163 protein-coding genes and 2 pseudogenes are annotated in these 177,301 nt (G+C 68.6%); 106 read left to right on the top strand and 59 right to left on the bottom strand.

Features of this window, described 5'->3' with window-relative positions:
* Positions 1 to 26: 26 nt before the first annotated feature.
* On the bottom strand, positions 27 to 3,266 hold the full coding sequence (locus tag H0X91_RS09580) for an efflux RND transporter permease subunit (protein WP_196432983.1): 3,240 nt from the start codon (positions 3,264 to 3,266) through the stop codon (positions 27 to 29).
* A 208-nt stretch (positions 3,267 to 3,474) separates the two neighbouring features.
* On the opposite strand from H0X91_RS09580, the gene H0X91_RS09585 reads away from it, so the two are divergent.
* From H0X91_RS09585 to H0X91_RS09595, 3 genes are all read left to right on the top strand, one after another.
* Complete coding sequence (locus H0X91_RS09585) at positions 3,475 to 3,720, top strand: AbrB/MazE/SpoVT family DNA-binding domain-containing protein (RefSeq protein ID WP_012493780.1); 246 nt, start codon at positions 3,475 to 3,477, stop codon at positions 3,718 to 3,720.
* Positions 3,717 to 4,115, top strand: a complete 399-nt coding sequence (locus H0X91_RS09590; RefSeq protein WP_006484379.1) for a PIN domain-containing protein — start codon at positions 3,717 to 3,719, stop codon at positions 4,113 to 4,115. Before H0X91_RS09585 ends, H0X91_RS09590 begins: the two co-directional genes overlap by 4 nt.
* A 180-nt stretch (positions 4,116 to 4,295) precedes the next feature.
* A complete protein-coding gene (locus H0X91_RS09595; protein ID WP_077057143.1) occupies positions 4,296 to 4,601 on the top strand; it encodes a DUF4148 domain-containing protein in 306 nt (101 codons plus the stop codon).
* Positions 4,602 to 4,672: 71 nt separating this feature from the next.
* Here H0X91_RS09595 and ansP read toward each other — a convergent pair whose 3' ends face one another.
* Entirely contained in the window at positions 4,673 to 6,163 is a 1,491-nt protein-coding gene (gene ansP / locus H0X91_RS09600; RefSeq protein WP_196432984.1) for an L-asparagine permease, read from the bottom strand.
* 471 nt (positions 6,164 to 6,634) lie between these two features.
* Between ansP and H0X91_RS09605 the strand changes: the two genes are divergently transcribed.
* The 6 genes from H0X91_RS09605 to H0X91_RS09630 all read left to right on the top strand — a co-directional run bounded on the left by H0X91_RS09605 (position 6,635) and on the right by H0X91_RS09630 (position 10,318).
* The gene (locus tag H0X91_RS09605) at positions 6,635 to 7,441 is read left to right on the top strand and encodes a transporter substrate-binding domain-containing protein (RefSeq protein WP_012337456.1); all 807 of its coding nucleotides are present in this window, start codon (positions 6,635 to 6,637) and stop codon (positions 7,439 to 7,441) included.
* Between the two features lie 89 nt (positions 7,442 to 7,530).
* On the top strand, positions 7,531 to 8,217 hold the full coding sequence (locus H0X91_RS09610) for an amino acid ABC transporter permease (protein ID WP_006484385.1): 687 nt from the start codon (positions 7,531 to 7,533) through the stop codon (positions 8,215 to 8,217).
* On the top strand, positions 8,214 to 8,864 hold the full coding sequence (locus tag H0X91_RS09615) for an amino acid ABC transporter permease (RefSeq protein ID WP_006484388.1): 651 nt from the start codon (positions 8,214 to 8,216) through the stop codon (positions 8,862 to 8,864). The genes H0X91_RS09610 and H0X91_RS09615 overlap by 4 nt, the downstream gene beginning before the upstream one ends.
* Positions 8,851 to 9,600 carry an amino acid ABC transporter ATP-binding protein gene (locus H0X91_RS09620; RefSeq protein ID WP_006493844.1) on the top strand — a complete coding sequence of 250 codons (750 nt, stop codon included), beginning with the start codon at positions 8,851 to 8,853 and terminating at the stop codon, positions 9,598 to 9,600. The genes H0X91_RS09615 and H0X91_RS09620 overlap by 14 nt, the downstream gene beginning before the upstream one ends.
* A gap of 173 nt (positions 9,601 to 9,773) precedes the next feature.
* Entirely contained in the window at positions 9,774 to 10,052 is a 279-nt protein-coding gene (locus H0X91_RS09625) for a DUF4148 domain-containing protein (protein ID WP_062886082.1), read from the top strand.
* On the top strand, positions 10,049 to 10,318 hold the full coding sequence (locus H0X91_RS09630; RefSeq protein ID WP_012493778.1) for a hypothetical protein: 270 nt from the start codon (positions 10,049 to 10,051) through the stop codon (positions 10,316 to 10,318). Before H0X91_RS09625 ends, H0X91_RS09630 begins: the two co-directional genes overlap by 4 nt.
* Here the strand turns inward: H0X91_RS09630 and H0X91_RS09635 are convergent.
* Both H0X91_RS09635 and H0X91_RS09640 read right to left on the bottom strand, forming a co-directional pair.
* On the bottom strand, positions 10,246 to 11,388 hold the full coding sequence (locus tag H0X91_RS09635) for an FAD binding domain-containing protein (protein WP_077057082.1): 1,143 nt from the start codon (positions 11,386 to 11,388) through the stop codon (positions 10,246 to 10,248). The genes H0X91_RS09630 and H0X91_RS09635 overlap by 73 nt on opposite strands.
* A 42-nt stretch (positions 11,389 to 11,430) precedes the next feature.
* The gene (locus H0X91_RS09640) at positions 11,431 to 12,306 is read right to left on the bottom strand and encodes an alpha/beta fold hydrolase (protein ID WP_006484390.1); all 876 of its coding nucleotides are present in this window, start codon (positions 12,304 to 12,306) and stop codon (positions 11,431 to 11,433) included.
* A gap of 308 nt (positions 12,307 to 12,614) precedes the next feature.
* Here H0X91_RS09640 and H0X91_RS09645 point away from each other — a divergent pair, with 308 nt between their 5' ends.
* A complete protein-coding gene (locus tag H0X91_RS09645) occupies positions 12,615 to 12,851 on the top strand; it encodes a DUF1427 family protein (RefSeq protein ID WP_058903727.1) in 237 nt (78 codons plus the stop codon).
* A complete protein-coding gene (locus tag H0X91_RS09650) occupies positions 12,833 to 13,570 on the top strand; it encodes a YoaK family protein (protein WP_058903726.1) in 738 nt (245 codons plus the stop codon). The genes H0X91_RS09645 and H0X91_RS09650 overlap by 19 nt, the downstream gene beginning before the upstream one ends.
* On the opposite strand, the pseudogene H0X91_RS34955 reads toward H0X91_RS09650, so the two are convergent.
* Both H0X91_RS34955 and H0X91_RS09660 read right to left on the bottom strand, forming a co-directional pair.
* Positions 13,524 to 14,179 (bottom strand): annotated as a pseudogene (locus H0X91_RS34955) (LysR family transcriptional regulator). The gene H0X91_RS09650 and the pseudogene H0X91_RS34955 sit on opposite strands and share 47 nt — an antisense overlap.
* A gap of 158 nt (positions 14,180 to 14,337) precedes the next feature.
* Positions 14,338 to 14,616 (bottom strand): XapX domain-containing protein, encoded by a 279-nt coding sequence (locus H0X91_RS09660; RefSeq protein ID WP_060211395.1) that lies wholly within the window; start codon positions 14,614 to 14,616, stop codon positions 14,338 to 14,340.
* 306 nt (positions 14,617 to 14,922) lie between these two features.
* Here H0X91_RS09660 and H0X91_RS09665 point away from each other — a divergent pair, with 306 nt between their 5' ends.
* The 6 genes from H0X91_RS09665 to H0X91_RS09690 all read left to right on the top strand — a co-directional run bounded on the left by H0X91_RS09665 (position 14,923) and on the right by H0X91_RS09690 (position 20,734).
* Positions 14,923 to 15,609, top strand: a complete 687-nt coding sequence (locus H0X91_RS09665) for a hydrolase (protein WP_006498490.1) — start codon at positions 14,923 to 14,925, stop codon at positions 15,607 to 15,609.
* A gap of 168 nt (positions 15,610 to 15,777) precedes the next feature.
* Positions 15,778 to 15,945 carry a DUF1427 family protein gene (locus H0X91_RS09670; protein ID WP_006484386.1) on the top strand — a complete coding sequence of 56 codons (168 nt, stop codon included), beginning with the start codon at positions 15,778 to 15,780 and terminating at the stop codon, positions 15,943 to 15,945.
* Positions 15,946 to 15,964: 19 nt separating this feature from the next.
* Positions 15,965 to 17,854: an amidohydrolase gene (locus H0X91_RS09675; protein WP_048986098.1), complete on the top strand. Its 1,890-nt coding sequence runs from the start codon at positions 15,965 to 15,967 to the stop codon at positions 17,852 to 17,854.
* A gap of 42 nt (positions 17,855 to 17,896) precedes the next feature.
* Positions 17,897 to 18,142: a DoxX family protein gene (locus H0X91_RS09680; RefSeq protein WP_048986070.1), complete on the top strand. Its 246-nt coding sequence runs from the start codon at positions 17,897 to 17,899 to the stop codon at positions 18,140 to 18,142.
* A 166-nt stretch (positions 18,143 to 18,308) separates the two neighbouring features.
* Positions 18,309 to 19,262 carry a VOC family protein gene (locus H0X91_RS09685; RefSeq protein ID WP_006483423.1) on the top strand — a complete coding sequence of 318 codons (954 nt, stop codon included), beginning with the start codon at positions 18,309 to 18,311 and terminating at the stop codon, positions 19,260 to 19,262.
* A gap of 14 nt (positions 19,263 to 19,276) precedes the next feature.
* The gene (locus H0X91_RS09690; protein WP_196432985.1) at positions 19,277 to 20,734 is read left to right on the top strand and encodes an alginate export family protein; all 1,458 of its coding nucleotides are present in this window, start codon (positions 19,277 to 19,279) and stop codon (positions 20,732 to 20,734) included.
* A gap of 28 nt (positions 20,735 to 20,762) precedes the next feature.
* On the opposite strand, the gene H0X91_RS09695 is transcribed toward H0X91_RS09690, so the two are convergent.
* Positions 20,763 to 21,668, bottom strand: coding sequence for a LysR family transcriptional regulator (locus H0X91_RS09695; protein ID WP_058903723.1), 906 nt, complete (start codon positions 21,666 to 21,668; stop codon positions 20,763 to 20,765).
* A 217-nt stretch (positions 21,669 to 21,885) separates the two neighbouring features.
* Here H0X91_RS09695 and H0X91_RS09700 point away from each other — a divergent pair, with 217 nt between their 5' ends.
* Positions 21,886 to 22,920, top strand: coding sequence for an MBL fold metallo-hydrolase (locus H0X91_RS09700; RefSeq protein ID WP_060266421.1), 1,035 nt, complete (start codon positions 21,886 to 21,888; stop codon positions 22,918 to 22,920).
* 24 nt (positions 22,921 to 22,944) lie between these two features.
* On the opposite strand, the gene H0X91_RS09705 is transcribed toward H0X91_RS09700, so the two are convergent.
* The gene (locus tag H0X91_RS09705) at positions 22,945 to 23,865 is read right to left on the bottom strand and encodes a helix-turn-helix domain-containing protein (RefSeq protein WP_006485986.1); all 921 of its coding nucleotides are present in this window, start codon (positions 23,863 to 23,865) and stop codon (positions 22,945 to 22,947) included.
* 396 nt (positions 23,866 to 24,261) lie between these two features.
* On the opposite strand from H0X91_RS09705, the gene H0X91_RS09710 reads away from it, so the two are divergent.
* The 3 genes from H0X91_RS09710 (at position 24,262) to H0X91_RS09720 (ending at position 29,987) form a co-directional block, all read left to right on the top strand.
* A complete protein-coding gene (locus H0X91_RS09710) occupies positions 24,262 to 27,183 on the top strand; it encodes an ATP-binding protein (protein ID WP_196432986.1) in 2,922 nt (973 codons plus the stop codon).
* A 48-nt stretch (positions 27,184 to 27,231) separates the two neighbouring features.
* Positions 27,232 to 29,226, top strand: a complete 1,995-nt coding sequence (locus tag H0X91_RS09715; protein ID WP_196432987.1) for an amidohydrolase — start codon at positions 27,232 to 27,234, stop codon at positions 29,224 to 29,226.
* Positions 29,227 to 29,312: 86 nt separating this feature from the next.
* Positions 29,313 to 29,987 carry a hypothetical protein gene (locus H0X91_RS09720; RefSeq protein ID WP_058903721.1) on the top strand — a complete coding sequence of 225 codons (675 nt, stop codon included), beginning with the start codon at positions 29,313 to 29,315 and terminating at the stop codon, positions 29,985 to 29,987.
* 73 nt (positions 29,988 to 30,060) lie between these two features.
* Here the strand turns inward: H0X91_RS09720 and H0X91_RS09725 are convergent, their stop codons facing one another.
* The 7 genes from H0X91_RS09725 to H0X91_RS09755 form a co-directional block, all read right to left on the bottom strand.
* Positions 30,061 to 31,173 (bottom strand): alkene reductase, encoded by a 1,113-nt coding sequence (locus H0X91_RS09725; protein WP_006498479.1) that lies wholly within the window; start codon positions 31,171 to 31,173, stop codon positions 30,061 to 30,063.
* A 78-nt stretch (positions 31,174 to 31,251) separates the two neighbouring features.
* Positions 31,252 to 32,469: an MFS transporter gene (locus tag H0X91_RS09730; protein WP_048986078.1), complete on the bottom strand. Its 1,218-nt coding sequence runs from the start codon at positions 32,467 to 32,469 to the stop codon at positions 31,252 to 31,254.
* Between the two features lie 181 nt (positions 32,470 to 32,650).
* Entirely contained in the window at positions 32,651 to 33,568 is a 918-nt protein-coding gene (locus tag H0X91_RS09735) for a LysR family transcriptional regulator (RefSeq protein WP_006481367.1), read from the bottom strand.
* A 103-nt stretch (positions 33,569 to 33,671) separates the two neighbouring features.
* A complete protein-coding gene (locus H0X91_RS09740) occupies positions 33,672 to 35,933 on the bottom strand; it encodes a xanthine dehydrogenase family protein molybdopterin-binding subunit (protein WP_196432988.1) in 2,262 nt (753 codons plus the stop codon).
* A complete protein-coding gene (locus tag H0X91_RS09745) occupies positions 35,933 to 36,433 on the bottom strand; it encodes a (2Fe-2S)-binding protein (RefSeq protein ID WP_060266436.1) in 501 nt (166 codons plus the stop codon). Before H0X91_RS09745 ends, H0X91_RS09740 begins: the two co-directional genes overlap by 1 nt.
* A complete protein-coding gene (locus H0X91_RS09750) occupies positions 36,430 to 37,716 on the bottom strand; it encodes a c-type cytochrome (protein WP_196432989.1) in 1,287 nt (428 codons plus the stop codon). Before H0X91_RS09750 ends, H0X91_RS09745 begins: the two co-directional genes overlap by 4 nt.
* A 336-nt stretch (positions 37,717 to 38,052) precedes the next feature.
* A complete protein-coding gene (locus H0X91_RS09755) occupies positions 38,053 to 38,325 on the bottom strand; it encodes a UBP-type zinc finger domain-containing protein (protein WP_034204050.1) in 273 nt (90 codons plus the stop codon).
* Positions 38,326 to 38,544: 219 nt separating this feature from the next.
* Here H0X91_RS09755 and H0X91_RS09760 point away from each other — a divergent pair, with 219 nt between their 5' ends.
* Positions 38,545 to 39,816 (top strand): NAD(P)/FAD-dependent oxidoreductase, encoded by a 1,272-nt coding sequence (locus H0X91_RS09760; protein WP_034203698.1) that lies wholly within the window; start codon positions 38,545 to 38,547, stop codon positions 39,814 to 39,816.
* Positions 39,817 to 39,841: 25 nt separating this feature from the next.
* Here H0X91_RS09760 and H0X91_RS09765 read toward each other — a convergent pair whose 3' ends face one another.
* Both H0X91_RS09765 and H0X91_RS09770 read right to left on the bottom strand, forming a co-directional pair.
* Positions 39,842 to 41,278, bottom strand: a complete 1,437-nt coding sequence (locus H0X91_RS09765; RefSeq protein WP_196432990.1) for an efflux transporter outer membrane subunit — start codon at positions 41,276 to 41,278, stop codon at positions 39,842 to 39,844.
* The gene (locus H0X91_RS09770) at positions 41,275 to 42,315 is read right to left on the bottom strand and encodes an HlyD family secretion protein (RefSeq protein WP_080323839.1); all 1,041 of its coding nucleotides are present in this window, start codon (positions 42,313 to 42,315) and stop codon (positions 41,275 to 41,277) included. The genes H0X91_RS09765 and H0X91_RS09770 overlap by 4 nt, the downstream gene beginning before the upstream one ends.
* A gap of 83 nt (positions 42,316 to 42,398) precedes the next feature.
* On the opposite strand from H0X91_RS09770, the gene H0X91_RS09775 reads away from it, so the two are divergent.
* Positions 42,399 to 43,979, top strand: a complete 1,581-nt coding sequence (locus tag H0X91_RS09775; protein WP_058903715.1) for an MFS transporter — start codon at positions 42,399 to 42,401, stop codon at positions 43,977 to 43,979.
* A 91-nt stretch (positions 43,980 to 44,070) separates the two neighbouring features.
* On the opposite strand, the gene H0X91_RS09780 is transcribed toward H0X91_RS09775, so the two are convergent.
* Positions 44,071 to 45,051 carry an alpha/beta fold hydrolase gene (locus tag H0X91_RS09780; protein ID WP_077057074.1) on the bottom strand — a complete coding sequence of 327 codons (981 nt, stop codon included), beginning with the start codon at positions 45,049 to 45,051 and terminating at the stop codon, positions 44,071 to 44,073.
* 366 nt (positions 45,052 to 45,417) lie between these two features.
* On the opposite strand from H0X91_RS09780, the gene H0X91_RS09785 reads away from it, so the two are divergent.
* The 5 genes and pseudogenes from H0X91_RS09785 to H0X91_RS09805 all read left to right on the top strand — a co-directional run bounded on the left by H0X91_RS09785 (position 45,418) and on the right by H0X91_RS09805 (position 50,670).
* Positions 45,418 to 45,849, top strand: a complete 432-nt coding sequence (locus tag H0X91_RS09785) for a DUF3331 domain-containing protein (RefSeq protein ID WP_006498468.1) — start codon at positions 45,418 to 45,420, stop codon at positions 45,847 to 45,849.
* A gap of 64 nt (positions 45,850 to 45,913) precedes the next feature.
* Positions 45,914 to 46,084: pseudogene (locus H0X91_RS09790) on the top strand (alpha/beta fold hydrolase); the annotation flags it as partial.
* A gap of 531 nt (positions 46,085 to 46,615) precedes the next feature.
* Positions 46,616 to 48,421 (top strand): winged helix-turn-helix domain-containing protein, encoded by a 1,806-nt coding sequence (locus H0X91_RS09795; protein ID WP_048986085.1) that lies wholly within the window; start codon positions 46,616 to 46,618, stop codon positions 48,419 to 48,421.
* Positions 48,422 to 48,651: 230 nt separating this feature from the next.
* Positions 48,652 to 49,077: a DoxX family protein gene (locus H0X91_RS09800; RefSeq protein ID WP_006498462.1), complete on the top strand. Its 426-nt coding sequence runs from the start codon at positions 48,652 to 48,654 to the stop codon at positions 49,075 to 49,077.
* A gap of 111 nt (positions 49,078 to 49,188) precedes the next feature.
* Positions 49,189 to 50,670, top strand: a complete 1,482-nt coding sequence (locus tag H0X91_RS09805; protein ID WP_062886079.1) for a mechanosensitive ion channel family protein — start codon at positions 49,189 to 49,191, stop codon at positions 50,668 to 50,670.
* 47 nt (positions 50,671 to 50,717) lie between these two features.
* On the opposite strand, the gene H0X91_RS09810 is transcribed toward H0X91_RS09805, so the two are convergent.
* The gene (locus H0X91_RS09810) at positions 50,718 to 51,626 is read right to left on the bottom strand and encodes a LysR family transcriptional regulator (protein WP_006498460.1); all 909 of its coding nucleotides are present in this window, start codon (positions 51,624 to 51,626) and stop codon (positions 50,718 to 50,720) included.
* A gap of 121 nt (positions 51,627 to 51,747) precedes the next feature.
* Here H0X91_RS09810 and H0X91_RS09815 point away from each other — a divergent pair, with 121 nt between their 5' ends.
* Both H0X91_RS09815 and H0X91_RS09820 read left to right on the top strand, forming a co-directional pair.
* Positions 51,748 to 52,653 carry a helix-turn-helix transcriptional regulator gene (locus tag H0X91_RS09815; protein ID WP_058903713.1) on the top strand — a complete coding sequence of 302 codons (906 nt, stop codon included), beginning with the start codon at positions 51,748 to 51,750 and terminating at the stop codon, positions 52,651 to 52,653.
* A 101-nt stretch (positions 52,654 to 52,754) separates the two neighbouring features.
* A complete protein-coding gene (locus H0X91_RS09820; protein WP_196432991.1) occupies positions 52,755 to 53,918 on the top strand; it encodes an aldose epimerase family protein in 1,164 nt (387 codons plus the stop codon).
* Positions 53,919 to 53,945: 27 nt separating this feature from the next.
* Here H0X91_RS09820 and H0X91_RS09825 read toward each other — a convergent pair whose 3' ends face one another.
* Both H0X91_RS09825 and H0X91_RS09830 read right to left on the bottom strand, forming a co-directional pair.
* Entirely contained in the window at positions 53,946 to 54,806 is an 861-nt protein-coding gene (locus H0X91_RS09825; protein ID WP_077057071.1) for a PhzF family phenazine biosynthesis protein, read from the bottom strand.
* A 16-nt stretch (positions 54,807 to 54,822) separates the two neighbouring features.
* The gene (locus H0X91_RS09830) at positions 54,823 to 55,641 is read right to left on the bottom strand and encodes a TrmB family transcriptional regulator (protein WP_077057070.1); all 819 of its coding nucleotides are present in this window, start codon (positions 55,639 to 55,641) and stop codon (positions 54,823 to 54,825) included.
* Between the two features lie 134 nt (positions 55,642 to 55,775).
* Between H0X91_RS09830 and H0X91_RS09835 the strand changes: the two genes are divergently transcribed.
* Complete coding sequence (locus H0X91_RS09835; RefSeq protein ID WP_006498454.1) at positions 55,776 to 56,141, top strand: RidA family protein; 366 nt, start codon at positions 55,776 to 55,778, stop codon at positions 56,139 to 56,141.
* Complete coding sequence (locus H0X91_RS09840) at positions 56,138 to 57,343, top strand: MFS transporter (RefSeq protein ID WP_196432992.1); 1,206 nt, start codon at positions 56,138 to 56,140, stop codon at positions 57,341 to 57,343. The genes H0X91_RS09835 and H0X91_RS09840 overlap by 4 nt, the downstream gene beginning before the upstream one ends.
* A 48-nt stretch (positions 57,344 to 57,391) precedes the next feature.
* Here H0X91_RS09840 and H0X91_RS09845 read toward each other — a convergent pair whose 3' ends face one another.
* A complete protein-coding gene (locus H0X91_RS09845; protein ID WP_062885701.1) occupies positions 57,392 to 58,363 on the bottom strand; it encodes an AraC family transcriptional regulator in 972 nt (323 codons plus the stop codon).
* Positions 58,364 to 58,457: 94 nt separating this feature from the next.
* Here H0X91_RS09845 and H0X91_RS09850 point away from each other — a divergent pair, with 94 nt between their 5' ends.
* Positions 58,458 to 59,291, top strand: coding sequence for an oxidoreductase (locus H0X91_RS09850; RefSeq protein ID WP_006498450.1), 834 nt, complete (start codon positions 58,458 to 58,460; stop codon positions 59,289 to 59,291).
* A 144-nt stretch (positions 59,292 to 59,435) separates the two neighbouring features.
* The gene (locus H0X91_RS09855; RefSeq protein ID WP_196432993.1) at positions 59,436 to 60,272 is read left to right on the top strand and encodes an alpha/beta fold hydrolase; all 837 of its coding nucleotides are present in this window, start codon (positions 59,436 to 59,438) and stop codon (positions 60,270 to 60,272) included.
* A 96-nt stretch (positions 60,273 to 60,368) separates the two neighbouring features.
* Here H0X91_RS09855 and H0X91_RS09860 read toward each other — a convergent pair whose 3' ends face one another.
* Positions 60,369 to 61,289: a LysR substrate-binding domain-containing protein gene (locus tag H0X91_RS09860; protein WP_048986090.1), complete on the bottom strand. Its 921-nt coding sequence runs from the start codon at positions 61,287 to 61,289 to the stop codon at positions 60,369 to 60,371.
* 165 nt (positions 61,290 to 61,454) lie between these two features.
* Here H0X91_RS09860 and H0X91_RS09865 point away from each other — a divergent pair, with 165 nt between their 5' ends.
* Positions 61,455 to 62,105 (top strand): LysE family translocator, encoded by a 651-nt coding sequence (locus tag H0X91_RS09865; protein WP_006498447.1) that lies wholly within the window; start codon positions 61,455 to 61,457, stop codon positions 62,103 to 62,105.
* Positions 62,106 to 62,162: 57 nt separating this feature from the next.
* Positions 62,163 to 62,537, top strand: a complete 375-nt coding sequence (locus tag H0X91_RS09870) for a gamma-glutamylcyclotransferase family protein (RefSeq protein ID WP_059721775.1) — start codon at positions 62,163 to 62,165, stop codon at positions 62,535 to 62,537.
* 43 nt (positions 62,538 to 62,580) lie between these two features.
* Here H0X91_RS09870 and H0X91_RS09875 read toward each other — a convergent pair whose 3' ends face one another.
* The 4 genes from H0X91_RS09875 to H0X91_RS09890 form a co-directional block, all read right to left on the bottom strand.
* Entirely contained in the window at positions 62,581 to 63,288 is a 708-nt protein-coding gene (locus tag H0X91_RS09875; protein ID WP_059721776.1) for a DUF3142 domain-containing protein, read from the bottom strand.
* Between the two features lie 7 nt (positions 63,289 to 63,295).
* On the bottom strand, positions 63,296 to 65,464 hold the full coding sequence (locus tag H0X91_RS09880; RefSeq protein ID WP_062885699.1) for a hypothetical protein: 2,169 nt from the start codon (positions 65,462 to 65,464) through the stop codon (positions 63,296 to 63,298).
* Positions 65,465 to 65,583: 119 nt separating this feature from the next.
* Positions 65,584 to 66,996, bottom strand: coding sequence for a hypothetical protein (locus H0X91_RS09885; RefSeq protein ID WP_062885698.1), 1,413 nt, complete (start codon positions 66,994 to 66,996; stop codon positions 65,584 to 65,586).
* Positions 66,997 to 67,027: 31 nt separating this feature from the next.
* A complete protein-coding gene (locus tag H0X91_RS09890) occupies positions 67,028 to 67,789 on the bottom strand; it encodes a 2-keto-4-pentenoate hydratase (RefSeq protein WP_034203682.1) in 762 nt (253 codons plus the stop codon).
* 296 nt (positions 67,790 to 68,085) lie between these two features.
* Between H0X91_RS09890 and H0X91_RS09895 the strand changes: the two genes are divergently transcribed.
* On the top strand, positions 68,086 to 68,565 hold the full coding sequence (locus H0X91_RS09895) for a universal stress protein (protein ID WP_048986217.1): 480 nt from the start codon (positions 68,086 to 68,088) through the stop codon (positions 68,563 to 68,565).
* Between the two features lie 13 nt (positions 68,566 to 68,578).
* Positions 68,579 to 68,770 carry a DUF2964 family protein gene (locus H0X91_RS09900; protein WP_006498440.1) on the top strand — a complete coding sequence of 64 codons (192 nt, stop codon included), beginning with the start codon at positions 68,579 to 68,581 and terminating at the stop codon, positions 68,768 to 68,770.
* Positions 68,771 to 68,853: 83 nt separating this feature from the next.
* Here H0X91_RS09900 and H0X91_RS09905 read toward each other — a convergent pair whose 3' ends face one another.
* The gene (locus H0X91_RS09905) at positions 68,854 to 70,032 is read right to left on the bottom strand and encodes a tetratricopeptide repeat protein (protein WP_059721782.1); all 1,179 of its coding nucleotides are present in this window, start codon (positions 70,030 to 70,032) and stop codon (positions 68,854 to 68,856) included.
* Between the two features lie 435 nt (positions 70,033 to 70,467).
* Between H0X91_RS09905 and H0X91_RS09910 the strand changes: the two genes are divergently transcribed.
* From H0X91_RS09910 to H0X91_RS09950, 9 genes are all read left to right on the top strand, one after another.
* A complete protein-coding gene (locus H0X91_RS09910) occupies positions 70,468 to 74,238 on the top strand; it encodes a nitrate reductase subunit alpha (protein ID WP_059721784.1) in 3,771 nt (1,256 codons plus the stop codon).
* Positions 74,235 to 75,764, top strand: a complete 1,530-nt coding sequence (narH, locus tag H0X91_RS09915; protein ID WP_034203679.1) for a nitrate reductase subunit beta — start codon at positions 74,235 to 74,237, stop codon at positions 75,762 to 75,764. The genes H0X91_RS09910 and narH overlap by 4 nt, the downstream gene beginning before the upstream one ends.
* Positions 75,761 to 76,465, top strand: coding sequence for a nitrate reductase molybdenum cofactor assembly chaperone (narJ, locus tag H0X91_RS09920; protein WP_060266503.1), 705 nt, complete (start codon positions 75,761 to 75,763; stop codon positions 76,463 to 76,465). The genes narH and narJ overlap by 4 nt, the downstream gene beginning before the upstream one ends.
* Positions 76,466 to 76,489: 24 nt before the next feature.
* Positions 76,490 to 77,173, top strand: coding sequence for a respiratory nitrate reductase subunit gamma (narI, locus tag H0X91_RS09925; protein ID WP_058903707.1), 684 nt, complete (start codon positions 76,490 to 76,492; stop codon positions 77,171 to 77,173).
* A gap of 9 nt (positions 77,174 to 77,182) precedes the next feature.
* Positions 77,183 to 77,971: a peptidylprolyl isomerase gene (locus H0X91_RS09930; RefSeq protein ID WP_062885697.1), complete on the top strand. Its 789-nt coding sequence runs from the start codon at positions 77,183 to 77,185 to the stop codon at positions 77,969 to 77,971.
* A 15-nt stretch (positions 77,972 to 77,986) separates the two neighbouring features.
* Positions 77,987 to 79,255: an MFS transporter gene (locus tag H0X91_RS09935; protein WP_196432994.1), complete on the top strand. Its 1,269-nt coding sequence runs from the start codon at positions 77,987 to 77,989 to the stop codon at positions 79,253 to 79,255.
* A gap of 128 nt (positions 79,256 to 79,383) precedes the next feature.
* Positions 79,384 to 81,120: a site-specific integrase gene (locus H0X91_RS09940; protein WP_058903705.1), complete on the top strand. Its 1,737-nt coding sequence runs from the start codon at positions 79,384 to 79,386 to the stop codon at positions 81,118 to 81,120.
* 56 nt (positions 81,121 to 81,176) lie between these two features.
* A complete protein-coding gene (locus tag H0X91_RS09945; protein ID WP_006498438.1) occupies positions 81,177 to 81,500 on the top strand; it encodes a TfoX/Sxy family protein in 324 nt (107 codons plus the stop codon).
* 86 nt (positions 81,501 to 81,586) lie between these two features.
* Positions 81,587 to 82,498 carry a hypothetical protein gene (locus H0X91_RS09950; RefSeq protein WP_062885696.1) on the top strand — a complete coding sequence of 304 codons (912 nt, stop codon included), beginning with the start codon at positions 81,587 to 81,589 and terminating at the stop codon, positions 82,496 to 82,498.
* A 15-nt stretch (positions 82,499 to 82,513) separates the two neighbouring features.
* On the opposite strand, the gene H0X91_RS09955 is transcribed toward H0X91_RS09950, so the two are convergent.
* Positions 82,514 to 84,688: a DUF4132 domain-containing protein gene (locus H0X91_RS09955; RefSeq protein WP_062885695.1), complete on the bottom strand. Its 2,175-nt coding sequence runs from the start codon at positions 84,686 to 84,688 to the stop codon at positions 82,514 to 82,516.
* Between the two features lie 565 nt (positions 84,689 to 85,253).
* Between H0X91_RS09955 and H0X91_RS09960 the strand changes: the two genes are divergently transcribed.
* On the top strand, positions 85,254 to 86,678 hold the full coding sequence (locus H0X91_RS09960; RefSeq protein WP_006498434.1) for an aminotransferase-like domain-containing protein: 1,425 nt from the start codon (positions 85,254 to 85,256) through the stop codon (positions 86,676 to 86,678).
* A 57-nt stretch (positions 86,679 to 86,735) separates the two neighbouring features.
* Here the strand turns inward: H0X91_RS09960 and gcvA are convergent, their stop codons facing one another.
* Positions 86,736 to 87,656 carry a transcriptional regulator GcvA gene (gcvA, locus tag H0X91_RS09965; RefSeq protein ID WP_006498433.1) on the bottom strand — a complete coding sequence of 307 codons (921 nt, stop codon included), beginning with the start codon at positions 87,654 to 87,656 and terminating at the stop codon, positions 86,736 to 86,738.
* A gap of 125 nt (positions 87,657 to 87,781) precedes the next feature.
* On the opposite strand from gcvA, the gene H0X91_RS09970 reads away from it, so the two are divergent.
* From H0X91_RS09970 to H0X91_RS09980, 3 genes are all read left to right on the top strand, one after another.
* Positions 87,782 to 89,128 (top strand): aminotransferase class III-fold pyridoxal phosphate-dependent enzyme, encoded by a 1,347-nt coding sequence (locus H0X91_RS09970; protein ID WP_058903702.1) that lies wholly within the window; start codon positions 87,782 to 87,784, stop codon positions 89,126 to 89,128.
* Positions 89,125 to 89,928 carry an enoyl-CoA hydratase-related protein gene (locus H0X91_RS09975; RefSeq protein WP_034203671.1) on the top strand — a complete coding sequence of 268 codons (804 nt, stop codon included), beginning with the start codon at positions 89,125 to 89,127 and terminating at the stop codon, positions 89,926 to 89,928. Before H0X91_RS09970 ends, H0X91_RS09975 begins: the two co-directional genes overlap by 4 nt.
* A gap of 74 nt (positions 89,929 to 90,002) precedes the next feature.
* Positions 90,003 to 91,925 carry an AMP-binding protein gene (locus H0X91_RS09980; protein ID WP_062885694.1) on the top strand — a complete coding sequence of 641 codons (1,923 nt, stop codon included), beginning with the start codon at positions 90,003 to 90,005 and terminating at the stop codon, positions 91,923 to 91,925.
* Positions 91,926 to 91,962: 37 nt separating this feature from the next.
* Here the strand turns inward: H0X91_RS09980 and moaD are convergent, their stop codons facing one another.
* The 5 genes from moaD to fdhD form a co-directional block, all read right to left on the bottom strand.
* Positions 91,963 to 92,220: a molybdopterin converting factor subunit 1 gene (gene moaD, locus H0X91_RS09985; RefSeq protein ID WP_006498429.1), complete on the bottom strand. Its 258-nt coding sequence runs from the start codon at positions 92,218 to 92,220 to the stop codon at positions 91,963 to 91,965.
* Between the two features lie 52 nt (positions 92,221 to 92,272).
* Positions 92,273 to 92,845, bottom strand: a complete 573-nt coding sequence (locus H0X91_RS09990) for a molybdenum cofactor biosynthesis protein MoaE (RefSeq protein ID WP_058903700.1) — start codon at positions 92,843 to 92,845, stop codon at positions 92,273 to 92,275.
* Between the two features lie 47 nt (positions 92,846 to 92,892).
* Positions 92,893 to 94,017 (bottom strand): GTP 3',8-cyclase MoaA, encoded by a 1,125-nt coding sequence (gene moaA, locus H0X91_RS09995; RefSeq protein ID WP_062885693.1) that lies wholly within the window; start codon positions 94,015 to 94,017, stop codon positions 92,893 to 92,895.
* Positions 94,018 to 94,234: 217 nt separating this feature from the next.
* The gene (locus tag H0X91_RS10000; RefSeq protein ID WP_060264075.1) at positions 94,235 to 95,449 is read right to left on the bottom strand and encodes a molybdopterin molybdotransferase MoeA; all 1,215 of its coding nucleotides are present in this window, start codon (positions 95,447 to 95,449) and stop codon (positions 94,235 to 94,237) included.
* Positions 95,446 to 96,315, bottom strand: a complete 870-nt coding sequence (fdhD, locus tag H0X91_RS10005) for a formate dehydrogenase accessory sulfurtransferase FdhD (protein ID WP_034203666.1) — start codon at positions 96,313 to 96,315, stop codon at positions 95,446 to 95,448. Before fdhD ends, H0X91_RS10000 begins: the two co-directional genes overlap by 4 nt.
* Before the next feature lie 422 nt (positions 96,316 to 96,737).
* On the opposite strand from fdhD, the gene H0X91_RS10010 reads away from it, so the two are divergent.
* From H0X91_RS10010 to H0X91_RS10025, 4 genes are all read left to right on the top strand, one after another.
* Entirely contained in the window at positions 96,738 to 98,138 is a 1,401-nt protein-coding gene (locus H0X91_RS10010) for a cytochrome ubiquinol oxidase subunit I (RefSeq protein WP_006498424.1), read from the top strand.
* Between the two features lie 2 nt (positions 98,139 to 98,140).
* Positions 98,141 to 99,148, top strand: a complete 1,008-nt coding sequence (gene cydB, locus H0X91_RS10015) for a cytochrome d ubiquinol oxidase subunit II (RefSeq protein ID WP_006498423.1) — start codon at positions 98,141 to 98,143, stop codon at positions 99,146 to 99,148.
* A 161-nt stretch (positions 99,149 to 99,309) separates the two neighbouring features.
* Complete coding sequence (locus tag H0X91_RS10020) at positions 99,310 to 100,230, top strand: bestrophin family protein (RefSeq protein WP_048989239.1); 921 nt, start codon at positions 99,310 to 99,312, stop codon at positions 100,228 to 100,230.
* Positions 100,231 to 100,322: 92 nt separating this feature from the next.
* On the top strand, positions 100,323 to 100,730 hold the full coding sequence (locus tag H0X91_RS10025; protein WP_062885690.1) for a VOC family protein: 408 nt from the start codon (positions 100,323 to 100,325) through the stop codon (positions 100,728 to 100,730).
* Between the two features lie 19 nt (positions 100,731 to 100,749).
* Here H0X91_RS10025 and trpS read toward each other — a convergent pair whose 3' ends face one another.
* Both trpS and H0X91_RS10035 read right to left on the bottom strand, forming a co-directional pair.
* The gene (trpS, locus tag H0X91_RS10030; RefSeq protein ID WP_034204044.1) at positions 100,750 to 101,763 is read right to left on the bottom strand and encodes a tryptophan--tRNA ligase; all 1,014 of its coding nucleotides are present in this window, start codon (positions 101,761 to 101,763) and stop codon (positions 100,750 to 100,752) included.
* Between the two features lie 209 nt (positions 101,764 to 101,972).
* On the bottom strand, positions 101,973 to 102,125 hold the full coding sequence (locus tag H0X91_RS10035; protein ID WP_006498419.1) for a hypothetical protein: 153 nt from the start codon (positions 102,123 to 102,125) through the stop codon (positions 101,973 to 101,975).
* 511 nt (positions 102,126 to 102,636) lie between these two features.
* On the opposite strand from H0X91_RS10035, the gene H0X91_RS10040 reads away from it, so the two are divergent.
* The 5 genes from H0X91_RS10040 to H0X91_RS10060 all read left to right on the top strand — a co-directional run bounded on the left by H0X91_RS10040 (position 102,637) and on the right by H0X91_RS10060 (position 110,101).
* Positions 102,637 to 105,507, top strand: a complete 2,871-nt coding sequence (locus tag H0X91_RS10040; RefSeq protein ID WP_062886078.1) for a type VI secretion system Vgr family protein — start codon at positions 102,637 to 102,639, stop codon at positions 105,505 to 105,507.
* Positions 105,508 to 105,542: 35 nt separating this feature from the next.
* Positions 105,543 to 107,618 carry a phospholipase D-like domain-containing protein gene (locus H0X91_RS10045; RefSeq protein ID WP_062885689.1) on the top strand — a complete coding sequence of 692 codons (2,076 nt, stop codon included), beginning with the start codon at positions 105,543 to 105,545 and terminating at the stop codon, positions 107,616 to 107,618.
* A 107-nt stretch (positions 107,619 to 107,725) separates the two neighbouring features.
* Positions 107,726 to 109,288: a tetratricopeptide repeat protein gene (locus H0X91_RS10050; protein ID WP_062911609.1), complete on the top strand. Its 1,563-nt coding sequence runs from the start codon at positions 107,726 to 107,728 to the stop codon at positions 109,286 to 109,288.
* Positions 109,289 to 109,298: 10 nt separating this feature from the next.
* Positions 109,299 to 109,601: a hypothetical protein gene (locus H0X91_RS10055; RefSeq protein ID WP_062885687.1), complete on the top strand. Its 303-nt coding sequence runs from the start codon at positions 109,299 to 109,301 to the stop codon at positions 109,599 to 109,601.
* Entirely contained in the window at positions 109,598 to 110,101 is a 504-nt protein-coding gene (locus tag H0X91_RS10060) for a pentapeptide repeat-containing protein (protein WP_062885686.1), read from the top strand. The genes H0X91_RS10055 and H0X91_RS10060 overlap by 4 nt, the downstream gene beginning before the upstream one ends.
* A 220-nt stretch (positions 110,102 to 110,321) precedes the next feature.
* Here H0X91_RS10060 and H0X91_RS10065 read toward each other — a convergent pair whose 3' ends face one another.
* From H0X91_RS10065 to H0X91_RS10085, 5 genes are all read right to left on the bottom strand, one after another.
* Positions 110,322 to 112,601: an FdhF/YdeP family oxidoreductase gene (locus H0X91_RS10065; protein WP_058903695.1), complete on the bottom strand. Its 2,280-nt coding sequence runs from the start codon at positions 112,599 to 112,601 to the stop codon at positions 110,322 to 110,324.
* A gap of 124 nt (positions 112,602 to 112,725) precedes the next feature.
* Complete coding sequence (locus H0X91_RS10070) at positions 112,726 to 115,554, bottom strand: ATP-dependent Clp protease ATP-binding subunit (protein WP_060211290.1); 2,829 nt, start codon at positions 115,552 to 115,554, stop codon at positions 112,726 to 112,728.
* Between the two features lie 634 nt (positions 115,555 to 116,188).
* Positions 116,189 to 116,458 (bottom strand): hypothetical protein, encoded by a 270-nt coding sequence (locus H0X91_RS10075; protein ID WP_006498399.1) that lies wholly within the window; start codon positions 116,456 to 116,458, stop codon positions 116,189 to 116,191.
* 104 nt (positions 116,459 to 116,562) lie between these two features.
* Entirely contained in the window at positions 116,563 to 117,378 is an 816-nt protein-coding gene (locus tag H0X91_RS10080; RefSeq protein ID WP_196432995.1) for a family 1 encapsulin nanocompartment shell protein, read from the bottom strand.
* Positions 117,371 to 118,450 (bottom strand): Dyp-type peroxidase, encoded by a 1,080-nt coding sequence (locus H0X91_RS10085; protein ID WP_006498397.1) that lies wholly within the window; start codon positions 118,448 to 118,450, stop codon positions 117,371 to 117,373. Before H0X91_RS10085 ends, H0X91_RS10080 begins: the two co-directional genes overlap by 8 nt.
* 419 nt (positions 118,451 to 118,869) lie before the next feature.
* Between H0X91_RS10085 and H0X91_RS10090 the strand changes: the two genes are divergently transcribed.
* The 5 genes from H0X91_RS10090 (at position 118,870) to H0X91_RS10110 (ending at position 122,315) form a co-directional block, all read left to right on the top strand.
* Complete coding sequence (locus H0X91_RS10090; protein WP_034204043.1) at positions 118,870 to 119,247, top strand: LysR family transcriptional regulator; 378 nt, start codon at positions 118,870 to 118,872, stop codon at positions 119,245 to 119,247.
* A complete protein-coding gene (locus H0X91_RS10095) occupies positions 119,244 to 119,696 on the top strand; it encodes a phosphate-starvation-inducible protein PsiE (protein ID WP_006498395.1) in 453 nt (150 codons plus the stop codon). The genes H0X91_RS10090 and H0X91_RS10095 overlap by 4 nt, the downstream gene beginning before the upstream one ends.
* Before the next feature lie 87 nt (positions 119,697 to 119,783).
* Complete coding sequence (locus H0X91_RS10100; RefSeq protein ID WP_060264101.1) at positions 119,784 to 120,239, top strand: DUF1269 domain-containing protein; 456 nt, start codon at positions 119,784 to 119,786, stop codon at positions 120,237 to 120,239.
* 35 nt (positions 120,240 to 120,274) lie between these two features.
* Entirely contained in the window at positions 120,275 to 120,523 is a 249-nt protein-coding gene (locus H0X91_RS10105) for a hypothetical protein (RefSeq protein ID WP_006498393.1), read from the top strand.
* Positions 120,524 to 120,890: 367 nt separating this feature from the next.
* Entirely contained in the window at positions 120,891 to 122,315 is a 1,425-nt protein-coding gene (locus H0X91_RS10110; protein WP_043205931.1) for an aminotransferase-like domain-containing protein, read from the top strand.
* Positions 122,316 to 122,342: 27 nt separating this feature from the next.
* On the opposite strand, the gene H0X91_RS10115 is transcribed toward H0X91_RS10110, so the two are convergent.
* Positions 122,343 to 123,503, bottom strand: coding sequence for an NAD-dependent formate dehydrogenase (locus tag H0X91_RS10115; protein WP_196432996.1), 1,161 nt, complete (start codon positions 123,501 to 123,503; stop codon positions 122,343 to 122,345).
* Between the two features lie 232 nt (positions 123,504 to 123,735).
* Here H0X91_RS10115 and H0X91_RS10120 point away from each other — a divergent pair, with 232 nt between their 5' ends.
* Together H0X91_RS10120 and H0X91_RS10125 are read left to right on the top strand one after the other, a co-directional pair.
* Complete coding sequence (locus H0X91_RS10120; protein WP_059722844.1) at positions 123,736 to 125,265, top strand: FAD-dependent oxidoreductase; 1,530 nt, start codon at positions 123,736 to 123,738, stop codon at positions 125,263 to 125,265.
* Between the two features lie 42 nt (positions 125,266 to 125,307).
* Positions 125,308 to 125,685 carry a DUF5594 family protein gene (locus H0X91_RS10125; protein WP_059722845.1) on the top strand — a complete coding sequence of 126 codons (378 nt, stop codon included), beginning with the start codon at positions 125,308 to 125,310 and terminating at the stop codon, positions 125,683 to 125,685.
* Between the two features lie 49 nt (positions 125,686 to 125,734).
* Here the strand turns inward: H0X91_RS10125 and H0X91_RS10130 are convergent, their stop codons facing one another.
* Entirely contained in the window at positions 125,735 to 125,953 is a 219-nt protein-coding gene (locus H0X91_RS10130) for a DUF6566 family protein (protein ID WP_043205930.1), read from the bottom strand.
* Positions 125,954 to 126,075: 122 nt separating this feature from the next.
* Between H0X91_RS10130 and H0X91_RS10135 the strand changes: the two genes are divergently transcribed.
* The 4 genes from H0X91_RS10135 to H0X91_RS10150 all read left to right on the top strand — a co-directional run bounded on the left by H0X91_RS10135 (position 126,076) and on the right by H0X91_RS10150 (position 128,914).
* The gene (locus H0X91_RS10135) at positions 126,076 to 126,714 is read left to right on the top strand and encodes a MarC family protein (protein WP_196432997.1); all 639 of its coding nucleotides are present in this window, start codon (positions 126,076 to 126,078) and stop codon (positions 126,712 to 126,714) included.
* 31 nt (positions 126,715 to 126,745) lie between these two features.
* Positions 126,746 to 127,216 (top strand): membrane protein, encoded by a 471-nt coding sequence (locus H0X91_RS10140; RefSeq protein WP_034203648.1) that lies wholly within the window; start codon positions 126,746 to 126,748, stop codon positions 127,214 to 127,216.
* 136 nt (positions 127,217 to 127,352) lie between these two features.
* Entirely contained in the window at positions 127,353 to 128,558 is a 1,206-nt protein-coding gene (locus tag H0X91_RS10145; RefSeq protein WP_034203647.1) for a zinc-dependent alcohol dehydrogenase, read from the top strand.
* A 32-nt stretch (positions 128,559 to 128,590) separates the two neighbouring features.
* The gene (locus H0X91_RS10150) at positions 128,591 to 128,914 is read left to right on the top strand and encodes a four-helix bundle copper-binding protein (RefSeq protein ID WP_006498383.1); all 324 of its coding nucleotides are present in this window, start codon (positions 128,591 to 128,593) and stop codon (positions 128,912 to 128,914) included.
* 4 nt (positions 128,915 to 128,918) lie between these two features.
* On the opposite strand, the gene H0X91_RS10155 is transcribed toward H0X91_RS10150, so the two are convergent.
* The gene (locus H0X91_RS10155; RefSeq protein WP_196432998.1) at positions 128,919 to 130,511 is read right to left on the bottom strand and encodes a PAS domain-containing hybrid sensor histidine kinase/response regulator; all 1,593 of its coding nucleotides are present in this window, start codon (positions 130,509 to 130,511) and stop codon (positions 128,919 to 128,921) included.
* 279 nt (positions 130,512 to 130,790) lie between these two features.
* Between H0X91_RS10155 and H0X91_RS10160 the strand changes: the two genes are divergently transcribed.
* The 11 genes from H0X91_RS10160 (at position 130,791) to H0X91_RS10210 (ending at position 143,008) form a co-directional block, all read left to right on the top strand.
* Entirely contained in the window at positions 130,791 to 131,144 is a 354-nt protein-coding gene (locus H0X91_RS10160) for a hypothetical protein (protein WP_043205927.1), read from the top strand.
* A gap of 184 nt (positions 131,145 to 131,328) precedes the next feature.
* Positions 131,329 to 132,180: a BON domain-containing protein gene (locus H0X91_RS10165; RefSeq protein ID WP_196432999.1), complete on the top strand. Its 852-nt coding sequence runs from the start codon at positions 131,329 to 131,331 to the stop codon at positions 132,178 to 132,180.
* A 47-nt stretch (positions 132,181 to 132,227) separates the two neighbouring features.
* Complete coding sequence (locus tag H0X91_RS10170; protein ID WP_230877916.1) at positions 132,228 to 135,032, top strand: ABC transporter transmembrane domain-containing protein; 2,805 nt, start codon at positions 132,228 to 132,230, stop codon at positions 135,030 to 135,032.
* A complete protein-coding gene (locus tag H0X91_RS10175) occupies positions 134,974 to 135,501 on the top strand; it encodes a hypothetical protein (protein ID WP_043205925.1) in 528 nt (175 codons plus the stop codon). Before H0X91_RS10170 ends, H0X91_RS10175 begins: the two co-directional genes overlap by 59 nt.
* A 184-nt stretch (positions 135,502 to 135,685) precedes the next feature.
* Positions 135,686 to 136,435, top strand: coding sequence for an SDR family oxidoreductase (locus tag H0X91_RS10180; protein ID WP_006498377.1), 750 nt, complete (start codon positions 135,686 to 135,688; stop codon positions 136,433 to 136,435).
* Positions 136,426 to 137,037, top strand: coding sequence for a D-glycero-alpha-D-manno-heptose-1,7-bisphosphate 7-phosphatase (locus tag H0X91_RS10185; RefSeq protein WP_006498376.1), 612 nt, complete (start codon positions 136,426 to 136,428; stop codon positions 137,035 to 137,037). The genes H0X91_RS10180 and H0X91_RS10185 overlap by 10 nt, the downstream gene beginning before the upstream one ends.
* A complete protein-coding gene (locus H0X91_RS10190; RefSeq protein ID WP_059723080.1) occupies positions 137,034 to 138,236 on the top strand; it encodes a glycosyltransferase family 9 protein in 1,203 nt (400 codons plus the stop codon). Before H0X91_RS10185 ends, H0X91_RS10190 begins: the two co-directional genes overlap by 4 nt.
* A 3-nt stretch (positions 138,237 to 138,239) precedes the next feature.
* Positions 138,240 to 139,985, top strand: a complete 1,746-nt coding sequence (locus H0X91_RS10195) for a carbamoyltransferase family protein (protein ID WP_006498374.1) — start codon at positions 138,240 to 138,242, stop codon at positions 139,983 to 139,985.
* Complete coding sequence (locus tag H0X91_RS10200; RefSeq protein ID WP_196433000.1) at positions 139,982 to 140,983, top strand: glycosyltransferase family 2 protein; 1,002 nt, start codon at positions 139,982 to 139,984, stop codon at positions 140,981 to 140,983. The genes H0X91_RS10195 and H0X91_RS10200 overlap by 4 nt, the downstream gene beginning before the upstream one ends.
* Positions 140,980 to 142,068 carry a glycosyltransferase family 9 protein gene (locus H0X91_RS10205; protein WP_125333489.1) on the top strand — a complete coding sequence of 363 codons (1,089 nt, stop codon included), beginning with the start codon at positions 140,980 to 140,982 and terminating at the stop codon, positions 142,066 to 142,068. The genes H0X91_RS10200 and H0X91_RS10205 overlap by 4 nt, the downstream gene beginning before the upstream one ends.
* The gene (locus H0X91_RS10210; RefSeq protein ID WP_125333490.1) at positions 142,058 to 143,008 is read left to right on the top strand and encodes a glycosyltransferase; all 951 of its coding nucleotides are present in this window, start codon (positions 142,058 to 142,060) and stop codon (positions 143,006 to 143,008) included. The genes H0X91_RS10205 and H0X91_RS10210 overlap by 11 nt, the downstream gene beginning before the upstream one ends.
* 37 nt (positions 143,009 to 143,045) lie before the next feature.
* Here the strand turns inward: H0X91_RS10210 and H0X91_RS10215 are convergent, their stop codons facing one another.
* Positions 143,046 to 144,083: a sigma-54 interaction domain-containing protein gene (locus H0X91_RS10215; protein WP_196433001.1), complete on the bottom strand. Its 1,038-nt coding sequence runs from the start codon at positions 144,081 to 144,083 to the stop codon at positions 143,046 to 143,048.
* A 514-nt stretch (positions 144,084 to 144,597) separates the two neighbouring features.
* Between H0X91_RS10215 and H0X91_RS10220 the strand changes: the two genes are divergently transcribed.
* Positions 144,598 to 145,965 carry a sigma-54-dependent transcriptional regulator gene (locus tag H0X91_RS10220; RefSeq protein WP_196433002.1) on the top strand — a complete coding sequence of 456 codons (1,368 nt, stop codon included), beginning with the start codon at positions 144,598 to 144,600 and terminating at the stop codon, positions 145,963 to 145,965.
* 17 nt (positions 145,966 to 145,982) lie between these two features.
* Here the strand turns inward: H0X91_RS10220 and H0X91_RS10225 are convergent, their stop codons facing one another.
* Positions 145,983 to 146,906 carry a glycosyltransferase family 2 protein gene (locus tag H0X91_RS10225; RefSeq protein WP_058903687.1) on the bottom strand — a complete coding sequence of 308 codons (924 nt, stop codon included), beginning with the start codon at positions 146,904 to 146,906 and terminating at the stop codon, positions 145,983 to 145,985.
* Positions 146,885 to 147,580, bottom strand: coding sequence for a PIG-L deacetylase family protein (locus H0X91_RS10230; protein ID WP_058903686.1), 696 nt, complete (start codon positions 147,578 to 147,580; stop codon positions 146,885 to 146,887). Before H0X91_RS10230 ends, H0X91_RS10225 begins: the two co-directional genes overlap by 22 nt.
* A gap of 119 nt (positions 147,581 to 147,699) precedes the next feature.
* On the opposite strand from H0X91_RS10230, the gene H0X91_RS10235 reads away from it, so the two are divergent.
* Positions 147,700 to 150,006 carry a hybrid sensor histidine kinase/response regulator gene (locus H0X91_RS10235; RefSeq protein WP_196433003.1) on the top strand — a complete coding sequence of 769 codons (2,307 nt, stop codon included), beginning with the start codon at positions 147,700 to 147,702 and terminating at the stop codon, positions 150,004 to 150,006.
* 40 nt (positions 150,007 to 150,046) lie between these two features.
* On the opposite strand, the gene H0X91_RS10240 is transcribed toward H0X91_RS10235, so the two are convergent.
* Both H0X91_RS10240 and H0X91_RS10245 read right to left on the bottom strand, forming a co-directional pair.
* Entirely contained in the window at positions 150,047 to 151,093 is a 1,047-nt protein-coding gene (locus tag H0X91_RS10240; protein ID WP_196433004.1) for a UDP-glucuronic acid decarboxylase family protein, read from the bottom strand.
* Positions 151,093 to 152,412, bottom strand: coding sequence for a glycosyltransferase family 4 protein (locus tag H0X91_RS10245; RefSeq protein ID WP_196433005.1), 1,320 nt, complete (start codon positions 152,410 to 152,412; stop codon positions 151,093 to 151,095). The genes H0X91_RS10240 and H0X91_RS10245 overlap by 1 nt, the downstream gene beginning before the upstream one ends.
* A 244-nt stretch (positions 152,413 to 152,656) precedes the next feature.
* Here H0X91_RS10245 and H0X91_RS10250 point away from each other — a divergent pair, with 244 nt between their 5' ends.
* The 7 genes from H0X91_RS10250 to H0X91_RS10280 all read left to right on the top strand — a co-directional run bounded on the left by H0X91_RS10250 (position 152,657) and on the right by H0X91_RS10280 (position 157,379).
* Positions 152,657 to 153,061, top strand: coding sequence for a BON domain-containing protein (locus tag H0X91_RS10250; RefSeq protein ID WP_060214535.1), 405 nt, complete (start codon positions 152,657 to 152,659; stop codon positions 153,059 to 153,061).
* A gap of 30 nt (positions 153,062 to 153,091) precedes the next feature.
* Positions 153,092 to 154,120, top strand: a complete 1,029-nt coding sequence (locus H0X91_RS10255; RefSeq protein WP_006498359.1) for an SDR family oxidoreductase — start codon at positions 153,092 to 153,094, stop codon at positions 154,118 to 154,120.
* Positions 154,121 to 154,147: 27 nt separating this feature from the next.
* Positions 154,148 to 154,447 (top strand): DUF2795 domain-containing protein, encoded by a 300-nt coding sequence (locus H0X91_RS10260; protein ID WP_196433006.1) that lies wholly within the window; start codon positions 154,148 to 154,150, stop codon positions 154,445 to 154,447.
* 60 nt (positions 154,448 to 154,507) lie between these two features.
* Positions 154,508 to 155,074: a hypothetical protein gene (locus H0X91_RS10265; RefSeq protein WP_006498352.1), complete on the top strand. Its 567-nt coding sequence runs from the start codon at positions 154,508 to 154,510 to the stop codon at positions 155,072 to 155,074.
* A 127-nt stretch (positions 155,075 to 155,201) separates the two neighbouring features.
* Positions 155,202 to 156,059, top strand: coding sequence for an SDR family oxidoreductase (locus tag H0X91_RS10270; RefSeq protein WP_006498351.1), 858 nt, complete (start codon positions 155,202 to 155,204; stop codon positions 156,057 to 156,059).
* A 34-nt stretch (positions 156,060 to 156,093) separates the two neighbouring features.
* A complete protein-coding gene (locus H0X91_RS10275) occupies positions 156,094 to 156,708 on the top strand; it encodes a DUF4142 domain-containing protein (protein WP_034203636.1) in 615 nt (204 codons plus the stop codon).
* A gap of 59 nt (positions 156,709 to 156,767) precedes the next feature.
* On the top strand, positions 156,768 to 157,379 hold the full coding sequence (locus H0X91_RS10280) for a hypothetical protein (protein ID WP_196433007.1): 612 nt from the start codon (positions 156,768 to 156,770) through the stop codon (positions 157,377 to 157,379).
* An 87-nt stretch (positions 157,380 to 157,466) separates the two neighbouring features.
* Here the strand turns inward: H0X91_RS10280 and H0X91_RS10285 are convergent, their stop codons facing one another.
* Positions 157,467 to 158,759, bottom strand: coding sequence for an NRAMP family divalent metal transporter (locus H0X91_RS10285; RefSeq protein WP_196433008.1), 1,293 nt, complete (start codon positions 158,757 to 158,759; stop codon positions 157,467 to 157,469).
* Positions 158,756 to 159,427 (bottom strand): UdgX family uracil-DNA binding protein, encoded by a 672-nt coding sequence (locus H0X91_RS10290; RefSeq protein ID WP_196433009.1) that lies wholly within the window; start codon positions 159,425 to 159,427, stop codon positions 158,756 to 158,758. The genes H0X91_RS10285 and H0X91_RS10290 overlap by 4 nt, the downstream gene beginning before the upstream one ends.
* A gap of 233 nt (positions 159,428 to 159,660) precedes the next feature.
* Between H0X91_RS10290 and H0X91_RS10295 the strand changes: the two genes are divergently transcribed.
* Positions 159,661 to 160,140 carry a response regulator gene (locus tag H0X91_RS10295; protein ID WP_011545567.1) on the top strand — a complete coding sequence of 160 codons (480 nt, stop codon included), beginning with the start codon at positions 159,661 to 159,663 and terminating at the stop codon, positions 160,138 to 160,140.
* Positions 160,141 to 160,170: 30 nt separating this feature from the next.
* On the opposite strand, the gene H0X91_RS10300 is transcribed toward H0X91_RS10295, so the two are convergent.
* Positions 160,171 to 161,382 (bottom strand): MFS transporter, encoded by a 1,212-nt coding sequence (locus H0X91_RS10300; RefSeq protein ID WP_196433010.1) that lies wholly within the window; start codon positions 161,380 to 161,382, stop codon positions 160,171 to 160,173.
* A gap of 35 nt (positions 161,383 to 161,417) precedes the next feature.
* Positions 161,418 to 161,687: a DUF4148 domain-containing protein gene (locus tag H0X91_RS10305; protein WP_196433011.1), complete on the bottom strand. Its 270-nt coding sequence runs from the start codon at positions 161,685 to 161,687 to the stop codon at positions 161,418 to 161,420.
* Positions 161,688 to 161,880: 193 nt separating this feature from the next.
* Between H0X91_RS10305 and H0X91_RS10310 the strand changes: the two genes are divergently transcribed.
* Positions 161,881 to 162,774 carry a LysR family transcriptional regulator gene (locus H0X91_RS10310; protein ID WP_011545564.1) on the top strand — a complete coding sequence of 298 codons (894 nt, stop codon included), beginning with the start codon at positions 161,881 to 161,883 and terminating at the stop codon, positions 162,772 to 162,774.
* Between the two features lie 119 nt (positions 162,775 to 162,893).
* Here H0X91_RS10310 and H0X91_RS10315 read toward each other — a convergent pair whose 3' ends face one another.
* From H0X91_RS10315 to H0X91_RS10325, 3 genes are all read right to left on the bottom strand, one after another.
* Positions 162,894 to 163,376 carry a PRC-barrel domain-containing protein gene (locus H0X91_RS10315; RefSeq protein ID WP_023477789.1) on the bottom strand — a complete coding sequence of 161 codons (483 nt, stop codon included), beginning with the start codon at positions 163,374 to 163,376 and terminating at the stop codon, positions 162,894 to 162,896.
* A 92-nt stretch (positions 163,377 to 163,468) separates the two neighbouring features.
* Entirely contained in the window at positions 163,469 to 163,900 is a 432-nt protein-coding gene (locus tag H0X91_RS10320; protein WP_058903681.1) for a CBS domain-containing protein, read from the bottom strand.
* 88 nt (positions 163,901 to 163,988) lie between these two features.
* Positions 163,989 to 164,243, bottom strand: coding sequence for a hypothetical protein (locus tag H0X91_RS10325; protein WP_006498340.1), 255 nt, complete (start codon positions 164,241 to 164,243; stop codon positions 163,989 to 163,991).
* Positions 164,244 to 164,407: 164 nt separating this feature from the next.
* On the opposite strand from H0X91_RS10325, the gene H0X91_RS10330 reads away from it, so the two are divergent.
* From H0X91_RS10330 to ligD, 12 genes are all read left to right on the top strand, one after another.
* Positions 164,408 to 164,710 carry a hypothetical protein gene (locus H0X91_RS10330; protein ID WP_034203633.1) on the top strand — a complete coding sequence of 101 codons (303 nt, stop codon included), beginning with the start codon at positions 164,408 to 164,410 and terminating at the stop codon, positions 164,708 to 164,710.
* A gap of 195 nt (positions 164,711 to 164,905) precedes the next feature.
* Positions 164,906 to 165,130: a hypothetical protein gene (locus H0X91_RS10335; protein ID WP_196433012.1), complete on the top strand. Its 225-nt coding sequence runs from the start codon at positions 164,906 to 164,908 to the stop codon at positions 165,128 to 165,130.
* Positions 165,131 to 165,144: 14 nt separating this feature from the next.
* Positions 165,145 to 165,456, top strand: a complete 312-nt coding sequence (locus H0X91_RS10340; RefSeq protein WP_006498337.1) for a hypothetical protein — start codon at positions 165,145 to 165,147, stop codon at positions 165,454 to 165,456.
* Between the two features lie 44 nt (positions 165,457 to 165,500).
* Positions 165,501 to 165,815: a hypothetical protein gene (locus H0X91_RS10345; protein ID WP_034204037.1), complete on the top strand. Its 315-nt coding sequence runs from the start codon at positions 165,501 to 165,503 to the stop codon at positions 165,813 to 165,815.
* Between the two features lie 60 nt (positions 165,816 to 165,875).
* The gene (locus tag H0X91_RS10350) at positions 165,876 to 166,385 is read left to right on the top strand and encodes a DUF892 family protein (RefSeq protein WP_060214454.1); all 510 of its coding nucleotides are present in this window, start codon (positions 165,876 to 165,878) and stop codon (positions 166,383 to 166,385) included.
* Positions 166,386 to 166,615: 230 nt separating this feature from the next.
* Positions 166,616 to 168,049 (top strand): RNA polymerase factor sigma-54, encoded by a 1,434-nt coding sequence (rpoN, locus tag H0X91_RS10355; RefSeq protein WP_196433013.1) that lies wholly within the window; start codon positions 166,616 to 166,618, stop codon positions 168,047 to 168,049.
* Between the two features lie 72 nt (positions 168,050 to 168,121).
* Positions 168,122 to 168,310 (top strand): DUF3008 family protein, encoded by a 189-nt coding sequence (locus H0X91_RS10360; RefSeq protein WP_006498333.1) that lies wholly within the window; start codon positions 168,122 to 168,124, stop codon positions 168,308 to 168,310.
* Positions 168,311 to 168,356: 46 nt separating this feature from the next.
* Positions 168,357 to 168,518, top strand: a complete 162-nt coding sequence (locus tag H0X91_RS10365; RefSeq protein WP_006498332.1) for a DUF1328 family protein — start codon at positions 168,357 to 168,359, stop codon at positions 168,516 to 168,518.
* Positions 168,515 to 168,901, top strand: coding sequence for a DUF3022 domain-containing protein (locus H0X91_RS10370; protein WP_059722869.1), 387 nt, complete (start codon positions 168,515 to 168,517; stop codon positions 168,899 to 168,901). Before H0X91_RS10365 ends, H0X91_RS10370 begins: the two co-directional genes overlap by 4 nt.
* Before the next feature lie 133 nt (positions 168,902 to 169,034).
* Positions 169,035 to 171,149 (top strand): catalase HPII, encoded by a 2,115-nt coding sequence (katE, locus tag H0X91_RS10375; RefSeq protein WP_196433014.1) that lies wholly within the window; start codon positions 169,035 to 169,037, stop codon positions 171,147 to 171,149.
* A gap of 72 nt (positions 171,150 to 171,221) precedes the next feature.
* A complete protein-coding gene (ku, locus tag H0X91_RS10380) occupies positions 171,222 to 172,241 on the top strand; it encodes a non-homologous end joining protein Ku (RefSeq protein ID WP_059722873.1) in 1,020 nt (339 codons plus the stop codon).
* Between the two features lie 51 nt (positions 172,242 to 172,292).
* Entirely contained in the window at positions 172,293 to 175,079 is a 2,787-nt protein-coding gene (gene ligD, locus H0X91_RS10385; RefSeq protein ID WP_196433015.1) for a DNA ligase D, read from the top strand.
* A gap of 4 nt (positions 175,080 to 175,083) precedes the next feature.
* Here ligD and H0X91_RS10390 read toward each other — a convergent pair whose 3' ends face one another.
* Both H0X91_RS10390 and H0X91_RS10395 read right to left on the bottom strand, forming a co-directional pair.
* On the bottom strand, positions 175,084 to 176,406 hold the full coding sequence (locus tag H0X91_RS10390; RefSeq protein ID WP_077189915.1) for a cation:proton antiporter: 1,323 nt from the start codon (positions 176,404 to 176,406) through the stop codon (positions 175,084 to 175,086).
* Positions 176,407 to 176,448: 42 nt separating this feature from the next.
* Positions 176,449 to 176,817 (bottom strand): DUF3175 domain-containing protein, encoded by a 369-nt coding sequence (locus H0X91_RS10395; protein WP_034203627.1) that lies wholly within the window; start codon positions 176,815 to 176,817, stop codon positions 176,449 to 176,451.
* Positions 176,818 to 176,975: 158 nt separating this feature from the next.
* Here H0X91_RS10395 and H0X91_RS10400 point away from each other — a divergent pair.
* On the top strand, positions 176,976 to 177,301 hold a 326-nt coding region (locus H0X91_RS10400; RefSeq protein ID WP_196433016.1), incomplete at its 3' end, for a hypothetical protein.

Raw genomic sequence — 177,301 nt, forward strand, 5'->3', positions numbered from 1 at the left:
GGATGAGAAGGGGCGGGCGTCCGCGCTCAACGCAGCGCCGGCGTATCGGGTGCGTGCTGCGCGTGCCGCGCTGCCGCGGCGTCGCGACGCCGGGCGAGCCACGCATGGACGAAGCCGAACAGCACCGGCACGAACAGCAGCGTCGACACCGTGCCGAACGCGAGGCCGCCGATCACCGCGCGGCCGAGCGGGGCGTTCTGCTCGCCGCCGTCGCCGAGGCCGAGTGCCATCGGCAACATGCCGATCAGCATCGCGAGCGCGGTCATCACGACGGGCCGGAAGCGGTTGAAGCCCGCGTCGAGCGCCGCTTGCCATGGCGGCGCGCCGGCCGCGAGCAACTCGCGCGCTGCGTTCACGACGAGAATGCTGTTCGCGGTCGCGATGCCGATGCACAGGATCGTGCCGGTCAGCGCGGGCACCGACAGCGTGGTGCGCGTGACGAACAGCATCCATGCGATGCCGGCGAGCGATGCCGGCAGTCCGCCGACGATCACGAGCGGATCGAGCCACGACTGGAAGTTCACGACCATCAGCAGGTAGACCAGCGAGATCGCGAGCGCGAGGCCGCCGAGCAGCCCCGCGAACGACTCGTGCATCGCCTGCACCTGGCCGCGCAGCACGATCGACGCGCCGGGCGGCAGTTGCGCGCGCGCGGCGTCGACGAGCTTCGTCACGTCGCCCGTGACGCCGCCGAGGTCGCGCCCCTGCACGGACGCGAAGATGTCGAGCACCGGCTGCACGTTGTAGTGCGACACCACGGCCTGCTGCGTCGCGCGCGAGAACGAGCCGAGCGCGCCGAGCAGGTTCTGCGCGGGCGCGCCCGCGGCCGGGCCGCCGGCCGGCGTCTGCGGCGAGCGGGCGGTGCCGGCGGGCAGCGGCACGTTCGCGAGCGACTGCAGCGAATTCACCGTGTACTGCGGCGTCTGCACGAGCACCGGGTAGCTGACGCCGTTGCGCGGATCGAGCCAGAAGTTCGGCGTCGTCTGCGAGCTGCCGGACAGCGCGATCAGCAGGTTCTGCGCGACGTCGCGCTGGTCGAGACCGGCCTGGATCGCCTTCGTACGATCGACGTTCACGTTGATAGCGGGTTCGTCGCCGGGCTGCTGGATGCGCGCGTCGACGAGCCCGCGCACGCCGCGCAGCTTCGCGAGCAGCGCGTTCGCGACCGCGCGGTTCTGGTCGAGCTTGTTGCCGACGATCTGGATGTCGATCGGCGCGGGCAGTCCGAAGTTGAGGATCTGGCTGACGATGTCGGCCGGCAGGAACGCGAACGTCACGCCGGGGAACGCCTGCGCGAGCACGTTGCGCAGCTTCGCGACGTACGCGGCGGTCGACGCGTGATCCGGCTTCAGCGTGACGAGCACGTCGGCGTCCTCGGTGCCGATCGGGTCCGACGAGTCGTACGTGAGGTTGATCCCGCTCACCGGCACGCCGATGTTGTCGAGTACACCCGCGAGCTGGTTCGCCGGAATCGCGCTGCGGATCTTCGCTTCCACTTCGTCGGTGAGCCGCGCGGTTTCCTCGATCCGCGTGCCGGTCGGCGCGCGCAAATGCAGGCGAATCTCGCCGGTGTCGACCGACGGAAAGAAGTCCTGCCCGGCGAACGCGTAGAGGCCCGTCGATGCGACGCAGGCGAGCAGGAACGCGGCCGCGAAGCGGCGCCGCCGCGCGATCGCCGCCGACAGCAGCGCGCGATAGCGCAGCCGCACGGCCTCGAAGCGATGCTCGAACGCGGCCTGGAACCGCGCGATGCGTGCGAATGCGCCGCGCGGCGGCCGGCCGCTGCCTTTGGCGCGCATCAGCGCCATCGCAAGCGTCGGCACCAGCGTGCGCGAGAAGAAGTACGACGCGATCATCGCGAAGATCACGGCTTCGGCGAGCGGCACGAACAGATAGCGCGCGACACCCGTGAGCAGGAACATTGGCACGAACACGATGCAGATCGACAGCGTCGACACGAAGGTCGGCACCGCGATTTCGCCCGCGCCGGTCAGGATGGCCTCCTCGAGCGGCGCGCCGAGCTCGAGATGATGCGTGATGTTCTCGATCGCGACGGTCGCGTCGTCGACGAGAATGCCGACCGCGAGCGCGAGCCCGCCCAGCGTCATGATGTTGATGGTCTGCCCGAGCACGGACAGCGCGAGCAGCGACGTGAGCACCGCGAGCGGGATCGTGATCGCGATGATCAGCGTCGCGCGCCAGCTGCCGAGGAACAGCAGGATCATCAGCGCGGTCAGGCACGCGGCGATCAGCGCTTCGCGCACGACGCCCTGGACCGCCGCCTTCACGAATACGGACTGATCGTCGAGCGGCGCGATGCGCAGCGTGTTCGGCAACCCGGCCGCGATCTTCGGCAGCATCGCCTTCACCTGGTCGATGATCGTCAGCGTCGATGCGCTGCCGGTCTTCTCGACCGTCAGCAGCGCCGCGCGCTTGCCGTCCACCCGCACGATGTTGGTCTGCGGCGCGTAGCCGTCGCGAACGTGCGCGACGTCGCGCACGTACACGACGTTGCCGCCGATCGTCTTCACCGGCAGGTCGTTCAGCGCGGCGACCGTCTGCGTGCTGCCGTTCATCTGCACGTTGTATTCGTGCGTGCCGATTTTCGCGGTGCCGCCCGGCAGGATCAGGTTCTGCGCGTTGATCGCGTTCACGACGTCGATCGGCGCGAGCCCCTTCGCCTGCAGCGCGCGCGTATCGAGATCGACGACGATCTGGCGGATCTTGCCGCCGAACGGCAGCGGCACCGCCGCGCCCTGGACGGTCGCGAGCTGCGTGCGGATGAAGCTGTTGCCGAGGTCGTACAGCTGCTGCTCGGCGAGCGTGTCGCTCGACAGCCCGAGCTGCAGGATCGGCACCGTCGACGCGTTGTACGTGATGATGTTCGGCGGCAGCGTGCCGGGCGGCAGGATGCGCAGGATCGACGCGGCGTTGCTCGCGGCTTGCGCGATCGCGCGATTGATGTCGGCGCCCGGGTGGAAGAACACCTTCACGACCGACACGCCGTTCAGCGATTGCGACTCGATGTGCTCGATGTCGTCGACGTCGGACGTGAGCGCGCGTTCGTAGTTCGACGTGATCCGCTTGGCCATGTCCTCGGCGGAGAAGCCGTTGTACGACCAGACGATGCTGACGACCGGAATGTCGATGTTCGGAAAGATGTCGGTCGGCGTGCGCAGCAGTGCCAGCGGCCCCGCGATGAAGATCAGCAGCGCGAGTACGACGAACGTGTAGGGCCTGCGTAACGCCAGCCGGACGATCCACATGATGGTGCTCCTCGAAGCAGGGCTCGGATGCGCATTCGATGCGACGAGCACGCAGTCTGCCGGCGCGGCGTTGACCCGACCCTGACTCGAGGATTACGAAACCGTTATCTGTGCGGGCGCACTGCAGCGTCGGCGGTGGTCGCCGGTAGCTCGCCCTTGCTTTTTCATATTCCTTACCATAAAGTAAGGAATATTGGAGGTGCCGCAAATGACAGCAGCTACTATTACTTCAAAGGGTCAGGTGACCATTCCGGTGGATGTACGCAATCAACTAGGCCTGGAGTCCGGAGACCGGATCGAATTCAGCTTCAACGAGGCAACGGGCCGGTATGAGATCTACCCGGCCACGCGCTCGCTCGCCTCGCTCAAGGGCATCGTGAAAAAGCCCGAGAAATCGGTGTCAATCGAGGACATGAATCGGGCCATCGCCGAACAGGGAGCGTCCGCGCGATGATAGGACTGGATACGAACGTGCTGGTCCGCTATTTCGCTCAAGACGATGCCGTGCAATCAAAGAGGGCGACCGCGCTGATGGAGTCGTTGTCGGCGGAGCGTCCGGGGTACGTTTCGCAGGTGGCGCTGGTCGAGGTCGTCTGGGTGCTGGGACGTTGCTACGGCGTAGAGCGCGAACAGATAACAGACATCATCGACTCGATGACCGCTACGAAGGAACTGGCCGTTGAAGGCGCTGACACGGTGCGAAAGGCACTTCGCGTTTTCGCGGCATCACCGAAGGCGGATTTTGCGGATTGCCTGATCGAGCGGTCGGCACACGTCGTCGGGTGCGAGTACACAGCAACCTTCGACGTGGCCGCCTCAAAGGTCGCTGGCATGCGGTTGATAAAGTAATCACGGCGCAAGCCGACGATAGAAGAACGGGCGATCAGATAACAAAACCGTAATCGAAGCCTCACCTTCAGGAAAGCGCGCGAATCGCAGAATGGACTCAACTCTTCATCGCATCGATGGGGAGCGGAGGTCCGGCCTGATCTGCGGACGCGAACACGCCATCTTTGAGAGGTGAACATCATGAACAACCTGATTCGTGCAGTCCTGCTGTCCTGCGCACTGAGCGCACCGATCGTCGCATTTGCGCAAACCACCGACCATGCGGTTACCCGCGCCGAGGTGCGTGCCGATCTCGTCCGCGTCGAAAAGGCCGGTTATCGTCCCATCGGCACCGATCCGTACTATCCGGAGGACATCCAGGCCGCGGAGGCGAAGGTCGCCGCGCAGCAAGCGCAATCGGCCGCTGCCCAGCCGACCGACGCGGCCAGGACGGCGACATCATCGCTCGCGTCGCTCGACACGCAGCCGTTGTACGAGCATCACTGAGCGCGGTTGGCGACCGCCGTCGGAAACCCGGCGGCGGTTCCTTCAACGGACGGCGCGCATGCCGTAGCGAGTCAGTTCTCGCCTTTCTCGAGCACGTTCTGCGTGAGCGTGATCGACGGAATCGTCGGCTTGAGCAGCGCGCGGCGCGCGCGGCGGCTCAGCCACTTCCAGCCGGCCACGAGCAGCAGCGCGACCAGCGGGATCGACGCGATCGTCCACGTCCCGTTCGGGTAGTCGAACGCCATCAGCACCAGCACGCCGAGCAGGAACAGCAGCATGAGCCACGACGTGACGGGCGCGCCCGGCATCCTGAACGACACGTCTTCCACGTCGCCGCGCCTGACCGCGGCGCGGAACTTCATCTGGCACACGACGATGAAGCCCCAGGTGCTGATGATGCCCAGCGACGCGATGTTCAGCACGATCTCGAACACGCTCGACGGCACGAGGTAGTTGAGCAGCACGCCGACCACGTAGATCGCGACCGTCACCAGAATGCCTGCGTACGGGACGGATTGCCCGCTCATTCGCGCGAGGAACGCGGGGGCGGAGCCGCCCATCGACAGCGAACGCAACACGCGCCCCGTCGAATACAGGCCGGAGTTGAGGCTCGACAGCGCGGCCGTGAGCACCACCAGGTTCATCACCGAGCCGATGCCCGGCACGCCGAGCGCGCCGAAGAACGTGACGAACGGGCTCTGGCCCGCCTTGTACGCGCTCCACGGCAGCAGGCAGACCAGAAGAACCACCGATGCGACGTAGAAGATCGCGATGCGCCAGATCACGTTGTTGATCGCGCGCGGCAGCACCTTGCGCGCATCCTTGCATTCGCCGGCGGCCGTACCGACCAGTTCGACGCCCGCGAACGCGAACACCACGCCCTGCACCAGCACCAGCGCCGGCATCAGCCCGTGCGGAAAGAACCCGCCGTTGTCGGTGATCAGATGCATGCCGGTGCCATGACCGGCGACCGGCATGCCCGTGCCGAGGATCGCCGCGCCGATCACGAGAAACAGCACGATCGCAGCGACCTTGATCAGCGCGAACCAGAACTCCATCTCGGCGAACCACTTCACGCCGATCAGGTTCATCGTCGCGACGATGCACAGCGCGACGAGCGCGAAGATCCACTGCGGCACGGCCGCGAACGGCGCCCAGTAGTGCATGTAGAGCGCGACGGCGGTGATGTCGACGATGCCGGTCATCGCCCAGTTCAGGAAGTACATCCAGCCGGCGACGAACGAGGCCTTTTCGCCGAGGAACTCGCGCGCGTACGACACGAAGCTGCCGCTGCTGGGGCGATGCATCACGAGTTCGCCGAGTGCGCGCAGGATCAGGAACGAAAACGCGCCGCACACCAGATAGACGATCGCGAGCGCCGGGCCGGCGGCCTGCAGCCGCGCGCCGGCGCCGAGAAACAGCCCGGTGCCGATGGCCCCGCCGATCGCGATCATCTGCACCTGTCGATTGCCGAGGGTCTGGTGATAGCCGGCTTCGTGCGATTCGAGCCAGCTGCGTTTGTCGGTTTCGCCGGTTGTCGACGGGTCGGGAATCGATGCCATGACGGTATCCTCGCGCGCGGATGGGATTGGATTCGCCTCGATCGCGGGACGATCGGGGCCACCGGTACCGGAGGAGCAGCGCACCGAATCGAGCGCGCCCGTCCTGATCGCGATTCGTCGGACGTGACGAAAGGCACGGTACGTCGCGAACGTATTCAGCCGTAATTCCCGTCACAAACGGAATGCAAATTTGGACTGGGCCTGTTCGAATCCGTGCATAGGGCCGCGGCGACGGGTGAACCAGATAGGTAATTTGGTGCGCCGGCGCGCGCTGCGAGGGCAACCGTTACCGACGGCGCCGGTTCGTGCACCGAAATGAGGAATTCGGCACGCCGAGCGGTTCGCCGAAATTTCCGTCTCGTGCCGGCGGGGCAAGCGTTTGACGGCAATGGCCCGGTTTTTGCTGGAGTGGTGTGGACCGCGCAATCGTTGCGCGTCGCTCGACGACATACCAGACAAGGAAGATTCACCGTGAGCCCGACGACCCGACCGTTCCCCCGACGCACCTGGCTAGCTGCGCTGCTCGCCGCTCCCGTGATCGCGCTGTTCGCCGCCGCGCCGGCCCATGCCGATGCGCTCGACACCATCGCGAAAAACGGCACGCTGCGCGTCGCGGTGCCCGAGGACTATCCGCCGTTCGGTTCGGTCGGCACGGACATGCAGCCGCAGGGCTACGACATCGACATGGCAGGACTCCTCGCCAAGTCGCTCGGCGTCAAGCTGAAGCTGGTGCCCGTAAACAGCGCGAACCGGATTCCGTACCTGACGACCAACAAGGTCGACATGGTGATCTCGTCGCTCGGCAAGACGCCGGAGCGCGAGAAGGTCATCGACTTCTCGAGCGCATACGCACCGTATTTCCAGGGCGTGTTCGGGCCGTCCGACGTGAAGGTGAGCACGCCGGCCGACCTCACCGGCAAGACGGTCGGCGCGACGCGCGGCGCGCTCGAGGAGATCGCGCTGTCGCAGCTCGCGCCGAACGCGACGATCAAGCGCTTCGAGGACAACAACGCGACGATCCAGGCGTTCCTGTCGGGGCAGGTCCAGTTGATCGCGGCCGGCAACATCGTCGCGGCGGCGATTCTCGCGAAGAATCCGCCGCGCCGCCCCGAGGTCAAGTTCGTGATCAAGAATTCGCCGTGCTTCGTCGGCGTCAACAAGAACGAACCACGCCTGCTCGCGAAGATCGACGATGCGATCGCGCATGCGAAGCAGGACGGCTCGCTGGGCGAGATGTCGCGCAAGTGGCTCGGCCAGCCGTTGCCGGCCGGACTGTGACGCATCGCCGTGTCGCCGGATACGTCGCCGCGGCCGGGGTGCCCGGCGTGGCGCGTGTCGTTGTCCGAACCTGAATTTATCCCCGTCCCATGAGCTACCAGCTTCAATTCGGCGAGCTCGCCGAGTACGTCGGCGTGTTCGCGAGCGGCGCGGCGATCACGCTCGCGCTGACCGCGGTTGCGACCGTGCTGGGCGTCGCCGTCGGCGTGCTCGGCGCGGCCGCGTACAGCGCCGACGCGCGCGCGGCCGTGCGACTGCGCCCGCTGATCGGCGCGTACGTCGAGGCGATTCGCAATACGCCGTTCGTCGTCCAGCTGTTCTTCATCTTCTTCGGCTTGCCGGCGCTCGGCGTGCACATCGACGAGTACACGGCCGCGATCCTCGCGATGACGCTCAATCTCGGCGCGTACTCGGTCGAGATCGTGCGCGCCGGCGTGGCCGCCGTGCCGAAAGGGCATCTCGAGGCCGCGTCCGCGCTGGCGATGTCGCGCGCGCAGATGCTGCGTCACGTCGTGTTGCCGCAGGCGCTCGCCAAGGTATTTCCCGCGCTGTCGAGCCAGATCGTGATCACGATGCTCGGCTCGGCCGTCGTGTCGCAGATCTCGGTGGCCGATCTGACCTATGCGGCCAGCTACATCCAGTCGCGCAACTTCCGCGCCTTCGAGACGTACTTCGTGATCACGCTCGCGTATCTGGCGATGGCGCTGCTGCTGCGCGCCACGCTTGGCGCGATGGGCCGCCGCCTGTTCACCCGTCGCGTGCGAGGTGCGCGATGACCGATTTCACGTTGGGGCAGATTCTCGCGAACCTGCTGCTGGCCGCGCGCTGGACGATCGTGCTGTCGATCGTGTCGTTCGTGACGGGCGGCCTGGTCGGCCTCGGCTTGCTCGTGATGCGCGTATCGGGCTCGACGGTGCTGCGCGGCGTCGCGAAGCTCTATATCGAGGTGTTCCAGGGCACCCCGTTGCTGATGCAGTTGTTCATCGTGTTCTTCGGCCTGCCGCTCGTCGGGCTCGACGTGCCGCCGTGGGTCGCGGCCACGGCCGGGCTCACGTTCTTCACCAGCGCGTATCTGGCCGAGATCTGGCGCGGCTGTGTCGAGGCCGTGCCGAAAGGCCAGTGGGAGGCGTCGGCCAGCCTGGCGATGAGCTACGTCGAGCAGTTGCGTCACGTGATCCTGCCGCAGGCCGCGCGCATCGCGATCGCGCCGACGGTCGGTTTCGGCGTGCAGGCCGTGAAGGACACGGCGCTGGTGTCGATCATCGGCTTCACCGAGCTGACGAAGGTCGGCATCGCGATCTCGAACGCGACGTTCCGGCCGTTCGTCGTGTATGGCCTCGTCGCGCTGATCTATTTCGCGCTCTGTTATCCGCTTACCCGTTATGCGCGCACGTTGCAAAGGAGATGGCATGCCGCTCGTTGAAACCCGGGGTCTCGAAAAGAACTTCGGCACCCATCATGTGCTCAAGGGCATCGATTTCTCCGTCGAGCGCGGGCAGGTCGTCTCGATCATCGGCCGCAGCGGCTCGGGCAAGAGCACGCTGCTGCGCACGCTCAACGGGCTCGAGAGCATCGACGCGGGCACGATCTCGGTCGACGGCGAACGCGTCGATGCACGGCATGCGGATTTGCGCGCGCTGCGGCTGAAGGTCGGCATGGTGTTCCAGCAGTACAACCTGTTTCCGCACCTGAGCGCGGGTCAGAACGTGATGCTCGCGCAGTCGGTGGTGAAGAAGGCGCACCGCCAGCAGGCACGCGCGATCGCGGAACTGATGCTCGAGCGCGTCGGCCTCGGCGACAAGTTCGACGCGTTTCCGGAACAGTTGTCGGGCGGCCAGCAGCAGCGCGTCGCGATCGCGCGGGCGCTCGCGATGAAGCCGAGCGTGCTGCTGTGCGACGAAATCACGTCCGCGCTCGATCCGGAGCTCGTCGGCGAGGTGCTGGGCGTGGTCGAGCAACTCGCGCGCGAGGACATGACGCTGATCATGGTCACGCACGAGATGAACTTCGCGCGTGCGGTGAGCGACCGGATCGTGTTCATGCATCAGGGGCGCGTGTGGGAGAGCGGGACGGCCGACGAGATCTTCGAGCGGCCGCAGACGGTGGAGTTGACGCGGTTTCTGGGCAGCGTCCGAAACACCGAAACCGTGACGCGCTGACCGGCGCTGCGGTGCAGCCCGGCCGCGATAGATGACAGGACCGTAATCGAAGCCTCACCTTCCGGACAGCGCGCGAATCGCAGAATGGACACCACTCCTCATCGCATCGATGCGGAGCGGATGTCCGGCCTGATCGGCGGACGCTAACACGCTATCTTCGAGAGGTGAACATCATGAACCACCTGATTCGTGCGGCATTGCTTTCCTGTGCGCTGAGCGCACCGATCGTCGCATTTGCGCAGACCACCGGCCATCCGGTCACGCGGGCCGACGTGCGCGCCGACCTGATTCAGGCGGAGCGCGACGGGTCGCTGCCGACGTTGAACACGGACTATCCGCCGAGCGCGCAGACGATCGCGCGCAATCGCGAGCTGTATGCGATCGCGCATGGCGGCCGGCACTCGGCAATGACCGCGACGTCGGGCGCCGTATCGACCGCGAGCGCGCAATGAAGCGGGGCGCCGTATCGAGACGCGTGACGGGGCTGGCGATCGCCGCGTGGCTCGCGGCGGTCGCGACCCCGGTTTTCGCGCGCGGGCAGCCGCAGCTGCCCGATGACGACGGCGGGCGCGCCAGCGTGCTGCGCGCACTGAATCCCGGATTCGATCCGCAGCGCCATGCAGTCGACCCCCGGCCGGCGCATGTTCACGCCGCGCCCATCAGCCGCGCGCCGAGTGCGATCCCGCGCGCGGCGATCGATGCGCTGGCGGCGCGCTGACGGGCGTCCCAGCCCGCCAGCGCGGCATCGAACGCGGCGCCGCGTGTGACTTTGCGCACTGCTTCGGCGAGGCCGACCGCGTCCTCCGCCGCTTTCGCGACGCCCGCCGCCGTGTGCGGGCGCACGATGCAGGCGGCATCGCCGAGCAGCACCGCGCGCCCGAAAGCCATCCGCTCGACCGCGAGATCGAGGATCGCCTGCGCGAACGGCGCGGTGGTTGCATCGACGAGCGCGGCGAGCGTCGGCGCGAGCATCCGGTCGGCGGCGTCGACGAGTTCCGCGCGGTGGTCGTCGCGCATCGCGCCGGGTGGCAGCGACCCGTCGCGTTGCGTGCCGTCGCGCGCAACGAACAGCGACGGCATCCGGTCGGATGCGAGACGCCGGTACCACACCCAGTTCACGCGCCGTTTGCCCGGTTCGATCGTGCCGTCGGCGCCGGGCACCAGATAGGTCAGGAACAGGTGCCGGTCGCCTTGCTGGAACGTGAAGCGTTCGCGCAGCAGAACCAGCACCTGCTCGGGCAGCGTGCGTTCGTCGACGAGCCCGCGCCACGCGACATAGCCCGCATACGTCGGCCGCACGTCCGGCAGCAATTGCGCGCGTACGGTCGAGCGGCCGCCGTCCGCGCCGATCAGCAGGTCGGCCGTCTCGGCGCGGCCGCTCGCGAAATGCGCGACGATCCGCTCGCCGTCCGGTTCGAACCGTTCGAACGCGTCGCCCGCGTGGATGACGCCGGCGGGCAGCGCACGCTTGAGCGCCGTGTAGATCACGTTCCAGCCCGTCTGCGTCTGCGGCATCGCGAAGCGCTGCACGATCCGGTCGTGCGCATCGACGTAGATCCGGTCGATCGAATCGACGCTTGCCTCGCGCGGCAGCAGCACACCGCCGAACGCGAACGCGCGCTCGATCGGCGGTTGCAGCACGATGCCGCCGCCGCGGCTGTCGAGTGCGTGCGGCGATTGCTCGAAGACGCGGACGTCCCAGCCGGCCGCGCGCAGCGCGGTCGCCGCGAACAGCCCGCCGACCGATCCGCCGGCGATGACGGCCTTGCGGCCCGCTCCGTGTTCCATCCGATGTTCCCCCCGATGATGCCGTGTGCGGCGCGCGTGGCGTCAGCCGGCCCAGCCGCGCAGGAAATCGAGCAGCAGCGCGTTCACGCGCTCGGGCTGCTCCTCGTGCGGCAGATGCCCGCACTGCGCGATCGGCTCGGCACGCAGGTGGGTCGCCATGCCTTCCCATACGGCCTTCATGTCGAACATCTTGCCGACCGCGTAGAAATCCTCGCCCCAGATCGCCATGGTCGGGCACGCGATCCTGACGTCCGCATCGACGAGGTCCTGCTGCACGTCTTCCGCGTTCGCACGATAGTCGGCCAGCGCGCCGCGCACGGCCCCCGGGCGTCGGTACGCACGCACGTACGTGTCGAACGCATCGCCCGAGATCGCGTGCGGGTTGTAGCACCAGTCGGCGAAAAAGTAGCTGAGCCATTCGGCTTCCTTGCCGGCGATCAGCGCCTCCGGCAGGTCGGGCACCTGGTGGAACAGGAAGAACCAGTACGCGCGCGCCGTTTGCGCGGTCATGTTCTGCGCGACGATGCGCGTCGGCACGTTGTCCATCACGACGAGCCGCTCGACGCGTTCGGGGAAGTCCTTCGCGAAACGCGTCGCGACGCGTGCGCCGCGATCGTGCCCGACGAGCGCGATGCGCTCGATGCCGAGCGCGTCGAGCAGCGCGGCGAGATCGCGCGCCATGTTGCGCTTGTCGTAGCCGGCCGCGGGTTTGTCGGTTTCGCCGTAGCCGCGCAGGTCGGGCACGATCACGCGATAGTGCCGCGCGAGCACCGGAATCTGGAAGCGCCATGCAAAACTGGTTTCGGGGAAGCCGTGCAGCAGCACGACGACGGGCCCCGCGCCGGCATCGATGACGTGCTGGCGGATGCCGTTCGCCGTAACGGTGTGATGGGTGAGTGCGAGCGTGTCGGTCGTCATGGTGAGAATCCCGGTTCGATGCGGACGGTGCGCGATACGGTCGCGTCCGATGCTGTCCGAGCATAGGCCACGCGACGAACGTCGTGGCTGAATCGTTCTGAATCCCGGTGTGAGGCGGCGGCGTGGCGGTCGGTTCGTCGGCGGTCGTCGCGTGCGTGCGTCGCCGCGCCGCACCGCACCGCACGTTCAGAACGATTCAGTTCGCCGCCATGACTTTCAGGGCCGCCTTCCCTAGTCTTGTTCCCGAGCCGCCGCACGAGGCCGAAGCCCTTCGGCCGGCCCGGCCGGCGGTACAACCGGAACGGACCATGCCTTACTTGATCTCGCCGGGAGCCCGCATCGCAGTCGGCCTCCTGCACCCCCTCGTGCGCGTGCAGTCGCCCGCGCCGCCGCTGATCGCGCTGGCGCGCCTGTTCGGCATCGTCGTCCGCGAGCATGCGATCCCGCTCGTGCCGGCGCCGTTGCGTGCGCTCGCCGCGCAGGCTCGCGATGCGGACCCCATCCACAAAACCGCGGAAGCCACGACATGCAACCCGCGCAAGTAACGGCAGCGGGCGCGGCGGCCCCCGATCGCGTGCGCGGCGAGGACGTGTTTCTCGCCTCGATCGCCGGCTACGTCGACACGCTCGGCTTCGTCGCGCTGTTCGGGCTCTTTACCGCGCACGTCACCGGCAACTTCATCCTGATCGGCTCGGGCCTTGCCGGGGTCGGCCAGGGCCTTATGATCAAGTGGCTCGCGTTTCCGGCATTCATCGCGGGCATCGTGGCCGCCCGCGTGCTCGATCACCGGATGCGCGTGCGGGGGCATGGCGTGCGGGCGCGCTCGCTGTACGCACTGCAGACGATCCTGCTGGCCGGATTCATGCTCGCGGGCGTCGCGGCGTCGCCGATCGGCAGTGCCGATGCGCCCGCGACGATCGTCTGCGGGCTGCTGGGTGCCGCGGCAATGGGTGTGCAGAACGCGCACGGCCGGCTGACCGCGCGCACCGTCGTCGCGAACACCGTGATGACCGGCAACGTCACGCAGGCGGTCATCGATGCATTCGACTGGCTGGTGCCGATCGCCGCGCCGGCCGAACGGGAAGCCGCACGCGCGCGGCTGCGACGCACGTTGCCGCCGGTCGCCGGTTTCGCGCTCGGCGCGGGCGCCGGGGCGAGCGCCTACCTGTACGCCGCGTTCTGGGCACTGGCGCTGCCGCTCGCGCTGCTTTGTTTCCTTACCTGGCGCGCCGGCCGGACCGGCGAACCCTCCGCGTCGCGCTGAGCGCCGGTTCCGCACGGCGTTCGTCGCGCACGCGGCGGGCGGCTACAGAAAGCGCAGCAGTGGTGAACCGGTCGACGAGGTCCGGGTGACCGAGCTGTTCGACCCACCAGCGTAACGCGCGCCCGGCTTCGTCGGCGCGCCACGCGATATAGCAATGGGTCGTGCCGCGCATGCCGGTGACTTTTCGCGCGACAAGCCTGCCTTGCGCGATCGCGGGTGCCGCGATGCAGTCCGGGAGCGTACCCACCGCGAGTCCTTCGCATGTAGAACGCGTGGGCGTATGACCACATCATGTCGAATGGCAGTATCTCCACGATGCAGACGCGGACACCGGTTTCCCGACCTTGCTGCGCGCGCTGCGCCTTCCGTTCAGGCTGCTCGGCGGCATGAAGCAGACGACGGCCTTCCTCGACGACGACGCGGCCCGCGCGCGTGAGCTTCGCCCGACGCCCGCTGCGATCGAACAACGCGACGTCGAGATCGCTTTCGCGCTTTTGTACGAGATATGTCAATGCGGACGGCACGCGGTGCACCAACTGCGGCGTCAGAAAACCTACCGGTGCGGTCGATCGCGTCCAGTGCATCGAGTGCTTCGAAAGACAGCTTCATGACGAGTTTTGCTACGACAAGGGCATCAGGCGGTGTCGCGCCGTCGAGCAATGCTGAACCCCATGTTGTTAACAATGGTTCGTCGTCCGATGTATCGAGGCACGCACGCATGTGTGCCGACGGCCGGGCCGCCGCCGCATTCGCTCGACGTCTGCCTGTCACGTCGGTGTCGATTCGCGGTGCTTCGCGGAAGCATCGGCGTGCGCGCCGGGCAGCGCGCCGAACATGTGCTGGCTGCACTTCGCGTCGCGCCATGCGGTTCCCAGGCGGATGCCATCGAACATCCGTCGCACCACGGGAAGAATCTGTTCGCCGACCAGAATGCCGAGCAGGCCAGCCAGGGCAACGGCGGGCGGCGCCGGCGATTGCACGCCGATCAGCGCGTAGACGACGCCGGCGAGGATGCCGGCGAGAAGCGAAGCAATATACGGTTTCATAGATATAGGACGGAATGACGGCCGTTAAAAATATGGATAAATACCGGTCTGGCGTCGATCCGAAAGTCTTGGGCCAGCCTATCAGGTCTGCGTGTTCATCGTTAGCCGATTCAATGAAATTCAGATCTTTTCAGTCTGAATTCAGAGCGCGGTGAGAATCAGAACAATTAACTGGTGCGGTCGAAATTTCGCGTATTGAATGACGCAGGCCGACTGCCGACGCTTCCGACATGGCGCATTGGATGCCTCGCGGATGCGTCGGCCGGGCAAGCCTCATTTTTCTCCGCGTCAAAGGACATCACCACCATGAGCAATCCGAAGCTTGAAGTACTTACTCCGCACAACAGCCAGCTGATCTTCATCGACCAGCAGCCGCAGATGGCGTTCGGCGTGCAGTCGATCGATCGTCAGACGCTGAAGAACAACGTCGTCGGGCTCGCGAAGGCCGCGAAGGTCTTCAACATCCCCACCACGATCACGACGGTCGAAAGCGAGAGCTTCTCGGGCCACACCTATCCCGAGCTGCTCGACGTGTTCCCGAACCAGAAGACGCTCGAACGCACGTCGATGAACTCGTGGGACGACCAGAAGGTGCGCGACGCGCTGGCCGCGAACGGCCGCAAGAAGGTGGTCGTGTCGGGTCTGTGGACCGAAGTCTGCAATACGACGTTCGCGCTCTGCGCGATGCTCGAAGGCGACTACGAAATCTACATGGTCGCCGACGCATCGGGCGGCACGACGCAGGCCGCGCACGATTTCGCGATGCAGCGCATGGTGCAGGCCGGCGTGGTGCCGGTCACGTGGCAGCAGGTCCTGCTCGAGTGGCAGCGCGACTGGGCGCACCGCGAGACGTATGACGCGGTGATGGCGATCGCGAAGGAGCATTCGGGCGCATACGGGATGGGCGTGGACTACGCGTACACGATGCTCCACAAGGCGCCGCAACGCACCGCGACGCCGCACGAGTCGATTCCGGCCGTTCCGGCGAAGTAAGCGCGGACGACCGGCGACCGCTGATGCCGGTGCGGCGGGTTCGATGTGAACGCGTCGCATGGGCTCCATTGCCGCGGGCGGCGGACGTGACCGAAACACGAATGCCGCCCGCGGCATGCGGGTCGAAATACAGCCCCTGCATTCGAAATTGTCCGGGAGATTTATTGCATGGAACCTTATCTGGTTTCCCTTGGCGCGGGTGTGCTGATCGGTGTGATTTACAGCGCCATCAAGGTTCGCTCTCCCGCACCGCCGCTGATTGCGCTGGTCGGGCTGCTCGGCATGCTGATCGGCGTACAAGCCTTACCCCCCGTGAAACAACTCTTTGGCTTCTGATCAACAAGAGATGATGCATATGACCGCAACCGTGACCCAACCGGATCTGATCCTGCATAACGGACGATTCACGACGCTCGATCGCACGAACCCCGTCGCGACGGCGGTCGCGATTGCCGCCGGACGCTTCGTTGCCGTCGGCAGCGAAGCGGACGTGATGCCGCTCGCGGGCCGCGCGACAAAGGTCGTCGATCTCGGCGGCCGCGGCGTGCTGCCGGGTCTGATCGACAACCACTGCCACGTGATTCGTGGCGGACTGAACTACAACATGGAACTGCGCTGGGACGGCGTGCCGTCGCTCGCGATCGCGATGGAGATGCTCAAGCAGCAGGTCGCGATCACGCCGGCGCCGCAGTGGGTGCGCGTGGTCGGCGGCTTCACCGAACATCAGTTCGTCGAGAAACGGCTGCCGACGATCGCCGAACTCAATGCAGTCGCGCCCGATACGCCTGTGTTCATCCTGCATTTGTACGATCGCGCGTTGCTGAATGCGGCGGCGCTGCGGGTGGTCGGCTACACGAAGGACACGCCGGAGCCGCCGGGCGGCACGATCCTGCGCGATGCCGCAGGCAACCCCACCGGCCTGCTGCTCGCGAACCCGAACGCGACGATCCTCTACGCGACACTCGCGAAAGGCCCGAAGCTGCCGTTCGAGTATCAGTACAACTCGACGCGTCACTTCATGCGCGAGCTGAACCGGCTTGGCGTGACGGGCGTGATCGACGCGGGCGGCGGGTCGCAGAATTATCCCGACGATTACGAAGTGATCCGCAAGCTGCACGACACGGGCGAGATGACGATCCGGATCGCGTACAACCTGTTCACGCAGAAGCCGAATGCGGAGAAGGAAGACTTCGTGAACTGGACGAAGAGCGTCAAGTACCACGACGGCACCGACTACTTCCGCAATAACGGCGCGGGCGAGATGCTGGCGTTTTCCGCGGCCGACTTCGAAGACTTCCGCGTGGCGCGGCCGGATCTGCCCGCGCAGATGGAGGATGACCTCGAAGGTGTCGTGCGCGTGCTGGCGGAAAACCGTTGGCCGTGGCGCATGCATGCGACCTATGACGAAACGATCAGCCGCGCGCTCGACGTGTTCGAGAAGGTCAACGAAGACATCCCGCTCGAAGGGCTGAACTGGTTCTTCGATCACGCGGAAACGATCACCGAGCAATCGATGGACCGGATCGCCGCGCTCGGCGGCGGTATCGCGGTGCAGCACCGGATGGCGTACCAGGGCGAATACTTCGTCGAGCGCTACGGCGCGCAAGCCGCGGAGGCGACGCCGCCTGTCGCGAAGATGCTCGCGAAGGGGCTCAAGGTGTCGGCCGGCACGGACGCGACACGCGTCGCGTCGTACAACCCGTGGGTGTCGCTTGCATGGCTCGTGACGGGCAAGACGGTCGGTGGCCTCAGAATGTATCCGCAGCGCAACCTGCTCGATCGCGAAACCGCGCTGCGGATGTGGACCGAGTACGTGACGTGGTTCTCGAACGAGGAGGGCAAGAAAGGGCGCATCGCGGTCGGGCAACTGGCCGACCTGATCGTCCCGGACCGCGATTTCTTCGCGTGCGCGGAGGACGATATCGCCGGCACGACCGCGTTGCTGACGGTGGTCGACGGGAAGATCGTATGGGGCGCGGGGCCGTTCGCGTCGCACGACGCGCCGATCCCGCCGGCGATGCCGGACTGGTCGCCCGTTCGCGAGTTCGGGGGCTATGGCGGCTGGGGCGCGACGCAGCGCAACGGCGCACCGTTGCAACGCGCGGCCGCCGCCGCGATGTGCGGCTGCGCGAACGAATGCAACGTTCACCAGCATGCGCACGCGAACGCATGGGCAAACGCGTTGCCGACGTCCGACGCGAAGGGCTTCTGGGGTGCGTTCGGCTGTTCGTGCTGGGCGGTATGAGATGACGACGCGCCTCGTCTACGGAACTCGGCGTGGGTCCGCGTGCTGCTGTCGCAGCCATGGGTGCTGCCGGTCTCGCGTCTCATGCTGGTGTCCGCGTATTTGATCGCGGGCGTGTACACGCTGCTGGGTTTCGATGCGGCCGCCGCGGAGCAGGCGCACTTCGGCCTGCACCCCGGGTCCGTATGGGCGGCGATGGCGATCGTGGTCGAGATCGGCGGGCTCGTCCTCGTCACCGTGCTCAACGATAGGCGAGACCGGGCTGGCAGCGTTCCCGCCATTCGGTGACGTGGCGACGACCGTGTCGAAACGACGAGTCTGCGCCGTCTCCCGCGCGCGGTGCGCGTGTTTCTCGCCTGTCGTCCGGGCCGCCCGGACGAGTGGCCTGTATCCCGCTGAATCCGAATCCGCGCGCGGCGCCGGGCCGCGCGCATCACCATCAAGGAGAAAACCGATGAATTCATTGAACCTGCGCGACATGCTGCGCATGACCGCCGCATCGTCGGCCGTGCTCGTCGCGCTGCTGGCCGGCGCGCCGGCGCTCGCCGACGAAACCCACCTCGACGACATCGCATCGCCGGCCGCCGCGGCGCGGTCGCCAGCCATTGCGGTCGGCCCGCAGTACGACACGACGCACGTGTGCGTCGCCCCCGAAGACTTCGACCGCTTCACCGACAGCTTCGTCGCGACCTTCGGCGGCAAGAAGTCGAAGCAGGGCGTGTTCCAGGTCACGCCGACGCCGAGCCAGACGATGTCGCAGCTCGTGCTGACGCCGGTCGGCACGATCTCGGTGTTCGGCTTCAAGACGCCGATCCCGTACCCGTTCTGCGAGGAACGCACCGGCTATCTCGTCACCGACATGGACGTCGCGGTGAAGTCGGCGCGCGCGCATGGCGCGGACATCGTCGTATCGACGTTTCCCGACCCGATCGGACGCGACGCGATCGTTCGCTGGCCGGGCGGCGTGAACATGCAGCTGTACTGGCATACGCAGGCGCCGAACTACGACGCGCTGCAGACGGTGCCGGAGAATCGCGTGTACGTGTCGCCGGAAAGCGCGAGCAAGCTCGCACGCAACTTCGCCGCGTTCTCGCACGGCAAGATCGTGTCGGACGTGCGCCATGCGCCGGGCATCGAGATCGGCCGGCCGAACGATACGTACCGCCGCATTCGCATCGAATCGGGCTTCGGCAAGATGACCGTGCTCGCGACCGACGGTCACCTGCCGTACCCGTTCGGGCGTGAAATGACGGGCTACGAAGTGGCCGATCTCGCCGCGACGCTGAAGCAGGCCGAAGCCGCGGGCGTGACGGTGCTGGTGCCGCCGTTCAAATCGGACGGCCGCGACGCGGCGCTCGTGCAGTTCCCGGGCGGCTACGTCGCCGAAATCCACGCGCGGTCGAAATGACGGTGCGCCGGCCGATGAAGCGATCGTGGCGCGGCGCGCTGCCGTGCGTCGTGCTGGCGGGCGGCGCCGCGTTGCATGCGGGTTCGGCCGTCGGCGCCGATGCCGAGGCGGCGGGCGGCGCGGCCGCGTCGCCGGCTGCCGCCGCGGCGTCGTGCACCGCGAAACGCCCGACGGTGCTGTTCAACCGCTGGCAGGAGGACTGGTCGGTGCTCGCGAATCCGTGCGTGCCGCGCAAGCCGTTCGACGCGCTGAAATACATACGGCTCGGCGACGATCCGTCGACCTACCTGTCGCTCGGCGCGAACCTGCGCGAGCGCTTCGAACTGAACAACGCGCCGCTGTTCGGCCTCGGCGCCGCGCACGACGACAATTACGTGATCCAGCGCGCGAACGTGCACGCGGACCTGCGTTATCGCGGGCACTTCCAGGCGTTCGTGCAGTTCGTCGATGCGCGGCCGTTCGGCAAGGACACGGTCGGCCCCGTCGACAAGGATCAGCTCGACGTCGAGCAGGCGTTCGTCGCATACGTCGATCAACTGGGGCCGGGCACGTTCAAGACGCGGATCGGCCGGCAGGAGATGGCGTTCGACTTGCAGCGCTTCGTGTCGGTGCGCGACGGCCCGAACGTGCGGCAGGCGTACGACGGACTGTGGACCGATTACGAAATCGGCAAATGGCGCCTGATCGGCTACGTGACGCGCCCGGTGCAGTATCGCAATGCGGCCGCGTTCGACGACGTGTCGAACCGCCATCTGCGATTCGACGGCGTGCGCGTCGAGCGCACCGGCACGGGGCCCGGCGATCTGTCCGCGTACTGGTCGCGCTACACGCGCGACAACGCGCGCTATCCGGATGCGTCCGGCACCGAGCGTCGCGACGTGTTCGACATGCGTTACGCGGGCAAGACCGACGGGTTCGACTGGGACGTCGAGGCGATGCTGCAGACGGGCCACGTCGGACAGGACACGGTCGGCGCGTGGGCGTTCGGCGCGCTGGGCGGCTACACGTTCGCGAAGACGGCCGGCACGCCGCGCATCGGCATCCAGGTCGACGGTGCATCGGGCGACGCGCATCCGGGCGACCGGCGCGTCGGCACGTTCAACCCGATGTTTCCGAACGGCTATTACTTCACGCTCGCCGGCTATACCGGGTACAGCAACCTGATCCACGTGAAGCCGTCGCTGACCTTCAAGCCGGCCAGCTCGGTGACGGTGCTCACCGCCGTCGGCTTCCAGTGGCGGCAGACGACGGCCGACGCGATCTACGGGCAGGGGATGTCGGCGGTGCCGGGCACGGCGGGCAAGGGCGGCGCATGGACGGGGATGTACGCGCAGGCGCGCGTCGACTGGCTCGTGAACGCGAACGTCGCGCTCGCGCTGGAGGCCGTGCACTTCCAGCTCGGCTCGTCGATTCGCGCACTCGGCGCGCGCAACGCCGACTACGTCGGGATGGAAGCGAAGTTCGGCTGGTGACGCATGGCATCGCTCCGTGTCGCCCGTCTCAGGGCCGCGCGCGAGCGAGCGATTCGACGAAATCGATGAACGCGGTCACGCGCTTCGAGCCGCGCTGGTTCGGCAGGTACAGCGCGGTGATCACCGCGCGCGCCGAGCCCGGCGTCACGTCGTATTGATCGAACAGCCGTTGCAGGCGGCCGGCTTCGAGGTCCGTATCGACCAGCCAGTCGGGCAGCAGCGCGATGCCGGCGCCGTCGAGCGCGGCCTCGCGCAGCACTTCGCTGTGGTTCGATTTCAGCCGCCCGGTGACGACGACCTGCGTCGTGCGTGGCGCACCCACGAACGTCCACGTCTGCTGGTCGACGCCGAAATGAAAGCGCAGGCACGCGTGATCGACCAGTTCGGCCGGCGTCGCGGGCGTGCCGTGCGCGTCGAGGTAGGCGCGGCTCGCGACCACGTAGCGCCGGAACGTGCCGAGCGGGCGCGCGACGACTTCCGCGGTTGGCGCCGCGTCGCCGAGCCGGATCGCGACGTCGATTCGCGCGGATACGAGATCGACGCGTTCGTCGGTGAGTTGCAGGTCGAGGTCGAGCTTCGGATGGCGGGCGACGAACGCGGCGACGTGCGGCGCGAGGCGGCGCAGCCCGTAGGCGACCGGGACCGACACGCGCAGCGGGCCGGACGGCGCGTCGCCGCGGTCGGCCACCAGCGCGTCGGCATCGGCGAGTTCGCCGAGCACGCGTTTCGCTCGCGCATAGTAGACGGCGCCCGCATCGGACAGCGTGACCTGCCGCGTCGTGCGATTCAGCAGCACGGTGCCGAGCGACGCTTCGAGCGCGTCCACCGCGCGCACGACCGACGAAGCGGCGAGATCGAGCCGGCGCCCCGCGCTCGAGAAGCCGCCGGCTTCCGCGACTTCGACGAATGCGCGCAGCGCGGAGAATTTGTCCATGGGGTCGTCCTTGGGCGGGTTGCAACGTCGCATTGCATGCGGATCGCATTCTAGCGCCGGGTCGCGCGGCAGCCCCGTGCGTGCGCTGCGTCTTCAGGACAATTCAGGCAGCGCTCAGGATTTTCGCCATGGCGCCCGATAAGCTGCGCGACATCGCGTGTCGCGCGGGCCGTTCCATTCGTGGCCGGGCGCGCGTACGGTTCGTCACGGAGAAGACATGAAGACCCTGTTCCGGCACGCGTGCGTCGCGCAGGCGGCGCGTTTGCTGATCGTGGCCGGGTGCGCGGGCCTGTTGGCGCCTGCGGCATTTGCGCAAGCCGGCGTGCCGTCCGACGCGGCGTCCGGTGTGCCGCCCGACGCTCCCGTGCCCGCCGCGGGCCGGCAGCCCCCCGGCTTCTATCGGCAGAAGATCGGCGACTTCACGGTGATCGCGCTGTCCGACGGCACTCATCCGTTTCCGGTCGACACGGTGTTCCGCGACATCTCGAAGGACGAGATCCGGCGCGATCTCGATCGCGCCTTCCTGGAGCCGCCCGTGCAAGGGTCGATCAACGCGTTCCTGGTCGATACCGGATCGAAGCGGATTCTCGTCGATGCGGGCGCCGGCACGCTGTACGGCGACTGCTGCGGCAAGCTGCTCGACGACCTGCGCGCGGCCGGCTACGCGCCCGCGCAGATCGACGAAGTGCTGCTCACGCACCTGCACAAGGACCATGTCGGCGGCATTGCGTCGAATGGCGCGATGACGTTTCCGAATGCCGTCGTGCGGGTGAACGCTGTCGAGGCCGCGTACTGGCTCGATCCGGCCAACAAGGCGCACGCGCCGGCGTTTCTCGCGTCGTTCTTCGATGCGGCCGCCGCGGCGGTCGCGCCTTACGTCGCGGCCGGCCGCTTCAAGACGTTTCGCGGCGACGCGACGCTCGCGCCCGGCATTCGCGCGGTGCCGATGCCCGGCCATACGCCGGGCCATACGGCCTATCTGATCGAGAGCGGCAACGCGGGCCTGCTCGCGTGGGGCGACATCGTGCACGTGGCGGCGATCCAGTTGCGCGACGTCGACGCGACGGTCCAGTACGACAGCGATGCCGGCACGGCCCGCCGCACGCGGCGCGACACGCTGAAGCGCGTCGCCGCTCGACGCTATCTCGTCGGTGCCGCGCATATCGCGTTTCCCGGGCTCGGGCATTTGCGCCGCGACGGTGCGCAGTACGACTGGGTGCCGGTCAACTACGACGCGACGCCGGTGCGGTAACGGCCCGGCGTGCGTCCATGCCGGTCAGCGCGACCGTGCGCGCCGCCACGCGCCGGGCGGATGACCGACGATCCGCGCGAACAGGCGGTTCAGATGGCTCTGATCGGCGAAGCCGCACGCGACCGCGATGTCGGCCAGCGTCATGTCGGACGTCTCGATCAGCTCGCGAGCGCGCATCACGCGCTGTTCGAGCAGCCACTGGTGCGGCGTGCGGCCGGTGGTGCGCGAGAACGCGCGGATGAAATACCCGCGCGACAGGTCGCATTCGTTCGCCACTTCCTCGATCGACACGCCGAGGTCCGCCTTTTCCATCAACAGCTCCTTGGCGAGCGCGACCTTCGCGGGAGACAGCACGCCCTTGTGCTCGAGTTCGCGCGTGCGCGCGTTGCCGTAGCGGCGCACGAGATGCGCGCCCATCGCGAGCCCGACCTGTTCGATGAACAGCGCGTTCAGCGGGCCGGGTGTGTCGAGGCTGTCGGCCACCGCGTGCGCGAGATGCCCGAGCACCGGGTCGCGCGCATCGACGCGGCACGTGAGGCCGTCGACCGGGCTGCCGCCGTGCTCGGGGCCGATGCGCGCCAGATACGCATGCGGCAGCTCGACCAGCACGAAGTCGAAGTTGCCGTACAGGTCGGCGTGGAAATGACGGGAAAAATCGCGAATGTAGATCGAGTGGTGCTGGAACCGGCGCTCGCTCGCGCCGGCACGCCCGTAGAGCGTGCGGCGGTGGCCGCCGTTCAGCGACACGCCGACCAGGAAGCCGCGGTCGCACGCGGGCATCTCGATGCGTTCGACGTGCGCTTCGCGCATGCATTTGCGGTGGAGCTTCAGGCCGCCGGATGTCGTCTCGACATCCTTCGCCAGCAGGCTCGACACGCAGCCGAGCGTGTCTTTCGGCCGCCGCGAAGGCGTTGCCACCGGCGCGGCGATGACGGTGTCTGACATGGAATTCCCCAGCGAGGGACTCGGAGCGTGAAATGACGAGTCCAGTTTAGATGCGCACGCGAACGTTCAAAATGAATTTGCATAAACGTCCGCTCGTCATCCTGACAGATTGCTTTCAATGCGTGTGCGCGGTGAGTGCATACCCCCGCGCAGGGCCTGCGCGCGGCCCGGCAGAGTATAGCGCCCTACTTTTACACGCAAGTGATCGTGCCGATCGCGTCCGCGCGAAATGCGCTGGCAGCGCATTTTCCTTCAAGATTTTCACGGCATGCCCGTCTACACTCGGTCCGGAATCCGACATTTTCGTCCGGTGCAAGGGTGCGCCGGACGCGGACTTCCTGACGGGTGAACTGCCGCGTTCATTCGCCAGCCATCCCGAGGAACCCGGAGGCGGCCATGATCCAGATCGGAACTTTGTCGGTGGACTTCGAGCAACGCGACATTCGCCGTCACGGCGCGTCGCTGCGCATCGGCGCGCGCGCGCTCGACATTCTCGAAGTCCTGCACCGCGCGAGCGGTTCGGTCGTGTCGAAAGACGACATCATGGATGCGGTCTGGCCGGGCCTGATCGTCGAGGAAAACCGGCTTCAGGTGCATGTGGCTACGCTGCGCAAGGCGCTCGGCGCGAGCCGCGATCTGATCAAGACGGTGCCCGGACGCGGCTACCTGCTGGTTGCGAGCGCGTCGCCCGGCCCGGATCTCGTGCCCGCGGCCGAAGCGCCGGCCGTCGCCGTACCGCCAGCGGTCGCGCCGCTGCCGGATGCCTGCGCGTCGTCGCTGCTCGCGCCGCTGGTCGGGCGCGACGCCGAAATCGCGCAGATCGTCGACATGCTCGAACGCACGCCGGTCATCACGCTCGTCGGCGCGGGCGGCATCGGCAAGACGAGTCTTGCGGTGCGCGTCGCGCACGGCGTGCGCAGCCGCGCGCACGAGCGCGTGCTGTTCGTGGAACTGGCGCGCGCGTCGACGCGCGACGACATGCTGATCGCGCTCGCCGCCGAACTCGGCCTCGATACGTCCGGCGTGCCCGCCATCGACCGCATCGGCGACGCGTTCGCGACGTCGCGCTGCCTGTTGGTACTCGACAACGCGGAGCACATCGTCGATCTGGTGGCGAGCCTCGTCGAAACGCTGACGTCGAGCGCCGGCTCGCTGCGCGTGCTCGTGACGAGCCGCGAGCCGCTGCACATCTCGGCCGAAGCGGTGCTGCGCATGAGCCCGCTCGCGGTGCCGGACGGCAATGCCTCCGCGGCGGAAATCGTCCGTTGTTCGGCCGTCGAGCTGTTCCTGGAACGCGTGCGCGCGGCCGCGCCGGATTGCGCGGTCGACGAAGCCGGCGTGCGGCTGATCGGCGACATCTGCCGGCGCCTCGACGGGCTGCCGCTCGCGATCGAACTGGCGGCGGCGCGCGTGGCGACGCTCGGGCTCGCGGTCGTCGCGTCGCGCCTCGACGACCGGCTGAATCTGCTGACGGGCGGGCTGCGCTCGGCGCTGCCGCGTCATCAGACGCTGCGCGCGACGTTCGACTGGAGCTATGTGCTGCTCGACCGGGCCGCGCGCGCGCTGTTTCGCCGGATGGGATGCTTCATCGGGCCGTTTTCGTTCGATGCCGCGCGCGCGGTCGCGACCGAGCCCGGCACCTCGGCCGCGGACATGATCGCGGTGCTCGGCGAGCTGGTGGCGAAATCGCTGGTGACCGTCGAATTCGATGGGGCATATGCGCGCTACCGGCTGACCGAATCGACGCGCGCGTACGCGCTGGAAAAACTGCACAACGAGGGCGAGTTCGAGCGCATCGTCGCGCGCCATGCGGCGTACGAGCGCGAGCGGGCGGGCGCACCTCCCGCGGTGCCCGTCCTGCTCGCCGACGTGCCACCTGCCGGTGCACCCGCGCCGGCCGTGGACGAACCGGTGGACGCCGCCGAAGCCGCGGGCGTGCCCGAGCCCGACCGGCTGGCGCGGGCGTTGCTGGAGCCGTCGCGGATGCGCGCGTGTACGGCGCGGGCGCGCCAGGTACTCGACGGGCTGGACACGGACGCCACGGGCCCGGTCGACGTCGCGCGCGAGATGCGGCTGCGGGCGGCCTGCGCGTCGGCGCTGCTGCATACCGACGGCGACGCACTCGCCGCCGCCGCGATGTGGGACCGCACGCTCGGTCTCGCCGCGCACATCGGCGACGATGCGTTCGACGCGCGCGCGCTGGTCGGGCTGTGGAACACGATGCTGACGCTGTCGGACATTCACGAATCGCTGCGCTACGCGACGCGCTTCGAGCGGGCGGCCGAGCGGCGCGGCGACCGGTCGCAGCGGTTGCTGGCCAACACGATGGTCGCGACGTCGCTGCATTACTTCGGCGAGCATGCGCAGGCGCGCGAGCGGCTGGAAGCGGCGACGGCCGAGCTGGCCGACGCGGGCGAACCGCCGTGCGCGCAGGCCGCGTTGGGCATCGACATGGCGACGCTGGGGCGCACGATGCTGATCCGTCTGCTCTGGATGCAGGGCGAGCCGGAACACGCGATGCGCGTCGCCGCGCAAGCGGTCGAGCATGCGCGCCGCGACCCGTCGCCCCTCCCGCTGTGCATCGTGCTCGGCGCGGCCGCCGTGCCGATCGCGCTGCGCTACGGCGATCACGACATCACCTCCGACTATCTCGCGACGCTGCGCGCGACCGCCGACGCACACGGTTTCGACATCTGGCGCAGTCACGCGGAATGCCTGACGGGCCAGTTCGACATCCAGGCCGGCCATCCCGGCGCGGGCCTCGCCCGGCTCGAGCCCGCGCTGCTGCGCGTCGAGGCGAGCAGCTTCCGGCGCGTGCTCGCACCGTTGACCGTCGCATACGCGGAGGGCCTCGTGCGGACCGGCCGCGCCGACGAAGCGTGCACCCGGCTCGATGCGACGCTCGCACGCTGCCGCGCGCACGGCGAGCACCTGTTCGTCCCCGAACTGCTGCGCGTGAGAGGCGTCGCGATGCTCGAACAGGCGCGCATCGTCGGCGCGGATCTCGCGGTGGCGTACGAGGCCGACGGGCATCGCCATCTGCAGATGGCGATCCAGACCGCGAACGCGCAGGGCGCCGCGATGTGGGCGCTGCGCAGTTCGCTCGATCTCGCCGATCACCTGATCGAGCGCGGGCATACCGCGCAGGCGTCGGCGCTGGTCGCCGGCGTCGCGCGGCACTTCGATCCGCATTCGCGCGCCCACGACGTGCGCCGTTTGCTGCGCGTGCAGAGCTTCGTCCGTCAGGGTGCGCCGCTCGCGCCGTGCCTGACGCGCGCGCGACGCGATACCGCCGACGCGGCGCAGCAGGCGGCATGACGATGCGCGAACCCGGTACGGCCGCGCGGCCGCGCGATAGCAGCATGCATGCCGATGCGTGCGGTGCGGCCGCTTTCCCGCGTTCGACGAGCGGCAGGGCGGCCCGCGCCGCGTCGCACGCGGGTGCGCACGGGAGGCCCGACGGTGCTTAGAGCGACGGAACCCGCGCGTTCGGCGGACCTCGTCGTGTTCAACGGAAAGATCGCGACCCAGGACGAACGGCGCTCGTTCGTCCGCGCGCTCGCCGTGAAGGACGGGACCATCGTCGCGACCGGCGACGATCGCGACGTGCTGCGCCATGCGCACGACGACACCGCCTGTATCGATCTGAACGGCCGCACCGTGATTCCGGGCCTGATCGACGCGCACCTGCAGGCGATCCGCGGCGGCATGAACTTCAACCTCGAGGTGCGCTGGGACGGCGTGCCGTCGCTGGCCGATGCGCTCGAGCTGCTGGGCCGGCAGGTACGACGCACGCCCGCGCCGCAATGGGCGCGCGTGGCGGGCGGCTGGAGCGCGCTGCAGTTCGCGGAAAAGCGCGGCCCGACGACGGCCGAGCTCAACGCGATCGCGCCCGACACGCCGGTATTCGTCCAGCATCTGGCCGACAGTGCGTGGCTGAATGCAGCCGCGCTGCGCGCGCTCGGCTACGGGCGCGACACGCCCGATCCGCCCGGCGGCGAACTGCGGCGCGATCGCTATGGGCGACCGACCGGGCTGCTGCTCGCGCGTCCGGACCCGGCGGTGCTGGGCGCGGTGCTCGCCCGCGCGCCGAGGCTCGATGCGGCCGACCGGGTCAACTCGACGCGGCAGTTCATGCACGCGCTGAACCGCGTCGGCGTGACGAGCGCGATCGACGCCGGCGGCGACGGCCTCGCGTATCCGGACGACTATGCGGCGGTCGAGACGCTCGCGCGGCGCGGCGAATTGACGACCCGCATTGCCTATGCGCTGGGCGCTCGGCATGCCGGCCGGGAGCTCGACGATTTCGCGAAATGGATCGCGCTGACCGCGCCCGGCGACGGTGACGCATTCCTGCGCGCGAGCGGCGCGGGCGAGCGATTGCTGTTCTCGGCGGTCGATCTCGGGAATTTCCTCGAACCGCGCGTCGAGCTGCCCGCGTCCGTCGAGGTCGAACTGGCGGCCATCGTCCGGCTGCTCGTGCAGCATCGCTGGCCGTTCCGGCTACAGGCGACCTACGACGAATCGATCGGCCGCTTTCTCGACGTGTTCGAAGCGGTGGACCGCGACACGCCGTTCGACGGGCTGCGCTGGTGCTTCGACCGCTGCGAGACGATTTCGGATGCCAATATCGCGCGGGTCGCGGCGCTGGGCGGCGGCATCACCGTGCAGCCGCGCATGGCGTTCCAGGGCGAAGCCTTCATCGCGCGCCATGGTGCGGCGGCGGCCACGCGCGCGCCGCCGCTCCGCGCGATGCTCGCGGCCGGGCTGCCGGTCGGTGCGGGGTCCGGCGCGATGGGCGCGGCGAGCTACAACCCGTTCGTCGCGCTGTACTGGATGGTGTCGGGACGCAGCGTGGGCGGCACCGCGCTGTATCCGGCGCGCAACCGGCTCGGTCGGATGGAGGCGCTGCGCCGCTACACGGTCGGCAGCGCGTGGTTTTCCGCGGACGAGCACCGCAAGGGCGCGCTGGTGCCCGGCCGGTACGCCGATTTCGCGGTGCTGAGCGACGATTACTTCTCGATCGATGCGCGGCGCATCCCGACGCTGTCGTCGGTGCTGACGGTCGTCGATGGCAAGGTCGTGCACGCGGAACAGGAATTCTCGCCGCTTGCGCCGCCGCCGCCGCCCGTCAGCCCCGCATGGTCGCCGGTCGCCGCAGGCGGCGCCGCCGACGCGGCGGGCGCCGACGGGCGCGACCGTTCGCGTGCCTCGGCGGCGGGCGACCCGTGCGGGGCGCCCGGCGTCGATGCGTGCCGTGCGCGCGGCGATGGACGCCGCTTCGCGCGACCGCGCTATCCGACGGCAAGTGCGGCCGCCGAGCGCTGCGAAGCCTTCGGCCGCTGCTGCGTCGCGTTTTGAGCGGTGCGTACCGGTGCGCTGCGCGCCGGGCGCCGCCGTGCATCGAACGATTTTCCGCCCCGTGCACGGGGCATGAAGGAGACAGGATGAATGCTGCGCATCCGCGCGCATCGGCCACCGGCGACGAAGTGGCCGGCGTGCGCATTCCGCGCACGCCCGTGACGGTCGAGGCCGCCGACGCGGCCCGCGCGTCGTTGCCCGCCGCGCTCGCCGATCATGCGGCGCGCGTGTTCGTGTTCGCTTCGCTCGCCGCGCGGCGTGCAGGCGACGCGTGCGACGCCGACGCACTGTACGTCGCCGCGATGTACGCAAACATGGGATTGAGCCCGGCGTACTGCCGTTCGACCGAACGCTACGAGCTCGACGGCGCGGATGCCGCACACGCGTTGCTGCTGCGGCATCGCCGCTCGCGGCGCATGCGCGACGACGTGTGGCACGCGGTCGCGCTGCATACGACGCCGGGCGTGGCCGCCCGTGCTTCGCCGCTTGCGCGCGCACTCGCGTGCGCCGTGTCGACGGACCTGATGGCGACCGACTTCGACGCCTATACCGCCGACGAGCGCACGGCGCTGCTCGCGGCTTACCCGCGCGGCAGCGGTTTTCGCGAAGCGTATCTCGACATGGTCGCACGCGGCGTCGAGCATCGGCCGCAGTCGACCTTCGGCACCTGGAGCGCGGACGTGCTCGAACGCGCGGACCCCGACTTTCAGCGGCCGAATTTCTGCGGGCGCGTGCTGGGCGCGCGGTGGAACGATACGTGACGGCGCCGGTCCGGCGTGCGGCAGCCGGACGCACGGGCGGCCGCGCTGCGGCGCCGCGCCCGGCATGCGTGGGTCAGGCGGGCGATTGCGCCGCGTCGTGCCGCGCGTAGTCGACGTAGCCGGCGCGCTCGCCGCCGTACCAGCCGATGGTCTTCGGCTCCGCGAGCGGTGCGCGGGCCGCGATGCGCTCGACGAGATCCGGATTCGCGATATATGCGCGGGCAAACGCGACGAGATCGGCGTCGCCCGCGTCGATCAGCGCGCTCGCCGCCTCCGGTGAAATGCCGCCGTTGACGATCAGTGTGCCGTGGAACGACCGGCGCGCGTGCTCGACGATGCGCGGCAGATCGGGTTCGCCGCTCCAGCCGTTGGTGTCGGCCGCGTGCAGATAGGCGACGCCCGCCGCGTCGAGCATCCGGCCGACGTACGCGAGCGTCGCGTCCGGATCGGCGTCGCGCACGTTGTTGTATTTCGCATACGGCGAGATGCGCACGCCGACGCGACTCAGCGGCATCACGCCGCCGACCGCGTCGACGATGTCCTCGAGAAAGCGCGCGCGGTTCGCGACCGATCCGCCGTAGCGATCGTCGCGGCGATTCAGCGTCGACGACAGGAACTGGTGCGGCAGGTAGCCGTTGGCGGCGTGGATTTCGACGCCGTCGAAGCCCGCGGCCATCGCGCGTGCCGCGGCCTGCCGGAATTCGTCGACGGTCGCGACGACTTCATCGGTCGTCATCGCGCGCGACGGCGTCGCATGAATCTTCGTGTAGTAGCCGTTCTGCAACTGCGCCCAGACCTGCAACTGTTCGAGGTCGTCGTTCACGCCGGACGGCGACAGCGGCGCGGCGCCGCCGAGCAGCGTCAGCGAGCTGACGCGCCCGCCGTGCCACAGCTGCGCGAAGATGCGCCCGCCGTTCGCATGGACGGCATCGGTGACGGTTTTCCAGGCGGCGGCCTGCGCATCGTCGACCAGCCCCGGCGTCAGCTCGAATGCCGCGGAGGCCGGGCTGACGTTGGTGGCTTCGGTCACGATCAGGCCGGCCGACGCACGCTGCGCGTAGTACTCGGCCATCAGTTCGGTGGGCAGCCCGCGCGACGGCGCGCGCGAGCGCGTCATCGGCCCCATCACGACGCGGTTCGGCAGCGCAAGGCCGCGCAGATCATAAGCACTGAGCAGGGAAGACATGATGGACTCCTATGGTTCGACGGGGAGCGGGGCGGCGGCGCGCCCCGCGAACGGATCGATTCGGCGTACGACGGCGGTTCAGCCCGCTGCGTGGCGTTGCGCGTGCGGCCGCCCGACGAGCAGGTAGTGCGCGAGCGCGACGAGCGGGAACGCGCCGGCCACCGCGGCGACGAGCGGCCAGCCGCCATGCGCGTACAGCGGGCTCGCGAGCGCGGAGCCGACGGCGCCGCCGACGAAGATGCTCGTCATGTACAGCGCATTCAGCCGGTTGCGGCTCGCCGCGTGCAGTGCGTAGATTTCGCGCTGGCCGAGCACCATGTTCATCTGCACCGCGAAGTCGAGCACGATGCCGGTGACGACGAGCCCGTACAGGCCGGTGCCGTGCACGAACCCGACCGCATACGCGAGCGCGCCGGCGACGAGCGCGATCAGCGTCGCGCGCACGGTATGGCCGGCATCCGCCAGACGCCCTGCCACCGGCGCCGAGGTCGCGCCGATCGCGCCGACCAGCGCGAACAGGCCGATCGCCGATTGCGACAACCCGTAGTGACGGGTCAGCTCGACGGGCACGGCGGTCCAGAACAGGCTGAACGACGCGAACATCAGGCCCTGGTAGAACGCGCGGTGGCGCAATACCGGCATCGTACGAACGAGGTGCAGCAGCGAGCCGATCAGTTCGAAATAGGTCGCGCGATGATCGGGCTGGCGCGATGGAATCGTCAGCGCGAGCACGGCCGTGACCAGCGTCATCAGCACGGCCGCCGCCGCGAACACGAAGCGCCAGCCGAACGCGTCGGCCACGACGCTCGACAGCGGCCGCGCCAGCAGGATGCCGAGCAGCAGCCCGCTCATGATCGTACCGACGACGCGGCCGCGCGAATGGTCCGGCGCGAGGTGCGCGGCGAGCGGCACGAGGATCTGCACGGCCACCGAGCTGAACCCGATCAGCAGCGAAATCGCGAGAAAGAGCCCAGGCGTGCGCACGAGCGCCGCCGCCGCGAGGCTCGCGATCGACACGACGGCCGTCACGATCATCAGCTTGCGGTTTTCGAGCAGGTCGCCGAGCGGCACGATGAAGAACAGGCCGAGCGCGTAGCCGATCTGCGTCAGCGACACGATCAGGCTCGCCGTGTTGCCGGACATGTGCAGGCCCGGCGCGATGAGCTCGGTGATCGGCTGCGCGTAGTACAGGTTCGCGACGATGGCGCCGCAGCTGAAGGCGAACAGCAGGATCAGCCCCTGCGTGAGCTTGACGCCGTGCGCGGGCGGCGCGAGCGGTGTTGAATCCGTTGACATGGTCGACTCCTGGAAAAGGGAAAGGCCGGGCACCGAAGCGTCGCGCCGGCATGGAAGTCGCCTGGCCGCGATACGATGCACCGCATTGCCGTCGATACTAGTGATCAATCACTCGAGCCGGAATCGGGACGCCGTGCAATCGAGCGTTGCGTGGCACGCAAAGGTGCCGCGCCGCGCGGGTTCAGCCGCGTTTGCCCTGCAGCGTCGGAATCTGCTCGAACAGGCCCGCGAGCCAGTCGACGAACACCTTCAGCTTGACCGGGATGTGGCGATTGGGCGGATACAGCACCGAGATCGGCCGGGCCGGCGCGTTGAAATCGGTCAGCACCTCGCGCAGCCGGCCCGATTTCAGGTACGGCTCGACGAGATACAGCGACGTCTTGATCAGGCCGATGCCGGCGACGCCGCACTCGATGTAGTTGTCCGCGTCGTTGACGGCCACCGTGCCGCACATCTGCACGATGCGCGGCTCGCCGTCGACGACGTAATCCCACGGGCGAGGCCGCCCGGTGTCGGCCGAGATGTGACTGACCGCGACGTGCTGCGCGAGATCGTCGACGGTCTGCGGCTCGCCGCACCGCGCGAAATAGGCGGGCGAGCCACACGTACAGGTGGTCAGGCTGCCGATCCGCTTCGCGATCATGCCCGAATCGTCGAGCGCGCCGATGCGCACCACGCAGTCGACCCCTTCGCCGACGAGGTCGATCTGCCGGTCGGTCACGCCAAGTTCGAGCATGATGTCCGGATGGGCGTCGAGAAACGCCGGCAGCGCGGGCACCACGACCTGCTTGGCCATCGCGGGCGGCAGGTTCACCTTCAGCCGGCCGCGCGGCACGTTGCGGGCCTGCGAGACCGACGCCTCCATGTCGTCGATCTCGCGCAGTACCGCGACGGAACGTTCGTAGTAGGCCTGACCGTCCTCGGTCAGCGAGATGCGCCGCGTGGTGCGGTTCAGCAGCCGGCAGCCGAGATGCTGTTCGAGTGCGCTCAGCAGCGCCGACACGCGCGGCGTGGTGAGGCCGGTCGTGTCGGAGGCGCGCGTGAAGCTGCCGGTTTCGACGATGCGCGTGAACACGCGCATCGAAAGCAAGGTATCCATCGTCGGAGGTTCTCCAGCCGGTCGGCATGCGGCGCCGGTGCGTGCCGGCGCCGTCTTGTCTCGTGTCGGATATAGGGTGTCGCGTAGCGGCGTGACCGACTCGCTAGGCGTCGATGCGCTTTCTCAATGCGTCGCCGGCGAACGGCATTTCGCGCATGCGCTGCCCGGTCGCGTCGAAGATCGCGTTGGCCAGCGCGCCGGCGGTCGGCCCCATCGACGCCTCGGCCGCGCCCAGAAACGGCGCGCCGGGACGATTGACCAGATGGACCTTCACGTTCTGCGGCACGGCCGAGAAGCGCAGGATCGGGTAGCTGCTCCAGTCGAAGCTGCGAATCCGTTCCGTGTCGTACTTCAGCGCCTCGTACAGCGTCCAGCTCGCGGCCTGCACGATGCCGCCCTCGATCTGGTTGCGGATGCCGTCCGGCGACACGATCTGGCCCGCGTCGACGGCGGCTTCCGCGTGTTCGAGCGTCACCTGGCCGGTTTCCGGCACGACCGTTACCTCGACCGCGATCGCGACGTAGGCCATCAGGTTCTTGTACTTGCCGAACGCGAAGCCGACGCCGCGGTTGCGCGCGCGCGGCGGCCGCGGCCAGCCGAAGTGCTTCGCGGCGAGCTGGATCACCTGCCGCGCGCGATGGTCTTCCATGTGACGCAGCCGGAATTCGACCGGATCGACGCCGGCCGCGCGCGCGAGCTCGTCCATGAAGCTCTCGATCGCCCAGACGTTGGTGTGCGCGCCGAGCGAGCGCATCGCGGACGTCTGCAGCGGCATCGTCGGCGAGAAGTTGTTGACGATGTGCTGGTTCGGCAGCGTATACAGCGGAATCGCGTTACGGTCGCCGCCGCCCTCCGGCTGCAGCATCGGCGTCGACGGCGCGGGCACGAACGGCGGCTCCAGCATGCGCGCGGGCAGCAGCCGGCCGGCGTTGACGATCCGCTCGTTGTGCGAACTGCTCCACAACGCATAGTTCCAGTCGACGATGCGGCCGCTCGCGTCGAGCGACGCGCTGACCTCGGTCACCATCGCGGGCGTGAAGTGATCCCACGTGTGTTCCTGTTCGCGCATCCATTGCACGCGAATCGGCTTGCCCGGCATCGCGGCGGCGATCAGCGCGGCATGCGCGGCCGCGTCGTCCGCCGCGTTGTGGCCATAGCAGCCGGAGCCCTCGGTGTGAATGCAGCGCACGCTCGCCTTCGGCATCGACAGCATCTCCGCGAGCGCGTCGCGCAGCGGGTAGACGCCCTGCGAGTGGGTCCACACCGTCATCATCCCGTTCTCGAGATGCGCGACCGAACACGACGGCCCGATCGACCCGTGCAGCAGGTAGTTCTTCAGGAACGTCGCGTTCAGCGTCTTCACGGCCGGCGCGGTGGCCGCGTGCGTGTTCGCGATCTCGATGCGCTGCGTCGAGATCCGTTTCAGATCCGCGTGCACGGTGCCGCGCTCGGGCAGCTTGCGGCCCGGCGACCAGCGGCAGCCGGCGGCGAGCGCGCGCTGCGCGACCACCGCCTGCCACTCGCCCTGCGCGACCACCGCGAGCATGCTGCCGTTGCGCACGATCCGCACGACGCCGGGCAGCTTCAGGATCGCGGCTTCGTCGAACGACAGCAGCGTCGCGTCGTATCCCGGCGGCATCACGACGCGTGCGTGCAGCATGCCGGGCAGCTGCATGTCCTGTACATAGCTGACGCCGCCCGTGACCTTGTTCGGGATGTCGACGCGCGGCAGCGACGTGCCGATCACGGCGAACGTCGCCGGGTTCTTCAGCGGCGACGTGGGCGCCGCATTGCGGTGCAGGTCGACCGTGCGGATCGCGTCGCCGTAGGTCATCGTGCGGCCGTCGGGCGCCTTGATCACCGCGTCGGCGGTCGTCAGCACGCGCGGATCGACGCCGAAGCGTTTCGCCGCGCCTTCCACCAGCAGCGCGCGCACCTGCGCGGTCGCGTTCAGCAGCGCGGAGCCGCTGTCGGCCATCGTGTGGCTGCCGGCGGTCAATCCTTCGTCCGGCGACGCGCCGGTGTCGGCGGTCAGGAACGTGATCAGCGACGGCTTCATGTCGAGTTCCTCGGCGGCCACCTGCAGCAGCGCGGTGCGCACGCCGGTGCCGAGCTCGACCTTGCCGGTAAACACGGTGACCTTGCCGTCGGGTGTGATCTTGACCCACGCGTCGAGCAGCGGATTGGTCTTCAGGCTGCCGGCGAGCGCCTGCGTGGCTTTCGCCACGTGCACGGCCGCGCCTTCGTCGGCGATCACCAGCTGCGCGGCCGCGCGCGACGCGGGCGCGAGACTGAACGCGACGAACAGCGCGCCGGAGACGATGAAATGCCGGCGGCCTTCGTCGATGTCGTCGTGGGAATTCATCAGAGCCCCTTGCTGATCGTGACGGGAGCGGAAGCCGGTTCGGGGGGCGGCAGCCCCGCGACCGAGCGCACCGCCGCGAGAATCCGCATGTGCGTGCCGCAGCGGCACAGGTTCGGTTCCATGTGCGTGCGCAGTTCCTGTTCGGTCGGCTTCGGGTTGCGTTCGAGCAGCGCCTGCGCGCGCATGATCATCCCGGCGATGCAGTAGCCGCACTGCGCGGCCTGATGCTCGATGAACGCGCGCTGCAGCGGGCCCGGATGCTCGGCGGTGCCGAGGCTTTCGATGGTGCGCACGCTGCGCGCGCCGACCGCGGCCACCGGCATCAGGCACGAGAAGGTCGGCTTGCCGTCGACGATCACGGTGCAGGCGCCGCATTGGCCGAGGCCGCAGCCGAACTTCGCGCCGTGCAGGTGCAGGTCGTTGCGCAGCGCGTACAGCAGCGGCGTGGATGGATCGATGTCCAGCGTGTGCCGCACGCCGTTGACGGTGAGGGTAATCATCGTACGGTGTCCTCTTTTCTGAGCTTCGCGGCCATCGCGTCGACGCCGGACCATGCGGGACGATCGGTATAGGTCTCGCGCACGTACGCGGCGAGATCGGCGATCTGCGCGTCGTCGTACTGGTCGATGAACGACGGCATGTAATTCAGCGTGTCCTCGCCGTGCCAGCCGATGCCGTTGAACATCATCTGGATCGCGTTGCGCGGCGTATCGGCGTTGACCGCCGTGCTGAACGAAAGCGTCGGCCGCTCGCCGATCGACTGCATCGGCGCGGCCGGCCCGTGGCACTGCGCGCACGACGCCTGGAACAGCGTCGCGCCGCGCTGCGCGGCCGGCGTCGTCGCGGCGCGTTCGACCGCGTTCGCGGCGGCGGCCGCACGCGCATGCGCCGGCTTCTGGATCGACAGGATGTAAGTGGCGATCGCCTCGACGTCCTCCACCGGCACCGTCGCGAGGTCGCGCGTGACCGGCAGCATCGGCCCGGCCGCCGCGCCGTGCTCGCTCGCGCGGCCGGTACGCAGGTAGGTGACGAGCTGCGCCTGCGTCCACGGCCGCGCGGCCTGGCCGAGCGCATTGAGCGGCGGTGCTTCCCAGCCGTCGACGATGCCGCCGTCGAACGCGCGGCCGCGCTGCTCGCCGCCGATCGCGTTCAGCGGCGAATGGCATGACGCGCAGTGGCCGAGCCCGTCGACGAGCATCCTGCCGCGGTTCCATTGCGCGGACTGCGCCGGGTCCGGCTGATACGCGCCTTCGCGCAGGAACAGCACGTTCCAGAACGCGACCAGCGGCCGGAAGTTCAGCGGAAAGACCAGGTCGTTGGCGGGCGCCGTCGCGTGTACCGGCTCACGCGTCATCAGGTACGCGTACGCGGCCGCGATGTCGTCGTCCGACATCCGCGTGAAATGAATGTACGGAAACGCCGGGTAAAGCGGCTGCCCGTTGCGTCCGATGCCGGTGCGCAGCGCCCGGGCGAACGCGTCGCGCGACCAGCGGCCGATCCCCGTTTCGGCGTCCGGCGTGATGTTGGTCGCATAGATCGTGCCGAATGGCGTCGCGAGCGGCAGCCCGCCCGCGAACGGCTTGCCGTCCTTCGCGGTGTGGCACACGATGCAGTCGCCGAGCGCGACGACGCGCGCGCCGGCGCGCACCAGCTGCGGATCGAACGAGGCGGGGGCGGGCGGATCGATCGGCGCGATCGACGGCCGCACCATGACGCCGATCGCGACCGCGACACCGACGATCGCGATGCCGGCCGCGCCGAACCAGAGTCGTTTGTGCTTCATGCGCGCTCCATGCGGCGCGGTGCGCCGCAAGTCATGCGAGGCGCGGCGACACCGGGCGATGCGGGTCGGCCGTGCGTGGTCGTCCGATGCGGCCGCGAGCGTGTTGCCGAGCGGCGGTGATTGGCGGCGGGGATCAAGTTGTCACTCCAGCAGTCGATAACGGGCGCATGCGCTGTCGTACGCGGCAGCGCATGAAGGCAGTCTACGCAGAGGCCGCTTCCATTGCCTGAAGCCGCGCTGAAACGTTCTGAACGGTGTCCGGCCCCGGATCGGCCGGGGTTCGGCGCCGGCGCCGGATGACGGGCAGGCCATGTCACGGTGGCCCCCCACGTCGCGTTACGACGGAACCTCGCCCGCGACGACTTCGTCCGCGTAGCACCAGATCCAGCGTTCGCCGGGCTCGATCGAGCGGACGAGCCGGTGGCCGGTGTCACGGAAATGCCGGCTCGCGTGGCGATTCGGCGACGAGTCGCAGCAGCCGACGTGCCCGCAGATCAGGCACATCCGCAAATGCACCCAGCGGCTGCCCGATCTGATGCATTCGTCGCAGTAGTCCTTGTTGGTGTCGAACACGCGTGCTTCGTCGAGATGCGTACAGGCGTTGGCCATCTTGCGCTCCGATGCCGGCGCGGGAGCGACGCTTGCGGCGGGCCGGCGCGAGGCCGCAAGCGGGACGGATACGCGACATTGTGCGGCGCCGCGGCGCACCCGGACCTTAATTGTCATGAAGCGGCCCGCGCGGTGCGTGCCGGCGGCGTACAGTCGCGAATGCGTCCGGCCGCGGCCCGGCCGGGCCGCATCCGACATCGACATCATCGGGAGGCGCTCATGGATCAACCGCAACACGTGCGGATCGTCGGCTTGCCGCGCAGCAGGGACGCGTATGCGATCCGCGATTTCCTGCAGCGGCGCATGATCGCGTACGACTGGTGCGAGCTGACATCCGACGCCGACTGCGCGCAAGTGCTCGGCATCGCGCCGCTGCGCGACATCCGGCTGCCGGTCGTGATCTTTCCGGACGGCTCGCGCCTGTACCAGCCGACCCTGGCCGAGATCGCCGCGCGGCTCGGCTGGGTCGCGCGCCCGCGTTTCGTCGAATACGACGTATCGATCTACGGCGCGGGGCCGGCCGGGCTGTCCGCGGCGGTCTACGCGGCGTCCGAGGGGCTGCGTGCGGTCGTGATCGAGCGCGGCGCGATCGGCGGGCAGGCCGGCACGAGTTCGCTGATCGAGAACTACATGGGCTTCCCCGACGGCATTCCCGGCGCGGAGCTCGCGGAGCGCGCCCGCGAGCAGGCGGTGAAGTTCGGCGTCGAGCTGCTGACGATGCGCGAGGGCGTGCATGCGACATTCGTCGACGGCAAGATTCGCGTCGAGCTCGCCGACGGGTCGATCCTGGTCGCACGCGCGAACATCTGCGCGACCGGCATCGAATATCGCAGCCTCGGGCTGCCGGAGGAACCGGCGTTTCTCAATGCGGGGCTGTTCTACGGCGCCGGGTCGAGCGAAGCGCCGATGTGCGCGGGCGAGCAGGTCTTCATCGTCGGCGGCGGCAATTCGGCCGGCCAGGCCGCGATGAATTTTTCGCGGCATGCGCGCCAGGTGACGATGCTCGTGCGCGGCGCGTCGCTCGCCGACACGCTGTCGCGCTACCTGATCGACCGGATCGAACGCACGCCGAACATCGAGGTCCGCTACCGGTCGAGCGTCGCCGCGCTGCACGGCGACGGCTGGCTCGACGCGATCGAGCTTCGCTCGGCGGACGGCACGCGCGAACGGTTGCCGGCCACGCGCCTGTTCGTGTGCATCGGCGGCGCACCGAATACCGACTGGGCGAAGGACACCGACATCATTCGCAATCCGGACGGCTATCTGGTGACCGGCGGCGATCTGTACGATTGTCCGGCGTTCGAGCGCGTGTGGCCGCTCGAGCGTCGGCCGTACCATCTGGAAACCAGCGTGCCGGGATCGTTCGCGGCAGGCGACGTGCGATCGGGATCGGTCAAGCGCGTCGCGTCGGCGGTCGGCGAAGGCGCGATGGCCGTGACCTTCGTGCACCGGTTTCTCGGCGAGGATGCGCATCGCCTCGCGCTTGCCTGACGCGCTCGCGGGCCGTTCGATGCCGTCATCGCGCGTCGGCTTGCGTCGCGTCATGCAGCCCGCCCCGGCCGGCGCGCGCCGACGGTGTCCACCCGCCGCCCAGCGCACGCACGAGGCTCACCGTCGCGACGGCCAGCGCCTGCCGGCTGTGAATCAGCTGGCGCCGCGCATTCAGTGCGTCGCGATCGGCGTCGATGACTTCCAGGTAGCTGACGTAACCGTGCGCGTAGCGGCTCAGCGATAGCCGCGCCGCCGCGTCCGTCGCGCGCGCCGCGCTGTCGTAGCGCACGATCCGCTCCTTTTGCGCGGCGATGTCGTTGAGCGCATCCTGCACGTCGCGCAACGCACCGATCGCGGTCGCGCGATAGTTGGCGTCGGCGACGTTCGTGCCGGCTCGCGCGGCGGCCACCGCGGCATCGCGCTTGCCGCCGTCGACCAGCGTCAGCGCGACGTTCGCGCCGAGACTCCACAGCGAGCTGTTGCGGTCGAGAAACGAGCGCAGGTCGCGGGTGGCGAAACCGCCGTCGGCGGTCAGCGTCAGCGTCGGCAGCCACGCGGTGCGCGCGATGCCCAGTTCGAGCGATGCCGCATCGGCGCGCCGCGCCGCCGCGAATACGTCCGGGCGGTGGGCGAGCAGCGCGGACGGCAGCCCGGCCGGCACCTCCGGCACCTGCACGGGCACGGCGCCCGCGTCGACGTCGAACGCGGTCGGCGACACGCCGGTCAGCACTGCAATGGCGTCGACGAGGTTCTCGCGCAGCCGGCGGCTTTCCGCGAGATCGGCATGCGCGGTATCGAGATCGGCCGCTGCGCGCAGCCCGTCGAGATCGCTCGCCGCGCCGGCCCGCACGCGGGCGGCGATCACGTCGAGCGCGGTGCGCCGCAGCCCGATCGCGCGCGTGAGCGTCACGAGATCGTCGTCGACGTAGCGCAGCGTCAGATAGTCGACGGCCACTTCGGTCGCCACCCGCAGACGCACCGCATCGCGGTCGGCCGCCGTCTGCAGCAGGTTCTGTTCGCTGACGTCGGCATCGCCCCGCAAGCGGCCCCATAGATCGACTTCATAACTCGCGGCGACGGGAACCGACCAGTTGTGCATCGTGCGCTTCGGCAGCGCGTTGTCGACCGTGCCGGACACTCGCGTGCGGCTGAACGACGGGTCGACGCGCACGGTCGGCGCCAGCGCGGCCTCGCGCACACCGAGCAGCGCCTGCGCCTGGTCGACGCGCGCGGCCGCCGCGCGGATGTCGAGGTTGTGCGCGAGCGCGGCGTCGACGAGGCGGCCGAGCTGCGGGTCGCCGAACCACACGGGCCACGCGGCGAGCGACGGCGCGCGCGCATCGGTCGCCGGATCGGCATGGCGGAACCCGTCGTGTCCGACCGGGACGGGCGCGAGCGGCTGCGGTGCGATCGAGCACGCGGCCAACAGGCTCGCGGCGAGCAGGGCGAAGACGCGCGTCATCGCGATTCGCTGCCGGGTTGCAGCGTGACGACGACCGACAGCCCGGGCCGGATGCGCGGCTCCGTCGCGGCCGGGCCGTCGAGCAGGATCTTCACGGGGACGCGCTGCGTGACCTTCGTGAAATTGCCGGTCGCGTTGTCGGGCGGCAGCAGCGCGAACTGCGCGCCGGTCGCGGGCGACAGGCTGTCGATGCGGCCGGTGAACGCGCGCTGCGGCAGCGCATCGAAGCGCAGTTGCACGGCGTCGCCGGCACGCACGTGCCGTAGCTGCGTCTCGCGGAAATTGGCGACGATCCACGGATGCGGCTCGACCAGCGTGAGCAGCGCCTGGCCGGGCGCGACATGCTCGCCGGTCTCGACGGTCTTCTTGCCGACGTAGCCGTCCGACGGCGCGACGACCGCCGTGTAGCCGAGTTGCAGCAGCGCGTCGCGCAACTCGGCGTCGTTCTGGCTCGACGCGGCAGCGGCGGCCTGAGCGGCGGCGAGCGCGCTGCGCCGTTGCGCATCGGCCGCCGCGACGCGCGCGCGGGCGGACTTGCGTGCGGCATCGGCCGCATCGAATTCCTGCTTCGACAAGCCGCGCGGTGTCTCGCGGGTCAGTTCGCGTGCACGGGCGTAATCGAGCTCGGCCTTTTCGGCATCGGCGTGCGCCGACACGAGCGCCGCGTCCGCCTGCTCGATCAGCGCGCGTGCGCGGCTCGCATCGGCATGTGCCTGGGCGACGCGGGCGCGCTGCGCCGCGACGCGCACGTCGAAGTCGCGCCGGTCGATCTGCACGAGCGCGTCGCCCGCATGCACGAACTGGTTGTCGTCGACGAGCACACGCTCGACCGTGCCGGTGACGCGCGGCGAGATCACGTGCAGATGGCCGGTCACGTACGCGTCGTCGGTGCCGCGATCGCGTGCGTCGAACTCGTACACGAGCAATGCGACGAGCAGCAGCGCGATCACGGCGATCGCGACGACGGCCAGTCGCCGGGAACGCGCGGGCGCAGCGGGCGACGGTGCGGGAGAGGGTGCGGGAGAGGGTGGGGTCATGATCGGCAAACTCCGTCGTACGGGCAGGATTCGACGCACCGCGTTATGCTTGCGCCAGCTTGACAGGCGGGAGCCGCTCGACGATGAACACGACGTTCGCCACCGGCAGTGCTGTGCCGGCGCCGGCCGCAGGCCCGGCCTCCGACATTCCGACGTTTCGGTCGATCGCCGCGATCGCGGCCGTGCTGCTCGGCGCGATCATCGCGACGCTGACGTCGCGCATCACGTCGCTCGGGCTGGCCGACGTGCGCGGCGCGCTGGGCATCGGCTTCGACGAAGGTGCGTGGATCAACACCGCGTTTACCGCGTCGCAGATGTTCGTCGGGCCGCTCGCGATCGCGGCGGCCTTCATGTTCGGCACGCGCCGCGTGCTGGTCGCGGGCGCCGTGGTGTTTCTCGGCGCGGAAAGCGTGCTGCCGCTGTGCACGCAATTCGGCGCGTTCATCGTGTGCCAGGCGATCGCGGGGCTCGCGTCCGGCGTGTTCGTGCCGCTGACGGTCGGCTTCGTCGTGCGCACGCTGCCGCCGCGGCTGATTCCGTTCGGCATCGCCGCGTATGCGATGAATCTCGAGATGTCGCTGAACCTGTCGGCCACGCTCGAAGGCTGGTACAGCGAACATCTGAGCTGGCGCTGGCTGTTCTGGCAGAACGCGGCGCTGACCGTGCCGTTCATCGCGTGCCTGATGCTGTCGCTCGCCGACGAGCCGATCAAGCGCTTCGCGTCCGGCATCGATGCGCGCGGGATGCTGCTCGGCGCGGGCGGCTTCGCGTGCCTGTGCATCGCGCTCGACCAGGGCGAGCGGCTGTTCTGGTTGCAGTCGCCGCTGATCGTCGCGCTGCTGGCCGCCGGCATCCTGATGATCGCCGCATTCCTGATCCACGAACTCGCGTCGCCGCGCGCGGGCATTGACCTCGGGTACCTCGCGCGGCCCAACATCGCGCTGCTGATCGTGCTCGTCGGGCTCGTGCGCTTCACCGTGCTCAACACGAGCTTCATCCCGTCGCTGTTCCTCGCCAGCACGTACGGCCTGCGGCCGTTGCAGATCGGCGACACGCTGCGCTGGATCGCGATCCCGCAACTGCTGTTCGCGCCGTGCGTCGCGCTGTTGCTGCAGCGGGTCGATCCGCGCCGGCTGATCGTCGCCGGCTTCGCGATGGTGGCGATCGCGTTCGCGCTCGGGTCGCGGCTCACGCCGGTGTGGGCCGAGCCCGACTTCATCCCGTCGCAGTTGCTGCAGGCACTCGGTCAGACGATGGCGCTCACGTCGGTCATCTTCTTCTTCGGCAAGCACGTGACGGCCGAGCATGCGTTGACGTTCGGCGCGGTCGTGCAGGCGACGCGCCTGCTCAGCGGGCAGCTCGGCACGACGTCGATCGCGGTGATTCAGCGGATCAGGGAGGCTACCCATTCGAATCTCGTCGGTCTGCATGTGTCGCTGTCGGATCCCGAAACGCTCGAACGGCTGCGAGCCGGCGCGGGGTCGCTGGTCGCGCATGGCGCCACGTTCGCGACCGGCAACCAGGCGGCCTATGCGCTCGTCGATCGCGCGGTGCGCGTGCAGGCCACGACGCTCGCGCTGGCCGACAACTTCCGGGTGGCGATGGCGTTCGCGCTCGCCGGCGCGCTGCTCGGCATCCTGTTGCGCCCGGTGCGGGCGCCGTAAGTGTGGCACCGGACGGTCTGACATTTCCTGAAAAGTCCTGAACGGCGCGTCCGTCGCGGCGGCATGCGCGCCGCCGCGACGGACCGCGCGCTTACGCCTGCAGGAACGCAAGCAACTCGGCGTTGATGCGATCGGCGTTCACGACGCACATGCCGTGCGAGCCGCCTTCGATCACCTTCAGCACCGCGTGCTTCACGAGCTTCGACGACAGCCGGGCCGAATCGTCGATCGGCACGATCTGGTCGTCGTCGCCGTGCAGCACGAGCGTCGGCACGTCGATCTTCTTGAGGTCGTCGGTGTAGTCGATTTCCGAGAACTCCTTCACGCACAGGTACTGGCCATGGATGCCGCCCATCATGCCCTGCGACCAGAATGCGTCGATCGTGCCCTGCGACACCTTCGCGTTCGGCCGGTTGAAGCCGAAGAACGGCACGGCCAGATCCTTGTAGAACTGCGAGCGGTTCTCCGCGACGTTCTTGCGGATGCCGTCGAACACTTCCATCGGCAAGCCGCCCGGATTGGTCGGCGACTTGACCATCTGCGGCGGCACCGCGCCGATCAGCACCGCCTTCGACACGCGTTTCGTGCCATGGCGGCCGATGTAGCGCGCGACTTCGCCGCCGCCGGTGGAGTGGCCGACGAGCGCGGCTTCGCGCACGTCGAGCGCGTCGAGCAGCGCGGCGAGATCGTCCGCGTACGTGTTCATGTCGTTGCCGCGCGACGGCTGGCTCGAACGGCCGTGGCCGCGGCGGTCGTGCGCGATCACGCGATAGCCGTGCTGCACGAGGAACAGCATCTGCGCGTCCCACGCGTCCGCGCACAGCGGCCAGCCGTGCGAGAACACGACCGGGCGGCCGCTGCCCCAATCCTTGAAGTAGATCTGCGTGCCGTCCTGAGTGGTGATCGTGTTCATCGTGTGCGCTCCTGAGTGGGCTGAAGAAGGGCTGCGCGAAGGCGCGCCGGCCGCGGCCGCCATCGCGGGCAGCGCGACTGCGGCAACGGCCGTGGCACCGGCAAGCAGCATGTCGCGGCGGCGGGCCGACGAAACGGCGTCGGTCTGTTCGGGATGCATGTGGACTCCTGAGGTATGCGGCGGCGAGGCCGCACGGGATGGTGGATCGGTGGCGGCTGGCCGTGGCCATCCCGCCCGGCAGCCGGCCGGCGTGCGCCGTCGCGCGTCGATGGTGGCGCGCGGACGAACGAATGCCGTCGGGAGCGTAATCCGGCGTGGTGCGCGCCGTACTGAAATCCGGCTGAATTCTCTTGAACGCCGCGGCGCCCCCAACGGATTTGCCGCACTGCAGAAAAATTAAGCCCGCGACCGGGACTCTTCAGCGCACGGCGGCTATCGTCAGCATCGGGTCGTCGGCACACGTCGCGCGCCACGCGAACGCGGCCGACGACCCGCGCCGCCCGTCACCTGCCTGAATAAGCCGCCATGGACGCCTTCAATCGCTGGGAGCACATGATTACGTCGCTCGGACCGCTACCTGCCACGGGGAGCCGGATGCCGCCGCTGCCGCGTACGCGAGAGACGGACGGCTCGCGTCGCCCGCATCGCAACGATGCGCCGGTGCCGTCGAGCGGCGACGTGCGCCGCCGCAGCGCGATCGTCGCCGTCGAGCGGCAGACCGATTCGTCGATGCTGGTGTCGTGGAGCGATCCGACGCGTTGCCGCTACGACGAACAACGCTGGATCAGCGCGAAGGCGCGCAGGCTGGCGCGCTGCGCGCTCACCGGGCAACCGATCCGGGTCGGCGACGCGATCTACAAACCCCAGTGGCGCGGCGAGAAACGCCCCGCGAACTGCCGCGAGATGGTGCTCGCGACGGCGCTCGAGCAGTTCGTTACCCGGCAGTCCCGGGCATGACGCGCCGCGCCGCACGCTTCGGCCGCGTCCATGGGCGCGGCTTCCCTACTCGAAAGGAACCTTCATGAGCACGTTCGCCACCCGCGACGGCGTGTCGATCCACTACAAGGACTGGGGCAGCGGCCGCCCGGTCGTGTTCATTCATGGCTGGCCGCTGAATGCCGACATGTGGGACGTGCAGATGCATCATCTGGCGTCGCACGGCCTGCGCGGCATCGCGTACGACCGACGCGGCGACCGCGAAACTCGTTCCGAATTCGACGCTGAGCGTCTATGAAGGCGGCCCGCATGCGCTGTGACGTACGCGACCAGGCTGAACGACGAATTGCTGGCGTTCGCGCAGGGCTGAGCTCCGCGACGCCGGTTCCGCGCGGCGAATCGCGCCGGAAGCGAGCCAGAAGCGCATGCCAATACGTCGACGGATATTCGGCCGGCGCAATAGAGCAACCCGAAAATAAACCGGCCGTTCGAATCGAAAAGAAAATGCGCCGCATATCTCCGTCCGGCAAACATTTCGTCTGATATATCGAAATCGCATTCATGGACGCATGCACCATTTGCACATGAAACGTGCGTGATCGCGCCGCATTTCAGTGCTGGAGTGCAAAACAGCACCGTGCGGCGGAATTTTTCGTCATTTCAAAAAATTCGAGCCGTTCATTCTGATAATTTGAATCATTCGACCATGCAAATACCGTAGCATTGATGCCGAACCGGCACCCGATTTCAGTGGGGCGCCGTTGAATGTCACCCTCAAGAAATTCTCATGATCCGGATTGGAACACTTCACGTTTTTCTCGACAGACGTGAAATTCGTTCGAACGGCAAGCTGCTGCGCATCGGCAGCCGCGCATTCGAAATTCTCGAGCTGTTGATTCGGGCGAATGGTGCGCTGGTATCGAAAGACGACATCATGCAGCGGGTATGGCCGCACACCGTGGTGGAGGAAAACAACCTGCAGGTGCACATCGCGTCGCTGCGCAAGGCGCTGGCCGACGACCGCAACCTGATCGTCACGGTGCCGGGCCGCGGCTATCGGTTGGTCGTCGGGCAGGACGACGGCGACGCGCCCGTGCGTCCCGCGATGTGGCGGCCGTCTGCGGCGCCGAGCACGCTGTTCGGCCGCGAACAGACGGTCGCCGACGTGCTGGCCGCCCTGCAGGGCGCGCGCGTCGTGACGCTGGTCGGCGCGGGCGGCATCGGCAAGACGCGCGTCGCGATCGAAGCGGCGGCGCGCGCCGACGCACGCTTTCCGGAAGGCACCGTATTCGTTTCGCTCGCGACCGTCGCGTGTCCGCGCTTCGTCCCGGACGCGCTGGCGGGCGCGTTCGGCATCACGCAGCCGACCGGGTCGCTGACCCTCGAAGCAGTGCTCGCCAGCGTCGCGCGTCGCCGGATGCTGCTCGTGCTCGACAATTGCGAGCACCTGCTCGACGCCGCCGCGCAGATCGCGAGCGCGCTCACCGATGCGGACGACGGGCTGTGCGTGCTCGCGACGAGCCGCGAATCGCTGCGCATCCACGGCGAGCGCGTGTGCCCGGTGCCGCCGCTCGACGTCCCCGACGAAGGGGGCGGCGACGGCGAGGCGATGAACGCCAGCGCGGTGCAGTTGTTCGCGGCGCGGGCACGTGCGGCCGATCCGCGTTTTCCGCTCGACGCGCGCAGCCTGGCGTTGATGGCCTCGGTCTGCCGTCGCCTCGACGGCCTGCCGCTCGCGATCGAACTGGCGGCGGCGCGCGCCGCCGTGCTGGGCATCGACGTGCTGGCCGCCCATCTCGACGATCACTTTCGGCTGCTGACCGGCGGTTTTCGCACCGCGTTGCCCCGTCACCAGACGCTGCAGGCGATGTACGACTGGAGCTACCGGTTGCTCGGGGACGCCGAGCGCCTGCTGCTGCGATGGCTCGGCGTGTTTCGCGACGGCTTCTCGATCGAGGCCGTGCGCGAGGTCGTCGGTGCCAACGGGCCGGCCGGCGCCGAGCTGCTCGAGACGATCGCCGGCCTCGTGTCGAAATCGCTGGTGATCCTCGAGACCGCGCACGGCGTGCCGCGCTACCGGCTGTTGACGACCACGCGGGCCTACGCGCAACAGCAACTCGACAGTCACGGCGAGGGCGCGGCTGCGGCGCGCGCGCACGCGACCTACTTCCTCGCGTTGTTCCGGCGCGCGGCCCACGGTGGCGACGCGCCGGGCAGCGGGCCGGAGGGCGCGACCCGGCTCGATGCGGTCCGCCGCGAGCTCGGCAATCTGCGTGTCGCGCTCGACTGGGCATTTTCGGCGCAGGGCGACGCGGCGCTCGGCATCGCGCTCACGGCCGTCGCGGTGCCGTGCCTGTTCGATCTGTCGCTCGTCGACGAATGTCGCGAGCGCGCGCGCGTCGCGCTCGATGCGATGCGTGACGCGGATGCAACCGGGGTGTCCGACGATGCGCGCGTGCGGGTGCTGGCCGCGTATGCGGCGGCGCTCGCGCATACCGCAGGGTCGACGCAGGTCGTGCACGATGCGTGGTCGGAGGTGCACGCACTCGGATTCGATGCGGCCGAGGCCGAACTGCCGTCGCGCGAGTCGTGACGCCGGGTTCGTGCGCGTCCCCGATGTTTCAGAACGATTCAGCCCGGATACAGGACGGCGGCAGGCGGCGCGCGTAGATTGCCTGAACGGCGCGTGCCGACACCCCGTCGGCACGCGTGCGCATCGACCGCCTGCGCTCGCCGACATCGCGCGATCCCACTGAAGGTCGGCGCGGCGAAACACCCGGCGCACGCGTCGCCGCGCATCCCGTTCAACCGACGAACCGCCGCATGAAACCTGATCAACCCGACCTTTCCCGTCACGCGACCGATCTCGGCCTGCTGTTCCTGCGCGTCGCCGCCAGCGTGCTGTTGCTCGTCGTGCACGGCTTGCCGAAGATCGTGCATTACACGGCCGAAGCCGCGGCGATCGAAGATCCGTTCCATCTCGGCCGCACGCTGTCGATCCTGTTCGCGATCTTCGCGGAGGTCGTGTGCCCGGTCTTCGTGATCGTCGGTCTGTATCCGAGGCTGGCGGCGCTGCCGGTGATGATCGTCACGCTCGTCGCGCTGGTGTTCGTCCACCCGGACTGGCCGCTGCGCGATGCGCAGTTCGCGTGGATGCTGCTGATCCTGTTCGGCACGATCGCGATCGCGGGTGCCGGCCGCTACGTGTTGCCACTGCCGTTGCCGGGCGTCATGCGCCGGCGCGCCTAGCGGCGGCCAGTGCGTCGGCGGCCCGCACGCCATGTGCCCGACGATTCCGTCCGCGCGGCGACGTACGTGCTGCCGCGCCCATCCTTTCGCGCGCCGCGCGTGCGTTCCGACATGTTGAATTTCTCCGATACGGCGATCTACGGCGCGCCGATCGTGCTGGCCGATCTCGCCGCGTGGCGGCTGTTCGGGCGCGGTCGCTCCGCGGCGCGCGCCATCCGGCGCTGTGCGGCGTTCGCCGCGTTGACCGCGGTGCTGTTCGCGACCGGCGTGAGCCCGCTCGCCGTGCCCGCGTCGCTCGCCTGGCTCGACCGGATCGCGGTCCAGGCCATCTGCATCGCCTGGTGGCTCCAGTGCGCGATCGTGTTCAGTCTGCTGCTCAATCATCTGCTGCTGCCGCGTGCGTGGCGCAACCAGCGGCTGTTTCACGACCTCGCCGAAGCCATCGTGTTCGGCGCGGCCGCGGTGGCCGCGCTCGGCTACGTGCTCGGCCTGCCGTTGAGCGGCCTGGTCGCGACCTCCGGGGCCGTGGCGGTGATACTCGGCCTCGCGCTCCAGAACACGCTGAACGACGTGTTCTCCGGGCTCGTGCTGAATACCACGCAACCGTTCCGGCTCGACGATACGGTGTCGATCGGCGAGCTCGAAGGGCGCATCGTCGAGAGCAACTGGCGTGCGACGAAGCTGATCGACAGCCTCGGCAACCTGGTCGTCGTGCCGAACAGCACCGCGGCGCGCGCGACGATCGTGAATCTCAGCGAACCCGCGGGCCTGCACGGCGTGACGCTCGCGCTCGACCTCGATCCCGCGGTGCGGCCGGCGGTGGCCGTCGGCGCGCTGGAGCGGGCCGCGGCGAGTTCGCTCGACGTGCTCGCGCGCCCCGCGCCGATCGCCGTCGTGAAGGCGTTCCGCGCGAACGCGATCCAGTACGAACTCGTCTGCTACGTCGACGCACTGCAGAAGAAAATTATCGTGCGCAACGCGCTCTACGATCTCGCGCATCGGCATCTGGCCGCGGCGGGCGTCGCATGGCGGCCGCTAGCAGGCTCTGCGCCGGCGTCCGTATCGACATCGCAAGGGCAGCCGGTATCGCGCCGGCTGCTGCTGTTGCGCGCGGTCGAATTGTTCGCGCGCGTGGACGACGACGATCTGGCCGTGCTGGCCGATGCGCTGGTTGCGCGTTCGTTCGGCAAGGGCGACGTGATCTATGCGTCGAATGCGGAGTCGCGCGTGCTGACGATCGTCGAATCGGGCGTCGCGGCGGTGTTCGTGCCGGGCGCTTCCGGCGATGTCGAAGTCCGGCGCATGGCGCCGGGCGATGCGATCGGGCAGTCGGTCGTGCTCGCCGGCACGCGGCTGCATGCGACCGTGCACGCGGTCACCGCGATGACCGTGCATCAGCTTCGCAGCGAGGATCTGTCGGCACTGATCGCGAGGAAGCCGGCGCTCGGCAGGCTGATGTGCGAGTCGCTCACCGACCATATCGCGACCGAGGAACGGGTGATGATTCCGCCGGTCGAGAAAGCGCACGCGGGGTTCAGCCTGATCGGGTGGCTCGAGAAGGAAATGAAGCGGCTGCACGATTCGCTCGGCTGACGCCGGGCCGGATCGCGAGGGGCGCTGGCGGCCCGCGAACGGGCGTGTCAGTCCGGCGTCGTGAAACGATCGACGAGATCCGGCTGGTCGAGTTGCTCGACCCACCAGTGCAGCGCGCGGCCCGCCTCGTCGCCGCGCCACGCGAGATAGCAGTGCGTGGTATCGCGCATGCCGGTCACCTGGCGTGCGACGAGCTTGCCGTCGGCGATCGCGCGCGCCGCGATGCATTCCGGCAGCGTGCCGACCGCGAGCCCTTCGCATTGCGCTTCCAGCTTCGCGGCCAGCGTCGGTACCGCGAGATACGGCTGGCCCGCATCGATCGCTACCGACTGCGGCTGCAGTTCGCGCGACGTATCGCTGATCACCGCGCCGCGATACTGGACGACCGACGCCATCGCCAGCGGTTCGGGCAGCGACGCGAGCGGATGGGACGGCGCGACCGCGAACACGTGTTTCAGCGAGCCGATCGGCCGTGCGACGATGCCCGGCAATTCCGGCGGTTCGCCCGCCGCGCCGACGACGAGATCCGCCCGCCGCGAAATCAGCGCATCCCACGCGCCGCCGAGCACTTCGGTCGACAGCCGCAACCGCGTGTCCATCCCGAGCGCGTAGAACCGGTGGACGTACGGCCACAGCGCGTCGAACGGCAAGATTTCGTCGATACAGACGCGGACCTCCGTTTCCCAGCCCTGTTGCGCGCGCAGCGCCTTCATTTCGAGCTGCTCGGCCGCCCGCAGCAGGCGCCGGCCTTCCTCGACGACGATGCGGCCCGCATGCGTGAGCTTCGCGCGCCGTCCGCTGCGGTCGAACAGCGCCACGCCGAGATCGCTTTCGAGTTTCTGCACCAGGTAGGTGAGCGCGGACGGGACACGATGCAGCAGTTCCGCTGCTTCGGCAAAGGTGCCGGTGCGGTCGATCGCGTCCAGGGCTTCGAGCGCTTCGAATGACAGCTTCATCGCGAATTCCGGTAGGGGGTGGCTGGCGCATCATACCAGTGCGGGGTGCGGCGCGAGCAGCGTGCGTCGCCGCGATTTGCTAGAGTGACAAGCCTCGTCATTCACCTTGCCGCATCGCCCCATGAGCGCCCCTCAGCCGGATACCGCATCGTCCGATTTCATCCCGGCCGACGTCAGGCAGACCGTCGTCACGCAAGCGTTGCCGAACGGGCAAATCGGTATCGTCCGGCTGAAGACCTTGCGCAGGAACATGGGGTTGACCGCGCCCTACGAACTCGAGAATACGGATCTGATCGTGCTGCAGTTGCAACCGTTCGGCGAGCAGGATCTGTGGCTCGACGGCCGCCCCGCACCGTTCGTTCCGTATGACGCGGGAACCGTGTCGATCTACGATCTCGACCGTCGCTGGGTGGCCGATCTCCAAGGTGCGTTCGATTGCCTGCATTTCCATCTGCCGCGCCACACGCTCGAGGAAACCGTCGACGAGCTCGGCGGCCGGCAGCGGCCGCAGCTTTACCTGCCGCCGCATCTGAGCACCCACGATTCGGTCATCCATGCGCTCGGACACGCGCTGCTGCCTGCGCTGGCCCGGCCGGGCGAAGCGTCGCAGATCTTCATCGATCACGTGGGGCTGGCGTTTCAGGCGCACGTCGCGCATCGTTACGGCGGCGTCGGCGAACGGCGGGAAAGGTCGGACGGCAAGCTCACGCCGTCGCAGGCGCGCCGCGCGAAGGAGTTGCTGCTCGCGCACCTCGACGGCAACATCGGCCTGGCCGACGTGGCGAGCGCGTGCGGGCTGTCTCGCGGTCATTTCGTCAAGGCGTTTCATCGAACGACCGGGCTGCCGCCGCATCGCTGGCTCATCGTGCAGCGCGTCGAACGGGCGAAGGAATGGATGCGTGACCCGAACATGCCGTTGAGCATGATCGCCGTTGCATGCGGCTTCGCCGATCAGAGCCATTTTTCGCGCACCTTCACGCGCTTGACCGGTGTCACGCCTCGCCGGTGGCGCGCGGACCATACGTGATCGTCGCGACGCGGATGCGGGGCGCGGCATGGCAAGCGCGGCGACGTGCAGGCATGCAACTTGCGCGGCCGCACGGGCCGCACTACTTTGGAGAGATTTCCATGAAACGACGCTGGCCGCGACAACCGATGCTCGCGATGGGTGTGTTCGCAACATTCGTGCTGCACGCAGCCGTTGCATCGGCGGCGCCCGACGTCTCGATCAGCCGCGCGGATTACGGCACGACCGCGACCGGGCAGGCGGTGAGCCAGTACACGCTCGCGAACCGGCACGGCGTGACGCTGAAAGTCATCACGTACGGCGGCATCGTGACCGCCCTCGACGTGCCCGACCGAACCGGCCACGCGGCCGACATCGTGCTCGGCTTCGATTCGCTGCGCGACTACGAGGCACACAACGGCAACATCCATTTCGGCGCGCTGATCGGCCGGTATGCGAACCGCATCGCGGGCGGGCGTTTCACGCTCGGCGGCAAGACGTGGAAGCTGCCGGTCAACGACGGGCCGAACACGCTGCACGGCGGCCCCGACAGTTTCGATGCGAAGGTCTGGACGGTTACCGGCACGCACAGCGACGCGACCGGTTCGAGCGTCACGCTGCGCTACGTGAGCCCCGACGGCGAGAACGGCTTCCCCGGCACGTTGACGACCGACGTGACCTACACGCTGACCCGCGACAACCAGATCCGCATCGACTACCGCGCCACGACGGACAAGGACACGGTCGTCAACCTGACCAACCACAGCTACTTCAATCTGGCCGGGCAGGCGGGCGGCAGCGTCGAGCGGCAACTGATCGAGATCGCCGCATCGCGTTTCACGCCGACCGACGATACGTCGATTCCGACCGGGCAACTGGCGAGCGTCGCGGGCACGCCGATGGACTTGCGCCAGTTGACGCCGATCGGCGCGCATGTGCGCGATGCACATCCGCAGCTCGCGATCGCGCATGGCTACGACCAGAACTGGGTGCTCGACCAGGGCGGCCAGTCGGCCCCCGCGTTTGCCGCGCGCGCCTACGACCCGGCGTCGGGGCGTTTCCTCGAGCTGTACACGACGCAGCCGGGGCTGCAGTTCTATACGGCCAACGGGTTGAACGGCAGCGTCGCGGGCAAGGGCGGGACGATCTACCGGCAAACCGATGCGTTCGCGCTGGAAGCCGAGCATTTTCCCGATTCGCCGAATCGTCCGGCCTTCCCGTCGACGGCGCTCAAGCCGGGCGAGACGCTGCACGAAGTGACGGTGTGGCGGGTGGGCGCGCGATGAGCGGCGGCGTCGGCGGGCGCGCGTCAATCACACGTTGATCACGCCACGCCCGAGTTCGATCACGCGCCCGCCGACGCCGATTTTGCCCGCTGCATCGACCGACAAGTGCAGCAGGCAGGGCCGGCCGACGGCTTCGCCCTGTTCGACCCGCAACGCGGCCGGCAGATCGTGACTGGCCGCAAGCAGCCAGCCGCCCAGGTTCGCACAGGCCGAACCGGTGCCCGGATCTTCCGCCACGCCGCCGCCTTGCTTCACGAAGAAGTAGCGGGACACGACCGTTCCCGGGCGCGCGTCGTCGAACGCGAATACGTACGCGGTCCTGCGGCCGAGGCTGCTTGGCGGCCAGATGTCGACGCGCGCGCCGTCGGGCCGCGCGCGCCGCACGGCGGCCGGGTCCTTGAGCGCGACCAGCAACTGGTCGGCACCGGTGTCGACCCACAGCGGCGGCGCGAGCAGATCGTCCTCGGCGAGCCCGAGCAGCGCCGCGACCTGCGCATCGGGCAACGCGCACGGCGCGGTGTTCGGCATGCCGGCGTGCGGCGCGATGAAGGTCCACACGTCGTCGCGCGCGGTGACGTCGACGACGCCGGCCTTGAATTCGAGCGACAGCGCATCGCCTGCCTTGAGCAGATCGCGCACGACGTGCGCGGTGCCGAGCGTCGGATGGCCCGCGAAAGCCATCTCGTAGCCGGGCGTGAAGATCCGCACGCGCGCATGCGCGCGATCGGACGGCAGCACGAAGGTCGTTTCCGACAGATTGAATTGCACGGCCAGCGCCTGCATGGTCGCGTCGTCCATGCCGCGCGCATCGTCGAACACGCACAGCGGATTGCCGCCGAACGTCGATTCGGCGAAGACGTTCAGCAGGCGAAAGGTGTATTGGGTCATCGATATCTCGTCGAGGTCAGCCCTGCTTGTCGCGCGGTGCGAGCATCGCCTGCATGTCGGGATGCTTCAGCACTTTCCGGTATTCCGCCGGACCCATTGCGTCGATCAGTACGCGGCCGCTCACGTCGGCCTTGATGTACTCGACCGCGAGCAGTGCGATGACCGGATTGGTCGTCAGCGTCGCCTGGTCGGGCGACTGATCGCCGAATTCCGCGACCACTGCCTCGGTGTCGTCCGCGACCGCGACGGCCAGCCGTCGTCCGGACAGCCGAAGTCTCGCGCTGGCGCCGCATTTGGCCATGTCGTAGTGACGCGGCCCGTCGAGCGTGCGCGTGCCGTAGATCGCCACGTGCGTATCGACGCCGCGCGCCGCGGCCGCTTCGAGCAGCGGCCCGAGATCGTCGATCTCTTCGTCCCAGACGCCCGCGAAGATTTCCGTTTTCGCGTGGTCGATCACGCGCGCGAAGGCGCTGACGATCGCCTCCCGCCCGCTCAACGACCAGACCAGCCCCGGCTCTTGCTGCACCGGCAGCCGGTCGAGCGCGCCCGCCGCCAGCTCGAGATCCGCGTTGAAGCGCGTGCGCAATTCTTCCAGCAGCGAGCGGTGCGGCACGGCGGCATAGCGGACCGGTTCGGAGCGGTTGACGAGCACCGCGCCGCGCGCCTCCAGGCGGCCGAGCGTCTCGTAGACCTTCGATGGCGGCATGCCGGCGCGCCGGCCGACTTCCGCCCCCGTCAGCGCGGCTTGGCCGACGAGCGCCGCGTACGCCTGCGCCTCGTATTGCGTAAAGCCAAGCCGGATCAACGACGTGATCAGTTCCGCGTTTTCGTTCATGTGGATGGACTCGGATGGCCGTGATCAGCATCACGGCGGTGCTTGATTAACTACCGGAGTAGTATAGAATCGATCTCACTTACTACCGAAGTAGTAAGTGAGATTTCCAAACCTTGCCAAGGAGGATCATCAAGATGCGTCAACGGATCAGTACCGGCTCCCCGTGGGAGCCCAAGGTGGGCTATTCGCGGGCCGTGGTCGTCGACAATACGATCTACGTGTCGGGGACGGCCGGCAAAGGCGACGACGTGTATGCGCAGACGCGCGATGCGTTGGCGACGCTCGGCAAGGTCCTCGCGGACAGCGGATTCGCACTGTCGGATGTCGTCCAGAGCCGGCTGGTGGTCGCGGATTTCGACCATTGGGAAGACGCCGCACGTGCGCACGGCGAGATATACGGCGAGATCCGGCCGGCATTCTCGCTGGTCCATGCGTTGCCGTTCGTCGATCCTGAGATTCGCGTCGAGGTCGAGGCGATCGCGGTGCGGACCGCCGCATGACGCTCGTCGGCCCGCCCGCCTACCTGTCCCGCACCGCGATCGCGATGCTGGCGCTCGCGGCGGGCGTCGCGATCGCCAACGGCTATGCGCTGCAGCCGTCGCTGTCGGCCATTGCCGGCGATTTCGGCGTGTCGGCTGCGCGGATGGCGACCCTCGCGTCCGTGACGATGCTCGGCTATCTGGCCGGCCTGGCGCTGCTGGTGCCGCTGGTCGACCGGTTCGGTCCGCGCACGCTCATTCCGGCGCAAATGGGGGGGCTCGCGGTGTTGCTCGCGTGCGCGTCGCTGTCGTCGACGCCGCTCGCGCTCGACACCTGCTTCGTGCTGGTGGGGGCCGCCACCACGGTCGCGGCGCAATGCAGCGCGGTGGTCGGCAAGCATGCGGAGCCGCGTCGGCGGGGCGCGGCGATGGGCGTGGTTTCCGCGGGCATTTCCGCCGGCATCCTGCTGAGCCGTTTCGTCGGCGGCGCGTTGTCGCAGTGGTGCGGATGGCGGGGCGCGCTGCTCGCGCTGGCCGGCTGCGTGGCGCTGGCGGCCGTCGGCAGTGGCGTGCTGTTGCCCGGCGGTCGGCCCGAACGGCGTTCCGGCCACGCAGCCACGATCGGCGCGATTCCGCGGCTGTTGCGCGACAGCGCCGCATTGAGGCGCCGCACCGGCGCCGGCATGCTGTGGTTCTTCGCGTTCAATCTGGTCTGGGTCGGATTGGCGATCCGTCTGGCCGCGCCGCCGTACAGCATGGGGGCGGCCGCGATCGGCGCATACAGTCTCGCCGGCGTGCTCGGCCTCGGCGTGACGCGCGTGGCCGGCAAGCTCACCGATCGCTTCGGCGATCGGGCGGTGATCGGCTGGGGGCTCGCGGTGGCCGCGCTTTCCACGTTGCTGCTTGGCGTCGCCCTCGGACATCCAGGCTGGCTGGGCGTCGGGCTGGCCGTGTTCGATGCCGGTTGTTTCGCTGCCCAGGTCGCGAACCAGGCGCGGGTCGTGGCGATTCAGCCCGCGCGGGCCGGTGCATTGAGCGCCGCGTACCTGACGCTGTACTACGCGGCCGGCGCGGGCGGCGCCGTGGCGGCAGGCATGCTCGTCGAACGGATCGGGTGGGGTGCGATGATGTTCGTCGCGGCCATTGCCCTGGCGGCAGCCGGGTGGGTCGGGGCCGCACGCGTGAGCGTCGATGCCTCGGGCGAACCGACGTCCGCCGGTTGAGTGCGTGCGGGACCGGCGACGGTCATCGGCCGGATGTTCGCGCCCACCTCAATGCGACGACACGAACACCGCATCGTCGAACGCTTGCGGAATCGCGAAGCTCGCGCGCATGCGCTGTGTTTCCTTCGCCGGCGTCAACCCGAACAGGCGCTTGAATTCCCGGCTGAACTGCGACGGGCTCGTATAGCCGACCGCGTAGCCGGCCGCCTCCGCCGTCAGATCCTGGCGCACCATCAACAACCGCGCCTGATGCAGGCGCGTCGATTTCAGGTACTGCATCGGCGACACCTGCGTGACCGCCTTGAAGTGACTGTGAAAGCTCGGCACGCTCATGCCGGCTTCGTTGGCCAGTTGCGACACGTCGAGCGGCCGCGCGTAATCGGCGTGGATCATGCGTAACGATCGTCCGATCCGGCCGAATTGCCCGCGCATCGCCAGTGCGCTGCGCATCGCGTCACCTTGCGCGCCGGTCAGCACGCGGAAATACAACTCGCGAAGCAGCGCCGGGCCGAGCACCGCGGCGTCGAGCGGCCGCTGCAGCGCCTCGACGAACCGCAGCACCGACGCGTGCATCGCTTGATCCATCGGCGTCGACATCATGCTCTTCGGCGCCTGCACGGTTTCCGCGCGGCCAGCGCGGTCGATCTGCGCGGCGAGTTCGGCGGCCAGCGTGAAATCGAGGTGCAGGTAAAGCGCGAGCAGCGGGCGCTCGGGCGTGGCGTCGGTTTCCATGCTGAACGGGACGGGCACGGAGACGGCCAGGTAATGATGTTCGTCGTACAGATAGCGCTCGCCGCCGAAGTAGCCGCGCTTCGATCCCTGGCACACGATCACGATGCCCGGGTCGTACAGCACCGGCGTGCGCGACAGCGCGCGGTTCGCGCGCAGGATGCGCACGCTCGGCAGCGCGGTCAGGTTGTAGCCTTCGTCGGGCGCCAGCGCGCGCAGCAGCGTCACCAGGCGCTTCCGGTCGCGCGGCGGCAGCGCTGAAGAGCGAACGGAGGTGGGCGAGATGCTCATAGTTTTGTGCAAGAAAATCAGCGGAATCGGGCTTATTCGGCGTGGTTCGTCAGACTAGTATGCACGCTTCAATCGACATTCGGGAGAAGCTCAGATGGCATCCGGCAACATCATGCTCATCACCGGCGTCAGCAGCGGTTTCGGCCGTGCGCTGGCCCAGGAAGCACTGGCCGCCGGTCACACGGTGGTCGGCACGGTGCGCAGCGCGCAGGCGGCGCGCGACTTCGAAGCGCTGTCCGCGCAGGCGGCCGTCGCGCGCGTGCTCGACGTGACCGACTTCGCGCGCATCGACGGCGTCGTCGCGGACATCGAGGCGAACGTCGGGCCCGTCGACGTGCTCGTGAACAATGCGGGTTACGGACACGAAGGGATCCTGGAGGAAGCGCCGCTCGACGAGCTGCGCCGGCAGTTCGACGTGAACGTGTTCGGCGCGGTCGCGATGATGAAGGCCGTCGTGCCGTTCATGCGCGAACGCCGGCGCGGCCGCATCCTGAACATCACGTCGATGGGCGGCCACATCACGATGCCGGGCATCGCGTACTACTGCGGCAGCAAGTTCGCGCTGGAGGGCATTTCCGAGACGCTCGGCAAGGAGCTGGCGCCGTTCGGCATCGCGGTGACGGCCGTCGCGCCGGGTTCGTTCCGCACCGACTGGGCCGGCCGTTCGATGGCGCGCACGCCGCGCTCGATTGCCGATTACGACGCGCTGTTCGATCCGATCCGCCGCGCGCGCGAGGAAAAAAGCGGCAAACAACCGGGCGATCCGGCGAAGGCCGCGCGGGCGATGCTCGCCGTGATCGCGGCGGACCATCCGCCCGCGCATCTGCTGCTCGGCAGCGATGCGCTGCGGCTCGTGCGCAACAAGCTGGCGGCGCTGGACGACGAGATCCGCGCGTGGGAAGCCGTGACGGTGTCGACGGACGGCTGACGGCTGACGCGCGCCGTGTCGTTCGTTTCCTGCCGGTGGATGATCGGCCGTTGCATTGCACGATGGCATCGTGGTTTCACAATAATGGCCGATAATGGCAACCGGCCCGTTCGCCACGTTCATCCACCTCACAGGAGCATCGCGATGCCATACGTCACCACGAAGGACAACGTCGAGATTTTCTACAAGGATTGGGGTCCGAAAGACGCGCAGCCCGTCATGTTCCACCACGGCTGGCCGCTGTCCAGCGACGACTGGGATGCGCAGCTGCTGTTCTTCGTCCAGCACGGCTATCGCGTGGTCGCGCACGATCGCCGCGGCCATGGCCGCTCGGCGCAAGTCTGGGACGGCCACGACATGGATCATTACGCCGCCGACGCGTTCGCGGTCGTCGAAGCGCTCGATCTGCGCAATGCGGTGCATATCGGTCACTCGACGGGCGGCGGCGAGGTGGCGCGCTACGTCGCGAAGCACGGCGAGCCGGCTGGCCGCGTCGCGAAGGCGGTGCTGGTCAGCGCGGTGCCGCCGCTGATGCTGAAAACCGATTCGAACCCCGAAGGCCTGCCGCTCGACGTGTTCGACGGTTTTCGCAAAGCGCTCGCCGACAACCGCGCGCAGTTCTTCCTCGACGTGCCGAGCGGCCCGTTCTACGGGTTCAACCGCGAAGGCGCGACCGTGCACCAGGGCGTGATCCGCAACTGGTGGCGGCAGGGGATGGAAGGCAGCGCGAAGGCGCATTACGACGGCATCAAGGCGTTTTCGGAAACGGACCAGACCGAAGACCTGAAGTCGATCTCCGTCCCGACGCTCGTGCTGCACGGCGAGGACGACCAGATCGTGCCGATCGCGGATTCCGCGCTGAAGTCGGTCAAGCTGCTGAAGAACGGCACGCTGAAGACCTACCCGGGTTATTCGCACGGGATGCTGACGGTCAACGCCGACGTGCTCAACGCCGACCTGCTCGCGTTCGTACGGGCGTAATGACGGCGGCGCCGGCCCGCCGCGGCGGGCGGCGCCGCGATCGAAGGCGGGCGATCCGGACGCGCGTGGAAAAGGACGGATCGCCCGCCATCTGCTTCACCCCGGACCGACGAAACGAACGCCCGGATGCGCGAGACGCGGCATCCGGCCGGCCAGGAACGCGTGCAGTTCGCGTACCTGCGCGACCTTGGCGGAATCTTCCGGCCACACGAGGTAATACGCATCGCCGGTGCTGACGGCCGTCTTGAACGGCAGCACGAGCTGCTTCTCGTCGATGGCCGTCGCACACAGCGCGAGATCGCCGATCGACAGGCCGTGGCCGGCGATGGCCGCCGCGATGCCCTGTTCGAGCATGTCGAACACCTGCCCGCGCGTGATGTCCAGGTCCAGATCGTGACCGCTGCCGTTGAGCCAGCGGCGCCAGTCGCGCCGGTCGGGCGACGGGTGGATCAGCTCGCACGCGGCGGGATTCGCGCGCGCGACCGTGGCGGTGGCCCGCGAGCACACCGGAATCAGCCATTCGTCGAACAGCTTCACGCAATGCGTGCTCTCGCCGAACCTGCCCGCGCCGAGCAGGATCGCGCAATCGTAGGATTCGCTGAAGAAATCGACGGTATCGACGTCCATCCACACGCTCGCGATCTGCACCTCGAACGCCGGCCGCGTGCCGCGAAACGCGGCCAGCGCGTCGAGCAGCCAGCGCATCGTCAGCGTGGACGGCGCCTTGAGCCGCAGCACGTCGCGTTGCGTGCGGAACAGCATGCACGCTTCCTCGACCTGCCGGAAGCCGCGCCTGAGGCCGGCCGCGAAGATGTGGGCTTCCGCCGTCACGGTCATTTTCGGCCCGCGCCGGACGAACAGCTTCCGGCCGAAGTAGGCCTCCAGCGTCTTCACGTGCTTGCTGACCGCGCTTTGCGTCAGGCTCAGTTCCTCGGCGGCCAGCGTGAACGAGCCGGTGCGCGCGGCGCTCTCGAACGCGCGCAACGCATAGACGGGGGGAAGCGGTTTGGCCTTCATGGGTTTCGAGTATGAATAAAACTCATGTCATCGGACAGGATTTTCCGTTTTCGGTCGGCGGCCCGGGCGCGTGATACTGCCAGAAACCGCGCTTTTCGATCCATCGGGTCTCCATGATGCCATCGTGACGGGCGTGCTTCTCGACTCATCGAACAACTTTTTGTCATGACACTCCATTACCCGCTGCTGTTCGCCTATCTGGCCGCGATCGTGCTGCTCGTCGCGACGCCCGGCCCGGTCGTCATGCTCGTGACGGGCACCGTCGCGCGGCGCGGATTCCGCCAGGGCGTGCTGACCGCGGTGGGCGCGAATGCCGCGAGCCTCGTGATGATCGCGGGCGCGATGCTGATGGTGTTCGGCGTCGTGATGGTCAGCGCTCGCCTGCTTGCCGGCCTGCATGTCGCGGGGTGCCTGTTCATCGCGGTGCTCGCGATCCGGACGCTGCTCGGCGAATGGCGCGCCAACCGCGCACGGCATGGCGATGGCGCGGCGGCAGGCGAACCGATACCGCAGCCGCGCGGTTTGCCCGGCGTCGTGCGCGGCTTCCTCGTCGGCATCGCGAATCCGAAGGACCTGCTGTTCTTCGTCGCGTTCTTTCCGCAGTTCGTCGGCATCACGCCCGATTCGCGCGTGAGCCTCGCGATCCTCGCCGCGTTGTGGATCGCGGTCGATTTCACGATCCTCGCCGGCTACATGGCCGCGATCAACCATCCGGCGATTCATCGGAAGCAGCGCTGGATCTCGGCCTCGTCGGCGCTTGCGCTGCTCGCGATTGCGCTCGCCGGGCTCGGCAGCACGATCGCGGGCGCCGCGTAGCGCATCGGCGATCTGCGTTACGCTTCGTCGGCACCGATTCTTTCATCGAGTTCGATCATGTCCCGTTCCGCCCCGGCTTTCTCCGAGCACCTTTTCTCATATGGCACGCTGCAGCTCGATCAGGTGCAGCTCGCCACGTTCGGCCGCAAGCTCGACGGTCACGCGGACGCGATGCCCGGCTATGCGATGACGATGCTGCGGATCGACGATCCGGACGTGGTCGCGACGAGCGGGAAGACCCATCATCCGGTGGTGACCTATACGGGGCAGACGGGCGACCGCGTCACGGGCACCGTGTTCGCGATCACCCGCGACGAACTGCAGCACGCGGACGATTACGAAGTCGATGCGTATCGGCGCGAGCGCGTCGTGCTCGAATCGGGTGTCGCCGCATGGGTGTACGTGGACGCGCGTTCGCCGCGCGCCGACTGAATCCGCTACGCGGGCGGGATCGACGCCGTCGCGTGTGCGGCCGCTAGCCGTTGCGCAGGAACACGACGTAACCGCGGAACCACGGATTCGTTGCGAGGTACGGCGGCGCGTCCCATTCGCCGCCCTGGATCACGCCGATGCGAAACGGCAGCTGCAGCCGCGCGACGCGCGGCAGGTAGGCCGCGTAGTCGGGAATCGTGCGGCTGCCCTGGTACGTCTGCACGACCACCTCGTCGACGATGCCCTTGAGCTGGTTGACCTGGTCGGTATCGATGCGGCTGCTCCAGTCGAGCAGCCCCGTGATGCTCAGCCGGCAATCGGCGGGCAGGGTGTCGCGCAGCGTGCGCAGGAACGCGAGGTAATCCTCGAGGTGGCGCGTGCCCGCATCGAAGTCGATCTGGATGCCGGCGATCGTGCGGCCCGACGCACGCCAGCGCGCGAGCTGCGCGAGCATGATCTGCGTGACGCGCGGCGTCCAGCGCAGCGTATGCGCACGATAGACGAGCCACACGCGCGCGTCGGGCGCGGGCGGCAGCGCGACGCCCTGCGCGATCACGCGCACCTGCGACTCGTCCCGCGGCGACGCTTCGATCTGCCCTTGCAGCACATAGACGGCGCGCGCGCCGTGCACGACCGCCTGCGGCTTCACGCCCGCCCACAGCCAGAACGCGTCGTACCGCGCGGCGTCGACGGTGCCGGCCAGCGCGACGCGCGCGGCCAGCAGCAGCGCGATGCCCGCGATGCGCTTCATGCGCCGCTTACCAGTAGTAGCGGAGCTTCTGCGCCCACGGGCTGCCCGGATAGGCGGTCTTCAGCGTGTCGAACCAGCGCTTGCGCGTGCTCTTCGACACTTCCTTGCCGCCGCATTCGTTCGCGCCGGCCGGCGCATAGCACTTGATCGCGCGGTAGAACGCGTACGCGCGATCGTTCGGGTTCGCCTGCGTATCGGCCATCACCGCCACGTAGCTCGACATCCGCTCGTACGGCTTGCCCGCGAACTGCGACGGCGCCGCACCGAGCGTCGGCGGCACGCGCGTGGCGGCCGTGCTCGACGCATTGCGGATCCACGGCGGCACCGGATCGCTTTCGATGCCGGCCGCGGGCGGATGCAGGCGCACGAAATCCGCGAGGCAGTTCAGCCCTTTCGGGTCGGCGGGATTCTGCTGCAGCGTCGCGGCGATGTCGCGCGCCGACAGGCACGTGTAGCCGTCTTCGTTTTTCGCGCCGGCTGCGATGAACGGCTTCAACGGATCGGCGGGCGTGCCGGACACCAGCGCGGTATCGGCGAGGAAGTCCGCGTAGTGCGAACGCGTGAGCTCCTTGTACAGCAGCGTGTACAGCGCGGTGTCGCGCAGCGCGCCGCCGGTCGCCTGGTTTTGCGCCTGCGCGCGCAGCAGGTCGGCATTGGCCGCGCGCTGCAGCAGCACCGCGCGGATCGCCGCGTTCTGCACGAGCGAATCGTCGGCAAACGCGTCGTTGACGAGCCCGGCCTGCTCCAGGTTGATCGCGAGCGCGAGTTCCAGCATTTCGCGCTGGAAGCGGAATTTCGCGAGCGGGATCAGGTCGCGCCACAGCTGGCGGGCCTTGTCGTTCTGGCCGCTGTCTTCCAGCGCGAACCCGCGCAGCGCCTGCTGGCTCAGGCCGAAGTAGTCGAGCGGCGCGGCGGGCGCTTGCGGCAGCAACTCGAGGGCGGCATCCGGCTTGTGCCCGATCTGGACGTACCAGGTCGCGAGCAGGTAGTCGTAGAGCGCGGGCGCGTTCGCGAAGCGCGGCTTCTGCGCCTGCAGCTCGTCCAGCGTCATCGGCTTGCGGCTCGCGTCGCTGCTGTCGGACGCGCGCATGCGCAGCAGGTCGACGGTGGCGAGCACGGTCGGCGACTGGATCTGGCTCGCGTCGAATTCCGATCCGAACAGCAGCTTGCTGTCGAGTTCGTTCGCCAACTGCATCAGCGGCACGTTCGACGTGGCCGGCGACCAGCGCGCGAGCGCGTGGCCGTACAGGTCGGCCTGCTGCGTGACGTTCCCGCCGAGCCACGCGACACGCCGCAGCAGCCCGGTCGCGGAAACCGCATAGCGCCCCTTCGGATACACCTTCAGGTAGGTCCGGAATACCGTGTTCGCCGCGTCGAGCGAGACCTTCGTCACGCGTGCGCGCGACGGCGTCGGGCCGTCGTTGTCGAATACGTTGGCCTGCGCGGCGTTCAGCTGCGCGCGGCCGGCCATGTAGAGGCCGGTTTCCTTCAGCCACGGGTCCGCGCTGTGCGATGCGTTCGCGAAGGCCCGCGTCGCGGTGAGGAAGTCGGCGCGGTAGAACGCGTTCGTGCCGTCGAGGTACGCGGCGAACTGCTGGCCGAGCGGCGACTTGACCGGCGGCTTCGTCCACGCGGCGCCCGCGCCGCCCGCGGTGCAGGTCTTCTGCGCGATGTCGGCGCGTGCCGCGCGCAGGCGGGCGGCTTCGTCCGCGGGCAGGCCGCCTGCGCCGCCCAACGCGTCGTCGAACGCTGCCGCGCCCGCGCTCATGCTGCGGCAGATGCTGCCTTCGCCGTCGGCGTACCGGCTCGACGACGCATCGGCATCCGCTGCGCCGCCGGCCTTGTCGGGCTCCTTCTGACCGATGTAGATCCAGCCGGAGAAATCCATCGGGAACGGCACGACGATCTGGTTGATCCGCTCTTTCGCGGGGATGGTCCTCGGGTCCGGAAACACCTGCGCGACCTTGGCGCTGTCGACCATCATCAGCATCGCGTTGATGCGCGTGTCGTTGGCGGGCGTCAGCATCGGTATGTTGCCGCACGAGTAGGAAGTCTGCCGGAGCGTGTTCGGTACGTAGCAGCCGTCGTCGCCGCTGGCGTGGGCGGCCGGCATCCAGAGCAGGCTGGCCGCCAGCGCGGCGAACAGGTTGCGGTGCAGCGTCGGGTTTCTTCGCATTTTTGTTGTGCTGGGTAGGGGGCCGCGACGGCCGGGTCTCTCAGGGGGGCGCTTTGCCCCGGCGCGTATCGTACCTCACGGCGCGCACACGCCCGTCGAGCGGCGGCCCTGCTCGCGCATCACGCGCACACGCTGCTGGCGATGCCGCCTTCGTCGATGTCTTCGATCGCGGCGCGCAAGTCGTCGATCGCCACCATCAATTCGCGGACCTGCCGCAACGACGGGTACTGATGCAGCACGGCCTGCCATTGCGGCAGGGTCAGCAGCGCATGCCAGATGACGCCGAGGCCATCCGGATCGGCATCCGGCTGCTGCGCGAGCGCACTCGCGTATTCGAGGCTCGCCTGCGCGGACAGCAACTGCATCCGGCTCGCGGCGCCCAGCAGACGCGGCGTCGCGTCCGCGGACGCGTCGCAGCAATACAGCACTTCGCGTGGCAGCGTCGTTTCGTCGGTCGTCAACGCGTGCAGCGATGCGCCGTGCACGTGCACCGTGCCCTGATGCGTCTCGAATGCATAGACCGTGTCGGGCGCTGCCTGCGCGAGCAGGGTCAGGCCGCGCAGCAGCCGCGGCAGGTCGGTCGTCGCGGCATCCGCGGAGGCCTTCGCTTCGACGAGGAAGCGCACGTTCCACGGGGACGCCGGGTCGCTGCCGCGCGCGCGTTCGAGCAGAATCGCGTCCCATTCGGTTTTCGCGCGGTCGTGCCGGCCCGGGATCGACGAAGGCACGCGCATCGACGTGACCACGCGGTAGGTGCGCTGCGCGTCCACCGCGTCGAGCCGGCGCGCCAGTGCGTCGAGCGCCTGCGCCGCCAGTTCTTCGACGGCGGCGCCGCGCTGCTGGGACGCGGCGCCCTGCGCGACGGCGACCGTGCTGCCGACGAGCGGACCCTGGCGGACCCACAGCGCGCGATATCGACGGACGTCCTCGTCCGCGGCCAGCGCGTCGAGCCGCAGCATGCGTTCGAGCGCGGGGCCGTCCTTGAGCTTCACGATGTCCTGCTCGAACGCCGCGTCGGTCGCCATCTCGGGCAGCGCGAGCAGTTGCGCGAGCGCGGCATGCAGTTCGGCCCACGATGCCGCGGTCGCGGCCGCATGCAGGCGCGCGAGGCCGTCGCGTTGCCAGGCCTGCGCGCTGCGTTCGAGCTTGGCCGGATGCGCGATCGCATTGACGGCGGAGTGGAGCGCGCGCCGGTCCTGCTCGGCGTGCGCGGACAACGACGCGTATTCGCGTACGTTCGGCGCATCGTGACGCAGCACCGACGCCTGAAACGACGGATCGCCGGATGACGGGTCCATCGCGTCGCGGATCATCCGCGCGAGCGCATCGATGAAGCGCTGCCGCAAGTCCGCGCCGGGCGCGTGGCCATCCGCCCGCACCCTGCGCGCTTCCTCGATCACGATCGCCAGCGCGGTGGCCGGGTTCGTCGCGTCGGTCAGCGACGACGCGCGTTCGAGCGGCGGCAGCCGGTAACGGCGCGCGACGGTGCGCAGGGTGGCGTCGAGCAGGGCGGGAAGCGGTGTCAGCGACATGGCGGGTTGGGCGTGAAAGAGACGTGACCCGTCACGCCGTCAACGTCACCGACAGGCTGCCGAGCTCGCCGAAGCGGACCGTCAGCGCGTCGCCGAGCGGCACCTCGATCGCACCCGCGTACGAACCCGTCGTCACGATCTGGCCGGCGCGCACCGCGTCGCCGCGCGACGCGAGGAAATTGACGAGCCACACCAGCGGCTTGAGCGGATCGCCGTCCGGATGGCGGCCGTCGATCGTGCGGTTCAGCGCGCCGTCGAACGACAGCGCCAGCGTCGCGAGCGGCACGTTCAGCCCGTCGGGCACGACCGGGCCGACGCACAGCCCCTGGTTGAATTGCCCGTCGGCCAGCAGCTCGAACTTCGACGCGCGCGTCGGCTCCGCATAGCGGCAGCCGAGCACTTCGAGCACGATGCGCACTTCGCGGATCGCGGCGCGCACGTCGCTTTCGTCGTACGGCTGCTCGCGCTCGGGCAGATCGCGATCGAGCACGAACGCGATTTCCGGTTCGATCCGCACGATCGGCCCGCCGACGACGCGGTACGGCGCATCGGCTTCGCGGATCGTCGACGCGAAGATCGGCGCGAGGATCACGCGATCGGGCGGCGGCAGTGCGCATTTCCAGCCGCCGACGGGTTCGCCGAGCAGGTCGGCGACGCGCTGCTGGATCGCGAGCGCGGTGTCGATGTCGTCGGGGCGCAGTGCATCGGGCAACAGCGGGCCGGGCGAGCCGGCATGGCGGGCGGCGACGAGATGCTGGGCGGCGCCGTCCACGCGTTCGATAGTCGTTGTCATGTCGGTTGAGCGAGTTGAAAGTGGGGCCGGCAAAAAAGGGCCGGACGAAAGTCGCATCGTCGATGATAGCGCCTTCGGCGCGATGGCCGCTCGAAAGCCCGTCGGCTCATGCGTTGCCGGTCCGGTTTCGGTTGGCCGAGAACGCAGGCTTCCCGCTTCCCGTCGTGCCGTTTTGTCGCATGCGTGATCGCCGCCGCGGCTTGACCACCGTCAACATCCGAACCTGCCGTCGGCCGATGATGGTGACATGGCCGCGCGCGACAGGGTGCGCGGCAGCTCACCCCAGCGAGGTTCGCATGTACGAGAAAATCATGGTGGCCGTCGACGGCAGCGCTTCGTCGAAACAGGCGCTTGCCGAAGCCGTGAAGGTGGCGCTGGCGGGCGATGCGCACGTCAGCGTCGTGTATGTGGTCGACAAGTCGGTGCTGTTCACGTACGCGGGCCGTGTCGATCCGCACGCGCTCGTCGAGGAAATCCGCGACGACGGGCGCAAGGTGCTGCGCGAAGCCGAACAGATCATCGCGTTGGCCGGCGCGAAGGGCGAAGGCGAACTCGTCGAGACCGAGAGCATCGGCGAGGACATCGCGGAACGCCTGCAACGCTACGTGAAGGAGCACGGGATCGACCTCGCAGTGGTCGGCACGCACGGGCGGCGCGGCATCCGGCGCGTGCTGCTCGGCAGCGTCGCCGAGCGTTTCGTGCGCGGCTCGAAGTGCCCGGTGCTGCTGATTCGCGGCGACGACGCCGGCGAGCCGGCCGCCGCGGCCGCGGCATGACGCGGCGCGCGCGATGATACGTCGCCAGTACCGCATCGTCGTCGCGGCGATCGCCGTGTTCGTGTCGCTCGCCGGGATGATGGCCGTCGTGACGGGCCTGCTGTTCGATGCCACGTCGGCGCTGCGCGGCGGCGCCATCGCGTTGATCGTCGGCGTGGCGGGCTTCGTCGTGATGCTGAACCCGGGGCCGAAAGGCGAGGAGTGACCGCCACGGGCGAAGGGGCGGCGCACGTCCGGCCATGGTTTGACGACGGCCCGCGGTAGCCGTTGCCTCGCCGGCGATGTCGCCTAGTCGCTCGTCGTCGCCGGCGCCTGCACGCCGTCCTGCACGATCTGAATCATCAGCCGCTTCAACGTTTCCGCCAGCGCGGTGTTGTTCGGCTGAAGCTTCCCTGCCTGCGCGAACGCATCGCGCGCTTCATCCTGGCGTCCCAGCTTCCACAGCACTTCGCCCTTGTGCGCCAACCCGGTCGCACGGGCTTCGCGTGCGTCGCTGTCGTCGTCCTTCGCGAAGATCGCGATCGAGCGGTCGAACCACACGAGCGCGTCGTCGTGGCGGCCGAGGCGATACAGCGCCCAGCCCTTGCTGTCGAGCGCATACGCATCGTTCGGCGCTTGCGCGAGATGCGCGTCGATCATCGCGAGCCCGCGCTCGACCGCGACGCCCGCATCGGCGAGCCGATAGCCGATGTCGTTCAGGCGGTCGTCGGGAATCCTGTCCAGGTCGAGCACGGCGGTCACGCGGCTCGCGTCGCGTTCGGCGATCGCGAGCGACAGCAGCTTCGCGACGATCTGCCGCCGCAAGCCATTGCTGATCCGCTCGCCGTTGGCGACCAGGGTGCCGAGGTACTGCGTATACAGGTCCGGTGCGCCGGGGGTGTTCGCGCTGTTCGCGATGGCCAGGCCCGGGCCCGCGCACCAGTCGATATCGGCCGAGCCGGCCAGCGTGCCGACGTAAAGATCGACGTTCCTCGGCGTGCGCGACTGCGCGTAGTAGGTGTAGCCGTTCGCATCCGAATACCCGCACGCCAGATATTCACTGTCGACGTCCAGTATGTACGGGACGTGGCCGAGCATCGCCTTGCCGCCCGGGTCGACCAGCCGGAACGATTCGCCCAGCTCGCCGTCGCCGACGACCGCGTTGAACACCCACTGCTTCTGAGGATGGCGTGTCGGCAGGCGGACCTTGGCCGTGCGCCCGGCCACATCCGTCGTGCCGAAAATCACGCTGTCGTGCTGATCCGGCTTGGCGGGCAGCCCCGCGATCACCTGGCCCGGCAGGAACAGCCGATAGCGCGCATTCGGCAGCGGCTGATGCGTGGCTGGATCGCGCAGCACGAACTGGTGAACGTAAGCCCCTTTGCCGAGCGACGCCGTCGGCGGGACATAGGTGCGGGCGTGGGCGGCCGGCAGCGCGGCGCAATTCAAGGTCGCGACGATGAGCGCGGCGAGAAGTCGGGGTGTCATGGAATTGCAGTTCTTTCTTGTAGGTCGTGGTTTTATCGTGCGACGGCCGGAAATGCACGGAACGACCCGCACCGTCCCAGAAAAACGACGGGCGACGGCGGGCGAATTCCAATCGATTGGGTCGAATCGTCCCGTGCAAATCAATGCGAATCCCGCGTGCGTCGGTGCATTGAAGCGCCGGGCGGGTGGTGCGGGAATGCAGTGCGCAGCATAGCAGGCTGCTGCGGCTCGATCCGATCCCCGGTGGGTTTCGTTGTTGCGGGTGGGTGAATGATTTCGTGATTTGTATCAAGTCGTGATATGTCCATCCGTCTGACAATGGGTTCGACACGGTGAGCAGGGCGAAACGATCGACATTCGGTCGTCCTTTGCAACCGGTATTTCACGTCCTTAAACAATCAGGGTCTGCCGAAAGACCGGAAAAACGAGATCCCCATGAGCCATTTCCTGGATAGATTGCGTTATTTCTCCACCACGAGGCCACGCTTTTCCGACGGCCATGGCGCCGTCACCGACGAAGACCGCAAATGGGAAGACGGTTACCGGATGCGCTGGCAACACGACAAGATCGTCCGCTCGACCCACGGCGTGAACTGCACGGGTTCGTGCTCGTGGAAGGTCTATGTGAAAGGCGGGATCGTCACCTGGGAAACCCAGCAGACCGACTACCCGCGCACGCGTCCCGACATGCCGAACCATGAGCCGCGCGGCTGCTCGCGCGGCGCGTCGTACTCGTGGTATCTGTACAGCGCGAACCGTCTCAAGCATCCGATGGTGCGCAGCGCGCTCGTGAAGCTGTGGCGCGAACGCCGCCGCACGCTCGGCCCCGTCGAAGCATGGCGATCGATCGTCGAGGACGACGATGCACGCCGCTCGTACCAGCGCCGGCGCGGGCTCGGCGGCTTCGTGCGTTCCAGCTGGAGCGAGGTCAACGAGATCGTTGCGGCCGCAAACGTGCACACGGTCGAGCGGCACGGCCCCGATCGCGTGGTCGGCTTCTCGCCGATCCCGGCGATGTCGATGGTGTCGTACGCGGCCGGCTCGCGCTACCTGTCGCTGATCGGCGGCGTGTGCCTGAGCTTCTACGACTGGTACTGCGACCTGCCGCCCGCGTCGCCGCAGACCTGGGGCGAGCAGACCGACGTGCCGGAATCGGCCGACTGGTACAACTCGACGTTCATCATGATGTGGGGCTCCAATGTCCCGCAGACGCGCACGCCCGACGCGCATTTCCTCGTCGAGGCGCGCTATCGCGGCACCAAGATCGTGTCGGTGTTCCCCGATTACTCGGAAGGCGCGAAGTTCGGCGACCTGTGGCTGCACCCGAAGCAGGGCACCGATGCGGCGCTGGCGCTCGCGATGGGGCATGTGATCCTGAAAGAATTTCATCTGGCAGGAAAGAGCGACTACTTCGCCGACTACTGCAAGCGCTACACCGACATGCCGTGCCTCGTGCGCCTCGTGCCGCACGGCGGCGGCTACGTGCCGGAGCGCCTCGTGCGCGCATCCGACTTCGACGACGCCCTCGACGAAGCCACGCATCCGGAGTGGAAGACCGTGATGATCGACGACGCGAACGGCGAATTCGTCGTGCCGGTTGGCTCGGTCGGCTTCCGCTGGGGCCAGCAGGACGACGCCGACAAGGGCAAGTGGAACCTGCGCGGCGAGACGTCGAAGGGCGCGGCGCTGTCGCCGCGGCTGTCGTGCACGGCCGCGCACGACGACGTGGTCGACGTGCTGTTCCCGTATTTCGGCAACCAGCCGCACGCGCACTTCAACGGGACGCAGCACGCGTCCGAGCTATCGCGCCGGATCGGCGTGCGGCGCATCGCGACACGCAACGGCGAGATGCTGGTCGCGACCGTCTACGACCTGTTCGTCGCGAACTACGGGCTGGACCAGGGGCTCGGCGGCCGCGACGTGGCCGCGAGCTACGACGACGACCTGCCGTACACGCCGGCCTGGCAGGAAGCGATCACCGGCGTGAAGCGCGCGGACGTGATCTCGGTCGCGCGGCAGTTCGCGGAGAACGCGCACAAGACGCAGGGCAAGTCGATGGTGATCATCGGCGCGGGGATCAACCACTGGTTCCACATGGACATGTCGTACCGCGCGATCATGAACATGCTGATCATGTGCGGCTGCATCGGCAAGCCGGGCGGTGGCTGGTCGCACTACGTGGGCCAGGAAAAGCTGCGGCCGCAGACGGGCTGGACCGCGTTGTCGGGCGCGCTCGACTGGAGCCGCCCGCCACGCCAGATGAATGCGACGTCGTTCTTCTACGCGCATACCGACCAGTGGCGCTACGACCCGATGGACCCGGCCACGCTGCTGTCGCCGCTCGCGGACAAGTCGCAATTCCACGGCGCGCCGATCGACTACAACGTGCGCGCGGAGCGGATGGGCTGGCTGCCGTCCGCGCCGCAGCTCGCGACGAACCCGCTGAAGGTCGGCGCGGCGCTTGCCGATCCCGCACACGCCGGCGCGGACGTCGCGCAGCAATTGAAGGCCGGCACGCTGAAGCTGGCGAGCGAGGATCCCGACGCGCCCGGCAATTTCCCGCGCAACCTGTTCGTGTGGCGCTCGAACCTGCTCGGCTCGTCGGGCAAGGGTCACGAGTATTTCCTGAAGCACCTGCTCGGCACGACCCACGGCGTGCAGGGCGAGGATCTCGGTGCGACCGGCGGCCGGCGCCCCGAGGAAGTGACTTGGCACGACGAAGCGCCGCGCGGCAAGCTCGACCTGCTCGTGACGCTCGACTTCCGGATGTCGACGACCTGCATGTATTCGGACGTCGTGCTCCCGACCGCGACCTGGTACGAGAAGGACGACATGAACACGTCCGACATGCACCCGTTCATCCATCCGCTGTCGGCGGCGGTTGACCCCGCATGGGAATCGAAGAGCGACTGGGAGATCTTCAAGGGGATCGCGAAGCGCTTCTCCGAGCTGTGCGACGGGCATCTGGGCGTCGAGCGCGACGTCGTGCTCGCGCCGATCGCGCACGATACGCCGGGCGAACTCGCGCAGCCGTTCGACGTGCAGGACTGGAAGCGCGGCGAATGCGAACCGGTGCCGGGCCGCACGATGCCGAACGTGACCGTCGTCGAGCGCGACTATCCGAATACGTATGCACGCTTCACGTCGCTCGGGCCGTTGATGGACATGCTCGGCAACGGCGGCAAGGGCATCGGCTGGAACACGCAGGACGAAGTGAAGCTGCTCGGCGAGCTCAACTACACGGTCGCCGACGGCGCCGCGCAAGGGCGTCCGCGCATCGACACGGCGCTCGATGCGGCCGAGGTGATCCTCGCGCTCGCGCCCGAGACCAACGGCGAAGTGGCGGTGAAGGCATGGCGTGCGCTGTCCGGCATCACCGGCATCGATCACACGCACCTGGCCGCCGCGCGCGCGGACGAGAAGATCCGCTTTCGCGACATTCAGGCGCAGCCGCGCAAGATCATCTCGTCGCCGACGTGGAGCGGGATCGAATCGGAGCATGTGTCGTACAACGCCGGCTACGTGAACGTGCACGAACTCGTGCCGTGGCGCACGATGACCGGCCGCCAGCAGCTCTATCAGGATCACGCGTGGATGCGCGCGTTCGGCGAATCGCTGTGTGCGTACAAGCCGCCGATCGATACGGGCAGCTACGAACACATGGTCGGCAAGCGCTCGAACGGCAACCCCGAGCGTGTACTGAATTTCCTGACGCCGCACCAGAAGTGGGGCATTCACAGCACGTACACCGATAACCTGTTGATGCTGACGCTGTCGCGCGGCGGCCCGATCGTGTGGATATCGGAGGACGACGCGAAAGCGATCGGCGTGGTCGATAACGACTGGATCGAGTGCTACAACTCGAACGGCGCGTTGTGCGCGCGGGCCGTCGTCAGCCAGCGGATTCCGTCCGGGATGGTGATGATGTATCACGCGCAGGAGAAGATCGTGAACGCGCCGGGCTCGGAGATCACCGGCACGCGCGGCGGCATCCACAACTCGGTCACGCGCATCGCGTTGAAGCCGACGCACATGATCGGCGGCTACGCGCAACTCGCGTACGGCTTCAACTACTACGGCACGGTCGGCTCGAATCGCGACGAGTTCCTGATCGTGCGCAAGATGAGCAAGATCGACTGGCTCGATGGCGAAGAGACCGCGGTCGACCCCACCACGCACGCAGTACGGGCCGGAGAAACGTCATGAAAATACGCGCACAGATCGCGATGGTGCTGAACCTCGACAAGTGCATCGGGTGCCATACCTGCTCGGTGACCTGCAAGAACGTATGGACGAGCCGCGAAGGGATGGAATACGCGTGGTTCAACAACGTCGAAACGAAGCCGGGCATCGGCTATCCGAAGGACTGGGAGAACCAGGACCGCTGGCGCGGCGGCTGGCAGCGGCGTGCCGACGGCAAGATCGAGCCGCGTCTGGGCAGCAAGTGGCGGCTGCTCGCGCAGATCTTCGCGAACCCGCATCTGCCCGAGATCGACGACTACTACGAGCCGTTCACGTTCGACTACGCGCATCTGCAGGAAGCCGGCAACACGCGTGCGATGCCGGTTGCCCGGCCGCGTTCCGTGATCAGCGGCCAGCGGCTCGAGAAGATCGAGTGGGGCCCGAACTGGGAGGAAATCCTCGGCGGCGAGTTCGAAAAGCGCGCGAAGGACACCAACTTCGAGAACGTGCAGAAGGACATCTACGGGCAGTTCGAGCACACCTTCATGATGTACCTGCCGCGCCTGTGCGAGCACTGCCTGAACCCGGCGTGCGTCGCGTCGTGCCCGTCGGGCTCGATCTACAAGCGCGAGGAAGACGGCATCGTGCTGATCGACCAGGACAAGTGCCGCGGCTGGCGCATGTGCGTGTCGGGCTGCCCGTACAAGAAGATCTACTACAACTGGCAGAGCGGCAAGGCCGAGAAGTGCATCTTCTGCTATCCGCGTATCGAGGCCGGCCAGCCGACCGTGTGCTCGGAAACCTGCGTGGGCCGCATCCGCTATCTCGGCGTGCTGCTGTACGACGCGGACCGGATCGGCGACGCGGCCGGCGCGGAGAACGAGAAGGACCTGTACGAGGCGCAACTGTCGCTGTTCCTCGACCCGGACGATCCGGCCGTGATCGCGCAGGCCGAGCGCGACGGCGTGCCGGCCGCGTGGATCGAGGCCGCGCGGCGTTCGCCGACCTACAAGATGGCGATCGACTGGAAGATCGCGTTCCCGCTGCATCCGGAATACCGGACGCTGCCGATGGTGTGGTACGTGCCGCCGCTGTCGCCGATCAACGCGGCGGCCAACAGCGGCGATCTCGGCATGAACGGTTACCTGCCGGACGTCGAATCGCTGCGCATTCCGCTGCGTTATCTCGCGAACCTGCTGACGGCCGGCGACGAGGCGCCCGTGAAGCTCGCGCTCGAACGGCTGCTCGCGATGCGCGCGTTCATGCGCGCGCGCCACGTGGACGGCGTCGACGCACGCGGCGTGCTCGACCAGGTTGGGCTGTCGCTCGCGCAGGTCGAGGAGATGTACCGCTATCTCGCGATCGCGAACCACGAGGATCGCTTCGTGATCCCGACCACGCACCGCGAATACGCGGAGAACGCGTACGACCTGCGCGCGTCGTGCGGCTTCTCGTTCGGCAACGGCTGCTCGGACGGCCGTTCCGGCGCGAGCCTGTTCGGCCCGAGGAAGGGCAACAAGACGATTCCGATTCACGAGGCTTCCCGATGACGAGCACCGCATCCGATCCGACCTATGCGGCGCTCGCCGCGCTGCTCGACTATCCCGACGAATCGCTGGTCGCCGCGCTCGATTCGATCGACACGCACCTGCGCGAGCGCTCGCGTTTGCCGAAAGCGGTGCGCGCGGGCCTCGACCGGTTTTTTGCGTACGTGCGCGAGCGCGATCTGCTGACGCTGCAGGAGAACTACGTCGGGCTGTTCGATCGCGGCCGCGCGACGTCGCTGTACCTGTTCGAGCACGTGCACGGCGAATCGCGCGACCGCGGGCAGGCGATGGTCGACCTGCTGCAGATGTACGAGCGGCACGGGCTGTTCCTGAACCCGGGCGAGCTGCCCGACTACCTGCCCGTGTTTCTCGAATACCTGTCGCGGCTGCCGGCACCCGATGCCTGCAAGCTGCTCGCCGAAACCGGCGAGATTCTGCGTGCGCTGGCCGGGCAGCTTTCGCAGCGCGGCAGCCACTACAGCTTCGTCGTCGGGGCGTTGCTGCCGATGGCCGGCCTCGCACCCGCCGACGCGCCGGAGGCGGCCGACGACGACGTGGCCGCCGAGCGGCCGAGCGCCGACGACTACCGCGCGCTCGACGCGTCGTATGCGGACGAGGCCGTGCGCTTCGTCGGCGCGGCAACACCGGCGCGCGCGGAGCAGACGGTGCGCTTCCATGACAAGCGGCCGGCCCGCGGCGCGTAAGCGCGGGCCCAACTGGGGAAAGACATGAACGCTTACCTGCATCAGTTCCTGTTCGGGATCTACCCGTACATCTGCCTCGCCGTACTGCTGGTCGGCAGCCTGATCCGCTTCGACCGCGAGCAGTACACGTGGAAAAGCGATTCGTCGCAGCTGCTGCGCCACGGCATGCTGCGGCTCGGCAGCAACCTGTTCCACTGGGGCGTGCTGGTCGTCGTGCTCGGGCACTTCGGCGGCTTCCTCGCGCCGCACTGGCTCGTGTCGCCGTTCCTGTCGGCATCCGGGCACCAGTTGGTCGCGATGGTGGCGGGCGGCGCGGCCGGCGTCGCGGCGATCATCGGGCTGACGATCCTGATCGGGCGCCGCCTCGGCGACCCGCGCGTCCGCGGGAACAGCCGCACGTCCGACATCGTGATCGTGCTGATGCTGTGGGTGCAGCTCGCGCTCGGGCTCGGCACGGTCGTGCTGTCGACGCGCCACATGGACGGCGTGATGTTCGAACAGCTGACCGACTACGTGAAGGGCGTCGTCACGTTCCGCCCGGACATCGCGAGCCTGCTCGTCGGCGTGCCGCTCACGTACCGGCTGCACATCCTGCTCGGCTTCACGATCTTCCTCGTGTCGCCGTTCACACGGATGGTGCACGTCTGGAGCGGGATCGCGTCGGTCGCGTACCTGATCCGTCCTTACCAGCTCGTGCGCAAGCGCTGAGGAGGCCGCATGAACGACGTTCTCTCCGAAGTCGCAACGGCGCCGCTGACGATCAACGGCGTCGGGATCGACGCCGCGGCGATCGCTGCCGAAGCCGAGCACCGCGGCGCCGCGCGCGATCCGCTCGATGCGGCGAGGCGTGCGCTTGCGGTACGCGAACTGCTGCGGCAGCGCGCGGTGGCGCTCGCGTTGCTCGACGAACGTGCGCCGCTCGACGATGCGGCCGTCGACGCATTGCTCGAACGCGAGCTCACGCACGTGCCCGATCCCGATCGCGCGGCGTGCGAGCGCTATTACGCGCGGCATCCGGTGCGCTTTCGGCGCAACGACGTCGTCCATGCGAGCCACGTGCTGTTCGCGATGACGGATCGCATGCCGCTCGCGCCGCTGCGGCAGCGCGCGGAACAGGCGCTCGCCGACGTGGTGGCCGCTCCCGATACGTTCGAAGCGGTCGCGCGCGCGTCGTCGAATTGCCCGTCGGCGGAAATGGGCGGCAGCCTCGGGCAACTGCTGCGCGGCGACACGGTGCCGGAACTCGAGGCGGCGCTGTTCGACACCGACGGCATCGGCGTGCTGCCGACACTCGTCAACACGCGCTTCGGCTTCCACATCGTGCGCATCGAGCGCCGCGTGCCGGGCGACGCGGTGCCGTTCGAAGCGGCCGCCGACCAGATTGCCGCATACCTGGCGGCGCGCGTGCGGCGGCAGGCGATGCGGCAGTACGTGGCGATTCTCGCGGGCGGCGCATGCGTCGAAGGCATCGAATTCGACGGTGCGAACGGGCCGCTGGTCCAATGAAACGGGGTTTTGCATATGGCAACTCAACAAGGTAATGCGGGGCCGGTCGTGAACGCGCCGGCCGTGCCGCTGCGTGCGTGGTCGGTGCTGGCCGCGAGCACGCTCGCGTTCATGGTGTGTTTCGTCGTGTGGATGATGTTCGGCGTGCTCGGCGTGCAGTTGCGCACCGATCTCGGACTGAACAGCACGGAGTTCGGGCTGCTCACGTCGACGCTGGTGCTGACCGGCGCGCTGATGCGCTTGCCGCTCGGCACGTGGACCGACCGCTTCGGCGGCCGCATCGTGATGACGGTGCTGCTGGTCGTGTGCGCGGTGCCCGTCTATGTGGTCAGCTACGCGACGCAGCTGTGGCAGTTCCTGCTGATCGAGCTGTTTCTCGGCTGCGTCGGTGCGTCGTTCGCGGTCGGCACGCCGTATGTCGCGCGCTTTTTCCCGCCGCAGCGGCGCGGGCTCGCAATGGGCGTGTTCGGCGCGGGCACATGCGGCGCGGCCGTCAACCTGTTCGTCACGCCGCTGCTGCTCGACGCGTACGGCTGGCGCGTCGTGCCGCGCATCTATGCGGTCGCGCTGCTCGTCACCGCGCTGATCTTCTGGTTCGCGTCGGCGCCCGATCCGGGGGCGGGCAAGCGCGGCGGGTCGATGCTCGATTCGTTCAAGGTGCTGCGCGACCCGCGCGTATGGCGGCTCTGCCAGTACTACTCGATCACGTTCGGCGGTTTCACCGCGCTGTCGCTGTGGATCCCGCAGTACCTGAAGAGCGAATACGGGATGTCGCTCGTGATGGCGTCCGCGTTCGCGGCCGGCTTCTCGCTGCCGGGCTCCGTGCTGCGCGCGCTCGGCGGCGCGCTGTCCGACCGCTTCGGCGCGCATGCGGTCACGTGGTGGGGGCTGTGGGTCGCGTGGATCGCGCTGTTCCTGCTGTCGTATCCGGCGACCGACTTCGTGATCCACACGATCGACGGCACCGCGACGCTGAACGTCGCGATGCCGGCGGCGGGCTTCGTCGCGCTGACTTTCGTGCTCGGCGCGGTGTTCGCGCTCGGGATGGCGTCGACCTTCAAGTACGTCGCCGACGACTTCGCGGACAACATGGGCGTCGTCACGGGCATCGTCGGGCTCGCGGGCGGGCTCGGCGGCTTCCTGCTGCCGATCCTGTTCGGCATGCTGCTCGACCTGCTGCGCGTGCGCACGACGTGCTTCATGTTCCTGTACGGGATCGTGTGGGTGTCGCTGATCCTGATCTACCTGTCGGAAGTGCGACGCACGCCCGTCGTCAAGGGCTGAGGTCGGTTCGACCGATCCGATGCGCTGGCGCGATGCCGGGAGGGGCCGGGGCGCGCTGGCGCAGTGTCCCGTCCGGGATGGCGCGCGCGACGTATCCGGCCGCGCACGCTTCTGTCAAACTGGCGCCCATGAAACCGCGCCTCACGTCACCGCTTTCCCCCGATTCCGCGCCTGCGCCCGCAGGCTTTCCCGATGCCGACGAACTGGCTGCCCTGCGTGCGTGGTACGCGGGCATGACCGTGCGCCAGGCCGTCGAGCGCTACCTGCCCGACCGGCTCGGCGACGGGCGGTCGGCGCGCGGCGTGATCGGCGCCATTCGCCGCCGCCTCGTGCGCGTCGCGCGGCAGGTGGGCCGCGCCGATCTCGCGGCACGGCTCGGCCATCCGGACGGTGAGCGTTTACGGGAGGCGAAAGCCGCAACCGACGCGATCGGCGTGCTGCGTCATGCGCGCGCGCCGGTCCCGCAGATCAGCGACAACGTCGGCCTGTGGCTGCCGACGCGCGCGGTCGTTGCATTGCGTGCGCACGGGATCGCGACGCTCGCCGACCTGACGGTGCGGATTCCGCGCCGGCGCCAGTGGTGGCGGGCGATCGCGGGCCTCGGCATGGCCAGCGCGCGGCGCGTCGAGGCGTTCTTCGCCGCGCATCCGGACCTGACCGAACGCGCGCGTGCGCTGATCGCCGCGACGCCGCGCGGCAGCATCGTGCCGTGGGAGCATCTGAAGCTGCCGCACGAAGTCGACGGCTCGGCCGGCACGTTCCGCGCGCCGCGCGCGACCAGCACGCTCGACGCGGACAACGATTACGCGGCCGTGCACGCGTGGCTGTCGCTGCACGAATCGGCCGCGACGCGGCGCGCGTACCGGAAGGAGGCCGAGCGGCTGATCCTGTGGGCGATCGTCGAACGCGGCCGCGCGCTGTCGTCGCTGACGACCGAGGACGCGCTCGCGTATCGCGCGTTCATCCGGCGGCCGACGCCGCACGAACGCTGGGTCGGGCCCGTGCGGCCGCGCGGCGCGCCCGACTGGCGGCCGTTCTCGGGCGCGCTGTCCGCGCGCTCGGCCGCGTACACGCTGTCGGTGCTCGGCGCGCTGTTCCGCTGGCTGATCGAACAGCGCTACCTGCTCGCGAATCCGTTCGCCGGCGTGAAGGTGCGCGACACGCGCGGCGCGACCGCACTCGATACGTCGCACGCGTTCACCGAAGGCGAGTGGCTGCTGGTCCGCACGATCGCCGACGGGCTCGAGTTCCAGACGCGCCCGCTCAAGGGCGCGCCGCAGTCGGGCTGGACGCCGGCCGCCGCGCAACGGCTGCGCTTCATTCTCGATTTCGGCTACGCGACGGGGCTGCGCGCGAGCGAACTGGTCGGCGCGACGCTCGGCGACATCGAGACGGACGCGCACGGCGACGCGTGGCTGAAGGTGATCGGCAAGGGCAGCAAGGCCGCCCGCGTCGCGCTGCCGCCGCTCGCGCGCACGGCGCTCGATCGCTATCTGGTCGCGCGCCGTCTGCCGGTCACGCCGGCGCGCTGGCGGCCCGATACGCCGCTGATTCCGAGCCTCGCGGAAGACGACGCGGCCGCGATCACGAGCGTGCGGCTGTGGAAGGTGATGCAGCGTTTCTTCGCGCAGACGGCCGAGCGCGTCGAGGCCGACCACCCGGCGCTCGCGCACAAGCTGCGCCAGGCAAGCCCGCACTGGATGCGGCATACGCATGCGACGCACGCGCTGGCGCGCGGCGCGGAGCTGACGACGGTGCGCGACAACCTGCGGCATGCGTCGATCTCGACGACGTCGATCTACCTGCATGGGGACGACGTGAAGCGGGCGCGGCAGATGTCGAGCGCGTTCGGTATCGACAAATGAGTTGAACGGCGCGGCGTCGACGCAGGTCAGACGATTTTTCGGTCCTGGAGATTCGGATGGCATCGAGCCAGAGCACGGTCGATTTCATCGTCGAGCAGATCGCGGCGGCCGGTACGGTCTCGGCGCGCAAGATGTTCGGCGAATACGGCATCTATTGCGACGGCAGGATGGTCGCGCTCGTCTGCGACGATCGGCTGTTCGTCAAGCCGACGCCTGAAGGCCGCGCGTATCTCGGCGTGTGCGACGAAGCCCCGCCGTATCCGAGCGCGAAGCCGCATCTCGTCATTGCTGGCGATCGCTGGGACGATCGCGAATGGCTGTCGACGCTGATCCGGATCACCGCCGCGCAAGTGCCGCTGCCGGTGAAGCGCAGCCGATGACGATCGCGCCGCCTGCCACGCCGCGCGGCCGGCAGGCGTATTCTGTGACACATGCGCGCGGCCACCGTGCGCCCGGGAGTATCAACATGGAGACATCCGCAGCTTCGCGCGGCACGCGCCGTGCCTGGCGCGCGCTCGTCGCAGCCCTGTGTGCAGGCTGGAGCGCGCTGTCGTTCGGCGCGGAGGGCGCGAACGGCGCGGCCGCGCTGCTCGACCGCTACCGCAGCCTCGGCGCACAACTGAAGGACAACGCGTTTCACCGGCCCGTGGTCCTCGAATCGTCGGAAGCGTCGTCGTCGCTGAAGGGCGACATCTACGCGGTCGTCGATTATCCGTTCGCGGTCGTGAACGGCCAGCTCAACGATCCCGCGCAAGGCCCCGCGAACTGGTGCGCGGTGCTGATCCTGCACCTGAACACCAAGTACTGTCACGCATCGAGCGGCGCCAACGGCCCGGTGCTCGACGTGAACCTCGGCCGCAAGATCCAGCAAAAGTTGCCGGATACCTATCGCGTGCAGTTCCGCTATCGCGTGGCGGCCGCGACGCCCGACTATTTCCAGGTCGACCTGACCGCCGACAGCGGCCCGATGGGCACGAAAGATTACCGGATCGCGCTCGAAGCCGTGCCGGTCGGCGCGTCGCGCACGTTCCTGCACCTCACGTATTCATACGGGTTCGGCACGGTCGGCCGGATGGCGATGAAGACCTACCTCGCGACGGTCGGCAGCGACAAGGTCGGGTTCACGACCGTCGGCGCCGCGTCGGCCGCGCAGCCGCAGTACATCGGCGGCGTGCGCGGGCTGCTGGAGCGCAACACGATGCGTTACTACCTCGCGATCGACACCTATCTCGCGACGCTCGACAAGCCGCTCGACCAGCGCCTCGCGCGCTGGTTCGACGCGACCGAGCAGTATCCGCAGCAACTGCACGAGGTGGAGCGCGGCGCGTATCTGCAGATGAAAGCGCAGGAGGTGCAGCGGCAGCAGACGGCGCGGTAGGCGCCTGCATCGCCGTCAATCGAGCAACCCCGCGACGACGTCGACGATCCGCTGCAGCAGCGCTTCGTCGTAAGGCAGCCACGGCACCGAGCGCAGCGGCGACGGCGGTGGCGCGATCGCCGGTTCGACCGGCTCGCCATCGCGCGTCACGCGGCCGGTCGCGCAATGCACCGACCATGCGCCGACGCGCACGTGGCGTTCGTCGATCGTGATCTTTCCTTGCGCAACCGGCTCGGCGAACACGAGCGACAGCACGTGTTTGCGATGCTGCGCCATCACGCCCAGCGGCAGATCGGACAACCGGTTCAGGCGCTGCCAGCGTTCGGCTTCGAGCTCACGCAGGCGGACCGGGTCCGCCGCGAGCGAAGCGGTCGCCGCACGTGTCGCATCGTCGTCGAGCGCGAACGCGGACACGCTGACGAGCAGGTCGACCGCGCGCGCCGCTTCCGAGAACACCACCCGATCGATCTCGCCGATCGGCAGCGGCAGCCAGCGGGCGCCGTGCCGGCGTTCGAAGTGCAGCCGGCGCGACGTACCGTGGCTTTCCGAACCCGGATAGAGGCGCGCATCGACGCGGAAGGTCGCGCGCACGTCGCCGAATTCGCGGACGAGCGCGTCGTCATAGGCACGGATCGACCAGCCTTCGCGGCGTGCGACGCCGAGCAGCGGCCGGCTCGACAGCACGTGGCCTTCGAACATCGCGGAATCGCTGGCCGACGCGTCGTCGTCGCTCGGCACGTAGTACTCGCGGAACGCCTGCCTGACCGGTTGCCGCAGCGACCGGCCGACGATCGCGCGCTGCCACGCGAGCCGCTCGTCCGCGTCGGCCAGCAACGGGTGCCATAGCCGGATCTCGCAGTCGTCGGCGATCTCGCATGCGCGGCCGGCCGCGTCGCGCAGTACGACCTTGCCCTTGGCGATATCGGGCGTGAACGATTGCGTCGAGCCGTCGCCACGGCGTGCCTGCCAGATCATCCGCGCCGAGAACGCGGCGCCGGCCGGCGCATCGACGAGCCGCTCGCGCCATTCGGCGTGGCCGAGCGTCAGCGGCTGCCAGAAGCCGGTCTCCATGCACGTGGCGAGCATCGCGAGGGACTTCTTGTCGGGCTGCGCGTCGAGCGTCATCCGCAGCGCGGTACGCGGCCGCTCGCCGAGTGCGCGTTCGGCCGGCTTCAGGTTGCGCGCGAGTTTCTTCTGCACGCCCGCGTGACGGACGACGGCCAGCGCGTCGCGCAGCGCGCGCACGCCCTCGGGCGTCGGGATCGTCTCGATCGCATGGCCGAGCGCGATGGCGAGCGATTGCGACGGCGCGGTTTTCGCGACCGTCGGCGCGACGCATACCCCCGTCAGCAGCGGCCCGATCAGCGGGCGCAGCCATGCTTCGTCGCGATAGGCGGCCACGCGCGCGGCGCGGGACAGCACTTGCGCGTCGTCGGTCGTGAACGCGCGATCGGCTTCGTATGGCACGGCGCCGGCATGCAGCGCGGCGACCTGTCGCGCCGCTTCGGTCAGCGCGTCGCGCGCGAACGCGACGTACGCGGCTTCTTCCGCGAGCGTCACGGCCGGATCGCTGAGGTCGAGCCACAGCCGCTTCGGCGCGAAATAGCCGTCGTTCGTCGCAGCCAGTGCGAGTAGCGCGGCCGCTCCGAGTTCGGGCAACACGTCGAGTTCGCGCACGCGAAACGGCGAATCGGCCAGCGCCTGCGCACAGGCTGCGCGCCGCGCCGAGAAGTCGCGGCGGCCCGCGAACCAGTCGAGCGCATACGCGGCATAGGCCGACGCCGCGCGCAATCCGCCTTCTTCCGGTTCGCTGGCGATCCGCGCGAGTTCGGCTTGCAGCGCGGGCGACGGCAGCGCGTCGAGGCACGGCAGATCCTCGAGCGCGCGTTTCCACCCGCCGGCCGGAATGGCGCGGAACAGTTCGAGCGCCGCATCGGCGTCGATGAGCGGCACGAGGCCGAGCGCATCGATCTGCCGGTGCACCGTGCGCGCGAATTCGGCGCGCGGGTCGCCGAACGCCTGGTCGCGCACGAGGATCTCGTGCTCGACGCGCCGCAGCGCCGGCCACACGGTGCCTAGCGCAGGCGCGTCGAGCGCCGACAGGTCGATCGGCTCGTCGATGGCGCCCGCGTGGGGGGCAGGGTCGGTCAGCCGCGCGACGAGTAGCGCTACGAGGGCGCGATCAGCCATGCGTACGTGCCCGGTCGGCCGCACCGTTCTGGCGCGATTTCTTCTGTGCCGGTCGCGCGACGCGTCTCGCGCCGCCGAGGCCGGCTACGGGTTCGATCGTGTGCTGCATGGTCTGGCTCTCATCGTGAAAAACCGTGCGGGCGCACAGTATTGCACCCCCATTGATCCGCGCGCGCGGAGGCCCGTGCGGCGGGCCTCCCGGGCCGATTCACCCGCGCCGTGCCAGCCGACCGACCGTCCGGCCATTTCATAAGACGTACAGTTTTCCCGCGATGCGCGATTCGCGCCGAACTGTACTCTTGTTCGCGTGCTCGATGTGTGTACTCGTCACCAACTGTTCTTCTCTTAAGATCCGATCATCAAGTGCACAGTGCCGCAGATCCAGTTGGTCCGGACCCCTGGCGGCGCATCTTCAAGAGAGAGCCAGTGCGATGGAAAAGGCAAAACCGGAGGGAAAGATCAGGAATCACGACGGCCCGGTCGGCGGGCGAAACACGTGCAACGCGTGCGTATCGGGCGCACACGGTGGGGCGACGGGGCGGCGTGCGCCGGCGGGAGACGCACGATGAAACTCTATGAAAAGCTCGCGGACGATATCGAGCGCCTGATCCGCCAGGGCGTGTACCGGCACGGCGACCGGATTCCGTCGGTGCGGCAGGCGAGCCAGCAGCACCGGATCAGCATCACGACGGTGCTGCATGCGTATCTGCTGCTGGAAAGCCGCGGGCTGCTGGAAAGCCGGCCGCAGTCGGGCTATTTCGTGAACCTGCGGCGCGACGACAGCCACGCGCCGGTGCGCGAGCTGCGGCCGTCGAAGCCGATCGCGATCTCGTCGTCGGTGGACGTGAGCCGGCTCGTGCTGTCGACGCTGCGCTCGATCGGCACGGACGACGCGGTGCCGCTCGGCTCGCCGTATCCGGACCCGAGCCTGTTTCCGTTCGAGAAGCTGAACCGCTACGCGTACGCGGCCGGCCGCGACAAGTCGCTGTGGGGCGTGACCGACGGGCTGCCGCCGGGCCATCCGAGGCTGATCCGGCAGATCGCGCGCCGCTACCTGGAAAACGGGATGTCGGTGGACCCGAACGAGATCATCGTGACGGTCGGCGCGACGGAGGCGATCAACCTGTGCCTGCAGGCGGTCGCGAAGCCGGGGGACACGATCGCGGTGGAATCGCCGACGTTCTACGCGATGCTGCACGCGATCGAACGGATGGGGATGAAGGCGATCGAGGTGGCCACGCATCCGGAATACGGGATCGACATCGCTGCGCTGGCCGCGATCGCGAAGTCGCAGCCGATCGCCGCGTGCATGGTGATGCCGAACTTCCAGAACCCGCTGGGTTTCCAGATGCCGGACGAGCGCAAGCGCGAACTGGTTGAGTTCGCAACCAAGTCAGGGATGCCGATCATCGAGAACGGTGTGTATAACGAACTGTATTTCGGCGATACGCATCCGAGTTCGCTGAAGTCCTACGACCGGACCGGGATCGTGCTGCATTGTTCGTCGTTCTCGAAGAGCCTGACGGCTGCATACCGGATCGGCTGGGCGCTACCGGGCCGCTATCGCGATCAGGTCGAGAAGCTGAAGTTCCTGAATACGCTCGCGACGCCGTCGTTGCCGCAACTGGCGATTGCGGAGTTTCTCGAACGCGACGGCTACGAGCATCACCTGCGGCGCTTGCGCAAGGCGTATGCGCAGCAGGCGAACCTGATGCGCGCGATGGTGTCGCGGTTCTTTCCGGAAGGCACGCGCATTTCGAGCCCGGCGGGCGGCTACGTGCTGTGGGTCGAGTTGCCCGCGCAGGTCGATGCGATGCGGCTGTACCAGCTCGCGCTGGAGCAGGGGATCACGATCGGGCCGGGCTACATGTTCTCGATCACCGACAACTACCGGAACTTCATCCGCCTGAACTACAGCAGCCCGTGGTCGCCGGAGATCGAGCAGGCGGTGATCACGGTCGGGAAGCTGGCCGCGGCGTGCATGCGGTGAACGGGCGGGTGACGTGGATCGCGGGCGGCGGGACCTGCCGCGTGCGATTCATGTCGTTCAAGCCCAGCCGGCCGCCGAAAACGACCGTGCGGCCGATCGCAGCCAACTGCAGAACGCATCGATTTGCGGCCGCGCGGCGGCCGCGCGCGTCGTCAACAGATGGTAGCTGTAGGGGCCTTGCACCGGCTTGCCCGGCGCAATGGCCAGCAGCCCTTGCCTGACCGCATCGGCGGCGAGGACGTCCGACGCCACGGCCACGCCCTGACCCGCGATCGCGGCATCGAGCGTCAGATAGGTATGCGAGAAGCTCGGCCCCTGTCGCAAACGCGCCGCGCTCGCGTGCCCGTCCTGCATCCGGCACCAGCGCACCCAGTCCACCTGCTCCGGAATGCGCGCCTCGTATTCGTCGTGCAGCAGGGTTGCACGCAACACGTCGTCCACGGTGCGCAGCGGCTTGCATAGCGACGGTTGGCCGACCGCGAGGAACGTTTCCGACATCAGCTTTTCCGCGACGAGCCCCGGATAGGGGCCCCCACCCAGGCGGATCGCCACGTCCACGCGCTCGCGGCTGAAGTCGACGGCGGGCACCGAAGCCAGCAGGCGCACCTCGATGTCGGGATGCAGCCGCCGGAACTCGCCCAGGCGCGGCATCAGCCAACGCGTGACGAACGACGGCATCGCGGTGACCGTTACTTCCGGCGAATCCGCGGCCTGCCGGATGTCGAGCGACGCGCGCTCGAGCTCGTCCATCAAGCGCTCGATTTCCAGGAAGTAGCGCCGCCCGATCTCCGTCAACTGGACCGACCGGGCGCCACGCATGAACAACGGCGTGCCCAGCCATTCCTCCAGCAGCCGCACCTGATGACCCACCGCACCGGACGTGACGCACAGCTCGTCACCTGCCCGGGCGAAGCCGCCATGGCGCGCGGCCGCCTCGAATGCGCGGACGGAGAGCAGCGGTGGAAGTTGTCGCGACATGACTGAATTGAATTGAGGCTCAGTGCGGAAACGTTTGATTTGTTGCGCGGGAAAGGCATGCCTAATCTACAAGCCTCCTGTCACGAGGCTCAGAAATAGTGAGCCATGCCATTTCCGGAGTCAACATGGATCTCAGCATTCACGGCGAGTCGAATCCCGCGCTCGCGTCGTCGTTTCGAAAGGTGCTCGTGCCCTGGGCGGTCCAGGGCGGGCTCAATCCGCCGGTCATCACGCATGCGCACGGATGCTACTTCTACGATGCGAACGGCAAGCGCTACCTGGACCTCACCAGCGGCTATGTCGCGGTGTCGTTGGGACATGGCCATCCGAAGGTGGTTGAGGCGATCCAGGCGCAGGCCGCGCGCATGTGCTGGGTCGCGTCCAGCTACTTCAACGACGTGCGCGCCGAATACGCGGAACGTCTGAACAGCGTTTCGCCGTGGCCGGAAGGGCTGCGCGTGCACTTCACCTGCGGCGGTGCCGAGGCGAACGACGATGCGGTGAAGATCGCGCGGTTGGTGACACGCCGGCCCAAGGTGCTGACCGCCTACCGGTCGTATCACGGCAGCACGCTCGGCGCGAGCGCGATGACGGGCGTGGACCGCTGGCGCGATCCGTTCCCGGCGCTGTCGGGCATGGTGAAGTTCTTTGCGCCGTATCCGTATCGCAGCCCGTTCCATACGTCGGAGCCGGCCGAGGAAACCCGGCGCGCCCTCGATCACCTGGCGCGCGTCCTTTCGCACGAAGGCGCACAGAACGTGGCCGCGATCCTGATGGAGCCGATGACGGGATCGAGCGGGGTCGTCGTCTACCCGCCGGGGTATCTCGCAGGCGTTCGCGACCTGTGCGACCGGCACGGCATCCTGCTGGTCTTCGACGAGATCATGACGGGCTTCGGGCGCACGGGGGCATTGTTCTGCGCCGAGCGGGTCGGCGTGTTGCCGGACCTGATTTCGTTCGCCAAGGGGGCCAGCTCTTCGTATACGCCCCTTGGCGGCGTCCTGGTGCGCGAAGGCGTGGCCCGCCACTTCGATACGGAACTCTTCGACGTGGGCCACACGCATGCGGGCCATGTACTGGCGGTCGCCGGCGGCCTCGCGGCACTGAAGGTCTATCTGGAAGAGGGCTTGTTCGAGCGGGCGCGCGAGATCGAAGGCTGGCTGCGCGACGGTCTCGGCGAGCTGGCGGAGCGTCATCCGTCGATCGGCGACGTGCGGGGCATGGGCGCCCAGTTCGGCATCGAGCTGGTGCGCGACCGGGAAACGCGCGAGCCGCTCGTCGAGTGGCACCACCCGGCGGGATCGGCGCCGATGCGCGCGTTCTATGGCGAACTGCTGAAGCGCGGCGTTCACGCGTACGGGCGCTACAACGTGGTGATCGTGACGCCGCCGCTCGTCATCTCGCGCACGGAGCTGGACGAGGGGCTCGACGCGCTCGACGCGGCGCTGACGGTGTTGGAGGCCGCGCGATGAACTACGAGGACATCCTGTATCGCGAAGCAGGCGGCGTGGCGACGATCACGATCAACCGTCCGTCGGTGTACAACGCGTTCCGCGCGAGGACGGTCGACGAACTGCTGCACGCGTTTCAGCAGGCGGGCTGGAATCCGGAGATCGGCGTGATCGTGCTGACCGGCGCCGGCGACCAGGCCTTTTGCACCGGCGGCGACCAGACGAGCCACGGCGATGGCGGCTACGGCGGGCGCGGCACGATCGGCTTGCCCGTGGACGCGTTGCAGAGCCTGATCCGCGACGTGCCGAAGCCGGTGATCGCGCGCGTCAACGGCTATGCGATCGGCGGCGGCAACGTGCTCGTGACGGTGTGCGACCTGGCGATCGCGAGCGAAGCGGCGCAGCTCGGGCAGGTGGGGCCCAGGGTGGGGTCGGTGGATCCCGGCTTCGGCACGGCGTTGCTCGCCCGCGTCCTCGGCGAAAAACGCGCGCGGGAAGTGTGGTTCCTGTGCCGGCGCTACACGGCGCGCGACGCGCTTGCGATGGGGTGGCTCAATGCGGTCGTGCCTGCCGATCGGCTCGACGGGGAAGTCGCGCGATGGTGCGACGAAATCCTTGCACTGAGCCCCACGGCGCTCGCGATCGCCAAGCGGTCGTTCAATGCGGACTCCGAGCATATCCGCGCGATCGGTGCGCTGGGATTCGAGGCGCTGTCGCTGTACTACGCCACCGACGAGTCGAAAGAGGGCACACGCGCCTTCCGCGAACGGCGCAAGCCCGCTTTCCGGCGCGCAAAGGCACGCCATGATCCTCAACCCTGAACGGTCGCCCTGCCTGCTCGACGCGATCCGGCAGGGCGGCATCGTGCGACAGACGATTCGGACGGAGCACTTTGATGAGCACCACTGACGTACTTTGGCAACCACCGGCCGACTGGCGGACCAGCACGCTGCTGGGTGAACTCTGCGCGCGCGTGGGCGCCTCGTCGTTCGAAGATCTGATCGGGATGTCGCTGCATGAGCCGCAACGCTACTGGGCCGCGGTGATGGCGCACCTGCAGTTCCAGTGGCGGATGCTGCCGCGGCGGCATGTCGATCTTGCGAGCGGGCCCGCGTTTCCGCGATGGTTCCCCGGCGGTCGGCTGAACTGGGTCGATCATGTGCTTGCGCACGCGGACGGCCCGCGTGCGCTGCAGGCGGCGGTCGTCACGGAGACGGAGGACGGGCGCGTCAGCACGACCAGTTATGCCGCGCTGGCTCGGGATGTACGGCAACGGGCGTCGCGGCTGGGCGCGCTCGGCGTCGGCGCGGGCGATCGGGTCGGCATCATGATGACGATGGGGGCGCAGGCCGCGGCCAGCCTGATTGCCGTATCGGCGCTCGGCGCGATCGCCGTGCCGCTGTTCACCGGCTTCGGGGCGGACGCCGTCGCCGCGCGACTGACGCTGGCCGACGCGCGTGTGTTGCTGGCGAGCGGCGGCTACCTGCGCCGCGGACGCGCTGTCGACCTGAAACCGGTATTCGACGCATTGCAGGAACGGATGCCGGGTTTGCGCATCGTTATCCAGGGCGACGAGCCGGCGAGCCCCGTCACGCCAGACGCCCGATCTTCGCTGCACGCGGCGGCGCCCCATGCGTTCCCCGCGCAGGACCCCGACCAGCCGTTCATGATCGTTTTCACATCGGGAACGACAGGGTCGCCAAAGGGCACGGTGCATACGCATGCCGGCTTCCCGTTGAAGATCCTGCACGATTGCGCATACCACTTCGAGTTGCGCCCCGGCGACCGCTGGCTGTGGCCGAGCGACATGGGCTGGATCGTCGGCCCGCTCACGACGATCGGCGCGCTTGTCCGCGGCGCGACCCTGGTGTGCTACGACGGCGCGCCCGACTATCCGGACGCCGGGCGTCTGGCCGAAGTCGTCGACCGCCACCAGGTCACGCACTTCGGTGCGTCGCCCACGCTGATCCGCAGTCTGGCGGCGTCGCCGCGGGCGGTCGACGGCGCGGTGCTGGACAGCCTGCGCGTGCTGATGGTGGCCGGCGAGGTGATCGACCCGGATCACTTCGCGTGGTTCTTCCATGCGTTCGGCCGGTCGCGGTTGCCGGTGATCAACTACAGCGGCGGCACGGAGGCGTCGGGCGCGCTGTTGGGCAATGTTCCCGTGCGCCCGATCCGTGCGTGCGCTTTCAACGCCGTATCGCCGGGCGTCGACGCGTTCGCGGCCGACGAGCAAGGGCGGCGCGTGCGCGGCGTTCCCGGTGAACTGGTGATCGCCGCGCCGTTCGTCGGGATGACGTCGGGGTTCTGGAACGCGGCCGACCGCTACGAGGAAACGTACTGGCGCCAGCGGCCGGGCCTGTGGACGCATGGCGACCTGCTGCTCGAAGACGATGACGGACAATTCTTCATCCTCGGCCGTGCGGACGACACGCTGAAGATTGCCGGCAAGCGGCTGGGGCCGGCCGAGGTCGAGTCGGTCGTGCTCGGGTCGCCGCTCGTGCGCGACGTGGCGGCCGTTTCGCTGCCCGATCCGGTGAAAGGGGAGCGGCTGGTGGTTTGCGTCAGTACCCAAGGCGAACCGCCGGGCGCGCTGGCGACCTCGCTGGCCGACCGGATCGAGGCGGCGCTGGGCAAGCCGTTCCGTCCGGGCATCGTACATCTCGTGCCCGATCTGCCGCGCACGCGCAACGGCAAGGTCATGCGCCGCGTGGTGCGAAACGTGTTGCGGGGCTTGCCGCCGGGCGACGTGAGCGCCCTCGAGAACCCGGCGGCGCTTGCAGCCTTGCAGGCGCTGGCCGGTCAGGGCACGGCATGACGGATCGACATCGGAACGGGCGGGGCGCGGTGTAACGTCATCCGCCCGTCACCGGTGGAAAGAACGCAACTTCGCTGTCCTCGCGCACGACGAATTCCCCGGTCACCATTTCGAGGTTCACGGCCGCCCGCACCGGGCGGTCCATCCGCAGCGCGTCCGCACTGCGCGCGTCGCGTGCGGCCAGCGTGCCGCGCAGCGCGTCGACGGTGAGTTCGCGCGCATCGATCTCGACGGTTTCCTCGTCGAGCGCCAGTTGTTCGCGAATGCTCGCGAAGTATTTGATCGTCAGTTTCATCGGGTTGTCTCGGGCAGGAGCGGCGGAATCGGAAAACGCGAAGCGGGTGCGGTCAGCCCCAGCGCCGCATCGCCAGGTCGTCGTGCGCTTTCGCCTCGACCCAGCCGGATTCGCCGTCGTGCCGGATTTCCTTCTTCCAGAACGGCGCATGGGTCTTCAGGAAATCCATCAGGAATTCGCATGCATCGAACGCGGACGCGCGATGCGCGGCGGCCACCACGACCAGCACGACCGGCTGGCCGAGCGGAATGCGGCCGACGCGGTGCACGATCCTGACCGCTTCGAGCCGCCAGCGCGCGGTGGCCTCCTCGACGATGCTCCACAGTGCCTGTTCGGTCATCGTCGGGTAGTGCTCGACTTCCAGCGCGACGACGTCGTCGACGTCGCCTTCCTTGCGCACGACCCCGAGAAAATTCACGACCGCGCCGACATTCGGATTGCGAACGATCGGCGCCAGCTCCGCGCCCGCGTCGATCGGCGCATGCTGCACGCGTACTTCGAAGCCCGCGGCAATCGCGGGCGCCGATTCGGGGTGCGGGTCGGTCGCGTCGACGGGCGGCGGCGGGCTGGCGGCACGCAGCGGATCGTCCGGCAGCCCGGCGCGGGATTCGGTGAAGGTCGTCATGACAGGTTCTCCAGTGGGCGGCGCATCCGGTGTCGCGCGGCGGCCCGTCAGCCGCCGACGAGCGACATGCGCACGGTCGGATAGGTCTTGCCCGGCGCGCGGGCCGGCCGTGCGGCCCGGCGCTCGGAATAGCGGTCGTCGCGCTGCGTCCAGCGTCCGCGCACGGCGGCGGCGAGGTCGGCGCTCGACGCCGCGTCGTCGAGCCACGGCCGCAGGTCGGTGCCTTGCGTCGCGAACAGGCACGTATAAAGCTGGCCGTCGGCCGACACGCGGGCGCGCGAGCAGGTGCCGCAGAACGGATGCGACACGCTGGCGATGAAGCCGACTTCGCCCGCGCCGTCGATGTGCGCGCAACGGATCGCGGTGGCGTCGTGCCCCGGCTCGCCGACGAGCACGAGCGGATAGTGGGCGTCGATCAGCTCGCGCATCCGCCCGGCCGGCACGACCTTGTCGCCGGACCAGTAGCTGGCGCCGCCGACGTCCATGTATTCGATGAAACGCACGGCCACGCCCGTATGCCGGAAGTGCCGCACGAGCGGCAGGATCTGGTCATCGTTCACGCCGCGCTCGATCACCGCGTTGACCTTGACCGGCGCGAGCCCGGCCGCATGCGCGGCCTCGATGCCGGCCAGCACGCGCGCCACGGGCACGTCCGCGTCGCTCATCCGGCGGAATACCGCGTCGTCGAGCGCATCGAGGCTCACGGTCACGCGCGACAGCCCCGCATCGCGCAATGCGCGTGCCTTCGCGGCGAGCAGCGAGCCGTTGGTCGTCAGCGCGATTTCGACCGGCTTGCCGTCGATGGTGGTCAGCGCGGCCAGCCGTTCGATCAGCGCTTCGAGGTGGCGGCGCAGCAGCGGTTCGCCGCCCGTGATGCGGATTTTTTCGACGCCGAGCGACGTGAAGGCGTGCGCGATCTTTTCCAGTTGCGCGAACGACAAGCGTTCGGACGACGGCATGAACGCGTAGTCGGCGCCGAAGCTTTCGCGTGGCATGCAGTAGCCGCAGCGGAAATTGCACTGGTCGATCACGGACAGGCGCAGGTCGCGCAGCGGGCGGCCGAGCGTGTCGGACGGGCGGGGGAAGGCGCCGGGCGATGCGCCGCCGGATGAAGCGGCGACGGCCGGCGTGGCGGAAACGATGGCATTCACGATCGGGTCGTCGGCCTGCATGAAGTAAGCGGAGGGGCGTCGCCGTTCGGCCGTGCGGGTGCCGACGTGTCGGCGCACAGGTCGTGACGAGCCTCATCGTGAGCATAGTCCGCCGGATTTTTCCGGCAGAGACACAATCGCGCCCGAATTGCAGGAATACAGTTCGCCGCGCCGGACGCGCGACAGGCGCGGCGAATGGCGCGAATGCGTCGCGCCGGGCGGGTAGTCGGCGTCGTGTTCATGCGAGCCAGGGAGCGAATTCGTAGTACGGAACCGCGTCGCCGCGCGCGAGCGTGCGCCCGGCCGGCAGCCGCGCGAGCCCGGTTGCCTGCACGAGCGACTGCAGCGTGCCGGCGCCTTGCTGGCGCAACGTGTCGAGCATGGGCGCGCCGTCGGCGCCGACGATGCGCCGCACGCGCACGAAGCGTTCGCGCTGCGCATCCGGCTCGAAGCCGGTATCGATCGGCAGCGACGGCACGACCGGCAGGCAAGCGTCGCGCCCCTGCAGGCGGCGGATCAGCGGCGCGACGAACAGCGCGAACGCCGTCATCGCGGCGCCCGGATTGCCGGGCAGCAGTACCACGGGCCGCGCATCGAGCCGCGCGAGCGCGACCGGCTTGCCGGGCTTCATGCGCACACCGGTGACGAGGAACGACGCACCGAGCGCGGTCAGCGCGGGGCGCAGCAGGTCCTTGTCGCCGACCGACGCGCCGCCGACGCAGATCACGAGGTCGCACCGCGCGTGCAGGTCGCGCAGCGCCCGCTCGACGGCGGCCGGCGTATCGGCCGCATGCAGGCTCATCGCGACGTCGGCGCCGGTTCCCGCGGCCAGCGCGGCGAGCATCGGTGCGTTGCTGTTGTAGATCTGCTGCGGCGCACGCGGCTGGCCGCACGCGACCAGTTCATCGCCGGTCGTCAGGATGCCGACGCGCAACGCCGCCCGCACGTCGATCCGCGCGAACCCTTGCGCGGCGGCCACCCCGACGTGCATCGCGCCCATCCGCACGCCGGCCGGCACGAGCAGGTCGCCGGCGCGCACTTCCTCGCCGCGGCGGCGGATGTGCGAACCGATGCGTTGCGGCGCGTCGAACGTGACGCCGCCGTCCTGTTCGTGCGCATGCTCCTGCATCACGACGGTGTCGGCGCCGGGCGGAATCAGGCTGCCGGTGAACAGGCGTGCGGCGGTGCGCGGCGCGAGCGGCGCGGGCGTGTCGCCTGCATAGCAGCGCTGCGCGACGCGCAGCGGCTCGCCGTGCGCGAGGTCGGCGTGCCGCACGGCATAGCCGTCCATCGCGCTCTGATCGGCCGGCGGCTGGTCGAGCACCGCGGTCAGCGGCGCGGCCAGCACGTGGCCGGCCGCGTCGGCGACCGGCAGGGACGCGGCGGCCGCGAGCGGCGCGAACGCACCGGCGAATTGCTGCTGTGCGGTATCGAAATCGAACAGGTGTTTCATGACGAATGGACCGGGTGCACCGGTGCAGGCAGTGGGTCGAGGTGAACGGCGGCGGGCGACACGTATTCGACGAAGCCGTCGTCGCGGCAGAAACCGACCAGCCGCACGCCGGCTTCGCGGGCGACGTCGATCGCGAGCGACGTCGGCGCCGAGATCGTCGCGAGCATCGGGATGCCGACCCGCGCGGCCTTGCGCACCAGTTCGTAGCTCGCGCGGCTCGACAGGAACACGAAGCCCGCGCGCAGGTCGGCGCGGCGGCGCGCGAGCTGGCCGATCAGCTTGTCGAGCGCGTTGTGGCGGCCGACGTCCTCGAACACGTCGAGCACGGCGCCGTCGCGGTCGCACCACGCGGCCGCGTGGATGCCGCCCGTTTCGCGCATCAGCGTCTGCCGGGCCGGCAGCGCACGCGCGGCGCGCGCGATCGCATCGGCGCCGATGCCCGCGGCCGTGCCGGCGGCCGCGATCCGCGGCGGGTGCAGGTCGAGCTGCGCGATGCTTTCGATGCCGCACACGCCGCAGCCCGTGCGGCCGGCCAGCGCGCGGCGGTGCGCCTTCAGCGCCATGAACGCCTGCTGCGACACGGTGAGCCGGACTTCGGCGCTGCCGGGCCGGCATTCGCTTTCGATGTCGAAGACGTCCGACGCGCGCTCGACGATGCCTTCGCTCAGCGCGAAGCCGAGGCCGAACGCGTCGAGGTCGATCGGCGTCGCCATCATGACCGTGTGCGCGATGCCGTTGAACACGAGTGCAACCGGGGTTTCGTCGACGACGCGATCGACGGTGTCGCACGCGGCGCCGGCGCGGTGGCGCGTCACCTGACATGCGGTGCTGCCGGTCGGATCGTCGCGGCGGGTGCAGGACTCCATGCGGGTTTCTCCAGACGGGACGGCCGGCGGGCCGGCCGGGCTCGGCGCGGGCGCCGAACGACGGGATTCGATGCCGCCGGGCGGGCGCCGCAGGGCGCACGACCGCCGCGGGCAGGCGTTGCATAACATGTTAAGTGGAGTGAACAGTGCGCCGCAGACACAGCGCCGCCACGCGGAAAGCAGTACAGCTGAGCGTCCCGCCGGCACGGAAACTATTTTCCGTGCACACATCTTTGGCGGCGCAAGCAGCACAGTTTCAGCGCACGTTCGAGTGATTGCGAGTATCGTTGCAAACGCGATATCGTCATTCACGCTTCGATGCCATGCGAGTGACCCGTTGTGTTCGCATGTGTCATCGCCAAGCCGTCGCGCGATTTCCTGCTTCGGGCGTACGTCCTCACAACCACGAGCAAATTACGGTCATGGAAATCTTCGATGCGTTCCATCTCGCCCGATTGCAATTCGCATTCACGGTGTCGTTCCACATCGTGTTCCCCGCGATCAGCATCGGCATGGCGAGCTTCCTGGCGGTGCTGGAATGGCGCTATCTCGTCACCGGCGACGCCGCCTACAAATCCATGTTTCAGTTCTGGTCGAAGATCTTCGCGATCGGTTTCGGCATGGGCGTGGTCTCCGGCGTCGTGATGGCGTACGAGTTCGGCACCAACTGGGCCGGCTTCTCGCGCGTCGCGGGCAACATCACGGGGCCGCTGCTCACGTATGAAGTCCTGACGGCGTTCTTCCTCGAAGCCGGCTTCCTCGGCGTGATGCTGTTCGGCTGGCAGCGCGTCAGCCCGCGCGCGCACTTCTTCGCGACGCTGATGGTCGCGGTCGGCACGCTGATCTCGACGTTCTGGATTCTCGCGTCGAACAGCTTCATGCAGACGCCGCAAGGCTACAAGATCGAGAACGGCCTCGTCGTGCCGGTCGACTGGTTCAAGGTCGTCTTCAACCCGTCGTTTCCGTACCGTCTCGTGCACATGACGATCGCGGCGTTCATCGTCGCGGGCTTCATCGTCGCCGCGTGCGGCGCGTGGCACCTGCTGAAGGGGCGTCGCGACGAGCCGGTGAAGCGCAGCTTCTCGATGGCGCTGTGGATGCTGCTGGTGCTCGCGCCGATCCAGATCGTCGTCGGCGACGCGCACGGGCTGAACACGCGCGAATACCAGCCGGCGAAGATCGCGGCGATCGAAGGGCTGTGGGAAACCGAGAAGGGCGGCACCGCGCTGAACCTCGTCGGGCTGCCCGACATGCAGGCCGAAACCACCCGCTATGCGATCCAGGTGCCGCACCTCGGCAGCCTGATCCTCACGCACAGCTGGGACGGCGAGATCCGCGGGCTGAAGGAATTCCCGCCGCAGGACCGTCCGTATTCGCCGATCATCTTCTGGACGTTCCGGATCATGGCCGGCCTCGGGATGCTGATGCTGCTGACCGCGCTGCTCGGGCTGCTGCTGAGAAAGGGCGGGCGCCTGTATGAAACGCGCTGGTTCCAGTGGTTCGTGGTGGCGATGGGGCCGTCGGGCATCGTCGCGCTGCTGGCCGGCTGGATCACGACCGAGGTCGGGCGGCAGCCGTGGACCGTATACGGCGTGCTGCGCACCATCGATTCGGTCTCCCCGCTCGACGCTCAGCAGGTCGGCGTGTCGCTGCTGGTCTTCGTGGTCGTGTATTTCCTGGTATTCGGAACGGGTATCTACTACATGATGAAGCTGATGAAGCGCGGGCCGGCGGCCCAGGCCGGCTACATCGAACTGCACCGGCATCCGGGGCTGCGCAAGAGCGCGCTGTCCACGCCGCTGAACGTCACCGAGGCGGAGTAACCATGCACATCGATCTTCCTGTCGTCTGGGCCGCGATCATCGGCCTCGGCGTATTCATCTACGTGATGCTGGACGGCTTCGATCTCGGCATCGGTCTGCTGTTTCCGTTCTTCGATGCGAAGGCCGAGCGCCAGGTGATGCTCGACACCGTCGCGCCGGTGTGGGACGGCAACGAGACGTTCCTCGTGCTCGGCGGCGCGGGCCTCTACGGCGCGTTTCCGGTCGTGTATTCGACGCTGCTGCCGGCCAACTACCTGCCGCTGGTGCTGATGCTGGTCGGGCTGATCTTCCGGGGCGCGGCGTTCGAGCTGCGCGCGAAAGCCACCCGCACGCAGCACATGTGGGACCTCGCGTTCATCGGCGGCTCGGCGCTGGCGGCGTTCTGCCAGGGAATCGTGCTCGGTTCGCTGCTGCAGGGCATCAAGATCGAGAACAACCACTTCGCGGGCGGGCCGTTCGACTGGCTGTCGCCGTTCAGCATGATGTGCGGGATCGGCGTGCTCGTCACCTATGCGACGCTCGGCTGCGGCTGGCTGATCCTGAAGGTCGACGGCGAACTGCAGCGCAAGATGCGGTTGCTGATGAAGCCGCTCACGGGCGTGCTGCTCGCGGTGATGGGCGTGGTGAGCCTGTGGACCGTGATCGGGCTGCCGGCCGTCGCGCACCGCTGGTTCGGCAGCGGCAACCTCGGCTGGTTCCTGCCGGTGCCGGTCCTCGTCGTCGCATGCGTGTGGGGCATCTTCCACACGGTGAAGCGCGCGCACGAGGCCACGCCGTTCCTGCTGACGCTGGCCCTCGTGTTCCTCGGCTACACCGGGCTCGTGATCAGCATCTGGCCGAACATCGTGCCGCCGTCGCTGACGATCTGGGACGCGTCGTCGAGCCATTCGAGCCAGTTGTTCGCGCTCGTCGGCACCGTGATCGTGCTGCCGATCATCCTCGTGTACAACGCGATGCAGTACCGCGTGTTCCGTGGCAAGGTGCGCGAGGGCGACGTCGGCTATCACTGAGCGGCCAGCGCGGTGACGGGGCGCGGCGCTCGCGTATCATCACGCGCGGCGCGGCGCCCGACACGGCACCCGATACGAAAGCGGCCCGCCACGCGCGGGCCGTTGCGCATCGGGTGCGGGCGCAACGGGTTGCGCATTTCCTTGGCAGTCGAGAAAACATCATGATCGTCAGACCACGACAGAACTGGCTCAGGATGCTGTTCGTATGGAACGGCTCCGTGCTGCAGTCGATCATTCCGCAGCTCGTGTTCATGGCGATCGTCAGCACGCTGGCGGTCTTCACGAACGGGCGCATCTTCGGCGAGAAGATTCCGCTCAACACCGCGCCGTTCACGCTGTTCGGGCTCGCGCTCGCGATCTTCCTCGGGTTTCGCAACAACGCGAGCTTCGAGCGCTTCAAGGAGGCGCGGCATCTGTGGGGCAACCTGCTGATCGCCGCGCGCACCGTGACGTCGCAACTGCATCGCTACCTGCCCGACAGCGTCGGCGACGCCGAGCGCAACCGGCTCGCCGATCTGCTGATCGCGCTCGCGTATGCGCTGAAGCACCAGCTGCGCCATACCGATCCGACCGCGGACCTGCAGCGCATTCTTGGCGCGGAGCGTACGGCCGCGCTCGGCGGCAAATGCTACAAGCCGGTCGCGATCCTCGACGAACTGCGCGGCGGCATCGTCCGTGCGCTGGGCCGCGCGCCGGGCAGCGACGCGACCTGCTGGATGTTCGAGACGCAACTCGACGAGCTCGGCAAGTCGGTCGGAGGGTGCGAGCGCATCCTGTCGACGCCGATCCCGTTTTCGTACAGCGTGCTGCTGCATCGCACCGTATATGCGTATTGCGTGCTGCTGCCGTTCGGGCTCGTCGATTCGACGGAGTTCTTCACGCCGCTGATCTGCGTGTTCATTGCGTATACGCTGATCGCGCTCGAAGCGATCGCGAACGAAGTGGCCGAGCCGTTCGGCCTCGCGCCGAATGCGCTCGCGCTCGATGCGATGACGCGTACGATCGAGCGGTCGGTGCTGGAACTCGGGGATCGGCCGATGCCGGAGGAATTCGTGCCCGCGTCGACGTATCAGATCACGTAGGCTGCGGGGCGTTAGTGTAGTCGTCTGTAAGGTTGATCGGCCGGAGCGATGACGGGTGTGTAGACTCTTGCTCGTTCAATGGAGCCCACACCATGCAACTGCTCGATCACGTGTCGATCGGCGTGCCGGATATCGACCAGGCACGCCCCTTCTACGATGCCGTCATGGCTGCGCTGGGCGCGACCAAGGTCTATGACCGGCCCAATGCGCTCGGTTACGGCGAACGTTGCAGCGCGAATGATCCGGGGTCGACCTTTCTGGCGGTGTATCTGGATCCCGCCGAAATCGGCGCGAGCAAGCGGCACTGGTGTTTCAAGGCGACTTCCCGCGAGCAGGTGCATGCGTTTTTCGAGGCCGGCCTCGCGACAGGCGGCCAGTCCGACGGCGAACCCGGGTTGCGGCCGCAGTACCACGCCGACTACTACGCGGCTTTTGTGGTCGATCCGGCCGGCAACCGGGTCGAGGCCGTGTGTCATGCGGCGGCCGGCGCCGGAGCGTGAGCGGCCGTGACGGCATCGCTCAACCGAAATACGTCAACCCCATCGCTCCCTTCACCTCCGCGAGCGTCGCCCCCGCCACTTCCCGCGCATGCAGCGTGCCGCGCTTCAGGATCGCCATCACTTCGGCCTTGTCGGCTTCGAACTCACGGCGGCGCGCGCGGATCGGCTCGATCAGCGCCTGCAGCCGCTCGTTCAGCACGCGCTTGACGACGCTGTCGCCGAGGCCGCCGCGGCGATAGTGGGCCTTCAGCTCGTCGACCTTCGCCACGTCCGGCTCGAACGCATCGAGGAACGTGAACACGACGTTGCCCTCCACTTGGCCGGGGTCGCTCACGCGCAGGTGATTCGGGTCCGTGTACATGTCCTTCACGGCCTGCGCGATCTCGTCCGGCGTCGAGCCGAGCGTGATCGCGTTGCCGAGCGACTTGCTCATCTTCGCCTTGCCGTCGATGCCGGGCAGCCGCGTGACCGATGACAGCACGGCCTCGCATTCGACCAGCACCGGCTGCTCGACGGTCGCGTTGAAGCGACGCACGAGCTCGTTGGTCTGCTCGATCATCGGCAACTGATCGTCCCCGACCGGCACGTGGGTCGCCTTGAACGCGGTGATGTCGGCTGCCTGGCTCACCGGGTAGGTCAGGAAGCCGGCCGGGATGTCGCGCTCGAACCCGCGCAGGCGGATTTCTTCCTTGATGGTCGGATTGCGCTCGAGGCGCGCGACCGTGACGAGGTTGAGCAGGTATTGCGACAGCTCGGCGAGTTCGGGCACCTGCGACTGCACGACGATCGTCGAGATCGCCGGATCGATGCCGACGGCGAGGTAGTCGAGCGCGACCTCGATCACGTTTTCGGTCACGCGCTGGCGGCGGCCCATGTTGTCGGTGAGCGCCTGCGTGTCGGCGAGCAGCAGGAATTGCGTCGCCTCGTGCTGCATCTGCACGCGGGCGCGCAGCGAGCCGATGTAGTGGCCGAGGTGCAGCGGGCCGGTCGTGCGGTCGCCGGTGAGGATGATCGGGCGGGTGGGGTGCGTCATGGTCGTCGTGGGCTCCGGGTTGTCGAAGCCGCCAGCCATGGTCTCGGCGCAGAAACGCAAATGCCGCCATGGCTGGCGGCATCACGTTTGGGACATGCAAAAGGAAACGGGCCGCCTGGGTCAGGCGCGCCACCAGCAATGCACGATCGGCGAGGCAGGTCGGGTTTCCATCGCGCCAGTATAGCGCAGTGCGCGGCAGGACGCGTGCGTCAGCGGATCACCGACTCCATCGCGAGGTACGCGGTTTCGGCGGACGGCCACAGCAGGTACAGCAGGCCGGCCATCAGCAGCAATGCGCCGGCGCGGACGAACGGCGTGCGGTCTTTGTCGCGGGGATGGGTGGGCTGCTTCGATTTCTTCATGCTTGCAGGCGCGGGGTGCGCCACTCCAACGGTTACTGCAACGGGTCGCGCGGGGCGAGCCGGGGTGTTGCGGGGAAATGGGACATAAATCCGTGGCGCGCCGTTTGACTGCAGTCGGTATGTGTGTCCGGCCGGCGCGCGACGATCCCGATGGATCGGTCATGTGCGACACGCATGCTATCAGCTTGGCTGGCCGCGAACCGTAAAGAATTGTCCGGGCAATGGCCTAGGCGCCGTGCGTTGAGATATGACGGCGTTTGCCGTCAATCATCCGAAATAACATTAAAAGTTAATAAAATCAATGGATTGGTATTTATTTTATTGAAGGGGACGGATCATCCGGCAACACATCGAGCATTCGTTGCACCTTCCATCGCGCTAACTAGCACGGCGCGATTGTTTTTGTGTGAACGTTGCACTTAAAATCGGTGACCAAATAATTAAGCGCAGGTGGCTTGGCGGTCTGAGAGCGCCGTTGCCGAATGCCCATTGACAAGTGAACGTGACCGAAATGCTGCGCGCCTTCGTTGGCGCGCTCGATCAGAACAATCGTGCGATCCGGTTTCATTGGGGCCGTCATCAGGATGCGCTGGCGCATGTCCTGGTGCCACAGAGCATCGATTTGACGGAAGGTCTCTGTGTCGGCATCGAAGGGCACCTGACTTGCCTGTCGTCACGCCCGGATCTGCCGCTCTCCGCCTTTCTGGGGTTGCCGCTTTCGGTGCAACTGATGACGGATCGAGGCAAGCCATATCCGATCAATGGGATCATCACAGATGTCCGCGCCGGTCAATCGGACGGCTCCCTCACGTGCGTACAACTGACATTGAGAGATGCGCTGAGTATTCTCGATCAGCGGATCAACAGCAGAACGTTCCGTTCGATGAGTGTTCCGGACATTCTGGAGACACTGCTGCACGAATGGCAGCAACGCAGTTCCGCGTTGGCGCAGGCTTTCGATTTCGAGCTCGTGCTGGATCGCAACCAGTATCCAAAGCGCGAGCAGACGCGCCAGGCGGGTGAATCGGATGCGGCCTTCATTCGACGGCTGTGTCGACGCGACGGTATTTTCTGGTACACCCGGGCTGGCAAGCATGATGGTGCGGCCGCCGACACGCCGGTCCATACGCTCGTGTTCTGCGACGATCCGACGAAGCTGCCACAGGCGGCGGCAGGCCATGTGCCTTACCACCGGGGTACGCAGTCGCGGGAGCGTGACTCGGTCACGCTATGGTCCGCGGCCCGTGCGTTGACGCCCGGAAGCGTGCGGCGTGCCAGTTGGGATTACAAGACCGGCAGGATCGCGCAGTCTGAGCAGGAGACGATCGTCGATCAGGGCGAGGCGGGCAACGATCTTGCGAAGCTGCTGGCCGACTCGGTCATCGACGTTCCGCATGCGGCGGACTCGGATGCCGACCACGAGCGTTTGGCGAAGGCTCGGATTCTGGCACATGAGCATCGCGCCGAATGCGTGCATGCGTCGAGCGATGTCCGGGATGTCTCGCCGGGCTTCTGGTTCACGCTGGCTGGGCATCCGGAGGTCGATACCCGGCCCGAGGAGCAGCGGCAGTTCGTCGTTACCAGCTTGCACCACCGGGCGACCAACAATTTTTCGAAGGCGCTCGACGAGCGGGCCCAAGTGCTGTTTGCCGCGAGTCGCTGGAGTTTCGACGCGTTGCCGGTCGAAGAGGGGGCCGGGGTTCGCTACGAGAACACATTCGTTTGCGTGCGCCGCGGCGTGCCGCTGACACCTGCCTACGATCCGCGCGTCGATTTGCCGCCCGTGCATCCGTTTACCGCGAAAGTGGTTGGCCACGACGGCGAGGAAGTGCACTGCGACGAATTGGGGCGCATCAAGGTGCAGATTCTCGGTTTGCGCGCCGACGATCATGCCCATGCGCAAGGTGCCGGCACCAGCGGAACCGAGCGGGACAGCGCGTGGGTGAGATGGGTCAGCCCCTGGGCCGGGCCGAACTACGGCATGGACATGCTCCCGCGCGCGGGAATGGAAGTGCTGATCGACCATTTGCACGGCGACCCCGACAAGATGGTCGTGACCGGGGTGCTGCACGGCGGTCCCAACATGCCGACCACGTTCAGCCATACCGGTTCGCTTCCGGGCAATCGATATCTTTCCGGCATCAAGACCAAGGAGGTCAAGGCGGATCGCTACAACCAGTTGCGTTTCGACGATACACCTGGCCAGATCAGCAGTCAGCTTGCTAGCGAACATACCTATACCCAGCTGAACCTGGGCTACCTTACGGAGCCTCGAAACGACGGCAAGGGAGCGCCTCGCGGTGACGGTTTGGAGGCCAGAACCGATGCCCAGGCGGTCATTCGTGCCGCGAAGGGCGTCTACGTGACCGCGCAGCAGCAGGGGCGTGCCGAAGGCAAGATGCTCGAACGCACGGCATTGCAGACGTTGATCGAACAATTGCAGGAACTGGTACGAAACCTCGGTGATGCGTCCGCCGCGAACGACGCCGACAACACCGACCTCGCACGCATCGAGAAGATCACCTCGCAGATCAAAGGCTGGGATGCTGGCAGCAACGTTGATCAAGGTGGCGGCGGCTCCGGCGGTGCGCCGATGGTGGCAATCGAGGGGCCGGCCGGCGTGACCGTGGTTAGCCAGGACGCGATGGTGCTCGGGGCACAGACCAACATCGATGCGGTGAGTGCCGGCAACACTCAGATCAGCGTGGGACGTCGTCTGTTGATGCGCGTCGGCGATTGGATGAGCGCTTTCGCGGCCAAGGGCATGACGCTGGTGACGGCAGACGGGAAGCTGCGTATCGAGGCGCACAAGGAGGACGTGGTTGTGAAGGCCGCCAAGCGCATCATCCTGGAGGCAGGCGAAGAGATCGTGTTCCGCTCGCCGAAGGTCAATACGCAGGCGAGCGACGAAGCGTCGATCAACGGCGGGTCGAGCTACAGCCAGTGGAATGGCGGCGGCGTCGTGCATGGCACGAGCGGCGTATGGCGCGAACACGCGGCGTCGCACAGTCTCGTCGGGCCGGACAACAAGCCTGTGAAAGCGCCCGACCCCCTGACGTTCAAGGAGCTGGAGCAACAAGACAGCCTCGCGGTGGTGCTCCGTTCCCATCCCAACGACGGGCGGCCGCTTGCTTACGAGCCGTACACCCTTTACAAGGGAGCGGCCAAGATTGCGGACGGCGTGACCGACGAGCATGGTCAACTGATCATTGCGAATCACCAGAAGGGCACGTCTTCCTATACGGTCAAGCTGCACAACGGGCACGAGATCGAGGTGCCCGTGATGGAGGGAGGGTTGAGCGACGATGATCAACTGGCCGCGCAGGGATGGCGGGCAGTCGACGGCGATCCGGAATCGCGCCAGCGCCACGCACAGGGCTGACCGGCGATTCGCTACAGTTTTCGACGAGAAACGTGATGTCCGATACCAATACTCAAAACAAATCGAAGGCGCCGGTCGATGTCGACAAGCGTCAGGCGGTCGCCAGTGCGCAGTGGTTTCTGGAAAAGCAGGCGGACTACTACGCGCCGCCGTATGAAAAGAACAATATCGACGTATTCATTTGCGGAGAGGACGCGTTTACGCAGATTGCGGCCGACTTGAAGGCGGCCAAGCATAGTGTCGAAATCATTTGCTGGGGCTTTGACCCCGGGATGGAACTGATCCGCAAGGGCACGGTTTGGCCGCGAGGAGATACCTGGGGCGGGCTGCTGCGCGATGTCGCGGCCGGGAAATTCAATAACGGCAAGCCGGTGCAGGTTCGCTTGCTCTCGTGGTATGGCTTCATCGGTAGTCTCGGTTCGAACAACATGCCGGGCCACAGCAGCGGGCGTTTGAACTATGAAGAAAAGATGGCCATGATGGTCGGCGCCGCAGGTGGCATCTATTTGCCGACCGACAAGTCACCTCAACCGCAGACGCCTCAGGAGCGACGTGAGGACTTCAATGCGCGGTGGTACGACGATGCGTTTGCGGGGCGATTGCCCAACCTGTCGGTGCGCACCCGAGATGGCAACAGCAAGGCGGTTCACGAAAGTCTGGCGGGCGAGCCGGGCAAACGCGATTTCACGGAAGTGCTGGGCTTGGAGAAAGTGGCCACGGATCACCAGAAGACCATTCTGATCGACTACGAGTACGAAGGCGGTGCGTACGCAGTCGGCTATGTAATGGGTTTGAACAGTGTGACCGACTATTGGGACACCCAGCAGCACCTTTTCTGTGATCCACGTCGCGGTGAGTCATGGGAAGGGGCAAACGATGCTCAGCCGGGTCTGAAGCCTTTCCAGGATTACGCTAGCCGTATTCGGGGTGAAGCGTTAGTGGCGGTGAGCAAGAACTTCACCGATGCATGGAATCGCGCCAAGGGCAAGGGCGCGAACGTGTCGAGAACGCACGATTTCAAAAAGGTTCCTGCGCGCTTGACGCAGAATCTCGGTACGCCGTGCCAGCGGGCGCAAATCGTCCGTACCCAACCCGAAGAAAAGGACAAATCCGTCAAGGCGTTGTATGAGCAGGCGACGTCCTTTGCAAGAAGCTATATCTACGTCGAGAACCAGTATTTTCAGTACACGGAGTGGCCGAAAAAGCTGAAGGAATGGCGAGCCGAGTTCCTTTCGCGCAGCCAGGCAGCCGGGCGGGGGCCGAAGGACATACCGAACCTGCACGTGATGGTTGTCATTCCGACGCCTGAGCGGATACAAATGGTGCCCCGTACTTACGATACGGTTAAGGTTCTGGGTCACGGTACCTCCATGCCCAATCAGGACAAGGCGGTCGAGGACGAACTCGCCCGCAATCGACAGCAGCAGGCGGACTGGGATGCCTATGTCAAACGTCAGAAGGCGAGTGGCGAGGGAATTGATCCCGATCGCTACCCTGTACCGCTTTCGCCTGCGGCGCAAAGCGCCAAGGATCTTGGCGATAAAGCGTCTCTTGCGAAATCGCTCGATCAAATGGGCATTCGCACGCTAGTGGGTAGCCTGTGGACCTTTGATCGCAATTGGCGCAATTCCAAATTGAATACCGAGACGGCGAAGCAGCAGGCTGGTTGGGATGAATATGTGAAGAAGCAGCAAGCTAAGGGCGAATTGCCTGATCCGGATCTGGCGCCGATGCTGCCGCTGCCGGCGCAGTCGATTGCGGCTCGGTACAGAGAAATCTATATCCACAGCAAACTGTTGCTGATCGACGATAGTTTCTTCACGCTGGGTAGCGCCAACTTGAATTTGCGGAGCATGGCGGTTGATGCGGAGATCAATGTGGGCAGTGATGATCGTGCCAAGAGTACCGATTTGCGTAAGCGGGTTTGGAAGCTTCATACCGGCGGCAAACATGATGGCAGCGACGGTAGCCCCGATGCCGTCAAGGAAACATTCATGAAGTGGCAGAAGCTCATGGATTCCAATGCCATGCAAAGAAAGCGAGGTCTGGAACTGTCGGGTTTCCTAATGGCGTTCCAAGACGAGCGTACGTCGAGCGTTCGGCTAGCTTAATGCGCGACCAAATCATGCGAGTTTCGATGAGTTCTACAACTTCTATGTGTTTGCGCCTGGCGGGCGCGCTTTCTCTTTCTCTGTTTTTTGCATGTACGGCTTGCTCGATGAACGATTCCCTTCCACGAAATATGTCGCTCGACGCTTTCAATCCACATCGCGAATCGTTTGAGTGCGTGCATGAAGCTGCCGTGGTTCCGCCTGTTGATCCGGAGGCCGATCGCTGGAATCAGCAGGCGATGGAAAAGACGAGTGCGTTGCTGTGGCCGAACCAGCGCGATTATGCGGGTGCCGTCGCGCTGTGGAGCAAGGCTGCCGAGCGCAAGCACTGGAAAGCCATGCTGAACCTGGCAAATGCCTATGCGCAGGGGCTGGGTGTCGATCGCAACAGTGAGCGTGCCGTGCAGATCACTGAGCAGGCGATGAAATTGGGTATTCCTGCGGCCTACGATCTGATGGGGACTTATCACATGAACGGGGTCGGGGTGAAGCAGGATCCCAGCCGTGCGTTCGCGTTCTGGCAACTTGCTGCGGACAAAGGCAGCCCAAGCGCTATGGCTTATTTGGGTAGCAAGCTTGACGCTGTCTACGATGACCCGAAGTCCGGTTTCTGGGGCAATCGGAAGGTTGCCCTCAAAATGCTTGAATGTGCATTCGCTCAAGGGAGCGGAGACGCGGCGTATGCTCTTGGAACCACGCTCGTTGGTTCCGACAAATCGCTCGGCGAAGACAACGTGCGAGCTCTCAAGGTTCTGCACGAAGGCGTGAAATACGGGAGTGCCAAGAGTGCGGCGTATCTCTTCGGTGCATTTGACGATGGCGATCCCGTCGTCGGCAATGTGAAGGATCGTGCCCGCGCCGAACGCTACAGCGTCCTTGCCGACCGCCTCGAGCGCGACCCCGACCTGCGTCTGCCGAATCTGGACAAGGTCGTGCCGCTGCCGCCCGCCAAGCTGCCCAAGTGGGATGGCAACAAAGAGACGTTGATCGACGCGGCGAAAGCGGTGACGTCCGTGCCGGTATCGCCCGTCAAACCTGTGGCGCACCCCGTGTCGCTGCGTACGGGGCGCGCGCACGTGCCCGATGGCTACATGCTGCCGGAGAAGCCGCAGGTTGCCGTTCCTCCGCAGGCGGAAACGACGGCTGCTCCTGTCGGTGGTTACTGGCTCGCTCAGCTGAAGTATCCGAGCGCCGAACGTCACTTCGCATGGAATGCGGCTCAGGTACCGATGCATTACCGGAATGATGAACTGTTCGATCGGAGTCGCCCCGGCCTGATGCCCGAGGACGGTCGCATCTTCTTCCACTATGTCGGCGATGCGATTCCGATGCCCGTGCAATCGGCGGAATCGCATCCGCGTGTGACACAGGGCATTGCGCGCGCCGCCGAATTTCCCGACCCGGCTATCCGGTGTCGCGGCATCCGCGCGTGCCCGGTGACCGGTATTTGGCAGGCTGTGGTGGCGGACGATCATCCTCGGGCGGCCACGTTCAATCAGTGGTATCGCCAGGCCTATGTGTTGCAAGGTGACGCGTTTCCCGATCCACGGGTCATGCATCTGGACGTGTCGCCGGCGGACGTGACGTGGACGTGGTGGAACGAAGCCAATCACCTTGGATTTGCGAAGCTGCCTCAGGTCAGCCTCGGCAACCCTTCCGAGAACGCTTGACGGAGCAGAGATGCGCAAATCGACGATTGCCGCGACGGTGTGTGTCGGAGGGATGATCTTGGCTGCCTGGGGGGCGGTTGCAACAATGGGGGCCGTGGCCCAGATCAGCGGAGGTAGCTACGGTTCGCACGATGTAGGCGATTTCGCGATCGAGAATTTCCTGTTTCTCGGTCCGTTACTGGCGTTGGGTGGGCTGGTCGCATGGTTCGCCAGCCGGAGTTCGGCAACCTCCGACGACGAGGGCGGTGAACAGCCTTCGGGCAAGGATGAGCGCGATCCGGCTGCTCTCGCGCACCGGGACGCAGACCGATGAGCAGTGCTGAAATCATCTACAAGCACGATCAGTGGCGCAAGGGCGCGGGCGGTATACCCGCAGGACTGTCTGGTCAGGCAGACAGCTCGGCCTATGCCGGCCTCGATCTGGGTCTCGCGCAATTTGCCGATAGCAGTTTCAGCGGTAGCAGCTTCGCCGGAACGTCATTCCGGCAGGCCGGCTGGACGGGTTGCCGGTTCTCGGCATGCACGTTTACCGGTTGCGATTTTGCAGAGATTGCGATTTCCGGATGTACATTCATGGATTGTAGCTTCAATGACGCCACTTTTCAGGGCAGCACTTTCAACGGTGTGAAATTTCTCGGATGCAAGTGGAACGGCGTCAGGTTCGACGGCAACACATGGCATTCGGTGCAGGTACTGGACTGTACCGGCACCACGGTTGAAGCTCATGGCCTCAAGGGACTCGACGTCGACTTCACCGGAAGCTATTTCGAGCATCTGGCTTTCGAGGATACGGAAATCAACGGCGGACATTGAGTTGAGACGGCTACCGTTGCGGGGGGCGTCGACACAGTGGTGAGTCGGCCAGCAACGGTTACCTGCTCCATCTGGGCGGCGCGATAAGCCCGGCGTCGTCCGACGCGATCAAATGAAACGGCCGCCGCATCGGTTGCGATGCGACGGCCGCGAGCGCGAAGCGCAGGGTAGCAGGCGGGCCGAAGGAGCGATATGTGCCGCACCCGCGCCCGCCCGCGGATCACACCACCGCCGAGCGCGCGACGCGCACCGGCACCGACTTGTACGACGGCGTGCCGCTTTCCTTGTCGATGTAGTCGAGCGGTACGAGCACGTTCGCTTCCGGATAGTACGCCCCGACCGAGCCCGGCGCGATGTCGTACTCGATCGCGGTGATCTTTTCGAGGCGCAGCGTACGGCCCGACGCGGTCACCGTCTCGATGTCGACGAGGTCGCCGTGTTCGAGCCCGTACTTCGCGAGATCGGCCGCGTTCATGAACAGCACGTCGCGCCGGCCGAATACGCCGCGATAGCGATCGTCGAGGCCGTAGATCGTCGTGTTGTACTGGTCGTGGCTGCGCAGCGTGATCAGCCGCAACACCTGCTCGGCGCCGAGCACGTCCGCGTCCTCCTTCACGCCCTTGTAGACCGAGAACATCGCCTTGCCGGTCGGCGTCGGCCACACGCGCTCGGTGGGCGGCAGCGGCAGCCGGAAGCCGCCCGGCGTGCGGATCCGCTCGTTGAACGCCTCGAAGCCGGACACCGTCTTGTCGATCAGGTCGCGGATGCGGTCGTAGTCGGCGATCAGGTCGAGCCACGCGACCTTGCTGTTCGGCAGCGTCGCATGGGCGATGCCCGCGACGATCGCGGGCTCCGAGCGCAACTGGTCCGACGCGGGCTTGAGCTTGCCGGCCGACGCATGGACCATCGACATCGAATCCTCGACGGTGATCGACTGCCGGCCGGTGGCCTGCATGTCGAGCTCGGTGCGGCCGAGCACCGGCAGGATGAAGGTTTCCTTGCCGACCAGCAGGTGCGAACGGTTCAGCTTCGTGCCGAGATGCACGCTCAGGTCGAGCTTCGCCATCGCCGGGAACGACACCTCGGGGTCGGGCAGCGCGACCGCGAAGTTGCCGCCGAGGCACAGCAGCGCCTTCGCGGTGCCGTCGATCATCGCCTGCATCGCCTGCACGGCGTCGTGCCCGTGCTGCGCGGGCGGCGTGAAGCCGCACACGTCCTCGATCTTCTTCAGGAATTCGGCCGACGGCTTCTCGGTGATGCCGACCGTGCGGTTGCCCTGCACGTTCGAATGGCCGCGCAGCGGACACACGCCGGCGCCCGGCTTGCCGATGTTGCCGCGCATCAGCAGCAGGTCGGCGATCAGGCGCACGGTCGCCGTGCCCTTGTTGTGCTGCGTGACGCCCATCCCGTACGTGACGATCGTCGCGTTCGACTTCGCATACGCGAGCGCGACCTGTTCGAGCTGCGCCTGGCTCAAGCCGCTCGCGCGTTCGATGTCGTCCCACGACGTCGCCTCGAGATCGGCCGAGAACGCGTCGAAGCCGTTGGTGTGCTGCGCGATGAAGTCGCGGTCGAGCACGTTGCCTTGCTCGGCTTCGAGTTTCAGCAGCGCCTTCATGATGCCTTTCAGCGCGGCCGCGTCGCCGCCCGCGTCGACCTGGTAGTACGTCGACGCGATCCGCGTGGAGCCGAACGACGCCATCTCGATCATGTCCTGCGGATCGGCGAAGCGTTCGAGCGCGCGTTCGCGCAGCGGGTTGAACACGATGATCGGCACGTTGCGGCGCGCGCACTCGTGCAGCGTGCCCATCATCCGCGGATGGTTCGTGCCGGGATTGTGGCCGATCGAGATGATCAGCTCGCAGTGGTCGAAATCCTCCAGCGACACGGTGCCCTTGCCGATACCGATCGACTGCGGCAGGCCGACGCTGGTCGGTTCGTGGCACATGTTCGAGCAGTCGGGAAAGTTGTTGGTGCCGAGCTCGCGCGCGAACAGCTGGTACAGGTACGCGGCTTCGTTCGACGCGCGGCCCGACGTATAGAACTCGACCTGCTCGGGCGGCAGCGCGCGCAGCACTTCGCCGATGCGCGCGAACGCGTCGTCCCATTCGATCGCGCGGAACGTGTCGGTCGCGCGGTCGTAGACGAGCGGATGCGTGAGCCGGCCCATGTTCTCCAGTTCGTAGTCCGACATGCGCAGCAGCGACGACACGGTGTTCGCCGCGAAGAACTCGGGCGTCACGCGCTTGGTCGTCGCTTCCCACGTGACGGCCTTCGCGCCATTCTCGCAGAACTGGAACGTCGACTTGTGTTCCTTGTCGGGCCACGCGCAGCCGGGGCAGTCGAAGCCGTCGGGCTGGTTGGTCCGCATCAGCACGATCGGTGCCTCGATGGTTTCCATTTGCGTGCGCACCGCATCGGCTGTCGCGCGAAGCGCGCCCCAACCGCCGGCGGGCCCATCGTATTTCCTGATGCCTGGCACTTCGCGTCGATTTGTCATGGTGAATCTCCAATAGCCGGGCCCGGTGCGGGTGGCTCGGTTGCGCCGTGTCGCGGCGTGGGGCGGCTCCGTCCGGCGGACGGAGCCGGTCATGCATGCCCCGGGTTGCAGGGCATGCGTTGTTTTAGTGTGCGTCCTTTTTCGCGCCGGACGACTTCTTGCCGGGCTTCGCCGCGGGCGGCGGAGCGTCGGCGGGCGTGTCGTCCTGCTTCGCGTCTGCTGCTGCCTTGGCGGCCTTGCCGTTGGGTTTGGCCTTGCCGTCGGCGTCCGGCTTCGCGTCCTTCGCTTCCGGTGCCGCGAGCGTGTTGAACTTCACTTCGTCGCTGTCCTTGTCGTAGTCGACCTCGCACTTGTCGCCCGACTTCAGCCGGTCGGCGAGGATCTCCTTCGCGAGCCGCGTCTCGATCGTCTGGCGGATCTGGCGCTTCAGCTCGCGCGCGCCGAATTCCGGCTGGTAGCCGACTTCGGTCAGATGGTCGACGAGCGAGTCGCCCATCACGAGCGTGATGTCCTGCGCGGCGGCCGTGCGCACCACGCGGTCGAGCTGGATCTGCACGATCGAACGGATGTTGTCCTTCGACAGCGCGTGGAAGACGATCACCTCGTCGATCCGGTTCAGGAACTCGGGACGGAAGTGCCCCTTGAGCACCTGCATCAGTTCCTCGCGGATCGCCTTGTCGGTCTTGCGCGCGGCTTCCGGCTGCGTGAGGTTGTCCATGATGATCGCCGCGCCGAGGTTGCTGGTCGCGATGATGATCGTGTTGCTGAAATCGACCACGCGGCCCTTGCCGTCGGTGAGACGTCCGTCGTCGAACACCTGCAGCAGCACGTTGTAGACGTCCGGATGCGCCTTCTCGATCTCGTCGAGCAGGATCACGCTGTACGGGCGGCGCCGCACGCGCTCGGTGAGCTGGCCGCCTTCGTCGTAGCCGACGTAGCCGGGCGGCGCGCCGATCAGCCGCGCGACCGCGTGGCGCTCCATGTATTCGGACATGTCGATGCGGATGATCGCCTGCTCGTCGCCGAACACGGTCTCGGCCAGTGCTTTCGCGAGCTCGGTCTTGCCGACGCCCGTCGGCCCGAGGAACAGGAACGTCGCGATCGGCCGATGGGTCTGGCCGAGCCCCGCGCGCGACAGCCGCACGGCATCGCTGACGGCGACCACCGCATCGCTCTGGCCGACCACGCGTTCGCGCAGTTGCTCCTCCATCTTCAGCAGCTTCTGGCGTTCTTCCTGCGTGAGTTCGGACACGGGGATGCCGGTCAGCCGCGACACGACCTCGGCCACCGATTCGACGGTCACCTCGAGCGTCTCCGAGCCGGTCTTGCGCTGCCACGCCTCCATCATCTCGTCGACGGCCTTCTGCTTCGCGTTGATCTGCTCCTCGAACTGCTTCGCTTCGTCGAAGCGCTTGCGCGAGGTCGCATAGTCCTGCTCGCGCTTCAGTTGCGCGATCTGCGCTTCGCCTTCCTGGATGTCGACCGGGCGCGACGTCGCGCCGATCCGCACGCGTGCGGCCGCCTGGTCGATCAGGTCGATCGCCTTGTCGGGCAGGAAGCGCGACGTGATGTAGCGGTCGGCGAATTCGGCGGCCGCGACGAACGCGTCGTCGGCGAACGTCACCTGGTGGTGCGCCTCGAGGCTGTCGCGCAGCCCGCGCAGGATCACGATCGTCTGCTCGACGCTCGGCTCCGGCACGAACACGGGTTGGAAACGGCGTTCGAGCGCGGCGTCCTTCTCGATGTACTTCTGGTATTCGTTGAGTGTCGTCGCGCCGATCAGGCTCAGCTCGCCGCGCGCGAGCGCGGGCTTCAGCACGTTCGCGATGTCGAGGCCGCCTTCGCCGCCGCCCTGGCCCGCGCCGACGATCGTGTGCAGCTCGTCGATGAACAGGATCAGTTCGTCCTGCTTCGCGGTCACTTCGTCGATCAGCTGCTTCGCGCGTTCCTCGAATTCGCCGCGATACTTCGCGCCGGCCACCATCGAGTTGATGTTGACCTCGACGAGCCGCTTGTCGCGCAGCACTTCCGGCACGTCGCCGTTGACGATCCGCTGCGCGAGGCCTTCGACGATCGCCGTCTTGCCGACGCCCGGCTCGCCGATCAGCACCGGGTTGTTCTTCTTGCGGCGCGCGAGCACCTCGATCGTGCTCTCGATTTCCTGCGCGCGGCCGAGCACCGGGTCGAGCTTGCCCTGGCGCGCGATCGCGGTCAGGTCGCGGCCGAACTTGTCGAGGTTCGGCGTGCCGGTCGGCGCATCGACGCGGCCGTCCTCCGCGCCCTTGCCGACCACCTTCACGACCTTCTGGCGCAGCGCCTCGGGCGTCACGCCGTATTTCTTCAGCAGCGTGCCGGCGACGCTGTCCGGCACCGACGCGAGCCCGATCAGCAGATGCTCGGGGCCGATGTACGAGTGGCCGAGATCGCGCGACGCCTGGAACGCGTACTGCACGGCCTTCTTCACGCGCGGCGAGATCGACAGCTTGTCGAGCGGCGCATCGGGGTCGGCCGTGCCGGTGTGCGCGTGCTCGTCGATGTACGCGCGGATGTCCTGCGGCGACAGCTTCAGTTCCTTCAGCAGCGCGGCGCAGACGTCGGTGTCCGCGAGCGCGTACAGCAGGTGCTCGGAATCGAGTTCGCTGCGACGCAGTTCATGCGCCTTCTCGGCCGCGCGCTGCAGCAGTTCGAGCGTCTGTTCGCTGAACGCGTCGGTCGGGTCGACCGATTCGCGCGGAATCTCGGCGGCGAGCGGCGATTCGTCGCCGAGCCCGCCGAACAGCGACGGGCCGCCACCGCCCAGCAGCGAATCGAACGGATTCAGCATGCTTTGATGCCGCATCAACTGACGGAAGTGGTAGTCGCAGATCGAGATCGTCTTGCGCTCGCCGTCCTGCATCACGGTTGCGCGCGCGACGGCCGGCCGGGCGTGACAGATATCGCAAAGTGCGGGCATGGTGGTCTGGCTCCTGTCGGTGAAGGTGGGTCGAAGGGTGAAGCCCGATGCGGTGCGGCGCCCGCGCGTTCCGACCGCGCACGCACGACGCGCACGACACGCATCGCGGCGGCGCGCGTGCGGCACCAGTGCGTTCGCGCGGCGCGCGCCGGCGTGGCGCACGGTCGCGGTCGGGGCGGGAAGCGCGAGTGCTGCGAGGAGCCCACGGCATCGCTTCGACTGCGTTCAAAATAGCGAATCGGCACGGGCCATCCAAGACACAGTTCCATGCCGGGCCGGCCGTGAATTGCACCCTCACATGCGCGCGCGATCCGGCGACAAGGAGTACAGAGGGGCAAGCGCGCCGCGGCGCGGGCGTGCGCGGCGCATGCGGCCTGCGGTGGAAGGGAACGGGAAGGGGCGGCGCGCGAACGGCGCGCGGTGCGGCATCGGCGCGCAGGGCGCCGGCAGCCGCCGAACCGGGGAGACGGGACGCGGGGCTGGACGCAAGACGGCGTGCGACGCGCGGTGCGGGCGCGCGGCGGTTACGGCCGGCTCCGCACGCACCGCAGCCGATGCGTGGTGGGGGGCCGGCGAAGGCGAGGACGGGTTGCACGGGATGCGCCGGACATCGCGCAACCGTCGCGAACCGCGATCAGTCCGACAGGTTCATCGCGAGCCGTTGCCGGGCGATTTGCTTCACGTCGGACGAGAGTGCCGCATTCGGCAGACCATTGGCCCAGACGGAGAACGAATCCTCGATCAGGTTGCGCGTGTCGGGCGGCAGTTCGGCCAGCATCAGCGACACGACGGTAAACAGCACGGCGGTGTCGCCGGCCTGGCTGCCTGCGTTCGCGTCGACCGTCTGCTTCAAGGAAGCGACGGACGCCTGCAGCGCCTGTAATGCGTCATTCGATTCGCTCATGACATCCTCCATGCAAGATGGGCTGGATCGGCGACGAGCCTGCGGCCGGCGGTGCGGCCGTCGCGCGCGACGCCCGGCCGGGCATCGCGCGCGGGCAACCGCGCTCAGGCGGCCGCGTTGCCCTGCGGAGCCACGGCCACCGATGCTTCGCTCGTCAGCATCAGGAACGTGAAGGTCTCGCGCAGGTACAGGCGAACGCTCTTGTCGGTGTGGCTCGTGTAGCCGATCGACACGTCTTCCCCGAGGTGCAGCTCGTAGTCGCCGCCGCGCGTGGACAGCACGCAGCCGCCGCTGATCGCCGGCGCCCAGATGATCTCGCCGCTGACGATGCGTTTGATATGGCCGAGGACCGGATAGCCCTGGTCGCGCGCTTCGCTGAGCGCGGTGTACGCGTCCGAACCGAGCACGACCGAGTACGGGCCGTCGACGCCGGCGAGGCGCAGCGCTTCGAGCGCGTCGCTGATCGCGTCCGGGTATGCGCCGACGTCCGCCGGCAGCGTGAGCCGGCGGTTCGACGTGCCTTCGCGGATGCCGACGATGCCGGCTGCCGGGTAGCCGTCGAAGATTGCGTTGTCTTCGGCGAATGCGAGCCGCTGCGCGGCTTCCTTCGCCAGCTGCCAGTCGGCGTCGCGCGCGCCGCGCTCGACGCTGTCGATCGCGTCGCGGCTCAGCTCGAACGGCACCGTCAGCTCGACGATGGTGCGTACTTCGCGCAACCGTGCGTTCACGTGCTCGCGCGGCGCGGCGACGTCGAGCAGGTGCCCGGTGCCGACGGCCGACAGTTCGGGGCCCTCGGGGCCGTCGACGTCGACGACGCGGCGGCCGGCCACTGAGCGCTTGAAGGTGCGCGCCACTTCCTCCTCGATTTGTTCCCAGGCGGACGACGAGATCGGAGCGAGTTCGCGGTGCAGGTTATTCATAGGTCGGGGTTCCTTTCAGCGAGCCGATGTTCAGCGAGCCGTCGCGACGCGGGGCGGAAGGCGCGGACGGCGTGGATTCCGTTTGGATGGCTTCGGCGGGCGGCGCCGGGCGGTCGGCGAGCGCTTCGAGCAGGTCGGCCGACGGCACGAAGAACAGCGAGCCGGTGACCGCGCGGCTGTAGTCCAGCAGGCGGTCGTAGTTGCCGGGCGGCCGGCCGACGAACATGTTCTCGAGCATCTGCTCGATCGGCGCCGGCGAGCGCGCATAGCCGATGAAATAAGTGCCGAATTCGCCGGCGCCCGGGCGCCCGAATGGCATGTTGTCGCGCAGGATCTTCACTTCCTGGCCGTCCTCGTCGAGCGTGGTCAGCGAGCTGTGCGAGCACGACGGCTTCACGTCCGGCGGGAGTTCGATGTCGGACAACTTGGTCCGGCCGATGATGCGCTCCTGCGTCTCGACCGCGAGCGCGTTCCAGCCGGCCATGTCGTGCAGGTACTTCTGCACGAGCACGTAGCTGCCGCCCGCGAATTCGGCGTCTTCGTCGCCGATCACCGTGAAGTCGACCGCCTCGCGGCCTTCCGGGTTCTCGGTGCCGTCGACGAAGCCGATCATCGCGCGCTGGTCGAAATTGCGGAAGCCGTGCACCTCGTCGACGACCGTGACCGCGTCGCCGAGCGCGCCGAGCAGTTGCGTCGCGAGTTCGAAGCACAGGTCCATCGCTTCGGCGCGGATGTGCAGCAGGATGTCGCCGGGCGTCGCGACCGCGACGCGCTGGCCGGCGCCGAATTCCCGGAACGGATGCAGCGACGCGGGGCGCGGCTCGCCGAACAGCGCATCCCATGCGTCGGAGCCGAAGCCGCACACGCAGGTGAGATTGCCGCCCGGCACGCGCTTGCCGACCGAGCGCACCAGCGCGGCGATGTCGCCGCACCACGAACGGATCGTGTCGGCGTGATCGGCGCCCGGATTGATCGTCGCCACGAGAAAGATCGCGCTGCGCGTGATCGTGCTGTGAACGGCCTGGGAGAGCGGGGGAGGAGTGGTCTGCATCGCGGCCTGCCGGTCAGTCATGTCGGGACGGACGGGCCGCGGCAGCCGCGGCGCGCGAAGGCGAACGGTTGAACTGTGTCATGCGACGGTTCTCTGTGCTTTGTGACATGCGGATGAAGGACGTTGCGCGGGCATCGCGCAACGGGCCGCAGCGGCGGCGGCCGGCTCCCGGCGCGACGGGGAGGCGGACGGGGTGGCCGCGCGTTCGCCCGGCGCGTGGGGCTGCCCGCACCGCGTAACGTCGTCGAGCATGCAATCTAGCAGCTTCGGCGGGTCTTTGGAACACGTATCGACGATCTGTCATTCGAATGGGTCAAACCGGGCCGGATTTTGTGCGGCGCCCGCGCAGCTGTACTCCTGGCGCGCGCGGCGCTGTGCTCTTGAGCGTGCGTGTCGCGTGCAGTAGATTAGGTTCGCTCCGCTCGACGACGGCCATCATGATGAACCTTTTGGAAGCGATGCGTATTTTCGGTGCAATCGTCGAGCACGGCGGGCTGTCCGGCGCGGCGTCCGATCTGAAGCTCGACGTCGCGCAGGTCGGCGCGCGGCTCGACGGCCTCGAACGCTATCTCGGCTGCCGGTTGTTGCTGGAGCGCGCGGGCGACGATGTCGTCTGCACCGAGGCCGGCGTCGCGTTTTACGCGTGTTGCCGGCGCACGCTGTCCGCGGTCGCGCAGGCGACCGGCGCGAGCGGAGCAGAGGCGTGCGCAACGGGTTCCCGTTCGCCCGTCGCGGGCTTTCCGTTGCCCGAGACCCCTCGTTGCGGCGACGGAGCATCGATCGCCGCGCCCACGACACTACACCGGCTCACACCTTGAATACGTCCACTGCATCCGCCGATACGGCCGCCGAGCGCATCCGTCGCCGCTTCGGCCATTTCCTTCACGCGGCCGAGCTGGCCGGGCTGGTCGTGATCGGGCTGGCGACTGCGTTCGCGATGACGCAGGAAGCGTGGAAGGTCGTGCTCGCGGGCGAAGTGTCGCTGACCGACCTGCTGTTGATGTTCCTGTATCTGGAAGTGCTCGCGATGGACCTGCGCTACCTGCGGCTCGGCCGGTTGCCGGTGCGGTTTCCGCTGTTCATCGCGATGACGTCGCTCGCGCGCGACCTGATCCTGCGCGGCGCGACCGACAGCCCCGAGCGCATGCTGATGACGACCTTCGGGATCGTGCTGCTCGCGGTCGGCGTGCTGATCCTGAGCTTCGGCCAGCATCGCTTTCCGGCGGACGTCGACGATGTCGAGGACGACGTGCATGCTCGCAAGTAACGCGGCCCGGGCGGCATTCGAAGCGAACCCCGGCGCGTCGTGCGCGGTGCGGCGGTTCCCCCACCATTCAATCAAGCGAGGTGTCGCATGACCAGGCAATTGATCGTCGCCGTGTTCGGCAGCGTCGAGACGGCTCGTCAGGCTGCGAACGATTTCGACGCGCTGTCGGAGAAGAACGAAGGATTCCACATCGAGAACGGCGTCGTCGTCGAGAAGGACGCGAACGGCAAGCTCGCGGTGCTCGACGCCGAATCGCGGCCGTTCAAGGGCGGGGTGATCGGCGCGATCGCGGGCGGCTTGCTCGGCCTGCTCGCCGGGCCGCTCGGCGTGGTGACCGGCATGGCGGCCGGCGCGGGCGCCGGCATTCTCGCGCAGGCGGCCGGCAACGCGCTGCTCGACGGCACGTTCGTCGAGACGGTCGCGGCGCGGCTCGTGCCCGGCAGCGTCGCGGTCATTCTCGAAGCGAAGGAGGACACGCCGTTCTCGGTCGACAACGTCGTGACGGGATTCGGCGGCAAGGTGTTTCGCCAGACGCTCGACTGAGCCCACCCCTTTTCGAACCGAGCCGGGAGAACCGCATGCGCATCGATCAATCGTACCGCCGCTTCGACATCGCGGCGACGCTGTCGCCGCTGCCCGGCAACCGCGCGATCGCGAGCGTCGACGTGACGACCGACGATCCGGGCCGCCTCGCCGATCTCGGCACGAGCCAGTTCCTGCAGATCCGCAAGTGGCTCGAGTCGAACGACGTCGCGCTGCTGACGGTGGTGTTCGACGAGTGCAAGGTCGCGATCGACCACTACGCGGACAACGTCGACGACGCGTGAGGGCGAGCGGGCTAGCGCGTGGCCGGGCTGCGCTGCCCGCCGGTCCTCCGCCGTCCGCAATACGTCACGACACGCGCCCGGCGAACGGCTGCCGCGCGATCGCTTCGCCGCGTTCGCATCTGTTCACCACGCCGGCCGGATTTGACGTTTCCCCGCCAAACTGTCACTTACATTCGCCGAAATGACGCAGTAGGATGCCGAACCTTGTCTTGATGAGATTCGCATTGCTATCCGCCTTCAATTTCGGTAACGGACGAGGTTCGAACCGGGACACCCGCACCCGGCGACGGCTATCCGGCTTCGTGCGTCGGCGCGGCCGCGCCGCCCATGCGGCGCAGGCCGGTTCATCGCTCGCGGGGCGAGGCGGATGAAGCTCTACGAGAAATTTGCGAACGACGTAGAGCGACTCATTCGGCAAGGGGTATATCGACACGGCGACCGTGTGCCGTCGGTGCGGCAGGCGAGCCAGCAGCACCGGATCAGCATCACGACGGTGCTGCATGCGTATCTGCTGCTGGAAAGCCGCGGGCTGCTCGAAAGCCGGCCGCAGTCGGGCTATTTCGTGAACCTGCGGCGCGACGACAGCCACGCGCCGGTGCGCGAGCTGCGGCCGTCGAAGCCGATCGCGATCTCGTCGTCGGTGGACGTGAGCCGGCTCGTGCTGTCGACGCTGCGCTCGATCGGCACGGACGACGCGGTGCCGCTCGGCTCGCCGTATCCGGACCCGAGCCTGTTTCCGTTCGAGAAGCTGAACCGCTACGCGTACGCGGCCGGCCGCGACAAGTCGCTGTGGGGCGTGACCGACGGGCTGCCGCCGGGCCATCCGCGGCTGATCCGGCAGATCGCGCGCCGCTACCTGGAAAACGGGATGTCGGTGGACCCGAACGAGATCATCGTGACGGTCGGCGCGACGGAGGCGATCAACCTGTGCCTGCAGGCGGTCGCGAAGCCGGGGGACACGATCGCGGTGGAATCGCCGACGTTCTACGCGATGCTGCACGCGATCGAACGGATGGGGATGAAGGCGATCGAGGTGGCCACGCATCCGGAATACGGAATCGACATCGCTGCGCTGGCCGCGATCGCGAAATCGCAGCCGATCGCCGCGTGCATGGTGATGCCGAACTTCCAGAACCCGCTGGGTTTCCAGATGCCGGACGAGCGCAAGCGCGAACTGGTTGAGTTCGCAACCAAGTCCGGGATGCCGATCATCGAGAACGGCGTGTACAACGAACTGTATTTCGGCAACATGCATCCGAGCACGCTGAAATCGTTCGACCGCCAAGGCATCGTGCTGCATTGCGCGTCGTTCTCGAAGAGCCTGACGGCCGCGTACCGGATCGGCTGGGCGCTGCCGGGCCGCTACCGCGAACAGGTCGAGAAGCTGAAGTTCCTGAATACGCTGGCGACGCCGTCGTTGCCGCAACTGGCGATCGCGGAGTTTCTCGAACGCGACGGCTACGAGCATCACCTGCGGCGGATTCGCAAGGCCTATGCACAGCAGGCGAACCTGATGCGCGCGATGGTGTCGCGGTTCTTTCCGGAAGGCACGCGCATTTCGAGCCCGGCGGGCGGCTACGTGCTGTGGATCGAGCTGCCGGTGCAGGTCGATGCGATGCGGCTGTATCAGCTCGCGCTGGAGCAGGGGATCACGATCGGGCCGGGCTACATGTTCTCGATCGCGGACAGCTACCGGAATTTCATCCGCCTGAACTACAGCAGCCCGTGGTCGCCGGAGATCGAGCGCGCGGTCGTCACCGTCGGCAAGCTCGCCGCATCCTGCCTCGACTGACCGCGCGGCCGAACGCGGCGCGCGGCGTCACGTCAGCCGGTACGATTGCGCGCCCGTGCCGGCGAGCGTGCCGCCGTCGACGATCAGGTATTCGTTGCGGATCGGCTTGCCGTCGAACCAGCATTGCAGGATTTCCAGCGTGCCGGCCGCATAGCGCGCCTGCGCGGACAACGACGTGCCGGAGATGTGCGGCGTCATCCCGTTGAACGGCATCGTGCGCCACGGGTGATCGGCCGGCGCCGGCTGCGGAAACCACACGTCGCCGCCATAGCCGGCGAGATGGCCGGACGTGAGCGCATTCACGACCGCGTCGCGGTCGACCAGCTTCGCGCGCGCGGTGTTGATCAGGTACGCGCCGCGCTTCATCCGCGCGATCATCGCCGCGTCGAACAGGTGCTCGGTCGACGGGTACAGCGGAATCTGCAGGTTGACGATATCGACGGCGCTCGCGAGCGACGCCACATCGGCGTGATATGTGAGCGCGAGCGCCTGCTCGATCGATGCATCGAGCCGGTGGCGCTGCGTGTAGTGCAGTTGCAGGCCGAACGGCTGCAGCCGGCGCAGCACGGCGAGACCGATGCGACCCGCGCCGACCGTGCCGAAATGCATCCCTTCGACGTCGTAGCTGCGCGACACGCAGTCGGCGATGTTCCAGCCGCCCTGCTGCGCGACCGCATGCGACGGCAGATAGTTGCGCACCAGCGCGAGCGTCGTCATCACCACGTGCTCGGCGACGCTGATGCTGTTCGAGCCGGTGACTTCGGCAACCGTGATGCGCGCGCGTGCGGCGGCGTCCAGATCGACGTGATCGGAGCCGATGCCGGCCGTCAGCGCGAGCCTGAGCTTCGGCGCGCGGGCGATGCGTTCCGCGCTCAGGTACGCGGGCCAGAACGGCTGCGAAATCACCACGTCCGCTTCGGGCAGCCGGCGCTCGAATTCGGAGTCGGGGCCGTCCTTGTCGCTCGTGACGATCAGCGTGTGGCCGTGCGCTTCCATATAGCCGCGCAAGCCGAGCGCGCCGGACACCGAGCCGACGAGCTCGCCGGGCCGGAAGCCAAGCGGGCCGGCCGGTGTCGGCGCGGTCTGGCCGTCCGCGTAGTGCGTGACGACCGGGATCGCGTCGCGCACGTAGCGCGGCGGATAGCCGTCGACGGGATCGGGGTAGAGCACGCACAGGACGGTGGCCATCGGGTAGTGCTCCTTTGACGGGTGAAGGCGGCACGCGGCTTGCGCGGGTCGCGTCGTGCGCCTCGCAGGCGGCCGCCGTGTTGCGCCGCAACGTTGATCACGTTCTACGCCGGTCATGGATCGCGTACAAGCTACAGTCCGGGTTTGCGTGCGCTGCGGGGCGTCTGTACCTGTTCTTTTCAGGAGGGATGTCGATAATGGGATCGTTACCTGACTTTTCGGGAGCCACGTCATGACTGGAAGCGATGCGTCCTCACGCCCCGACCTCACGCAGGGGGTCGCGCTCGACGATCTCGCCGACGGCGCGATGATCGAGGGCCATGTCGGCGACGCGGCGGTGCTGCTCGTGCGTCGCGGCGACGAGCTGTTCGCGGTGGGCGCGCAATGCCCGCACTATGGCGGCCCGCTGGCCGAGGGCCTGCTGGTCGGCGACACGATTCGCTGTCCGTGGCATCACGCGGCGTTCTGCCTGCGCACCGGTGAGATGGAGCGCGCGCCGGCGCTCGACGGGCTGCCGTGCTGGCGCGTCGAGCGGCGCGACGGCCGCGCGGTCGTCGTCGATGCGCGGCCGGCCGCCGTGCCGCCCGCGCTGAAGGCAACCGGGCTGCCCGCGTCGGTCGTGATCGTCGGAGGCGGCGCCGCTGCGATCGCGGCGGCCGTGACGCTGCGGCAGGAAGGCTATCCGCACGCGATCACGCTGCTGAGCGCCGATGCCGATCCGCCGTACGACCGGCCGAATCTGTCGAAGGATTACCTCGCGGGCACGGCGCAAGCCGACTGGCTGCCGCTGCGCGCGCCGTCGTTCTATGCCGAGCAGCGGATCGACGTGCGCTGCAATACGCGGGTCACGCGCATCGATCCCGCGCAGCGGTCGGTCGAGCTGGCCGACGGCGGCCGGGTCGACTACGGCGCGCTGCTGCTCGCGACCGGCGCCGAGCCGAACAAGCTGAACGTGCCCGGCGCCGATCTGCCGCACGTGTGTACGTTGCGCTCTCGCGCCGATTGCGATGTGCTGATCGCGAAGCTGAAAACCGCGCGCCGCTGCGTGGTGGTCGGCGCGAGCTTCATCGGGCTCGAAGCGGCCGCTGCGTTGCGCACGCGCGGGCTCGACGTGCACGTCGTCGCGCCCGATCCGCATCCGATGGGCCGCGTGCTCGGCGATGCGCTCGGCGACACGATCAAGGCGCTGCACGAAGCGCACGGCGTGGTGTTCCATCTCGGCGCGACGCCCGCGCGGATCGGGCCGGACAGCGTGACGCTGTCGAGCGGCGACGTGCTGCCGGCCGACGTCGTGCTGGTGGGTATCGGCGTGCATCCGAACGTCGAACTTGCGCAGGACGCCGGGCTCGCGGTCGAACGCGGCGTGACGGTCGACCGCTTCCTGCAGACGAGTGCGCCCGGCATCTATGCGGCCGGCGATATCGCGCGCTGGCCCGATCCGCTGACGGGCCAGCGGATTCGCGTCGAGCACTGGGTCGTCGCCGAGCGGCAGGGGATCGTCGCGGCGCGCAACCTGCTCGGCCAGCAGCGGCCGTTCGACGCGGTGCCGTTTTTCTGGAGCCAGCATTACGACCTGACGCTCCGCTATGTCGGGCATGCGGAGCAATGGGAGCGCGTCGAGATCGAGGGCGACCTCGGCGCGCACGACTGCTCGATCGCGTACTGGCGCGGCAACACGCGGCTCGCGGTCGTGACGATCGCTCGCGATCTCGACAACCTGAAGGCCGAAGCGGCGCTCGAGCGGCAGATGACGCCCGCATGAAAGCAGCAAGACGACACCTGCCGAACCCTTGATGGAGGCAAGATGAACCCCGACGTCCGCGCCCGTTTCGAAACCGAGTTCGCGCCGCGCATCGCGACGCGCCTGCGTGGCCTGTACCAGCCCGGCGAAGTGAAGGTCGACGTCGTGCCGCACGACGGGCAGGGCAGCCCGACCTGCATCGACGTGATCGGCCTCACGTCGACGGTCGGCTTGCCGAACCGGTTGAACGTGCGGCTCGCGTGGCGCGACGACGCGATCGCCGGCCTGCTGGCCGAGCCCGATCCCAGCCGCTTCGATCGCTATCTCGCGGCGCTGCCGGTCACGATCGAGCGCTGGCAGATGGAGCTGCCGGTCGATTTCAGCACACGGACCCAGCGCGATCGCGAGATCCTGATCGGCGACCTCGATTTCGATGCGTGACGTGCATCGCGCGACGCCGGTCGCCCGTGCGCCGATGAACCGGGTGGCGTTACCGGTCGCGCGTCTTGATCATCACGCGCCCCTGGTCGATGCCGCCGCGCAGCGCCTCGTCGCACGTCAGCCATTCGGGCGTGACGAGTTCGGGCGCGGGCAGGTCGACGGGCGCGCCGTCGCGGAAGATCCGCACCTGCGCGACCCATGCGCCGTTCGCGTTGCGCGTCGCGTCGACGCGAATTTCGTGACCCATGAAAGTGTCGGTGGCTTGCATCGAGCGGGGCCCTCCGTCGTGGATGAACGTGGTGCGTGGATCGTATCAGCATGGCGTGCGCCGCGCATCGAAAACGAACCGGCGTGGGCGTGTCACGTGCCGCGCGAGACGGGAGCGACCCTGTGGCCTTCGACCTGACTTTTTCCATCAAGGTATTCGCCGCGCTGTTCGCGATCATGAACCCGATCGCGAACATCCCGGTGTTCCTGTCGCTGACCGAAGGCGCGGCGGACGGCGTGCGCCGCAAGGTCGCGCTGACGGCCGCGATCGGCGTGACGGTCGGCTGCATCGTGTCGGCCGTCGCGGGCGGCGCGATCCTGCGCGCGTTCGGCCTGACGATCGACGATTTCCGCCTCGCGGGCGGGCTGCTGGTGCTGCTGATCGCGCTGTCGATGCTGCATGGCGCGCCGAGCCGCCAGCATGCGCCGGGCAGCGACGAAGGCGCCGATCCGGCAGCCGCCGAAAGCGTCGCGATCTACCCGCTGACGATCCCGTTGCTGGTCGGCCCCGGCACGATCGCGACGATGATCGTGCTCGGACACGGCGCGGTCTCGACCGGGCAGGAACTCGCGTTCGCGCTCGGGCTGGCCGCGTTTCTCGTGCTGCTGGCCGTGTCGCTGCTGTCGGCGCCGCTGATCGGCCACTACCTGTCGCCGCGCGTGACGGCTGTCACGCAGCGCCTGATGGGGATGATTCTCGCGGCGATCGCGATGCAGATGATCGTCGCGAGCCTGAAAGCCGCGTTCAGGCCGCCGCATTGAGCGCGCCCGTTCGGATTGCATGGAGTCGCTGATGAACACGCTGATCGTGTTGTCCTACCCGGATCTTGATGCGGCGCGTCGCGCGCTGGCCGAACTCGGCACGCTGCGCGACCGGCACGTCGTCGCGCTCGCGGGGATCGTGATCGTCGAGTGCTCGACCGACGGACAGTTGCGCACGCATGCAGTCGATCCGGGCCGCGTGGCATCCGGATCGCTGCTCGACAGCGTCGTTGCGCACATCGAATCGTCGCTCGACGCATGGCGCGAGCGGCCGGTCGACGATGCGCTGACCGATCGCGTCGCGCGCAAGGCGCGCCCCGGCACCGTCTCGCTCGGGCTGGCCGCGACGCAGGTCGACATCTACGCGTTGAGCGCGGCGCTCGGGCCGCTGGGCGGTGACGTGGTCGACACGACGCTGTCGATCGACGACGAACTGAAGCTCGTCGAAGCGATCTCGAACGCGCGCGACGGCGGCATCGGCAGCGGCCCGGCGACGGACTGACGCGCCGGCTCGATTCCTCCTCGAAAACGCAGCGCTTCCTGTCCGTGCCTCACGGCGCGCCGCACAGGCGCACGCCTTGCTCGATTCGCTCGACGGTCTCATTCACCGTTTCCGCTTTCGACAAGGAGGGCCTGACATGAAAGCAGTCGTATTTCACGGCATCGGCGACATTCGCATCGACACGGTGCCCGATCCGGAAGTCTCCGCGGCGACCGACGCGGTCGTGCGCCTGACCGCCAGCGCGATCTGCGGCACCGATCTGCACATGGTGCGCGGCACGCTGGGCGGCATGAAGCCGGGCACGATCCTCGGCCACGAGGGCGTCGGCATCGTCGAGGCGGTCGGGCGCGACGTGCGCAACCTGCGGCGCGGCGATCGCGTGCTGATTCCGTCGACGATCGCGTGCGGCAGCTGCGCCTACTGCCGCGCGGGCTACACCGCGCAATGCGACGTCGCGAACCCGGGCGGGCCGCGCGCGGGCACTTCGTTCTTCGGCGGGCCGGCGGAAACGGGCCCGGTCGACGGGCTACAGGCCGAATATGCGCGCACGCCGCTTGCGCATGCGAGCCTGATTCGCCTGCCCGACGCGATCGACGACGATCGCGCGATCCTGATGTCGGACATTTTCCCGACCGGCTATTTCGGCGCGCAGCTCGCGGAAGTGAAGCCGGGCGATACCGTCGCCGTGTTCGGCGCGGGGCCGGTCGGGCAGTTCGCGATCGCGAGCGCGAAGCTCATGGGCGCCGGGCGCGTGATCGCGATCGACCGGATCGCGTCGCGGCTCGAGATGGCGTGCGGGCAGGGCGCCGAGATCGTCGATTTTTCCGAGGACGATCCGGTCGATACGATCCTGCGGCTCACCGGTGGGATCGGCGTCGATCGCGTGATCGACGCGGTGGGCGTCGACGCGATGCGCGCGACGCACGGGCCGGCCGCAGCCGATCGCGACGCCGCGCGCGCGTTCGATGCGGAAGTCGACGCGATCGCGCCGCACCGCAAGCCGGACGGTCGCAACTGGGTGCCGGGCGACGGGCCGTCGCAGGTGCTGCAATGGGCGGTGCGTGCGGTCGCGAAGGCCGGCACGATCTCGGTGATCGGCGTGTATCCGCCGGCCGCGCGCGTGTTTCCGATCGGCGACGCGATGAACCGCAACCTGACGATCAAGATGGGCAACTGCAATCACCGGACGGTGACGCCGCCGCTCGTGGAGCTGGTGCGCAGCGGCGCGTTCGACCCGCTGTCGGTGCTCACGCGCAGCGAGCCGCTGACGAACGCGATCGATGCGTATCGCGCGTTCGACGTGCGCGAGCCGGGCTGGATGAAGGTCAAGCTGACGCCATGACGACGACACGAACCGAAACCGGGAGCATTGCGATGAACGATCGATACGACAACTGCATGGCCGCGTGCGACGCCTGCGCGCACGCGTGCGACACCTGTGCGGCATCCTGTCTTGCGGAGCGCGACGTGCATGCGCTGGCCGCGTGCATTGCGCTCGACATCGAGTGCGCGCAGCTGTGCCGCTTCGCATCGGGCGCGATGGCGCGCCGCAGCGGGCTCGCACCGCGCATTTGCGCGCTGTGCGCGCATGCGTGCGACCTGTGCGCGGCCGAGTGCTCGCGGCATGCGCACGAGCATTGCCGCCGCTGCGCGCTCGCGTGCGAGGCCTGCGCGGCGATGTGCCGCGCGATGGCCTGAGTGCTTACGACGTGCCCTGAACCCGCCGCGCGACGCGCTGCAGCAACGCATCGAGCACGGCCATCTCGACGGGCTTCACGAGATGGTCGTCGAAGCCTGCGCGTTCGGTGCGCGCGAGGTCGGACGCGCGCGCATGGCCCGACAGCGCGACGCAGGTCGTGTCGCGCAGCGTGTCGATCGCGCGCAATTCCTGCAGCAGCGTGAAGCCGTCGATGTCCGGCATCGTCAGGTCGAGCAGCATCAGCTGCGGCAGGTAGTCGCGCGCGAGGGCCAGCGCGTCGGCCGCGTTGTACGCGACCCGCGGCGCATGCCCTTTCAACTGCAGCAGCACCGCGAGCGTATCGGCCGAATCGCGGTTGTCGTCGACGACGACGATGCGCAGCGGCGCGTCCGCCGGCTGTTCAGGCACGGCCGGTGCGGGCAGTGCGGCGCGCTCGGCGCGCATCGTGTGCGCGATCGGCAGCCAGACCGTGAAGGTCGCGCCGTGGCCGGGCCCGTCGCTTTCCGCGACGATCCGCCCGCCGTGCAGTTCGACGAACGACCGGCAGATCGCGAGACCGAGCCCGAAACCGCCGGACGGAGAGCGGCCCGGTGCATCTTCCTGTTCGAACAGGTCGAAGATCGTTTCGAGCGCACCGGGCGCGATGCCGACGCCGCGATCGACGACGCTGATCGCCACCGACGGCCCTTCGATTCGCGCACCGACGTCGATTCGGCCGCCGTGCGGCGAGAATTTCGATGCGTTGTCGAGCAGGTTGTGCAGCACTTGGACGAGCCGTGCGTCGTCGCCGTGCAGCACCACGGAGTCGGCCGGCAGGTCGACGCGGATCCATTGCCCGCGCGCGGCCAGCTTCGGCTGGATGCTCTCGACGCCGCGGCACACGATATCACGCACGCTGACCGGGCGAGCGTCGAGTTCGATCTTGCCGGCCGTGATGCGCCCGACGTCGAGCAGATCGTCGACGAGCCGCGTCAGTTGCCCGACCTGGCGGTGCACGGCGTCGCGACACTGCGCGAGCGCGGGCGGCGGATCGGACAGGCTCTGCAGCACGCCGACCGAATTGCGCAGCGGCGCGAGATGATTGCGCAGTTCGTGCGCGAGCGTCGCGATGAACACGCTGAGCCGCTGCGTCGATGCTTCGAGCTCCTCGAGCCGCTTGCGCTCGGTCATGTCGCGCGTGATCTTGATGAAGCCGCACAGCTCGTGCGTCGCGTCGTACACCGGCGTGATCGTCACGCTCGCCCAGAACTGCGTGCCGTCCTTGCGCACGCGCCAGCCCTCGTCCTGGAAGTGGCCATGCGCGGCGGCCAGCGCGAGCCCCTGCGACGGCCGGCCGGCCGCGATCGCGTCGGTCGGATAGAACAGCGAGAAATGGTGACCGACGATTTCGGCCGCGTCGTAGCCCTTGATGCGCGCCGCGCCGGCGTTCCACGTCGCGACGTTGCCGTACGGATCGAGCATGAATACCGCATAGTCGGTGATCGACTCCACCACGGTCTGGAACCGGAATTCGGCGAAGCGGTGCTGCAGGTCGTGCGGATCGGACAAGCCGGGCGGCGGCGGATGCGGTTGGAGATCGGCGTCGTCTTTCTTCATCGGAGCGGCAAGTTGGAAATACGGGCGGCCGCGGGTCGCCGGCCCGCCCCCGGACGCGCCGGCGGCGGCCATACGGAGCGATTGGCACGTCCGAAAGGATAAAGGAACTCGATTCGGCTGATCAATGGGCGCGCATCGGCCGTGCCGTGCGCCGGGATGGGCGCCGGCGCGACCGGCGGTAGCCGGCCCGGCATGCCGATTGCACGACCTGCTGGTCCATCCGCCGCGCGCCGGTCGTCCGGCCCCGCGCGCGGCGGCAAGCCACGCAAGGAGATCGACATGAACAGCACGCTGAATCCCGACAACGAACCGGCCGGCCCGGACGACGACAACGCGAGCCGCGGCCGCGACGGCCGCGCGCTCGGTCCGAGCGACTCGTCCGACAGCGGCAGCGACACGGCGGGCGCGCGGCGCCATCCGTTCGACGTCGATTCGCCGCTCGACGATCACGCGCTCGAACGCGGCGATGCCGCGCTCGGCAGCGACACGGACCGCGCGGGCACCGGCGAGCGGGCATCGGCGGACGGCGACTCGACGCTCGAGGAAGGCGCCGACATCGAGCCGGACCGCACTGAGCGGCTGAGCGAGCCCGGTCGCACCGACGAACCGGACGAACCTGGCGGCGCGCCGTGACGCCCGGCACGCAAAAACTGCAATCGCGTTGCAGATTGGGGCGCCCGACGGCTTCCCGGCGCTGCGACGCGCAACCGTCGCGGTACGGCCATGTCGCCGGCACGCGATTTGCATTCACCCGACCGACGCGCGCCGCGCCGCGGCATGGGGCCGTGCGCGGCGCAGGCGATCAAGGAGAGACACGATGCAACGACGATATCCCGGACGGTCCGGCGAGCGCGGTGGCCCGCCCGACTGGCACGAGCGCAACGAACGCGCGTACCGGGGCGCTGGCGAGCGCGGCATCCCGGACGACCCCGCACGGTGGCCGGAAGAAGACTACGAATCGGCTTACCGCCGCTTCGCGAGCGAGGACGTGGGCCCGGAAGACTGGGGCAGCGAATGGACCGAGCGCGCCGCGCGCCCGGTCGACCCGCGGCGCGCTGCCGCCGACCCGGACTGGCCGGGCGGCGCGCGCCAGCCGGCGCGGACCCCCGAGCGCGGCTACGGCGACCCGGGTCGCCGCGCGGAAGGCCGCGAAGGCCGGTACGGCGGCGAGCGCCCGGAATTCCGCGGCCAGCACCGGATGGGCTGGTACGGCGGCGAGCGCGACCCCGGCGATCCGCGCTATGGCGGCAGCGCGCCCGACCTGTCGCGCTTCGGCCGGGACACCGAACGCGAAGCGCTGCGTCATCGCCGCGGGCCGAAGGGCTATACGCGCTCGGACGAACGGATTCGCGAAGACGTCTGCGAGCGGCTCGCGCATGCGCTCGAGATCGACGTGAGCGACGTGACCGTGCAGGTACGCGACGGTCGCGTCGAACTGGACGGCACGGTGCCGGCCCGCTGGATGAAGCACGACATCGAGGATCTGGCCGACGGCTGCATGGGCGTGCAGGACGTCGAGAATCGCGTGCGCGTGCGCCGCGAAGGCGAACACGATACCGGCATGGTGCTGCATCCGGACCAGCGGACGGTGACGCCGACCCAGCCCGCCGCGCGCGACCCCGAGCCCGGCACCGTGGTGCGCGGCCGCGAGCGTGAACCGCGCCACTGAGCGCCGATGCGTGACATGGCGCGCCCCCGACCGCGAGCACTGCGTGCATGACGACCGGACTCGACGAAACGCCAACCAAGGACCGTGACGCGGCGGCAGGCCGCGCGCGCCAGGGCCGCCGCCGCGACGAACGCGGCCTGCGGGTGCGGATCGCGGTCGAACTCTGGCGCGCGATCTGGCATTACCGTGCGCGCGTGCTGGCGGCGATCGTGCTGCTGGTGCTCGCGAAAGCGGCGGCCGTGTCGGTGCCGCTGCTGCTCAAGGACATCGTCGACGGCTTCGGCCGCGCGGCCGGCCAGCCCGTCGCGTGGCCGGTACTGCTGCTGTTCGCGTACGCGGTGGTGCGCTTCGCGTCGAACGCGCTGAACGAAGTGCGCGACATGACGTTCGTGCAGGTCACGCAGCACACGGTCGCGTCGTTTACCGTGCGCACGTTCGGCCACCTGCATCGGCTCGGCGCGCGCTTTCATGCGCAGCGCGAGACGGGCGCCGTCGTGCGCGATCTCGAGAAAGGCACGGCCGGCATCGGCTATCTGCTCGGCGTCGCGGTGTTCACGGTCGTGCCGACGGCCATCGAGATCGGCTCGGTGCTCGTGATCGTCGTCGGCAAGTACGGCGGCGGCTTCACGGCGATCATTTTCGTCACGTTCGCCGTCTACGCGGCGTATACGGGGGTGTTCACGCGTCGGCGCATGCGTTACCAGCGGCGCGTGAACGCGCTCGAGGCCGAGTCGAATGCGCGCGTGGTCGACAGCCTGCTGAACGTCGACACGGTCAAGTACTTCGCGCGCGAGGACGTCGAGCGCGACCGGCTCGACCGCGTGCTGGACGAATGGCGCGAAGCCGGCGTGGACAACCAGTACGCGCTGTCGACGCTGCATATCGGGCAGAGCGCGTGCATCGGCGCGGGGATCGCGGCCGTGATGCTGCTGGCTGGGCAACATGTCGCGCGCGGCACGATGACGGTGGGCGATCTCGTGCTGATCAACGCGTACATCATCCAGATCAGCCTGCCGCTGAATGCGCTCGGCTTCGTGTTCCGCGAAGCGAACGACGCGATGACGAACATCGAGCGCCTGTTCGGGCTGCTCGATGCGCGCGGCAAGCCGGGCGAGGACGGCGACGCGCCCGGCGCGCAGCCGCTCGTCGTACGTGGCGGCACGATCGAGTTCGAGCATGTCGACTTCGGCTACGAGCCGAGCCGGCAGATTCTGTTCGACGTGTCGTTCCGTATCGAGGCCGGGCAGACGGTCGCGGTGGTCGGCGGCAGCGGCTCGGGCAAGTCGACGCTCGCGCGCCTGCTGTTCCGGCTGTACCAGCCCGACGCGGGCACGATCCGGATCGACGGCCAGGACTTGCGGCTCGTCACCGAGCGCAGCCTGCGCGACGCGCTCGGCATCGTCCCGCAGGACACCATCCTGTTCAACGACACGCTCGCGTACAACATCGCGTACGGCAAGCGCGACGCGACGCGTGGCGAGGTGATCGCGGCCGCGCGCGGCGCGCAGCTCGACGCGTTCATCGAGCGGCTGCCCGACGCGTACGACACGCGCGTCGGCGAGCGCGGCGTACGGCTGTCGGGCGGCGAACGGCAGCGGGTCGCGATCGCGCGCGCGTTGCTGAAGGCGCCGCCGATCGTCGTGTTCGACGAGGCGACGTCGGCGCTCGACACGCGCTCGGAGCGCGCGATCCAGCAGGAGTTGATGCGCGTCGCGCAGCATCGCACGAGCCTCATCATCGCGCACCGGCTGTCGACCATCGTCGACGCGGATCGCATTCTCGTGATGGAGCACGGCCGGCTCGTCGAGCACGGCACCCACGACGAGCTGCTCGAAAGCGGCGGCGTGTATGCGCAGATGTGGTCGCTGCAGGCGAAGCAGCGCGAGCTGGAACGCACGGAAGCGAAGTTCGCGCGGCAGCCGGTGCGGATCAACCCGCTCGTGTCGCAGGTGCTCGATTCGCTGGCGGAGGCGGCCGCGCGGCGCGGCGTGCCGGTGTTCCGCCATGTGTCGGACGAGGATCTCGTCGTCAACGCCGATCCGGCCGCGCTGCGGCGCTTCGTGTGGGAGCTGTGTCGTGGCGCCATCGAAGCGAGCAGCGGCGGGCAGCTCGAGGTGCGCACCGCGCGCCACGACCCGGAAGCGCGCATCACGATCGCGTGCACGGGCGTCGACGCAACGGAACTGTCGCTGATCGATCTCGAACGGTTGCAGGACGCGATCGAGGAGGCCGGCGGCTACGTCGTGCGCGAACGCGACGATACCGGCGTGACGCTGCACGTGTCGCTGCCGATGTACGCGGTGGCGCCGGCGTCGATGCAACCCGCCGGCGCCGTGCCGAACCTGGCCGCCGGCGCGGCGGCCACGGCCAAGCCGCTCGACGGCCTGCGCATCGCGTGCGTGGACGATCACGACGAGGCGCGCGAGGCGCTCGGCGCGCTGCTGAAGGTGGCTGGCGCCGACGTGCACGCGTATGCGTCGGGCCAGGCGTTGCTGGACGACCTGTGGCGCGCGCGCCGGGCCGACTGGCCGGCGCTGCTCGTCTGCGACATCGACCTCGGCGACGACGAGGACGATGGTTACGCGGTGATGTCGCGCGTGCGTCAGCTCGACGCCGCGCGCGATCGCGACGGCCGCGCGCCGCTCGAGGCGCTGGCGTTGTCCGGCCATGCGCGCGATCGCGACCGCACGCGCGCGGTCGAAGCCGGTTTCCATGCGTACCTGACCAAGCCCGCGGTAGCGGCCGACCTGATCGCGGCGTTGCGTGCGCTCGCGTTTTCCTCCGGAGAAATCCATGCCGAACCTTCTGAATCCGACGCCACCCGAAACCCTGAACGCGCGTCGCGGCGGTAGTGCGTTCGCCGACCGCCAGGCCGCGGTGGCGGCCGTCGAGCTGCTGTTGCCGAGCCTGTCCGCCGCGCTGCAGAGCGACTTCGTCGGCGACAGCGGCTGCCTGCACATCGTGATCATGGACCCGGCGCTCGGGCCGCACGACGCGGCGTTCGAGGACGCGATCCTGTATGAGTTTTCGCTGCCCGACCCGAAGGACTGGGACGCCGACTATCGCGCTTACGCGCGGGCCAAGGCGCGGCTGTCGTGGGAAACGGGCCGCGACGGCCACGTCGTGCAGGCGCTGGAGCCGTACCGGCTGCGCGCCGGCGACACGAACCTGTGGGGCGGCGTCGCGCTCGGCGGCATCGTGGTCGGCGTGTCGGGCGCGCAGCCGTGGTTCGACGAGGCGTTCGCGGGCTGCATCGCGCACTGCCTGCGCGCGCTCGCCAAGCACCGCGCGCAGGCGACGCCCGACGGGCTCGCGATCTGAGCGCGGCGGCCCGGACCCGTTTTTACAGCCGGTTATAAAAAAGCCAGCGGGCGCGCGGCACAGCCCGACGCGGCGCGGGCGCACGCAGGCCGGCACGGTTTTCGCTGTACCTCATGCACGGACGGTTGTCGCGACAAGTGTCGCCGTCAGCCGGATGGCTTTCCGACATCGACAGGAGGTGCAGGTGAACGCGACTCACGATCCAGCCAGACCGCCGCTCGCCGGCCGGACCGCACTCGTGACCGGGGGCGGCCGCGGTCTCGGCGAAGCCATTTGCGAGGAGCTTGCGCAGCATGGCGCGCACGTCGTCGTCGCCGATCTCGACGGCGACCGCGCGGCGGCCGTCGCGCAGCGGCTCGAGCGGCACGGCGGCCACGCGGTGGGGCGGCCGCTCGACGTGCGCGACGAAGCGTCGGTGCTGCAGGTCGTGCACGACGCGCGCGAGTCGCTCGGCGACCTCGACGTGATCGTCAACAACGCGGCGATCGACGTGACCGCGCCGATCGACGACGTGAGCGTCGAGGCCTGGCAGCAGGTGCTGATGACGAACCTGTTCGGCCCGTACCTGATGTGCCACGCCGCCGTGCCGATGATGAAGGCGCGCGGCGACGGACACATCGTCAACATCGCGTCGACCGCGTCGAAGCGCGCGTGGCCGAACGCCTCCGCGTATCACGCGACGAAGTGGGGCCTGCTCGGCCTGTCGCACGCGCTGCATGCCGAACTGCGGCCGAGCGGCGTGCGCGTGTCGGCGATCGTCGCGGGCGGGATGCGCACGCCGTTCCTGCTCGACCGCTTTCCGGACATCGACGAGGAGACGCTGCAGCCGCCGGAGCACGTGGCGGCCGCCGTGCGCTTCGTGCTGACGCAGCCGCCGGGCACCGTGGTGCCGGAACTGATGGTGCTGCCGATGAAGGAGACGTCATGGCCCTGAAGCGCGAACGGCGGCTGCCCGGCGCGGTGCTGCTCGACAAGGACGGCACGCTGCTGGAGGACGTGCCGTACAACGTCGATCCCGCGCACATGCGCCTCGCGCCGGGCGCGGCGCGCGCGCTGCGCACCCTCGGCGCGACCGGCATGCCGCTGGCGGTCGTGTCGAATCAGCCGGGCGTCGCGCTCGGCCGCTTTACCGAAAACGAGCTTGGCGCGGTCCGCCAGCGTCTCGCCGAACTGTTCGAAGCGAACGGCGCGACGCTGGCGGATTTTTTTTACTGCCCGCATCACCCGCGAGGCAGCGTGCCGCGCTACACCTGTGACTGCATCTGCCGCAAGCCGCGCCCCGGCATGCTGCGCCGCGCGCTGACCGCGCTCGGCGTCGTCCCCGAATGGAGCTGGATGATCGGCGACATCCTCGACGACGTCGAAGCCGGCCGCACCGCGCGCTGCGGCACGATCCTGGTCGACTGCGGCAACGAGACCGAGTGGCGCCTGAACGCCGCCCGCACGCCGCACCACGTCGTCGATCGCATCGACCTGGCCGCCGACATCGTCGTGCGCGAGGCCGTGCGCCGGCACGGCTCGTGGGTGCGGCGATGAGCACCGCCTGGAGCCGCGCCCGCCGCATCCTGTGCGTGCGGCTCGACAGCATCGGCGACGTGCTGATGACGACGCCCGCGCTGCGCGCGCTGAAGGAGGGCGGCCATGACCGCCGGCTGACGCTGCTGACGTCGCGCACGGGCGCCGCGCTCGCGAAGCACCTGCCGATGGTCGACGACGTGTGGTCCTACGACGCGCCGTGGGTCAAGCATCCGGACACGCGGGGCGACCCGGTCGCCGATCTCGACATGATCGACCGGCTGCTGGCGGGCCGCTTCGACGCGGCCGTGATCTTCACCGTCTACAGCCAGAATCCGCTGCCCGCCGCGATGATGTGCTGGCTCGCCGGCATTCCGTTGCGGCTCGCGCATTGCCGCGAGAACCCGTACGAACTGCTGACCGACCGCGTGCCGGAAACCGAGCCGGAATCGCACGTGCGCCACGAGGTCGCGCGCCAGCTCGCGCTGGTGCGCACGGTCGGCGCGACGACGTCGGACTGGCGCATGGCGTTCGAGCCGGGCGACGCGGCGCGGCGCGCGGTGCACGCACGCTTGCAGGCCGCGCTGCACCGCTTTGGCGGCGCGCGCCAGCCGGAGGCGCCGCGCGCGCGCTGGCTGGTCGTCCATCCGGGCGCGAGCGCGGCGTCGCGGCGCTGGCCGGCCGAGCGCTTCGGCGAAGCGGCCGCCGCCGTCGCGCCGCTGTTCGACGGCATCGCGGTGACGGGCAGCGCGGACGAGCGCGCGCTGGTCGACGCGGTGTGCGAACGCGCGGGGCCGCGCGCCGTGCCGCTGGCCGGCGTCTTGCCGCTCGGCGAACTCGGCGCGCTGATCGAAACGGCCGACCTGCTGCTGTCGAACAACAGCGGCCCCGTGCATCTCGCGGCCGCGCTTGGCACGCCGGTGGTCGACCTGTACGCACTGACCAATCCGCAGCACACGCCGTGGCGTGTGCCGCACCGTGTGCTGAACGTCGACGTGCCGTGCCGCAACTGCTATCGCAGCGTGTGCAATCAGCCCGGCCATCCGTGCCTGCGCGGCGTGAGCGTCGACGACGTGGTCGCCGCCGTGCACGCGTTGCTGCGCGGCAGCGCGCGCCATGCGCAACGCGCGGCCGCGCGGGCTGCCGCGCACGGCAGCGAGCCGGTCGCGGTGCCCGCATCGAACGTGCTTCCGTTCGCGCACGTCATCACGAGGAACTGACGCATGCCTGATCCGATCCATACGCTCGGCATCAACGCCGCCTTCCACGACAGCGCCGCGTGCATCGTGCGCGACGGCGTCGTGATCGCGGCGGCCGAGGACGAACGCTTCACGCACGTGAAGCACGCGAAGCGCCCGGTGCCGTTCTCGACCTGGGAGCTGCCTTTTCATGCGATCGACTATTGCCTCGCGGAAGCCGGCATCACGCTCGCGGACGTGGACCACGTCGCGTACTCGTACGACCCGTGGTTCGAACTCGACCGCGAAGGCACGCCGCAGGCGTTGACCTTGCCGCTGTCGCCGTCCGCGCATGCGCCGCGCGAGGACGGCGCGTCGCCGTGGCATCCGCTGTTCCTGTCGTCGATCGTCAACGCGCCGCGCCAGCTCGCGGGCGGCGTGCCGCATCATCTGCAGCGGCGGTTTCGCGGCGTCACGCACGACGGGCCGTTCCGCTGGCATTTCATCGAGCACCATCTCGCGCACGAGGCGAGCGCGTTTCTCGCGGCGCCGTTCGAGCGCTGTGCGGTGATGACGATGGACGGGCGCGGCGAGCGCGCGACGACGAGCTACGGCGTGTTCGACGGCCGCGCGTACCGGCGGCTCGGGCAGGTCAACCTGCCACATTCGCTCGGGCTGCTGTACGAGCGCGTGACCCGCTATCTCGGCTTCCTGCACTCGTCCGACGAATACAAGGTGATGGCGCTCGCGTCGTACGGCAAGCCGGTGTTCGCCGACGAGATGCGCAAGCTGGTGCGGTATCGCGGCGAAGGGCGCTACGACGTGGTCGACGACGATCTGGCCGCGCGATTCGGCCCGCCGCGCGAACGCGGCGGCCCGATCGAGCCGCATCACTGCGACATCGCGCATGCGCTGCAACTGGTGCTCGAGGAGACGACGCTGCAGGCGGTCGACTGGCTGGCCGCCGAGACCGGCGAGCGGCAGCTCGCGATGGCGGGCGGCGTCGCGCTGAACTGCGTGATGAACGCGAAGATCCGCGATCGCGGCCCGTTCGACGACGTGTGGGTGCAACCGGCCGCCGGCGACGCGGGCACGGCGCTCGGCGCCGCGCTATGGACCGACTTCCGGATGCGCGGCGAGCGCGGCGGCTGGCGCATGGACCATGCGTATCTCGGCCCGGCCTACGACGACGATGCGATCGAGGCGTTCCTGAAGGAAGCGCAGCTGCCGTACCGGCGGCTCGCCGACGTCGCCGCGCAGACGGCCGCGCTGCTCGCCGCGAACCGCGTGATCGGCTGGTTCCAGGGGCGCATGGAATTCGGGCCGCGCGCGCTCGGTGCGCGGTCGATCCTCGCGTCGCCGATCGATCCGGACATGCAGCGCAAGCTGAACCGGATCAAGGATCGCGAGGATTTCCGGCCGGTCGCGCCGGTCGTGCTCGAGGATCGTGCGCATCACTGGTTCAGCGGCGGCCGCGGCACGCCGCTGCGCGCGCCGTTCATGCTGTTCGTGTACGACGTCGTGCCGGAGCGCGCCGACAGGATTCCGGCCGTGCGCCACATCGACGGCACCGCGCGCGTGCAGACCGTCGACGAAAGCCAGCATCCGCTGCTGCATGCGCTGTTGACCGAGTTCGACGCGCTCACCGGCGTGCCGGTGCTCGTCAACACGTCGTTCAACACGCGCGGCGAACCGATCGTATGCTCGCCGCGCGACGCGATCGAATGCTTCTGGACGTCGCCGCTCGACGCGCTCGTGATCGGCCCGTTCCTGCTGGAGAAGCCGAGATGAACATGCGCGACACGCACCTGCCGCCGGTCGTGTCGGTCGTCGTGCCGACCTACCGGCGGCCCGATCTGCTCGAACGCTGCCTCGACGCGCTGTGCGTGCAGGTGTTCGATCCGACCACCTACGAGATCGTCGTCGTGGACGACGATCCGGCCGGCAGTGCGCGCGCCGTCGTCGATGCGTGCCGCGCGCGCGTGACCGACGTGCCGGTGATCCGCTACATGACCGCGCCCGACACGCAGGGGCCGGCCGGTGCGCGCAACGTCGGCTGGCGCAGCGCGGGCGGTGCGCTGATCGCATTCACCGACGACGATACGATTCCCGATCCGACCTGGCTGCGCCACGGTGCGGCCGCGCTGCTGGCCGAGCCGTCGGCGGCGGCCGCGGCCGGCCGGATCGACGTGCCGTTGCGGCCGCGCCCGACCGACTACGAACGCGACGCGGCAGGGCTCGCGCAGGCGGAATTCGCGACCGCGAACTGCTTCGTGCGGCGCGCGGCGCTCGAACGCATCGGCGGCTTTGACGAACGCTTCACGCGCGCGTGGCGCGAGGACGCCGACCTGATGTTCGCGCTGCGCGAGCATGCGGGGCCGATCGTCGACGCCGACGCCGCGCGCATCGTGCATCCGGTGCGCCCCGCGCGCTGGGGGTCGAGCATCGGCGCGCAGTCGAAGGTGTATTTCGATGCACTGCTGTACAAGAAGCACCGCGCGACCTACCGCCGTCATATCCGGCCGACGCCGCCGTGGCATTACTACGCGGCCGTGCTTGCCGCGCTCGGCGCGATCGGCTGTTTCGCGGCTGGCTGGCCGGCGCCGGCCATCGTGTGCGCGGCAGTGTGGGCCGCGATTACCGCGGGGTTCTGCGCGAAACGGTTGCGCGGCACGCAGCTCACGGCGTCGCACGTGGCCGAGATGATCGTCACGTCCATCGCGATTCCGCCCGTGTCGCTGTATTGGCGCATGCGCGGCGCGCTTCACTTCCGGGTGATGTTCCTATGAAGCTCGATCCCAGCGTCGATTCCGACGGCCTGCGCGGCCCGAAGCGGATCGCGGTGTTCCGCGCGTTGCAGCTCGGCGACATGCTGTGCGCGGTGCCCGCGCTGCGCGCGCTGCGACGCGGCGAACCCGACGCGCGCATCACGTTGATCGGGCTGCCGTGGGCGCGCGAATTCGCGTCGCGCTTCTCGGACTACATCGACAGCTTCATCGCATTCCCCGGCGCGCCGGGTCTCGGCGAGCAGCCCGAACCCGACGCGGCCACGCGCGAGGCATTCATCGCCGAATGCCGCTCGCGCGACTTCGATCTCGCGATCCAGCTGCACGGCAGCGGCGCGCACACGAACGCGATCGTCGCGTCGCTCGGCGCGACGCGCACGGCCGGCTTCGTGCCGGCCGACGGCGGCACGACCGCGCTCGACTGCGCGCTCGCGTGGCGCGACGACGAACCCGAAGTGACGCGCTATCTGGCGCTCACGCGCAAGCTCGGCTACGCGGACTGGGGCGACTACCTCGAATTCCCGCTCGGCGGCCTCGACTACGCGCTGTGGCACGTGCTCTGCGACGAACACGCGCTCGACCCCGGCCGTTACGTGATCGTCCATCCCGGCGCGCGGATGGCGTCGCGACGCTGGCCGGTCGAACGCTTCGCGCAGGCCGCGCGGCAGCTCGCCGACGACGGCTGGCAGATCGTGCTGACCGGCACGCGCGCGGAACTGGCGCTGGCGAGCGCGTTCGCCGAGCATCTCGGGCGGCCGTGCGTGAACCTGTGCGGCCGCACGCCGCTCGGCGCGCTGGCCGCGCTGATCGCCCGCGCGCGGCTGCTGTTGTGCAACGACACGGGCGTGTCGCACGTCGCGGCGGCGCTCGGCACGCCGAGCATCGTCATCGCGTGCGGCAGCGATACGGCCCGCTGGGCGCCGCTCGACGCCGAACGCCATCGCGTGCTCGCGAACTACCCGGCGTGCCGCCCGTGCATGTTCGAGTCGTGTCCGTACGGGCACGAGTGCGCGACGGCGATCGGCGTCGGCGAAGTGATCGACCGGGCGGGCGAACTGCTCGCGGAGGAGAGACGTCATGTCACGTAAGCGGTTGCGCGTGCTGACCTGGCACGTGCATGGCAATTACCTGTATTACCTGTCGCAGGCGCCGCACGATTTCTACATCGTGACGAAGCCGCAGCATCCGCCCGGCTACGCGGGCCGCGTCGGGCACCTGCCGTGGGGCGACAACGTCCATGAGGTGCCGGCCGAATGCGTGCGCGACACCGCATTCGACTGCGTGCTGTACCAGCACGTGAAGCATTATCAGCACGACCGCCTGCGGCTGCTGAGCGAAGCGCAGCGCGCGCTGCCGACGCTGTTCGTCGAGCATGATCCGCCGCGCGAGCATCCGACCGACACGCTGCATCCGGTGCAGGACCCGAACGTGTTGCTGGTGCACGTGACGCCGTTCAACGCGCTGATGTGGGACAACGGCGTGACGCCGACGCGCGTGATCGAGCACGGCGTGCTGATGCCGGAAGGCGTCGAGTATCACGGCACGCTGCCGAAGGGCGTGGCCGTCGTGAACAACCTTGCGCGCCGCGGCCGGCGCCTCGGCGCGGACCTGTTCGAGGTCGTGCGGCACAGCGTGCCGATCGACCTGGTCGGGATGGGCTCGACCGATCTCGGCGGGATCGGCGAAGTGCCGAACCCGGCGCTGCCGCAATTCCTGTCGCACTACCGGTTCTTCTTCAACCCGATCCGCTACACGAGTCTGGGGCTCGCGGTGATCGAGGCGATGATGATCGGGCTGCCGATCGTCGCGCTCGCGACGACCGAGATGGCGCAACTCGTGAAGACCGGCAGCAACGGCGTGGCCGATACGCGGCCGGCCGTGCTGATCGACGCGATGCGGATGTTGATTCGCGATCCGGACCTGGCGCGCGAATGGGGCGCCGCAGCCAAACGCGACGCGTGCGAGCGATTCGGCATCGAGCGGTTCGCGCGCGACTGGGACGCCGCATTGCGCGACGTGACGGGGTGACGGCGTGATGGCGTGACGGCGGCGTGACCCGCCGCACTTACGGCATCGTCGCGGGCGGCGAAGTGGAGGCGCTGCCGCCGTTCGACGCGTTCGCGGCCGGCGGCGCGCTGCCGCTGGCTGCATTGCGCTCGCTTTCGGGCAGCAGCGCGAGCCGGTTGTACAGCGTTTTCAGGCTGATGCCGAGCGCCTTGGCGGTGCGCGGCTTGTCGCCGTTGAAATGCCGTAGCGACGCGACGATGAAGCGCTGCTGCGTATGCGCGAGCGTCGTGCCGATATGCAGCGTCATCGCGTTGTGACGCACTTCCTCGCGCGGCGGCGGGCGGCGCGGCAACTGCAGCTCGATCTGCTCGTCGGCGAGGATGAACGCGCGCTCCAGCGTATTGCGCAGTTCGCGCACGTTGCCGGGCCACGTGTACGCGCGCAGCGCCTTCATCGCCTGTGTCGACAGCCGTTTGCGCGTGCGGTGCCGCGCGTTCAGCCGTTCGACGATCTGCAGTGCGATGTCGCCGACGTCGTCCTCGCGCTGCCGGAGCGCAGGCACGTGCAGCGCGATCGGTGCGATCCGGTAGAACAGGTCTTCGCGCAGCGCGCCGCTGCGCAACGCCTCGACCGGATCGTGATGGGTGGCCGCGACGATTCGCACGTCGAGCGGAATCGCCTCGTGGCCACCCACGCGCACGATCGTGTTGGTTTCGAGCGTGCGCAGCAGCTTGACCTGCAATTCGAGCGGCATCTCGGCGATCTCGTCGAGAAACAGCGTGCCGCCGCGCGCGGCCTCGAACATGCCCACATGTTGTGCAACGGCACCCGTGAAGCTGCCTTTTTCGTGGCCGAACAGCTGCGACTCCGCGATGTCCTTCGGAATCGCGCCGCAATTGACGGGCACGAACGGCCCGCGACGGCGCGGGCTCATGTCGTGAATGAGCCGGGCGACGATATCCTTGCCCGCACCGCTTTCGCCGACCACCAGCACACTCACGCGGGTGGCGGCGACGCGCGACACTTTCAGCAGCAGTTCCTGAATTGTTCGCGAACGGCCGAACAGTCGCGTGCCGTCATCGTCGGATTTCGACATGGAGTATGACCGGGTTGGGAAGTTTTGACCGAATGCGTCGTGACCAGGTAAAAAATGACGTGGCACACGTCGTCTTTCACGTACGCAGGATACCTTTTATACCGATTCGCCGACATTGAATCTGGCAATGCGGCTTACGTCAGCAGATAGATTTATTCGATGGGTCGCGAATGGACGACATCGTTCTTCTATACTGCTAAGCACCTGTTTTCCCATGTGGGACAGCTTGTCTGTCCGTTCGTGTGCAGCGTTGAAGATGCCGTCTTGGGCCAGCGCACGTTCCCTTGTTTGGAAAAATGCATGCGTGGCGCTGGCCCCCCGGAAGGGCCGAGCGCCGCGTCATGCTCGTCGCGAATACGTCGCGTATTCGCTTCGTCGCCATCCGCGCGCTCGGCCCTTCCGGGGGCCGGCGCAAGCCCGTCATCAGCATGAACGGGCCCCATGACGTGCATTGCGCCGCACGTGTCGCGGTGCCGGCCGACGTACCTGCCGGGCCGCATTACAAGGAGTCTCGATGCCTTACGTCCTGATCGTCGAAGACGACGCCGATACGCGAACGATGCTGGCCACGCTCGCGCGCACGCAGCAACTGACGTGCGATACGGCGGCGACGCTTGAAGAAGCGCGCACGCTCGTCTCGACGCATACCCCCGATCTCGTGCTGTGCGACCTCGTGCTGCCCGACGGCAACGGGATGGATCTGTTCGACGCATTGCCCAAGCGCGCACATTGCGAAATAGTATTGACCACCGGCCACGCGAGCCTCGAAACTGCGATCGACGCATTGCGCCGCGGCGCGACCGATTACCTGGTGAAGCCGCTCAACATGCAGCGGCTGAACAGCATCTTCGCGCGCGTGCCGCGCACGACCGCGCTGCACGAGGAAATCGCCGAGTTGCGCTCGGAATTGCAGCGCCTCGGCCGTTTCGGCCGCATGCTCGGCAGCTCGCCCGCGATGCAGGCCGTGTACGACGCGATCGGCCGCGTCGCGCGCACCGAAGCGTCGGTGCTGCTCACCGGCGAGTCGGGCACCGGCAAGGAACTTGCCGCGCAGACGGTGCACGACTTGAGCCTGCGCCGCCGCGGCCCGTTCCTCGCGGTGAACTGCGGCGCGATCGCCGCGAATCTCGTCGAGAGCGAGATGTTCGGTCACGACCGCGGCAGCTTCACCGGCGCGGAACGTCAGCACAAGGGCTTCTTCGAACGCGCGGACGGCGGCACGCTGTTTCTCGACGAAATCACCGAGATGCCGCTCGAATCGCAGGTCAAGCTGCTGCGCGTGCTGGAGACCGGGCGCGTCACGCGGCTCGGCTCGACGCGCGAGATCGACGTCGACGTGCGCATCGTCGCCGCGACCAATCGCGACCCGGAAGCCGCGAAGGCGGACGGCAAGCTGCGGCCCGACCTGTTCCACCGGATCAACGTGTTCCCGATTCCGCTGCCGTCGCTGCGCGAACGCGGCGACGATATCCCGATGCTCGCCGACGCGTTCCTGCAGCGCTACAACGAAGAGAGCGGCCGCAACCTGCGCTTCTCGCCGGCCGCGCGCGAAGCGCTGAAGACCTACGAATGGCCCGGCAACGTGCGCGAGCTGCGCAACTTCGTGCAGCGCGCGAGCATCTTCACCGACGCCGACGTGATCGACACATTGCCGCCGCCGATCATGGACGAGCTGTCCAGCATGGTCGATTCGCATGAAGATCGCGTGACGGTGCCGTTCGGCACGCCGCTCGAGGAAGTCGACCGCAAGCTGATCCTCGGCACGATCGCGCAATGCGGCGGCGTGAAGGCGCAAGCGGCCGAGGTGCTCGACGTCAGCCTGAAGACGATCTACAACCGGCTCGCGCAACTGGAAGACGAAGCGGAGAAGCCGGATTCCTGATGCCGCTACGACCGCGTTCATGTTTCCGTTCCGGCCTCGCGGCGCGTATCGCGCTCGAGGCGGCGGCGCATGCGTTCGACGTGCGGCGGGATCGTGCGTCGTTCGCGCAGGATCCATGGCAGGCCGGCGAACGTGCGTACGATCGCGCGTTCGCGGCGCAGCAGCGGCAGCATGCGCAGGGTATGCCGCCACGCGGCCGGGGCCGGCCACCTGAGCCACGCGGTCCACACCGCGTTGCGGGCAGCGGTGCGCGCGCGCGTGGGCCGGTCGCGCTGCAGCGACGGGTAGTGATGGACGGTCAGGCGCGGTGCATACACGAGCCAGTGCCCCGCGCGATACAGGTCGAGCGCGAGCAGCGCTTCCTCGCCGCCGAGGAAGTAGTGCGGATGGTAGCCGCCCGCGCGCATGAACGCGTCGCGCCGGAACGCGGTCGCGCCGGCCAGCAGCCCGAGGATCGGCCGGCCCGGCAGCGCGACGGGCGCGTCGAGCGGGCTGTCGGCCATCAGCCGGCAGGTCGGGTCCTCGCGTTCGTCGGGGCCGACCAGCACGCGCGCGGTGACGGCCGCGACGTGCGGATACGCGTCGAGCAGGTTCGCGGCTTCGGCGATCGAGCCGGGCGCCCACCACGTGTCGTCGTCGCAGAACGCAACGTGGCGCGTGCGGGCGACGGCGACGCCGAGGTTGCGGCCGGCCGCGCCCAAGTTGCCCGGCGCATGCACCAGCGCGACATGCGGAAAGCGGTCGCGGATCAGCGTGGCCGTGTCGGCGTCCGCCGCGTTGTCGACGACGACGATCGCCGGCCGGTCGGGCAGCACGGACAGGTGTTCGAGCGTGCGCGCGAGTTCGGCGGCGCGCCGGCAGGTCAGCACGATCGCGGTCACGCGCGGCTCGCCCGGCGGCAGCGCGACGCGCGCGGGCGTTACGCGGACGTGACGTCGCATTCGAGCCGCCAGATCGTTTCGGGTTCGCGGAGAGCGGCACGCATATGAGGTTCCAGCAGCGTTACCTGGCTCGCGTACGCATCGACGGCGGCGGCTTTCGCGGCGACGCTGTTCGGGTCGCCGGCGGCCGGCGCCGCGACCGGATGCGCGGTCCAGCCGCGCTCGCGCCATTCGATCACGCGCCTGGCCATCAGCCCGTCGATGCGGCGATACGGCACGTCCTCGTAGAAGCGCCAGACGTGCGACGGATCGTCGGCACGCAGCAGCGACAGCATGGCCGCCTGCACTTGCAGATGATCGCGGTGGAACAGGCCGGCCGGCGCGAGCACGCCGAAGCCCGGGTGCGCGTCGAGCGCCGCGGCCACGCGTGTCGCGATCGCGGTCGACGTAGTCGGTACGCCGTACTGATCGTCGAGGAAATCGAGCCACACGGGGCGGGCGCCGAGCAGCGCGAGCGCGCGGCGGTCTTCGTCGCGGCGCGCGCGCACCGCTTCGTCGGCGTGGCGGAAGCCCGCACGCTGATCCCACGGGGGCGCGGGCGTGCCGTGCGGCGGGATGCCCGCGAACACGGTGACGACGATCGAGCCGGGCGCCTGCGCAAGCAGTTGCCCGCAACTGAAGACGGCATCGTCGAGATGCGGCGAGACGACGAGCCAGCGTGTCGGGTCGGGCATGGCGTGAAGTTCTCCATCGTGAGCGGCCGGGCCGCCGGTTCCGATCGGCCAGCATGCGTCGTGCCCGCGGGCGGCGCCCGCGCCGGCCGCTGTCGACTGTCCCCGCAGGAGCGTGTCCAATGACCGAAATTGCACGGCCGCAGGCCGGAAATTACGCAACGGCCGTGATGCTGGTCGCGATCGCGACCGTGTTGCAGACGCTCGCGATCCGGTTCGGCGGCGTGAATCTGCCGTTCGTGCTGTATTACCCGCTGCTCGCCGGCGCCGCGTGGGCGACGTCGTTCGTGTTCGGCATCGTGTCGACGGTGGTCAGCGGGCTGCTCGTCTGGACGCTGTTCCTGTCCGATCCTGCCGCCTATACGACGCCGCTGCCCGACCGGCTCGTGCAGCTCGGCACGTTCATCCTGATCGGCGCGCTGGTGTGCGCGGTCGCGTCGCTGCTGCATCACACGCGGCTGACGAACGATCGCGCGCGCCGACGCGAGGCGGCCGCGCGCCGGCAGTTCGAGGCCGTGCTGCGCGCCTTGCCGCACGGCGTGATCGCGACCGACCCGAACGGGCGGCTCACCTATCTCAACGCGGCCGCGGCCAAACTCGTCGGCTGCCGGCCGGACGAGGCGGTGGGGCGGCCGGTGCGCGACGTGCTGCGGATCGTCGATCACGAAGGCCGCCGCGTGCCGACCACGCCGCTCGACCATGCGCTCGGCGGCGCCGAGGCGACGTCCGACCGGCACTGGCTGCAGGCCGGCAGCGGCGAGCCGGTGCCGATCGTCGCGGTCGCGTCGCCGATCGGCGATGCGGAAGGCAACCTGGACGGCGCGGTGCTGCTGTTGCGCGATGCCGGCGCGGACCGCGCGCGCATCGATGCGTCGCGGCTCCAGCATGCGGTCGTCGAGGCGTCGCCGGACGCGATCGTCGGGATCGACGCCAGCGGCCGCATCGCGAGCTGGAACGCGGCTGCGCAGCGGCTCTTCGGCTACGACGAGGCCGACGCGCGCGGCCGCAGGTTCGACACGCTGATCGCGCGGCGCTGGCTGCGGCTCAATCCGCTCGCCGACGCGTTCGACGCGATGCAGGAACCGGTCGGGCCGCTCGAACTGTTGTGCGTGCGGCGCGACGGCCGGCGCTTTCGGGCGACGGTGTCGGCGTGCCCGGTGCAGGGCGACGCGCGGGCGTGCGTCGCGCTGTCGCTGACGCTGCGCGAGACCGGTGCGCAGCGTCGTCGCGACCTGCGGGCGCAGCGCTCGCTGCAGGGCGCGCGCGATGCGCGCGATCAGGCCGATACGTCGAACCGGCTGAAGGACGAGCTGCTGGCCACGGTGTCGCATGAATTGCGCACGCCGCTGAACGTGATCTACGGGTGGATCGAGGTGCTGCGCAACACGGGCGACCACGCGTTGCAGCATCAGGCGATCGACGCGATCGACCGCAGCGCGCGTTCGCTCACGCGGATGGTCGGCGACATCCTCGATGCGTCGTCGCTCGCGACCGGCAAGCTGCGGCTCGACGCGACGCCGGTCGACGTCGTGCGGTTGTTCTCCGATCAGGTCGGCACGTTCCAGACCGCCGCCTCGTCGGCCGGCATCATGCTCGAATTCGACTGCGACGCGTCCGCGTGCATCGTGTCGGGCGATGCCGAGCGGTTGCGGCAGATGCTGTCGAACCTCATCTCGAATGCGATGAAATTCACGCCGGCCGGGGGCAGCGTGACGGTCGGCCTCGCGCGCGACGGCACGCAGGTGGTGCTGACCGTGGCCGATACGGGGCAGGGCGTCGCGACCGAGTTCCTGCCGTACGTGTTCGACATGTTCCGCCGCGCGGACGATTCGCCCGCGTCGCCGCGACGAGGGCTCGGTCTCGGCCTGTCGATCGTGCGACATATCGCGCAACTGCACGGCGGCAGCGTGAGCGTCGCGAGTGCGGGCCGCGATCGCGGCACGACGTTCACGGTGACGCTGCCGGCCGGCTGGCAGCCGGCCGGCGCGATGGCGTGGAGCATCGCGCAGGCGCGCGGTCGGCGCGAGGCGCTCGTGCTCGACACGCAGCGCATCCTGATCGTCGACGACGACGCGACCACGCGGGCCAGTCTCACCGCCGCGCTGACCACGTTCGGCGCGGCGGTCGCGATCGCGTCGTCGGGCCGCGAGGCGCTCGCGATGGTGGCCGACATGCGGCCGACGGTCGTGCTGTCCGACCTCGCGATGCCCGACGGCGACGGCTTCTGGCTGCTGGAGGCGTTACGGCGCGGCGCGACGAACGGCGACAGCGGCCCGCTCGACGTGCGCGTGCTGGCCGTCACCGCGCACGCGGGCCTCGCCGACGAACGCCGCGCGCTGGAGGCCGGCTTCGACGGCTATCTGTGCAAGCCGGTCGACGTGCGCGAACTGGCGCACAAGATCGCGCACGTGACGAAGCGCGACGGCTGACGCGCGTCGCGCTTCGGTTGCTTCGGTCGCGTCAGCCGCGTCACGTCGTCGGCGCCGGCCGGTTCTGCGTATGGACCTGCGCGAGCAGATGCGACGCGATTCGCGTGCTGCGCACGAGGTCGCCGGGCGTGTGGTGCGTGACCTGGCGCTGGATGAAGTAGCGCGCGGTGTGCGCGAGCCCGTTCGCGAACGTCGTCGTCGCGCGCCAGCCGAGCCGCTTCTGCGCGGCGGCGAGATTCGGCCGCCGCTGGCGCGGATCGTCGGACGGCAGCGGCCGGAACTCGATCGGCACGGTCGCGCCGACGATCCGCACGACCTCCCGCGCGACGTCGATCATCGCGATCTCGACGTCGCTGCCGAGATTGACCGGCTCGCTCGCGTCGTCCGGTTCGTCCATCAGCCGGATCAATGCGTCCACCATGTCGTCCACGTAGCAGAACGAGCGCGTCTGCTTGCCGTCGCCGTAGACGGTCAACGGCTGTTCCGCGAGCGCCTGCGTGACGAAGTTCGACACGACGCGCCCGTCGGCCGGGTGCATGCGCGGGCCGTACGTATTGAAGATCCGCGCGATCCGCACGTCGACCCCGTACTGGCGGTGATAGTCGGAGAACAGCGTCTCCGCGCAGCGCTTGCCTTCGTCGTAGCACGCGCGGATGCCGGTCGGATTGACGCGGCCGCAATAGTGCTCGTCCTGCGGATGCACGTCCGGGTCGCCGTACACCTCGCTCGTCGAGGCCTGCAGGATGCGCGCCTTCACGCGCTTGGCGAGGCCGAGCAGGTTGATCGCGCCGTGCACGCTGGTCTTCGTCGTCTGCACCGGGTCGCGCTGGTAGTGGACGGGCGATGCCGGGCACGCGAGGTTGTAGATTTCGTCGACTTCGACGTAGAGCGGAAACGTCACGTCGTGCCGCATCAGCTCGAAGTTCGGCGCATCGAGCAGGTGCGCGATGTTGTCCTTCGTGCCCGTGTAGAAATTGTCGACGCACAGCACGTCGTGGCCGGCGGTCACGAGGCGTTCGCACAGATGCGAACCGAGAAAGCCGGCGCCGCCGGTGACGAGGACGCGTTTTCGGTCGTAGCCCTTCATTACGTATTCTCCTTGCGGTGTGCGAGCACGCCTCGCGTGGTGGCGACCGGCGTGCGCCGGCCGGTGCCGGCCGACGTGCCGGCGCGCTGCGCGTGGGCGACGTCGCGATAGATGTCGACGAGCCGGTCGGCGACGCCTTGCCAGGTGTAGAAGCGATGCGCGCGCAGGTAGCCGGCGCGGCCGAGCGCCGCGCACAGGTCCGGTTGCGCGCGCAGTTGCACGAGGCGCGCGGCCAGCGCGGCCGGGTCGCGCGGCGGCACGAGATAGCCGGTCGTGCCGTCGTCGACCGTCGTGCGGATGCCGCCCACGTCGCTGCCGATCACCGCCGTCGCGCACGCCATCGCCTCGACCGGCGTGATGCCGAACGGCTCGTACCACGGCGTCGTCACGAACACGTCGGCCGCGCTGTAGTACAGGTGCAGCGCGTCGCGATCGCGCCGGCCGACGAAGGTCACGCGGTTCGCGATGCCGAGTTCGTGCGCGAACGCGGCGAGCCGCGCGAGTTCCGGGTCGCGCGCGGGGTCGGGCGTCGCCTGGCTACCGCCGACCACGTACAGGTGGGTCGGCCGCTGCGGGTCGCGCGGCATGCGTGCGAGCGCGTCGATCACGGTGTCGATGCCCTTGCGCGGCACGAGGCGCCCCAGTTGCAGCACGACGAACGCGTCCTGCGGCCAGCCGAGCCGCGCGCGCGCATCGACGCGCGGCACCGGCCGGAATTCCCGCGCGTCGAAGCCGCACGGCACGATCTCGATGCGCGCGGTATCGGCGCGATAGTGCGTCGTCAGGTCCAGCGCATCCTGCGGGCATTCGGCGATCAGGCGGTCCGAGCGGCGCGCGAGCGTGTCCTCGATCGCGAAGCGCGCGTCGGGGAAGCCGTCGGCCGTGCCCTGGTGCAGCCGCCGCACGCGGCCGAGCGCATGGAACGTCGTGACGAGCGGGATGCCGAGCGCCTTTTTCACGCGCAGCGCCGCGTCGCCCGACATGAAGAAGTTCGCGTGCATCACGTCGACCGGATCGGGCTCGCGTCGCATTCGCGCGATCATGTACTGCGCGAACGAGCCCATGTACGGCAGCAACTGCTCCTTGGGCACGTCGGTCGGCGGTCCGGCCGGCACGTGGATCACGCGCATGCGCGGGCCGATCGGCACGACTTCCGGCAAATGCGGATTGTCGCAGCGGGTGTACACGTCGACGTCGAGGCCGCGCTCCGCGAGCTGCTTCGCGACGTTCGCGACGTAGATGTTCTGACCACCGGCATCGACGCCGCCGATCACCCCCAGCGGCGACGCATGTTCACTGATCAACGCGATTCTTTGCATGGTATTGCTCCCGGTATCGGGGCCGCGCACACGGGCCACCGTTGTCGGTGACCCGGCAATCGGCATGCCCGCTGCATTGCGGGGAAAACCGCTTCCCGGTGTGCCGAAAAATTTACAACGCGTTGGATGAAAGGGCGTCTGATCGCGGCATCCCGCTGGCATGTGGCGCATGCGGCGCGGCACGCGATTTGCGCGACCTCTGCTCACCCGCCGGCTCGCCCGGCCCGATGAAAAGGAGGTCACGATGAAGGTATTCCAGCTGCAAGCCCGCTCCCCGCGGATCCGCCGTCAGCGTGCGATGCGCACCGGCATGGCGGTCGCGATCGCCGCGGCCACCGCATGCATGGTCGTCGCGCCGAACGCGGTCGCCGCCGGCGACGATGGCGCCGCATCGTCGTCGACGTCGTCGTCGCATTCGAGCACCGGCACGAAGATCCGCGACGCGACGATCACGACCAAGGCGAAGGCCGAGCTGGTCGGCACGAGCGGCCTGTCGGCCGGGGACATCCACGTGAAGACGCGGCACGGCACCGTGACGCTCACCGGCAGCGTGCCCGACGAGCAGCAGCGCACGCAGGCCGTCAGCGTCGTGAAGCAGGTCGACGGCGTGCAGGACGTGCGCGACCAGTTGACCATCCGGCCCAAATAACCGCGACGCGACCGTAACAGGAGTCCAGTGATGAACTGCATGCTCAAACCGGTCGGCGAACAGACGATCGTGATTACCGGCGCGACGAGCGGCATCGGTCTCGTCACCGCGCGCAAGGCGGCCCGGCGCGGCGCGAAGCTCGTGCTGTTCGCGCGCAACGAGGAAGCGCTGAACACGCTGTGCGAGGAAATCCGCCAGCACGGCGGCCTCGCGGTGCCGGTCGCCGGCGACGTCGGCAACGTCGAGGATCTGCAGCGCGCGGCCGCGGCGGCGGCCGACACCTACGGCGGCTTCGACACCTGGATCAACAATGCGGGCGTATCGATCTTCGGCACGGCGGCCCAGGTGCCGCTCGAGGATCAGCGCCGGCTGTTCGACACCAACTACTGGGGCGTCGTGCACGGCTCGCTCGTCGCGGCCGACCATTTCCGGCGCAAGAGCGATTTCCACGGCGGCGCGATCATCAACATGGGCAGCGAGGCGTCCGACGCGCCGGTGCCGCTGCAAAGCGCGTACGTCGCGTCGAAGCACGCGGTGAAGGGCTTCACCGATTCGCTTCGGCTCGAGATGGAAGCCGATCACCTGCCGGTGTCCGTCACGCTGATCAAGCCGGCCGCGATCGACACGATGTTCGTGATGCACGCGAAGAACTACATGAACGTCGAGGCGAAGCTGCCGCCGCCGATCTACGACCCCGACCTGGTGGCCGACGCGATCCTGTTCGCGGCCGCGCATCCGCGCCGCACGCTGTTCGTCGGCGGCGCCGCCAAGTTCACGTCGGCGAGCGCGTACCACGCGCCGCGCCTGTTCGACCGCGTCGCGGCCACGCTGTTCTCGCGCGGCCAGCGCACGGTGCGCCCGGCGCGGCCGCGCGACGACAACGCGCTGTACGACTCGCGCCACGCGCTGCACGAGCGCGAAGGCATGGAGGGGCCGGTGCTGCGCAGCTGTGCGTACAACACGGTGGTGCAGCGGCCGAAGGTCGCCGGCGCGGTCGCGCTGGGCGCTGCGGCGCTGGTGTTTGCCGCGTTCGCGCGTGCGCGCCGGTCGTCCGCGTGATTTCGTTCATTTTCCAAGGAGGCGTTCATGACATCCCGACAACACACGGGCCACGAGTACAGCCACTCGCGCGCGCACGAAGGCGAGCGCACCCAGCAGGACCACGACAAGGGCGGGCACCAGACGGGGCACGGCAAGCCGCCGAGCCCGGTCGACGTGCAGAAGGCGCTGAAGGGAATGGACTATCCGGCCAGCAAGGTGGACGTCGTGCAGTGCGCGGAACGCTCGAACGCGGACCGCGCGGTGCTCGACATGCTGCGCAAGATTCCCGAGCGCGAGTACGACACGCCCGCATCGGTATCGAAGGAGCTCGGGCGGCTGATGTGAGCGTCGCCCATCGCGCCGCGTGCTCGCGCGCGCGGCGCATCCATCATGAGGAGCACGACCATGGCGATGATCGTCGCAGGCCGTTTCACGACGTTCGATGAAGCGGAAGGTGGGGCGCGTCACCTCTACGAGCGCGCGTTCGGGCCGGACGACGTGTCGATCTTCTTCCTGAACCCCGGCGGCCAGCACGCGCGCTTCCCGATCGGCGGCGACGTGTATGCCGACACCGCGGCGAAGCCCGGCGGGCGCGGCGCGATGGTCGGCGCGATCCGCGGGCTGCTGATCGGCGTCGTCATCGGGTTGATCGCCTATGCGCTCGGCCTGCGCTACTGGTTCGTGCCGGCCGCCGCCGCGCTGGCCGGCGCCTATCTCGGCGCATTCGGCGGCGCGCTCGGCCGCATGCGCGGCGAGCAGGCCGAAGGCAAGGGCACGCTCGCGCAGAGCGAAACGGGCGTGATTCTCGCCGCGCGCGTGACGCCCGACACCGCGACGACCGCCGAAGACGTGTTGCGCGCGACCGGCGCGAAGTCGATCGAGCGCGTCGAAGGCGACTGGCAGGACGGCGAATGGCGCGATTTCGATCCGGTACGCCGGCCCGACGAAGCCCCGTCCGGCGGCCCCCGCTGACGACGCCGTTTTTCCAGACGCTTGCAACGTCAACCCTGAAAACACGGCCGCCGTGCGCGGGCCGGCGTGCGCCGCGCGCGGCACGCGGTTTGCGCAGCATCGGCGGCACCGTTCAAGGAGGAACCCCATGACCACTGCACAGACGCCGCCACCGCAGAAACAGACGCATCAGCCGGGCACCGAGCGCGACATGCATCCGAAGCCGCGCGACGAAGCGGCCGACTACGTGGGCAGCGGCAAGCTTGCCGGCAAGGTCGCGCTCGTGACGGGCGGCGACAGCGGGATCGGCCGCGCCGTGGCGATCGGTTTCGCGAAGGAGGGCGCGGACGTCGCGATCGTCTACCTGAAGGAATCCGACGACGCCGCGCATACCCGGCAACTGATCGAGCAGACCGGCCGACGCTGCGAGGCGATCGCCTGCGACGTCGGCGATCGCCGGCAGGCGCACGACGCGGTGGCCCGCACGGTCGAACGGCTCGGCCGGCTCGACGTGCTCGTGAACAACGCGGGCGAGCAGCATCCGCAGCCGGGCATCGAGGACGTGTCCGAGGAACAGCTCGAACGCACGTTCCGCACCAACGTGTACGGAATGTTCTTCTGCACGCAGGCCGCGCTGCCGCACATGAAGGCGGGCGGTCGCATCGTCAACACGGCGTCGGTCACCGCGTATCACGGCAGCCCGAAACTGCCCGACTACTCGGCGACCAAGGGCGCGATCGTCGCGTTCACACGGTCGCTGTCGATCGAGCTGGCCGAACGCGACATCCGCGTGAACGCGGTCGCGCCGGGGCCGATCTGGACGCCGCTGATTCCGTCGACGTTCACGCCCGAGCAGGTCGCGAAATTCGGCTCGAACGTGCCGCTCAAGCGGCCGGGGCAACCGGACGAACTGATCGACTGCTACGTGCTGCTCGCGTCGGCCGGCGCGAGCTACATGACCGGGCAGACGCTGCACCCGAACGGCGGCTCGATCGTCGGCGGTTGATGGCCGTTTCCACGCAAGCACCAGGAGAAAGCTGATGAGACAACCCAACTGGACGATCGCGGCGCTCGCCGCCGGCGTGCTCGCCGTGTCGGGGCTCGCCCGCGCGCAGATGCCGAGCGAGCCGCCCGCATCGAATTCGCACGTGCCGGGCGGCGTGATCAACCCGTCGTCGGGCGCGGGCGCCGCCGGCGACCCCGGCATCGCGAAAGCGCCGAAGGGCGCCGATGCGGAGTTCGTCGACAAGGCCGCGATGGCCGGCAAGGCGGAAGTGCAGGCCAGCCAGCTCGCGCTGAAACAGGCGCAGTCGGCGGACGTGCGAGCATTCGCGAAACGGATGGTCGCGGATCATGGCAAGGCGAACGCGAAGCTCACCGAGCTCGCCGCACGCAAGGGCATGAAGCCGCAGGTCGAACAGATCTCGGACCCTGACGTCGAGGCGCTGCGCGGCAAGAGCGGGCACGACTTCGACACCGCGTATCTCGCGGCGGCCGGCCCCGACGCGCACCAGAAGGCGGTCGCGTTGTTCGAGGACGAAGCGCGCGACGGCAAGGACGCGCAATTGCGCGCATTCGCCAAATCCACGCTGCCGACGCTCAAGCATCACCTGAGCATGGCGCAGACGCTCGCACGCAAGGTGGGCGCGCAATAACGCGCGCCCGGTTCCACCCCTGGGCCGCACGGGCGGCCCGCTTTTTCGGAGAAGCAGTCATGGCCCAACGGCAATCGAAGCACGAAGGTATCCTCGAACTGCTCTGCCAGGCATACGAGACCGAGCTTGGCGGCGCGCAGATCTACGAGGCCGCGCTCCAGTGCGCGACCGACGAGGACCTGCACAAGGAATGGGAGAAGTACCATCGCGAGACGCTGCACCACCAGGAGGTGCTGCGCAACGTGTTCGCCGCACTCGGCCTCGATCCCGATGCGCAATCGCCGGGGCGCGCCGCGGTGGCCGCCACCGGCAAGTCGCTGGTGCAGGTGATCGAGCAGGCGAAGAAGCAGGCCGATCCGGCGGTCGCGCAGGTGGTCGCGGCCGAGTGCGTGGTGCTCGCCGAAACCAAGGATCACCTGAACTGGGAGCTGATCGGCTATGCGGCCGACCAGCTGCCCGACAGCGACGCCGCGAAGGCGCTGAAGGCCGCGCACGACGAGGTGGAGGCCGACGAGGATCATCACCTGTATCACACGCGTGGCTGGGCGCGCGAGATGTGGATCGAGTCGATGGGCTTCAAGGCGGTGCTGCCGCCGCCGGAGGAAGTGAAGAAGGTGGAGTCCGCCGCGGATGCGGCACGTGCCGGGCGCTCGCGCGGCAAGATGATGTAACGCCCCGGGCAGGCGGGCGGCGCGGCTGCCCGCCTGCCGGTCGAGCCGGTTGCGTCCGCAACGGCTTTCATCCCGCTGTTTCGATCCTCACGTCAGCATGTCGACGATCATCGTCACCACCGACGCCGCCATCAGCGCGACCGCCAGCCAGCCGAACAGTCTGGATACCGGGCCGCTGCCGGGCCGGCCGGCCGCGTCGCGCTTTCGCGCGAGCAGCATCACCAGCACGAGCATCGGCACCGCCGCGACGCCGTTGAGCACGGCGCTCCAGTACAACGCGCGGATCGGGTCGATCGGGCTGAAGCAGATCGCGATGCCGACGATCACGCACAGCGCCAGCACCGTGTAGAACGCGGGTGCGCGCCGCACGGGCTCGTTCAGCCCTTCGCGAAACCGCCACGCTTCCGCGCAACCGTAGGCGGCGCTGCCCGCGAACGCGGGAATCGCGAGCAGCCCGCAGCCGACGATGCCGAACGCGAACACCAGGAACGCGGCTTCGCCGGCGATCGGCCGCAACGCCTCGGCGGCCTGCGCGGTGCTGCCGATGTCGTGCCGGCCGTGCGCGAAGAACACGGCCGCGCCGATCACCATGATGCAGAACGACACGGCGTTGGTGACGATCATGCCGGTCCACGTGTCGAACGTGATGCGCTGTTCGGTCTCGCTGCGCGTGTTGCGCTCGCCGTTCTGTTGCTCGGCCGTGGTTTCCTCGACTTCGAGCGCGGCCTGCCACACGAACAGGTACGGGCTCAGCGTCGTGCCGAGCACGGCGACCGCGGTGGTCGCATAGTCGTGCGTGAAGGCGATGTGCGGCAGCACGATCGCGTGCAGCAGGTTGCCCCAGTCGACGTGCACGAAGCCGAGTTCGAGCACGTACGCGATCAGGCCGAGCGTCATCCATTTGAGCCAGCGCGCGTAGCGTTCGTACGACAGCATCACCTGCAACGCGAGCGATGCGATCCCGTAGAGCGGCGCATACCAGTAGCTGCGGCCGCCGACGACGAGCGCCGTCGCGTCGCCCATCGCCGCGAGATCGGCGCCGACGTTCACGACGTTGACGATCACGACCATCCCGATCAGCATCTTCGCGACGCGCTCGGAATAGTGCTGACGGATGCCGGCCACGAGCCCTTCGCGATTGCGTCGCCCGATGAACGCCGACGCGAGCTGCACGGCCACCATCATCGGCAGCGTGACGACGATCATCCACAGCATGTTGAAACCGAACTGGCTGCCGGCCTGCGCGTAGACGGCGACGTTGCTCGGATCGGCATCCGACGCGCCCGCGAGCAGGCCGGGGCCGAGCCGCCGATACCACGGTTTCGCGGCGGCCGGCGGCGCCTCGGCCGCCGGCGGCGCGTCTTCGTCGAGTCCGCTCATCCGGCATCCCCGTGCGCCGGGCGCCCGCCGCCGTGGCGCCGCTCGCGGGCGAGGCGCGATGCGGTGCGCAACGCGTCGACCAGCGTGCGGTATGCATGCTCGCGGGAATCGGCGCCGCGCGTGCGCAGCACGTACGAAGGGTGATAGGTCGCGACGACGAGCCGGCCGTCCTCGGTGCGCACCGGAGCGCGCGTGCGCTCCAGCGTCGCGTCGTTGTCCTGCAGCACCGCGCGCAGCGCCGTCGCGCCGAGCGCGACCACCACGCGCGGCTGGACGGCTTGCAGTTCGCGTTCGAGCCAGTAGTGGCACGCCGCCACTTCACGCTGCGCGGGTGTCTTGTGCAGCCGGCGCTTGCCGCGCGGCTCCCATTTGAAGTGCTTGACCGCGTTCGTCAGGTAGACATGCGCGCGTTCGATCCCGGCTTCGTCGAGCGCGCGGTCGAGCATGCGGCCGGCCGCGCCGACGAACGGCAGGCCGGCGCGGTCCTCCTGGTCGCCCGGCTGCTCGCCGACCAGCATGATCGGCGCGTCGACGGGCCCGGCCCCCGGCACCGGCTGCGTCGCGTGTTCCCACAGCGCGCAGCGGCGGCACGCGTCGAGCGTGGCCGGGGCATCGTCCTCGGGCGGCTGCCGAGTCGGCGCCTGGCGGTCGGGCGTTTTGCGCGTCATGCGGCATCTCCGGCGCAGGCTGGACGGGCGGCACGCTGCCGTCGCGCGGAACATGCCGGCGCTCGTGCTGTCGCACGCGCAGTGGGAAGCACACCGGACGATCGAAGCCGCATCGTGCGCATGAAAGACTCCTGTGTCGACGATGCGAGCAAGGCAGCAACCGGCATGCCGCATGCAGTCGGCATGGGCGCGCGCCTTGCGTGGCAGGCCGGTCCAACGACAGGAGAAGCACGATGCAACTCGACCCCGGCGACGATCCGGCCGCCGACGACGTGCTGCTGTGGCGCGCGCCCGACAGCGTGCCGCGCCGTCCGCGCCGCGTGCTGGTCGTCGACGACTATCGCGATGCGGCGGATGCGCTGCGCCTGCTGCTCGAGGCGCGCGGCTTCGAGTGCCAGGTCGCCGACGATCCGTTCGCCGTGTGCGACGTCGCGCGCGACTGGCAGCCGTTCGCGGTCGTGCTCGACATTGCAATGCCGGGCCTCGACGGGCTGCAGCTCGCGGCGCGGCTGCGGCGCGATCCGCAAACGTCGGACATGCTGCTCATCGCATGCAGCGGGCTTGCGTCGCGACGCGATTGCGAACGGGCGAAGGAAGCCGGCTTCGACGCGCACTGCGCGAAGCCGCTGACGCCGCACCGGCTGCTGGGCTACCTCGAATCGGCGAGCGGCGGCGCCATGAAGCCGGACGGGGACGTTACACGACCCTTGTAAAAAGGCTGACGGTGCGCGGGGCGCGGCCGCTCACGCGCCGGTGCGCGGCGCGGCGCGCGCGCTCGAGCGGCCGGCCGCGGCGGCCAGCGCGCCGGCCAGCAGGAGCAGCGCGGCGCTCAGTGCGAAGGTTGCCCGGTAGCCGTGCAGGTCGAATAGCAAGCCGCCCGTCGTCGCACCGAGCGTGATCGCCAGTTGCACGACCGCCACCATCAGCCCGCCGCCGGCCTCCGCATCATGCGGCAGCGTGCGCGCGAGCCAGGTCCACCAGCCGACCGGCGCCGCCGTGCCGAGCAGGCCCCACAGCGCGAGCAGGCACGCGGTGGCTGCGGTCGACGCGCCGAAGCCCGTCAGCGCGACCGCGATCGCGGCCATCAGCAGCGGCGTGGCGACGAGCGTGCGGTGCAGCCCGTATTTGAGGACGCCGCCGATCAGCGCGGTGCTCGCGACGCCCGCGACGCCGATCACGAGCAGCATCAGCGACAGCGTGGTCGTGCCCGCGTGGGTGACGGTTTCGAGGAACGGGCGCAGGTAGGTGAACAGCGCGAACTGGCCCATGAAGAACACGCCGACCGCGGCCATGCCCCATGCGACCGGCCGCCGGGCCAGCAGCGCCGCCGCGCCGACGCGCGTGCGCGGCGGCGCGGACGGCATCGCCGGCAGGCTGACGAGCTTCCAGCCGAGCGCGAGCGCGGCGACCGGCACGACGCAGAAGAACGCCCAGCGCCAGCCGACGATCGCGCCGAGGAAGCTGCCGAGCGGCGCGGCCACGACGGTCGCGAGCGCGTTGCCGCCGTTCACGATCGCCAGCGCGCGCGGCACCTGGCGGTCCGGCACGAGACGCATCGCGGTCGCGGCGGACATCGACCAGAAGCCGCCGATCGCCACGCCGATCAGCGCGCGGCCGGCGATGAACGCCCCATAGTTCGGCGCGAACGCGACGACCGTGCCGGACACGATCGTCAGCAGCGTCAGCGACAGCAGCAGGCGCTTGCGATCGCAGCGCCCGGCGAGCGACGCGATCAGCAGGCTCGTCACGAGCGCGAACGCGCCCGATACGGAGATCGCCTGGCCGGCCTGGCCTTCGCTGACGTGCAGGTCGCCCGCGATCGGCGTGAGCAGGCTGACCGGCATGAATTCGGACGCGACCAGCGCGAACGCGCCGAGCGACATCGCGAGGACGGCGCCCCACGCGGCGGTATGGCCCGGCGCGGCGCCGCACTCGGGCGTGGAAACGGATTGCATGACGGAAATCGGAGCGAACAAGGCCGGTCGCGGGCTCAGTCGCAATGCGCGGTCGTGTCGCGGCCGGCCAGATGCGTGCGCGCGTCGTCGTTGCGGGCGGCCTCCACCTTGATGGCGGCGGCCTGCGCGTCGTCGACCCACGTGCGCGGATTCATGCGGGCGGGATTGAACCCGGCGGCCGAGTAGCGAACCATGTCCTCGCGAACCTGCTCGCGGGTGAGGCCCGACGCGGATTGCGCGAACAGCGGGGTGGACGCGACGAGCGCGGCGACGGCGGTAACGGTGGCGAAAAGACGGGTATTCATGGCGTGTGATTCCGGAAAGCGGGAGGCCGGCGTGCCGGGCGGGAGCGCGGCGCGACGGGTCGATGGCTTCGCAGTCTAGCGAGTCGTCCGGCATCGATTAAGTAGCACGGCGCGCTTGGACTTATTAGCTAAACCGATGAATCGCCGCCGGCGATGCTACGATTGGCGCTCGTCCCGACCGGAGCCTTTCGACATGGCGCGCGAAAATTTCAACGATCTGCTCGTCTTTCTCGCGGTGGCCCGCGATCGCAGCTTCACGCGCGCGGCCGCGCGGCTCGGCGTGTCGCAGTCGGCGCTGAGCCAGACCGTGCGCGATCTCGAAGCGCGGCTCGGCGTGCGGTTGCTGGCGCGCACGACGCGCAGCGTGTCGACGACCGAGGCCGGCGAAGCGCTGTTCAATGCGGTGGCGCCGCGCATCGACGAGATCTCGGCGCAACTCGCCGCGCTGTCCGATTTCCGGGACAAGCCGGCCGGCGTGGTGCGCATCACGGCCACCGAGCATCCGATCGACACGGTCATCTGGCCGAAGCTGCGGGCCGTGCTGCCCGACTATCCGGACATCCGCGTCGAGCTGTCGGTCGACTACGGGTTGTCGAATATCGTGGAGGAGCGCTACGACATCGGCGTGCGGTATGGCGACCAGGTGGCGCAGGACATGATCGCGGTGCGCATCAGCCCGGACATCCGGATGGCAATGGTCGCCGCGCCGTCCTATCTCGACGGCCGCAAGCCGCCGAAGAAGCCGCAGGATCTGCTCGACCACGACTGCGTGACGCTGCGGCTCGCGACCGCGAAGGGCATCTACGCGTGGGAATTGAAGAAGGGCAAGAACGCGATCCAGGCGCGCGTGAACGGCCGGATCACCTGCAACACGCAGCCGCACCTGCTGCAGGCGGCGCTCGACGGCTTCGGCATCGCGTTCGTCACCGAGGACATCGCGCACGCGCATCTGCGCAGCGGCGCGCTGCGGATCGTGATGCCGGACTGGTGCCCGGTGTTCCCCGGTTATCACGCGTACTATCCGAGCCGCCGCCAGGCGTCGCGCGCGTTTTCGGTCGTGATCGACGCGCTGCGGCATCGGTCGTAGCGCACGGCGTCCGGCGCCGGCGCGGCGCGGGCCCCACGCGCGGATAGAAAAAGAACGCCCCGCGCGGGGCGGGGCGGGTCGAACGGATGCGCCGGCGAACCGGCGCGCGTCAGAGGTGGTCAGTGACGGCCGCGCGTGCGCGGATCGTTGAGGTCTTCGGTCGGATCGGTCAACCCGAGCTCGTCGCCGGCACTCCAGTACGGCGTGCTGCCGTAGAACTCGTGCAGCGGCTCGGCCCATTGCGGATCGGCCATCGCCGGCCAGTGGTCCTTGTCGAACCCCGGCGCATTGCGAATCCGCTCGGACGATACCGACAGCAGGAAGCACTTGCGTTCGGTATCGAGCGTCAGCGCGCTCCACGGAATCGCGTGCAGCTTGTCGCCGATGCCGAGGATGCCGCCGCTCGACAGCACCGCATACGCGATGCGGCCGGAGCGCACGTCGAGCATGATGTCCTTGATCTTGCCGACATCGTCGCCGTCGGTCGTATAAACCTTGTCGCCTTCCAGCGTATCGGCTGCCATCACGTCGGGGCCGGGGCCGGCCGCCGTCGCGGCGCCCTTGCCGATGATGCGGGTCTGACCTTGATCGGGAGTCTGCATGGTTTCCTCCAGGCTGTGTGGGGCGCGACCGTGCCCGGGGCCGGGCCCTGCGGGTCGCGCGGGTGGGCGCGGCGAAGCGGAAAACCGCTCCGTCACGTCTGTTTCGGTTGCGACACGCCTTCGAGCGTGTTCGCCACGTCGTCGCGCTCGGGGCTGGCCGTGCGCGTCGCGATGTCGGCGAGCGACAGCATGCCGACGAGCCGCTTGTCGTGATCGACGACGGGCAGCCGGCGCAGTTGCGCGTCGGCCATGTAGTGCTGGATCTCGTCCAGCGAATCGTCGTCGAAGCACCATTCGATCGGGCCGGACGCGACCTCGTGGATCCGCGTCTCCGGCGGCTTGCCGGCCGAGATCGCGCGCACCGCGAGATCGCGGTCCGTCACCATCCCGATCAGCCGGTTGTTGTCGCACACGGGCAGCGCGCCGATGTCGTAGCGCTCCATCAGTTGGGCGGCATGACGGATCGAGTCGGTCGGGGCGATCCGCACGACGTCCTGCGACATGATTTCGTTGACGCGATGCATGAAATTCTCCTTGCGGGTTGGGTGAAGCAATGTGCCGATGCGGGTGCTGCGATCCAGCAAACCGCATGCCGTGCGCGCGGCCGTCTCGTCACTCGGGGTCGCTTTCGCGCTTCTCCTGCCACGGCCCGTCGTCGTGCGTGCCGGGCGGCGTGTCGGGCTCGATGCGCGTGACGCCGCCGGTCGCGGGCGGGTCGCTGGCCGGAAACGTGTCCTCGAGCTGCTTGTCGATATGACGTTCCGAATGGCGCGTGCGCGTCTGGTCGTGCTCCTTCAGCGGCGGTTGCGGGTCGGGCTGCCGCTCGTGCGCCGGTGCGTCGTGGCCGTGCCGGGTCGAATCCTTCATGGCGGTGCTCCGTATCGGTGACGATGACCCGCCTGTGCCGCAACGGCCGTTCCCGGCGCGCATGGACGGCACGCGACTTGCCGCTGCGACCGCGACGACCATGACGACGATCACGACACGGCGCAACAGGAAGCCTGCTGCGCACATCGACGGGAGGCACGACGATGATTCCGAAACGACGACCAGGGGTGCGCTATGAGGTCAACGTATGCGGCGGCGGATTCGATTCGGTGAAGAGCCATTTCGATACGTGGAAGCACGAACCGCTGATCTACCGGCCCGAGCGCCGGATGTTCGAAGGCAAGGCCGACGTGCGGCCGCTCGGCGACGAGACGTTCGGCGCAACCGAGCCCGCCCGTTTCGCGTTGCAGCGGGCGTGCGAGCCGTCCGATCCGTACGCGCTCGCCGCGCGCGTGCGCGACGACGGCCGCGAGCTGTGGCTCGTGATGGCCGCGTACGACGCGTAGCGGCGTGCTTGCAAGATTTGCAGCGAACGGTGTAGCGAAGGCATGGCGCTTCGCGGCCAGCCGCGCGCCTGCGTGCCGATTCCCGCGCGCTCCCGCCGCGCGCACGACCGGCACGGAGGGCATGCGGCTTGCGAATCCACGGTGTGCGGCGCGCCGCGCCGATCCGTACCCGAACCCCGCAACGAGGGAACGCCGATGAAACACGACTCCGCGCAATGGCTGCAACGGCCCGAACCGCCGCTTCCCGACATCGAGCCGGACCCCGAGCCGCCCGATCCCGACGACGTGCCGCCGGACATGCCCGAACCGTATCGGGAACCGGAGGGCGATCCGCCCGGGCATGCGCCGCCGGAACGGGATCCGCCGTCGCGCGAGCCGCCCGTGCGGGCGCGGCCCGCCGGCGCGATGCCGCGGATGTGAACGGAGGGTCTGCAATGAGCATCCGCGTGAAACCCGGCCTGCTGCGCGACATCGCCGAGACGCTCGGCCGTCATTTCGAGGCGCGCGAGATTCCGTTCCACGTCGAGGAACAGCCGGCCGGCGCATTGCATATCGGCTTTCGGGTCGACGGCCATCCGGCGTCGCTGACCGTGACGTTCGACGCCGACGCATTCGCCGCGCTCGAACGGGCCGACGTCGACCGGCAACGCGGCACGCTCACGCGCGTCGCGGCCGAATTCGACACGATGATGGCGCGCCGCGCACCGACCGCGTACGCGGGCGATTTCCATTTCAACCGGCTCTGAGCGGCGCTCGATGCGCCGGCCTGGAGCCCTCGATGGAGGATTCGATGAACACGATCCAGACGATACGCGTGGGCGCCTGTGCGTTCGCCGCCGCGTGCGCGCTGGGCGCATGCACGCAACCGACCGGCGGCACCTACGGCACGCGGGCGGCGCCGCCCGCGCCGCCGGACGGCCGCGGCGCGCAGTCGACCACGACGATGCCGGACGCGAATACGCGTTACGACACGCGTCCGTCGCCGGGCAACACGATGCCGAAGGACGCGAACGTCGGCGAACCGGCCGACGTGCCGCCGCCGGGCCCGAACGGCGCGCAGGGCGACCCGCCGCTGCCGGGCACGCCGCCGCCGATGCAGTACTGATGGCACGCGTCGCCCGACGCGTCACGGCATGCCGCACCGCGATGCGGCCGGAGGAATGCGATGGCGAACCAGCACGAGCACCTGGAGGACTGGCTGCGCGATGCGTACGCGATGGAGCGCCAGGCCGAGACGATGATCGACGCGCAGTTGAAGCGCGTCGGTCACTATCCGCAGTTGCAGGACCGGCTGCGGCTGCATCTCGACGACACACTCGGCCAGCAGGCGCTCGTCGAAGCGTGCCTGATGCGGCTCGGCACGTCGCCATCGGCGACCAAGGATCTCGCCGCGCGCGTCGCCGCATACGGGCAGATCGCGAGCGACATGCTGGCGGACGACGAAGTCGTGAAGACGGCGCTGGCCGGTTATGCGTTCGAGCAGCTGCAGATCGCCGCGTACACCGCGCTCGTCGCGGCGGCGCACGCAGCCGGCGAAGAGGAAATCCGCGCGTGCTGCGAGCGAATCCTGCAGCAGGAGCGCGACATGGCCGCGTGGTTGCTGCGCCATCTGCCGGCGTTGACGACCGCGTTCCTCGACCGTTCGGCGGTCGATCGCATCGATGCGAAGCGGTGACGGCGGGGCCGCCGGGCGGCAGCCTCGGCACGCATTTTCCCGCGAGCGAAATGCGTGCCCCAAACTTGCCCCCGGCTTGTAAAAAAGCGGCCTTGACGCGCGGCGAAACGGGGTGCGAACCCGCGAGAGCCGCGACGGCTCGCGCTTCGCGCGGCTGGCACGGAAGCTGCGTGACGTCCGGTAGAAGAGGGTGAAAACATACCGCGAACCGAACCGTCAGGAGGCTTTCGATGCCCGTCTCGCTTGCGCTGCAGATGCGACAGCATCTGGCACTTACGCCGAGGCTTCAGCAGTCGCTGCGGCTGCTGCAGTTGTCCTCGCTCGAATTTCAACAGGAATTGCGCCAGGCGCTCGACATGAACCCGTTTCTCGAAGACGGCCAGGGCGACGATGACACCGCTGCCGGAACGCCCGAGCAGCCGACCGAAGCCGCTGCGCCCGAAGCGGCGCCCGAGCGCGACGAAATCCGCCCGCCGGATGGCGAGGTGCCGTTTACCGCCGCACCCGCGCCGCGCGGCACGAGCCGTCAGGGTGACGACACCGACGGCCTGTCGCCCGGCGAATGGATCGCCGCCGAGCCGTCGCTGCATCAGCAACTGCACGATGCGCTGCGGCTCTATCCGCTCAACAAGCGCGACCGCGAAGCCGCGCGCCTCGTGATCGATGCGCTGGATGACGACGGCTACCTGCGTCAGGAACTGCCTGAACTGCTGGTCGCCGCCGATCCGGCCTGGCTGCTGTCGGAGCAGGATCTCGCGGTCGCGCTGCGGCTCGTGCAGATGCTCGACCGGCCGGGCATCGCGGCCCGCTCGCTGTCCGAGTGCCTGGTGTTGCAGCTCGATGCGATTCCCGCCGGCACGTCGGCGCTCGCGGAAGCGAAAGCGATCGCGCGCGAACATCTGGAGCGCCTCGCGCGCCGCGAGACGGCCGAGATCCAGCGACGCCTCGGCTGCAATCAGCAGACGCTGCACGCGGCGTGCGCGCTGGTGCGCGGGCTCGACCCGCGCCCCGGCAATCACTACGGCAGCACGCGCGGCGACTACGTGGTGCCCGACGTGATCGTGCGCCAGGTGCGCGACGAGTGGATCGTGACGATCAACCCGGCCGTGCTGCCGCGCGCCCGCTTGCACGAGCGCTACGCGACGCTGTTCGCGCAGTCGAGCGGCGAGCGCGATTCGCCGCTCGGCCAGCAACTGCAGGAAGCACGCTGGCTGATCCGCAACGTGCAGAAGCGCTTCGACACGATCCAGCGCGTGGGCGAGTGCATCGTCGCGCGGCAGCGCGATTTCTTCCGCTACGGCGAGATCGCGATGAAGCCGCTGGTGCTGCGCGACATCGCGGAAGAGCTCGACCTGCACGAATCGACGGTCTCGCGCGCGACCGGCAACAAGTACATGGCCACGCCGCACGGTACGTTCGAGTTCAAGCATTTCTTCCCGCGCAAGCTGGAAGCAGCCGGCAAGGGCGTGTGTTCGGCGTCGGCCGCGAAGGTGCTGATCCGCGACATGATCGCGGCCGAGCGGCAGACCGATCCGCTGTCCGATGTCGCGCTCGCGGAAAACCTCGCGGGCCGCGGCATTCTTCTTGCGCGTCGCACGGTGACCAAGTATCGCCAGGCGATGAAGATTCCGCCGGCCGATCTGCGGCGTCGCGACGCCGCGTGACGGCCCCACTGTTCCAACCACGCGCGTGCCGTCCGTCGCGTCGGCCCGCGCGCCAACGAGAGGAGCGCAATCATGCCAGCCAAATCCCAGGCCCAGCAGCGCGCCGCAGGCGCCGCGCTGTCGGCCAAGCGCGGTGACACGAAAATGAAGGACCTGAAACCGCCGTCGAAATCGATGGCCAAATCGATGAGCGAGAAAGAGCTCGAGAAAATGGCTTCCACGCCCACGCACGGCAAACCGAAACACAAGCACGATGCGTGACCGGCGCCGACGTTTAGTGACGACCGCTGTCATCCAGGAGGGTTCCATGCTTCGATACGCCATCATCTTTTTCGTCATCGCGATCATTGCCGCCGTGTTCGGCTTCGGCGGCATCGCCGCCGGCGCGGCCGAAATCGCGAAGATCCTGTTCTACATCTTCGTCGTGATCTTCCTGGTCACGTTGCTGCTGGGCGTCGTGCGACGATGAGCGTGATGCCCGACCGGTCGCAGCGCGTCGCGGAACTCGAGCACGCGTTCGCGATCGGTTTTCCGTCGCAGTCGACCGTCGTCGTGCATGCGGACGACGCATCCGGGCGACTGACGATCCATGTGTCGTGGGTGCGCGTGCCGTCCGACGAGGACGCGCGCGAATGGCGCTGCACGGTCGACATGCGCTTCGATGCGGACGTGATCGAGCGTTACACGGTGCTCGACACGGCCGACCGGCTGCGCGTGCGCACGCAGCTGTGCGACCGCGCGCGGCGTGCGGTGGACGAGCACAAGCCGCGCGTCGAGGACGCCGTGATCGAATGCAGCGTGACGCTCGACGTGACGGCCGCCGAATTCGACGCGGCGCTGCGCGCGCCCTGACGTCGTCGCCGGCTCCGCCGCCGTTCGCGGCGCGTCGGGCCGGCTTTTCCCGCCGTCCGCACGCGCGTGCCGCGGCGCGCCGTGTCGGCGCGTGCTGCGGCGGCCCATCCGAATGCCACGAGGACCGATAGCGATGACGAATCCCCCATCCGCCGGCAAGACGCCACCCACGCAGCCGACGCAGCCGCCCGACAGCGCGAAATCCCGCCAGCTCGAACAGAACCGGGCGCGGCCCGACGGCGAAGCGCTGCGCACCAACCAGGGCGTGCGGATCGCCGACAACCAGAACACGCTGCGCGGCGGCGCGCGCGGCCCGTCGCTGCTCGAAGACTTCATCATGCGCGAGAAGATCACGCACTTCGATCACGAGCGCATTCCGGAGCGGGTGGTGCACGCACGCGGCTCGGCCGCGCACGGCGTGTTCCGCGTGTACGAGCCGATGGCCGACTACACGAAGGCCGCGTTCCTGCAGGACCCGGCCGCCGAAACGCCGGTGTACGTACGGTTCTCGACCGTGCAGGGGCCGCGCGGGTCGGCCGACACCGTGCGCGACGTGCGCGGCTTCGCGGTGAAGTTCTATACCCAGGAAGGCAACTACGATCTCGTCGGCAACAACATGCCGGTGTTCTTCATCCAGGACGCGATCAAGTTTCCCGACTTCGTGCACGCGGTGAAGCCCGAGGCGCCGAACGAGATGCCGACCGGCGCGTCCGCGCACGACACGTTCTGGGATTTCGTGTCGCTGGTGCCGGAAACCACGCACATGGTGCTGTGGCTGATGTCGGACCGCGCGCTGCCGGCGAGCTATCGCGCGATGGACGGCTTCGGCGTGCATACGTTCCGTTTCGTGAACGCGGCCGGCGTCGAGCGTTTCGTGAAATTCCACTGGCGGCCCGTGAGCGGCGCGTATTCGCTGCTGTGGGACGAGGCGCAGCGGATCGCCGGCCACGATCCGGATTTCAACCGGCGCGACCTGTGGACGGCGATCGAACGCGGCGACTATCCGGAGTTCGAACTCGGCGTGCAGATGATCGATCCGGCCGATGCGGACACATTCGACTTCGACCTGCTGGACCCGACCAAGCTCGTGCCGGAAGAGCTCGTACCGGTGCGGCCGATCGGCCGGATGACGCTGAACCGTAACCTCGACAACTTTTTCGCGGAGACTGAACAAGTCGCGTTTCACCCGGGCCACGTGGTGCCGGGCATCGACTTCACGAACGATCCGCTGCTGCAGGGGCGGCTGTTCTCGTACACCGATACGCAGCTGAGCCGGCTTGGCGGACCGAATTTCCACGAGATCCCGATCAATCGGCCGGTGTGCCCGTTCGCGAACAACCAGCGCGACGCGCTGCACCGGCAGACGATCAACGTCGGCCAGGCGTCGTACGAGCCGAACTCGACGAGCGGCGGCTGGCCGCGCGAGACGCCGCCCGCGCCCGCCGGCGGAGGGTTCGAGACCGTGCCCGAGCCGCTCGAAGGCCACAAGGTGCGCGTGCGCAGTGAATCGTTCGCCGACCATTTCTCGCAGGCCGCGCTGTTCTACCAGAGCATGACGGACATCGAGCAGCGGCATATCCGCGACGCGTACTGCTTCGAACTCGGCAAGGTGACGCAGCCGCATATTCGCGAGCGGGTGGTCAACGAGATCATCGCGCGCTTCGACGCGGGACTCGCCGCGCAGGTCGCCGAACGGCTCGGGCTGCCCGCGCCGCAGGCGGCCGCGACGCCGGCCGTGCCGCAACGCTCGCCCGCGCTGAGCCTGATCGGCCGCGCGAAGCCCGGCATCCGCTCGCGCAAGATCGCGCTGATCGCGACGCCCGGCGTGAACCCGGTGCTGGTCGAACAGGTGCGCGACGCGCTGCGGGCCGCGCACGCGGTGCCGACGATCGTCGCACCGACACTCGCGCCGATCGGCGGCATCGTGCCGGAGGCGACGCTCGTCGGCATGCCGTCGGTGATGTTCGACGCGGTATTCGTGTGCGGCGGCGACGGCGATGGCCGCGATCTCGCGCACAGCGCCGACGCCCGCCATTTCGTGCGCGAGGCGTTCAAGCACCTGAAGCCGATCGCGGCCGTCGGGTCGGGCCGGCAACTGCTCAGCGCCGCGCATCTGCCGGACCCGGCCGAAGGCGTGTGCGTCGGCCAGCCCGTCGATCTCGACAAGGTGCTGAACACGCTGTCCGACCACCTCGGCCAGCATCGCGTGTGGGCGCGCGAGCAGCAGGCGGCGGAGCTGCCGGCATAGGGCCGACAGCGGCGCGCGCCGTACGGCGCGCCTGCCCGCGGGCGGGCGCGCATTCGGCAAGGAGGAACACGCATGGCACCGCGGATGATATGGAAAGGCGCGATCAGCTTCGGGCTCGTGCACGTGCCCGTGCAGCTGTTTCCGGCGACGCGCACCGTGAAGCCGTCGTTCCGGATGCTCGACAAGCGCTCGATGGACCCGATCGGCTATCGGCAGATCAACAAGCGCACCGGCAAGGAGGTCACGCGCGAGGACATCGTGCGCGGCTACGAGTACGAGAAGGAGCGCTACGTCGTGCTCACCGACGACGAAATCCGCGCGGCGAACCCGGAATCGACGCAGACCGTCGACATCCTGACCTTCGTCGACGAGGACGCCGTGTCGTTCCTCTATCTCGACACGCCGTACTACCTGGTGCCGGACCGCAAGGGCGAGAAGGTCTATGCGCTGCTGCGCGACGCGCTGAAGGACAGCGGCAAGATCGGCATCGCGCTCGTGGTGATGCGCGACCGCCAGCATCTGGGCGCGCTGATCCCTGTCGGGCCGATGCTCGCGCTCGATACGCTGCGCTGGCAGGAGGAATTGCGGCCGCTCGACGAGCTGTCGGTGCCGGCCGACGACGCGAAGGGCGCGGGCGTCACCGCGCGCGAGCTGGGGATGGCGAAGAAGCTGATCGACGACATGTCGGGCAAATGGACCCCCGACGAATATCACGACACGTTCCGCGACGACATCCTCGAACTGGTCGAGCGCAAGGTGCGCGCCGGCAAGATCGAGGAGATCGAGGACCGGCCCGCGCAAACTGGCCGCGCGGCGAGCAACGTGGTCGATCTCACCGAGTTGCTGAAGCGCAGCCTGAAGGGCGGCGCCGGCGCACGCGCGGCGGATCTGCGCGAGGCGCGCGACGAAGCGGAGGACGAGGCGGCGTCGTCGTCGTCATCGCGGAGCGGCGCGCGCCGCAAGCCGGCGGCGAAGTCCGCATCGAAAGGCGCCGCGACGAAAACCGCGGCGAAGCGGACCGCCGCGAAACGCGGCGCGGCGAGCGACCCTGCGGCGAAGAAGACCGCCGCGCGCCGCAAGCACGCGGCATGACGCCGATGACGCCGACGCCGATTTCGACTTCGACTCCGACGAGGTGACGCGATGGCCGGCAAGCTCGATCCGTATCGCCGCAAGCGCCATTTCGGCGCGACGCCCGAGCCCGAAGGCGCACACGGCAAGCGTCGTGCGAAGGCGCAGACGAAAGCGGGGACGCAGCCAAACGCGAAGCCTGCCGCACGCGCAGGCCATCCACTGCGCTTCGTGATCCAGGAGCACCACGCGCGCCGGCTGCACTACGATTTCCGGCTCGAACTCGACGGCACGCTGAAGTCGTGGGCCGTGCCGAAGGGGCCGAGCTTCGATCCGCAGGTGAAGCGGCTCGCCGTGCACGTCGAGGATCATCCGCTCGAATACGCGTCGTTCGAAGGCGAGATTCCGGCCGGGCATTACGGGGCGGGGTCGGTCGTCGTGTGGGACGAAGGTACGTGGACGCCCGATGGCGGCATCGCGCATGCGCGCGAAGGCTATCGGGCCGGCAAGCTGACGTTCCGGCTCGACGGCGAGAAGCTGCACGGCGGCTGGGCGCTCGTGCGCAGCGGGCGGCAGGAGGGGCGTCAGGAGCAGTGGCTGCTGATCAAGGAGCGCGACGACGACGCGCGCAGCGTCGATGAATTCGACGTCGTCGGCGAGCGGCCGGGGAGTGTGCATGACGGTGCGTCCCACGGCGCGGCGCGCAAGCATGCTGCGCGGCGTCGCGGATCGAATGGCGCGGATGGCGCGAATGGCGATGCACGTGCCGCACGACGCGAAAGCCCCGAAAGTCCCGAAAGCCACGAAGGCCCGCGCCCCACCGAACCGTCGCAAGTCGAAGGCGCGGTACGCGCGCCGCTGCCCGAGCGCGTCGCGCCGCAACTCGCGACGCTGGTCGATGCGCCGCCGACTCAGGGCGGCTGGTGCTACGAACTGAAGTTCGACGGCTATCGAATCCTCGCGCGCATTGCCGGGAAGGGCGCGCGCCGACGCGTCACGCTGATGACGCGCGAAGGCCGGGACTGGACCGCGAAGCTGCGCGCGCAGCGCGACGCGCTCGCGGCGCTCGACGTCGACGACGCGTGGCTCGACGGCGAGGCCGTCGTGCTCGGCGACAACGGCCTGCCGGATTTCCAGGCGCTGCAGAACGCGTTCGGCACGGACCGTTCGGACACGATCACTTTCTTCGTGTTCGATCTGCCTTATCTCGACGGCTACGATCTGCGCGACGCGCCGCTCACCGCCCGTCGTGCATTGCTCGAGCCGCTGCTCGCGAACTGCGACCCGGCGCGCGTGCGCTTTTCGCCCGATCTCGGCGAGGACATCGCATCGTTGATCGCGAGCGCCTGCGACACCGGCCTCGAAGGGCTGATCGGCAAGCGCGCGGAGTCGCGCTACCGCGCCGGCCGTTCGCCCGCGTGGATCAAGCTCAAATGCCGGCGCCGGCAGGAGTTCGTGATCGGCGGCTTTACGGAGCCGTCGGGCAGCCGGCACGGCTTCGGCGCGCTGCTGCTCGGCGTGCACGAACCGGCGCCGGCCGGCAAACGGCGACGCGGGCCGGGGCCGCTGCGCTACGTCGGCCGCGTCGGCACCGGCTTCGACGCGCGGATGCTCGACCGTCTCGCCGCGATCCTGCGCAAGCACGAGCGCGACACGATGCCGTTCGATGCGCCGCCGCGCGAACGCACGCGCACGCGCGTGCACTGGGTCGAGCCGACGCTCGTCGCCGAATGCGAATTCGCCGAATGGACCGGTGACGGCATCGTGCGGCAGGCCGCGTTCATCGCGTTGCGCGACGACAAGCCGGCGGAGCAGATCGTCCGCGAGATGCCGACACACACGGAAACGGAGGGGGCGATGGATCAGCGTTCGACTACGCAGGACAAGCCGCGGCGTGCGTCACGCACCGATCGTCACGCGAGCACGGGCCAGGCGCGCGGCGCGCGCGCCGATGCCGATACCGGCGACGATACGATCGGCCGCGTGCGCATCACGCATCCCGAGCGCGTGCTCGATCCGCAAAGCGGCACGCGCAAGCTCGATCTCGCGCGGTACTGGCAATGGGTCGCGCCGTGGCTGTTGCCCGACCTGAAAGGCCGGCCCGTGTCGCTCGTGCGCGCACCCGGCGACATCGCCGGCGAACTGTTCTTCCAGAAGCACGCGGAACGCCGCGAGATTCCGTTCGTCACGCAGCACGAAGGACTCGACCCGGGCCACGGGCCGCTGCTGTCGATCGACAGCGTCGACGCGCTGCTCGGCGCCGCGCAGATGGGCACGGTCGAGCTGCATACGTGGAACGCGCACGCGTCGAACATCGAGCGGCCCGACCGCATCGTGTTCGACCTCGATCCCGACCCGGCGCTGCCGTGGCGCACGATGATCGACGCCGCGCAGCTCGTGCGCGGGCTGCTCGACGAACTCGGGCTCGTATCGTTCTGCAAGACGAGCGGCGGCAAGGGGCTGCACGTCGTCGTGCCGCTCACGCGGCATGCGGGCTGGGACGACGTGAAGGACTTTTCGCGCGCGGTCGCGCAGCACGTCGCCGGTACGCTGCCCGACCGTTTCACCGCGACGATGGGGCCGCGCCACCGGCGCGGCAAGATCTTCGTCGACTATCTGCGCAACGGCCGCGGCGCGAGCACGATCGCCGCGTATTCGGTGCGCGCGCGGCCCGGCATGGGCGTGTCGGTGCCGCTCGACTGGGACGAGGTGCCCGCGACGACCGGCGGCGCGCAATGGACGATCGACACGCTGCACGAACGGCTGGATACGCTGAAGCGCGACCCGTGGGAAGGTTATGCGAAGACGCGCCAGCGCATCACCGCGGCGATGCGCGCGCGGCTCGGCGCCGATGCGTGAGCCGTCAGCGCCGATGCTGCTGCAGCCGGTAATACCAGTTCATCAGCGGCGTCGCGGAAATCCCGTGCGCGACCACCGACGCGGACACCACCGCCAGCACCGGCGCCGCGAGCGGGCGCACGACGTCGGACGGTCCGTGCTCGAGCGCGAACAGCAGATAGTAGAACGAGCCGATCCCGCGAATGCCGAACCACGCCATCAGCCGCCGCTGCGCATGCGTCGCACGCGAGCCGGCCAGCGTGACCAGCACCGCGAGCGGGCGCACCGCGACGAACAGCACGGCGGCCAGCGCGACGGCGCCCCACGTGAGCAGCGGGCCGGGCAGCGTCGCGAGCACGCTGCCGACCATCGTCATCACGATCGCCTCGGCGATCCGTTCGAGCTCGATCGTGAAGCCGAGCACCGATTCGGCCATGAACGCATGCGCTTTCTCCGGATGCTTCTCGGTCGCGACGACGTCTTCCGAATCGATCTGGCCGATCACTTCGCGCGGCGGGCGGTCGCCGCTCGCGCGATGCTCGACGCGTCGCATCGCGACGCCGGCCGCGAACGTCGCGATGAAGCCGAACGTATGCGCGAGCTGCGCGGCGCCGAACGACAGCACGATCAGCGCGAGCGCGAAGAAACCTTCGAGGCCGAGCGCCTGCGCGTGCCGCGTGCGCAGCCAGCCTATCGTCTTCGTCGTGACCCAGCCGAGCCCGCCGCCGATCGCGACCGCGCCCGCGATGCCCCACAGCGCGACCAGCGCGAACGTGCCGGACAACGGCGGGATACCGTGCGTCGCGCCCGGTGCGCCGCACAGCGCGAGCCCCGCGAGCGCGAACGGCAGCGCGATGCCGTCGTTCATCCCGCCTTCGCCGGACAGCGCGAAGCGCACCAGGTCGCGATCGCCCGGATCGTGCACCTGCACGTCGTGCGCGAGCACGGGGTCGGTCGGCGCGAGGATCGCCGCGAGCAGCAGCGCGGGGCCCCAGCCCAGGCCCAGCGCGAGCACCGCGCAGACGGCGAGCAGCGGCACGGTGACGACCATCGCGAGCAGCCCGAGACGGCACGGCACGAGCCACAGCTTGTCGGACAGCGGCACGCGCAACCGCAGCCCGATCGCGAACAGCGACACGAGCAGCGCGACTTCGACGATCTCGCGCAGCAGGCGCCCGTCGCGTTCGAGGTCGAGATGCAGCAGGTCGGCGCCGGTCGGACCGAGCGCGACGCCGAGCACCAGATAGATCATGGCCGAGCTGCAGGGCAGGTGGCGCAGCGTGGACGTCACGACGCCCATGCCGAGCAGCACCGCGCCGATGATCAGATACCAGAGCGTTTCATGCATGCGTGTGATCGCAGCAGGGGGAGAGAGGCGGCGCGCCAGCCGTCAGGGCTTGCGGCCGAATGCCTCGCGCAGCTTCCGCTTCGCGCGTTCGAGCGTCGCGCGGCGTGTTTTCGGCAGGTTGCGGCCCGCGCGGTTCACGTAGAAGTTCAGCATCGACATCGCCGACTGGAACGGCGACGCCTTGCGGCGGCGGCTGTGTTCGGCCGAGCGCTTCAGCGACGCGGCGATCGCGGCCGGATCGTCGGATTTGAAGATGTCGGGCTCGATGTCGAGTGCATCGCTTTTTTGCGTGACTTCGCCGGACCAGCGCTTGCGGTGGGTCGGGTCGGCGCTGCGCGCGCGGCCGGGTCGGCGCGTGTGGCGTTTGCCGTGCGACTTGGCGTGCGCGTGGGAAGCAGAAGCGGAAGGCATAAGGCAAGGGGCTCCGTATGGAATCACAGGACGGTCGTGCGAACACGGCGGACGCAAACCGCGTGCCGGGTCGCGAACGTGCCGACGACGGCATGGGCCTTGCTGAAAGACCGGAGCAGGAATTTCCATCAAGCGATCACCCACAGGGAGAAAACGCCATGAAATCAGCATTCGAATCGAAGTGTGTCGCGCGGCACGTGCTGGCGTGCGCAGCCGTCGCGATCGTCGCGGCCGCGCCGGCCGCATGGGCGCAGAACTCGCAGCGCTCGGACGAGGGCACCGGCGCGCCGAATCCGTCGATGGACATGTCGACGCCGGGCACCAACGGCAATACGACCGCGCCGCCTCCGCCGGCCGGCACGCAGCGGCATGGCGCGAAGCACGGCATGCGTTCGCACAGCGGGTCGGCCGGCCATGTGAAGCCGGGCGGTGGCCCGAACGGTGCGGGCGAAGGCGGTAGCGGCGCCACCGGCCGGCTTCACAT

The sequence above is a fragment of the Burkholderia sp. 9777_1386 genome (assembly GCF_015712265.1).
Taxonomy (GTDB): domain Bacteria; phylum Pseudomonadota; class Gammaproteobacteria; order Burkholderiales; family Burkholderiaceae; genus Burkholderia; species Burkholderia cenocepacia.

Bases quoted from the DNA above. Each gene is read 5' to 3' on its own strand.
- H0X91_RS09580 (WP_196432983.1), bottom strand. From the start codon at position 3,266: ATGTGGATCGTCCGGCTGGCGTTACGCAGGCCCTACACGTTCGTCGTA.
- H0X91_RS09585 (WP_012493780.1), top strand. From the start codon at position 3,475: ATGACAGCAGCTACTATTACTTCAAAGGGTCAGGTGACCATTCCGGTG.
- H0X91_RS09590 (WP_006484379.1), top strand. From the start codon at position 3,717: ATGATAGGACTGGATACGAACGTGCTGGTCCGCTATTTCGCTCAAGAC.
- H0X91_RS09595 (WP_077057143.1), top strand. From the start codon at position 4,296: ATGAACAACCTGATTCGTGCAGTCCTGCTGTCCTGCGCACTGAGCGCA.
- ansP (WP_196432984.1), bottom strand. From the start codon at position 6,163: ATGGCATCGATTCCCGACCCGTCGACAACCGGCGAAACCGACAAACGC.
- H0X91_RS09610 (WP_006484385.1), top strand. From the start codon at position 7,531: ATGAGCTACCAGCTTCAATTCGGCGAGCTCGCCGAGTACGTCGGCGTG.
- H0X91_RS09615 (WP_006484388.1), top strand. From the start codon at position 8,214: ATGACCGATTTCACGTTGGGGCAGATTCTCGCGAACCTGCTGCTGGCC.
- H0X91_RS09620 (WP_006493844.1), top strand. From the start codon at position 8,851: ATGCCGCTCGTTGAAACCCGGGGTCTCGAAAAGAACTTCGGCACCCAT.
- H0X91_RS09625 (WP_062886082.1), top strand. From the start codon at position 9,774: ATGAACCACCTGATTCGTGCGGCATTGCTTTCCTGTGCGCTGAGCGCA.
- H0X91_RS09630 (WP_012493778.1), top strand. From the start codon at position 10,049: ATGAAGCGGGGCGCCGTATCGAGACGCGTGACGGGGCTGGCGATCGCC.
- H0X91_RS09635 (WP_077057082.1), bottom strand. From the start codon at position 11,388: ATGGAACACGGAGCGGGCCGCAAGGCCGTCATCGCCGGCGGATCGGTC.
- H0X91_RS09640 (WP_006484390.1), bottom strand. From the start codon at position 12,306: ATGACGACCGACACGCTCGCACTCACCCATCACACCGTTACGGCGAAC.
- H0X91_RS09645 (WP_058903727.1), top strand. From the start codon at position 12,615: ATGCCTTACTTGATCTCGCCGGGAGCCCGCATCGCAGTCGGCCTCCTG.
- H0X91_RS09650 (WP_058903726.1), top strand. From the start codon at position 12,833: ATGCAACCCGCGCAAGTAACGGCAGCGGGCGCGGCGGCCCCCGATCGC.
- H0X91_RS09660 (WP_060211395.1), bottom strand. From the start codon at position 14,616: ATGAAACCGTATATTGCTTCGCTTCTCGCCGGCATCCTCGCCGGCGTC.
- H0X91_RS09665 (WP_006498490.1), top strand. From the start codon at position 14,923: ATGAGCAATCCGAAGCTTGAAGTACTTACTCCGCACAACAGCCAGCTG.
- H0X91_RS09670 (WP_006484386.1), top strand. From the start codon at position 15,778: ATGGAACCTTATCTGGTTTCCCTTGGCGCGGGTGTGCTGATCGGTGTG.
- H0X91_RS09675 (WP_048986098.1), top strand. From the start codon at position 15,965: ATGACCGCAACCGTGACCCAACCGGATCTGATCCTGCATAACGGACGA.
- H0X91_RS09685 (WP_006483423.1), top strand. From the start codon at position 18,309: ATGAATTCATTGAACCTGCGCGACATGCTGCGCATGACCGCCGCATCG.
- H0X91_RS09690 (WP_196432985.1), top strand. From the start codon at position 19,277: ATGAAGCGATCGTGGCGCGGCGCGCTGCCGTGCGTCGTGCTGGCGGGC.
- H0X91_RS09695 (WP_058903723.1), bottom strand. From the start codon at position 21,668: ATGGACAAATTCTCCGCGCTGCGCGCATTCGTCGAAGTCGCGGAAGCC.
- H0X91_RS09700 (WP_060266421.1), top strand. From the start codon at position 21,886: ATGAAGACCCTGTTCCGGCACGCGTGCGTCGCGCAGGCGGCGCGTTTG.
- H0X91_RS09705 (WP_006485986.1), bottom strand. From the start codon at position 23,865: ATGTCAGACACCGTCATCGCCGCGCCGGTGGCAACGCCTTCGCGGCGG.
- H0X91_RS09710 (WP_196432986.1), top strand. From the start codon at position 24,262: ATGATCCAGATCGGAACTTTGTCGGTGGACTTCGAGCAACGCGACATT.
- H0X91_RS09715 (WP_196432987.1), top strand. From the start codon at position 27,232: ATGCCGATGCGTGCGGTGCGGCCGCTTTCCCGCGTTCGACGAGCGGCA.
- H0X91_RS09720 (WP_058903721.1), top strand. From the start codon at position 29,313: ATGAATGCTGCGCATCCGCGCGCATCGGCCACCGGCGACGAAGTGGCC.
- H0X91_RS09725 (WP_006498479.1), bottom strand. From the start codon at position 31,173: ATGTCTTCCCTGCTCAGTGCTTATGATCTGCGCGGCCTTGCGCTGCCG.
- H0X91_RS09730 (WP_048986078.1), bottom strand. From the start codon at position 32,469: ATGTCAACGGATTCAACACCGCTCGCGCCGCCCGCGCACGGCGTCAAG.
- H0X91_RS09735 (WP_006481367.1), bottom strand. From the start codon at position 33,568: ATGGATACCTTGCTTTCGATGCGCGTGTTCACGCGCATCGTCGAAACC.
- H0X91_RS09740 (WP_196432988.1), bottom strand. From the start codon at position 35,933: ATGAATTCCCACGACGACATCGACGAAGGCCGCCGGCATTTCATCGTC.
- H0X91_RS09745 (WP_060266436.1), bottom strand. From the start codon at position 36,433: ATGATTACCCTCACCGTCAACGGCGTGCGGCACACGCTGGACATCGAT.
- H0X91_RS09750 (WP_196432989.1), bottom strand. From the start codon at position 37,716: ATGAAGCACAAACGACTCTGGTTCGGCGCGGCCGGCATCGCGATCGTC.
- H0X91_RS09755 (WP_034204050.1), bottom strand. From the start codon at position 38,325: ATGGCCAACGCCTGTACGCATCTCGACGAAGCACGCGTGTTCGACACC.
- H0X91_RS09760 (WP_034203698.1), top strand. From the start codon at position 38,545: ATGGATCAACCGCAACACGTGCGGATCGTCGGCTTGCCGCGCAGCAGG.
- H0X91_RS09765 (WP_196432990.1), bottom strand. From the start codon at position 41,278: ATGACGCGCGTCTTCGCCCTGCTCGCCGCGAGCCTGTTGGCCGCGTGC.
- H0X91_RS09770 (WP_080323839.1), bottom strand. From the start codon at position 42,315: ATGACCCCACCCTCTCCCGCACCCTCTCCCGCACCGTCGCCCGCTGCG.
- H0X91_RS09775 (WP_058903715.1), top strand. From the start codon at position 42,399: ATGAACACGACGTTCGCCACCGGCAGTGCTGTGCCGGCGCCGGCCGCA.
- H0X91_RS09780 (WP_077057074.1), bottom strand. From the start codon at position 45,051: ATGCATCCCGAACAGACCGACGCCGTTTCGTCGGCCCGCCGCCGCGAC.
- H0X91_RS09785 (WP_006498468.1), top strand. From the start codon at position 45,418: ATGGACGCCTTCAATCGCTGGGAGCACATGATTACGTCGCTCGGACCG.
- H0X91_RS09795 (WP_048986085.1), top strand. From the start codon at position 46,616: ATGATCCGGATTGGAACACTTCACGTTTTTCTCGACAGACGTGAAATT.
- H0X91_RS09800 (WP_006498462.1), top strand. From the start codon at position 48,652: ATGAAACCTGATCAACCCGACCTTTCCCGTCACGCGACCGATCTCGGC.
- H0X91_RS09805 (WP_062886079.1), top strand. From the start codon at position 49,189: ATGTTGAATTTCTCCGATACGGCGATCTACGGCGCGCCGATCGTGCTG.
- H0X91_RS09810 (WP_006498460.1), bottom strand. From the start codon at position 51,626: ATGAAGCTGTCATTCGAAGCGCTCGAAGCCCTGGACGCGATCGACCGC.
- H0X91_RS09815 (WP_058903713.1), top strand. From the start codon at position 51,748: ATGAGCGCCCCTCAGCCGGATACCGCATCGTCCGATTTCATCCCGGCC.
- H0X91_RS09820 (WP_196432991.1), top strand. From the start codon at position 52,755: ATGAAACGACGCTGGCCGCGACAACCGATGCTCGCGATGGGTGTGTTC.
- H0X91_RS09825 (WP_077057071.1), bottom strand. From the start codon at position 54,806: ATGACCCAATACACCTTTCGCCTGCTGAACGTCTTCGCCGAATCGACG.
- H0X91_RS09830 (WP_077057070.1), bottom strand. From the start codon at position 55,641: ATGAACGAAAACGCGGAACTGATCACGTCGTTGATCCGGCTTGGCTTT.
- H0X91_RS09835 (WP_006498454.1), top strand. From the start codon at position 55,776: ATGCGTCAACGGATCAGTACCGGCTCCCCGTGGGAGCCCAAGGTGGGC.
- H0X91_RS09840 (WP_196432992.1), top strand. From the start codon at position 56,138: ATGACGCTCGTCGGCCCGCCCGCCTACCTGTCCCGCACCGCGATCGCG.
- H0X91_RS09845 (WP_062885701.1), bottom strand. From the start codon at position 58,363: ATGAGCATCTCGCCCACCTCCGTTCGCTCTTCAGCGCTGCCGCCGCGC.
- H0X91_RS09850 (WP_006498450.1), top strand. From the start codon at position 58,458: ATGGCATCCGGCAACATCATGCTCATCACCGGCGTCAGCAGCGGTTTC.
- H0X91_RS09855 (WP_196432993.1), top strand. From the start codon at position 59,436: ATGCCATACGTCACCACGAAGGACAACGTCGAGATTTTCTACAAGGAT.
- H0X91_RS09860 (WP_048986090.1), bottom strand. From the start codon at position 61,289: ATGAAGGCCAAACCGCTTCCCCCCGTCTATGCGTTGCGCGCGTTCGAG.
- H0X91_RS09865 (WP_006498447.1), top strand. From the start codon at position 61,455: ATGACACTCCATTACCCGCTGCTGTTCGCCTATCTGGCCGCGATCGTG.
- H0X91_RS09870 (WP_059721775.1), top strand. From the start codon at position 62,163: ATGTCCCGTTCCGCCCCGGCTTTCTCCGAGCACCTTTTCTCATATGGC.
- H0X91_RS09875 (WP_059721776.1), bottom strand. From the start codon at position 63,288: ATGAAGCGCATCGCGGGCATCGCGCTGCTGCTGGCCGCGCGCGTCGCG.
- H0X91_RS09880 (WP_062885699.1), bottom strand. From the start codon at position 65,464: ATGCGAAGAAACCCGACGCTGCACCGCAACCTGTTCGCCGCGCTGGCG.
- H0X91_RS09885 (WP_062885698.1), bottom strand. From the start codon at position 66,996: ATGTCGCTGACACCGCTTCCCGCCCTGCTCGACGCCACCCTGCGCACC.
- H0X91_RS09890 (WP_034203682.1), bottom strand. From the start codon at position 67,789: ATGACAACGACTATCGAACGCGTGGACGGCGCCGCCCAGCATCTCGTC.
- H0X91_RS09895 (WP_048986217.1), top strand. From the start codon at position 68,086: ATGTACGAGAAAATCATGGTGGCCGTCGACGGCAGCGCTTCGTCGAAA.
- H0X91_RS09900 (WP_006498440.1), top strand. From the start codon at position 68,579: ATGATACGTCGCCAGTACCGCATCGTCGTCGCGGCGATCGCCGTGTTC.
- H0X91_RS09905 (WP_059721782.1), bottom strand. From the start codon at position 70,032: ATGACACCCCGACTTCTCGCCGCGCTCATCGTCGCGACCTTGAATTGC.
- H0X91_RS09910 (WP_059721784.1), top strand. From the start codon at position 70,468: ATGAGCCATTTCCTGGATAGATTGCGTTATTTCTCCACCACGAGGCCA.
- narH (WP_034203679.1), top strand. From the start codon at position 74,235: ATGAAAATACGCGCACAGATCGCGATGGTGCTGAACCTCGACAAGTGC.
- narJ (WP_060266503.1), top strand. From the start codon at position 75,761: ATGACGAGCACCGCATCCGATCCGACCTATGCGGCGCTCGCCGCGCTG.
- narI (WP_058903707.1), top strand. From the start codon at position 76,490: ATGAACGCTTACCTGCATCAGTTCCTGTTCGGGATCTACCCGTACATC.
- H0X91_RS09930 (WP_062885697.1), top strand. From the start codon at position 77,183: ATGAACGACGTTCTCTCCGAAGTCGCAACGGCGCCGCTGACGATCAAC.
- H0X91_RS09935 (WP_196432994.1), top strand. From the start codon at position 77,987: ATGGCAACTCAACAAGGTAATGCGGGGCCGGTCGTGAACGCGCCGGCC.
- H0X91_RS09940 (WP_058903705.1), top strand. From the start codon at position 79,384: ATGAAACCGCGCCTCACGTCACCGCTTTCCCCCGATTCCGCGCCTGCG.
- H0X91_RS09945 (WP_006498438.1), top strand. From the start codon at position 81,177: ATGGCATCGAGCCAGAGCACGGTCGATTTCATCGTCGAGCAGATCGCG.
- H0X91_RS09950 (WP_062885696.1), top strand. From the start codon at position 81,587: ATGGAGACATCCGCAGCTTCGCGCGGCACGCGCCGTGCCTGGCGCGCG.
- H0X91_RS09955 (WP_062885695.1), bottom strand. From the start codon at position 84,688: ATGGCTGATCGCGCCCTCGTAGCGCTACTCGTCGCGCGGCTGACCGAC.
- H0X91_RS09960 (WP_006498434.1), top strand. From the start codon at position 85,254: ATGAAACTCTATGAAAAGCTCGCGGACGATATCGAGCGCCTGATCCGC.
- gcvA (WP_006498433.1), bottom strand. From the start codon at position 87,656: ATGTCGCGACAACTTCCACCGCTGCTCTCCGTCCGCGCATTCGAGGCG.
- H0X91_RS09970 (WP_058903702.1), top strand. From the start codon at position 87,782: ATGGATCTCAGCATTCACGGCGAGTCGAATCCCGCGCTCGCGTCGTCG.
- H0X91_RS09975 (WP_034203671.1), top strand. From the start codon at position 89,125: ATGAACTACGAGGACATCCTGTATCGCGAAGCAGGCGGCGTGGCGACG.
- H0X91_RS09980 (WP_062885694.1), top strand. From the start codon at position 90,003: ATGAGCACCACTGACGTACTTTGGCAACCACCGGCCGACTGGCGGACC.
- moaD (WP_006498429.1), bottom strand. From the start codon at position 92,220: ATGAAACTGACGATCAAATACTTCGCGAGCATTCGCGAACAACTGGCG.
- H0X91_RS09990 (WP_058903700.1), bottom strand. From the start codon at position 92,845: ATGACGACCTTCACCGAATCCCGCGCCGGGCTGCCGGACGATCCGCTG.
- moaA (WP_062885693.1), bottom strand. From the start codon at position 94,017: ATGCAGGCCGACGACCCGATCGTGAATGCCATCGTTTCCGCCACGCCG.
- H0X91_RS10000 (WP_060264075.1), bottom strand. From the start codon at position 95,449: ATGAAACACCTGTTCGATTTCGATACCGCACAGCAGCAATTCGCCGGT.
- fdhD (WP_034203666.1), bottom strand. From the start codon at position 96,315: ATGGAGTCCTGCACCCGCCGCGACGATCCGACCGGCAGCACCGCATGT.
- H0X91_RS10010 (WP_006498424.1), top strand. From the start codon at position 96,738: ATGGAAATCTTCGATGCGTTCCATCTCGCCCGATTGCAATTCGCATTC.
- cydB (WP_006498423.1), top strand. From the start codon at position 98,141: ATGCACATCGATCTTCCTGTCGTCTGGGCCGCGATCATCGGCCTCGGC.
- H0X91_RS10020 (WP_048989239.1), top strand. From the start codon at position 99,310: ATGATCGTCAGACCACGACAGAACTGGCTCAGGATGCTGTTCGTATGG.
- H0X91_RS10025 (WP_062885690.1), top strand. From the start codon at position 100,323: ATGCAACTGCTCGATCACGTGTCGATCGGCGTGCCGGATATCGACCAG.
- trpS (WP_034204044.1), bottom strand. From the start codon at position 101,763: ATGACGCACCCCACCCGCCCGATCATCCTCACCGGCGACCGCACGACC.
- H0X91_RS10035 (WP_006498419.1), bottom strand. From the start codon at position 102,125: ATGAAGAAATCGAAGCAGCCCACCCATCCCCGCGACAAAGACCGCACG.
- H0X91_RS10040 (WP_062886078.1), top strand. From the start codon at position 102,637: ATGCTGCGCGCCTTCGTTGGCGCGCTCGATCAGAACAATCGTGCGATC.
- H0X91_RS10045 (WP_062885689.1), top strand. From the start codon at position 105,543: ATGTCCGATACCAATACTCAAAACAAATCGAAGGCGCCGGTCGATGTC.
- H0X91_RS10050 (WP_062911609.1), top strand. From the start codon at position 107,726: ATGAACGATTCCCTTCCACGAAATATGTCGCTCGACGCTTTCAATCCA.
- H0X91_RS10055 (WP_062885687.1), top strand. From the start codon at position 109,299: ATGCGCAAATCGACGATTGCCGCGACGGTGTGTGTCGGAGGGATGATC.
- H0X91_RS10060 (WP_062885686.1), top strand. From the start codon at position 109,598: ATGAGCAGTGCTGAAATCATCTACAAGCACGATCAGTGGCGCAAGGGC.
- H0X91_RS10065 (WP_058903695.1), bottom strand. From the start codon at position 112,601: ATGACAAATCGACGCGAAGTGCCAGGCATCAGGAAATACGATGGGCCC.
- H0X91_RS10070 (WP_060211290.1), bottom strand. From the start codon at position 115,554: ATGCCCGCACTTTGCGATATCTGTCACGCCCGGCCGGCCGTCGCGCGC.
- H0X91_RS10075 (WP_006498399.1), bottom strand. From the start codon at position 116,458: ATGAGCGAATCGAATGACGCATTACAGGCGCTGCAGGCGTCCGTCGCT.
- H0X91_RS10080 (WP_196432995.1), bottom strand. From the start codon at position 117,378: ATGAATAACCTGCACCGCGAACTCGCTCCGATCTCGTCGTCCGCCTGG.
- H0X91_RS10085 (WP_006498397.1), bottom strand. From the start codon at position 118,450: ATGACTGACCGGCAGGCCGCGATGCAGACCACTCCTCCCCCGCTCTCC.
- H0X91_RS10090 (WP_034204043.1), top strand. From the start codon at position 118,870: ATGAACCTTTTGGAAGCGATGCGTATTTTCGGTGCAATCGTCGAGCAC.
- H0X91_RS10100 (WP_060264101.1), top strand. From the start codon at position 119,784: ATGACCAGGCAATTGATCGTCGCCGTGTTCGGCAGCGTCGAGACGGCT.
- H0X91_RS10105 (WP_006498393.1), top strand. From the start codon at position 120,275: ATGCGCATCGATCAATCGTACCGCCGCTTCGACATCGCGGCGACGCTG.
- H0X91_RS10110 (WP_043205931.1), top strand. From the start codon at position 120,891: ATGAAGCTCTACGAGAAATTTGCGAACGACGTAGAGCGACTCATTCGG.
- H0X91_RS10115 (WP_196432996.1), bottom strand. From the start codon at position 123,503: ATGGCCACCGTCCTGTGCGTGCTCTACCCCGATCCCGTCGACGGCTAT.
- H0X91_RS10120 (WP_059722844.1), top strand. From the start codon at position 123,736: ATGACTGGAAGCGATGCGTCCTCACGCCCCGACCTCACGCAGGGGGTC.
- H0X91_RS10125 (WP_059722845.1), top strand. From the start codon at position 125,308: ATGAACCCCGACGTCCGCGCCCGTTTCGAAACCGAGTTCGCGCCGCGC.
- H0X91_RS10130 (WP_043205930.1), bottom strand. From the start codon at position 125,953: ATGCAAGCCACCGACACTTTCATGGGTCACGAAATTCGCGTCGACGCG.
- H0X91_RS10140 (WP_034203648.1), top strand. From the start codon at position 126,746: ATGAACACGCTGATCGTGTTGTCCTACCCGGATCTTGATGCGGCGCGT.
- H0X91_RS10145 (WP_034203647.1), top strand. From the start codon at position 127,353: ATGAAAGCAGTCGTATTTCACGGCATCGGCGACATTCGCATCGACACG.
- H0X91_RS10150 (WP_006498383.1), top strand. From the start codon at position 128,591: ATGAACGATCGATACGACAACTGCATGGCCGCGTGCGACGCCTGCGCG.
- H0X91_RS10155 (WP_196432998.1), bottom strand. From the start codon at position 130,511: ATGAAGAAAGACGACGCCGATCTCCAACCGCATCCGCCGCCGCCCGGC.
- H0X91_RS10160 (WP_043205927.1), top strand. From the start codon at position 130,791: ATGAACAGCACGCTGAATCCCGACAACGAACCGGCCGGCCCGGACGAC.
- H0X91_RS10165 (WP_196432999.1), top strand. From the start codon at position 131,329: ATGCAACGACGATATCCCGGACGGTCCGGCGAGCGCGGTGGCCCGCCC.
- H0X91_RS10170 (WP_230877916.1), top strand. From the start codon at position 132,228: ATGACGACCGGACTCGACGAAACGCCAACCAAGGACCGTGACGCGGCG.
- H0X91_RS10175 (WP_043205925.1), top strand. From the start codon at position 134,974: ATGCCGAACCTTCTGAATCCGACGCCACCCGAAACCCTGAACGCGCGT.
- H0X91_RS10185 (WP_006498376.1), top strand. From the start codon at position 136,426: ATGGCCCTGAAGCGCGAACGGCGGCTGCCCGGCGCGGTGCTGCTCGAC.
- H0X91_RS10190 (WP_059723080.1), top strand. From the start codon at position 137,034: ATGAGCACCGCCTGGAGCCGCGCCCGCCGCATCCTGTGCGTGCGGCTC.
- H0X91_RS10195 (WP_006498374.1), top strand. From the start codon at position 138,240: ATGCCTGATCCGATCCATACGCTCGGCATCAACGCCGCCTTCCACGAC.
- H0X91_RS10200 (WP_196433000.1), top strand. From the start codon at position 139,982: ATGAACATGCGCGACACGCACCTGCCGCCGGTCGTGTCGGTCGTCGTG.
- H0X91_RS10205 (WP_125333489.1), top strand. From the start codon at position 140,980: ATGAAGCTCGATCCCAGCGTCGATTCCGACGGCCTGCGCGGCCCGAAG.
- H0X91_RS10210 (WP_125333490.1), top strand. From the start codon at position 142,058: ATGTCACGTAAGCGGTTGCGCGTGCTGACCTGGCACGTGCATGGCAAT.
- H0X91_RS10215 (WP_196433001.1), bottom strand. From the start codon at position 144,083: ATGTCGAAATCCGACGATGACGGCACGCGACTGTTCGGCCGTTCGCGA.
- H0X91_RS10220 (WP_196433002.1), top strand. From the start codon at position 144,598: ATGCCTTACGTCCTGATCGTCGAAGACGACGCCGATACGCGAACGATG.
- H0X91_RS10225 (WP_058903687.1), bottom strand. From the start codon at position 146,906: ATGCGACGTCACGTCCGCGTAACGCCCGCGCGCGTCGCGCTGCCGCCG.
- H0X91_RS10230 (WP_058903686.1), bottom strand. From the start codon at position 147,580: ATGCCCGACCCGACACGCTGGCTCGTCGTCTCGCCGCATCTCGACGAT.
- H0X91_RS10235 (WP_196433003.1), top strand. From the start codon at position 147,700: ATGACCGAAATTGCACGGCCGCAGGCCGGAAATTACGCAACGGCCGTG.
- H0X91_RS10240 (WP_196433004.1), bottom strand. From the start codon at position 151,093: ATGAAGGGCTACGACCGAAAACGCGTCCTCGTCACCGGCGGCGCCGGC.
- H0X91_RS10245 (WP_196433005.1), bottom strand. From the start codon at position 152,412: ATGCAAAGAATCGCGTTGATCAGTGAACATGCGTCGCCGCTGGGGGTG.
- H0X91_RS10250 (WP_060214535.1), top strand. From the start codon at position 152,657: ATGAAGGTATTCCAGCTGCAAGCCCGCTCCCCGCGGATCCGCCGTCAG.
- H0X91_RS10255 (WP_006498359.1), top strand. From the start codon at position 153,092: ATGAACTGCATGCTCAAACCGGTCGGCGAACAGACGATCGTGATTACC.
- H0X91_RS10260 (WP_196433006.1), top strand. From the start codon at position 154,148: ATGACATCCCGACAACACACGGGCCACGAGTACAGCCACTCGCGCGCG.
- H0X91_RS10265 (WP_006498352.1), top strand. From the start codon at position 154,508: ATGGCGATGATCGTCGCAGGCCGTTTCACGACGTTCGATGAAGCGGAA.
- H0X91_RS10270 (WP_006498351.1), top strand. From the start codon at position 155,202: ATGACCACTGCACAGACGCCGCCACCGCAGAAACAGACGCATCAGCCG.
- H0X91_RS10275 (WP_034203636.1), top strand. From the start codon at position 156,094: ATGAGACAACCCAACTGGACGATCGCGGCGCTCGCCGCCGGCGTGCTC.
- H0X91_RS10280 (WP_196433007.1), top strand. From the start codon at position 156,768: ATGGCCCAACGGCAATCGAAGCACGAAGGTATCCTCGAACTGCTCTGC.
- H0X91_RS10285 (WP_196433008.1), bottom strand. From the start codon at position 158,759: ATGAGCGGACTCGACGAAGACGCGCCGCCGGCGGCCGAGGCGCCGCCG.
- H0X91_RS10290 (WP_196433009.1), bottom strand. From the start codon at position 159,427: ATGACGCGCAAAACGCCCGACCGCCAGGCGCCGACTCGGCAGCCGCCC.
- H0X91_RS10295 (WP_011545567.1), top strand. From the start codon at position 159,661: ATGCAACTCGACCCCGGCGACGATCCGGCCGCCGACGACGTGCTGCTG.
- H0X91_RS10300 (WP_196433010.1), bottom strand. From the start codon at position 161,382: ATGCAATCCGTTTCCACGCCCGAGTGCGGCGCCGCGCCGGGCCATACC.
- H0X91_RS10305 (WP_196433011.1), bottom strand. From the start codon at position 161,687: ATGAATACCCGTCTTTTCGCCACCGTTACCGCCGTCGCCGCGCTCGTC.
- H0X91_RS10310 (WP_011545564.1), top strand. From the start codon at position 161,881: ATGGCGCGCGAAAATTTCAACGATCTGCTCGTCTTTCTCGCGGTGGCC.
- H0X91_RS10315 (WP_023477789.1), bottom strand. From the start codon at position 163,376: ATGCAGACTCCCGATCAAGGTCAGACCCGCATCATCGGCAAGGGCGCC.
- H0X91_RS10320 (WP_058903681.1), bottom strand. From the start codon at position 163,900: ATGCATCGCGTCAACGAAATCATGTCGCAGGACGTCGTGCGGATCGCC.
- H0X91_RS10325 (WP_006498340.1), bottom strand. From the start codon at position 164,243: ATGAAGGATTCGACCCGGCACGGCCACGACGCACCGGCGCACGAGCGG.
- H0X91_RS10330 (WP_034203633.1), top strand. From the start codon at position 164,408: ATGATTCCGAAACGACGACCAGGGGTGCGCTATGAGGTCAACGTATGC.
- H0X91_RS10335 (WP_196433012.1), top strand. From the start codon at position 164,906: ATGAAACACGACTCCGCGCAATGGCTGCAACGGCCCGAACCGCCGCTT.
- H0X91_RS10340 (WP_006498337.1), top strand. From the start codon at position 165,145: ATGAGCATCCGCGTGAAACCCGGCCTGCTGCGCGACATCGCCGAGACG.
- H0X91_RS10345 (WP_034204037.1), top strand. From the start codon at position 165,501: ATGAACACGATCCAGACGATACGCGTGGGCGCCTGTGCGTTCGCCGCC.
- H0X91_RS10350 (WP_060214454.1), top strand. From the start codon at position 165,876: ATGGCGAACCAGCACGAGCACCTGGAGGACTGGCTGCGCGATGCGTAC.
- rpoN (WP_196433013.1), top strand. From the start codon at position 166,616: ATGCCCGTCTCGCTTGCGCTGCAGATGCGACAGCATCTGGCACTTACG.
- H0X91_RS10360 (WP_006498333.1), top strand. From the start codon at position 168,122: ATGCCAGCCAAATCCCAGGCCCAGCAGCGCGCCGCAGGCGCCGCGCTG.
- H0X91_RS10365 (WP_006498332.1), top strand. From the start codon at position 168,357: ATGCTTCGATACGCCATCATCTTTTTCGTCATCGCGATCATTGCCGCC.
- H0X91_RS10370 (WP_059722869.1), top strand. From the start codon at position 168,515: ATGAGCGTGATGCCCGACCGGTCGCAGCGCGTCGCGGAACTCGAGCAC.
- katE (WP_196433014.1), top strand. From the start codon at position 169,035: ATGACGAATCCCCCATCCGCCGGCAAGACGCCACCCACGCAGCCGACG.
- ku (WP_059722873.1), top strand. From the start codon at position 171,222: ATGGCACCGCGGATGATATGGAAAGGCGCGATCAGCTTCGGGCTCGTG.
- ligD (WP_196433015.1), top strand. From the start codon at position 172,293: ATGGCCGGCAAGCTCGATCCGTATCGCCGCAAGCGCCATTTCGGCGCG.
- H0X91_RS10390 (WP_077189915.1), bottom strand. From the start codon at position 176,406: ATGCATGAAACGCTCTGGTATCTGATCATCGGCGCGGTGCTGCTCGGC.
- H0X91_RS10395 (WP_034203627.1), bottom strand. From the start codon at position 176,817: ATGCCTTCCGCTTCTGCTTCCCACGCGCACGCCAAGTCGCACGGCAAA.